General features: G+C 61.2%; 203 protein-coding genes, 1 tRNA gene and 2 pseudogenes (1 of these 206 running past the window's edge). 122 read left to right on the top strand and 84 right to left on the bottom strand.

Annotated features, from left to right (window positions below; genetic code table 11):
- Positions 1-289: IS3 family transposase (locus ASE04_RS21050; protein WP_156408855.1), on the top strand; the 289-nt coding region annotated here is incomplete at its 5' end.
- Between the two features lie 204 nt (positions 290-493).
- On the opposite strand, the gene ASE04_RS21045 is transcribed toward ASE04_RS21050, so the two are convergent.
- Entirely contained in the window at positions 494-1,141 is a 648-nt protein-coding gene (locus ASE04_RS21045) for an alpha/beta family hydrolase (RefSeq protein ID WP_056821433.1), read from the bottom strand.
- 266 nt (positions 1,142-1,407) lie between these two features.
- Between ASE04_RS21045 and ASE04_RS21040 the strand changes: the two genes are divergently transcribed.
- Together ASE04_RS21040 and ASE04_RS21035 are read left to right on the top strand one after the other, a co-directional pair.
- Complete coding sequence (locus tag ASE04_RS21040; RefSeq protein ID WP_056821432.1) at positions 1,408-2,430, top strand: UDP-glucuronic acid decarboxylase family protein; 1,023 nt, start codon at positions 1,408-1,410, stop codon at positions 2,428-2,430.
- Between the two features lie 20 nt (positions 2,431-2,450).
- Positions 2,451-3,902 (top strand): UDP-glucose dehydrogenase family protein, encoded by a 1,452-nt coding sequence (locus ASE04_RS21035; protein ID WP_082597417.1) that lies wholly within the window; start codon positions 2,451-2,453, stop codon positions 3,900-3,902.
- Positions 3,903-3,920: 18 nt separating this feature from the next.
- On the opposite strand, the gene ASE04_RS21030 is transcribed toward ASE04_RS21035, so the two are convergent.
- Positions 3,921-4,832: an SMP-30/gluconolactonase/LRE family protein gene (locus tag ASE04_RS21030; protein WP_056821430.1), complete on the bottom strand. Its 912-nt coding sequence runs from the start codon at positions 4,830-4,832 to the stop codon at positions 3,921-3,923.
- A gap of 171 nt (positions 4,833-5,003) precedes the next feature.
- Here ASE04_RS21030 and ASE04_RS21025 point away from each other — a divergent pair, with 171 nt between their 5' ends.
- From ASE04_RS21025 to ASE04_RS21005, 5 genes are all read left to right on the top strand, one after another.
- Positions 5,004-6,224, top strand: coding sequence for an adenylate/guanylate cyclase domain-containing protein (locus ASE04_RS21025; protein WP_056821429.1), 1,221 nt, complete (start codon positions 5,004-5,006; stop codon positions 6,222-6,224).
- 173 nt (positions 6,225-6,397) lie between these two features.
- Positions 6,398-6,829, top strand: a complete 432-nt coding sequence (locus ASE04_RS21020; protein WP_056821427.1) for an OsmC family protein — start codon at positions 6,398-6,400, stop codon at positions 6,827-6,829.
- A 168-nt stretch (positions 6,830-6,997) separates the two neighbouring features.
- Positions 6,998-7,606, top strand: a complete 609-nt coding sequence (locus ASE04_RS21015) for a TetR family transcriptional regulator (protein WP_056821426.1) — start codon at positions 6,998-7,000, stop codon at positions 7,604-7,606.
- A 54-nt stretch (positions 7,607-7,660) separates the two neighbouring features.
- Positions 7,661-8,797: an efflux RND transporter periplasmic adaptor subunit gene (locus ASE04_RS21010; protein ID WP_056821424.1), complete on the top strand. Its 1,137-nt coding sequence runs from the start codon at positions 7,661-7,663 to the stop codon at positions 8,795-8,797.
- Between the two features lie 26 nt (positions 8,798-8,823).
- Positions 8,824-11,973, top strand: coding sequence for an efflux RND transporter permease subunit (locus ASE04_RS21005; RefSeq protein WP_056821423.1), 3,150 nt, complete (start codon positions 8,824-8,826; stop codon positions 11,971-11,973).
- 52 nt (positions 11,974-12,025) lie between these two features.
- Here ASE04_RS21005 and ASE04_RS21000 read toward each other — a convergent pair whose 3' ends face one another.
- The 3 genes from ASE04_RS21000 to ASE04_RS20990 all read right to left on the bottom strand — a co-directional run bounded on the left by ASE04_RS21000 (position 12,026) and on the right by ASE04_RS20990 (position 15,001).
- Positions 12,026-12,937 (bottom strand): ROK family protein, encoded by a 912-nt coding sequence (locus ASE04_RS21000; RefSeq protein ID WP_056821421.1) that lies wholly within the window; start codon positions 12,935-12,937, stop codon positions 12,026-12,028.
- Positions 12,938-13,010: 73 nt separating this feature from the next.
- Positions 13,011-14,345, bottom strand: a complete 1,335-nt coding sequence (locus tag ASE04_RS20995; protein WP_056821420.1) for an ATP-binding protein — start codon at positions 14,343-14,345, stop codon at positions 13,011-13,013.
- On the bottom strand, positions 14,342-15,001 hold the full coding sequence (locus ASE04_RS20990; protein ID WP_056821418.1) for a response regulator: 660 nt from the start codon (positions 14,999-15,001) through the stop codon (positions 14,342-14,344). Before ASE04_RS20990 ends, ASE04_RS20995 begins: the two co-directional genes overlap by 4 nt.
- Before the next feature lie 220 nt (positions 15,002-15,221).
- Here ASE04_RS20990 and ASE04_RS20985 point away from each other — a divergent pair, with 220 nt between their 5' ends.
- From ASE04_RS20985 to ASE04_RS20950, 8 genes are all read left to right on the top strand, one after another.
- Positions 15,222-16,175, top strand: coding sequence for a sugar-binding transcriptional regulator (locus ASE04_RS20985; RefSeq protein ID WP_056821416.1), 954 nt, complete (start codon positions 15,222-15,224; stop codon positions 16,173-16,175).
- Between the two features lie 145 nt (positions 16,176-16,320).
- The gene (locus ASE04_RS20980) at positions 16,321-17,631 is read left to right on the top strand and encodes an ABC transporter substrate-binding protein (RefSeq protein WP_056821545.1); all 1,311 of its coding nucleotides are present in this window, start codon (positions 16,321-16,323) and stop codon (positions 17,629-17,631) included.
- Positions 17,632-17,766: 135 nt separating this feature from the next.
- A complete protein-coding gene (locus tag ASE04_RS20975) occupies positions 17,767-18,639 on the top strand; it encodes a carbohydrate ABC transporter permease (RefSeq protein WP_056821414.1) in 873 nt (290 codons plus the stop codon).
- Position 18,640: 1 nt separating this feature from the next.
- Complete coding sequence (locus tag ASE04_RS20970) at positions 18,641-19,471, top strand: carbohydrate ABC transporter permease (RefSeq protein ID WP_056821412.1); 831 nt, start codon at positions 18,641-18,643, stop codon at positions 19,469-19,471.
- Between the two features lie 18 nt (positions 19,472-19,489).
- Positions 19,490-20,470, top strand: a complete 981-nt coding sequence (locus ASE04_RS20965) for an ABC transporter ATP-binding protein (protein WP_056821409.1) — start codon at positions 19,490-19,492, stop codon at positions 20,468-20,470.
- A gap of 121 nt (positions 20,471-20,591) precedes the next feature.
- Positions 20,592-22,073, top strand: a complete 1,482-nt coding sequence (locus tag ASE04_RS20960) for a mannitol dehydrogenase family protein (protein WP_056821407.1) — start codon at positions 20,592-20,594, stop codon at positions 22,071-22,073.
- Between the two features lie 82 nt (positions 22,074-22,155).
- Complete coding sequence (locus tag ASE04_RS20955; protein WP_056821404.1) at positions 22,156-22,845, top strand: HAD family hydrolase; 690 nt, start codon at positions 22,156-22,158, stop codon at positions 22,843-22,845.
- The gene (locus ASE04_RS20950) at positions 22,845-24,428 is read left to right on the top strand and encodes an FGGY-family carbohydrate kinase (protein WP_056821402.1); all 1,584 of its coding nucleotides are present in this window, start codon (positions 22,845-22,847) and stop codon (positions 24,426-24,428) included. Before ASE04_RS20955 ends, ASE04_RS20950 begins: the two co-directional genes overlap by 1 nt.
- A 10-nt stretch (positions 24,429-24,438) precedes the next feature.
- On the opposite strand, the gene ASE04_RS20945 is transcribed toward ASE04_RS20950, so the two are convergent.
- Positions 24,439-25,293, bottom strand: coding sequence for a MurR/RpiR family transcriptional regulator (locus tag ASE04_RS20945; protein ID WP_056821399.1), 855 nt, complete (start codon positions 25,291-25,293; stop codon positions 24,439-24,441).
- Between the two features lie 224 nt (positions 25,294-25,517).
- Here ASE04_RS20945 and ASE04_RS20940 point away from each other — a divergent pair, with 224 nt between their 5' ends.
- A complete protein-coding gene (locus ASE04_RS20940; RefSeq protein WP_056821394.1) occupies positions 25,518-26,231 on the top strand; it encodes a sulfate transporter family protein in 714 nt (237 codons plus the stop codon).
- A gap of 5 nt (positions 26,232-26,236) precedes the next feature.
- On the opposite strand, the gene nth is transcribed toward ASE04_RS20940, so the two are convergent.
- Positions 26,237-27,019: an endonuclease III gene (gene nth, locus ASE04_RS20935; RefSeq protein WP_056821539.1), complete on the bottom strand. Its 783-nt coding sequence runs from the start codon at positions 27,017-27,019 to the stop codon at positions 26,237-26,239.
- 22 nt (positions 27,020-27,041) lie between these two features.
- Here nth and ASE04_RS20930 point away from each other — a divergent pair, with 22 nt between their 5' ends.
- The 4 genes from ASE04_RS20930 to ASE04_RS20915 all read left to right on the top strand — a co-directional run bounded on the left by ASE04_RS20930 (position 27,042) and on the right by ASE04_RS20915 (position 29,534).
- Complete coding sequence (locus tag ASE04_RS20930) at positions 27,042-27,539, top strand: DUF2244 domain-containing protein (protein WP_056821393.1); 498 nt, start codon at positions 27,042-27,044, stop codon at positions 27,537-27,539.
- 69 nt (positions 27,540-27,608) lie between these two features.
- Positions 27,609-28,481, top strand: a complete 873-nt coding sequence (locus ASE04_RS20925; RefSeq protein ID WP_056821391.1) for a methylated-DNA--[protein]-cysteine S-methyltransferase — start codon at positions 27,609-27,611, stop codon at positions 28,479-28,481.
- Positions 28,482-28,607: 126 nt separating this feature from the next.
- On the top strand, positions 28,608-29,087 hold the full coding sequence (locus ASE04_RS20920; protein ID WP_056821389.1) for a hypothetical protein: 480 nt from the start codon (positions 28,608-28,610) through the stop codon (positions 29,085-29,087).
- 12 nt (positions 29,088-29,099) lie between these two features.
- A complete protein-coding gene (locus tag ASE04_RS20915; RefSeq protein ID WP_056821387.1) occupies positions 29,100-29,534 on the top strand; it encodes a GFA family protein in 435 nt (144 codons plus the stop codon).
- A gap of 11 nt (positions 29,535-29,545) precedes the next feature.
- Here the strand turns inward: ASE04_RS20915 and ASE04_RS20910 are convergent, their stop codons facing one another.
- Positions 29,546-30,529 carry a sugar-binding transcriptional regulator gene (locus tag ASE04_RS20910; protein ID WP_056821385.1) on the bottom strand — a complete coding sequence of 328 codons (984 nt, stop codon included), beginning with the start codon at positions 30,527-30,529 and terminating at the stop codon, positions 29,546-29,548.
- A gap of 408 nt (positions 30,530-30,937) precedes the next feature.
- Here ASE04_RS20910 and tal point away from each other — a divergent pair, with 408 nt between their 5' ends.
- A complete protein-coding gene (tal, locus tag ASE04_RS20905; RefSeq protein WP_056821383.1) occupies positions 30,938-31,903 on the top strand; it encodes a transaldolase in 966 nt (321 codons plus the stop codon).
- Between the two features lie 57 nt (positions 31,904-31,960).
- Here the strand turns inward: tal and ASE04_RS20900 are convergent, their stop codons facing one another.
- Positions 31,961-32,797 carry an amidohydrolase family protein gene (locus tag ASE04_RS20900; RefSeq protein WP_056821381.1) on the bottom strand — a complete coding sequence of 279 codons (837 nt, stop codon included), beginning with the start codon at positions 32,795-32,797 and terminating at the stop codon, positions 31,961-31,963.
- Positions 32,798-33,000: 203 nt separating this feature from the next.
- Between ASE04_RS20900 and ASE04_RS20895 the strand changes: the two genes are divergently transcribed.
- Both ASE04_RS20895 and ASE04_RS20890 read left to right on the top strand, forming a co-directional pair.
- A complete protein-coding gene (locus ASE04_RS20895) occupies positions 33,001-33,732 on the top strand; it encodes an SDR family oxidoreductase (protein ID WP_056821380.1) in 732 nt (243 codons plus the stop codon).
- A gap of 66 nt (positions 33,733-33,798) precedes the next feature.
- Entirely contained in the window at positions 33,799-34,473 is a 675-nt protein-coding gene (locus ASE04_RS20890; RefSeq protein ID WP_056821378.1) for a DUF1345 domain-containing protein, read from the top strand.
- Between the two features lie 354 nt (positions 34,474-34,827).
- Here the strand turns inward: ASE04_RS20890 and ASE04_RS30280 are convergent, their stop codons facing one another.
- The 8 genes from ASE04_RS30280 to ASE04_RS20855 form a co-directional block, all read right to left on the bottom strand.
- The gene (locus ASE04_RS30280) at positions 34,828-35,001 is read right to left on the bottom strand and encodes a DUF1328 domain-containing protein (RefSeq protein WP_082597416.1); all 174 of its coding nucleotides are present in this window, start codon (positions 34,999-35,001) and stop codon (positions 34,828-34,830) included.
- A 111-nt stretch (positions 35,002-35,112) separates the two neighbouring features.
- Complete coding sequence (locus ASE04_RS20885; protein ID WP_056821376.1) at positions 35,113-35,607, bottom strand: ester cyclase; 495 nt, start codon at positions 35,605-35,607, stop codon at positions 35,113-35,115.
- Positions 35,608-35,690: 83 nt separating this feature from the next.
- On the bottom strand, positions 35,691-37,118 hold the full coding sequence (locus tag ASE04_RS20880; protein ID WP_056821374.1) for a gamma-aminobutyraldehyde dehydrogenase: 1,428 nt from the start codon (positions 37,116-37,118) through the stop codon (positions 35,691-35,693).
- A gap of 52 nt (positions 37,119-37,170) precedes the next feature.
- Entirely contained in the window at positions 37,171-37,986 is an 816-nt protein-coding gene (locus tag ASE04_RS20875) for an ABC transporter permease (protein WP_056821371.1), read from the bottom strand.
- Positions 37,976-38,950 carry an ABC transporter permease gene (locus ASE04_RS20870; protein ID WP_056821369.1) on the bottom strand — a complete coding sequence of 325 codons (975 nt, stop codon included), beginning with the start codon at positions 38,948-38,950 and terminating at the stop codon, positions 37,976-37,978. The genes ASE04_RS20875 and ASE04_RS20870 overlap by 11 nt, the downstream gene beginning before the upstream one ends.
- Positions 38,947-39,933 carry an ABC transporter ATP-binding protein gene (locus tag ASE04_RS20865; RefSeq protein ID WP_056821367.1) on the bottom strand — a complete coding sequence of 329 codons (987 nt, stop codon included), beginning with the start codon at positions 39,931-39,933 and terminating at the stop codon, positions 38,947-38,949. Before ASE04_RS20865 ends, ASE04_RS20870 begins: the two co-directional genes overlap by 4 nt.
- A gap of 214 nt (positions 39,934-40,147) precedes the next feature.
- Positions 40,148-41,305 carry an ABC transporter substrate-binding protein gene (locus tag ASE04_RS20860; protein ID WP_056821536.1) on the bottom strand — a complete coding sequence of 386 codons (1,158 nt, stop codon included), beginning with the start codon at positions 41,303-41,305 and terminating at the stop codon, positions 40,148-40,150.
- A gap of 131 nt (positions 41,306-41,436) precedes the next feature.
- Positions 41,437-42,345, bottom strand: coding sequence for a LysR family transcriptional regulator (locus ASE04_RS20855; protein ID WP_056821365.1), 909 nt, complete (start codon positions 42,343-42,345; stop codon positions 41,437-41,439).
- A gap of 181 nt (positions 42,346-42,526) precedes the next feature.
- Here ASE04_RS20855 and ASE04_RS20850 point away from each other — a divergent pair, with 181 nt between their 5' ends.
- Positions 42,527-43,264 (top strand): hypothetical protein, encoded by a 738-nt coding sequence (locus ASE04_RS20850; protein WP_056821363.1) that lies wholly within the window; start codon positions 42,527-42,529, stop codon positions 43,262-43,264.
- A gap of 64 nt (positions 43,265-43,328) precedes the next feature.
- On the opposite strand, the gene lysS is transcribed toward ASE04_RS20850, so the two are convergent.
- The 4 genes from lysS to ASE04_RS20830 all read right to left on the bottom strand — a co-directional run bounded on the left by lysS (position 43,329) and on the right by ASE04_RS20830 (position 49,147).
- Positions 43,329-44,825 carry a lysine--tRNA ligase gene (gene lysS / locus ASE04_RS20845; RefSeq protein ID WP_056821361.1) on the bottom strand — a complete coding sequence of 499 codons (1,497 nt, stop codon included), beginning with the start codon at positions 44,823-44,825 and terminating at the stop codon, positions 43,329-43,331.
- Positions 44,826-44,841: 16 nt separating this feature from the next.
- Positions 44,842-46,299, bottom strand: a complete 1,458-nt coding sequence (gene gltX / locus ASE04_RS20840; protein WP_056821358.1) for a glutamate--tRNA ligase — start codon at positions 46,297-46,299, stop codon at positions 44,842-44,844.
- A gap of 190 nt (positions 46,300-46,489) precedes the next feature.
- Positions 46,490-48,259, bottom strand: a complete 1,770-nt coding sequence (locus tag ASE04_RS20835) for an SLC13 family permease (RefSeq protein WP_056821357.1) — start codon at positions 48,257-48,259, stop codon at positions 46,490-46,492.
- Between the two features lie 129 nt (positions 48,260-48,388).
- A complete protein-coding gene (locus ASE04_RS20830) occupies positions 48,389-49,147 on the bottom strand; it encodes a bestrophin-like domain (RefSeq protein ID WP_056821354.1) in 759 nt (252 codons plus the stop codon).
- 133 nt (positions 49,148-49,280) lie between these two features.
- On the opposite strand from ASE04_RS20830, the gene ASE04_RS20825 reads away from it, so the two are divergent.
- Positions 49,281-49,826 (top strand): glutathione peroxidase, encoded by a 546-nt coding sequence (locus ASE04_RS20825; RefSeq protein WP_056821352.1) that lies wholly within the window; start codon positions 49,281-49,283, stop codon positions 49,824-49,826.
- 24 nt (positions 49,827-49,850) lie between these two features.
- Here ASE04_RS20825 and ASE04_RS20820 read toward each other — a convergent pair whose 3' ends face one another.
- Positions 49,851-50,678 carry a helix-turn-helix domain-containing protein gene (locus ASE04_RS20820; RefSeq protein ID WP_056821349.1) on the bottom strand — a complete coding sequence of 276 codons (828 nt, stop codon included), beginning with the start codon at positions 50,676-50,678 and terminating at the stop codon, positions 49,851-49,853.
- A gap of 92 nt (positions 50,679-50,770) precedes the next feature.
- Here ASE04_RS20820 and ASE04_RS20815 point away from each other — a divergent pair, with 92 nt between their 5' ends.
- Entirely contained in the window at positions 50,771-51,688 is a 918-nt protein-coding gene (locus ASE04_RS20815; RefSeq protein ID WP_056821529.1) for a phytanoyl-CoA dioxygenase family protein, read from the top strand.
- Positions 51,689-51,718: 30 nt separating this feature from the next.
- Here the strand turns inward: ASE04_RS20815 and ASE04_RS20810 are convergent, their stop codons facing one another.
- The 3 genes from ASE04_RS20810 to ASE04_RS20800 all read right to left on the bottom strand — a co-directional run bounded on the left by ASE04_RS20810 (position 51,719) and on the right by ASE04_RS20800 (position 54,183).
- The gene (locus ASE04_RS20810) at positions 51,719-52,468 is read right to left on the bottom strand and encodes a TerC family protein (RefSeq protein WP_056821341.1); all 750 of its coding nucleotides are present in this window, start codon (positions 52,466-52,468) and stop codon (positions 51,719-51,721) included.
- Positions 52,469-52,567: 99 nt separating this feature from the next.
- Positions 52,568-53,407 (bottom strand): GyrI-like domain-containing protein, encoded by an 840-nt coding sequence (locus tag ASE04_RS20805; RefSeq protein WP_056821334.1) that lies wholly within the window; start codon positions 53,405-53,407, stop codon positions 52,568-52,570.
- A gap of 107 nt (positions 53,408-53,514) precedes the next feature.
- A complete protein-coding gene (locus tag ASE04_RS20800; protein ID WP_056821331.1) occupies positions 53,515-54,183 on the bottom strand; it encodes a TetR/AcrR family transcriptional regulator in 669 nt (222 codons plus the stop codon).
- A 154-nt stretch (positions 54,184-54,337) separates the two neighbouring features.
- Here ASE04_RS20800 and ASE04_RS20795 point away from each other — a divergent pair, with 154 nt between their 5' ends.
- From ASE04_RS20795 to ASE04_RS20770, 6 genes are all read left to right on the top strand, one after another.
- Positions 54,338-55,534 carry an HlyD family secretion protein gene (locus tag ASE04_RS20795; RefSeq protein WP_056821326.1) on the top strand — a complete coding sequence of 399 codons (1,197 nt, stop codon included), beginning with the start codon at positions 54,338-54,340 and terminating at the stop codon, positions 55,532-55,534.
- A gap of 20 nt (positions 55,535-55,554) precedes the next feature.
- A complete protein-coding gene (locus tag ASE04_RS20790; RefSeq protein ID WP_056821319.1) occupies positions 55,555-57,147 on the top strand; it encodes a DHA2 family efflux MFS transporter permease subunit in 1,593 nt (530 codons plus the stop codon).
- Between the two features lie 148 nt (positions 57,148-57,295).
- Positions 57,296-58,321, top strand: a complete 1,026-nt coding sequence (locus ASE04_RS20785; RefSeq protein ID WP_056821317.1) for a LacI family DNA-binding transcriptional regulator — start codon at positions 57,296-57,298, stop codon at positions 58,319-58,321.
- 18 nt (positions 58,322-58,339) lie between these two features.
- Entirely contained in the window at positions 58,340-59,794 is a 1,455-nt protein-coding gene (gene xylB, locus ASE04_RS20780; RefSeq protein ID WP_056821315.1) for a xylulokinase, read from the top strand.
- Positions 59,795-59,982: 188 nt separating this feature from the next.
- A complete protein-coding gene (xylA, locus tag ASE04_RS20775) occupies positions 59,983-61,293 on the top strand; it encodes a xylose isomerase (protein ID WP_056821313.1) in 1,311 nt (436 codons plus the stop codon).
- A gap of 146 nt (positions 61,294-61,439) precedes the next feature.
- Positions 61,440-62,213, top strand: coding sequence for a phosphodiester glycosidase family protein (locus ASE04_RS20770; protein WP_056821312.1), 774 nt, complete (start codon positions 61,440-61,442; stop codon positions 62,211-62,213).
- A gap of 95 nt (positions 62,214-62,308) precedes the next feature.
- Here ASE04_RS20770 and ASE04_RS20765 read toward each other — a convergent pair whose 3' ends face one another.
- Entirely contained in the window at positions 62,309-63,340 is a 1,032-nt protein-coding gene (locus ASE04_RS20765) for a LacI family DNA-binding transcriptional regulator (protein WP_056821310.1), read from the bottom strand.
- A 169-nt stretch (positions 63,341-63,509) separates the two neighbouring features.
- On the opposite strand from ASE04_RS20765, the gene ASE04_RS20760 reads away from it, so the two are divergent.
- The 3 genes from ASE04_RS20760 to ASE04_RS20750 all read left to right on the top strand — a co-directional run bounded on the left by ASE04_RS20760 (position 63,510) and on the right by ASE04_RS20750 (position 67,154).
- Positions 63,510-65,033: a sugar ABC transporter ATP-binding protein gene (locus ASE04_RS20760; protein WP_056821308.1), complete on the top strand. Its 1,524-nt coding sequence runs from the start codon at positions 63,510-63,512 to the stop codon at positions 65,031-65,033.
- 82 nt (positions 65,034-65,115) lie between these two features.
- Entirely contained in the window at positions 65,116-66,120 is a 1,005-nt protein-coding gene (locus ASE04_RS20755) for an ABC transporter permease (protein ID WP_056821522.1), read from the top strand.
- Positions 66,121-66,206: 86 nt separating this feature from the next.
- Positions 66,207-67,154, top strand: coding sequence for a substrate-binding domain-containing protein (locus ASE04_RS20750; RefSeq protein ID WP_056821306.1), 948 nt, complete (start codon positions 66,207-66,209; stop codon positions 67,152-67,154).
- Positions 67,155-67,218: 64 nt separating this feature from the next.
- Here ASE04_RS20750 and ASE04_RS20745 read toward each other — a convergent pair whose 3' ends face one another.
- The gene (locus ASE04_RS20745; protein ID WP_056821305.1) at positions 67,219-68,997 is read right to left on the bottom strand and encodes a tetratricopeptide repeat protein; all 1,779 of its coding nucleotides are present in this window, start codon (positions 68,995-68,997) and stop codon (positions 67,219-67,221) included.
- Positions 68,998-69,285: 288 nt separating this feature from the next.
- Between ASE04_RS20745 and ASE04_RS20740 the strand changes: the two genes are divergently transcribed.
- The 3 genes from ASE04_RS20740 (at position 69,286) to ASE04_RS20730 (ending at position 72,221) form a co-directional block, all read left to right on the top strand.
- Positions 69,286-70,338: a sugar phosphate isomerase/epimerase family protein gene (locus tag ASE04_RS20740; RefSeq protein WP_056821303.1), complete on the top strand. Its 1,053-nt coding sequence runs from the start codon at positions 69,286-69,288 to the stop codon at positions 70,336-70,338.
- Between the two features lie 172 nt (positions 70,339-70,510).
- Positions 70,511-71,698 carry a Gfo/Idh/MocA family protein gene (locus ASE04_RS20735; RefSeq protein ID WP_056821301.1) on the top strand — a complete coding sequence of 396 codons (1,188 nt, stop codon included), beginning with the start codon at positions 70,511-70,513 and terminating at the stop codon, positions 71,696-71,698.
- A gap of 124 nt (positions 71,699-71,822) precedes the next feature.
- Entirely contained in the window at positions 71,823-72,221 is a 399-nt protein-coding gene (locus ASE04_RS20730) for a hypothetical protein (RefSeq protein ID WP_056821299.1), read from the top strand.
- A 56-nt stretch (positions 72,222-72,277) separates the two neighbouring features.
- On the opposite strand, the gene ASE04_RS20725 is transcribed toward ASE04_RS20730, so the two are convergent.
- The gene (locus ASE04_RS20725) at positions 72,278-72,679 is read right to left on the bottom strand and encodes a DoxX family protein (protein ID WP_056821297.1); all 402 of its coding nucleotides are present in this window, start codon (positions 72,677-72,679) and stop codon (positions 72,278-72,280) included.
- A gap of 345 nt (positions 72,680-73,024) precedes the next feature.
- On the opposite strand from ASE04_RS20725, the gene ASE04_RS20720 reads away from it, so the two are divergent.
- Entirely contained in the window at positions 73,025-74,626 is a 1,602-nt protein-coding gene (locus ASE04_RS20720) for an ABC-F family ATP-binding cassette domain-containing protein (RefSeq protein ID WP_056821295.1), read from the top strand.
- Between the two features lie 4 nt (positions 74,627-74,630).
- Here the strand turns inward: ASE04_RS20720 and ASE04_RS20715 are convergent, their stop codons facing one another.
- A complete protein-coding gene (locus tag ASE04_RS20715) occupies positions 74,631-75,359 on the bottom strand; it encodes an esterase family protein (protein WP_056821293.1) in 729 nt (242 codons plus the stop codon).
- Positions 75,356-76,321: an acetylxylan esterase gene (locus ASE04_RS20710; RefSeq protein ID WP_056821290.1), complete on the bottom strand. Its 966-nt coding sequence runs from the start codon at positions 76,319-76,321 to the stop codon at positions 75,356-75,358. The genes ASE04_RS20715 and ASE04_RS20710 overlap by 4 nt, the downstream gene beginning before the upstream one ends.
- Positions 76,322-76,490: 169 nt before the next feature.
- On the opposite strand from ASE04_RS20710, the gene ASE04_RS20705 reads away from it, so the two are divergent.
- The 3 genes from ASE04_RS20705 (at position 76,491) to ASE04_RS20695 (ending at position 80,835) form a co-directional block, all read left to right on the top strand.
- On the top strand, positions 76,491-77,864 hold the full coding sequence (locus tag ASE04_RS20705; RefSeq protein WP_056821520.1) for a GH1 family beta-glucosidase: 1,374 nt from the start codon (positions 76,491-76,493) through the stop codon (positions 77,862-77,864).
- Positions 77,865-77,908: 44 nt separating this feature from the next.
- On the top strand, positions 77,909-78,481 hold the full coding sequence (locus tag ASE04_RS20700) for an NADPH-dependent FMN reductase (RefSeq protein ID WP_056821288.1): 573 nt from the start codon (positions 77,909-77,911) through the stop codon (positions 78,479-78,481).
- 143 nt (positions 78,482-78,624) lie between these two features.
- Positions 78,625-80,835: a bifunctional diguanylate cyclase/phosphodiesterase gene (locus ASE04_RS20695; protein WP_056821287.1), complete on the top strand. Its 2,211-nt coding sequence runs from the start codon at positions 78,625-78,627 to the stop codon at positions 80,833-80,835.
- Between the two features lie 35 nt (positions 80,836-80,870).
- Here ASE04_RS20695 and trhO read toward each other — a convergent pair whose 3' ends face one another.
- The 3 genes and pseudogenes from trhO to ASE04_RS20680 form a co-directional block, all read right to left on the bottom strand.
- A complete protein-coding gene (gene trhO, locus ASE04_RS20690) occupies positions 80,871-81,812 on the bottom strand; it encodes an oxygen-dependent tRNA uridine(34) hydroxylase TrhO (RefSeq protein ID WP_056821285.1) in 942 nt (313 codons plus the stop codon).
- Positions 81,813-81,858: 46 nt separating this feature from the next.
- Positions 81,859-82,767 (bottom strand): annotated as a pseudogene (locus tag ASE04_RS20685) (CHAD domain-containing protein).
- Positions 82,745-83,233 carry a CYTH domain-containing protein gene (locus ASE04_RS20680; RefSeq protein ID WP_056821284.1) on the bottom strand — a complete coding sequence of 163 codons (489 nt, stop codon included), beginning with the start codon at positions 83,231-83,233 and terminating at the stop codon, positions 82,745-82,747. The pseudogene ASE04_RS20685 and the gene ASE04_RS20680 overlap by 23 nt, the downstream one beginning before the upstream one ends.
- A gap of 155 nt (positions 83,234-83,388) precedes the next feature.
- On the opposite strand from ASE04_RS20680, the gene ASE04_RS20675 reads away from it, so the two are divergent.
- The 3 genes from ASE04_RS20675 to ASE04_RS20665 all read left to right on the top strand — a co-directional run bounded on the left by ASE04_RS20675 (position 83,389) and on the right by ASE04_RS20665 (position 85,268).
- The gene (locus ASE04_RS20675; RefSeq protein WP_056821280.1) at positions 83,389-84,027 is read left to right on the top strand and encodes a 2-dehydro-3-deoxy-phosphogluconate aldolase; all 639 of its coding nucleotides are present in this window, start codon (positions 83,389-83,391) and stop codon (positions 84,025-84,027) included.
- Between the two features lie 109 nt (positions 84,028-84,136).
- Positions 84,137-84,847 (top strand): tellurite resistance TerB family protein, encoded by a 711-nt coding sequence (locus ASE04_RS20670; protein WP_056821274.1) that lies wholly within the window; start codon positions 84,137-84,139, stop codon positions 84,845-84,847.
- A gap of 205 nt (positions 84,848-85,052) precedes the next feature.
- Positions 85,053-85,268, top strand: a complete 216-nt coding sequence (locus ASE04_RS20665; RefSeq protein ID WP_056821269.1) for a hypothetical protein — start codon at positions 85,053-85,055, stop codon at positions 85,266-85,268.
- Between the two features lie 8 nt (positions 85,269-85,276).
- On the opposite strand, the gene ASE04_RS20660 is transcribed toward ASE04_RS20665, so the two are convergent.
- From ASE04_RS20660 to ASE04_RS20650, 3 genes are all read right to left on the bottom strand, one after another.
- On the bottom strand, positions 85,277-86,356 hold the full coding sequence (locus tag ASE04_RS20660; protein ID WP_056821263.1) for a nickel/cobalt transporter: 1,080 nt from the start codon (positions 86,354-86,356) through the stop codon (positions 85,277-85,279).
- On the bottom strand, positions 86,350-86,991 hold the full coding sequence (locus tag ASE04_RS20655) for a DUF1007 family protein (protein ID WP_056821258.1): 642 nt from the start codon (positions 86,989-86,991) through the stop codon (positions 86,350-86,352). Before ASE04_RS20655 ends, ASE04_RS20660 begins: the two co-directional genes overlap by 7 nt.
- A gap of 87 nt (positions 86,992-87,078) precedes the next feature.
- Positions 87,079-87,972, bottom strand: a complete 894-nt coding sequence (locus ASE04_RS20650) for a LysR family transcriptional regulator (protein ID WP_056821250.1) — start codon at positions 87,970-87,972, stop codon at positions 87,079-87,081.
- A 567-nt stretch (positions 87,973-88,539) separates the two neighbouring features.
- Between ASE04_RS20650 and odc2 the strand changes: the two genes are divergently transcribed.
- The 5 genes from odc2 to ASE04_RS20625 all read left to right on the top strand — a co-directional run bounded on the left by odc2 (position 88,540) and on the right by ASE04_RS20625 (position 93,830).
- Positions 88,540-89,673 carry an ornithine/lysine decarboxylase gene (odc2, locus tag ASE04_RS20645; protein ID WP_056821244.1) on the top strand — a complete coding sequence of 378 codons (1,134 nt, stop codon included), beginning with the start codon at positions 88,540-88,542 and terminating at the stop codon, positions 89,671-89,673.
- An 88-nt stretch (positions 89,674-89,761) separates the two neighbouring features.
- A complete protein-coding gene (locus ASE04_RS20640; RefSeq protein WP_056821237.1) occupies positions 89,762-90,352 on the top strand; it encodes a GNAT family N-acetyltransferase in 591 nt (196 codons plus the stop codon).
- Between the two features lie 897 nt (positions 90,353-91,249).
- Entirely contained in the window at positions 91,250-91,480 is a 231-nt protein-coding gene (locus tag ASE04_RS20635) for a DUF6719 family protein (protein WP_056821230.1), read from the top strand.
- A gap of 85 nt (positions 91,481-91,565) precedes the next feature.
- Positions 91,566-92,573: a serine hydrolase domain-containing protein gene (locus tag ASE04_RS20630; protein WP_156408849.1), complete on the top strand. Its 1,008-nt coding sequence runs from the start codon at positions 91,566-91,568 to the stop codon at positions 92,571-92,573.
- A 102-nt stretch (positions 92,574-92,675) separates the two neighbouring features.
- Complete coding sequence (locus ASE04_RS20625; protein WP_056821225.1) at positions 92,676-93,830, top strand: GGDEF domain-containing protein; 1,155 nt, start codon at positions 92,676-92,678, stop codon at positions 93,828-93,830.
- Positions 93,831-93,887: 57 nt separating this feature from the next.
- Here the strand turns inward: ASE04_RS20625 and ASE04_RS20620 are convergent, their stop codons facing one another.
- The 3 genes from ASE04_RS20620 to ASE04_RS20610 all read right to left on the bottom strand — a co-directional run bounded on the left by ASE04_RS20620 (position 93,888) and on the right by ASE04_RS20610 (position 96,930).
- Positions 93,888-94,877 carry a WD40 repeat domain-containing protein gene (locus tag ASE04_RS20620; protein WP_056821516.1) on the bottom strand — a complete coding sequence of 330 codons (990 nt, stop codon included), beginning with the start codon at positions 94,875-94,877 and terminating at the stop codon, positions 93,888-93,890.
- Positions 94,877-96,013, bottom strand: coding sequence for a CobW family GTP-binding protein (locus ASE04_RS20615; RefSeq protein WP_056821219.1), 1,137 nt, complete (start codon positions 96,011-96,013; stop codon positions 94,877-94,879). Before ASE04_RS20615 ends, ASE04_RS20620 begins: the two co-directional genes overlap by 1 nt.
- A gap of 125 nt (positions 96,014-96,138) precedes the next feature.
- Complete coding sequence (locus tag ASE04_RS20610) at positions 96,139-96,930, bottom strand: creatininase family protein (protein WP_056821213.1); 792 nt, start codon at positions 96,928-96,930, stop codon at positions 96,139-96,141.
- Positions 96,931-97,093: 163 nt separating this feature from the next.
- Here ASE04_RS20610 and ASE04_RS20605 point away from each other — a divergent pair, with 163 nt between their 5' ends.
- The 4 genes from ASE04_RS20605 (at position 97,094) to ASE04_RS20590 (ending at position 100,648) form a co-directional block, all read left to right on the top strand.
- Positions 97,094-97,606 carry a MarR family winged helix-turn-helix transcriptional regulator gene (locus tag ASE04_RS20605; protein ID WP_056821207.1) on the top strand — a complete coding sequence of 171 codons (513 nt, stop codon included), beginning with the start codon at positions 97,094-97,096 and terminating at the stop codon, positions 97,604-97,606.
- Between the two features lie 116 nt (positions 97,607-97,722).
- Positions 97,723-98,745: a LacI family DNA-binding transcriptional regulator gene (locus ASE04_RS20600; protein ID WP_056821201.1), complete on the top strand. Its 1,023-nt coding sequence runs from the start codon at positions 97,723-97,725 to the stop codon at positions 98,743-98,745.
- Positions 98,746-98,765: 20 nt separating this feature from the next.
- Positions 98,766-99,713 (top strand): 2-hydroxyacid dehydrogenase, encoded by a 948-nt coding sequence (locus ASE04_RS20595; RefSeq protein WP_056821196.1) that lies wholly within the window; start codon positions 98,766-98,768, stop codon positions 99,711-99,713.
- A 38-nt stretch (positions 99,714-99,751) separates the two neighbouring features.
- On the top strand, positions 99,752-100,648 hold the full coding sequence (locus ASE04_RS20590) for an adenylate/guanylate cyclase domain-containing protein (RefSeq protein ID WP_056821194.1): 897 nt from the start codon (positions 99,752-99,754) through the stop codon (positions 100,646-100,648).
- A 21-nt stretch (positions 100,649-100,669) separates the two neighbouring features.
- On the opposite strand, the gene ASE04_RS20585 is transcribed toward ASE04_RS20590, so the two are convergent.
- Complete coding sequence (locus ASE04_RS20585) at positions 100,670-101,449, bottom strand: gamma-glutamyl-gamma-aminobutyrate hydrolase family protein (protein ID WP_056821192.1); 780 nt, start codon at positions 101,447-101,449, stop codon at positions 100,670-100,672.
- Positions 101,450-101,743: 294 nt separating this feature from the next.
- Between ASE04_RS20585 and ASE04_RS20580 the strand changes: the two genes are divergently transcribed.
- Positions 101,744-102,850: a TRAP transporter substrate-binding protein gene (locus ASE04_RS20580; RefSeq protein WP_056821190.1), complete on the top strand. Its 1,107-nt coding sequence runs from the start codon at positions 101,744-101,746 to the stop codon at positions 102,848-102,850.
- A gap of 97 nt (positions 102,851-102,947) precedes the next feature.
- Here ASE04_RS20580 and ASE04_RS20575 read toward each other — a convergent pair whose 3' ends face one another.
- Entirely contained in the window at positions 102,948-104,477 is a 1,530-nt protein-coding gene (locus ASE04_RS20575; protein ID WP_056821188.1) for a TRAP transporter large permease, read from the bottom strand.
- Between the two features lie 21 nt (positions 104,478-104,498).
- Positions 104,499-105,038: a TRAP transporter small permease subunit gene (locus ASE04_RS20570; protein WP_056821186.1), complete on the bottom strand. Its 540-nt coding sequence runs from the start codon at positions 105,036-105,038 to the stop codon at positions 104,499-104,501.
- A gap of 338 nt (positions 105,039-105,376) precedes the next feature.
- On the opposite strand from ASE04_RS20570, the gene ASE04_RS20565 reads away from it, so the two are divergent.
- The 6 genes from ASE04_RS20565 (at position 105,377) to ASE04_RS20540 (ending at position 112,027) form a co-directional block, all read left to right on the top strand.
- Entirely contained in the window at positions 105,377-107,680 is a 2,304-nt protein-coding gene (locus ASE04_RS20565) for a putative bifunctional diguanylate cyclase/phosphodiesterase (RefSeq protein WP_056821184.1), read from the top strand.
- Positions 107,681-107,827: 147 nt separating this feature from the next.
- Positions 107,828-108,580 (top strand): N-acyl amino acid synthase FeeM domain-containing protein, encoded by a 753-nt coding sequence (locus tag ASE04_RS20560; RefSeq protein ID WP_056821181.1) that lies wholly within the window; start codon positions 107,828-107,830, stop codon positions 108,578-108,580.
- Positions 108,581-108,751: 171 nt separating this feature from the next.
- The gene (locus tag ASE04_RS20555) at positions 108,752-108,976 is read left to right on the top strand and encodes an aa3-type cytochrome c oxidase subunit IV (protein ID WP_056821179.1); all 225 of its coding nucleotides are present in this window, start codon (positions 108,752-108,754) and stop codon (positions 108,974-108,976) included.
- 102 nt (positions 108,977-109,078) lie between these two features.
- Positions 109,079-110,227, top strand: a complete 1,149-nt coding sequence (locus ASE04_RS20550; protein WP_056821177.1) for a Re/Si-specific NAD(P)(+) transhydrogenase subunit alpha — start codon at positions 109,079-109,081, stop codon at positions 110,225-110,227.
- Positions 110,227-110,625 (top strand): proton-translocating transhydrogenase family protein, encoded by a 399-nt coding sequence (locus ASE04_RS20545; protein ID WP_056821175.1) that lies wholly within the window; start codon positions 110,227-110,229, stop codon positions 110,623-110,625. Before ASE04_RS20550 ends, ASE04_RS20545 begins: the two co-directional genes overlap by 1 nt.
- A 7-nt stretch (positions 110,626-110,632) precedes the next feature.
- Positions 110,633-112,027, top strand: coding sequence for an NAD(P)(+) transhydrogenase (Re/Si-specific) subunit beta (locus ASE04_RS20540; protein WP_056821174.1), 1,395 nt, complete (start codon positions 110,633-110,635; stop codon positions 112,025-112,027).
- Positions 112,028-112,097: 70 nt separating this feature from the next.
- Here the strand turns inward: ASE04_RS20540 and ASE04_RS20535 are convergent, their stop codons facing one another.
- The 4 genes from ASE04_RS20535 to rpsU (ASE04_RS20520) form a co-directional block, all read right to left on the bottom strand.
- The gene (locus tag ASE04_RS20535) at positions 112,098-113,756 is read right to left on the bottom strand and encodes a sensor histidine kinase (protein ID WP_056821172.1); all 1,659 of its coding nucleotides are present in this window, start codon (positions 113,754-113,756) and stop codon (positions 112,098-112,100) included.
- Positions 113,757-113,977: 221 nt separating this feature from the next.
- Positions 113,978-115,039 (bottom strand): NAD(P)/FAD-dependent oxidoreductase, encoded by a 1,062-nt coding sequence (locus ASE04_RS20530; RefSeq protein ID WP_056821171.1) that lies wholly within the window; start codon positions 115,037-115,039, stop codon positions 113,978-113,980.
- A 15-nt stretch (positions 115,040-115,054) separates the two neighbouring features.
- Complete coding sequence (locus ASE04_RS20525; RefSeq protein ID WP_056821169.1) at positions 115,055-115,918, bottom strand: tetratricopeptide repeat protein; 864 nt, start codon at positions 115,916-115,918, stop codon at positions 115,055-115,057.
- A gap of 141 nt (positions 115,919-116,059) precedes the next feature.
- Positions 116,060-116,272, bottom strand: coding sequence for a 30S ribosomal protein S21 (gene rpsU, locus ASE04_RS20520; RefSeq protein WP_018072771.1), 213 nt, complete (start codon positions 116,270-116,272; stop codon positions 116,060-116,062).
- 443 nt (positions 116,273-116,715) lie between these two features.
- Between rpsU (ASE04_RS20520) and ASE04_RS20515 the strand changes: the two genes are divergently transcribed.
- From ASE04_RS20515 to ASE04_RS20500, 4 genes are all read left to right on the top strand, one after another.
- Positions 116,716-116,925 (top strand): cold-shock protein, encoded by a 210-nt coding sequence (locus ASE04_RS20515; RefSeq protein ID WP_056821166.1) that lies wholly within the window; start codon positions 116,716-116,718, stop codon positions 116,923-116,925.
- 115 nt (positions 116,926-117,040) lie between these two features.
- A complete protein-coding gene (locus ASE04_RS20510) occupies positions 117,041-117,328 on the top strand; it encodes a hypothetical protein (protein WP_056821165.1) in 288 nt (95 codons plus the stop codon).
- A gap of 48 nt (positions 117,329-117,376) precedes the next feature.
- Positions 117,377-117,616: a 30S ribosomal protein S21 gene (gene rpsU / locus ASE04_RS20505; protein ID WP_056821163.1), complete on the top strand. Its 240-nt coding sequence runs from the start codon at positions 117,377-117,379 to the stop codon at positions 117,614-117,616.
- Between the two features lie 40 nt (positions 117,617-117,656).
- Positions 117,657-117,857 (top strand): hypothetical protein, encoded by a 201-nt coding sequence (locus tag ASE04_RS20500; protein ID WP_056821161.1) that lies wholly within the window; start codon positions 117,657-117,659, stop codon positions 117,855-117,857.
- Here ASE04_RS20500 and ASE04_RS20495 read toward each other — a convergent pair.
- Positions 117,851-119,287 (bottom strand): DUF1254 domain-containing protein, encoded by a 1,437-nt coding sequence (locus ASE04_RS20495; protein ID WP_056821159.1) that lies wholly within the window; start codon positions 119,285-119,287, stop codon positions 117,851-117,853. The genes ASE04_RS20500 and ASE04_RS20495 overlap by 7 nt on opposite strands.
- 425 nt (positions 119,288-119,712) lie before the next feature.
- Between ASE04_RS20495 and ASE04_RS20490 the strand changes: the two genes are divergently transcribed.
- The 6 genes from ASE04_RS20490 (at position 119,713) to ASE04_RS20465 (ending at position 126,612) form a co-directional block, all read left to right on the top strand.
- A complete protein-coding gene (locus ASE04_RS20490) occupies positions 119,713-120,966 on the top strand; it encodes a sarcosine oxidase subunit beta family protein (protein WP_016557052.1) in 1,254 nt (417 codons plus the stop codon).
- 12 nt (positions 120,967-120,978) lie between these two features.
- The gene (locus ASE04_RS20485) at positions 120,979-121,320 is read left to right on the top strand and encodes a sarcosine oxidase subunit delta (RefSeq protein WP_016557053.1); all 342 of its coding nucleotides are present in this window, start codon (positions 120,979-120,981) and stop codon (positions 121,318-121,320) included.
- Positions 121,317-124,310, top strand: coding sequence for a sarcosine oxidase subunit alpha (locus ASE04_RS20480; protein ID WP_056821157.1), 2,994 nt, complete (start codon positions 121,317-121,319; stop codon positions 124,308-124,310). Before ASE04_RS20485 ends, ASE04_RS20480 begins: the two co-directional genes overlap by 4 nt.
- The gene (locus ASE04_RS20475) at positions 124,303-124,851 is read left to right on the top strand and encodes a sarcosine oxidase subunit gamma (protein WP_056821155.1); all 549 of its coding nucleotides are present in this window, start codon (positions 124,303-124,305) and stop codon (positions 124,849-124,851) included. The genes ASE04_RS20480 and ASE04_RS20475 overlap by 8 nt, the downstream gene beginning before the upstream one ends.
- A gap of 148 nt (positions 124,852-124,999) precedes the next feature.
- Complete coding sequence (locus tag ASE04_RS20470; RefSeq protein ID WP_056821153.1) at positions 125,000-125,395, top strand: VOC family protein; 396 nt, start codon at positions 125,000-125,002, stop codon at positions 125,393-125,395.
- Between the two features lie 80 nt (positions 125,396-125,475).
- Positions 125,476-126,612 (top strand): zinc-dependent alcohol dehydrogenase family protein, encoded by a 1,137-nt coding sequence (locus ASE04_RS20465; protein ID WP_056821151.1) that lies wholly within the window; start codon positions 125,476-125,478, stop codon positions 126,610-126,612.
- Here the strand turns inward: ASE04_RS20465 and ASE04_RS20460 are convergent.
- The 13 genes from ASE04_RS20460 to ASE04_RS20400 form a co-directional block, all read right to left on the bottom strand.
- Positions 126,609-127,094, bottom strand: coding sequence for a MaoC family dehydratase (locus ASE04_RS20460; protein WP_056821149.1), 486 nt, complete (start codon positions 127,092-127,094; stop codon positions 126,609-126,611). The two genes, ASE04_RS20465 and ASE04_RS20460, sit on opposite strands and share 4 nt — an antisense overlap.
- An 87-nt stretch (positions 127,095-127,181) precedes the next feature.
- Entirely contained in the window at positions 127,182-129,149 is a 1,968-nt protein-coding gene (glgX, locus tag ASE04_RS20455) for a glycogen debranching protein GlgX (protein WP_056821147.1), read from the bottom strand.
- A 10-nt stretch (positions 129,150-129,159) separates the two neighbouring features.
- A complete protein-coding gene (locus ASE04_RS20450; RefSeq protein ID WP_056821145.1) occupies positions 129,160-130,791 on the bottom strand; it encodes an alpha-D-glucose phosphate-specific phosphoglucomutase in 1,632 nt (543 codons plus the stop codon).
- A 6-nt stretch (positions 130,792-130,797) separates the two neighbouring features.
- Complete coding sequence (glgA, locus tag ASE04_RS20445) at positions 130,798-132,240, bottom strand: glycogen synthase GlgA (RefSeq protein WP_056821143.1); 1,443 nt, start codon at positions 132,238-132,240, stop codon at positions 130,798-130,800.
- A 3-nt stretch (positions 132,241-132,243) separates the two neighbouring features.
- Positions 132,244-133,506 carry a glucose-1-phosphate adenylyltransferase gene (glgC, locus tag ASE04_RS20440; protein WP_056821141.1) on the bottom strand — a complete coding sequence of 421 codons (1,263 nt, stop codon included), beginning with the start codon at positions 133,504-133,506 and terminating at the stop codon, positions 132,244-132,246.
- 20 nt (positions 133,507-133,526) lie between these two features.
- Positions 133,527-135,734: a 1,4-alpha-glucan branching protein GlgB gene (gene glgB, locus ASE04_RS20435; RefSeq protein ID WP_056821138.1), complete on the bottom strand. Its 2,208-nt coding sequence runs from the start codon at positions 135,732-135,734 to the stop codon at positions 133,527-133,529.
- On the bottom strand, positions 135,731-138,193 hold the full coding sequence (locus ASE04_RS20430) for a glycogen/starch/alpha-glucan phosphorylase (RefSeq protein ID WP_056821135.1): 2,463 nt from the start codon (positions 138,191-138,193) through the stop codon (positions 135,731-135,733). Before ASE04_RS20430 ends, glgB begins: the two co-directional genes overlap by 4 nt.
- 277 nt (positions 138,194-138,470) lie before the next feature.
- Positions 138,471-139,724, bottom strand: coding sequence for a TadE/TadG family type IV pilus assembly protein (locus ASE04_RS20425; RefSeq protein ID WP_056821133.1), 1,254 nt, complete (start codon positions 139,722-139,724; stop codon positions 138,471-138,473).
- Between the two features lie 190 nt (positions 139,725-139,914).
- A complete protein-coding gene (locus ASE04_RS20420) occupies positions 139,915-140,793 on the bottom strand; it encodes a transglutaminase family protein (protein WP_244490465.1) in 879 nt (292 codons plus the stop codon).
- Between the two features lie 4 nt (positions 140,794-140,797).
- Positions 140,798-143,215 carry a circularly permuted type 2 ATP-grasp protein gene (locus ASE04_RS20415; protein WP_056821131.1) on the bottom strand — a complete coding sequence of 806 codons (2,418 nt, stop codon included), beginning with the start codon at positions 143,213-143,215 and terminating at the stop codon, positions 140,798-140,800.
- Between the two features lie 13 nt (positions 143,216-143,228).
- On the bottom strand, positions 143,229-146,585 hold the full coding sequence (locus tag ASE04_RS20410) for a transglutaminase family protein (protein ID WP_056821129.1): 3,357 nt from the start codon (positions 146,583-146,585) through the stop codon (positions 143,229-143,231).
- Between the two features lie 110 nt (positions 146,586-146,695).
- Positions 146,696-148,078, bottom strand: a complete 1,383-nt coding sequence (locus ASE04_RS20405; protein WP_056821127.1) for a sensor histidine kinase — start codon at positions 148,076-148,078, stop codon at positions 146,696-146,698.
- The gene (locus tag ASE04_RS20400) at positions 148,075-148,752 is read right to left on the bottom strand and encodes a response regulator (RefSeq protein WP_056821125.1); all 678 of its coding nucleotides are present in this window, start codon (positions 148,750-148,752) and stop codon (positions 148,075-148,077) included. Before ASE04_RS20400 ends, ASE04_RS20405 begins: the two co-directional genes overlap by 4 nt.
- Positions 148,753-148,899: 147 nt before the next feature.
- Here ASE04_RS20400 and ASE04_RS20395 point away from each other — a divergent pair, with 147 nt between their 5' ends.
- Entirely contained in the window at positions 148,900-149,985 is a 1,086-nt protein-coding gene (locus ASE04_RS20395; protein ID WP_056821124.1) for a MerR family transcriptional regulator, read from the top strand.
- Positions 149,986-150,008: 23 nt separating this feature from the next.
- On the opposite strand, the gene ASE04_RS20390 is transcribed toward ASE04_RS20395, so the two are convergent.
- A complete protein-coding gene (locus ASE04_RS20390) occupies positions 150,009-151,859 on the bottom strand; it encodes an adenylate/guanylate cyclase domain-containing protein (protein ID WP_056821512.1) in 1,851 nt (616 codons plus the stop codon).
- A 244-nt stretch (positions 151,860-152,103) separates the two neighbouring features.
- Between ASE04_RS20390 and ASE04_RS20385 the strand changes: the two genes are divergently transcribed.
- Both ASE04_RS20385 and ASE04_RS20380 read left to right on the top strand, forming a co-directional pair.
- Positions 152,104-153,168: an acyltransferase family protein gene (locus tag ASE04_RS20385; protein WP_056821122.1), complete on the top strand. Its 1,065-nt coding sequence runs from the start codon at positions 152,104-152,106 to the stop codon at positions 153,166-153,168.
- Positions 153,169-153,218: 50 nt separating this feature from the next.
- A complete protein-coding gene (locus ASE04_RS20380) occupies positions 153,219-154,283 on the top strand; it encodes an ABC transporter substrate-binding protein (RefSeq protein WP_200960751.1) in 1,065 nt (354 codons plus the stop codon).
- Positions 154,284-154,314: 31 nt separating this feature from the next.
- Here ASE04_RS20380 and ASE04_RS20375 read toward each other — a convergent pair whose 3' ends face one another.
- Positions 154,315-154,503 carry a hypothetical protein gene (locus tag ASE04_RS20375; RefSeq protein WP_056821115.1) on the bottom strand — a complete coding sequence of 63 codons (189 nt, stop codon included), beginning with the start codon at positions 154,501-154,503 and terminating at the stop codon, positions 154,315-154,317.
- Positions 154,504-154,808: 305 nt separating this feature from the next.
- Here ASE04_RS20375 and ASE04_RS20370 point away from each other — a divergent pair, with 305 nt between their 5' ends.
- Genes ASE04_RS20370 through ASE04_RS20360 form a run of 3 tightly spaced genes read left to right on the top strand, consistent with a single transcriptional unit; the run spans position 154,809 to position 157,770 of the window.
- Positions 154,809-155,753 carry a Bug family tripartite tricarboxylate transporter substrate binding protein gene (locus tag ASE04_RS20370; protein ID WP_056821510.1) on the top strand — a complete coding sequence of 315 codons (945 nt, stop codon included), beginning with the start codon at positions 154,809-154,811 and terminating at the stop codon, positions 155,751-155,753.
- A complete protein-coding gene (locus ASE04_RS20365) occupies positions 155,750-156,241 on the top strand; it encodes a tripartite tricarboxylate transporter TctB family protein (RefSeq protein WP_056821113.1) in 492 nt (163 codons plus the stop codon). Before ASE04_RS20370 ends, ASE04_RS20365 begins: the two co-directional genes overlap by 4 nt.
- 11 nt (positions 156,242-156,252) lie before the next feature.
- Positions 156,253-157,770, top strand: a complete 1,518-nt coding sequence (locus tag ASE04_RS20360; protein ID WP_056821508.1) for a tripartite tricarboxylate transporter permease — start codon at positions 156,253-156,255, stop codon at positions 157,768-157,770.
- Positions 157,771-157,876: 106 nt separating this feature from the next.
- Here the strand turns inward: ASE04_RS20360 and ASE04_RS20355 are convergent, their stop codons facing one another.
- The 3 genes from ASE04_RS20355 to ASE04_RS20350 form a co-directional block, all read right to left on the bottom strand.
- Entirely contained in the window at positions 157,877-158,083 is a 207-nt protein-coding gene (locus ASE04_RS20355) for a hypothetical protein (protein WP_056821112.1), read from the bottom strand.
- Positions 158,084-158,272: 189 nt separating this feature from the next.
- Complete coding sequence (locus ASE04_RS31060) at positions 158,273-158,461, bottom strand: hypothetical protein (RefSeq protein ID WP_162260540.1); 189 nt, start codon at positions 158,459-158,461, stop codon at positions 158,273-158,275.
- A gap of 121 nt (positions 158,462-158,582) precedes the next feature.
- Complete coding sequence (locus ASE04_RS20350) at positions 158,583-159,671, bottom strand: DUF475 domain-containing protein (protein ID WP_056821109.1); 1,089 nt, start codon at positions 159,669-159,671, stop codon at positions 158,583-158,585.
- 362 nt (positions 159,672-160,033) lie between these two features.
- Between ASE04_RS20350 and ASE04_RS20345 the strand changes: the two genes are divergently transcribed.
- Positions 160,034-160,276, top strand: a complete 243-nt coding sequence (locus ASE04_RS20345) for a hypothetical protein (protein ID WP_056821107.1) — start codon at positions 160,034-160,036, stop codon at positions 160,274-160,276.
- A 41-nt stretch (positions 160,277-160,317) separates the two neighbouring features.
- Entirely contained in the window at positions 160,318-160,503 is a 186-nt protein-coding gene (locus tag ASE04_RS20340) for a hypothetical protein (RefSeq protein ID WP_056821105.1), read from the top strand.
- Positions 160,504-160,566: 63 nt separating this feature from the next.
- Here the strand turns inward: ASE04_RS20340 and ASE04_RS20335 are convergent, their stop codons facing one another.
- Positions 160,567-161,127, bottom strand: a complete 561-nt coding sequence (locus ASE04_RS20335; RefSeq protein ID WP_056821103.1) for a dual specificity protein phosphatase family protein — start codon at positions 161,125-161,127, stop codon at positions 160,567-160,569.
- Between the two features lie 206 nt (positions 161,128-161,333).
- On the opposite strand from ASE04_RS20335, the gene ASE04_RS20330 reads away from it, so the two are divergent.
- The gene (locus tag ASE04_RS20330; protein WP_056821101.1) at positions 161,334-162,029 is read left to right on the top strand and encodes a hypothetical protein; all 696 of its coding nucleotides are present in this window, start codon (positions 161,334-161,336) and stop codon (positions 162,027-162,029) included.
- Between the two features lie 3 nt (positions 162,030-162,032).
- On the opposite strand, the gene ASE04_RS20325 is transcribed toward ASE04_RS20330, so the two are convergent.
- On the bottom strand, positions 162,033-162,512 hold the full coding sequence (locus tag ASE04_RS20325; RefSeq protein WP_056821099.1) for a hypothetical protein: 480 nt from the start codon (positions 162,510-162,512) through the stop codon (positions 162,033-162,035).
- Between the two features lie 257 nt (positions 162,513-162,769).
- Here ASE04_RS20325 and ASE04_RS20320 point away from each other — a divergent pair, with 257 nt between their 5' ends.
- The 4 genes from ASE04_RS20320 (at position 162,770) to ASE04_RS20305 (ending at position 165,077) form a co-directional block, all read left to right on the top strand.
- Positions 162,770-163,105, top strand: coding sequence for a hypothetical protein (locus ASE04_RS20320; protein ID WP_156408848.1), 336 nt, complete (start codon positions 162,770-162,772; stop codon positions 163,103-163,105).
- A gap of 354 nt (positions 163,106-163,459) precedes the next feature.
- Entirely contained in the window at positions 163,460-164,350 is an 891-nt protein-coding gene (locus tag ASE04_RS20315; RefSeq protein ID WP_244490462.1) for a TMEM43 family protein, read from the top strand.
- Between the two features lie 145 nt (positions 164,351-164,495).
- Positions 164,496-164,717 (top strand): hypothetical protein, encoded by a 222-nt coding sequence (locus tag ASE04_RS20310; protein ID WP_056821095.1) that lies wholly within the window; start codon positions 164,496-164,498, stop codon positions 164,715-164,717.
- Positions 164,718-164,897: 180 nt separating this feature from the next.
- Positions 164,898-165,077: a hypothetical protein gene (locus ASE04_RS20305; protein ID WP_056821093.1), complete on the top strand. Its 180-nt coding sequence runs from the start codon at positions 164,898-164,900 to the stop codon at positions 165,075-165,077.
- 285 nt (positions 165,078-165,362) lie between these two features.
- Here ASE04_RS20305 and ASE04_RS20300 read toward each other — a convergent pair whose 3' ends face one another.
- From ASE04_RS20300 to ASE04_RS20265, 9 genes and pseudogenes are all read right to left on the bottom strand, one after another.
- Entirely contained in the window at positions 165,363-166,403 is a 1,041-nt protein-coding gene (locus ASE04_RS20300; RefSeq protein WP_056821091.1) for a tyrosine-type recombinase/integrase, read from the bottom strand.
- 14 nt (positions 166,404-166,417) lie between these two features.
- Positions 166,418-166,555: pseudogene (locus tag ASE04_RS32270) on the bottom strand (helix-turn-helix domain-containing protein); the annotation flags it as partial.
- Positions 166,552-166,785: a hypothetical protein gene (locus ASE04_RS20295; protein ID WP_056821088.1), complete on the bottom strand. Its 234-nt coding sequence runs from the start codon at positions 166,783-166,785 to the stop codon at positions 166,552-166,554. The gene ASE04_RS20295 and the pseudogene ASE04_RS32270, both read right to left, overlap by 4 nt.
- Positions 166,785-167,024 (bottom strand): hypothetical protein, encoded by a 240-nt coding sequence (locus tag ASE04_RS20290; protein ID WP_056821086.1) that lies wholly within the window; start codon positions 167,022-167,024, stop codon positions 166,785-166,787. The genes ASE04_RS20295 and ASE04_RS20290 overlap by 1 nt, the downstream gene beginning before the upstream one ends.
- Entirely contained in the window at positions 167,024-167,383 is a 360-nt protein-coding gene (locus ASE04_RS20285; protein ID WP_056821082.1) for a hypothetical protein, read from the bottom strand. Before ASE04_RS20285 ends, ASE04_RS20290 begins: the two co-directional genes overlap by 1 nt.
- 2 nt (positions 167,384-167,385) lie before the next feature.
- Positions 167,386-167,652, bottom strand: a complete 267-nt coding sequence (locus ASE04_RS20280) for a hypothetical protein (protein WP_056821077.1) — start codon at positions 167,650-167,652, stop codon at positions 167,386-167,388.
- A 51-nt stretch (positions 167,653-167,703) separates the two neighbouring features.
- Positions 167,704-168,378 carry a Rha family transcriptional regulator gene (locus tag ASE04_RS20275; RefSeq protein WP_056821072.1) on the bottom strand — a complete coding sequence of 225 codons (675 nt, stop codon included), beginning with the start codon at positions 168,376-168,378 and terminating at the stop codon, positions 167,704-167,706.
- On the bottom strand, positions 168,375-168,800 hold the full coding sequence (locus ASE04_RS20270) for a helix-turn-helix domain-containing protein (protein WP_056821070.1): 426 nt from the start codon (positions 168,798-168,800) through the stop codon (positions 168,375-168,377). The genes ASE04_RS20275 and ASE04_RS20270 overlap by 4 nt, the downstream gene beginning before the upstream one ends.
- Before the next feature lie 78 nt (positions 168,801-168,878).
- Positions 168,879-169,691, bottom strand: coding sequence for a hypothetical protein (locus tag ASE04_RS20265; protein WP_056821068.1), 813 nt, complete (start codon positions 169,689-169,691; stop codon positions 168,879-168,881).
- Positions 169,692-169,777: 86 nt separating this feature from the next.
- Here ASE04_RS20265 and ASE04_RS20260 point away from each other — a divergent pair, with 86 nt between their 5' ends.
- The 25 genes from ASE04_RS20260 to ASE04_RS20135 all read left to right on the top strand — a co-directional run bounded on the left by ASE04_RS20260 (position 169,778) and on the right by ASE04_RS20135 (position 193,275).
- Complete coding sequence (locus ASE04_RS20260; RefSeq protein WP_056821066.1) at positions 169,778-169,993, top strand: hypothetical protein; 216 nt, start codon at positions 169,778-169,780, stop codon at positions 169,991-169,993.
- A 199-nt stretch (positions 169,994-170,192) separates the two neighbouring features.
- Positions 170,193-171,050, top strand: coding sequence for a hypothetical protein (locus ASE04_RS20250; RefSeq protein WP_056821062.1), 858 nt, complete (start codon positions 170,193-170,195; stop codon positions 171,048-171,050).
- Complete coding sequence (locus tag ASE04_RS20245; RefSeq protein WP_056821061.1) at positions 171,047-171,325, top strand: DUF6074 family protein; 279 nt, start codon at positions 171,047-171,049, stop codon at positions 171,323-171,325. Before ASE04_RS20250 ends, ASE04_RS20245 begins: the two co-directional genes overlap by 4 nt.
- Positions 171,322-171,759 (top strand): hypothetical protein, encoded by a 438-nt coding sequence (locus tag ASE04_RS20240; RefSeq protein ID WP_200960749.1) that lies wholly within the window; start codon positions 171,322-171,324, stop codon positions 171,757-171,759. Before ASE04_RS20245 ends, ASE04_RS20240 begins: the two co-directional genes overlap by 4 nt.
- Before the next feature lie 95 nt (positions 171,760-171,854).
- Positions 171,855-172,067 carry a hypothetical protein gene (locus ASE04_RS20235; RefSeq protein ID WP_156408847.1) on the top strand — a complete coding sequence of 71 codons (213 nt, stop codon included), beginning with the start codon at positions 171,855-171,857 and terminating at the stop codon, positions 172,065-172,067.
- Positions 172,068-172,128: 61 nt separating this feature from the next.
- The gene (locus ASE04_RS20230; RefSeq protein ID WP_156408846.1) at positions 172,129-172,566 is read left to right on the top strand and encodes a hypothetical protein; all 438 of its coding nucleotides are present in this window, start codon (positions 172,129-172,131) and stop codon (positions 172,564-172,566) included.
- Complete coding sequence (locus ASE04_RS20225) at positions 172,563-173,003, top strand: hypothetical protein (RefSeq protein WP_056821054.1); 441 nt, start codon at positions 172,563-172,565, stop codon at positions 173,001-173,003. Before ASE04_RS20230 ends, ASE04_RS20225 begins: the two co-directional genes overlap by 4 nt.
- A gap of 47 nt (positions 173,004-173,050) precedes the next feature.
- Complete coding sequence (locus ASE04_RS20220) at positions 173,051-173,581, top strand: DUF6362 family protein (RefSeq protein WP_156408845.1); 531 nt, start codon at positions 173,051-173,053, stop codon at positions 173,579-173,581.
- Between the two features lie 224 nt (positions 173,582-173,805).
- Positions 173,806-174,609: a hypothetical protein gene (locus ASE04_RS20215; RefSeq protein ID WP_056821051.1), complete on the top strand. Its 804-nt coding sequence runs from the start codon at positions 173,806-173,808 to the stop codon at positions 174,607-174,609.
- Positions 174,610-174,756: 147 nt separating this feature from the next.
- Positions 174,757-175,059: a hypothetical protein gene (locus ASE04_RS20210; protein ID WP_056821049.1), complete on the top strand. Its 303-nt coding sequence runs from the start codon at positions 174,757-174,759 to the stop codon at positions 175,057-175,059.
- A 72-nt stretch (positions 175,060-175,131) separates the two neighbouring features.
- Complete coding sequence (locus tag ASE04_RS20205) at positions 175,132-175,722, top strand: terminase small subunit (RefSeq protein ID WP_056821048.1); 591 nt, start codon at positions 175,132-175,134, stop codon at positions 175,720-175,722.
- The gene (locus ASE04_RS20200; protein ID WP_056821046.1) at positions 175,709-177,292 is read left to right on the top strand and encodes a terminase family protein; all 1,584 of its coding nucleotides are present in this window, start codon (positions 175,709-175,711) and stop codon (positions 177,290-177,292) included. The genes ASE04_RS20205 and ASE04_RS20200 overlap by 14 nt, the downstream gene beginning before the upstream one ends.
- A complete protein-coding gene (locus ASE04_RS20195) occupies positions 177,292-177,513 on the top strand; it encodes a hypothetical protein (RefSeq protein WP_056821044.1) in 222 nt (73 codons plus the stop codon). Before ASE04_RS20200 ends, ASE04_RS20195 begins: the two co-directional genes overlap by 1 nt.
- Positions 177,513-179,183, top strand: coding sequence for a portal protein (locus ASE04_RS20190; protein ID WP_056821043.1), 1,671 nt, complete (start codon positions 177,513-177,515; stop codon positions 179,181-179,183). Before ASE04_RS20195 ends, ASE04_RS20190 begins: the two co-directional genes overlap by 1 nt.
- Entirely contained in the window at positions 179,176-179,499 is a 324-nt protein-coding gene (locus tag ASE04_RS20185; protein ID WP_056821041.1) for a hypothetical protein, read from the top strand. The genes ASE04_RS20190 and ASE04_RS20185 overlap by 8 nt, the downstream gene beginning before the upstream one ends.
- Positions 179,492-180,454, top strand: a complete 963-nt coding sequence (locus ASE04_RS20180; protein WP_244490461.1) for a hypothetical protein — start codon at positions 179,492-179,494, stop codon at positions 180,452-180,454. The genes ASE04_RS20185 and ASE04_RS20180 overlap by 8 nt, the downstream gene beginning before the upstream one ends.
- 188 nt (positions 180,455-180,642) lie before the next feature.
- Entirely contained in the window at positions 180,643-181,479 is an 837-nt protein-coding gene (locus ASE04_RS20175; protein WP_056821497.1) for a phage capsid protein, read from the top strand.
- Positions 181,480-181,493: 14 nt separating this feature from the next.
- Positions 181,494-181,802 (top strand): hypothetical protein, encoded by a 309-nt coding sequence (locus ASE04_RS20170; protein ID WP_056821039.1) that lies wholly within the window; start codon positions 181,494-181,496, stop codon positions 181,800-181,802.
- Positions 181,803-181,871: 69 nt separating this feature from the next.
- The gene (locus ASE04_RS20165; protein WP_056821037.1) at positions 181,872-182,309 is read left to right on the top strand and encodes a hypothetical protein; all 438 of its coding nucleotides are present in this window, start codon (positions 181,872-181,874) and stop codon (positions 182,307-182,309) included.
- Between the two features lie 3 nt (positions 182,310-182,312).
- On the top strand, positions 182,313-182,978 hold the full coding sequence (locus tag ASE04_RS20160; protein WP_056821035.1) for a hypothetical protein: 666 nt from the start codon (positions 182,313-182,315) through the stop codon (positions 182,976-182,978).
- Positions 182,978-185,647 carry a hypothetical protein gene (locus ASE04_RS20155; RefSeq protein ID WP_056821033.1) on the top strand — a complete coding sequence of 890 codons (2,670 nt, stop codon included), beginning with the start codon at positions 182,978-182,980 and terminating at the stop codon, positions 185,645-185,647. The genes ASE04_RS20160 and ASE04_RS20155 overlap by 1 nt, the downstream gene beginning before the upstream one ends.
- Positions 185,640-186,011: a hypothetical protein gene (locus tag ASE04_RS20150; protein WP_056821031.1), complete on the top strand. Its 372-nt coding sequence runs from the start codon at positions 185,640-185,642 to the stop codon at positions 186,009-186,011. Before ASE04_RS20155 ends, ASE04_RS20150 begins: the two co-directional genes overlap by 8 nt.
- A complete protein-coding gene (locus ASE04_RS20145) occupies positions 185,993-186,514 on the top strand; it encodes a hypothetical protein (protein ID WP_244490460.1) in 522 nt (173 codons plus the stop codon). The genes ASE04_RS20150 and ASE04_RS20145 overlap by 19 nt, the downstream gene beginning before the upstream one ends.
- A gap of 3 nt (positions 186,515-186,517) precedes the next feature.
- On the top strand, positions 186,518-189,118 hold the full coding sequence (locus ASE04_RS20140; protein ID WP_056821029.1) for a hypothetical protein: 2,601 nt from the start codon (positions 186,518-186,520) through the stop codon (positions 189,116-189,118).
- The gene (locus ASE04_RS20135; protein WP_056821027.1) at positions 189,118-193,275 is read left to right on the top strand and encodes a hypothetical protein; all 4,158 of its coding nucleotides are present in this window, start codon (positions 189,118-189,120) and stop codon (positions 193,273-193,275) included. The genes ASE04_RS20140 and ASE04_RS20135 overlap by 1 nt, the downstream gene beginning before the upstream one ends.
- Here the strand turns inward: ASE04_RS20135 and ASE04_RS20130 are convergent.
- Complete coding sequence (locus tag ASE04_RS20130; RefSeq protein ID WP_056821025.1) at positions 193,247-193,552, bottom strand: hypothetical protein; 306 nt, start codon at positions 193,550-193,552, stop codon at positions 193,247-193,249. The two genes, ASE04_RS20135 and ASE04_RS20130, sit on opposite strands and share 29 nt — an antisense overlap.
- A 90-nt stretch (positions 193,553-193,642) precedes the next feature.
- On the opposite strand from ASE04_RS20130, the gene ASE04_RS20125 reads away from it, so the two are divergent.
- The 5 genes from ASE04_RS20125 (at position 193,643) to ASE04_RS20105 (ending at position 197,616) form a co-directional block, all read left to right on the top strand.
- On the top strand, positions 193,643-194,953 hold the full coding sequence (locus ASE04_RS20125; RefSeq protein WP_056821023.1) for a hypothetical protein: 1,311 nt from the start codon (positions 193,643-193,645) through the stop codon (positions 194,951-194,953).
- On the top strand, positions 194,953-195,510 hold the full coding sequence (locus ASE04_RS20120; RefSeq protein WP_056821022.1) for a hypothetical protein: 558 nt from the start codon (positions 194,953-194,955) through the stop codon (positions 195,508-195,510). Before ASE04_RS20125 ends, ASE04_RS20120 begins: the two co-directional genes overlap by 1 nt.
- 39 nt (positions 195,511-195,549) lie before the next feature.
- Positions 195,550-196,518, top strand: coding sequence for a peptidoglycan-binding protein (locus tag ASE04_RS20115; protein WP_056821020.1), 969 nt, complete (start codon positions 195,550-195,552; stop codon positions 196,516-196,518).
- Positions 196,515-196,808 carry a hypothetical protein gene (locus ASE04_RS20110; RefSeq protein ID WP_056821018.1) on the top strand — a complete coding sequence of 98 codons (294 nt, stop codon included), beginning with the start codon at positions 196,515-196,517 and terminating at the stop codon, positions 196,806-196,808. The genes ASE04_RS20115 and ASE04_RS20110 overlap by 4 nt, the downstream gene beginning before the upstream one ends.
- 187 nt (positions 196,809-196,995) lie before the next feature.
- Complete coding sequence (locus ASE04_RS20105; RefSeq protein ID WP_056821491.1) at positions 196,996-197,616, top strand: hypothetical protein; 621 nt, start codon at positions 196,996-196,998, stop codon at positions 197,614-197,616.
- Positions 197,617-197,709: 93 nt separating this feature from the next.
- Here ASE04_RS20105 and ASE04_RS20100 read toward each other — a convergent pair.
- Positions 197,710-197,784: transfer RNA gene (locus ASE04_RS20100), tRNA-Val, on the bottom strand.
- Positions 197,785-197,867: 83 nt separating this feature from the next.
- The gene (gene cpdR1, locus ASE04_RS20095) at positions 197,868-198,230 is read right to left on the bottom strand and encodes a response regulator CpdR1 (RefSeq protein WP_003542883.1); all 363 of its coding nucleotides are present in this window, start codon (positions 198,228-198,230) and stop codon (positions 197,868-197,870) included.
- A 186-nt stretch (positions 198,231-198,416) separates the two neighbouring features.
- Between cpdR1 and ASE04_RS20090 the strand changes: the two genes are divergently transcribed.
- From ASE04_RS20090 to ASE04_RS20080, 3 genes are all read left to right on the top strand, one after another.
- Complete coding sequence (locus ASE04_RS20090; protein ID WP_056821016.1) at positions 198,417-199,298, top strand: N-formylglutamate amidohydrolase; 882 nt, start codon at positions 198,417-198,419, stop codon at positions 199,296-199,298.
- A gap of 250 nt (positions 199,299-199,548) precedes the next feature.
- Positions 199,549-200,322, top strand: coding sequence for a histidinol-phosphatase (hisN, locus tag ASE04_RS20085; protein ID WP_056821014.1), 774 nt, complete (start codon positions 199,549-199,551; stop codon positions 200,320-200,322).
- A 240-nt stretch (positions 200,323-200,562) separates the two neighbouring features.
- The gene (locus ASE04_RS20080) at positions 200,563-202,248 is read left to right on the top strand and encodes a methyl-accepting chemotaxis protein (protein WP_056821012.1); all 1,686 of its coding nucleotides are present in this window, start codon (positions 200,563-200,565) and stop codon (positions 202,246-202,248) included.
- A gap of 10 nt (positions 202,249-202,258) precedes the next feature.
- On the opposite strand, the gene ASE04_RS20075 is transcribed toward ASE04_RS20080, so the two are convergent.
- Both ASE04_RS20075 and ASE04_RS20070 read right to left on the bottom strand, forming a co-directional pair.
- Complete coding sequence (locus ASE04_RS20075) at positions 202,259-203,233, bottom strand: alpha/beta fold hydrolase (RefSeq protein WP_056821010.1); 975 nt, start codon at positions 203,231-203,233, stop codon at positions 202,259-202,261.
- 126 nt (positions 203,234-203,359) lie between these two features.
- Positions 203,360-204,820, bottom strand: coding sequence for a right-handed parallel beta-helix repeat-containing protein (locus ASE04_RS20070; RefSeq protein ID WP_056821006.1), 1,461 nt, complete (start codon positions 204,818-204,820; stop codon positions 203,360-203,362).
- A gap of 428 nt (positions 204,821-205,248) precedes the next feature.
- Between ASE04_RS20070 and ASE04_RS20065 the strand changes: the two genes are divergently transcribed.
- Positions 205,249-205,716, top strand: a complete 468-nt coding sequence (locus tag ASE04_RS20065; protein ID WP_056821004.1) for an Hsp20 family protein — start codon at positions 205,249-205,251, stop codon at positions 205,714-205,716.
- A gap of 65 nt (positions 205,717-205,781) precedes the next feature.
- On the opposite strand, the gene ASE04_RS20060 is transcribed toward ASE04_RS20065, so the two are convergent.
- Complete coding sequence (locus ASE04_RS20060; protein WP_056821003.1) at positions 205,782-206,786, bottom strand: bile acid:sodium symporter family protein; 1,005 nt, start codon at positions 206,784-206,786, stop codon at positions 205,782-205,784.
- 92 nt (positions 206,787-206,878) lie between these two features.
- Between ASE04_RS20060 and ASE04_RS20055 the strand changes: the two genes are divergently transcribed.
- Entirely contained in the window at positions 206,879-207,736 is an 858-nt protein-coding gene (locus tag ASE04_RS20055) for a LysR substrate-binding domain-containing protein (RefSeq protein ID WP_056821001.1), read from the top strand.
- 37 nt (positions 207,737-207,773) lie between these two features.
- Here the strand turns inward: ASE04_RS20055 and ASE04_RS20050 are convergent, their stop codons facing one another.
- Positions 207,774-208,271 (bottom strand): GNAT family N-acetyltransferase, encoded by a 498-nt coding sequence (locus tag ASE04_RS20050; protein ID WP_056820999.1) that lies wholly within the window; start codon positions 208,269-208,271, stop codon positions 207,774-207,776.
- A gap of 265 nt (positions 208,272-208,536) precedes the next feature.
- Between ASE04_RS20050 and ASE04_RS31940 the strand changes: the two genes are divergently transcribed.
- Positions 208,537-208,665: a hypothetical protein gene (locus ASE04_RS31940; RefSeq protein WP_274533889.1), complete on the top strand. Its 129-nt coding sequence runs from the start codon at positions 208,537-208,539 to the stop codon at positions 208,663-208,665.
- A gap of 10 nt (positions 208,666-208,675) precedes the next feature.
- Here ASE04_RS31940 and ASE04_RS20045 read toward each other — a convergent pair whose 3' ends face one another.
- On the bottom strand, positions 208,676-209,725 hold the full coding sequence (locus ASE04_RS20045) for a threonine aldolase family protein (protein ID WP_056820997.1): 1,050 nt from the start codon (positions 209,723-209,725) through the stop codon (positions 208,676-208,678).
- Positions 209,726-210,262: 537 nt separating this feature from the next.
- Between ASE04_RS20045 and gltB the strand changes: the two genes are divergently transcribed.
- Positions 210,263-213,960, top strand: partial view of a glutamate synthase large subunit gene (gene gltB / locus ASE04_RS20040; protein WP_200960748.1) — the 5' portion only. 1,027 nt of this gene lie beyond the right edge of the window; 3,698 of the gene's 4,725 nt are visible here — the first part of the coding sequence; its start codon is at positions 210,263-210,265; its stop codon lies off the right edge, out of view.

Genomic DNA, 213,960 nt, shown 5'->3' with positions numbered 1-213,960 from the left:
CTCGGATCAAGGCTCGCAGTTCACCAGCATGGACTGGGCATCGTTCCTCAAGCACCACAATCTGGTTCACTCGATGAGCCGACGCGGCAACTGCCATGACAATGCGGTAGCTGAAAGCTTCTTCAATCTTCTGAAGCGGGAGCGGATACGTCGCAAGGTCTACCGTTCACGCGATGAAGCTCGCCAGGACGTGTTCGACTACATCGAAATGTTCTACAACCCCAAACGCAAGCACGTCAGAAACGGAATGCTGTCACCCGTCGAGTTCGAGCGCTTGCAGAAAACATAACGCGAGGGTGTCTACGAAACTCGGGGCTATTCAGCGTTTGGGGTTGTAGATTCTACAACCCCAAACGCAAGCACGTCAGAAACGGAATGCTGTCACCCGTCGAGTTCGAGCGCTTGCAGAAAACATAACGCGAGGGTGTCTACGAAACTCGGGGCTATTCAATCTTGCGTTCCGCAACACGCTAAGACAGAACGAAAGCGAAGCCTAGTGGGGGCTGGGCAAGCCGCTAATCCATGCGGAAACCCGAGACGACAAGCCCTGCAGGTGAGCCGCCAGCGTGTAGCCCGAGACAGCCTTGCGCGGACGGAAATCGTGGTCGCCGTCGTTGAGCCAGAAGAGCGAAATCTGCATTGATAAAGCGTATCCCTGCACCTCTTCCAGGCTGCCGAACGGATCGCGTGTGCCCTGGCAGATGAGGGTCGGTGTCTTCAGCGCCTGCAAGTGCGCCGTGCGAAGCTGGGCGGGCTTGCCGATGGGGTGGAAGGGATAACCGAGGCACAACAGGCCGGCAATCGCTCCGGTGGCGTGGAGTTCGTCCGCCACCATGCTTGCGACACGACCGCCCATCGACTTGCCGCCGATGACAACCGGACCGGAGGCTGCGAACTCCCTAACAGCGGCAAGATATTCCGGGATGAGCGTTTCCGCTCGCGGGGCGGGGAGGCGGCGGCCGGATCGGCGGCGCTCGGCCATGTAGTCGAACTCGAAGCGCCCGACACGAAGGCCGGCATCCGCCAGCGCTTCGGTAAGCGCATTCATCGACGCCGAGTCCATGGGTGCACCTGCTCCGTGGGCGAGCAGGACGGAGAATTCGGCATCATCCGGGCCGATCGTCAGAAATTTCTCTTCCATTGGCATGTCCCAACAAGCTCATCGCCACCCCGCAAAGGCGTATCGGGAATCATTTCGCGACACCAGCCCTGATGTCGCGCAGCCTGCCTGAGGGTGGAGGGGCGCAAATGAAGGCGGGTGCTTCACCTTTCGAATGAATGGCAACCGCGCGACTTATAAACTAACAATTGGATAGATCCGGACAATAGTAAGAGGCCTGATCGCTAGTCTATCGATTATCGGCCCGAAGCAACGCGCTTGCTGGCGATGCTTTATGGAGTGAACTTATGATTGAGTCTCATGGTCATTCGAAATCATTTCGTCCTATTCTTGAATCGTCAAATATCCTTATAACAGGCGGTGCGGGTTTTCTTGGATCGCATCTTGCCGAATTGCTTGTCGCGCGCGGCAATCATGTCTACTGCCTCGACAATTTTCACACGGGCCGGGTCGCGAACCTCTCGAAGCTGCAGTTCACCAACCGGCTGAGTGTCGTGCAGCACGATGTGCGCGACGAACTGCCGGATAGCCTGCCGGTATTTTCTGAAATCTACAATCTGGCCTGCCCGGCATCCCCGGTGCACTATCAGGCCGATCCGGTCGCGACGGCCATGACGAACTGCCAGGGGGCATGGAATGTACTCCGGCGCGCAGAGCGCGACGGCGCGCGGGTATTTCACGCCTCGACCTCGGAGATCTACGGCGATCCCGAGATCCACCCACAGCCGGAGCACTATTGGGGCAACGTCAACAGCGTTGGCCCGCGTTCGTGCTACGACGAGGGAAAGCGCTTTGCCGAGACGCTTTTCACCGATTTCGGTAAGACACGGGGCGTCGCGGTTCGGATCGTCCGCATCTTCAACACCTACGGCCCGCGCATGCAGCCTGACGACGGTCGGGTGGTCTCGAACTTCATCATTCAGGCTCTGCTCGGCCAGCCTCTCACCATGTATGGCGACGGGCAGCAGACCCGGTCGTTCTGCTATGTCGACGATCTCATCCGTGGTTTCGACCTGTTGATGCGGAGCGAGCTGGCTGACAGTCCGGTGAATATCGGCAATCCGACCGAGTTCACGATGGAGGAGCTTGCGAGCCTGGTGCTCGAGATAACGGGGTCGCGGTCGCCTGTCGTGCGGTTGCCACTGCCGGTCGATGACCCGAAGCGCCGCAAGCCCGATATCAGCAAGGCGAAGGATTTGCTCGGCTGGAAGCCGGAGATCGGCCTTCGAGAGGGATTGGTGCGGACGATCGAGTATTTCGATCGCGAACTGCGCAAGCAGCCTGCGGTCACGATCAGCGCCGCCGAATGAACAATGTGTAAGGGGTTATCATGAAGGTCGTTATTGTCGGCTCGGGATATGTCGGGCTCGTATCCGGTGCTTGTTTTTCGGCTCTCGGCCATTCTGTCGTCTGCGTCGACAGCAATGAGCAGAAGATCGAAACCCTGAAGGCCGGCGGCGTGCCGATCTATGAACCCGGTCTCGGTGCTCTGATCAAGACAAACATGGAGCAAAGCCGGCTCGCCTTTTCATGCGACCTTGAAGGCGCCCTGAAGGGGGCCGATTTCGCGTTCATCGCAGTTGGGACGCCGACGCGCCAGGGCGGAAGCGAAGCCGATCTTACCAGTGTCTACTCGGTTGCAAGCGCGATCGCGCGGACCGCTGAAGACGGCATCGTCATCGTCACGAAATCAACCGTGCCTGTTGGAACCGGCGAGGCGTTGGAAGGCATCGTCCGTGCCGCGCGGCCAGATCTCGTATTCGCGGTTGTTTCCAATCCGGAGTTCCTGAAGGAGGGAAGCGCGATTGAGGACTTCATGAAGCCCGACCGCGTGGTCGTCGGTTGCGACCTGCCTTGGGCAACCGAAAAGATGAAGGCGCTCTACGAGCCATTGCGCGCCATGGGGGTTACGATCCTTCACACCGGTCGCAACGCCGCCGAGGTGATCAAATACGCCGCGAACGCGTTTCTGGCGATCAAGATTTCCTTCATCAACGAGATCGCGGATTTTTGTGAGGCCGTCGGCGCCGATGTCTCCGAGGTTGCCGATGGTATCGGGAAGGACAAGCGCATTGGTCGCGCCTTCCTCAATCCTGGTCCCGGCTACGGCGGCTCGTGCTTTCCTAAGGATACGCTCGCGCTGCTCGCGACGGCACAGAGCCATGCCGTCAATCTTCGTGTAGTGGAAAGCTCCATCTCGGCCAACGATGCGCGAAAGCGCGGGATGGGAAACCGTGTCGTTCGCGCCTTCGGCCAATCCGTCCGCGGCAAGACGATCGCGTTGCTCGGGCTGACGTTCAAGGCCAACACCGACGACATGCGCGAGGCGCCGTCGCTCGATATTATCTCTTCCCTGCAGCGACTTGGTGCGCGGGTGCGCGTTTACGATCCGAAGGGCATGGAGCAGGCGCGCCAGTATCTCAGGGATGTCGATTACACGGCTGATCCCTATCAGTGCGCGGCGGGGGCTGATGGCGTCGTCGTTGCGACGGAATGGAAGGAGTTCGAGCATCTCGACTTCGTCCGTCTTGCCACACTGACGAAACATGCCGCGATCGTCGATCTTCGGAACATCCTGGATGTTCGCAAGGTCGAGGCTGCAGGCTTTGAGCTTCATCGCATAGGAACGCCGCCTCGCAAGGAGAAGGCTGCGGTCCAGCAGCAAGGACCTCGCCGGCTTGCGGTCAAGGCGGATTACTACGACGAGAGCACCCAGCCGAACGCCGCAAATGGCGCAGTGCGCGCGGGAGCGCCGCTTCCGGTCGCCATTCCCGCGCAGTAACAGCCATAAGGCATCCGGTCAGGGATACTGGGCGCCGTTCGTAGTGGTGTAGATCGCGTAGACCGATTGCGTTGCGGTGATGAAGAGCCGGTTTTTCTTCGGCCCGCCGAAGGTCAGGTTCGACACTGTCTGTGGAACCTTGATCTTGCCGAGGAGCGTGCCGTCCGGTGCAAAGCAATGAACGCCGTCAGCGGCGCTGGTCCAGAGGTTGCCCCTGACATCGAAGCGGAAGCCATCCGGAACGCCGGCATCGAGCGAGCAGAAATAGCTACCATTTTCCAGTCGCCTGTCGTCGACGACGTCGAAGACGCGGATGTGGCGCGGCACCTCGTGGTTGGACGAACCGGAATCGGCGATGAAGAGACGCTTTTCGTCCGGTGAAAAAGCAAGGCCATTCGGCTGGATGAAGTCGGTCACAACAGCTTCGATTTCACCCGTGCCAGCGTCGATGCGGTAGACATTTCGCGTCGGCTGCTCCGGCTCCGCCTTGTGTCCCTCATAGTCGGACATTATGCCGTAGCTGGGATCGGTGAACCAGATCGATCCATCCGATCTGACGACGACATCGTTCGGTGAGTTCAGCCGTTTTCCCTTGTAACTATCAGCCAGCACCGTGATGCGGCCGTCAGGCTCGGTGCGGGTCACGCGTCGGCCGCCATGTTCGCAGGATATCAACCGGCCCTGCCGGTCGCGGGTGTTGCCGTTGACATAGTTGGAAGGCGAGCGAAACGTAGAGACGCCGCCATCGGGCACCCAGCGCATCATCCGTTCGTTCGGAATATCACTCCAGAGGAGGCAATTGAGATCGGAAAACCAGACCGGACCTTCCGTCCAGCGGCAACCGGAAAAGAGCTCCTCCAGCTTCGCACTGCCTGCAATCAGTTCGTGAAAACGTTCGTCTCGAATATCATAAAGCACATTTTCCGACACCGACCGACTCCTCCCAAAGCGTTCCGGCCATTGTGGTAGCCGCAAAATCCCGGCTATGCCAGAGTAGTCTTGGCAAATGATTGGCTTCAAAGGGAAATTGCCGGCGGAACGGGCAAGGTCTTTGCCACGTTGAAGAAAGCGGGATAGCTTGGTTTCAATGAGGAGCTTTTCATGGAACAGAGCGATATCGGGACAGTTGCCGCCTGGCTGACGGAGCAAGGGCTCAAGGGAGCGTCCGAATCCGAGCTGCTGACCGGTTTTTGCCAGATATGCAGGGAATTCGGGCTGCGGCTCGATCGCGGCATGGCATTGATGGATACGCTGCATCCGGTGCACGAAGGTCGCGCTTTTCGCTGGGACAGCGAGCAGGCGATCGAGCCTGAGTTCGAGTATGGTCCGACTGGCCGCGATGCGGATTCGCTGCAAAGCTGGCAGCGTTCGGCCTTCTACTATCTCTGGGCCGGCAGCGAGAACGAGGTGCGTCGTCGCATCGGTTTCGGCGATCCGACCGATTTCGCAATGCTCGAGAGAATGCAGTCGGAGGGGCACACCGACTTCATCGCCATGGTTCACCGCTTCGCCAAAGCAGGTACCATCGGTGAGATGGATTGCTTCTTTTCACATTTCACCACGCGGCATCCGGAGGGCTTCTCGGATCGGGATCTCATCATCCTGCGCAAGCTGGTGCCGGTTCTCGCGCTTGCCATCAAATGCATTGCGCTTGGCCGTATCGCTCGCACCATCGCGGAAGTCTATCTCGGCGAAGACGCCGCCCGGCAGGTGCTCGAAGGCAAGATTTCCCGAGGCAAATCCGAGCGCATTTCGGCCGCTCTCTGGTTCTCGGATCTCCTGAACTATACGAAAATCTCCGACAGCGTGCCGCCGGAAGACATATTGCCGATGCTCAACGCCTATAGCGACGTCGTCATTTCGGCTGTTCACGAGGCGGGGGGAAACGTGCTGAAGCTGATCGGCGACGGGGTGCTCGCCATCTTCAAGTCTGAAGCGGCGTCCGACGCCTGTTGTGCGGCGCTACGCGCAGAGCAGCTGTTGCGCGAAAAGCTGGTCCTCCTCAACGAGGAACGGGCACGGGAAGACCGGCCGACCACTGACGTCTACATCGGCCTGCATATCGGCGACGTGTTCTACGGCAATATCGGCAGTCAGGAACGGTTGGACTTCACCGTGATCGGCCCTGCGGTCAACGAGGTGAGCCGCATCGCGTCGCTCTGCCGTTCCGTCGATTTCAACGTCCTTATCTCTTCCGATTTCGCGGCCTCGATTCCCGAAGAGGATCGGGCGGCGCTTGCGTGCATCGGCCGGTATGCGCTGCGAGGCGTCCAGCGCGCACAGGATCTCTATACGATCGACAGCGGCCGCATGTTGGGCTGATGCCGCATTAGCGGCTTGCTCACGCTCTGCGCTGCGGAAAGAAATTTCACAGCCGTGTCGCCTTCTTTGACTAGAGGATTATATCGCGTCGAAGGGGCAGATGCCTCGTTCAGCGGGCGAAAGGGCCGTGGTCGTTTCGTTCCCATCAAAATCGAAAGAAACCGGAGGACGGCATGCAGATCAATCGTACAGGTTCAGCCCAGTGGTCGGGCGGCCTCAAGGACGGCAAAGGCCAGATATCGACCCAGAGCGGGGCGCTCAAGAGCTACCCTTACGGCTTCGCAAGCCGTTTTGAAGGCATCGCCGGCACCAATCCGGAAGAACTGATCGGAGCCGCACATGCCGGCTGCTTCACGATGGCGCTCTCGCTCATCCTCGAGGAAGCGGGCCTCAAGGCAACCAGCATGGAAACGACGGCGAAGGTCACGCTTGAAAGCGTCGAGGGTGGCTTTGCCATCACGGCGATCCACCTTTCGCTGACCGGCTCCATTCCAAATACCGACGAACAGACGTTCACCGAACTTGCCAACAAGGCGAAGGCCGGATGCCCGGTCTCCAAGGCTCTCTCTGCTGTTCCGATCTCACTGGATGTGAAGCTGGCCTGACAGGACCAAGTTGCAGAGTTTTAAAGGCGCCGCGCCAGTCGCGGCGCCTTTTGTTTTGGGCTGCGGCATGGCGTCCATGTTGCGTTGCATCAGATTGACAAATGACGCCTGATGTCTTACGACTGACGAAATACGAAAATCGTCAGTCGTAATTGGATGCCTTAACATATGGCAGAAACCATCGAGAGCACACTGGAAGCGACGCGTCAGGAGAATGTCTCGCGCATTCTCGACGCTGCCGAACGGCTGTTTCGCCACTACGGCTATGCCAAGACGACGGTGGCGGACATTGCTCGGGATCTCGGCATGTCGCCGGCGAACGTCTATCGGTTCTTTGCTTCCAAGGTGGAAATTCACCAGGCAATCTGCGGTCGCATGCTCGCTGCCAGCTACCAGATGGCCTACGAAGCCTGCCATCTGCCGATCAGCGCGTCCGATCGGCTGCGCCGGTTCGTCGAAGGTCAGTATCAGATGACTGTCGATACCATGCTGGACCAGGAGAAGGTTCACGAGATGGTCGTCGTTGCCATCGAGCGTGACTGGCACGTCATCGAGAAGCACGTCGACAGCATTCATGCCCTGATCGCGGACGTGATCCGCGAAGGCATCGCATCCGGCGAATTCGCGGATCAGGACGCTGATGTTGCGTCCCGTTGCTTCGGCGCCGCCACGATCTCGCTCTGCCACCCGCAGATGGTGGCGCAATGTCTTGCCAAGACCAACCGTGCCACGGTCGATGAACTCGTGGAGTTCACGATCCGGGCGTTGAAGAAATAGGCGGGCGGCCAGCACCGCCCCTCCAACCCAAAGATCATTTCAGGAGTGCGAAAGATGATTTCGCTGAAGACAGTTTCGTTGCCTTCCATTGCCACCTTCGCGCTCCTTGGCGCCGTAGCGCTCGCCGTTTCCAGCTGCAGCGACGAGAAGAAAGCCGAAACGAAAGAGGTCGTCCGGCCGGTCAAGGTCGTGGAGATTGCAAAAGCGGGTGACATCAGGTCGCTCGACTATTCCGGCTCGGTCAAGGCGCGTGTCGAGATGAACCTTGGCTTCCGCGTGGCCGGCAAGATTACCGATCGTCGCGTCAACATCGGCGATCGTGTCAAGCCGGGCGACCTGCTCGCCCGCATCGATCCGACGGACTACGAACTCGCCGTCAAGACGGCGGAAGCAAACCTCGCAGCTGCCGAAAAGGGCGTCGCGACGGCCGATCTCGCCCACAATCGCGCCCAGCAGTTGTTCGACAAGAGCGTGACGGCCAAGTCGCAGCTCGAACAGGCCGCCCTCAGCTACGACCAGGCGGTTTCCACGCGGGATGCGACCGCTTCCTCGCTCGATCAGGCCAAAAACCAGGTGGCCTACACGGAACTGAAGGCCGATCAGACCGGCATCGTGACGGCGATCAGCGCCGATACCGGCGCTGTCGTTTCCGCCGGAACGCCGGTTGCCACGGTCGCCCTCGATGGGGAGAAGGAAGTGCAGATCGCGGTTCCCGAGAACGACATTGCCGCGTTCAAGCCGGGCAAGACGGTTACGGCGAGTTTCTGGTCGGACAACAGGCTCGTTCTTGACGGCAAGGTGCGGGAGGTTTCCGGCAGCGCGGACTCGCAGTCGCGCACCTTCTCCGTTCGCGTCAGCCTGCCCAAGGACGAGCGGGTGCTTCTCGGCATGACCGCGACGGTCGAGGCAATGGCCGACGGCACCAATCCGCATGTCTCGATCCCGCTCAGCGCACTGGCTGAAAAGGACGGCAAGAAGATCGTCTGGGTCGTCGATCGCAACGGCGATACCGTCCATGCACGGGAGATCAAGGTCGCGGACTTCACGAATGACGGCGTGAATGTCGCCGAAGGCCTGCAGACGGGTGATCTCGTCGTTGCTGCGGGAACGCAGTTCATGACTGAAAACCTGAAGGTCAAGCTGCCGGAGCAGCAGTCGGCGCAGGCCGACAGCGGCGATGTCGTTCGCTAAGCGGAATCAGGAGAGGGATTAGGACCATGGACAACTCGAGCACCGAGAAGCGTCCCTTCAACCTGTCGCGTTGGGCGATCGGCCATCCGAGCATCGCTCGTTTCCTGTTCGGCCTCATTCTCATCACCGGCGTTCTCGGGCTGATGCGCATGGGTCAGAAGGAAGATCCGGATTTCACCTTCCGCGTCATGGTCGTGCAGGCCGTATGGCCGGGCGCCTCAATCCAGGAAATGGAAGACCAGGTCGTCAACAAGATCGAGCGCAAGCTGCAGGAAACCCCGCATATCGATTGGGTGAAATCCTATACCCGCGCGGGCAGCGCCATCATCACCCTGCAGGTGAAGGGCGACACCAACAGCCAGCAGGTGGCCGACGCCTTCTACCAGGTGCGCAAGAAGGTGGGCGACATCTCCAGCGAGCTGCCGGAAGGGCTGCTCGGACCCTATTTCAACGACGAGTTCGGCGATACCTACATCACGCTGCATTCGATCAGCGGCGATGGCTACAGCTATCCCGAGCTGAAGAAATTCGCCATCCAGGCGCGTGACATGCTTTTGACGACGCCCGGCGTCGAAAAGGCCGTGATCATCGGCGACCAGCCCGAGAAGATCTATATCGACGTCTCCTCGAAAGCCCTGGCCGAACGTGGCCTGACCATTCTCGATCTTCAGAACGCGATCAAGGGACAGAACAGTGTCGATGCAGCGGGCTCGGTGGACACCGGGACGCGCTCCGTTCGTATCTCCGTCGAGGGCGATGTCACGAAGGCCGCGGACATCCGCGAGCTGCGGCTGAAGGCCGGCAATCAGGTGACGCGCCTCGGCGATATCGCGACTGTCTACTCCGGCCTGGAAGATCCGTATGAGCGCAAGTTCCGCTTCAACGGGCATGATAGCGTTCAGGTCGGCGTCGTCATGGCCAAGGGCTTCAAGGTGACCGATGTCGGCAAGGATGTCGAAGCGACCTATCAGCGTTTCGAGCAGTCGTTGCCATACGGCGTCGCCGTCGATCAGATTTCCAACCAGCCTGACGTCGTTACCGATGCGATCAGCGAGTTCATGCATGCGCTCGGCGAGGCGCTGGCGATCGTGCTCGTGGTCTCGTTCCTATCGATCGGCTGGCGCTCCGGCCTGGTCATCGCGATCGCGATCCCGCTCGTGCTGGCCGCAACATTCGCCATCATGTACGAGCTCGGCATCGACCTGCAGCGCATCTCGCTCGGGGCATTGATCATCGCGCTCGGCCTGCTGGTGGACGATGCCATGATCGTCGTCGAGTTGATGGAACGAAAACTCGAAGAGGGGTTGGTCAAGGTCGAGGCGGCCAGCTTCGCTTACTCCTCGACAGCCTTTCCGATGTTGACGGGTACGCTGATTACCACCGCGGGCTTCATTCCTGTCGGCTTTGCTGAGTCGACAGCCGGCGAATATGTGCGCACGCTGTTCTATGTGGTCGGTATTGCGCTTGTCGTGTCCTGGTTCGTGGCGGTCTACTTCACGCCTTGGCTCGGCTACATGATCCTGAAGCAGCGCAAGCACGCGGGTGAGCACCATGATGTGTTCGACACGCGTTTCTATCGCCGCCTGCGGGCGACGGTCGGTTGGGCGGTGCGTCATCGCATCATCGTCATTGCCATGACGCTGGTGACTTTCGCGACCAGCCTCTGGGCTTTCCAGTTCATTCCGCAGAACTTCTTTCCGCAGTCTTCCCGTCCGGAGATCCTCGTCGATCTCTGGCTGCCTGAGGGCACGAGCATCAAGGAAGTCGAGACGCAGACCAAGGCGCTCGAAGCCAAGATCATGGGTGACGCCGACAAGAAGTTCGTCGCTTCCTACATCGGTGAAGGCGCTCCGCGCTTCTTCCTGCCGCTGGACCAGCAGCTTCGCAATCCGAACTTCGCGCAGCTTCTTGTCATGGCAAACGACGAGCCAGCGCGTGAACGCCTGATCGTCAAGCTGCGTGATATCCTTGCCCAGGACTTCCCGGATATCCGCGGCAAGGTCGATCGCCTTTTCCTCGGCCCGCCGACAGGCTGGCCGGTGCAGATGCGCATCATGGGGCCTGACCGTCAGGAAGTCCGCAAGATCGCCGACGAGGTGAAGGCGAAGTTCCAGGCGAACCCGCAGCTTGGCGCGATCCATGACGACTGGCTCGAGCCGGTGCCGGCAATGAAGCTGGTGATCGATCAGGACCGCGCGCGTGCGCTTGGCGTGACGTCGCAGCGCATACGCCAGATGCTGCAGACGGCGGTTTCCGGGGCTCCGTTGGATGACTTCCGCGATGGAGAAGAGACGGTGTCGATCGTTGCCCGAGAGCCGGATGCCAATCGCTCGCTGCTATCGGCCGTCAACTCGGTCTACGTTCCGACTGACTTCGGTGGCTTCGTTCCGGTCTCGCAGGTTGCCAAGGTGGTACCGGTTCTGGAACAGGGCATCGAGTGGCGGCGTGACCGTCTGCCGACCATTTCCGTTCGGGCGACCTTGCCTGACGACGTGCAGTCGAACGATGTCGTGATGAAGATGTATGCCGACATGCAGCCGCTGCGCGACAGCCTGCCGGCCGGCTACAAGATCGAGATCCAGGGTGGCGCGGAAGATTCCGCCGAAAGCCAGGCTTCGATTGCCGCGAAGGCGCCGATCATGCTCGTCGTCATCGTTCTCCTGCTGATGGCGCAGCTGCAGCACTTCGGCAAGGCGATGCTCGTGCTGGCGACCGGCCCGCTCGGGATCATCGGCGCGGCTGCCGCGCTGCTGATATCGGGTGCTCCGTTCGGCTTCGTCGCCATCCTCGGCGTCATCGCCTTGCTCGGGATCATCATCCGCAACTCGATCATTCTCGTCGACCAGATCGACCAGGACATCAAGGCGGGGATGCATCGGCAGGAAGCGATCGTCGGTGCCGCGGTCCGGCGCTTCCGCCCGATCATGCTGACAGCATTGACGGCGGTTCTGGCGCTGATCCCGATCTCGCGCGGCGTGTTCTGGGGCCCGTTGGCATATGCCATGATGGGCGGCATTCTGGTCGCGACAGTGCTGACGATCCTGGTGCTGCCGGCAGCCTATGCCCTGTTCTTCGGCAAGGAGCCGAAGGCAAAGGACGACACGGCTGAAGACTACGCGAACGGGAACGACGACAGCCATCTTCATGGAACTCCGCCGGCCATCGCGGCGGAATGATACGGAAAACGGCGCGGTCATACCGCGCCGTTTTCATTTGGTGAATGGGGAATTATTCGGCGTCCGCGCGCAAGCCGACGAGCGCGGCTCCGATCAGGCCGGGCTCGACCCGGCATTCGCTGCGAACGACGACACGGCGGTCGAATTTGCGCAGGATCCGTTCCCGGACAGCCTTGTCCAGCTCGAGGAGCAGCGGCTCGACATTGGAAAGGCCGCCAGCGACCGGCACGATCGTCGCGCCCGTTATATTGATCGTCAGAGCGAGGGGGGAGGCGACGAGGTCGATATAGACGTCGATCGTCCGGGTTGCCTTCTCTTCGCCACGCAGCCAGTCGTCGATGATCTCACGGCTGGAGAGATCGATGTCGTGCAGCGTCTTGTGAAGCCGTTCCATGCCGCGGGCGCCGCCGACACTGTCGACGCAGCCTTTCTGGCCGCAGCCGCAGGCATAGTGCGGGATCTCGACCGGCGGATGGCCAGCGCGCAACGCGACGATCGGTCCATGTCCCCATTCACCGGCAAAGCCGCCCGCCTCGTTGATCAGTCTGCCGTTGGCAATTACCCCGCCGCCGACGCCGGTGCCGAGGATGACGCCGAGGACGATGCGATGCCCGCGCCCGGCGCCAAGACCGGCTTCCGCCATTGCAAAGCAATCCGCATCGTTGGCGACAATTACGGGAATGCCGAGTTCGGCTTCGATATCAGCGGCGAAATTCCGTCCGTGAATGCAGGGTATATTGGCGCAGGTCAGTCTCTGTGTGTCCGGATCGACGACGCCGGCAATGGAGAAGGCCAGCCGCGTCGGCTTCTCGCCGGTTTCCTCGATGATCTTGCGCAGGACGCCGACGAAGGCCGCGAAATCGTCGGTCGGTGTCGGATAGCGGTCGAGCGGCGTGATGTCGTTTTCGGACCGGGCAATCCCGCCTTTGATGGCAGAGCCGCCAATGTCGAAGGAAATGATCATTCGCAATCTTCTTGTTCGAGAAGCTCTGCGTCTGCTCGCACCGTTCCCGGTGATTTGCAAGCCAAAACCGAGCTCAGGCCGGCAACCTGATCCGTGCTTCGAAGCCGGAAGCCTCTCCTGACGCAGGCGAGAGGAGATCCAGCGTGCCGCTCATCTGCGAGATGATCCGGTCGGCGATCGCAAGGCCGAGGCCCGATCCCGACGCGTTGGTCTGGCCACGGCGGAAACGCTTCTTGAGGGTCGCCATATCCATCTCGCGCACAACGGCGCCGCCGTTGATAACGCGGATCACGCCATCCTGCTCCAGGCTGATGCGGACCGGAAGATCGGGGTCGCCGTGCACCAGCGCATTTTCGATCAGGTTCCGCATGACGATGCCGAAAGCGTCCATGTCGGCGCTGCGGGTGAGGCTGGCGCCGTCGGCGACCGAATAATGCAGGCGGCCGCTCGAGCGGCGATCGCGTTCAAAATCCGTTACGATCATGTCCAGCACGTTGCGCAGATCCGCAGCCGTTGCGCTGCCGCCGATGCCCGCTTCCGCGCGCGCGAGCTGCAGCAGCTTTTCGGCCAAGCGTCCGAGATTGATCAGGGAGGTTTCCACTTGCCGCGCACGGGTCAATGTCGGACCCGGAGGGAGTTCTTCGGCCAGGCGCTGCGTCTGAGCGAGCGCACCGGCAATCGGCGTTCTGAGTTCGTGGGCGCTGTTGGCGGTGAATTCCCGTTCGGCTTCGAGGGCTGAGCGGAGCCTTGCGAGCAGCAAGTTGACGGACCGCGCGATGGGCCTCAATTCTTTCGGCAGATCGCGGGTTTCCAGTTCCGCGAGATTGCCGCCATCCTTGGTGCCAATATCCTGCCGCAGGGCGTCTAGCGGTTTCAGGCTGCGGCTAACGACCAGCCAGATTACTAGAATACTTGATGGTACGAGTACCGCCAGCGGGATCAGCAAGGTAACTGCGCTTTCGCGCACGGCTTCGCGACGGTTCTTGAAGCGGTCGGCCACCTGCAGGAAAAGTCGCCCGTCAGGCGTCGACTCCGTGTAGATACGCGCAGTTTCGCTGTCCTTGAACCCCGTGGCGAGCGGCGCGGGGAAAGGCTCGGCCGGTGCGTCGTTGGAGCGGAGAACCACTTTCCCATGCGCGTCTCGCACCTGGAAGGTCAGATACTCCCGATCCGCGGCTGTTTCCAGCATCGCGATGCCATGCGGTTCGAGAGCATCGCGCTGATCCATGTCGTCGACGATGAGTGCGAGCAGCCGCTGGGTGGTTTCCTGCTGGGCGCTGTCGAAGATCTCGTCGAACTCGTGCTGCATCACGCGGAAGCTGAGGCCGATCGCCAGCAGCCAAAAAACGACCATCATGGAAGTCAGCGTGAGGATCAGGCTGCGTGCAATACTGCGGTCACGTTTCATGGTCGTCCGAGGGTATAGCCGATGCCGCGGGCGGTGCGGATACGGTCCTTGCCGATCTTCTTGCGCAACCGGCTGACGTAGACTTCGACGGTGTTGCTTTCGATTTCGGAGCCGAAGGCGTAGAGCGCTTCTTCGATCCGATCCTTCGATACGATCGAACCGGGCCGGGCGGTCAGGAGATCGAGGACGGCCCATTCGCGGCTCGTCAGGATAATCGCCTCGCCGGCGACCGAGAGTTTATGCTGTGGCCGGTCTATCTCGATATCGGCGATGCGGACGATCGGATGTGGATTGGCATCATAGCGGCGGGCCACCGCCAGTATTCTTGCTTCCAGCTCTTCCAGATTGAACGGCTTCACGAGGTAATCGTCGGCGCCGGCGTTCAGCCCCTCGATGCGGTCGGATATCTGATCGCGCGCGGTCAGAATGATGACCGGCATCTTCATTCCGCGACTGCGCAGGCGCTTGAGAAAATCGACGCCGCTGCCGTCGGGAAGTTGGAGGTCGAGAAGCACGAGCCCATAGTCGACAGGCCCGATGGCGGCATCGGCATTGCCGAGGTTACCAACCCAATCGACAGCATGGTTGGCCGCGATCACGTGATCGCGCACCGCTTCCCCGATCATCTTGTCATCTTCAACCAGCAGGATACGCACGGCTTTCCCTCTCGCAGACAGTTAGCGTTGGTAACGCCGATCGGTCAAGCGTGGCTTCGGCGGCAAAAATGGCGAGGAGATGGCGGGACGTGTCGCGGTGATCGCCGAATATCTTCGGCGCATTTTCTCATCGCACTCGACAATTGCCCGAATTTTGTTTTGATCTGTTGCAACGAAATCGGGCTCCCGCTTCGTCGGGCGCGGTCTGTGGTAAAGGTTGATGGTGAAGAGATCCGAAACTTCCGGGCGGCTTGACGATGCGGCGCGCGCCGGCTGGCTGTATTATGTCGCTGGCAGAACGCAGGATGAGATCGCCTCCTCAATGGGGATTTCGCGCCAATCCGCGCAGCGCCTAGTGTCGCTTGCCGTGGCCGAGCGCTTGATCAAGGTGCGGCTCGACCACCCGATCGCCGCCTGCCTCGAACTTGCCAATGCGGTGCGCAAGAAGTTCAATCTGAAGCATGTCGAAGTCGTGCCGAGCGACCCGGGCTCTGGCTCGTCAACGGTCGGGATTGCCGAGGCGACCGCCGCTGAAATCGAGCGCTGGCTGAAGCGGACGGATCCGATCGTGCTGGCGGTCGGGACGGGGCGGACACTGAAAGCCGCGGTCGATCAATTGCCCGCGATCGAATGTCCCAACCATCGCATCGTGTCGCTGACCGGCAATATCGCTCCTGACGGTTCGGCTGCCTATTACAATGTCATCTTCAGCATGGCCGATGCGGTCAAGGCGCGGCATTTTCCAATGCCCCTTCCAGTTCTCGTGACATCGGCCGAGGAGCGGGAAACCCTTCACGGGCAGCAACTCGTTCGCGCGACGCTGGAGATGAGCGCACAGGCTGATGTTACCTTCGTCGGCATCGGCGAGCTCGGCATCGACGGACCGCTTTGCGTCGACGGCTTTCTCGAGAAGGACGAGATGATGGAGCTGATGCGCAACGGCGCTGTCGGCGAGATCTGCGGTTGGGTTTTCGATGCCGATGGCAAGCTTCTCGACAATCCGATCAACGAGCGCGTGGCGTCTGCCTCCATTCCCCCGCGTGATTCGTCGACCGTGATCGGGATCGGCAAGGGCAAGCGCAAGTTCAAGGCGATACGAGCTGCCGTGACCGGCCATCAGATCAATGCGTTGATCACCGACGAGGCCACGGCTGAGTATTTGCTCAAGTCGTGAGCAAAAATATTTATATTTGAAATCAGTTAGATGATGCATCCATTCGCTGTTGCAGCAACGAATGGTGATTGACTTTTTTTGCGTGGCGATGAGTAATTGCCCATGAGCAAAGCGAATGCTCGCACTCATCTTCTGGGAGGAAGATATGACATTGAAAACTTTTCTGCTGGGCGCCTGCTCGGCACTGGCGTTTGCCGGCATGGCTTCGGCCGAAACGCTGACGATCGCGACCGTGAACAACGGCGACATGATCCGGATGCAGAAGCTGACGGACGACTTCAAAAAGAAGAACCCCGGCATTGATCTCGAGTGGGTAACCCTCGAAGAAAACGTGCTGCGCCAGAAGGTTACGACTGATATCGCGACCAAGGGCGGTCAGTACGACGTTCTGACGATCGGCACCTACGAAGTTCCGATCTGGGCAAAGCAGGGCTGGCTTCTGCCGCTCGACAATCTCGGCAAGGACTACGATGCCGATGACCTGCTACCGGCTATCCGCAGTGGCCTGACCGCTGACGGCAAGCTCTATGCGGCGCCGTTCTACGGCGAAAGCTCGATGGTCATGTACCGCAAGGACCTCTTCGACGCTGCCGGCCTGAAGATGCCCGACGCGCCGACCTGGGACTTCATCGCGGATGCCGCGAAGAAGATCACCAACAAAGACAAGGAAATCTACGGCATCTGCCTGCGCGGCAAGGCTGGCTGGGGCGAAAACATGGCCTTCCTGACGGCCATGTCAAACTCCTTCGGTGCACGCTGGTTCGATGAACAGTGGAAGCCGCAGTTCGATCAGCCCGAGTGGAAGGACACGCTGAACTTCTACGTCAACCTGATGAAGGAAGCCGGTCCTCCCGGTGCTTCGTCCAACGGCTTCAACGAAAACCTGGCGCTCTTCCAGACCGGCAAGTGCGGCATGTGGATCGATGCAACCGTTGCTGCGTCCTTCGTCAGCAACCCGAAGGAATCCACCGTGGCCGACAAGGTCGGCTTCGCTCTGGCTCCGGACAAGGGTCTCGGCAAGCGCGGCAACTGGCTCTGGGCCTGGAACCTCGCCATCCCGGCAGGCTCGCAGAAGGTCGAAGCAGCTGAGAAGTTCGTCGCCTGGGCAACGAGCAAGGACTACACCAACCTCGTCGCCGAGAAGGACGGCTGGCTGAACGCACCTCCCGGTACGCGCTCTTCGCTTTACGCGAGTGCCGACTACCAGAAGGCAGCGCCGTTCGCGAAGATGACGCTCGACAGCATCAACTCCGCCGACCCGACCAAGCCGACCGTCAAGCCGGTTCCTTATGTCGGCGTGCAGTTCGTCGCTATTCCTGAATTCCAGGGTATCGGCACCGCTGTCGGCCAGCAGTTCTCCGCAGCTCTCGCCGGCCAGGTTTCGGTCGACCAGGCTCTGCAGAGCGCACAGCAGCTGACCACGCGCGAAATGACCAAGGCTGGTTACATCAAATAAATAACCTCCTGAGAAGGCGGGGGATTTGACCTCCCCGCCCGTCTAGGCCGCCGGTGCCCGAAATTGCGTCGGCGGCCCCTTTTTACCTAGCTGTCCAGCAGCCGTTCGCCCCTCCTGACATGATCGGTCGTCGCCATGGCAACGTTACACACCCGCTCCGCAGCACGAATGATGATTGCGCCATCCGTGATCCTGCTCTTTCTGTGGATGATCGTCCCGCTCGTGATGACGATCTATTTTTCGACGCTGAACTACAATCTGCTCAGCCCGGGGATGGAGACCTTCGTCGGCTTCCTCAATTACAAATACTTCCTGACCGATCCGGCCTTCTTCGCTGCGCTGATCAATACGCTGTTGCTGGTGCTCGGCGTGCTCTTGATTACGGTGGTGGGCGGCATAGCCTTTGCGCTGCTGCTGAACCAGGAGATCTACGGGCAAGGTATCGTCCGCATCCTTGTCATCGCGCCCTTCTTCGTCATGCCGACGGTTGCCGCTCTGGTGTGGAAGAACATGTTCATGAACCCGGTCAACGGGCTCTTCGCGCATCTCGCCAAGGCGCTCGGATTGCAACCCTATGACTGGCTTGCCAATGCGCCGCTGTTCTCGATCATCCTGATCGTCGCCTGGCAGTGGTTGCCGTTTGCGACGCTCATCATGCTGACCGCCCTGCAGTCGCTGGACGAAGAGCAGCAGGAAGCCGCCGAAATGGACGGCGCCGGCGTCGTTTCGAAATTCATCTACATCGTCCTGCCGCATATGGCCCGTGCCATCACGGTTGTCATCCTGATCCAGACGATTTTCCTGCTCTCGGTGTTTGCTGAAATCCTCGTCACCACCAATGGCGGCCCCGGCACGCAGAGCACGAACCTCACCTATCTCGTCTATGTGCAGGCGCTTCTGCAATTCGATATCGGCGGCGCTTCGGCGGGCGGTATCGTCGCGGTTATCCTCGCCAACATCGTTGCGATCTTCCTCGTGCGCCTTGTCGGCAAGAATCTGGAGGCTTGAGATGGCTAGAAAAGTCACAACACAGCGCAAGGTCGTCATGACCGCCATTGCCTGGACGCTTGGCATCCTGATCTTCTTCCCGATCCTCTGGACGTTCCTGACGAGCTTCAAGACGGAAGCCGATGCCATCGCCTCGCCGCCGCAGTTCCTGTTCTTCCATTGGACGACGGAGAGCTATTCGGAGGTGCAGAGCCGTTCGAACTACCTCAGCCACTTCATGAACTCGGTGATCATTTCGTTCGGCTCGACGCTGATCGGCCTGATCATCGCGATCCCCGCCGCCTGGGCGATGGCGTTTTCGCCGACCAAGCGGACGAAGGACGTCCTGATGTGGATGCTGTCGACGAAGATGATGCCGCCGGTCGGCGCGCTGATCCCGATCTACCTGCTTTTCCGCAACTCGGGCCTGCTCGATAGCCGCCTCGGTCTGGTGATCATTCTGACGCTGATCAACCTGCCGATCATCATCTGGATGCTCTACACCTACTTCAAGGAAATCCCCGGCGAGATCCTGGAGGCGGCCCGCATGGACGGTGCATCGCTTGCCAAGGAAATCATCTACGTGCTGACGCCGATGGCGGTGCCGGGCATTGCCTCGACGCTGCTCCTCAATATCATCCTGGCCTGGAACGAAGCCTTCTGGACGCTGAACCTCAGTGCCTCGAAAGCGGCGCCGCTGACGGCGTTCATTGCCTCCTATTCCAGCCCCGAAGGCCTGTTCTACGCCAAGCTTTCGGCAGCCTCCACCATGGCGATCGCCCCGATCCTGATCCTCGGCTGGTTCTCGCAGAAACAACTCGTCCGCGGCCTGACCTTCGGCGCGGTGAAATAAGATCTCAGGGAGAGAAACATGGGCAGCATTACCCTTCAGAAAGTTTCGAAGGTCTTCGGCGAAGCCAAGGTCATCCCGTCGATCGACCTCGAGATCAAGGATGGCGAGTTCGTCGTCTTCGTCGGCCCCTCGGGCTGCGGCAAGTCCACGCTTCTCAGGCTGATTGCCGGCTTGGAGGATGTCAGCGCCGGCAAGATCGTGATCGACGGCAAGGATGCGACCGAGACCGCGCCGTCGGAACGCCGGCTTGCCATGGTGTTCCAGTCCTACGCGCTTTATCCGCATATGAGCGTACGCAGCAACATCGCCTTCCCGCTGAAGATGGCTGGCATGGCCAAGCCCGACATCGACAAGAAGGTGGCGGACGCGGCCCGTGTGCTCAACCTCACCGACTATCTCGACCGCAAGCCGCGCGCTCTCTCCGGCGGTCAGCGCCAGCGTGTCGCGATCGGCCGCGCCATCGTGCGCCAGCCCTCGGCCTTTCTGTTCGACGAGCCGCTATCGAACCTCGATGCGGCGTTGCGCGTCAACATGCGCCTCGAGATCAGCGAACTGCACCAGCAACTGAAGACGACGATGATCTACGTCACCCACGACCAGGTCGAGGCCATGACCATGGCCGACAAGATCGTCGTCCTGAACCGCGGCAACATCGAGCAGGTCGGTTCGCCGATGGAGCTCTACTCCAGGCCGCGCAACCTGTTCGTCGCCGGCTTCATCGGCTCGCCGAAGATGAACTTCGTGCCGCAGGGCTCGCAGACGATTGGCGTACGGCCCGAACACATCCAGCTTTCGACCGAGAGCGGCGAATGGAAGGGCAAGGTCACCGTCGCTGAACATCTTGGCTCCGACACCTTCCTGCATGTCGATGTCGAAGGCATCGGGCAGATGACGGCGCGCGGCGGCGGCGACTTCCCGGCCAAGGCCGGCGACACTGTCTACCTGACCGCCGACAAGGCGCGCATTCACAAGTTCGACGAGGCCGGGCTCGCCATCTGAGCAAGGCTTCCGGGGTGGGGAAGACCGCGCGTGCCGGACGAGGTGCCCGGCGCGCCGATACCGGGGCCGACAGGCCCGCGGGGTCATGGCTGGCCCCGAAGACCTTCAAGAGGACTGAGACATGACGTGCAAACTATCGCTGGCAACGCTTTCCAACGCGGCAAAGACGGCCACCGTGCCTGCCTATGAGCGGGCGTCGCTGAAGGCGGGCATCGTGCACTTCGGCGTCGGCAATTTCCACCGCGCCCATCAGGCGATCTATCTCGACGACCTGTTCAACCTGGGCGAGGATCATGACTGGGCGATCATCGGCGCGGGCATTCTTCCCTCCGACGCGGCGATGCGCGACAAACTCGCCGACCAGGATTTCCTGACAACGGTCGTCGAGCAGGACAACAACAAGACGGCTGCGCGCGTCACCGCGCCGATGATCGACATCCTGCCGGTCGGCGATGCAAGGACGATCATTGCCAAGCTGGCCGATCCCACGATCCGCATCGTTTCGATGACGATCACCGAAGGCGGCTATTTCATCGACGCATCCGGCAAGTTCAATCCAGGCCATCCGGCGATATCCGCTGATGGACAGAACCCGTCCGAACCGAAGACGGTCTTCGGCCTGATCGTTGCCGGCCTCAAGGCGCGCAAGGACAAGGGTATCGTGCCGTTCACGGTCATGTCCTGCGATAACATTCCGCATAACGGCGTCGTCACGTCGAATGCTGTCGTCGGTACCGCACGCCTGTCCGATCCCGCCTTTGCCGACTGGATCAAAGCGAATGTCGCCTTCCCGAACGCGATGGTGGATCGCATCACACCGGCGACGGGGCAGCGCGAGATCGACCTCCTGAAGGACGCTTTCGGCATCGAGGACAACTGGCCTGTCTATTGCGAAGAGTTCAAGCAGTGGGTGCTGGAAGACAAGTTCACATCAGGACGTCCTGCGCTGGAGAAGGTCGGTGTCACCTTCGTGCCGGATGTGACACCCTACGAGCACATGAAGATCCGCATCCTGAACGGCGGCCACGCGGCGATCGCCTATCCGGCGGCGCTGATGGACATCCATTTCGTGCATGACTCGATGGAGGACCCGCTGATCCGCGCCTTCCTCGCCAAGCTGGAAAAGGAAGAGATCATCCCGATCGTGCCGCCGGTCCCGAACACCTCGCTGACCGACTACTTCGCGCTGATCGAGCATCGCCTGCTCAACCCCAAGATCGCCGACACCATCCCGCGCCTGGCGCAGGACGGCTCCAACCGCCAGCCGAAGTTCATCCTGCCGTCCACGCTCGATAACCTGAACCAGGGTCGCGACGTGGTCGGGCTAGCACTGGTCTCGGCGCTCTGGTGCCGCTACTTCGCCGGCAAGACCGACAGCGGCAAGGACATCGTCTTCAACGACGCCAGCGCCGACCGACTGCATGCCGCAGCGCTGAAGGCCAAGGACGATCCGATGGCCTTCCTCGCCTTCGACGACATCTTCGGCGAGGTGTCGAAATCCGAGGTGTTCCGCAAACGCTTTGCCCACGCACTGAAAACCCTGTGGGAAAAGGGCACGCGCGAAACCCTGCAGCTCTATCTCGACAACAAGCTTGCCGTGTGAGGATCAGGTGGTGGCACTGCTGCCGCCACCCTCTGCCGTCCGGCGGAGGGGATCTTCTGCACCAACTGCGATTGGATCTGTCATGGCTGAAGCTGAAACACGGCTGGTCATCTTCGACTGCGACGGCGTGCTCGTCGATAGCGAGCCGATCTCGGTCAGCGTTCTCGTCAAGGCGATGAACGATCTGGGAGTGCCGATTACCGAAGATGAGGTCTATGGCCGCTTCCTCGGACGAAGCCTCGCGACCGTCATCGACGCGATGAAGAACGAGTACAACGTCCATCCCGGACAGGAATTTCTCGAGCAGTTGCGCACCAATCTCTATGCACGCTTTCGCAAGGAGCTGAAGCCCATGGATGGCATTGCCGCGACGATCGACGGGCTCGGCATTCCCTGTTGTGTCGCGTCTTCGAGCCAGGTGGAGCGCATCCGCCTATCGCTGACGGTGACTGGCCTGATCGATCGGCTGCCCGACATCTTCAGCGCGACGATGGTAAAGAACGGCAAGCCGGCGCCCGACCTCTTCCTGCATGCGGCGCGCGAGATGCACGTCGATCCGGCCGATTGCGTCGTGATCGAGGATAGCCCCGCGGGCATCGAAGCGGCCAAGGCCGCAGGTATGACGGTGTTTGCCTTCACCGGCGGCTCGCACGCCAATTTCGCGGGCTATCGCGCTGAACTTGACCGGCTTTCGCCCGAAGCGGTGTTTGACGCGATGCCGGATTTGATCCACCTTGTCCGAAAACATAAACGGGACGGGATGCACCTTTAATGCCTCAGCATGTGGTCGCGGTCGATATCGGCACCGGCAGCGCGCGCGCTGGCGTCTTCGATATCCGTGGCCAGCTCCTGGGCAAGGCCGAACATCCGATCATCATGAACCGCCCGCGTGAAAATCACGCCGAGCATGATTCCGAAGATATCTGGTCGGCTGTCTGTATCTCCGTGCGCAAGGCCATGGAGCAATCCGGCGCGGCACCGGAATCAGTCGGTGCGATCGGCTTCGACGCCACCTGTTCGCTCGTCGTGCGTGACGTCGATGGCGGGCAGATCAGCGTTTCAACCGGCGGCGAGCGACGGTTCGATACCATCGTCTGGCTCGACCACCGGGCGCTGAAGGAGGCCGATTTCTGCACGGCCACGAAACATCCCGTCATGGAGCATTCCGGGCACTTCATGTCGCCCGAGATGGAAATGCCGAAGCTGATGTGGCTGAAGAAGAAGCTGCCGGGCACATGGATGAACACCGGTTATCTCTTCGACCTTGCCGACTTCATGACCTGGAAGGCGTCAGGCGCGCTGGCAAGGTCGCGCTGTACGTTGACGGCGAAGTGGAATTATCTCGCGCATCTCGACAAGGGCTGGCAGTCGGATTTTCTCGAGCAGATCGGGCTTGAAGACCTACAGGAGCGCGGACGGTTGCCTAGCGAAACGGTTCCGGTCGGCAGAAGCGTCGGGACACTGACACGGGAGGCTGCTTCCGCGCTCGGCCTGACGACCAAGTGCCATGTCTCCGCTGGCATGATTGACGCTTATGCGGGCGCGCTCGGCACGCTTGGCGGCGAGGCGCGCGATACCAGCGCGCTCGAGCGCCAGTTGGCGCTGATTGCCGGCACATCGAGCTGCATCGTGTCGTTTTCGCGCGACCGCAAGCCAAGCCACGGCATGTGGGGCCCGTATTACGAAGCGGTCTTTCCGGAAACCTGGCTGGTCGAGGCTGGGCAATCGGCGACCGGCGCTCTGCTCGATCATATCGTGCGGATGCATGCGGCAGGCGGTGAGCCGACCGCCGCCTTGCATCAGAGGATCGCATTGCGCATTGCCCAGCTTCGCTCCGAAGAGGGGGATGAATTCGGCGCTCGCATCTTCGTCCTGCCCGATTTCCACGGCAACCGCTCGCCGCTTGCCGATCCGCATGCCGTCGGCGCCATCAGTGGGCTGACGCTCGATAGCTCCTTCGACGGGCTCTGCGCGCTCTACTGGCGCACAGCCGTCGGGATCGCGCTCGGAATCCGCCATATCCTCGAGCGGATGAAGGAATATGGCTACGTGCCCGACACCCTGCATGTCGCGGGCGGCCATGTGAAGAACCCCGTGCTGATGGAACTCTACTCGGATGCGACTGGCTGCAAGGTCGTCGTGCCGAAGATGAACGAGGCCGTGCTGCTCGGAACCGCGATGGCCGCATCCGTCGCCTGCGGCTTCCATGCCGATCTGCCTGCCGCAGGCGAGGCGATGTACCCCGGAGGCGACGTGCGGTTTCCGGACGCAAGCAAACGGGCGGTCTACGACAGGGACTATCGGCGACTGATGGCGATGTACCGGCATCGCGCCGAGCTGGAGGTGATGGAATAGCCGTTGGGGATCAGCGATGGGCGCTTTCGCCCAGCATGGCGGCGAATTCGGCCATCCGCCGCTTTCGCGCCGTTGCTTCCTGCCCGGCCGCGGTAACGACGGCCTCCGAGAGGCAATCGAGAAGCGCCATCAGGGGAGGCAGGCAATCGCCTTCGTCCGGGCGACACGCCGGCAACGGCAGGATCAGGTTGGTCTGATCGGGCATCCAGTTTGCGCTTTGGGCGGTGATCACCAGAACCTTGTAGCCGTAGCGCCGGGCAGTGCGGGCCAGGAGCCGTGCCTTGCCGAAGCGCTGGCTGTCGATGACGACGAGCAGCGCGTCGTTGCCGTTCAGGCGTGCGAAGAGCTCGGCAAAGCGACTGCCGGTCCCATCGAGCGCGCAGACGCCGTCGCGCGCCTGCGTTAGGCGCTGACAGAAATGAGCCGCGAAGCCTGATAGACCCGCATGCGATGCCACGAAGACCTCGCGGGCGACGTTGATCGCGGCGATCGCGTCCTTCCATTGCGGCTGGCCTGTCAGATGGTAGATGTGGTGAAGCGCCTGGATCTGCTCGGAAACCAGCATCGCCAGCGTCTTGCCGTCGGACGCATCGGTCTGCAATTCCGTGATCGAGGCCTGCATCTGCGTTGCCGAAATGCTTGTCGTCTCGCGGATCTGCACCTTGACGCTATCCAATCCCTGATAGCCGAGCGCACGCAGAAAACGGCCGACGGTCATAGGGCTCAGATCCAGCCGATCGGCGACCGATGCGGCGGTTTCGAACGGCAGATCATTGAGGTGTTCGGCGAAATATTTCGCGATCCGCCGTTCGGCGGGGGTGCCGGATTTGGCGTAGTGCCGGAGCTTGTGAACAAAATCTTCCACGGCAGATTTCCTGATCTTTCCGGAAGTGTTTCTTGGTCACTTGAAGTAAACCGTCGGTTTGCAAAAGCGCCTAGAAGCTGCACATCTCCAGCAAATTGTGATGTTAGATAAATATATATTAATATGCCTTTTCCGACAAGATTTCGAAGAACAACCGAAATATTTTCAGCCTTGCCGTTCAAAGATCCATTTCTTACATCCTGGCCACAACCGGAGACGTCAAAATGATCTTTCAAGCCGCCCGCCTTGCTGCCGCTAATCTTTTCGCGGTGGAGACGAGGTCGGTTTTCTGGAAAGTGCTCGGGCTGACCGTTCTTGTGCTCGTCGCTTTGTGGCTGGCGCTGCGCAGCGTTTTCATCTCCCTCATCTTCCCCTGGATCGCCGCCTTCTTTCCGGCCATGCCTGATTGGGCTGGCTGGCTGAGCTTTGTTTTCCTGATCATGGCTGGGATCGGGCTTGCGCTCGGACTGGCTTTACTGCTGTCACCGGTGACGGCGTTGATCGCCGGCCTGTTTCTCGACGACGTTGCCGAGATCGTCGAGAAGCGTGACTATCCGTCGGACGCCGCGGGGACGGCGATGCCGTTGGCGGCCTCGATCTCCAGTTCGATCAAGTTCCTCGGCGTCGTGATCCTCGGCAATGTCGTCGCGCTGTTTCTGCTTTTCATACCGGGCATCAACATCGCGGCGTTCTTTCTGGTCAACGGCTACCTTTTAGGGCGGGAGTTCTTCGAGTTCGCGGCGATGAGATTTCGCTCGCCTGAGGAAGCGCGGCAGTTCCGGGCGCAACACGCCGGCACCGTCTTTCTTGCCGGCCTCGTCATCGCCGGATTTCTGGCCGTTCCTATCGTCAATCTGCTGACGCCGCTGTTTGCCGCGGGCATGATGGTGCATCTCAACAAGCTGCTGTCGCGCCAGGAACTCGGCGTTCGGATGTGAACGTCCTACTCGACGGCCTCACCGATCACCTGCGGCGGTAGCTCGACCAGCGGGGCGGGCACATCCCAGGTCTTTTCCGGCGATTTGCAGATGTCGGCAATGACGCAGCGCTCGCATTCCGGTTTGCGGGCCTTGCAGGTATAGCGGCCGTGCAGGATCAGCCAGTGGTGCGCGTGGTAGAGGTAGTGTTGCGGCACCACCTTCATCAGCCGCTCCTCGACCTCGTCGGTCGTTTTTCCTGGCGCCAGCCTGATGCGGTTGGCGATGCGGAAGATGTGGGTATCGACCGCCATGGTGGCCTGGCCGAAGGCCATGGAGAGCACAACGTTGGCGGTCTTGCGGCCGACGCCCGGGAGCATAACCAGTTCCTCGCGCGTCTGCGGCACGACGCCGCCGAACGCGTCGACCAGCATCTGCGAGAGCGCGATGACGTTCTTCGCCTTGTTCCGATAGAGCCCGATGGTCTTGATGTAATCGCGGACGCGCTCTTCCCCCAGCGCCAGCATCTTCTCGGGCGTGTCGGCGATCCTGAAGAGCGCGCGCGTCGCCTTGTTGACGCCCGCGTCCGTCGCCTGGGCGGAGAGAGCAACGGCGACGACAAGGGTGAATGGGTTGCTGTGCTCCAGTTCGCCTTTCGGCTCCGGCCGCTGGATCGAGAAGCGCCGGAATATCTCCTCCCGCTCGGCTTCCGAATAGGCCGAGCGAACCGTCACCGGCTTCTTGCGGCGGACGATCACTTTCGAGTTCTGCGACGATGTGGCGGATGATTTGAGTTTCGGAGTCGGCATGTAAAATCTATACTTGGCAGCCATGATGGAAAGCAACGCCGATAGAGCCAACGAACCACCTGTTTTTGCCGCCGAGCTTTTTCCCTACCGGTCGCTCGGTCGCAAGGGTTTCAAGGTGCTGCTGCTTCTGACCGGTGCCGTCTGCGGCCTGTACGGCATGTTCTTCGTGGCGACGGGTGCCTGGCCGATCGGCTTCTTTTTCGGGCTGGATTTCCTGCTGCTCTATGGTGCCTTCTGGCTGAACTACCGGTCCGGCCGCGCGCGGGAGGAAGTGACTGTATCGCGCACCGATATTTCGGTCCGCAAGTTCGCGCCGTCAGGCAGGATGGTCGAGCATCACTTCAATCCGTTCTGGACCCGCTTCTTTGTTCGCCGGCACCAGGAAATAGGCATCCTTTCCATGTACATATCAGGGGAAGGAAAGGGCACGGATATCGGCTCGTTTCTCAATCCCGATGACCGCGAGAGCTTTGCAAAGGCCTTCAAGCGGGCGCTTGCCACCGTCAAGCAGCGGATATGACCGGCCGGCAAGAATCGGGTGGCTTGCAATCCCGCCCTTGACTATCTCCTTGGTACAAGGAGAAAGATCATGAACATGGTAGCCAAGCTGAACACCGACATCACGCCCGAGGGCTCTGATTACGAAACCGTGCGTCAGGTGATCGAACTAATCACCGAGGACTATCGCGATCAGCCGTCTCTCGAAATCATCGCGGCGCGGCTCAGCCAGTCGCCGACGCAGCTGCAGAAGACGTTCACGCGCTGGGCGGGCCTCTCTCCCAAGGCGTTCCTGCAGGCCGTTACGCTCGACCATGCAAAGCGGCTTCTGCGCCAGGAATCGATGCCGCTACTGGAGACGTCGATCGAGGTCGGGCTATCCGGCCCCAGCCGCCTGCACGATCTTTTCGTGACCCACGAGGCGATGTCGCCCGGCGAATGGAAAGCGCGCGGCGGCGGGTTGACGATCCGCTACGGCTTCCATCCGTCGCCTTTCGGCCTCGCACTTGTAATGGCAACGGAGCGTGGCCTTGCGGGGCTCGCTTTCAGCGATATCGGTGACGAAGTGGCTTGCCTCGAGGATATGACATGCCGCTGGCCGAATGCAGCCTATGTCGAAGATACCGAAGCGACCGCGCCTTATGCGGAGCGCATATTCCAGCCGGGACGCTGGACATGCGAGCAGCCGCTACGCGTCGTGCTGATTGGCACCGATTTTCAGGTGCAGGTTTGGGAAAGCCTGCTGAAGATCCCGTTCGGCAGGGCCGTGACCTACAGCGATATCGCCAACGATATCGGACGACCCACGGCCATGCGCGCCGTCGGAGCGGCGGTCGGCGCCAACCCGATTTCGTTCGTGGTTCCCTGTCACCGGGCGCTCGGCAAGAGCGGCGCGCTGACCGGCTATCATTGGGGCCTGACCCGCAAGCGGGCGATGCTCGGCTGGGAAGCGGCGCACGCCTGATCAGTAGCAGTCATGATGCGGCGCGCCTCCGTCGCCGCATCCTGCCCTGTCTGACCACTTCTGCCATCAAAAACCCGGGAATTGCGGGTTTGATTCTCCGGCTGGGATTCGCGGGGAGGCGGAAGCATGAAGGCAGGAGAGAAGCCGTCCAGGATCGTTGGCGTCGCCACTGTCCTGTGTCTGATGGGTAGTGCGCCGGCATGGGCGGGCTGCAAGTCCGCGACCTATAGCCCGGAATGGCGCAACATTTCGCACGCGATATCGACCGCGCAGCTCTGCGAGCAGCTTCCCGTCGGTCCCAATCGAACCAGCAGCTTCAGGGTCCTGTCGGCAGACGTCTGCTCATCCGGTGACGGTGTGGCCTCCGTAAGGGCAACGGCGCTGCTCACCTGCGAGACCGGGGACGACGCTCTCTTCCAGATGGCACCGGTAGAGGGAAAGGTCGTCGCGACCATTTCTCTCGATATGGCCGCCTGCAGAATTACCGACACTCACATAGAAATCGATGGCGAGATCGGCAGCCTTTTGTCAGGATTGCCGGATACGCAGGATTTCGGGCGCAACTGGGCGCAGTCGCAATTGTCGCGCCTGTGTCAGTTGCGGTGACGGGAGTGCGGTATGACGGCAGATGAAGCACAAAGTCATGGAAACGTAACCCACGGCAGCTGCCTCTGCGGAGCCGTCCGCTGGACCTTCAGGGGGCATATTCCCGATGCGACGATCTGCAATTGCACGGCCTGCCGGCGTTATGGCGTGCTCTGGGCTTATGATTACGATGGCCATGGAATTGAAGTTGAGGACCCCACCCAGGCGCTTCGTCCCTACATTCGCGGCTCGCGATGCTTGTCTTTCAATTTCTGCAGTCACTGCGGAAATGTCGTCAGCTGGCGAAGCCTGACGACTGGAGAGGACGGCCGGACAAGGATCGCGGTCAATCTTCGCCTCGCCGAACCCGAAGATGTGGCAGGCATTCCGCTAAGATGCTTCGATGGCTTGCATAGTTTCGAGGATATGCCGACCGACGGGCGGACGGTCGGCGACGTCTGGTTCTGAACGCTGGGCTTTCAGGTAGCGTCAGCCAGCTCGAGCAGAGCCTTGGCGGCACTCTCATCGGTAATCAGCGTATTGCAGCCGATGCGCTTGATGGTCGCCCGGATTGCCACGGCCCGGTGCGCGCCGCCCGATGACAAGACGATATGCTTGGCTTTCTTCAGCGTATCGAGATCCACCGACATGACACGGCTGTTGATCGAGTGATCGATCGTGTTGCCGTCCTTGTCGAGGAAGTTGAACATGGTATCGCAGACGCATCCGGCGTCGATCAGCTGCTGCAGTTCCGCCTTCGAGATCCATCCCTCCGATAGGGAGGTCGAGTGCGGGCCGATATCGCCACAGCTGACGATCGCAAGATCCAGCGTTTCCGCCAGCCTGTAGATCGTGTCCAGGCCGCACTTCTCGATCAGGTTCCGCTTCGTCTCCGTCGAATCGACCAGCAGCGGCGCCAGGAACATGTAGCATTCGGCTCCGAGCTGGCTTGCGAGCCGCCAGGTGTAATCGATCGGGTTGGTCTGATGGACCGCGACGACGCCGCCGAGCAGGGAGACCACCTTGCAATTGTCGCGGCGTGGCGGGCGGAAGCTTGAGAGCGAGGCTGTCATGGTGCGGCCCCAGCCGACGCCGATGGTGTAGTCGTCGGGAATGGCTTCGGAGAGAAATTGTCCCAAGGCAAGGCCGACGCTTTTTGCCAGCGAGCTGGCATCCGGCTGCGCCGGGGCCGGCACAACGATCGCTTCATCGAGGCCATAGGCGCGCTCCAGCTTCACCGACAGCTCGACGCAGTCGCCGATCGAGTCGTTGATCCAGATCTGCACTTCGCTGCGCTTCATCGCCTCGTCCAGCAGGCGGATTACGGTTGTGCGGCTGATGCCGAGCTGCTCGGCGACGTCCTTTTGCGTCAGCCCCTGATTGTAGTAGAGCCAAGCCGCACGCAATCTCAACGACGATGCTTCAGAATAAGCCGTGTGCGTTCCGCGTTTAAGCTTGGCCACATCTCCTCCGGAGCGATTGGCGCCCTAGATCTACCATCAAGCCAGGACAGGTTCGTTGTTCCGCCCGATAATGACGGGTGTGACACTTATGTCAATTGAAATGCACAAATGTCCTTGACATATCTGGGTCGGAATAGCGATAGTCACCGTGAAGTAGTCGCCTTGTGCGTCCGAGGAGGCAATGTGCGGGCAAGCGGTAAGTCATCGTCGGCATTTGCGCTGCGGCTTGACGAGCCGCGCATCCGAAGCATGACGTCTTTCCGTAACGGCGATACGACCGTCCCCCACATCAGCGGCCCGCTCGGAAACGGTGGGTGCGATCCGATGAACAATACAGTTTTTTCGTAGACAGATTTGCCGGGCGATATTCGTGCCGGTTCGCAGCTCAAGTCAAAAGGACCAGTAGCCATGACATCCAAGCTTGACCAACTCCGCGAAATTACCACCGTCGTTGCCGATACCGGTGACATCGAGGCCGTTGCCCGCCTGAAGCCGGTCGATTGCACCACGAACCCGAGCATCGTGCTCAAGGCACTCGGCACGCCGATGTTCGCTGACGCGATCAAGGAAGCCGTTGCCTGGGGCAAGAAGCAGGGCGGTAACCCGGACGCCGTTTCGGCTGCCGTTGCCGATCGTCTGGCGATTTCCGTCGGTGCCGCACTGTCCAAGCTGGTGCCCGGCCGTGTATCGACTGAAGTCGATGCCGATCTGTCCTTCGACACCAAGGCTTCGATCGAAAAGGCCCACAGCATCATCGCGTCCTACAAGGAACGTGGCATCGAACGCGACCGCATCCTCATCAAGCTTGCGTCGACCTGGGAAGGCATCCGCGCTGCCGAGATCCTGCAGAAGGAAGGCATCGACTGCAACCTGACGCTTCTGTTCTCGAAGGCCCAGGCCGTTGCCTGCGCCGACGCCAAGGTGTTCCTGATCTCGCCGTTCGTGGGCCGCATCCTCGACTGGTACAAGAAGTCGACCGGCAAGGACTACACGCCTGAGGAAGATCCGGGCGTTGTCTCCGTTCGTGACATCTACAACTACTACAAGGCCAACGACATCAAGACGATCGTCATGGGTGCCTCGTTCCGCAGCGCCGGTGAAATCGAAGCCTTGGCCGGTTGCGACCGTCTGACGATCGCGCCGAACCTGCTCGACGAACTCTCCAACGACCAAGGCAAGCTCGAGCGCAAGCTCTCGCCAGAGGTGACGAAGCCGGCGTCGAAGATCAACGTCGACGAAAAGACCTTCCGCTGGATGATGAACGAAGACGCGATGGCGACCGAAAAGCTCGCCGAAGGTATCCGCGCCTTCGCAAAGGATCTCGGCACGCTTCGCGCCATGGTCCAGAAGGAATTGCAGCTCGCTGCCGCCTAAGGCTAACGAGCGCTCCAAAAGAAAAGGGCGGTGCCATCGGCGCCGCCCTTTTTCGATTCACATCGACCAGATGCGCTTGGCATTGGCCTGGTAGAGCTTGTCGCGTTCCTCGGCGTTGCAGCCGGATGTCAGCGCATGTGTGGCCGCGACCCAGGGCGTCAGCCCGCCGCCCAGCGTGCAGACCGGCCAGTCGCTGCCCCAGACGATACGATCCCAGCCGAAGCTGCCGATCGTGTGCTCGACATAGGGGCGGAGGCTCTCGACCGACCAGTTTTCCAGATCGCCGTAGGCTATGACGCCCGAGATTTTCGCCGTCACGTTCGGGCGGCGGGCAAATTCGGTGATGCCCTTGCGCCAGATGTCGCTCATGCCGCTCTTGATCGGCGGATTGGCGCAATGGTCGAGAATGAAGCGGACATCAGGGCAGTGATCGACGAGGCCGAGAACGGTCTCGAACTGGTGAGGGAGGGCGCAGAGATCGAAGGTCATGCGGGTTGCGGACAGCCGCTTGATGTTTTCGCGGAAGATCGGCTGCGCGGCGGTGTCGTCGGGCGCCACATGCAGGACGCGGCGGAAGCCCTTGACGAAGGGATCGGCAAGCGACTGCTCGAGGTGGGATGCGAAGCTCTCTTCCTCAGGACGGCAGGCGGCAATCACCCCGCGAACCAAACTTCCCGGCCGACGGCTGATCTCCCGGATGTAGTTCGTCTCGTCGTCGATGCGATCAGTTGCGACGTCCACCTCCATGTGAAGGACATTCGAGATTCCGCAGCGCAGGGCATCGCGCGCATAGTCTTCGTAGAGATTGTCGCGATTGAGATCACCCGCACCCGACAGCCAGGGATAATCGAGCGCTTGCCGATCAACGATGTGCAGGTGAGTGTCGAAAAGCATGCGGTTTCCTCCCACTGAGTGATCTTGCCGCAGGGACGCGTCTTGGTCTCTTGCGAGACCAGATTTGCCATGCCGGGCGACATGAAATCGATTAGGTTTCCTTCGACGACGAAACCGCACTCCACTTCGGTTGACGTCAATGTGAATATATTGTTTGCATATGAATGAATGCGCCGCAAGCGCTGGATTATTCGGGAGGACGTATGAGTCACGGTCTGGAAGGCAGGAAGGTCGTCATCACGGCGGCGGGTCAGGGTATCGGGCGCGCGAGCGCCGAGCGCTTCCTTTCGCTGGGCGCGCATGTCTACGCCACCGATATCAACGAGAAGACGCTTTCCACGCTCGATGGAGCGGACAAGCGCATCCTTGATGTGCTCGACGGTGATGCGGTCCGCGCCTTTGCTGCCGAGGTCGGGCCGATCGATGTTCTCTTCAACTGCGCAGGCTTCGTCCATGCCGGGACGATCCTCGACTGCGACGAGAAGGATTGGGATTTCTCCTTCAACCTCAACGCCAAGGCGATGTACACGACGTGCCGGACCTTTCTCCCCGGGATGCTGGAGAAGGGCAAGGGATCGATCGTCAATATGGCGTCGGTTGCCTCCAGCGTTAAGGGCGTTCCCAATCGCTTCGCCTATAGCGCCTCGAAGGCGGCCGTTATCGGCCTCACCAAGTCGATCGCGTCGGATTTCGTCGCCAAGGGTATTCGCGCCAACGCGATCTGCCCGGGCACGGTGGACAGCCCCTCGCTGCATGATCGCCTGCGCGCCACTGGCGACTACGAGAAGGCCTTGAAGGATTTCATCGGCCGCCAGCCGATGGGCCGGATTGCGACGCCGGAAGAAATCGCCGCGCTGGTCACCTATCTCGCCGGTGACGAGGCCGGGTTCACCACCGGCCAGATCCATGTCGTCGATGGCGGCTGGACGGGCTGAGGCCCATATTGCTCTTGCCGGTATCAAGCTGATATCAAAGGTATTCTCGCACCGGCGGAGCAATTCATGGCGTACGAACGACACGGTCGGACAAGCCGCTTGACGCAGCTGGCGTACAAGCATGTCGTCGTGCTTGTCTCTCTCTTAGCCGGCCTCCTCGTTTTCCTTCTTTTGACGACGCGGGAGGTGAATGCCCGCAATCTGCTCGCGGGCTGGAATGTCTCCGCGGTCGTCTTCATTGCCGCGACATGGCGGCGGATGCTGCGAGCAAGCGTCGAGACGATCCGGAAAAAGGCCGAGGATCTGGATTTTTCCGACTCGCTGCTGCTCTTCCTGTCGATCTCGGCTGCACTTGCCAGCATTGCCGGCATTGGCCTCGAGTTGCATTCCGTCAAGGACGCAGCGCCAAGCGTGGCACTTACAAGAGCGCTGGCGGCGATCGTCACCATCCTGATTTCCTGGGTGTTTCTCCATACGCTGTTTACCGTGCACTACGCGCATCGGTTCTATGGCGGCGAAGACAAAGGCGAAGGCCTGAAGTTTCCAGATGGGGTGGAGGAGCCGATCTACTGGGATTTCCTCTACTACTCCTTCACCATCGGTGTCGCCTCGCAGACGGCCGATGTTGCAACGACGTCGGTGGAGATGCGCAAGCTGACGCTGCTGCATTCCATCTTGTCGTTCCTGTTCAACACCACCATTCTGGCGCTTGCCATCAACGTCGGCGCGAGCCTGCTCTAACCCGATTGGCTGAACGCCGGCATCGCCCCCGATGTTCTGGCGGAGGGGGTGAAAGGCAGATCTTCTCGTTCGAGTTCGCCAGCCAGACGATGGTCGAGCCGGTAGCGACGAAGGTGTCGCTTACCCTCGAGCAGCAAAGCCGGGAGCGTGTCGCGCGACGGCGATATTTTCGGAAGGACGGTCAATTTCGTGGCCCGCGTTTCCGCGGTTGCCGGTCCGTCGCAGTCGCTCGTCTGCCTGAATACGCGAACTGCCGCCGAAGCGGCAGCACGCGGTCTTGCTTTTCAGGGTGCCGTGTCGCTGAAAAGGCTTCAAGGACTCGGTGCCCCTGTTCTCCGCTCAGCGCGCAGCCGACTAAAGCACCGCGTTGCCGGCCATCAGCGCCAGGATCAGGAAGATCAGGAAAATCACCAGCGCGATACCGAAGAGAACACGCGCAATCGTCGCGGTGGCGGCGGACACGCCGGAGAAGCCGAAGAAGCCGGCGAGCAGCGAAATAACGAAAAATATGAGAGCCCATTTAAGCATGGATTTTGTCCTCTTTGTTCATCGCCTAGATGACGCGGTGCGAGGAAATTTGTTCCATTCGTAGCTCTGCAATCGGCGACGCCGGGCGGGCGCCGCCGGAACGTTGTCGGCTTACATCAGGCCAAGCTGCTTGTAGAAGCCGAGGGCATCATAGTAATCCGACTGCTGCCTGATGGCGTTGTTCTCTATGACGAAAACCGAGGCGCCATCGAAGGAGAAGGATTTGTTGGTCGCCTTCGTGCCATCCGCCCAGGCACCGCTGTTGTTGCCGGTGAAGGTCCACTCGAAGGAAACCTTGTTGCCGCTGACGATCGGATCGCCGCGCATCACCCACTTCAGGTCCGGCGCGGCGGTCATGAAGTTGTCGATGACCGCGGCCTTGGCTTCGGCCTTTCCGACTGTCGGCTTGCCGACGGATGCGTCGTAGTAGCTTACCTTCTCGTCGAAGTAGGATGCGGCTTTCGCGGCGTCATGGGCGTTCCAGGCCGCCAGATACTGCTGGACGACCTCGAGCGGCGCCTGATCGGCGGCATAGACGGGTGCAACTGCAAGCGTCGAGGCGAGGCAGAGGCCGCCAAAGGCGGCGAGAACGGTACGGCGTTTCATGTGGACTCCCCTTGCGTATTATTATTTTGGGTGCGGCCGGGCCTCTGGCACGGCCATGCGGATCAACCGTGGTTGATCGCTGATCAGCCGTGGTTGATCATGACGTGGCGGACGGCGGTGTAGTCTTCCAGTGCGTAGACGGACATGTCCTTGCCGTAGCCCGATTGCTTCAGGCCGCCATGCGGCATCTCGTTGGTGAGCATGAAGTGGGTGTTGATCCAGGTGCAGCCATATTGCAGGCGGGCGGCGGTCTTCATGCCGCGGCTGATGTCCTTGGTCCAGACAGACGAAGCGAGGCCATAGTCGCTGTCGTTTGCCCAGGTGACGGCATCCTCGACATCCGTGAAGCGGGTCACCGATACGACGGGGCCGAAGACTTCGCGGCGGACGATTTCATCCTCCTGTGTAGCGCCTGCAATGACTGTCGGGGCGTAGAAGAAGCCCTTGTCACCTGATGTCTTGCCGCCGGTCGTGATCTCCATGTGCTTGTGCTCGCCCGCGCGGGCGACGAAGCTTTCGACGCGGTCGCGCTGGCGCTTGGAGATCAACGGGCCGATTTCGTTTTCGGTATCGTCAGCCTGGTTGAACTTGATCGAGGAGACGGCCGAGGAGAGGTCGGCGACGAACTTGTCGTAGACCTTGGCATCGGCATAGATGCGGCAGGCGGCGGTGCAATCCTGGCCGGCATTGTAGTAGCCGAAGGTGCGGATGCCTGACACAACCGCGTCAATATCGGCGTCGTCGAAGACTATGACGGGAGCCTTGCCGCCGAGTTCCAGATGCGTGCGTTTCACGGTCTTGGCGGCCGCCTGCAGCACCTTCTTGCCGGTCGCGACATCGCCTGTTATCGACAGCATCGAGATTTTCGGGTGATTGATCAGCGCATTGCCAACGCTCTCGCCGCGGCCGAGAATGACGTTGACGACGCCTTCGGGCAGGATCTCGGAAAGTAGCTTTGCCATCTTCAGGGCGGTGAGCGGCGTCTGTTCCGAAGGCTTGAAGACGACGGTGTTGCCGCCCGCGATCGCCGGCGCCAGCTTCCAGGCCATCATCATCAGCGGGTAGTTCCAAGGCGCGATCGATCCCACGATGCCTACGGCGTCGCGGCGGATCATCGAGGTATGACCGGGCAGGTATTCGCCGGCGACCGGGCCATGCAGGTTGCGCACCGCACCGGCGAAGAAGCGATAGCAATCGACGATCGCGGGGATCTCGTCGTTGAGCACGGCATTGATCGGCTTGCCGCAGTTCAATGCTTCGAGGGCTGCAAAGCCGGCGGCATCCTTCTCGATCGCATCGGCGATCTTCAGGAGGTAGCTGGAGCGTTCGCCCGGCGTCGTCTGCGACCAATGCTTGAACGCGCTTTCCGCTGCGTCTACGGCGGCGTCGATCTGGCCAAGCGAGGCTTCCGGCAGGTCAAGCACCGTCTCGCCCGTCTTCGGGTTCAAAATGTGCTCTTCCGTTTCCGTACCCGCTTCGAAGCGGGACCCAATCAGCATCGCGGTGTCCATTATGTTCTCCCTTGTCTTTGAGGGGCGGGATGGGGCTTATCCCGCTTCCTGTTTATTTGCCGGCTCCGGCGACCTGGTCGCCGTCGCGAGTGAGATAGTAGGCTGCCAGGATCGGCAGGAAGGTGACGAGCACCACGACCATCGCGACCACGTTGGTAACAGGGCGCTGGCGCGGGCGGATGAGTTCCTCGAGCATCCAGATCGGCAGCGTCGATTGCTGGCCGCCGGTGAAGGTGGTGACGATGACCTCGTCGAAGGACAGCGCGAAGGCGAGCATGCCGCCGGCAAGAAGCGCCGTGCCGATATTCGGCAGGATGACGTGGCGGAAGGTCTGGAAGCCATCGGCACCAAGATCCATCGACGCTTCTATCAGGGATCCCGACGTGCGGCGGAAGCGTGCGACGGCGTTGTTGTAGACGACGACGACGCAGAAGGTGGCGTGGCCGAGCACGATCGTCCAGACCGAGAAGGGGATGTCGAAGAGGCTGAAGGCCGAGCGCAGCGCGATGCCGGTGATGATACCGGGGAGCGCGATCGGCAGGATGACCAGCAGCGAGATCGCCTCACGGCCGAAGAACTTTGTCTGGCTGACGGCGGCGGCGCAGAGCGTGCCGAGCACCAGCGCGATCGATGTAGCGATCACCGCGACCTGCACCGACAGTCCAAGGGCAGCCCAGACATCCGGCCGGTTCCAGGCAATAGGGAACCACTGCAGGGTCAGGCCCGGTGGCGGCCACTGATAGCTCTTTTCTTCGGTCGTGAAAGCGTAGACGAAGATCAGAAGGATCGGCAAATGCAGGAAGAGCAGGCCACCGGCGGCGGCGATCTTCAGGAGCAGCGGCGAACGCTGCGAACGGTCAGAGCGCATTGAAGGCCCCCTGTTTCTTGGCGAGCCAGAGATAGATGGCCATGATGACGATCGGGACGACGGAGAAGGCGGCGGCGAGCGGGACGTTGCCGGCCGTGCCCTGCTGTGCATAGACCGCCTGGCCGACGAAGAGACGCGACGAGCCGATGATCTGGGGAATGATGTAGTCGCCCAATGTCAGCGAGAAGGTGAAGATCGAGCCGGCGACGATGCCTGGTAGAGCCAGCGGAAACAGAACCGTGCGGAAGGTCTGGCTCGGCGTTGCCCCGAGATCGGACGAGGCCTCGATCAGGTTGCCCTGGACACGTTCGAGCGCTGCCTGCGTCGGCAGGATCATATAGGGCAACCAGACATAGACGAAGACGAGGAAGGTGCCGATATAGCTGACCGACAGCGAGTTGCCGCCGATGATGGGCAGCGCCAGCACGCCGTCGAGCAGCCAGGCGAGATGCAGCTTGGCGAAGAACCAGGTGAGGATGCCTTCCTTGGCGAGGATCAGCTTCCAGGCGTAGATCTTGACCAGATAGCTGGACCACAACGGCAGCATGACGCCGAGATAGAACAGTGCCTTCCATTTGCCCTGCGCGTAGCGGGCCGCGTAATAGGCGATCGGGAAGGCAACAACAGCGGAAGCCAGCGTCACCAGCGCCGCCATGAGGATGGTGCGGATGATGATGTCGAAATTCGTCGGGCTGAAGAGTTGCGCGTAGGTCGCCAGCGTGAACTCGTAGTTCACCAGCCCTGAGAAATCGTCGATCGAGAAGAAGCTCTGCAGCAGCAGCGCGATCAGCGAGCCGATATAGATGACGCCGAGCCACAACAGCGGCGGCGTCAGCATCAGGAAGAGCAGCAGCTTTGGATGCCGCCAGAAGGCGTCGGAGAGCTGGCCGAAGAGGCCGCCGCGACCGGGCAGGATGGATGTCTCGCGCAGCGCCGCCTGCTTGCTAAGAGCAAGGGCGGTCATGCTGCGTCGTCCATGTAGTGCACGTCGACAGGCTGCCAGGCGAGACGAACGTTCGCGCCGACACCGGGGACATTGGCGCCGGCGGGCAGCATCACATGCAGGCGCGTGCCTTTGGCGGCGACCGTCAGGCGGGTTGCGGCACCCAGGAAGCTTGCGTTTTCGACGCGCGCCTCGATACCGTCGCCGGCGACATGGATCGCTTCGGGACGCAGGCTCGCCCAACGTTTCTCGCCGCCGAGCGCGGTCATCAGGTCGGGCGCGATGACATTGGAGGAGCCGACGAAATCGGCGACGAAGCGCGTCTTCGGACGGCGGTAGATGTCATGCGGCGTGCCTTCCTGCACGATGCCGCCATCGTTGAAGACGGCGACGCGGTCGGCCATCGACAGGGCCTCGCCCTGATCGTGGGTGACGAAGATGAAGGTGATGCCAAGCGCGCGCTGCAGGCTCTTCAACTCCTCCTGCATCTGCTCGCGCAGCTTCAGGTCGAGAGCGCCGAGCGGTTCGTCGAGGAGGAGAACCTTCGGCTTGTTGACGAGGGCGCGGGCGAGCGCCACGCGCTGCCGCTGGCCGCCGGAGAGTTGGCCGGGCTTGCGCGCGCCGTAGCCGGGGAGCTTCACCAACTCAAGCGCCTGCTCGGCGGCCTTCGTGCGCTCAGTCTTGCCGACACCCTTGACCATCAGCCCGTAGGCGACGTTGTCGAGAATGTTGAGGTGCGGGAAGAGGGCATAGTCCTGGAAGACGGTGTTGACGTTGCGGCGATAGGGCGGGATCCCCTCGGCCGTCTCTCCGAAGATTTCGATGTGGCCGCCGGTCGGCTGCTCGAAGCCGGCGATCAGGCGCAGACAGGTGGTCTTGCCGGAACCGGACGGACCGAGCATCGCGAAAAATTCGCCCGGTGCGATTTCGAGATCGACGCTGTCGACAGCCCGAACCTGGCCGAAATGGCGTGAGACCTGTTGGAAACGGACTGCGGCGGTCATGGGGGGCTCCGAATTCTGTCGATAGAGAGATGTGTGGTGCGGAGAAAATGCCCCGCCCCAAACCCCTTCCAACAAGGGGGAGGGGTTTAACCTGCTGCATCCTTTCCGACCATTCAAAGCCTACGGGGATGAGCGAGGCGATGCCGCTCTGGCCCCTCCCTTGTGGGGAGGGGTTGGGGAGGGGACTTGCCACAGGCGTCGAGGTTGCGAGCGCTTACCGCCCGCCGATCACGCCGATATAGTCCGACACCCAGCGGTGATAGGGCACGCACTCGCCCTGTTCGCACTTGGCTGTCGGGGTTCTCCAGAACTTGATCTTGTCGAAGTGGTCATAGCCATTCGTGGCGCAACCGGTATCCGTCATCAGCTCGTTGCCCTTGCAGGCAGCCGGAACCGAGGGAACGGCGCCGAACCAGGCGGCGGCGTCGCCCTGGACCTTGGCGGACAGGGAATGTTCCATCCACATGTAGGCGCAGTTCGGGTGCTCGCTGGCGGCGTGCAGCATGGTCGTATCAGCCCAGCCGGTAACGCCTTCCTCGGGGAAGGTGGAGGCGATCTTCTGCTTGTCCGCCTGCATCAGGTTGACCTGGAAGGGCCAGGAGCCAGAGGCGACGACGCCTTCGTTCTTGAAGTCGTCGATCTGGATCATTGCGTCGTGCCAGTAGCGGGAGACGAGCTTGCGCTGACCGCGCAGCAGATCGAGGGCCGCCTTGTACTGGTCCTCGTTGAGCTCGTAGGGGTTCTTGATCTTAAGTTCGGGCTTGTGGGCCATGAGATAGAGGGCGGCGTCGGCAATGTAGATCGGGCCGTCATAGGCCTGGACGCGGCCCTTGTTGGACTTGCCGTCCGGAAGCGTCTCTTCCTCGAATACCACCTTCCAGCTCTTCGGCGCCTCGCCCTTGAAGGCGTCGGTGTTGTACATCAGGACGTTCGGTCCCCAGAGATAGGGAACACCGTAGTGAACCTTGTCGACCGTGTACCAGGGCGCGTTCTGCAGGCGCTCGTCGACGTTCTTGAAGCTGGGGATGAGGTCGGTGTTGATCGGCTGGACGCGCTTGCCGGCCACGAGGCGCAACGAGGCGTCGCCGGAGGCGGTGACGAGGTCGAAGCCGCCTTCGTTCATCAGCGAGACCATTTCGTCGGACGTGGCGGCGGTCTTCACCGAGACCTTGCAGCCGGTCTCTTTTTCGAAGGAGGTAACCCAGTCGTAATTCTTGTCGCTTTCGCCGCGCTCGATATAGCCGGCCCAGGCCACGATGCTGACGGCGCCTTCGCCCTTGCCGAGTGTCTTTAATGGCTCGGCGGCGATAACCTGCGTCACGAAACTCAGGCTCGCGAGCGCAACAGTGCACGATTTCAGAAGATATTTCATCTGATGTCTCCCGGTTGTGCCACTTTTCGTGGCGTTATGTTCCCGGTTGAAAAGGTGCGACGAATTTTCCGGTTTCGCAAATTCATTTATCAGAAAGGCGATATCGGGATTTCCGATATCGCGCCGAGTCATCAGCGTGGCCGGCCGGAACGCAGTGCTTCGGCGATGCCCACGAAATCGCGCGCCGCCTGCGGCAGGCTCGACCCCTTGCGCCAGACCATGCCGACCTGCACGACCGGCAAAGAGCCGGACACGTCTCTGCTCTCGATGCGGTCGCCTTCCAGCGACCAGGGGCGGTAGACGAGATCGGGCAGTAGCGCCACGCCGGCGCCGGTTGCAACCAGGCTGCGCACCGCTTCGACGGAGCGGGTGCGGAAGGCGACATGCGGGCGGGCGCCGAGCGCCGACAAGAGCTTGCCGGTGTTCTCCTCGATTTCATCGACGGTCAGCATGATGAGGGGTTCACGGGCGATGTCGGCGACGGAAATGATATCGGCCGAGACCAACGGATGACCCATCGGCAGCCACAGGCGATAAGGCGAGGTTTCGAGGATTTCCGCCTGCAGGGCCATGCGGTCGCGCAGGTTGGAAATGACCATGACAGCCACGTCCAATTCGCCGCCGACGAGCAGATGCTCGAGATAGCCGCCATTATCCTCGATGGCGCTGACGTCGACGCCCGGGCAGGCGCGGCGATAGCGTGCCAGGAGATCGGAGAGCACATAGCCGGCGACCAGCGACGTGACGCCGATGTTGAGCTTGCCCGACTGCTCGTTCTGTTTGCCGGAAAAGCTGGTGCGGGCGTCCGAGACGCTTGCCAGTATCTTCGTCGCGTGGCGCAGGAACTGGTGGCCGTTATGGGTGATCGTCAGGCCGCGCGGATGGCGGTCGAACAGCTCGACGCCGAGGTCGGTTTCTAGTTCCTTGAGTGCTTCCGTAACCGAGGATTGCGAGATCGAAAGGTTCTGCGCGGCGCGCGTTACGGAGCCCTGTTCGGCGACGGCGACGAAATACTGGATCTGACGAAGCGTGAAGGCCATGCGTCGTTAGAGCATGGTGGCTGGCGAATTGGCAAGCATAGGGAAAGCTTGGACCTTTTTTGGTGCTAATCCCATACTGACGCAAAGTTGGAGGCCGCGTTTAAGCATTCGGAAACGTCATTTCTCTAGCGTCGAAACCACTCGTATTGCGTTGGAGCTTGTTAATGGCGGAGCAGTTGGCGTGAAGGCCCTACTGCGCATCTTCCGGCCCTCCCGGAAATTGGTGTTTATCATCGCTGGCGTCGCCCTCCTTGGGGGCGTCTCCGGCGGTGCCGCGCTTTATATTGGCAAAGACAAAATCCTCGGCCCATCCGCAGAGGAAACCAACGGACTTGCCTGCACCGACGTCAACCTCGTGACCATCAAGAAGCAGAACCGCATCTGGGTCCGCAAGTATATCAAGACCGAGCCGACGGACGGTATGACGCGTGTCAGGACCGCGCTTCGGGTGGCCAAGGCGATCTACGAAGCGCAGAAGCCCGATCTCGTGCAGGTCGTGGTCCTCGATACCAACGGCCCGACGCTGCGCTCTGATATTCGCGGCCGCGCGATGGGTGCCGACGTCGTTTATATTCCGCATCCCGATCCCGTCCTCGAAAGCGAGGAAGCGAAGACCTACACGGCGCGTTACTACGATGGAACGGCGGCCTCCAACGGGCTGTTCTTCGGCGAACGCATCGACCTGCCTGAAGATGAAATCACCACGCTGAACGCATCCTTCAAGGACTACTCGGACTGCATCGATCCCATTGCTGTTGCCGCCACCACGGGTGGAGAAGGTGAAGGCGGAGGCAAGGGCAAGAAGGGTGGAAAGAAGGGCGAGGCGAAGGAAGAAAAGCCCGCCGAAGGCGGCGAGCACGGCGCAGCGCCGGCCGAGGCGCCCGCTGCCGAGGAAGCCGCACCCGCAGCCGGCCACTGATCACTCCAATAAAAAAGGCGGCAAGCCCTTGGGCCGCCGCCTTTTGAATTCCCTATAGGCCGGCTCAATCCGCCTTGCTGCGGCGGGCCGGGAAGAGGATGACGTCGCGGATCGACGGCGCGTTGGTCAAAAGCATGATCAGGCGGTCGACGCCGATGCCGAGGCCACCTGCCGGCGGCATGCCCTGGTCGATCGCATCGAGGAACTCGTCGTCCAGCTGTTTTTCCTTTTCGCCGCGGGCATGTGCCTGCTCCAGCTGCTCGACCATGCGGCGGCGCTGTTCTTCCGGATCGTTGAGTTCGGAGAATGCGTTGCCGAGTTCCCAGGCGTTGCAGTAGGTCTCGAAACGCTCGACGAGGCGCGGCTCGCCCGGCACTTCCTTGGCGAAGGGGGAGATATCCTTCGGGAAGTGGGTGACGTGGCTCGGCTGGATCAGCGTGCTCTCGACCTTCTCTTCGAAGATGAAGGCGAGGCATTCGCCCCAGGTCCAGTCCTTCTCGACTTCGAAGCCGGCAGCCTTGGCGGCGGCGCGTGCTTCTTCGTCTGTCTTCATGGCGAGGAAGTCGAGGCCGGTCACTTCCTTGACGGCGTCAGGCATCGGAACGCGCTTGAACGGACCCTTGAAGGAGAGCTGCTTGTCGCCGAAGGGGAACTCCGTCGTGCCGTGGATCGCGAGCGCCAGGGTTTCGAACAGCCGTTCGACGAGGTCCATGATGTCCTCGTAGTCGGCGTAGGCCCAATAGCACTCCATCATCGTGAATTCAGGATTGTGCCGGGTCGAGACGCCTTCGTTGCGGAAGTTGCGGTTGATCTCGAACACCTTGTCGGTGAGGCCTGAGACCAGCGTCCGCTTCAGGAACAGTTCCGGCGCGATGCGTAGGTACATGTCGAGCTTCAGCGTGTTGTGATGCGTCTTGAACGGCTCGGCGGTGGCGCCGCCATAGACCGAATGCAGCATCGGCGTTTCGACTTCCATGAAGCCGTCGTTTTCCATGAAGCGACGGATGCCGGAAACGATCTTCGAACGCTGCTGGAAGCGGAGCTTGGACTCCTCGTTGCTGAGGATGTCGAGATGACGCTTGCGATAGCGGATTTCGACGTCTGCAATGCCGTTCCACTTCTCCGGCATGGGGAGCAGCGACTTGGTCAGCATGGTGATTTCGCGGGCGTTGATCGACAGCTCGCCGCGCTTGGTACGGCGCACGGTGCCGGTGACGCCGATGATGTCGCCGATGTCGATCATGCCGAGCATGTTGCGGGCTTCTTCCGGCGTCACATCCTTGTGGCTGAAGATCTGGATCTTGCCGCCGGCGTCATGGATATCCATGAACATGCCCGAATTGCGCGAGGAATAGACGCGACCGGCGACGGTCACGACATCCTGCGTTTCGACGTCGGATTCGAGATCCTTATACTTCTCCGCCAGTTCGGCGTTCGTCATCGTCCGGTGGAAATGCGCCGGATAAACGTCGCCGATCTGTTCGCGCAGCAGCTTCAGCTTCTGGGCGCGGACTTCGGTCGCGTCGGAGGAAAGGGTCGCTGTTTCGGTCTTTTCAGTCATGATGCAAACGTCCGGTTCAGTTCTTCGGGCCGACGAGGGAGGCGACTGCCTGGGAGGCCAGTTTCAGCCGCTGGCGCACGACGGAGCGGCCGAGGATCGCCATCGAGTCGAAGAGCGGCAGCGAGCGCGACGAGCCGGAGACGGCAACGAAGAGCGGCGCCACGATGACCTTCAGCTTCTTGCCCATGCGGTCGGCAATGGCGCGCAGTTCGGCTTCGATCGTCTCGACGTTCCATTCGAGGATCTTTTCGAGATCCGGCTGAACGGTGTTGAGGATCTCGAGGATCTCCTCCGGCGGCGACTTGATCTTGGCGAAGGCCGAGGGGTCGAGGCCGAGATCGGACTTCAGCAGGAAGCCCGCGAGTTCCGGCAGTTCACCAAGCTTGGAGATACGTGACTGCGACAGGCGCAACCCGGCCTTCAGACGGTCGTTCTCCATCGCCCAGGTCAGCACGCGGCTCTGGAACTCTTGTTCCGACAGCTTCTCGCGGATCCAGCGACCGTTCAGCCAGTCGAGCTTCTGGATGTCGAAGATCGCGCCGGCCTTGGAAAGGTTTTCAGGATCGAACTTCGCGGAGAGCTCTTCCATCGTCAGCAGTTCTTCGCCTTCGGCGATCTGCACGAAGAACAGGCCGAGGAAGTTCATCAGCGCTTCCGGGATATAGCCGAGAGCGGAGTAGTAGGAGATCGACGTCGGGTTCTTGCGCTTCGAGAGCTTCGACTTGTCGGCGTTGCGCATCAGTGAAAGATGCATGAACACCGGCTGTTCCCAGCCGAAGTAGCGGTACAGCAGGATGTGCTTCGGCACGGATGCCAGCCACTCTTCGCCGCGCGCGACATGGGTGATCCGCATCAGATGGTCGTCGATGACGTTTGCCATGTGATAGGTCGGCATGCCGTCGCCCTTGATCAGGACCTGCATGTCGACACTGTCCCACGGGATGGAGACATCGCCGTAAACGCCGTCGGTAAAGTCGCAGGAGCCTTCGGTCGGAATCTTCATGCGGATGACAGAGGCTTCGCCTGACGCCATCTTGGCGCTGACTTCCTCGGCCGAATACTTCAGGCAAAGACCGTCATACTTCGGCGCCTTGCTGGCCGCGCGCTGTTCTTCGCGCATCTTTTCCAGACGCTCGGGCGTGCAGAAACAGCGGAACGCATGGCCCTTGTCCAGAAGTTCCTGGCCGTATGGGGTGTAGATGTCCTTGCGGTCGGACTGACGATAGGGGCCATAGGGGCCGCCGATGTCGGGGCCTTCCTTCCATTCGAGGCCGCACCATTTCAGCGCGTCCAACACCTTCTGCTCGAATTCCGGGGTCGAGCGCGTCGCATCGGTGTCTTCGATGCGCAGGATGAACTCGCCGCCGTTCTTCTTGGCGAAAAGATAGTTGAAGAGAGCGATGTAAGCAGTGCCGACATGCGGCTCGCCTGTTGGCGAGGGAGCAATGCGGACGCGGACGCCGGAAGCTGTCATTTTATGTGCCCGTCAAATGAATGCCGGACGGCTTTTCCAGAAAGCGACGTTCGGCCGGAAGGAATTCAGATAATTGTATCAGGAAACCGGCCGGAAAAGGGCGTTGCCCCCGTTCATCCGCCGATTGCCCATTTGGCTGGCTTTAAGGCCATATTCGACCGCGTGCGTCAAGGAAAATGGCGCCTCGGCATCAGGTCACCGGCCAAACGTAAAGTAGCAGCGGCACGCTGACGAGAATGATGAGCGCCGAAAGCGGCAATCCGAGACGCGGATAGTCGCTGAAGCGATAGCCGCCGGGGCCGAACACCAGCGTATTGCACTGATGGCCGATCGGCGTCAGGAAATCGCAGCCGGCGCCGATCGCCACCGCCATCAGGAAAGCATCCGGCTTGTAGCCGAGCGTCTGCGCGAAGCTTGCAGCAATCGGAGCCATGACCAGGACGGTCGCGGCATTGTTGAGAAACGGCGTCACGGCCATTGCCGTCACCAGGATCAAAGCCAGCGCCCCATAATGCGGCATCTGCGCCGCCAGATGGCCGAGCCAGCCGGCGATCAGCTCGCTTCCGCCTGTCGTACGCATGGTGTCGGAGACGGGGATAAGCGCTGCGAGCATGATCAGGATCGGCGCGTCCAACGCCTTGTAGACGTCGACAAGCGGTACGACCCGGAAGACGACCATTGCCAGGGCCGCGCAGAAGAAGGCGACGGAGACGGGCGCAAGACCGGCTGCCGTGATGCCCATGGCGGCCAGCAGAATGATGATTGGCACATATGCCCGACGTGGCGTGCCGAGCAGGATTTCACGCTGGGCCAGCGGCAGGCAGGTGAAGTCCTGGAGAAAGCCCGGCAGGTTGCGGCGACTTCCCTGCAATACGAGAACATCGCCGGCCCGCAGCGTGACCTCGCTCAGCCGTTCGCTGAGGCGATGACCCTGGCGGCTGACGGCGAGCAGATTGATCCCGCGACGGTTGTGCAGGGATAGCTGCCGTGCCGACCAGCCGATCAATTGCGATTCCGCTGTTATGACGGCTTCGATCGAGATGACGTCGCTCCGTTCCGCGGTGCCGTCGAGCGGTTTGCCTGATAGTTTCAGCTTGCCGTTCGAGACGATCCGGTCGAGCGCGTCCGGCGTGCCCTCGAGGAGCAGCGTGTCACCGCTTTTCATCTCGACATCGGGAAAGGGAGAGAGGCGTGTGTGACCGCGCAGGATAGCGGTCGCTACCGCGTCGCCGTCGCCTGCGTGCAGCAGGTCGCTCAGCTGCTTGCCTTCGGTTGGCGAACCTTCGACGACCGTGGCTTCGGAGAAGTAGGCCTTGACGTCGAGCGCCTCCTCCAGGGAGGGCGTTTCGTTCTGCCGCTCCGGGACGAGCCAGTGGAAGAAGATCAAAAAGACCACGCCCACCAGTGCCAGGGTCGCGCCGACGGGCGTGAAGTCGAACATCGTGAACGGCGTGCCGGTGATCTCTGCACGCAGGCGAGAGACGACGATGTTCGGTGAGGTGCCGATCTGCGTCATGAGACCGCCGAGCAGGGCTGCGAAGCTCATCGGCATCAGATAGAGCGACGGCGACTTGCCGCTCTTTCGGGCGAACTGGAAGGCGACCGGGATCATGATCGCCAGGGCGCCGATGTTCTTGATGAAGGCGGACAGCACGGCGACGACGACGAGCAGCAGCGCCAGTTGCGTATGCAGCGTATTCAGGTTGGGGAAGAAACGCTTGATCGTGCTGTCGACGATGCCGGAGCGCGCGACGCCGGCGCTGACAACGAGGGCGCTTCCGACAATGATGACGATGTCGTCGCTGAAGCCGGAGAATGCCTTGTCGAAAGGGACGATGCCGACGCAGACGGCCAGCACCAGGGCGCAACAGGCAACGAGGTCATAGCGAAACCGGTCCCAGATGAAGACCGCCATCATCAGGCCGATGACGCCGAAGGCGAGGATCTGTTGGGTTGTCATGCTCTTCCGGAAATTGCGATTGGCGGCAAAAGGTCTTCTGTCACCTGAATAACTGTGCCGCGTGAGCGCCTATTCAATCCCGGTGATCGAGCAAAACTTGGTTGTCCGCGCGGCATCCCGTGGCGCCCATCAGCTTCTGAGTTCCGCGAGCGCCCTGCGCAGCGGCGTGTCGGCGATCTGGATCCAGCCGGTGAACGGAATGTCCATATCGAGGACGATGAAAATGGAGAGAGATATCAGCAAGGCCGCGATCAGGAACATCAGGATGACAATTATGTTTCGGGGTGCCCGGTAGCCGAAGCTTACAAATATCAGCGTCAGCCAGGCCACCAGCATCGTTATCAGCGGCCTTGGGATGACGCCCTCGGATTGCTCGACGATGACCCATCGTTGTTCGACGATCTTTTGATATTGCTGGCGCGCGTCGCTCCAGAGGGCGGCATGTCCGGGATCTCTCGGAAAGATCAGGGAAAGGCTGTCTCCGACGGCGTTCAACGCAAGTTCGCTCGTCCGGTCGCTCTTGACCAGGGGATCCTGTGCCGGGGCCGGGTTGGACAAGGCCTTCTCGACGTAGGTCTGAAGTCGAGCCCGGGTTTCGTTCGCCTCGATTCCGTAGGTGCGCAACGTCCGGTCAAGCAGGATGATCTGCGTGGCGAAGGAGTGAACGTCGCTATCGATCAGCGCGAAGGTGTTCTTCGACGAATTGATCATCAGGCCGAAAACCAATGAGGTCATGACCACGAAGATATTGGCGACCAGCCGAACGACGGTGTTCGTCTCTTCCTGGCGATGATGCACCGGCAGTTTCGAGTAGGTCAGCATCGTTCCGATGGAGGCGGTCAAAAGCAGCGCGAAAATCGCGGCCGCCACGAGCAGTTCTCGCCCCATTCCATTTCCCCTCGACGCTGTTTCAACGAAAACTAGCTGCTTTGCGGAATTTTGCCAGCGTGCCGAATCTCCCGTTGGACAAATGGACGGGCAGGTATAGCTTCGCCCGCGAAATTCATGCTGGAGAGTGTAAATGACCGACGTTTTGAACGTACCTGTAAAGCTCGCCGATGGCCGCGCGACGACCCTGAGCGAGTATGGCGGCAAGGTGATCCTCGTCGTCAACGTCGCTTCGAAGTGCGGGCTCACGGTGCAATATGAAGGCCTTGAGAAGCTTTACGAGGACAAGCGCGAACGCGGTTTCGTCATCGCCGCTTTTCCGGCGAACAATTTCAAGGGGCAGGAACCCGGCACCGATGCCGAGATCGTCGAGTTCTGCACGCTGACCTATGATGTCAAGTTTCCGATCTTCTCCAAGATTTCGGTCAAGGGCGACGACCAGCATCCGCTCTACCGGACGCTGACTGCTTCCGGTCTTCCCACGACCGGCGAGGGGCCGATGCGCGAGCGCCTGCGCGATCGCGGCCTCGATAGCGAAGAGAAGACCGATGTTCTGTGGAATTTCGAGAAGTTCCTGATCGGTCGCAACGGCAAGGTGGTGGCACGTTTTGCCCCTGACGTGACCGCTGACGATCAACGGTTGGTTTCGGCGATTGATCGGGAGCTCGCCGCAAGCTGAGCCGACGTTGTTGGCACTGCCACCCTATTGGCGGCGGTGCCGGCGGCGAAACTCGCTTGGCGAACACTGTTCCCGGTGCTGGAACAGCCGGGAAAAATAGAATGCATCCTCGATGCCGACCGCCGTTGAGATCGCCTCAATTGCAAGGTCCGTTGTCGTCAGTAGCTGCTTGGCGTGGTCGATGCGCAACCGAAGTTGAAACGCCTTCGGCGGCAGTCCCGTTGCTGCGGTAAAGCGGCGGCGCAATGTTGCCGGCGATACACCCAGGTCCCTGGCGAAGGCATTCAGGTCGACCGCTTCGAAGGCTCGTCTTTGCAGGCGATCAATCGCGTCCTCGATCTCAGGGTCGGACGCTGTAGCAGTCGGCGATGTGGCCTGTCGCGCCGCCTCCACCACGATCTGGTGAAGCGTTGCGGCGGCGGCAGCAAGGCCGAGAGGCGAGTCCTCGGCGAAGTCCGAATGCAGGGTCGCGAAGAGCTGCTGCATCCTGCGGGGATTGCCGATCGGCACCAACGGTGCGGTTTCCGTGATCAAGCGCATGCGCATAAGGTCGCTGACGAAGGTGCCGGTAAACAGCGCCCAGCGCTCTTCCCAGCTTTCGCCGGGTAGCGGACCATAACCATGGGGCGTGTCGGCAAGAAGCCAGAAGAGGCAGGGGCCGACAATCTCCTGCGGCCCGCCTTTCGCCGTGTTCAGTAGGCCGCGACCCTTTTCCACGAACACGGCGGCATGGGTCGGCAGTCGCCTGTCGACGATCCTTGCCGTCACGTGTTGCTTGCCAAAGCCGGTCACGACAAGCCCGGCGCGGCCCTGAGGCGGCGATCGATAGAGCGCTAGCGGCGCATCTCTCATGAGCGAAAAGTCCAGATCGTCGTTCTCTCCATGGAGGTATGCCGTGTTTTCAGTAAATGTCGTCGCAGATATTCGGCTTGGGAGTGATCGAAATGTCAAGCGTGGCGCTGGAGCCTGGATCTGTCGACCTTGTTGCAAACGGCAAGGTTCTGTCGACCTCGCCGCATCGGATGGGTCGGCTGGTTCCGACCGATCCCGGAATAGGCCTGGAAGCGATCCGTTCTCTTTATGAAGAGCACGGCTATGTCTGGCTGAAGGGGTTCCTGAAGCGCAGCGACGTCCTGGAATTTCGCGGCTGGGTGTTCTCGCACCTTGCTGCTGCGGGGCTGATCGAGGCGGGCTCGGATCCGATGCTCGGTCTTGCCGCGGCGCAATCGCCGGAGAAATCGCAGGTCGACCGGATCCTGATGTCGCTGGTCCGCTCCGTCGCGTTCGAAGGCTTCTGCACGCAGCCGCGGCTTGCGCGATTCATGGATGCGTTCCTGTCCGGCATCTCCTACCTTCACAAGCGGAAGATCATGCGCTTCACCCTGCCGGGGACGACGACAGCAACGCCGGCACATTATGATCTGGTCTATCTGCGCGGCGGTACCAGCCGTCTGGTGACGTCCTGGATTCCGATCGGCGATACGCCCGTCGATATGGGTGGGCTGGTCTATCTCGAGGGGTCGCACGCGATCGGCACCCGCATGGAGGAGGAGTTCGCGAGAAATAGCCTCGGTCTCTCGGCGGAGGAGAAGATCAGCGCCTTCAACCGCAACATGACCGAGGGCGGCTGGGTCTCGAAGGATCTGCCGGACATGGCGGAGCGCTTCGACACGCGCTGGCTGGTCGCCGATTATGAGGCCGGGGACGTCGTTCTGCACAGCCCCCACATGATCCACGCCGCGACGACGAACCAAAGTGCTGCCAACTTGATCAGGCTATCGACGGATATTCGCTATCAGAACGTCGAAGACGAGATCGACGCACGCTGGAGCAATCACTGGAGCCTCGGCGACATGCTTTAGGCGCGGCTGTCAAGCCGCGCCTCTGTCGGCTTAGCGGCCGCCCTGCTTCTTCCGCTGGCGCGCGTTGCGGGCCATCATGTTCAGTATTTCGACCAGCGCCGAGAAGGCCATCGCTGCATAGACGTAGCCCTTGGGAACATGGAAGCCCATGCCCTCGGCGATCAGGGTCGTGCCGATCATCATCAGGAAGGCGAGCGCCAGCATGACGATGGTGGGATTGCGCTCGATAAAGTTGGCGAGCGGCGTGGCGGCGACAAGCATCACGGTCACGGCGGCAATCACGGCGATGATCATGATCGGCAGGTGAGGTGTCATGCCGACGGCGGTGATGATGCTGTCCACAGAGAAAACGAGGTCGAGGATCAGGATCTGGCCGATTGCAGCGGCAAAGCCTGTCGTCACCGTCTTGCCGATGAAGTCCTCGTTGTGATCGGCCGGATCGACGTTGTGGTGAATTTCCTTCGTCGCCTTCCAGAGCAGGAAGAGACCGCCGGCGATGAGGATGAGGTCCTTCCAGGAAAAGCCATGGCCGAACAATTCGAAGACCGGCGTCGTCAGCTTGACGATCCAGGCAACGGTGCCGAGGAGGGCAAGACGCATGACGAGAGCAAGACCGATGCCGATCTTGCGCGCCTTCTCGCGATGCTCGGGTGGAAGCTTGTTGGTAAGAATGGAGATGAAGATAAGATTGTCGATCCCGAGGACCACTTCCATCACCACAAGGGTGACGAGGGCCACCCAGGCGGCCGGGTCCTGAACGAGTATCATGATATCTTCCATCGACGTTTATCCCCTTGCGTCACAGTTCGACGCTCGCAATGTACGGACGCGGCCTGCCTTGGCAAGCGCGCAAGGGGATATACGAAAGCAGGACGGGTTTTATTCCCTGACTGGAATCCAGATTTCCGTCAGGCCCATGCCGGTGTGGGGGTCGAAGCGATCATCATAACGCTCGAACATGTCGGGCAGGTTGCCGAATTCGATGCCGGCGTTCGGCATCCACTCGCCGAAAATCCGGTGCATGGTTGCCGGAATGCCGGAAACATGGCCGCGATGGGCAAAGACGGCGTAGCGCTGCCCGGGTATCTTCAGGCTTGCGAAGCCGGCCGGTAGATCGCTGCCGTCATCGACAGCCGCCGCCGCCATGTAGCGGAACTTTTCGGCTTCGCCTTCGATGTGCGTGCAGACGCCGTAGGCGACATTGCCGATCTGGCCGGGAATGTTGCCGAAATGGACGTTGAATTTTTGCCAGAGCGAAGGGATCGCGGCGTTGCCGCCGTAAGCGTAGGTCTCCTGCAAACCGGCCAAGAGCATCGGCGGCAGGGTTTCGAAACGCGGCGGTTCAAGTTCGGGAAGACGAGCGGGGTCCATGCGGAGTGGCTCCAGAAGTACGAGGTTGCGCGTGTGCCCTTGCTTGCGAACCATCTCCGGCGTGATGCCGAACTGGTCGCGAAAGGCCCGGGTGAATGCCTCGTGCGAGCCATAGCCCGCATCAAGGGCAACCTCGAGAATGCTTTCCGGCTGATCGACCAGTCGCCCAGCCGCCGCACTCAGGCGTCGGGCTCTGATATAGCTGCTGATCGAGTGGCCGGTGGCGAGGCCGAAGACGCGCGACAGGTGGTAGCGCGAAAGGCCGGCAACGCCTGAAATCTCTTCGAGCGAGATATCGTTACCGAAATGACTTTCGATGAACCAGATCGCACGTCCGATTGCACTCATTCCTACTCCCTTGGCTGCAGGCCTTTCTTACCGAAGGCCGGCAGGTCGCGCTTGATCCCGGTTGCGGGATTTTGCCGGAAGGGCAGGAGAAATCAACGAGGCAGGGTTCAGGCCTTCTTGGCGCCGTAGGCGGCGGTAAAGACGCGGATAGCGCCGTTGACGACGCGATCCATCTCCTCGCGCGGAGGAGGCGCGTCCATGTCGCCGAACAGCCGCAGCTTGAAGAAGCTGCCGCTGCAAAGCTCCAGGAACTGGCGGGCGGCCAGTTCGATGTCGTCGATCTCGAAGCGGCCCGCTTCGACCTGGTCCGTCAGGAAGTCCTTCAACACGGTTCGGATGTTTTCCGGGCCGGTGAAGAAGCGTTGACAGAGGTGCGGCATGCGGTCGCGCACGCCGATCACGATGCGCATCGCGTTGATCACCTTGTCCTCGGTGATATGGTGGACAAAAGTCAGGCCGAAATCGTGCAGAGCCACGTCGGGATCGCTGGTTTCAGTCAAGGCGCTGCGCACGCTGGCGATGAAGGCAGCGCGCTCGCTTTCCATCATGGCCGTGAACAGTTCTTCCTTATTGGCGAAGTAGACGTAGAGCGTTCCCTTTGAAACGCCGGCCTCGCGCGTTACATCGTTCATGCTTGCGGCATCGAAGCCGAGTTTCATGAATACGCGGCGGGCGCCGTCGAGAATTTGCTTGCGCTTGGCAGGATCTTCACCGGCAGCCCATCGGCCGCCAGTCGCGGGGGAATCGTCTGCGCGCGTGTCGGAAAGCTCTGTCATAGCTCCTTAACCATGTTCGCAATTGCGAATGTTTCGTTAATAAAATCGAACCACGTGGTTCGATACATCTTGATATGAATGCAAAAAGGCTCTATGTCAACTGAACCGAACCGTTCAGTTCGATTAAATTCACTCGATTTACCGGTAGTCGCCCATGTCGTCCAGTCCAAAAGCCACTGTTGCCCGTATCGTCACCGATAACGATGATGTCGAAGGCAAGGCTCAGGAAGCAGTTGCTCCAACCGCAGAAGCGCCGCGCTCGCCGCAGGCGCCTGCGGATGTGAAAACTGCTCCCGCGGAAAAGAAGAAGAAGCGTAGCCTCGTGTTGCCGATCATCGGGCTTGCGGCGCTCGCTGGTGCCGCATGGTACGGGTACGACTGGTGGACCACCGGCCGTTTCCTCGTCTCGACCGATGACGCCTATGTTGAAGGCGACATCGCGACGATCTCGCCGAAGGTTACCGGCTACGTTGCCAAGGTGAACGTTGTCGCCAACCAGAAGGTCAAGGCAGGCGACGTGCTCGCCATCCTCGACGACGGCGATTACAAGCTCGCTCTCGATCAGGCCGGCGCGTCTTTCGATACCGAAAAGCTATCGCTGCAGCGCATCGATGCACAGATTGCCGGTGGGGAAGCGAGCCTCGACCAGGCAAACGCGCAGAAGGCTGCCTTGGAGGCAACGGTCCGCGGTGCTCAGATCACCCAGACCCGCGCCGCCGAACTGCAGTCGAAGTCGGTCGGCACCACGGCTAACCTCGATGCCGCGAACATCGCGCTCGATCAGGCCAAGGCAAACCTCGTCGGCGGCAACGCCGCGATCGCATCGGCGCACGCCAACATCACGCTTCTGCAGGCTCAGCGCCGTGAAGCCGAAGGCACGATCCGGCAGCTCGAACTGGCGCGCGACAAGGCCGCCCGCGATCTTTCCTTCACCATTCTCAAGGCACCTTACGATGGTGTCGTCGGCAATCGCTCGGTTCAGGAAGGCGATCTGGTATCGCCCGGCCAGCGCCTGATGGCGCTCGTCCCGGTCCGCCAGCTCTATATCGACGCGAACTTCAAGGAAACGCAGATCCAGCATCTGGTTCCGGGCTCCAAGGTCAACGTGCACGTCGATGCCTATGACGATCATCCGATCGTCGGCACGGTCGATTCGATCTCGCCGGCTTCCGGCTCGGTCTTCTCGCTGCTGCCCCCGGAAAACGCGACAGGCAACTTCACGAAGATCATCCAGCGCGTCCCCGTTCGCATTTCGCTGCCGCAGGATGCTCTCGATAGCGGCCGCCTGCGTGCTGGTCTCAGCGTTGTTGTCGATGTCGACACGCGCACGGCGCCAGATGCCGGCAAGTAATATCCTGACGAGGTAGGCCCATGGCCGGCAGCGCAACAGTTGGAACAATCCCGGCCGCCTCGGCGGCCGCGGACCACATGGATCCGCGCAAGCTCATCGCGTTCTTCGCGATGGTGCTTGGCATGTTCATGTCGATCCTCGACATCCAGATCGTATCGGCGTCGCTTGCCGAGATCCAGGCCGGCCTCAGTGCCGGCTCGGACGAAATCGGCTGGGTGCAGACATCCTACCTGATCGCGGAAGTCATCATGATCCCGCTATCAGGTACGCTCGCGCGCATCGTGTCGACGCGCTATCTGTTTGCGATCTCCGCGGCGGGCTTCACGCTTTCGAGTGTCCTCTGCGCGACGGCCACGAACATCGACCAGATGATCGTCTATCGCGCCATTCAGGGCTTCATCGGCGGCGGCATGATCCCCTCGGTGTTCGCTGCCGCCTTCACGATCTTCCCGCCCTCCAAGCGCAGCATCGTTTCGCCGATCATCGGCCTGATCGCGACGCTGGCACCAACCATCGGTCCGACGGTCGGCGGCTATCTCAGCCATGCCTTCTCCTGGCATTGGCTGTTCCTCGTCAACATCATCCCGGGGATCATCGTCACGATCGTCACCTGGAACTTCATCGATTTCGACAAGCCGGAATTCTCGCTGATCAAGAAGTTCGACTGGTGGGGCCTGATCTCGATGGGCGTCTTCCTCGGCGCGCTTGAATACGTGCTGGAAGAGGGCAATTCGAATGACTGGTTCAACGACAGCTACATCTTCATCGGCGCCATCGCCTCTGCGATTGCCGCGGTCGTGTTCTTCTACCGGGCCTTCACCGTTGAATTCCCGGTCGTCGACCTCAGGGCCTTCACCAACCGGAACTTCGCCTTCGGCTCGGTGTTCTCGTTCGTCATGGGTATCGGCCTTTATGGGCTGACCTACATCTATCCGGTCTATCTCGGACGTATCCGCGGCTATGACTCGTTGATGATCGGCGAGACGATGTTCGTCTCCGGTCTGGCGATGTTCTTCACGGCGCCGATTGCCGGCAAGCTGTCGGCGAAGATGGACCTGCGGCTGATGATGGTGATCGGCTTCGCGAGCTTCGCGGCCGGCACCTATATCATGACGAACCTGACGCAGGATTGGGACTTCTACGAGCTCTTCATTCCGCAGGTATTCCGCGGTTTCGGGCTGATGATGTGCATGGTGCCGATCAACAACATCGCGCTCGGCACGATGCCGCCTGCGCGCATGCGTGGCGCGTCCGGTCTCTTCAACCTCACGCGTAACCTTGGCGGCGCCGTCGGTCTTGCCATCATCAATACGGTACTGACGAACCGGCAGGACGTGCACTACGAACGGCTGCGCGAGAACGTGCACTGGGGCAATCCGGCCGCGATCGACCAGATGAACAACATGACGGCAAACTACAACACCTACGGAATGGACGGTGCTGCCGTTGCCATCAAGCAGATGGTGGGAATTGCAACGAAGCAGGCCGTCGTCCTTTCGTTCAGCGATATCTTCCTGATGCTGACGGTGCTCTTCACGGCGATGATCATCGGGGTCGCAATGCTCGACAAGCCTGCGCCGCAAGGCGGAGGCGGTGGCGGCGGAGGCCACTGATCCCATCCTGATATCCAAGCTCAAAGGCCGGCCGGGCATCCCGCGCCGGCCTTTGCTTTTGCGTGAATTTTTGACGTGAACGGAAGCGTCTGCAGATTTTGATTTACGTACATCAAATTTGGAGCTAAAGGTCTCGTCAGGAGGAGAGATGAGGCCAACAGTCCACGATATCGCTGCTGCGGCAGGTGTCAGTCTGGCGACCGTCGACCGGGTTTTGAACCAGCGGCCGGGCGTGCGCCACGTCACGCGCGAGAAGGTCGAGAAGGCCATCCGCGAGATCGGCTATGTCAGGGACGTTGCCGCCGCCAATCTCGCGAAGGGCCGGACCTACTCATTCGTCTTCATCCTGCCAGCCAGCGACAACTCCTTCATGCACGGGCTGAACGGGGAGGTGCGTGTTGCCATTGCACGCTCGTCGGTGGAGCGAACGAATATCCGAACGATTGAAGTGCCGGCGTTCGATCCGCGCGCGTTGGTCCAGATCCTGGACGAGCTTGGCGACGAACGACCGTCGGGGATCGCGCTTGTCGCGACCGATGCACCTGAGGTGCGCGATGCCGTCGACCGTCTGGTGCAGGATGGCATTCCTGTCGTGACGCTCGTTTCGGATCTCACCGGCTCGCAGCGCCATCACTATGCCGGCGTCGACAACATCGCGGCCGGTCGTACGGCTGCTCGGCTGCTCGGGCGTTTCCTCGGTGGCGCCAGGGGCGAGATCGCCGTGCTTGCCGGCTCGATGCTGGTACGTGACCATCGTGAGCGTTTGGAGGGTTTTGCGGCGGTCATGGCGGCGGAGTTTCCATCGCTATCCATTTTGCCTGTCATCGAAGGCCGCGACGACCCCGAGGTGGCGCATATGCTGGTGGCGGACGCGCTGTCTAGGAAAAGCGGCATCATCGGGGTCTACAGCCTCGGTGCTGGCAATCGCGGCCTGATCAGGGCGTTGAAGGAAAAAGCGGTCGATCGGTCGCTGACGGTCATTGCCCATGAGCTGACGGCGCATACACGCGCTGCGTTGCTCGACGGAACCATTGACGCAATTCTGAACCAGGATGCGGGCCACGAGGTTCGCAGCGCCATCCGCGTCCTCAAGGCGAAAGCGGACGGGCTTGCCGTCATCGAGGCGCAAGAGCGCATCCGCCTCGACATATTCCTAAAAGACAATCTGCCGTAACGGCAAAGGGAGAAACACATGTATCTGGGTCTCGATCTCGGAACCTCCGGCGTCAAAGCCATGCTGATCGACGGCGATCAGAAGATCATCGGCTCGGCCAATGGTTCGCTCGACGTCTCGCGCCCGCATTCCGGCTGGTCGGAGCAGGAGCCCTCGCACTGGATCCGCGCGACCGAAGAGGCCGTTGCCGGACTGAAGGCAAAGCACCCGAAGGAGCTCGCCGCCGTGAAGGGCATCGGTCTCTCGGGCCAGATGCACGGCGCGACGCTGCTCGATGCCGACGATAAGGTGCTGCGTCCCTGCATTCTCTGGAACGACACGCGTTCCCACGTCGAAGCGGCGGCGCTCGATTCCGATCCGCGCTTCCGCAAGCTGACCGGCAACATCGTTTTCCCCGGTTTCACAGCGCCGAAGCTTGCCTGGGTTGCCAAGCATGAGCCCGAGATCTTCGCCAAGGTCGCCAAGGTGCTGCTGCCGAAGGATTACCTGCGCCTCTGGCTGACCGGCGAGCATATCTCCGAGATGTCGGATTCGGCCGGCACCTCCTGGCTGGATACGGGAAAGCGCGCCTGGTCCTCCGAGCTGCTCGCGGCAACCGGTCTTGACGAGAAGCAGATGCCTCGCCTGATCGAAGGCACGGAGCAGGGCGGCAAGCTGCGCGGCGAGCTGGCCGGGCAGTGGGGCATGTCTGGTAGCGTGGTCATTGCCGGTGGCGCCGGTGACAACGCGGCTTCGGCTTGCGGCATGGGCACCGTCAGCGATGGCGCGGCCTTCGTGTCGCTCGGCACCTCGGGCGTTCTCTTTGCGGCCAACGCCGCCTATCTGCCGAAGCCGGAAAGCGCCGTCCACGCCTTCTGCCACGCGCTGCCCAACACCTGGCATCAGATGGGCGTCATCCTCTCGGCGACAGACGCGCTGAACTGGCACTCCAGCGTTACCGGCAAGTCGGCGGCGGATCTGACCACCGAGCTGGGTGAAACGCTGAAGGCGCCCTCGGGCGTCACCTTCCTGCCCTACCTTTCCGGCGAGCGCACGCCGCACAACGACGCCGTTATTCGCGGCGCGTTCATCGGCCTCGAGCATGAGAGCAGCCGGGTCGTGCTGACCCAGGCGGTTCTGGAAGGCGTGTCGTTCGCCATTCGCGACAATCTGGAAGCGCTGCGCTCCGCGGGCACAGATATTTCCCGCGTCACGGCAATCGGCGGCGGCTCCCGCTCGCGTTATTGGCTGGCCTCGATCGCGACCGCTCTCGGCGTGCCCGTGGATCTGCCCGCCGATGGTGATTTCGGTGCGGCATTCGGCGCAGCGCGCCTCGGCCTGATTGCCGCCACCGGGGCTGATCCGGTTGCCGTTTGCACGCCGCCGAAGACGGCTGGCACGATCGAACCCGTCACGGCGCTCTCCGGCGCCTACGAGGATGCCTACAAGCGCTACCGCGCTCTCTACCCGGCGATCAAATCGCTGCAGCACTAAGGCTTAAATACCGGGAGGTGTCGGAAGACCCCTCCCCAACCCCTCCCCACAAGGGGGAGGGCTTCTTGCCCCGGGCTGACCTTTCGAGACGAGAGGCGGACCACCAGCCTTCTCCTCCCTCGTGGGGAGATGCCGGCAGGTCGAGGGGGACTTTGACAGTTGCATTCGTTCCATAGGAGGAAACACACATGAGCACCGGATTCTTCGGCGACATCCAGAAGATCAAGTATGAGGGCCCTGAGAGCACCAATCCGCTCGCCTTCCGCCACTACAACAAGGACGAAGTCGTTCTCGGCAAGCGCCTGGAAGATCACCTGCGCTTTGCAGTTGCCTACTGGCACACGTTTGCCTGGGAGGGCGGCGACCCCTTCGGCGGACGGACCTTCCTGCGCCCCTGGTTCGAAGACTCGATGAAGGCCGCCAAGCTGAAGGCCGACGTCGCGTTCGAGCTCTTCGAGATTCTCGACGCACCGTTCTACTGCTTCCACGACGCCGACGTGCGCCCGGAAGGCAAGAACTTCGCCGAAAACACCAAGAACCTGAACGAGATCGTCGACTACTTCGCCGAGAAGCAGGCCGCGACCGGAACCAAGCTGCTTTGGGGCACGGCGAACCTCTTCTCAAACCGCCGGTTCATGTCGGGTGCCGCCACCAACCCGGATCCGGATGTCTTCGCCTACTCGGCCGCGACCGTTAAGACCTGCATGGACGCCACGATGAAGCTCGGCGGTGAGAACTACGTTCTCTGGGGCGGTCGCGAAGGCTATGAAACTCTGCTCAACACCGACCTCAAGAAGGAACTCGACCATCTCGGCCGCTTCCTCAACCTCGTCGTCGAGTACAAGCACAAGATCGGCTACAAGGGCACGATCCTCATCGAGCCGAAGCCGCAAGAGCCGACCAAGCACCAGTACGACTACGACGTCGCGACGGTCTACGGCTTCCTCAAGAACCACGGCCTGGAAAACGAAGTGAAGGTCAACATCGAGCAGGGCCACGCGATCCTCGCCGGCCACTCCTTCGAACACGAACTGGCGCTCGCCAATGCGCTCGGCATCTTCGGCTCGATCGACATGAACCGCAACGACTACCAGTCCGGCTGGGATACCGACCAGTTCCCGAACAACGTTCCTGAAATGGCGCTTGCCTACTACCAGGTTCTTCAGGGTGGCGGCTTCACGACTGGCGGCACCAACTTCGACGCCAAGCTGCGCCGTCAGTCGCTCGACGCGGAAGATCTGCTGATCGGCCATATCGGCGGTATGGATGCCTGCGCCCGCGGTCTGAAGGCTGCTGCCAAGATGATCGAGGACAAGGCTCTGTCCGGCCCGCTCGATGCCCGTTACGCCGGTTGGGATTCGGCCGAAGGCCAGAAGCTTGCCCGCGGCGAATACTCGCTCGAGCAGATCGCCGAGTGGGTCGAAGCCAACGACATCAACCCGCAGCCGAAGTCCGGCAAGCAGGAACTGCTTGAAAACATCGTCAACCGTTACGTCTAATCGGCGGTTGATTGTGGAGGAGAGGGCCGGGGAGCGAAGGTTTCCCGGCCTTTTTGTTGATTGAGGCGATGCCGTTTCCATGTTTTGGATGAGGCGCGATCACCTGCTATTGGCAGGGCGCTCGGCGATCTCATGGGAAGGCTGCGATGGATTTCAGACAGGGTATGCTTGCCGCAGCCATGATGTTGGCCGTCGCGACGCTTGCGGAGGCAGTCGCAGCGGAGCCTTGCGTGCAGGACACGTTCGAAGGCGAGGCCTACGTCGTCTGCACGGTCGAGAAAGGAAAAGGCGATCTCCGCTTGTTCTGGAAGAACGCGGATGGAGAACCCTATCGCGACTTCTCCGGGTTTGCCGAGGCTCTCAAGAAGCGCGGGCAGAGCTTGGTGTTCGCGGTCAATGCCGGCATGTATCTGCCCGATTTTTCGCCGATCGGGCTCTATGTCGAAGACGGCAAGGAATTGCGTCCAGCCAGCACCGCACGAAGCGATGGGGCCACCGACGGCCCGGTGCCGAACTTCTACAAGAAGCCGAATGGCGTGTTCTTCATCGATGGGACGTCAGCAGGAATACTTCCGACGCAGGAATTTCTGAAGCGCCGCCTTGATGTCCGGCTCGCCACGCAGTCTGGCCCGATGCTCGTGATCGACAACACGCTCAATCCGATCTTCATCGTTGGTTCGACCGATAAGACCCGTCGCGGCGGCGTCGGTATCTGCGGCGATGGCTTGGTGCGCTTCGCGATCAGCGAAGACCGGGTGAATTTCCACGATTTCGCGCGCCTGTTTCGCGACCATCTGACGTGCCCGAATGCATTGTTTCTCGATGGAGGCCGGGGTGTCGGGCTTTACAGTCCCGCGCTTGGACGTGACGACAAATCCTGGCATGGTGGCTTCGGTCCGATGTTCGGGCTTGTCGAGTAGCGCCGGCCGACGTTTGCATCAAATTGCAGGTCGCCGCCGCAGCCTATGTGCCGGAGGCGATCCGTTCGCGCGGCGCTCAATAGGACAGGCGGCAGCTAGCGTTTGCTCCATCGCCGCGATGGCGCGCCGACGGAATTGCGAACCACGAGATCCGGCCGCAGCAGGATTTCGGTCTCGGCGGGCTGGCCGTCGGACAGAAACTCCAGCAGAAGCGCCATGGCCTGCTTGCCGATCGCCGCGCGCGGCTGGCGGATGGTTGTCAGCGGCGGCGACATGAAGACAGCCTGCGGCACGTCGTCGAAGCCGGTCACCGAGAAGTCGGTCGGGATGTCGTAGCCACGGGCGCCAAGGCCGATCATGACGCCGATCGCCGTCTGGTCGTTCACGCACATGAAGGCGGTCGGCAGCGTGTCGCGCATGAAAAGCTGCTCGACGGCGTGCCGGCCGCTTTCCAGCGTTCCGTCGCCTTCGAGCACGATCCGCATATCGGGCGGGACGCCGGCTGCATCGAGCCCTTCGTCATAGCCCTGCCGCCGCCGGCTATATGCAAGGCGCGTTCTGCTATCACCGATGAAGGCGATCTTGCGGTGGCCCTCGGCCAGCAGCAGGTCAACCGCCTTTCGGGCGCCCTCGACATCGTCGACGCCGACATAGGGAATGCCGCCATTGAAAACCGGTTCGAAGACGCCGACGCTGGGCGGCAGGCGGGCGGTCATCGTCTGGTGGCCGAAGGGGAGGATGCCGGTAAAAAGGATCAGCCCGGCGGCCTGATTGGAGTTCAGGAACTTCAGATATTCGAGGCCGCGCTGGGCGTCGTTCTGCGTATGGCCGATCAGGATGCCGTAGCCATGGGCGCGGGCTTCGTTCTCGAGGCCGACGAGAATGTTGGAGAAGTTCGGGTCGCCGATATCAGGGGCAACCACCAGAATCATGTTCGACCGGCCAAGCCGCAGGCTGCGGGCCATGGCGTTCGTCGTATAGCCGGTGATGGCGATTGCCTGGTTGACTTTCAGACGCGTGGAGTTGGCGACCTTCTCCGGCGTGTGGATCGCCCGCGATACCGTCGCGATCGAAACCTCGGCGATCCGAGCGACGTCTTCTATGGTTGCGGGCGTGGAATTCGACACTGCGTCCTGCCTTGGGATGCCTTCGCCGCGACACTACACAGAGTCGCTCGGAGGTCAAACGTCCAAGCCGACAGATCTGTGTGAAACAACGATGTAAACCTTTACATTGGTCGTGTAAAGGTTTACATATGCCTCCAAGCGGATGGGAGCCGCATGGAGGAAGTCTTCAATGAGTGTGGATTCTGTCGACGCCGCGCCAGTGGTGTTGTCCGCTCGACGCATCTGCAAGTCGTTCAGCGGCGTGCAGGTTCTGTTCAGCGTGAATTTCGATCTGCGCGCCGGCGAAATCCATGCCCTTATGGGCGAAAACGGTGCGGGCAAATCCACTCTCGTCAAAGTGATGGCCGGTTTCGAGCAGCCCAGTTCGGGCGAAATCCTGCTTGATGGCAAGCCGGTGGTGTTGCCGGCGAACGGTGCCGCGGAAGCGCTCGGCATTGTCCTCATCCACCAGGAATTCAATCTCGCCGAACATCTGACGGTCACCGAAAGCCTTTATCTTGGGCGCGAAGTCACGCGATTTGGCGTGCTCGACCGCAGATACATGCGCTCGGAGACCCGCAAGGCGCTCGATCTCCTCGGCTCGCATGTCGATGAGAATGCCCTGATCGGGACATTGTCGATCGCCGACAAGCAGATGGTCGAGATCGCCAAGGCAATCAGCCGCGATGCGCGCGTCGTCATCATGGACGAGCCGACCGCGGTGCTGTCGCGGGAAGAAACCAACTTCCTGTTCCGGCAGGTCCGCAAGCTGCGCGACAAGGGCACAAGCTTCATCTTCGTGTCCCACAAGCTCGACGAAGTGATGGAAATTACCGATCGGGTGACGGTGCTGCGCGATGGCCAGTGGGTCAAGACGGCGCCGACCTCCATGCTCGACGGCGAGTCGATCGCTCAGCTGATGGTTGGGCGTGAACTGTCGAGCCTCTATCCCACAAAGGTTGAGCCGAATGTCGACGAGGAAGTTGTTCTTCGGGTCGAGGGCGTTTCGACGGGGTATGTTCAAGACGCAAGCTTCGAGGTTCGCAAGGGCGAGATCATCGGCTTCTCGGGGCTGATCGGTTCCGGTCGTACGGAACTGATGGAGGCGATAGCCGGACTACGCGGCCGCACCGCTGGAGACGTTCACATTCGCGGTGACCTCATTCCGGCTGGCGATGTGCATGCAGCCAATCGCGCCGGGCTTGCCTACATGACGAAGGATCGGAAGTCGAAAGGGCTGCTGCTGCGGTCCGGGATGATGGCGAACCTGACGCTGCAATCGCTCGGCCAACACTCGCGGCACGGCTATCTCAGCCCGAGCAGCGAGGCGAGGGCGCTTGCCACCGCGCGGCGGCGCTTCGACATTCGCGTTCGTGACACCAATATCGTCGCAGGGCGCATGTCGGGCGGCAACCAGCAGAAGCTGCTGCTGGCCAAGGTCATGGAGACCGAGCCAGAGATCATCATCATCGACGAGCCGACGCGCGGCATCGATGTCGGTACCAAGCAGCAGATCTATCATTTCATCTCGGCGCTGGCGCGCGATGGTCGCTCGATCATCGTTGTTTCCTCCGAAATGCCCGAAGTGATTGGGCTCTGCACACGCGTCGCAGTGATGCGCGAGGGGCGGATCGTCGGTGTGCTCGAGGGCGAGGAGATCTCCGAGCAGGAGATCATGCGCTACGCCGCGGGATTGAAGAAAAAAGCCGCCTGACGCCGGGCGGAGGAGGCGGCTGCACTTGATGCGCCGCGCATGTATGATGCCCATCGGATTGGGACGGGAGGTTGGTTTGGACATGAGTGTGAACGAGGAGACCAGGGAAATCCGGCGTCGCCCCTGGCGGGATATCGATCTCAGGGCCGTTGCGCCGTTCGCGGCCCTCTTTCTGCTGCTGATCGTTGGGGCTCTGGTCAATCCCAACTTCATCGGCATCACCAATCTCGCCAATGTCGCCACGCGCTGCGCGTTTATCGCGATCATCGCGGTGGGCGCGACATTCGTCATATCGGCAGGTGATCTCGATCTGTCTGTCGGCTCCATGGTCGCCTTCGTGGCGAGCTTGATGATCCTGCTGATGAATTCCGGCGTGATCGCCGACCCGACGTTGATGCTGGTCGCCGCGGTCGTATTCACGTTGATCGCCGGTGCGCTCTGCGGGCTTGCGAACGGCTTGATTACCACCGTTGGAAAGATCGAGCCGTTCATTGCCACGCTCGGCACCATGGGCATCTATCGCGGTCTGACGACCTGGCTCAGCCAGGGCGGCGCCATCACGCTGCGTTCCGCCGACATTCAGACGCTTTACCGCCCCGCCTATTTCGGCAGCATTCTTGGCGTGCCTGTGCCGATCGTCGTCATTCTTGCCGTGACTGCCGTGGCTGCCTTCATTCTATACCGTACGCGCTATGGCCGGCACGTCGTTGCGGTCGGCTCGAACAGCGACGTCGCTCGCTATTCCGGCATCGCGGTCAATCGCGTGCGCACCATCGCCTTTGTCATCCAGGGGCTTTGCGTCGCCATTGCCGTGCTGCTTTACGTGCCGCGTCTCGGTTCGACTTCGGCAACAACGGGCATCCTCTGGGAGCTGCAGGCGATCACCGCCGTCGTCGTCGGCGGTACGGCGCTCAAGGGCGGCGCCGGCCGCGTGTGGGGCACGATCTGCGGCGCCTTCATTCTTGAACTCGTCGGCAACATTATGCTGCTGTCGAACTTCATCAGCGAATATCTCATCGGTGCGATCCAGGGTGCGATCATCATCATCGCCATGCTGGTGCAGCGCTCACTGGTCCGCAAATCATAACGGACCGGTTCCAGGAATTGGCCGGGTCACAGGGCGTCCGGTTCACGGGTAGGAAAAAGTCCCTGACGTTTATGGGAGGAAATAGCATGCGCAAACTCGTGTTGGGTCTTGCGGTTGCGGCCGTCGCACTGTCGGGGACCGCATACGCACAAGACAAGAAATTCACCATCGGCGTGTCCATTCCGGCCGCCGACCACGGCTGGACTTCCGGTGTGGTGTTCCATGCCGAACGTATCGCCAAGAAGCTGATGGAAGAGCATCCGGGCCTGAACGTCATCGTCAAGACCTCGCCGGATCCCGCCAGCCAGGCCAACGCCGTGCAGGACCTTGATACGCAGGGCATCGACGCGCTCGTGATCCTGCCGTCGGATCCGGATCCGCTCGTCAACGCCATCAAGGAAGTCAAGGGCAAGGGCAAGTACGTCGCGCTCGTCGACCGTGCGCCTTCGACCAACGACGACTCGGTTCGCGACCTCTACGTCGCCGGCAACAACCCGGCGCTCGGCGAAGTCGCCGGCAAGTACATCGCTTCGCAGACGCCGGACGCTGAAGTCGTCATCATCCGCGGCCTGCCGATCCCGATCGACCAGCAGCGCCAGGACGGCTTCGACAAGGGCATTGCCGGCTCCAAGGTCAAGGTTCTTGACCGTCAATACGGCAACTGGAACCGCGACGACGCCTTCAAGGTCATGCAGGACTATCTGACGAAGTATCCGAAGATCGACGTCGTATGGTGCCAGGATGACGACATGGCTGTCGGCGTGCTGCAGGCAATCGAGCAGGCCAAGCGCACCGACATCAAGTATGTCGTCGCCGGCGCCGGCTCCAAGGACATGATCAAGAAGGTCATGGACGGCGACAAGATGATCCCGGTCGATGTTCTCTATCCGCCGGCAATGGTCGGTACCGCGATGGAACTGACGGCAGCTGGCCTCTACGACCAGGTTCCGGTTCGCGGCACCTTCGTCCTCGACGCGACGCTCGTCACGAAGGACAATGCCAAGGACTTCTACTTCCCGGATTCTCCGTTCTGATCTGAGAAAACCCATGCGGCGCCCGTTCGGAAGGACGGGCGCCTTTTCTTGCCGATGGTCCAGGTTACTCGGGCAGGCCGGCGGCATCGAGATCGGCAACGAAGCGGTCGATGAAGGCTTTGCCCATGACCGGATTGTCGCCGAAATAGAATTCGCGCCGGGCGTCGGCGCATGTCATTCCCGGGCGGAAGCGATGGAGCCGCGATACAGCTTCTCTCGCCTCCTCCGGTCGCCCCTGGCGCCCAAGGATCGCAACCAAAGCCATGGCTGGCCAGAAGGTCACATTCGGAGAGCGGAGTGCCGCGCGTGCCGCCTTGGCAGCGTCCTCCATGTCGTCCATCTGATAGCCGGCGATCGCGAGCATGTTATGAAACGTCCACAGATGCGGGTCGCGGGGACTGAGCCGGAATGCTTCCCGGATTTCGGGAATGCCCTGGTCCGGACGCTCGGCATAACAGAGCGCCTGACCAAGCGCGAAATGCGCCTGGGCGAAGCTTGGGTCGAGCTGCGTCGCGTTGCGAAGGTGAGAAATGCCGGCGGTGGTCGCTCCGTCGAGCGCCAGCGCCCTGCCGAGTGCAAGATGGGCGGCCGGCTCCTTCTGGTCCAGAATGATGGCGCGTTCGGCAAGTCCGATCGCTTCGCAGATCCGGTCGGCGCGTTCGTCGAGCGAGCCGTACCAGCCAAGCTGGATATGAACATAGGCGAGCCGCGCCTGCGCCTGTGCGAAGCCCGGATCGGCGGCGATCGCCTGTTCGAACAAAGCCTTGGCGATGGTCAGGTCGTGAAGCGTGAAGCGGTAGAGATGCCAGAGACCTTTCAGGTAGATTTCCCAGGCATTCATGTCGAGGACGGCGCGTCCGCGCAAAGCCGCGAATTCGATGGCCCCAAGCTCGGGCTCGACGGTGCCGGTGATCTCCGAGGCAAGCTCGTCCTGCACTTCGAAAATATCCGCCAAGGTGCGATCGTACCGCTCCGCCCAGAGAAGCGTACCGTCCGTACCGTTCAGCAACTGCGCGGTTATCCTCACACGGTCGGCCGCCCGGCGGACGCTGCCTTCGAGTACGTATTTGACGCCGAGATCCTCGGCGACGCGCTGGATGTCTACCTGACGTCCCTTGTAGCTGAAGGAGGAGTTTCGCGCCGCGACAAGCAGCCAGCGGCAGCGAGCAAGCGTGCCGATCAGCTCGTCGGTAAAGCCGTCGGAGAAATGCTCCTGGCCCTCCACGCTCGACATGTTGGTAAAGGGCAGCACGGCAATCGATGGGCGGTTGCGCACCGGCAGCGCGGTTTCCTCGCGCGGCGCGGCGGGAGACGCAAGCTCTGTATTCTCTTCCGCAACCCATCGCCAAACGCGTATCGGGCGCTCGATGTTTTCAAGCCTGCGGTTGCCGAAGTCTACTGCCCTGAAATCGAGCTTCGATCGAATCTGATCACTCACCTGCTGGGATATGCAGATGCCGCCCGGCGGCGCGAGCGCCTGCAGGCTGCCGGCGATGCTCACGCCATCTCCGAAGATGTCGTCGTCCTGGACCAGCACGTCGTCTACGTGGATGCCGATGCGCCATCTCATGCGCCGGTCGGGCTCCGTCGACTCGTTGCGTTGAAGCAGGGCGTTTTGAATATCCACCGCACAGGCAACGGCGTCGACGACGCTGGCAAATTCCGCCAGCACGCCATCGCCGACGAACTTTACGACACGGCCATGATGGCTGGCGATGGAGGGGACGATGATCTGGTTATTGTGCGCCTTCAGGCACGCAAACGTACCCGCTTCGTCAAGTCCCATCAGCCGGGAAAAGCCGACGACATCCGCGTCCAAGATTGCTGCCAGACGCCGCGTCATGCGCCAACCTCCTGGTCCGGAAAGAGTAACACGGCACGGCTTGATGTCCATCGCATAGCGTCGAAAGCGGGCGGGTCCCGGCTTTGTGACGGCGGCCGGCAGTCCGCGACACCAGAAATGCGGTACGTACATCTTGCAGCCCGGGGCCGACCGTGGTTAAGTCTGCCGCCTTCGATTTTCGCCCCCGGGGCAAATTTGCAGTTTCGCCGGAATCGGCTTGCAGACTTCAAATCGCGTGCTAGAACTCTACCAGAAACGTTTACGGTCATCTTTTAGGGAGGAATTGACATGAAAACGATCAAGGGTCCGGGCCTGTTCCTTGGACAATTCGCGGGCGATGCCGCGCCTTTCAACTCGTGGGATTCGATCACCAAATGGGCAGCCGACATCGGCTACAAGGGCGTGCAGGTTCCGACCTGGGCGAGCCAGCTGATCGACCTCAAGAAGGCCGCCTCCTCGAAGGATTATTGCGACGAGTTTGCCGGCGTCGCGCGCCAGAACGGCGTCGAAGTCACCGAACTCTCCACCCATCTTCAGGGGCAGCTCGTCGCCGTCCATCCTGCCTATGACGAAGCCTTCGACGGATTTGCGGCACCTGAGGTGCGCGGCAATCCGAAGGCGCGCCAGGAATGGGCGGTCGAGCAGGTCAAGATGGCGCTGACGGCGTCCAAACACCTCGGCATCAAGGCACATGCGACCTTCTCGGGCGCGCTCGCCTGGCCGTTCATCTATCCGTGGCCGCAGCGCCCAGCGGGTCTCGTGGAGACCGCCTTCGACGAACTTGCCAAGCGCTGGACGCCGATCCTCAATCACGCCGACGAAAACGGCGTCGACGTTTGCTACGAGATCCATCCCGGCGAAGATCTGCATGACGGCGTGACTTTCGAGATGTTCCTCGAGCGCGTGAAGAACCACCCGCGCGCCAACATGCTCTACGATCCGTCGCACTACATCCTGCAGTGCCTGGATTACCTCGACAACATCGACATCTACAAAGACCGGATCAAGATGTTCCACGTCAAGGATGCCGAGTTCAACCCGACCGGTCGCCAGGGCGTCTACGGCGGTTACCAGGGCTGGGTCGAGCGTGCCGGCCGCTTCCGTTCGCTCGGCGACGGCCAGGTCGATTTCGGTGCGGTCTTCTCGAAGATGACGGCAAACAACTTCGACGGTTGGGCCGTGGTCGAATGGGAATGCGCGCTGAAGCATCCCGAGGATGGCGCACGCGAAGGTGCCGAGTTCGTCAAGGCGCACATCATCCGCGTCACCGAAAAGGCGTTCGACGACTTCGCCGGCAGCGGTACGGACCAGGCGGCCAACCGCCGCATGCTGGGGCTTTGATCAGCTAGAACCCCTCCCCAACTCCTCCCCACAAGGGGGAGGGCTTCTCGCGGCAGCCACTGAGCCCTACCCTTGGGCAAGACGATGCCGCAGGTGTTCTCCCCCCTTGTGGGGGAGATGCCCGGCAGGGCAGAGGGGGACTTTTCCGCAAAGAACAAATTTGGAGGAACCAATGGCAATTGAAGCATCTACAGAACAAGCTCGCGAACCGCGCATCCGTCTCGGCATGGTCGGCGGCGGCGCCGGCGCGTTCATCGGCGCAGTGCACCGCATCGCCGCCCGCATCGACGACCAGTACGACCTGATCGCGGGTGCGCTGTCGTCGACGCCGGAAAAGGCGATGGCTTCGGGTCTCGATCTCGGCCTCGATCCGTCGCGCACCTATTCCAGCTATCGCGAAATGGCGATCCGCGAAGCGAAGCTGAAGAACGGCATCGAAGCGGTTTCGATCGTTACACCGAACCACGTTCACTACGACGCCGCCAAGGAATTCCTGCGTCGCGGCATCCACGTCATCTGCGACAAGCCGCTGACCTCGAACCTTGCCGACGCGAAGAAGCTGAAGAAGGTCGCCGACGAGAGCGGCGCGCTCTTCATCCTGACGCACAACTACACCGGCTACCCGATGGTTCGTCAGGCACGCGAGATGATCGCCAATGGCGAACTCGGCGATATCCGTCTGGTACAGGCCGAGTATCCGCAGGACTGGCTGACCGAGGCCGTCGAGCAGACCGGCGCCAAGCAGGCCGTATGGCGCACCGACCCGGCGCAGTCGGGTGCTGGTGGCTCGACCGGCGATATCGGCACGCATGCCTACAACCTCGCTTCCTTCGTGTCGGGCCTCGAGCTCGACAGCCTTGCCGCCGATCTCGACAGCTTCGTCGAAGGTCGTCGCCTCGACGATAACGCCCACGTCATGCTGCGCTTCAAGGCCAAGGGTTCCGAAAAGCCGGCCAAGGGCATGCTCTGGTGCAGCCAGGTGGCTCCCGGCCACGAGAACGGCCTGAAGGTCCGCGTCTACGGCACCAAGGGTGGTCTGGAATGGGTTCAGGCCGATCCGAACTACCTGTGGTTCACGCCGTTCGGCGAACCGAAGCGCCTGATCACCCGCAATGGCGCCGGCTCCGGCCCGGCCGCTGCCCGCGTTTCGCGCATTCCGTCCGGTCATCCGGAAGGCTATCTCGAAGCCTTCGCGACGATCTACACGGAAGCCGCGCACGCGATCAACGCACACAAGAAGGGCAAGGCGGTCGACAAGGCCGTGGTCTACCCGACTGTCGATGACGGCGTGAAGGGCGTTGCCTTCGTTGATGCCTGCGTCGCTTCCTCGAAGAAGAACGGCGCCTGGGTCAAGGTCTGATCCTCGTGCATCTCTCCGATTGATGCAACTAATGAGCGCATTTCCTACAATGTTAGGGAGTGCGCTCATTGTCGCTTAACAGTGCTGTGGCAGAAACGAACGCAACCAAATGGGGAGACGTTCGATGAAAGTTTTTGCCAAAGTTCTGACCTGCGGTTTCGCGCTTGCTGCGTTTCCTACCCTGTCGCAAGACGTGCCCAATCGCATGCCGAATTTTTACGCCGGCCAGCGTATGCCAGGCATGGTCAACGTGCAGACCACGGTTTCGCTGTCGGTGCCCGTCGATGCCGGGAAGGACAACAGCGAGCAGATCACGGCCGCCCAGAAGGGGTTTTACCTGATGGCGGGCGGTCAGTGCGATCTTCTTCTGCAGACGCTTGCCGAGAGTTGCCAGATCACCAATCTTACGAGCACCGCCGATCTCAATCGCTATCCTCGAGGCGATGGCTCGCGCAACGACATCATCGTGCGCGGCACCGTCACGATGGCGGTGAAGCTCAAGGACGCCAAACAGAACCCCTGAGCGTCCTCGGCTGCATGGTCGAAGCGGCAGCGCGCCGCTTCGAAATCGCGCATCGATCAGGCCGCTGCCTGCTTGCGCTTGATCAGCGCATCGATGCTGAAGGGACCACCACCGGCGGCAACCAGATATAAAAAGACGAAGCAGAACAGGATTGCGGCAACGCCGCCGTTCTGCGCCGGGTAGAAGCCTTTCGAGGCATGTCCGATGAAATAGGCAAAGGCCATCAGACCCGAGAGGATGAAGGCTGCGGCGCGCGTCTGGAAGCCGACCAGCACCAGGAAGCCGAGCGTCAGTTCAAGCAGGCCCGCGATCCAGGACATGGAGCCCACATCGGGCACGCGTTCGGCGGCCGGAAAATGCAGGATTTTCTGCGTGCCAAAGCTGAAGAGCACGAGCGAGGAGACGACGCGCAGCAGGCTTAGGAGATATGGCTGCGCCAGGTGGATCGAGGAGAGCATCGGGTTCCTTTCGTGGTGATATCCTCCTTGCTCTCTAGCGTGGCTTCCAGGGATCGCAAATTCACGACTTCTGACATCGGCGTTATCAGTATTTTCAATGTGATAGCGGTCAATTGGCGCCGGACTCATGGTTACGGCTCAGAGCGCCCGGACGTGGATATGCGGACGGATGAACTGTCGCTGGAGATGTCCGGAGATATCACTTCTACCGTCCGCTGCCTTGATTTCGGCGCGGTGCCCGCCTAGATTGCGGCCATCGCCAATACCAACAGGATGTGTGTGTAGCAATGGATTTCACCCCGATCGCAACGCCAGTTCGCCTTGCCATTCGGGAGTCCTTTATCCATGCCTGCATCCATTACCCTGTCCAATCTTTCGTGGTCCACGCCTGACGGGCGCGCCCTTCTTGCCCATCTCGATCTGAGCTTCGGCGCCGAGCGGACCGGCCTCGTCGGCCGCAACGGTGTCGGCAAGACGACGCTGCTGAAGCTCGTCGCCGGCGAATTGCAGCCGCAATCCGGCAGCATTGCCTTTGGCGGGCGGCTCGGCATCCTGCGCCAGTCGGTTCAGGTGGAAGAGGGGGCAACGGTCGCCGATCTCTTCGGTGCCAGTGAAGCGCTGGCTATCCTTCACCGCGCCGAAGCCGGCGATGCCACCGCCGACGAGCTTGCCAATGCCGATTGGACGATCGAGGCGCGGATGGCCGCGGCGATCGAACGCGTCGGTTTGGACGCGGAACCGGAAACGCTGCTCACCTCGCTTTCGGGTGGGCAGCGGACGCGCGTGGGTCTTGCGGCGCTCGTCTTCTCCGATCCCGATTTCCTCATCCTCGACGAGCCGACCAACAATCTCGACCGCGATGGGCGGGAGGCTGTCATCGCCTTGCTGGCCGGCTGGCGCGGCGGTGCTATCGTCGTCAGCCATGATCGCGAACTGCTCGAAACCATGGATGCGATCGTCGAGATCACCACGCTTGGCGCCCGGCGATATGGTGGAAACTGGAGCGCTTTTCAGGAGCGCAAGATGCTTGAACTCGCCGCCGCCGAACACGATCTCGCGGACGCGGAGCGGCGCGTTGCCGATGTGGTCCGTAGCGCCCAGGTTGCGACGGAGCGGCAGGCCCGCAGCGACCGCAACGGTCGCAAGAAGGCGGCAAGGGGCGATATGCCCCGCATCGTCGCCGGCGGGCTCAAGCGGGCGGCGGAAAACACCAGCGGCAACAAGGTTCGCCTTGGTGAAAAACGCCGTGAGCAAGCGATGGAGGAGGCGTCCGCGGCGCGAAAGCGGATCGAGATCCTGCAGCCCTTCTCGGCCCAGCTGGCGTCAACCGGACTGCCGCCGGGCAGGGATGTTCTCAGGCTGGAGCGCGTCACGGTCGGTTATCGGCCGGAGGCGCCGATCATCCGAAACCTCTCTTTTGCCATGACCGGCCCCGATCGCGTCGCGATTGCAGGGCCGAACGGCTCGGGCAAGACGACCCTGCTGGCGCTGATCACCGGCGCGCTGCAGCCGTCGTCCGGAACCGTCTCCGTCATGACCGGCTTTTCGCTGTTCGATCAGAGTGTCAGTCTCCTCGATCGATCGCTGTCGATCCGCGAGAATTTCCGCAATCTCAATCCGGGCGCCAACGAAAATGCCTGCCGCGCCGCGCTGGCGCGTTTCATGTTCCGGGCGGATGCGGCGCTGCAGCAGGTCTCGACGCTTTCGGGCGGGCAGTTGCTGCGCGCTGGGCTTGCCTGTGTCCTCGGCGGAGCGAAACCGCCGCCGCTGCTGATCCTGGACGAGCCGACCAACCATCTGGATATCGACTCGATCGCCGCGGTGGAGGTGGGTTTGCGGGCCTATGACGGTGCGCTGCTTGTCATCAGTCACGACGAGGTGTTCCTGGAGAATATCGGCATATCGCGACGGCTTCAGCTTCCGCTGGGTGAAGAGGTTCTGCTCTAGGCGATCAGATGTAGAGGCCCGCCATCTTGCGCCAGGCGCCGGCCCGGTGCGCGCGACCGTTCCAGACATGCAGCTGGTGGCCGACCTGCTTCTCCGCGAGCAGGCGGCTGAGGTGATAGTTGTTGTCGAGGAAAGGATCGGCGTCACCGATGGTCAGGACAATCTCGACCCCGCGCAGCTTTTCCAGCTGCCAACCACCGTGAAGTCCCGGCAAGAAGTGCGTCGGCGTGTGGAAATAGACGGTGTCGTCGTAATAGCCGTCGAACAGATCGCCGAAGGATTCGACCCTGATCGTCAGGTCGTAGCGGCCGGAAAAGGCGACGAGTTTGCGGAACAGATGCGGATGCCGGAAGACGAGGCTCGCGGCCTGGAAGGCGCCGAGGCTGCAGCCATGCACGATGGTGCACTCATGGCCGTTCTTCGACGTCATCAGCGGCAGCACTTCGTTCAGGATATAATCCTCGAAGTCGGTGTGGCGACGGATGCGATCTGCCGGATGCCGGTTGAAGCCGTAAAATGTCTCGGCGGCCAGTCCCTCGATGCAGAAGAGCTGCAGCTGGCCAGCTTGCAGCTTCTCGGAGAGGCTTTCCACAACGCCGAGCTTTTCGTATTCCCAGAAACGTCCCTCGCGGGTCGGAAACATCAGCACCTTGGCGCCGGCATGGCCGAACACCAGCAGTTCCATCTCGCGATGCAGGCGTGGACTATGCCAGCGCAGATATTCCCGGTTCATAACACCTTGAAAAAATCTCGGACTTTCTCGCGCAGAATCGCGTTCTGCTCGGTGCTTCCGGGATAATCGAAGTGTCCTGCGTCCAATATGAAGGTTTCATTATAGTTTGATGTCGGGAGGGCGTTGGCCACCGCGAACTGGCAGGGCGGTGCGACTGCGGGGTCGAAGAGAGCGACGGCTGCCAGCATCGGCACCTTGATCCGGCTTGCGGCGCTGGCCGCGTCGAACATGCGCAGGGTCTCGAGCACGCTTCCATGTGTCTTCTGGTACGTCTGCACGGAATCGGCGCTACCGACCGTCGGCAGCGTCAGCCATTGCGCGCGATCGCCGAAGGTCGGGACGACGAGGTGGCCGCGATCGATGCGCGGATCGAACGGGATCGCCAGCGCCCCGATACCGCCGCCGAAGCTGACGCCGCTGTAGCCGATGTGGCCTGCTAGCCAAGGATAAAGTGCCAGAAGCGTCGAGACGGCAAGCCAGAGGTCGTCGACGCAGCCGCCGATGATGTAGGTCTCAGGCTTGTCGATACCGTGGAGGACGTGACCGGACGCATCTGCCGGGATCGGCGGGCGGGCACTGAGCGACAGGCCGCGCGCGCAGGGAAAGAGAATGGCCGTGTCCTCGACCGGCATCTCGAAATCCGGCGCATCGCGGCCGCCGTAGCCGTGGCCGACCACCAACCCGCGACGCACTGGGCTTCCCCGTGGCAGGAGCAGCCAGCCGCTGATCTCGAATCCATCTGTCGAGGTGTAGGTGATATCGAGGACCTGCCAGTCGGCGTGCGTCAGCTTGCTTTTCCGCAGCTTCGGCTGCGGATCGATGGCGATCGCCCTTTCGTGTCGGGCGTGCCAGAACGCATCGAATCCCGGCGGCGCCTCCGGCGGGACGATGGCCTGGAGGTCGGCAAGCGTCATGCCGTAGGTGGGATCGAAGGCGAAAGGATGTGTCGTCGGAATGCTCATCGGTGGGTTGTTCCGCGAAAAGGCGCGCAATGCAAGGCAGGCGTGCCTACCGTACCGGGAGTCCTGCGAAAGGCCTCACTGAAACGTTACAGCGTTGTCACTTCCACCCTGTACAACATCGGTCCGCTTGGCTAAACCGCCCCTCGAAACCATGACGAACGGGATTTCCATGATCGATCCGAAGACACTTGCTGCCCGCTTTCCGGGCGATTTCACGTTTGGCGTTGCGACGGCGGCGTTTCAGATTGAAGGCGCTTCCAAGGCAGACGGCCGCAAGCCCTCCATCTGGGATGCCTTCTGCAACATGCCGGGCCGCGTCTTCAACCGCGACGATGGCGATGTCGCCTGCGATCACTACAACAGGCTCGATCAGGATCTCGATCTCATCAAGTCGATGGGCGTCGAAGCCTACCGCTTCTCGATCGCCTGGCCGCGCATCATCCCTGACGGCACCGGCCCGGTGAACGAGGCGGGTCTCGATTTCTACGATCGCCTCGTCGATGGCTGCAAGGCACGCGGCATCAAGACCTTCGCGACGCTCTACCATTGGGATTTGCCGCTGCTTCTCGCCGGCGACGGCGGCTGGACGGCGCGCTCGACGGCCTATGCGTTCCAGCGTTATGCCAAGACCGTGATGGCCCGCCTAGGCGATCGTCTCGACAGCGTTGCGACCTTCAACGAGCCGTGGTGCATCGTCTGGCTCAGCCACCTCTACGGTATCCATGCGCCGGGCGAGCGCAACATGCAGGCGGCCCTACACGCCATGCACCACATGAACCTTGCTCACGGCCTCGGCGTGGAGGCGATCCGTTCGGAAGCGCCCAATGTGCCTGTCGGCCTCGTGCTCAATGCCATGTCCGTGATGCCGGGTTCCGACAGCGCCGCCGACCAGGCGGCTGGCGAACGTGCCCATCAGTTCCACAATGGCGCCTTCTTCGATCCGGTCTTCAAGGGCGAGTATCCGCAGGAATTCGTGAAAGCGCTCGGCGACCGTATGCCCGTCGTGGAAGAGGGCGACCTGAAGATCATCAACCAGAAGCTCGATTGGTGGGGCCTCAACTATTACACGCCGCTACGTGTTGCCGACGTTCCGGCGAAGAACGGCGATTTCCCCTGGACGGTCGAGGCGCCACGCGTCAGCGACGTGAAGACGGATATCGGCTGGGAGGTCTATGCGCCCGGCCTGAAGAACGTCGTCGAGGATCTCTATCGTCGCTACGAGTTGCCGGAGTGCTACATCACCGAGAACGGCGCCTGCTACAACACGGACGTCGTCAACGGTGAGGTCGATGACCAGCCGCGCCTCGATTACTACAGCGAGCACCTCGATACCGTCGCTGCCCTGATCAAGGACGGTTATCCGATGCGCGGCTACTTCGCCTGGAGCCTGATGGATAATTTCGAGTGGGCCGAGGGCTACCGCATGCGGTTCGGCCTCGTGCATGTCGACTACGAGACGCAGGTCCGTACGGTGAAGAAGAGCGGCAAGTGGTACAGCGAGCTTGCCGCGCAGTTCCCGAAGGGCAACCACAAGAGCAGCTAACCGGCGCATGGCGCGAATCGGCGCCGTGGCTTAAACCCAAACGTATGGAAAAGCCGCTCTTCCTCTATGCGCTCTGCGGCAGCCAGCGAAAGGCCTCGACCAATCGCCGGCTGCTCGAAGCTCTTCGTGACAACGCACCTGACGGTGTCGCGATCGAGATCTCGAAGCTGATCGGCGAGCTGCCGATCTTCAACCCTGATCGCGAGGGCGAAAAAACGCCGGCGATCGTAGAAGCGCTCGCAGCCAAGATCCGGTCGGCCGACGGCATCATCGTCGCCTGTCCGGAATACGCCCATGGCCTGCCGGGCGGATTGAAGAATGCGCTCGATTGGCTCGTCTCCCGTGACGAAGTGCCGTTCAAGCCCGTGATGATCGCGCATGCCTCGCATCGCGGTGATTTCGCGTTAGAGCAGTTGACGGAAGTGCTGAGGACGATGTCGCTGCGCGTTGTCGACGAGGCGTTTTTACGGATTTCTTTGCTCGGCAAAGCTGATGACGCTCAGGCTGCGACACTTGCCGATTTTTCGGAAAACGAACGTCTGAGTACCGCAATTGCAGAATTCCGCGATGCGATTTCCGGCGGCCGCGTCGATTTCCAAGCGGAACAACGTTCCTAATGTATTGAATTAAAATGAATTTCCTGCTTCGCAGGCGCGTCTCGCTCTCGCCCAGCGGGAACGTTTCAGGTTAATCGTTACAGCGCAACCTTAACCGTTTTTTGAAGCATTGGCGGGCAGTATTTCCTCACTGGGGAGAAAGAATGCCATCAACTTCTGGCGCGCGTAGGAAAATAACCGGCATCGGCCGTCACACAACCGTGACGGGCGTGTTGTTTTCGTTCGCGATCGTCGTTGCCGTTGTCACGATGATCGTGCTGAACGCGCTGGGGCATGTGGCGCAGAAATCCAACATTCTCGATGACGAGCGTTCGCAGGAGACCATGTCCGGCGCGTTGCAGACGTTTCAGGAACAGCTTGGAGCGACGCTCAACGACTACGCGGCCTGGGACGATGCGGCCGAAAATGTCTACGCGGTCGATGGTATGGCCTGGACGATCTCCAACTACGGCGAGATGTCGGTCAACAGTTCGCTCTTCAACATGGCGATCGTCATCGATAACGACAAGCGGCCGATCATGGTCTATCGCGACGGCAAGCCCATGGACGGTTCGCTCGACGATTTCTTTTCGCCGGCACTCTGGACGCTTTTCGAAAAGGTGAAGGCTGCCAGCCCGCAGGATAGCCCGGAGGCCACCGGCTTCGTCGACACCAAGGCCGGTACCGCCGTCGTCGGCGTGGCGCTGGTGCGCGAGAAGTCCGGTTCGCTCTCGGTGCCGCCGGGCAAGCATCGCTACCTCATCTTCGTTCGCGACCTCGATACCCGCAGGATCGACGAGCTTGGGAACACCTACGTCATCGGCGGCTTGAAGAAGGTCGCGCCGGAGACGGAGGCGCGCTATTCCGTCGTCATCTCCGACGCCCGCAATGTTCAGCTCGGAAAGCTCGTATGGGCTTCCCGTGCGCCTGGAGATATCGGCTACAGCGAGGTTCGCCCGAAGGTCGTGCAGGCACTCTGCCTCGTCGGACTGTTCTTCGTCGTACTGCTGGTCATCGGATGGATGGCCGGCCGCCGGTTGAAGGCCGAGGAAGTCAGCGCGCGTGAGGAAGCGCTACGCGACAGGCTGAGCGGTCTTCTCAACAGGGACGGGCTTCGCGTTGCCGTGGACGATCTGGTGGCGCAGGCGCTGGAAACAAAGCAGAGCGTCCTCGTACTTTATCTCGATCTCGATGGCTTCAAAGAGGTCAACGACGCCTATGGACACGGGACCGGCGACCAGCTGATCCGTGCCGTCGCCGCGGGATTGCAGGTGCTTATCCCCAAGGGCGCGGTTCTCGCCCGTATCGGCGGCGATGAGTTCGCCATCGCCTTTTCATCCAAGATTGGAGATGCCGCCGCACTGCAGCTCTCCGAGCATATTCTCGATTTCCTTGCCGAGCCTCTGGAAATCGGCCGGCGCGTCGTCGTCATCGGCGCCAGCATCGGTATCTCCGCTTCGCCGGAAGGCACGGTCGGGCGTGAGGAACTGGTTCGCCGGGCCGATCTAGCCATGTACAAGGCGAAGGAGGCCGGGCGTGCGCGCATGACGCTCTACGATCCGGCCATGGATGCCGATCGCGAGGAACGCAATGCTCTGGAACTCGACTTGCGCATGGCGATCGAGGGCGGAGATCTGACACTTGCCTACCAGCCGCTGATCGACGCGGCGAGCCATGAGATGGTGGGCGTCGAGGCGCTGGTTCGCTGGAACCGTCCGGGCCACGGGCCAGTGTCGCCGGAGGTGTTCATTCCGGTGGCTGAAACCAGCGGCCTGATCGAAGCGCTTGGGTTGTTCGTCCTGAGAAAGGCCTGCGAAACGGTCAAGCAATGGCCGGAGCTGCGCATCGCGGTCAATGTTTCGCCGGGTCAGTTCCGCAATCCGGCCTTCGCCGACTACGTCCGTTATGTCCTGCGGCAGGCGGATATAGAGCCGAAGCGCGTCACTCTCGAGGTGACCGAAGGCTACATGATCCAGAACCCGCAACGCACCCGGCAGGCGATCGAGCGGCTGAAGACGCTCGGGATCAAGATTGCGCTCGATGATTTCGGCTCGGGCTTCTCCTCGATCGGCTATCTCAGGCAGTTCGGTTTCGACCGCATCAAGATCGACCGCTCGCTGGTCATGGACATCCAGGAAAGCGACAGCCAGCGCGAAATGCTGCAGGCAACCGTCGCTCTTGCGCGCTCGCTCGATATTCCGGTTACCGCCGAAGGCATCGAGACGGAAGAGCAGGCGATCGCTGTCCGGTTGTTCGGCTGCGACACGTTGCAGGGCTATTTCTTCGGCAGACCGATGCCGTCGGAAAAGATAACCGAGCTGGTGCTCGAGGCACGCGGTCGGAAGATGAACAGCCGCCGGACAAACGCCGCCTGATCCCTCAGCCGTGTCGCCGCCGTCCGTGCTATCCGTCAGGTTCCGATGTGCTTCTGGCCGCGCTTTTTGGCAAGCGCGATCTGGTGCTGCCGCTGGCGATAACGCAGGCGGTCATCTTCGCTACGCGTGGCGTAGCAGTTGCTGCAGGACACGCCTTCCTCGTAGTGAGGCGAGGTAATCTCTTCCGCGGTGATCGGATTGCGGCAGGCGTGGCAGAGCTTGTGCTCGCCTTCCTTGAGGCCGTGTTCGACCGAGACGCGTTCGTCGAAGACGAAGCAGGCGCCGTCCCACAGGCTTTCTTCCTGCGGGATCTCTTCGAGATATTTCAGGATGCCGCCCTTGAGGTGGTAAACTTCCTCGAAGCCCTGCTCCTTCATGAAGGCGGTTGCCTTCTCGCAGCGGATACCGCCGGTGCAGTACATAGCGATCTTCGGTTTGTTGTGCAGGCCGGTATTGTTCCGCACCCAGTCCGGAAACTCGCGGAAGGTCTTGGTGTTCGGGTCGACGGCGCCGCGGAAGATTCCGATGGCTGTCTCGTAGTCGTTGCGCGTGTCGATGACGATCGTATCGGGATCGGAAATCAGCGCATTCCAGTCCTGGGGCGCGACATAGGTGCCGACCACCTGGTTGGGGTCGATGTTCTCGACGCCCATGGTGACGATCTCTTTCTTGAGCTTCACCTTCATGCGCAGGAAAGGCATCTTCGATGCGCGGCTTTCCTTGTGCTCGAGCGCGGCAAATTCCGGCTGGGCGCGCAGAAACGCGAGCACGGTCCTGATGCCGGCATCCGGGCCGCCGATCGTGCCGTTGATCCCCTCATGCGCCAGAAGCAGCGTGCCCTTCACGCCGTTTTCCTCGCAAAGCGTCTGCAACGGCTCGCGCAGGCTTTCGAAGCGCGGGACGGAAACGAAATGGTAGAGAGCCGCAACGAGGAAGGGGCTCGTCGCAGACGTCGGTTGTGTCAGCGTGTCTGTCATGCGGCTGCAAATACAGCTTTCGGGCCGTCTGCGCAATTGGGACGTTTCAGCGCGATTGCGCCTGCCAGAGCAGCTCGATCCGGCTGGCCTCGTCATCCGGATCGTCGGCGAAAACATCTTTCGCGCGGTCCAATGCCGCTGCCCGGGCTTCCTGCTGCCGGAAAATGATGGCGTCGAGCAGATGCGCGAGATCGTCGGCATCGGGAAAGTGCTTGGGTTCGGCTTCCACGAGTTCGCACAGCACATCGAGGTCATGGATTTCGCCGAGCAGGTCGATCAGGCTGCTGATGACCTCATACTTCGCCTCCATCGCTGCCGGCCAGAGCGGCTTGAGCAGCATGTGATAGGCGCGGTAGTCCTGAGCGCGCTTGCGCAAATCGTGAAAGGCTTCCGCGGACCGATCAGCCTGGCAATGCGCCATCGCCTCCCTGGCCTTCGTCGCGGTCTTGCGCCAACCCTTTGCCAGAAGCCGGCCGTGCCGTCGCGGGCCGCCGTTGAAATGGACGTCCTCGACCGCATGGGCTGCCTGTCGCAGCTGTTCGAGGGCGCCGGCCAGCCTTGGCGCCATACCGGCTTCAGCCTTGGCCATTGCGTCGCGCCGGGTGGTGAGCGCCGAAATTACCCGGCTCACTGCGTCGGCTTCCTCGGTGTCGCGCGCGCGATCCTGAAGATGCCTGGCGGTTTCGATCAGAGCCGTCGCGTCCCGGATCGCCGAAAGCGATTTTCCAACGTCGCGCAGGCGCCGGTTTTCCTGCTCACGGAACTCCGGGATTTCATCAGCAACCAGGCGATAGAGCGATCGCAGGCGTTTCAGATTCTTGCGGAAAGCGTGAATGGCCTCGTGCAAGCCGTCCGGTTTTTTCTCGAGCGAGTGGATTGCATGACAAAGCTATCCGTCTACGGACCGCCTGAACTCAGCGGTGAAGCCCCGGTCAGGCCGTATTCGAAAGGGCATGCCGGTCGTGCTCGAATTCGGTGGCAAGTGCCTGGTTGGAGTAGCGGAAATCGCCCGTAACCTCCCGCCCGAGCCATGAAGGCAGGGTCGGCTTGTCGGTTTCGGAACGCATTTCCACTTCCGCGATGACCAGTCCGCGATGCTCGCCGGCAAAGACGTCGACTTCCCAGACAAAGCCTTCATGCGGCACGCGGTAGCGGGTCTTTTCGATCACGATGCCGATCGCATCGCCAAGCAGCTGTTCGGCGTCGACAACGGGAATAGCGTATTCGAATTCGTCGCGCGTCATGGCGCTGCGGCCGATCTTGATCGTCAGCCTGGCCTTTTCATTGTCGAGCACGCGCACACGCACCGAGCGGTCGTCCATCGAGGCGATATAGCCTTGTTTCAAAATGGATTTTGCCTTGGCTCCGGAGCGCCAGCCGTCGTTGCGTACAAGAAACTTCCGCTCGATCTCTTTCGCCATTACCAGTAACCTTTCGTGACGATTTTATTACGCTAGCCTAATTTTCCCGCAATGGGTACCCATTCTCTTCCAAAGATGGGTTTTGTCTCGACAAAGCGTACCCTTGGAGCTATGTCGGGTCCCGAATTCAATCGATTCAAAAGGATCACGCGGCCATGGGCGAAAAGACAGAAAAGCTCCTTTCCATCCTGAAACTTCAGCCTGTCGTTCCGGTTCTGATCGTTGACGACGTCAAGTCGGCCGTATCACTTTCGCGTGCTCTTGTCGCAGGCGGCCTGAAGGCGATCGAGATCACCATGCGCACGCCGGCGGCCCTCGATGCCGTCCGTGCTGTTGCCGATGAAGTCGAAGGCGCGGAAGTCGGTGCCGGCACCATCCTCAACGCCGCGCACTGGGATGCTGCCGTTGCCGCCGGCTCCAAGTTCGTCGTCAGCCCGGGTGCGACGCAGGAACTGCTTGATGCCGCACGCAATTCGCCGGTTCCGTTGCTGCCGGGTGCCGCGACCGCGAGCGAGGTCATGGCGCTGCGCGAGGAAGGCTACAAGGTTCTGAAGTTCTTCCCGGCCGAGCAGGCCGGGGGTGCTGCCTATCTCAAGGCGCTCTCCTCGCCGCTGGCAGGCACCGTCTTCTGCCCGACGGGCGGTATCTCGCTGAAGAACGCGATGGACTACCTGTCGCTGCCGAACGTCATCTGCGTTGGCGGCTCTTGGGTTGCGCCGAAGGAACTGGTTGCCGCAGGCGATTGGGCAGACATCACCAAGCTTGCCGCGGAAGCGGCCGCCCTGAAGGGCTGATTTTAGCACCAAACGCAGACGTGATGCAGGCGGAGGTTCCGCCTGCATTTGTATTTCGGGCATCAATACCTATCTCCCTTCTGGCCTCGAGACAGGGAGATGATGAGGAATGTTCGACGCGAAGAAGCTTCTTGAGCAGTTTTTGGGCTCGCAAATGCCGGGTGTCGGCGGCTCCGTCAGGGACCGGGCAGGCGATGCGGTCCAGATGGCCAAGGACAATCCATGGAAGGCAGGTGCGCTCGCAACCGCGCTGCTCGGCACCAAGACCGGCCGCAGCATTGCCGGCAATGCGCTTGCTATCGGCGGGCTCGCGGCGATTGCCGGCCTCGGCTATCAGGCCTACAAGAATTATCAGTCTGGACAGGCGCCGGCGACGCCGTCCGATGCACCTCCGCCTAGAACGGCCGTGCTGCCGCCACCCGCCGACTCCGGCTTCAGCCCGGCTTCTCCCGCGCAGAGCAATGAATTCGTGCTCGTCCTCATCCGCGCCATGATCGCCGCGGCGAAGGCCGACGGCCATATCGACCAGGGCGAACGTGCGCTGATCCTCGACAAGGTCAAGGCCGCCGATGTTAGCGGCGAAGCAGCGGCCTTCATCGAGCGGGAGCTGTCGCAGCCGACGGATCTCGATGCACTGGTCGCCGCCGCGGTGACGGAAGAGCAGCGGGTGGAGCTTTATACCGCCTCGCGACTGACGATCGAGCCCGATTCACGGGCCGAGCGCGGTTACCTCGATCTGCTGGCGGGCCGGCTCGGCCTGCCTGATGCGCTGGTCGACCATATCGAGGCAACGGTATCTTCCGCGAAGGTTAGCCTCTAGGCATCAAGCGGCCAGTTGCCTTTCGGAGGCGGCTGGCCTAAGCCATGTCTCCTTGCCAGGGGGGAGCGCTGCGCAACGCTGCGTGGTTTGAAAACGGCCTGTCCCGGCCGCAACGTTCGCGATCGTCCTCGTGCACCGGAATTTCGTTGAGGGCGTCAGGCTTTCGCCAAGGCATGGCCGCCGCGAGACCAGCATGGAGCATAGCATGTCAGATCCGAAAGCCGAAAGCCGTTCGCAGGCAATTGCGGCCGCCGTCATCCTCTTGGTTGCCGGCCTTGTGCTCTATTTCATGCCGACCATCGTGCTCGGGCTCAGCAGCTATTCGCCCTATCTGGCAGCGGCCGTTGGCGCCTGCCTGATCCTTGCCTTTTTCGTCGTCTTCTGGCTGAGAGCACGCTATCAGCGTCGCCACGGCAAGTAGCGCTGGCGCTAGCCCTGTAGCGAGGCGCCAAGCAGCAGTGCGCCCATGGCGATGACAAGCAGCGCCCCCAGGATTTCGATCGCATTGCCGATCCAGACCGATGCTGCGGAGCCGTGACCGGCGAGGCGCATTGCCGTGCTCTTGGCGGTGACGGCAAGCGTTGCCAGCAGCGCGACCGTGATTGCGGTGCCGAGCGACATGGCGATCACCGAGAGAACGCCGCCAAGATAAAGGCTGTTCAGAAGCGAGAAGGTCATCACCAGCAGGGCGCCGGAGCAAGGGCGCAGGCCGACGGCGATGATGGCGGACCATGCTTCGCGGATGTTGAATTTCTCGGCGCCGAGCAGCGACGGATCGGGCATGTGCGACTGGCCGCAGGTCTCGCAGGCCATGCCCGCAATGAACCTGTGTCCGGCTTTCAGCGCATCCGCCTCGCCGAAGGCATAGCTCGAGCCCTGCTTGCGCTCCTCATTGTCCTTCCAGTCCAGCATCATGCTGACCGGTCCGGAGGCGGTTGCCACCACCTCGCGGCGTGGCATGCCGGGGACGATCGCACGCAGCTTGCGAAGCAGCAGCCAACACCCGAACAGGATGACCATGATGAAGCTTACGATCTCCATCGCCTGTGTTGCAGCCGTCAGGGTTATGCCGGTGCCGCGCAACACCAGCCATGCGCCGCCGACCAGCGCGATCGCCACCACGCCCTGAAGAAAGGCGGAGACGAAGGAGATGGAGACGCCGCGCTTCAGCTCGATCTCGTTGGCGATCATGTAGGAGGAGATGACGGCCTTGCCGTGCCCGGGGCCGGCGGCATGGAAGACACCATAGGCGAAAGAGAGGCCGATCAGCGTCCAGAGATGCCAGGAATCCTCGCGCATGGCGCGCAACGCACCTGTCAGCGCACGATAGAAAGCCTGTTGCTGGGTATTGATATAGAGGAGGAGGGGAGCAAGCGGGCCGCCCATTGGCTGAAAGCTCGGCTCGGATGTGCCGATGCCGAGCGGCGACTGGGCGTGCGCGACGGCGATGCCCGCGACCAGCACGAGTACCGCGCCGAGGGCAACCCGGCGAAGCCGGTGCCTCAGCATGTCACGTCCAGTCGCGTGGCGAAGAGCTTCGACATGTTCGTTCCCGTCGGGTCGTTGAAGAAGGCGTCGGTCAAGGACTGTTTGTTCTCGGCGATCACCTGGTCGGCATCCGGTCGCACGACCTGGTGCTTGCAGCTCTTGAAGCCGTCTCCGACCAGCACGAGTTCCTTGTCGCTCGGAAAGTCGATCGAGGTGTAGAGCGTCGGGTCATAGACGCCGAAGGTCAGGCGACCCTTCAGCGGCATCTTTTCCGCCGGCTTGACGGCAAAAAACATCAGGAGCTGGCCCTGCTTGTAATCCACATGGATCAGGTCGGGCTTCTCGACCTTGATGTTCTTTCCGTCGATCGTGAGGTTCATGTAGTAGTCGTAGTCGACGAGTGAATCCCGCACGGTCTTACCGACCTCGGCCAACTCGTTCGGATCGAGCTTCAGGTCGGTGTTCTTGTCGAAATCCATGACGACGGATGAGGAGAAGACCTCGTCGAAGCGCCAGACGTTGCGCAGCTCGGCAACATTGCCCTCATCGTCGGCGACGACCTCGAGCCGTGCCTCGACGAACACATGCGGGTGGGCAAAGGCGGCGGCCGGCAGCAGCGACAGGAGCGACGCCATCAGGAATGTCGATTTCTTCATGCGTGCTCTTACTGCGGGATCTCTAATTCCTCTGATTCCTTGCCAGTAAATGGGACGGAATTGGGACCGGTCCCTGATGGCGAGGGCTCAGGAATGCTTCTTGAACCAATTGTGAAGATAGTCGACGAAGATGCGCACCTTGGCCGGCAGGTAGCGGCGGTGCGGGTAGACGGCATAGATGCCGCGATCCGTCGGAATGTAGTCGTTGAACAGCGTCAGCAGTTCGCCGTTCTCGATCGGCTTGCGGGCAATGAAATCGGGAATCAGCGCGACGCCAATACCTGATAACGCCGCGCGCAGCGTTGCATGCGGGCTGTTGACTTCCATCGGGCCTGTCACGGCGACCGCGAAAGAGGTGCTGTCCGGATTATAGAAGCGGATGCTGCCCTGGCTGCGGGAATTGGTGTCGACGATGAACGGGACGTTCGACAAGTCCGACGGGTGCGCGAGGTCCGGATGGCGCTCCAGGAATTCAGGCGTCGCACAAAGATGGACGCGGAAATCCGAGATCTTGCGAGCGATCATGCCCGAGTCCTCTAGCTTGGTGACGCGGATGGCGACGTCGAAGCCTTCCTCGATCAGGTCGACGAACCGGTCGTCCGCGGCGATCTCCAGCGCCAGATCCGGATTTTCCTTGGCGAAATCGATCAGCGACTGGCCGACGTCGGCATCAACGAAGGTGCGCGGTACCGAAATCTTCAGGCGCCCCTTCAGCTGCGCGTTGTTCTCGCGCACCAGATCGGCAAGGTTGTCGATCTCCTTGAGGATGTCGGAAGCGGTGCGATAATAAGTGTGGCCGGCCTCGGTCATGGAGAATTGGCGGGTCGTCCGGTTCAGGAGCAGGGCGCCAAGTTCATCCTCCAACTCGCGCACATATTTCGACAATAGCGCCTTGGAACGGCCGGTGCGCCGCGCCGCAGCCGAAAAGCCTTCTGCTTCAACGACATCGATGAAGGCGCGGATGCGGGTGAGTGTGTCCATAGGCGGGCTCCCAAAAAGCGCTGAACCGCTTTTCAAATCAGTCAGTTGCGCACTGTTTCATCACGTTGAACAAATTGCGATCTATTGTTCAAATATTTTCTGCCGGTCTATGCGAAAAAACCGCTTGATTATGACCGCGAATGTTCTTATCTCGGGATCAGCCCAAAGTCGCACGTGCCCATGGGTGTCCGCCGAACCCTCGAATTGGTGAGGAAATCGGTAAGGTACCTGGAATTAACCCCTCCAGTCGCTATTCCGGCCAACCGGAAAATGCGAGGACGCCTGAAGCAACGACGGTGCGGGCCTTTTTGTTCTCTCCCTGCTTTCCATCAGCGGGGGTTACTGAAGAGGCACACCTTCATTGCCGGAAGTGCGGTAGGGAACCCCCTCCAATCCATGGCAGACAAAGCCGGATCCATGTCGCTTTCGCGGCGTTGATTCATCATTCGCGCTATCAAGCGCTTGCTAAGGTTCCGGGGTCTCCACCGGCTGGTTCCTATGCGAGCGATTGATTGCCCTTTGTCCTCCGGTTTTTCCGGAGCTCTGGAATTGGAAAAGGGAATCGATATGACCACCCAGCGCATCCGCGACTTTCTCGCAACCCGACGTCCCGACGGTCCCTGCCTCGTGGTCGACCTCGACGTCGTGCGTGACAACTTCTCCGCTTTCCGTCACGCCATGCCGGATAGCGCCATCTACTATGCCGTCAAGGCAAACCCGGCTCCAGAAGTCCTGAAGCTGCTCGCCGACATGGGCTCCAACTTCGATTGCGCGTCCGTCGCTGAAATCGAAATGGCGCTCAACGCCGGTGCGACCGCTGCCCGCATCTCCTTCGGCAACACGATCAAGAAGGAACGCGACGTTGCCCGCGCGCATGCGCTCGGCGTCAGCCTCTTTGCGGTCGACAGCCACGAGGAAGTCGAGAAGATCGGCCGCGCCGCTCCTGGCGCCCGCGTATTCTGCCGCGTCCTCACCGATGGCGAAGGCGCCGAATGGCCGCTGTCGCGCAAGTTCGGCTGCGTGCCGCAGATGGCCGTCGACGTTCTCGTCTACGCTCACCAGCTCGGCCTCGAGTCCTACGGCGTCTCGTTCCACGTCGGTTCGCAGATGACCAAGGTCGATGCCTGGGATTCGGCTCTTGCCGATGCCAAGCGCGTGTTCGTTCAGTTGGCCAAGCAGGGCATTCACTTGCAGATGGTCAACATGGGCGGCGGCTTCCCGACCAAGTACCTGCGCGACGTTCCGTCGGCGGAAGCTTACGGTCGTGCGATCTACCAGAGCCTTCGTGACCACTTCGGCAACAACCTGCCGAAGACGATCATCGAGCCGGGCCGCGGCATGGTCGGCAACGCCGGCGTCATCAAGACGGAAGTCGTGCTGATCTCGAAGAAGTCGGACAACGACGCCGCTCGCTGGGTGTTCCTCGACATCGGCAAGTTCGGCGGTCTGGCCGAAACGATGGACGAAGCCATTCGTTACCCGATCCGCACCGAGCGCGACGGCGACGAAATGGAACCCTGCGTCATCGCCGGCCCGACCTGCGACTCGGCCGACGTGCTATACGAGAAGAATCTCTACCCGCTGCCGCTCACCCTTTCGATCGGCGACGAGATCCTGATCGAAGGCACCGGTGCCTACACGACCACCTATTCGGCGGTCGCGTTCAACGGCTTCGAGCCGCTGAAGGCCTACATCATCTGATTAAGCTCGCCCCGTAGCCAGCCGGGGCGGCACCCTCACAATGATCTGACGATACCGTTTGAAACGGTTTTGAGTTCGGGAGGCCACGATGGCCGCTGTTCTTGATTCTGTCCGCGCATTCTTTGCGCATTCCATTTTCACCATCGACGCCGAAAATGCCGGCGATGTCGTGGCACGCGAGAACCTGCTCGATCGCGCCATGGGCCCGAACCGCCGCAAGAAGTCGTCGGAAAAGATCCGCCGCGGCCGCGTGCCGGCCGAAGGCCTGGCGCTGGTCGCGCGTGATCGCGATGGTCACGTCATCGGCACCGTTCGCCTGTGGAACGTCGAGGCCGGCGTCAACGCTGACGCGACCGCGATCAACGCGCTGCTGCTCGGACCGCTGGCGGTCGATTGCAGCTTCGAAGGCAAGGGCGTTGGTTCAGCGCTGATGCGCGCCGCCATCCTGGAAGCAAAGAACCGTGGGCACGGCGCGATCCTGCTCGTCGGCGATGCGCCTTACTACGAGCGTTTCGGCTTCTTTGCCGAGAAGGCTCAACATCTTGTCATGCCGGGTCCCTTCGAACGCTCGCGCTTCCTGGCGCTGGAGCTCACCGAAGGTTGGCTTGACGGCGCAGCCGGCATGATCGTCCCCTCGGGGCGGATGCTGGCAAGCGCACCGGTCCGCAGGGCGGCGTGATCGGTAAAGCCTCTCCCCGATGGGGAGGGGCTTTTTTGTTTTGTGGTTTCAAGGAAATCAGAATTCAGGGGCGCCGGAAGAGCCGGCGGACGATTGTCCCGTTAACGTTACCTGCCTACCCCTCAAGGGTACCCGTTCATTTTACGACGCTTGCGTCCGTCAGTTGGGTTCCGGCAGTCTGAACGACATTTTCAGGTATAGCGGCGATGAAAAACATCGTGAAAGCATAGACCGCGAATATAGTCGCTGCGGCAGTGGCCTTTAGAATCATTCATGCACTCCTATTCTCAGGAGTTCAATGTGGCCCCAAAAGACGCCTTTCCAAAGAGTTTTCTGAACGCCAGATGAACAAAAAACTGTGAGGGTTAAGATTAATGATATTTTAGCAACACGTGAGTTTCGCTCCGGAGAAGATGAAATTCGTGTTTTGTTCTTGTGAATGTGCAATTATTTCAATCATATAGATGAAAATTTGGGCACGCGTTTTGCCCGTGGGGAACAGCGGTTCTATGATCTCCCAGTCATCGGGCAGGGAGCCGGGTTCATGAACCGGTACGCCTTCCGTTCATATTTCGGCGCCCGATGATGGTTGCCGTAGGTCGGATTTGACGCCGTCAGGGCTGATGATCCGCCGGGGAAATCGAGGTCGGGAGACGCTCCTGCCGCCCTCGTGACGCCCGAAAGCCTGATGCAACCGGGCAGGCGATGCAGCCTGACACACCAACCACTACTATCCCGATCGCCTGCCTTCTCCCACCTGGCAGACCGTCGCGAAGCATTGCTTCGCGCGGCGCCTTGGTCTGCCATCGCCACGCCCCTTACGTCTTTCTGCCTCGTTGCGCCGATGGCTTCTCGATAAGATAGTAAATTAGCTATCCAAAATCGAGGGGTGTGCAAATGACGCGTTCAGCTTCCATCCTGATCTCTGTTTCACTGCTCGCCGCCACCGCCAGTTTCACGCCGGCAAGCGCTGCGATCCAGACCGTCACATCGAAGCCGACGGTGGAGTCGCTGGCGCCCGGCCAATCCGTGCTCTTCGACGACAAGAAGTGCCCGGCCGGGATGATCGCCAAATTCACCAAGGCGCAGAAGCGGCCCACGGTGAAACGCAACTGCGTTCATCAGTAACGCCAGCGATCATAAGCCATCACGTCCCCGTGACTTCGATCGCGCGGGAGATGATTTTGCGTGTGGCCTGCACTAGCTCAGCGCAATGATCACCCGCCTTGCTTTCTTCGTCGCCCTCTTGTTGTTGCCGCTTGCCGCCGATGCGCAGGATGGTGCGAGGACCGCGACATTGCTCAAAAGCCTTTCATCACGGGCGGAGCTGAAACCGCTGAAAACGGTGATCGTTGCGAGCGGCGGCCGCACCATCGGCGAGCAAGGCTATCGCGGCCATTCGGCGACAGAGTCCGTCAATATAAAGTCCGCGTCGAAGTCGATCATCTCGGCTCTCGTCGGTATCGCCATCGAGAAGAAACTGCTCGAAGGCACCGGACAGAAGATCGCTCCGATCCTGAAGGCCGATCTGCCCGCCGATCCCGATCCGCGGCTGAGCGAGATCACCATCGGCCATCTGCTTTCGATGCAGGCAGGGCTTGGTCGCCTGTCGGGGCCCAACTATGGCCGCTGGGTTGCCTCGCGCAACTGGGTGCGTTTTGCGCTTGCCCAACCGTTCGACGACGAGCCGGGCGCAGAGATGCTCTATTCGACCGCTTCCACACATCTGCTCTCGGCGATCCTGACCAAGGTCAGCGGGAAGTCGACGCTGGCGCTTGCCCGGGAGTGGCTGGCTCCGGTGGATGGCTTTCGGATCGGTGCCTGGGAGCGCGACCCGCAGGGCATCTATCTCGGCGGCAACCAGATGGCGATGACGGCTCGCTCGCTGCTGGCGTTCGGTGAACTCTATCGCAACGGCGGCAAGGCGGCGGATGGGACACAGGTCGTTCCGTCGGACTGGATCGTCCAGTCCTGGCAGCATCGCACCAATTCACGCTTTTCCGGCGACGACTATGGTTACGGCTGGTTCTCGCGGGAGATCGGCGGCGAGACGGTTCACTTCGCGTGGGGCTACGGCGGCCAGATGCTCTACATCGTGCCGACGCTCGGCATGACCGTCGTCATGACATCGGACGAGAGCGGCCCATCGGCGCGCACCGGCTATCGCGATGCGCTGCACGCGCTGCTTGCCGAGATCATCGCCGTCGGCCGCCCGAGCTGACCGGTCGATTTCGGCACATCGTTAAAAAACGAGCGAGCTCTAAAATCAAAATTCAACAACGTCGCTATAAAGTGCGCCAGCCATCGGTTGGAGAGCGCCGGAATGATACTGGACCTGAGGACGATCTACGTCGTTTCAGCCATGACATGCCTGGTTTTGGGCTGCGTGTATCTCGCAGCCTATTCGACTGGCCGCTTCGGGCGCTGGCCGGCCTGGTGGGGCATTGCCAATCTCCTTATCGGTATCGGTACGCTTTGCGTTTCGCTTCGCAATTTCGTCCCGGCATCCGTATCGCTGGATGCCGGCAACGTGTTGACGATCGCCGGCTATCTCCTGACGTTCTTCGCAATCCGTGTCTTTGCCGAACGGCCGGTCGACAAACGCTACTGCGTATTCGCCATTGCCTGCATCAGCCTGCCGGTGCTGCTGTTCACGGTGGATCCCGCCAGAATATCGAGCCGGCTTCTTTACGTTTCGGCCGTCTGCTGCCTCTGTGATCTCGCGATCCTGCGGGAAGGCGTCGTGATCTACCGGCGCGAGAAGCTGTTCTCAGCGGGCTTGCTTGCCTGGCTCTACGCTCCGACCGCGGCGATGTTCCTGGTTCGCTGCCTGCTTGCCGGCACTGGCCAGATTGGCGGGCCGGGCGCTTTCGGGGATAGCCCCGTGCATGGCTGGATGGGGGCGACGGCGGTGGTGTTCCTCGCACTGCGCAGCGTGGTGGTCGTGCTGATGTCGGCCGAGCGCAACAGGGCCAAGCTCATCGATCTCGCGCATCGCGACCCGCTGACCGGCGTGCTCAATCGCAGCGGGCTTGCCCAACATCTGCCATTGAAGCCGCCGCAGTCGCTCGCGTTGCTGGCGATCGATATCGACGGCTTCAAGCAGCTGAACGATCAGCACGGCCATGCGGTCGGGGACGACATCTTGCGGCTCTTTGCCTGGGTGGCGCAGACCGCCCTTCGGCCCGGCGATCTCCTGTCCCGCCATGGTGGCGACGAGTTCGTGGTCGTGCTGAAGGGTATGACCGGCGCCGAGGCTGTCCAGATCGCCGAAGGCATGCGGCAGGCGTTTTCGGCGGCGGTCGCGCAGATGCCGGGGCTGACGGTGTTTCCGACGCTCAGCATCGGCGTCGCCACCTCATGCAAGGCGGAAACCGACTTCGAACAGCTTTTGCGAAAGGCCGACGAGGCGCTCTATGCCTCCAAGCGCCACGGCCGCGATCGCGTCGAGGCCTCGGCAGGCGAGCAGGCTGCCTGAAGGTTGACGGTCTAGAAAGGCGCCGCTGATCTGGCGGCGCCTTGTTTCGGTGGCGGTCTAAGCCGCGATATCGACGACGCCGCAATCGCCGGCTTCGGAAGCGAAGGCCAGCAGCTTGCCGTTCTTGCTCCAACTCATCGAGGTGATGGCGCCCTTGCCGGGGCGGCGCAGCAGCGCTTCCTTGCTGTCGTTGAGGCGCACGGCCAGGATCATGCCATCGATAAAGCCGATTGCGAGGATGTCCTCCACCGGATGGAACTTGACCGACGTTGCCATGATGTTGGCGCGGGTGCCGAGTTCCAGCGGTGCCTTGCCCATCGGGCCGTCCTTGCCCTGGAAGGGCCAGACGATGGCTGCCGGTGCACCCGACGAGGCAAGCCACTTGCCCTTCGCCGACCAGGAGAGCGACTTCACCTTGGCGGGGTAGCCGGTCATGCGCATGTGGCGTGCGTCCGCGCCGGCCTTGCTGTCGAGCTTCCAGCCGTGCAGCGCATTTTCCTGCATCATGGTGACGAGGAAGTTGCCGTCGGGCGAAAAGGTGACGCCGGTATGAGCCCCTTTCCATTCGAGGTCGGCGGGCTTGGCAGCTGTGCCGACCCAATGCAGGGACACGCCGTTATAGCGCGCTGCGGCGATGCGCATGCCCTTGGGCGCGAAGGCTAGACCTTCGACGGTGCGCTCTTCGGTAAATTCCTTGGTCGTGCCATCGGCGAGGCGGACGAAAGCGCTCTTGCCGTAGGAGTAGGCGACGGCGCCCTGCGGACCGGCGGCAAGCTGGGAAATCCACTTGCGCGGCGCATTGGCAAGCTCGGTTACGCTGGCGTCGGCTCCGATGCGCAGCACCTTGCCGTCCTCGCCGCCGGAAATCAGGCTGTCGCTATAGGGGTCGCGGATGCAGCTCAACATGCCCTGATGGGCTTCGGTCACCTTCTCGCCGCCGTCGAGGCGGTGAAAGGTGCCGGCGGCATTGGCGAAAAAGGGGGTGTCACCTAAAAATTCGACGGCCAGGATATGGCCGTCGAGATCAAACGGGGCAACTGTCGGCATCAGGCTGCCGCCTCGCACGCCTTGAAGGAAGCTTCGAGCTTTTCGCGGTCGAGTTCGCGGCCGATGAAGACGAGGCGGGTTTCGTGCTTCTCGCCATCCTTCCACGGACGCTGATGATCGCCTTCGACGATCATGTGAACGCCCTGAATGACATAGCGCTCGGGATCGTCCTTGAAGGCAATGATGCCCTTGAGGCGGAGGATGTTCGGGCCCTGCGTCTGGGTGATCTTCTGGACCCAGGGGAAGAAGCGCTCGGCGTTCATCTCGCCGCCGCGCAGCGAGACCGACTGCACCGTTACGTCGTGGATCGGCGATACGGCGCCATGGTGATGATGGTGGTCGTGACCGTGACCGTGATCGTGGTGATGATCATGATCATGCCCGTGGTCATGATCGTGGTCGTGATCATGCGCATGGTGATGATGGTGGTCGTGATCGCAATCCGGGCCGCAGACGTGATCGTCGTGGTCGTGATCGAGGAAATGCGGATCGTTCTCCAGCGCACGCTCCAGATTGAAGGCACCCTGATCGAGAACGCGCGCCAGATCGACGCCCGAACGGCTGGTGTTGTAGACGCGGGCCGAAGGGTTGATGGCGCGCACGACGTCTTCGATCTGCGCCAGTTCTTCCGGCGTCACGAGGTCGGTCTTGTTGATCAGGACGACGTCGGCGAAGGCGATCTGGTCTTCGGCTTCGCGGCTGTCTTTCAGACGCAGCGGCAGGTGCTTGGCGTCGACCAGTGCGACAACGGCGTCGAGTTCGGTCTTGGCGCGAACGTCGTCATCCATGAAGAAGGTCTGTGCGACCGGTACCGGATCGGCAAGGCCGGTGGTTTCAACGATGATACCGTCGAAACGGCCGGGGCGGCGCATCAGGCCCTCAACGACGCGGATCAGGTCGCCGCGCACGGTGCAGCAGACACAGCCATTGTTCATTTCGTAGATTTCTTCGTCGGATTCGACGATGAGGTCGTTGTCGATGCCGATCTCGCCGAACTCGTTGACGATGACCGCATACTTCTTGCCGTGGTTCTCCGAGAGGATGCGGTTGAGCAAGGTCGTCTTGCCGGCGCCGAGGTAGCCGGTGAGAACGGTAACGGGGATTGGCTTCTGCTGGGTGGGGATCGCGTCGGTCATGAGAACCTCGAGAGATGGCACGCCCGGGGGCGGGGCTGAAAATTCGTCGGTTTCATATAAGGAGTTGCGCGCGGCAGTTCAAAGGGATTCGTATGTTATAAGATCACATCGCAACGGCGACGGTTTCAATCCAGCTCGGTCGCGTCAAATGCATCGACATCCTCGAGCAGTTCCACCAGCCCTTTTACGGAGTTGGCAATCAGCGTTTCGCCTTTTTGCGCAGTCGCCAGCGATGCATTGCCCGCGACGCCAGATGCGCTGAGATCCGACATTTTCCATCCGAAGGCATGCTGGCCGTAGGCGCGCAGATGCTTGAAGCGGGCGGTAAATTCAGACTGGCGGGAGGGGAAGTCCGCTGCCCTGGTCATGTCGACCATGTCAGGATGCAGCGCCAGCATCACTGAGGTCTCGATGTCGCCGCCGTGGATGTCGATCGCCTTTGCCTCGGGCGGGATGATATCGGCAGGAACGCCGAAGCGCGTCCAGCTGGTGGCGACGGCGAGCATGTTGAAGCGGACCCTGGCCTCGGTCGCGACGATCGTCATCAGCGGCGCGTTGCCGCCGTGGGCGTTCAGCATCACGAACTTGCGCACACCCATCTGCGAAAGCCGCTCGGCAATGCCGAGCCAACGGTCGAGCGCCTCGCCATATGTCAGCGTTCGCGTTCCCGTCACATCCATATGCTCAATCGAGTAGCCGACGTCTTCCACCGGCAGGAACGTCACCGGCGCAGTCGAGGGAAGGGCGGCCTTGAGCCGGGCAACGATGCCGGCTGCGATCAGTGTATCGGTCTCGAATGGCAGGTGAGGGCCATGCTGTTCATGGGCGCCGAGCGGCAGAACGGCGATCCAGCGCTGGCGATCGGAAGGGGTGAGGCCGGGGTCGTTGTCATCGAAGTTGCGGGAAGGCGCGGTCATCCGGCTAATGCCTCTTGTTTATGACGAGATGATGCGCAATGTCATAACGCAGCGTTGCCAATGCTTACCGCATAACCTCTTAAATCGAAATGGATTTAGGGATGTCGGTTCAAACATGTTCCCGCGGTCTTGCCCGCGGCGCGGTCAGGTTAAAGGGATAGCGATGGGGAAAAAGCATAAAGACGGCAAGAAGCAGAAGTCGAAGAAGAAGGACCAGACGGAATATACGCTGGTAGACCTTTCGCCGGCTTTGACACAGGCCGCCCGCTCCATGCGCACCGTGTTGTCGCGGAATCTTCTGGAGAGCGGTCTTTACGCCGGCCAGGACGGCGTTATCCTCTCGCTCGCCGAAGCGGATGGGATGACCGCGGGCGGATTGGCGCAGAAGCTCGGCGTCAAGGCGCCGACGATGACGCGCACGATCGGTCGAATGGAAGCTCAGGGCTTTCTCGAGCGCAAGGCCGACGAGGAGGATGCTCGTCTCACCAAGGTCTATCTGACCGAGCTTGGTCGCGGCAGCGTCAAGGCGATCGAAATGGCCGCCTCGTCGTGCGACAAGGTCGCCACGCAGGCTTTCTCCGAGAAGGAAATTCGCAACCTCGTTCGTCTTCTGAAGGCGATCGACGGGAACCTGCAGGCAGAGGCGCCTGAGTTCGAAGAGGTGGAAGAAATCTAACGGGATTATGAAATTACGAATTGCCTCCCTAAGTTTAATCTTTTAATTAAACATTTTAAGGACGCCGCGACGGTTTAGAAGGCGTTGAAAAACCGCGGGTTGCCTGGGGAGGACACGTGGCTCAAAAAATCAAGCTTTCGACCATCGCCGAGACCCTCGGCATTTCCACCGCCACAGTATCGCTTGCCTTGCGCGACAGTCCGCTTGTTGCAAGCGCGACGCGTGAGAAGATCAAGGAACAGGCTCGGGCTCTCGGCTATATCTACAATCGCCGTGCCGCCAGCCTGCGGACCTCGCGATCGGGTATCATCGGTGTCGTCGTGCACGACATCATGAACCCGTTCTACGGCGAAATTCTCAAGGCGATCGAAAGCGAACTCGATCGCAGCCGCCAGACCTTCATCCTGTCCAACCACTACGACTCTGTCGAAAAGCAGCGCACCTTCATCGAGACGCTGCTGCAGCTCGGCGGAGACGGGGTGATCATGTCGCCGGCGATCGGTACGCCGCCGGAGGATATGCAGCTGGCGGAAGATAACGGGATGCCGGCTATCCTTGTCGCCCGCTCGATGGAAGGTTCGGCCCTGCCGACCTATCGCGGCGATGACAGCTACGGCATTTCGCTCGCCACCAACCATCTGATCGGCCTTGGCCATCGGTCGATCGCGATGATCGGCGGTACCGATCAGACTTCGACGGGTCGCGATCGCTATCAGGGTTATGTCAATGCGCTGCGCAAGGCCGGCATCGACGTCGATCCGGGTCTGCGCATTCCCGGACCACGCTCGATGCAGGGCGGCTTCGAGGCGGCGGTGCACTTCCTGTCGCTGCCGCAGAAGCCGACGGCTGCCGTCTGCTGGAACGACCTCGTGGCGATCGGCCTGATGAACGGCATCGCGCGTGCCGGTCTCGTTCCTGGCAATGACATCTCCGTCACCGGTTACGACGATCTTGAGGAAGCGTCGATCTCGACGCCCGCGCTGACAACCGTATGGAACGGTCAGGCCGAGGTCGGACGCCTTGCCGCCCGCGCCCTCCTCGATCGTCTGGCGGGCAGCCATGAGCCTGACGGCATTCATCTCATCAAGCCTGAAATGCGCATCCGCCAGTCGACCAGCCCCTACCGACCGCGCCCGTAAGCAAGCCAAGAGGAAATGCCATGTCCCGTATCGCCGTTCTCGTTCCGGGGAAGATACACGAACGCGTGCTCGCGCGCCTGAAGGAGAGTTTCGACGTTATCGAAGCCGACCCGGCGACGCTTGGTGCAGAAGCCGCGGCGCGCATTCGCGGCGTTGCCGTCTCCGGCACGTTGAACGCGGCCGCCATCGACAGCTTGCCGAATGTCGAACTCGTGTCGAGCTTCGGCGTCGGCTACGACGGCGTCGATGCAAAGCATGCGGCGACCAAGGGCGTCATCGTCACGAATACGCCGGATGTGCTGAACGATGAAGTTGCCGATACGGCGATCGGACTGCTGCTCAACACGATCCGTGAATTTCCGCGGGCGGAGAACTGGCTGCGCGCCGGAAACTGGAAGCCGGGACAAAACTATCCGCTGTCGCGCTTTTCATTGAAGGGGCGGCATGTCGGGATCTACGGTCTCGGTCGCATCGGCCAGGAAATCGCCAAGCGTCTCGAGCCGTTCAAGGTCAAGATCAGCTATCACACCCGCACGCGCCACCCCGACGTTCCCTACAGCTATTATCCCTCGCTGAAGGATCTCGCCGAAGCCGTGGATACGCTGATCTCCATCGTTCCGAAGACGCCACAGACCCACAAGACCATCAATGCGGAAATCCTCTCCGCGCTTGGTCCCGAAGGCGTTTTCATCAATGTCGGTCGTGGCTGGACGGTCGATGAGGAGGCGCTCGCGCAGGCGCTGAAATCAGGAACAATCGGCGCGGCCTGTCTCGATGTCTTCTACGACGAGCCGAATGTCCCCGCGTCGCTGCTCGATCTGCCGAACGCGGTGCTTCTGCCTCACCTCGCCTCGGGCTCGGTACCGACGCGCAACGCCATGGCGGATCTGGTCGTCGACAACCTCGTCGAGTGGTTCGCCAAGGGCAAGCCGTTGACACCGGTGCCGGAGACGCCGCTGAAGGCATAGACCGCGAAAGCCGTCGCCAGTCGATCGAGGGAGGTATCATGAGCGAGACTAGCCGCAAGCTGACAACCATCTTCTCAGCCGACGTGCAGGACTACACGCGGCTGATGGGAGCGGACGAAGAAGGCACGCTCGCAATGCTGAAGCGATCGCGGGATGCCATGTCGCGCCTGATAGGCACGCATGGCGGCCGGGTCATCAACACCTGGGGCGACGGGCTGATCGCGGAATTTCCAAGCGTCGTCGAAGCCGTGCGTGCCGCGGTCGATGTCCAGAGCGAGTTGGCGGGGCTGAACGCCGGGAAGCCGGAGGGTGGCCGCATGCTTTTCCGGATCGGCATCAATCTCGGCGACGTGATTGTCGATGGCGACGACATCTATGGCGACGGCGTGAACATTGCCGCCAGGCTGCAGACATCGGCAACACCCGGTGGAATCGTCATCTCCAGCACGGTCTATGATCAGGTCCGCAACAAGGTCGCCGTCGGCTTCGATTTTCTCGGCGCCTTGGCAGTGAAGAATGTCAACGAGGCAGTGCCGAGCTATGCGGTGAGGATCGGCGAAGCGCCGCCAGCGCAGGCCGAGCCCGTCGCACTGCCGCGACAGAGCGCATCTGCGCAATCTCAGCCTTCGTTGAAGGGTCTCGGGAAACGGGCTGGATTCTTCGCCATCATCGCGGCTGCGCTCGTCGTCATCAATCTTCTGACCTGGAGCGGTGTGTTCTGGGCGGTGTGGCCGCTGCTTGCCCTGGCTTTTGCCGTCGCCATGAACTGGGTCCGCACCCAGGAGCGGATCTACCGTGGCATGACCGCCCTCGGCGTCCTCGCGATTGGGATCGTCGCCATCAACCTGTTGACCTGGCACGGGGTATTCTGGGCGGCATGGCCGCTCTTCGGCTTTGCCGTTGCCGCCGGCCTTCAATGGCTCAGACGGAAATGAAGCCGAGCGCGTGATTGCCGCTCAGGCGATCTGCTTCGTGCGGGTATCCGCAAGCTTGCCGGCGGCATAGTCTCTGACGGCATCGCCGAAGGCCTGGAAGATCTGGTTCGACGGCTTGTCCGTCTCCGCCCAGTATTCCGGATGCCATTGCACGCCGACCGCGAAGGCCGGCGCATCGATCACCGAAACGGCCTCGATCGTTCCGTCCTCGGCCACGGCTTCCACCTGCAGGCGCGGCGCGGTCTGCGCGATCGCCTGACGATGCAGCGAATTCACCAGGACTTCGCCGGATCCGACGATCCCGGCGATGCAGGAGCCTTCCTTGACGAAGACGGTCTGGCGAACCGCGTACATGGCGTCGCGATCGACATTCGGGGGCTTGCGATGATCCGAGATGCCCGGCTGCTCCTGGATCTCGCTCGCAAGGGTTCCGCCAAGCGCGACGTTCAGCTCCTGAATGCCACGGCAGATCGCCAGCAGCGGAATGGCGCGTTCGATCGACCGGCGGATCAGCGGCAGGCTGGTGGCGTCGCGGGCGGGATCGAATGGCCCGTCGGCTTCCGTTGCCTGCCTGCCGTAAAGCGAGGGGTGGACGTTGCTGGCCGACCCCGAAACGAGAACACCGTCGACCCGATCTAGGATGGTATCGGTGTCGTAGCCCTCCTCGAAGGCCGGAATGATGAAGGACATCACACCGGCGGCATTCAGCGCCGCGCGAACGTACTGGTGCTGTACGGCATGCCATGTCGCGCCGTCGAAGACGCGGATATCGGCGGGAACGGCGACGATCGGCTTCGTCATTTTGACTCCGGCTGAAGCTGTTGTTGCATATTGTGAGAAACCAGAAAGCGTCCCAAGTCAACGTTTCGATGAGCTGTCGGGCGGAATTGCGGCGGCCGGCGTGCCATTCCGGAGCGGCACACTCTCTAACCCGCTGATTTCGATGGAAATGCGCGCGCCGCCATATTGGTGTCGTGATCCCAAAGACTAATGGCCGGGCGCTTGAAACAGGTGCGCCAGCGTGCTTAGCTCCTCGCCATTCTGCGGGTAGGGATGAGGGCTTTGCCGCGCAGCCATCTATCGGGGAGGTTTTTGATGGATCGTCGTTCATTCATGAAGAAGGCAGGAACTGGCGCCGCCGGTGCGGTTGCTGCGACAGCGCTGGCTGCACCCGCCATCGCTCAGGAGAATCCGAAAATATCGTGGCGCATGACGTCGTCTTTCCCGAAGAGCCTCGACACCATCTATGGCGGGGCGGACGATATCTCCAAGCATCTCGCAGCCGCGACCGACGGCAACTTCACGATCCAGCCGTTCGCGGCAGGCGAAATCATTCCCGGCCTGCAGGCCGCCGATGCGGTCAGCGCCGGTACCGTCGAAGCCGCCCACACCTGCTCCTACTACTTCGTCGGCAAGGATCCGACCTACGCGATCGGCACCGCCATTCCCTTCGGTCTGAACGGACGCCTGACCAATGCCTGGTTCTACGAAGGCAACGGCAACTCGCTGATGAACGAGTTCTACGCGACGCAGGGGATGTACGGCCTTCCGGCCGGCAATACCGGCGCGCAGATGGGCGGATGGTTCCGCAAGGAGATCAATACGCTCGACGACCTGAAGGGCGTGAAGATGCGCATCGCCGGCCTCGCCGGCCAGGTCATCAGCAAGGTCGGCGTCATCCCGCAGCAGATCGCCGGCGGCGACATTTATCCGGCCCTCGAAAAGGGCACGATCGACGCTTCCGAATTCGTCGGCCCCTATGACGACCTGAAGCTCGGCCTGCACAAGGTCGCGAAGTACTACTATTATCCCGGCTGGTGGGAAGGTGGCCCGACGGTTCATGCCTTCTTCAATCTGGAGAAGTGGAACAGCCTGCCGAAGCATTATCAGGCGGCTTTGACGGATGCCTGCGCCTTCGCGAACACCAACATGCTCGCCAAGTACGACATGAAGAACCCGCCGGCTTTGAAGCAATTGGTTGCGGAAGGGGCTTCGCTCCGGCCGTTCAGCCAGGAAATCATGGAAGCCTGCTTCCAGGCGGCGCTCGGAATCTACGGCGAGATCTCCGCCTCCAATCCGTACTTCAAGAAGATCTATGAAGATCAGACGGCATTCAAGCGCGACGCCTATCTGTGGATGCAGCTGTCGGAATACACCTTCGACACGTTCATGATGATCCAGCAGCGGGCGGGCAAGCTCTAAGCGAGCCGCCGGCCGGCTACGAGCATCTTTGATCCGATTGCAGTTCAAAACGCTGCCGCGAGGAAGGTCCCTCGCGGCGGCTTTTGTTTGTGCACCGCTACTTCACCACCGGCGGTTGGCTGAGGTCGGTCGGCGGCGGCGCGGGTTTTGTGGGCTGACCGGGCAGGCCGTTCAGTGGCGGCAGCGTCAGGCCCGGGAGCTGCGGGGCGCCGCCGGGCATTACTGGCGGCGGCAGCGAAAGGCCATTGCCGCCGAAGCCCGGCACTTCGATCTTGATCGAGTTCGGATCGACCTTGGGCCCCTTGTCCAGCCAATAGGTCACCGATTGCGGCCAGAAGATCACGATCGCCACGAGGATCAGCTGCATGCCGACCCAGGGAAGGGCGCCCATGTAGATATCCGAGGTCTTGACGCTGCGGTCGGCGATGGAGCGCAGGTAGAACAGCGCGAAGCCGAAGGGCGGGTGCATGAAGCTCGTCTGCATGTTGACGCAGATGAGCACGCCGAACCAGATCAGGTCGATCCCCAAGGCCGAGGCGACAGGCGCCAGCATCGGGATGACGATGAAGGCGATCTCGAAGAAATCGAGAAAGAAGGCCAGCACGAAAATGAAGATGTTGACGAAGATCAGGAAGCCGACCGGGCCGCCGGGGATGCCTGACAGCATGTGCTCGATCCAGCGTGAGCCGTCCATGCCCTGGAAGACGAGGCTGAACACGGTCGAGCCGATCAGGATCATCACTACCATCGAGGTGATATGCATGGTCGAGCGCATGGCGTCCTGCATCAGGGGCCAGGTGAGGCGGCGATGCATGGCGGCCAGCGCCATGGCGCCGACGACGCCAAGCGCGCCGGCTTCAGTCGGGGTCGCCAGTCCCATGAAGATGGTGCCGAGGACCAGGAAGATCAGCACGATCGAGGGCACCATCCCCGACAGGACCTTGAAGAGCAGGGCCCAGTTGAAGTCGCCGCGCACTTCCTTCGGCAACGGCGGCATGGAGGCGGGCTTCAGGATCGAGAGGATCAGGATGTAGCCCATGAAGATCGCGACCTGCAGGATCGACGGGCCGATGGCGCCGAGATACATGTCTCCGACAGACTTGCCGAGCTGATCGGCGAGCACCACCAGGACGAGGGACGGCGGGATCACCTGGGTTATGGTGCCGGAGGCGGCGATAACGCCGGTGGCGAGCCGCGGGCTGTAGCCATAGCGCAGCATGATCGGCAGCGAGATCACACCCATGGTGATGACCGAGGCCGCGACCGTTCCGGTGATCGCGCCGAGCACGGCGCCGACGAGGATCACAGCGTAGGCAAGGCCGCCGGGAACGCGGCCGAACAGCTTGCCGGTTCCCTCCAGCAGGTCTTCCGCCAGACCGCAGCGCTCCAGGATTGCCCCCATGAAGGTGAAGAAGGGGATGGCAAGCAGCAGGTCGTTGGAGACGATCCCGAAGAAGCGCAGCGGCAGGGCCTGCAGGAAGGCTTCGGTGAAATGCCCGGTGGCGATGCCGATGATGCCGAAGAACAGGCCGACGGCTGCCAGTGAAAAGGCAACCGGAAAACCGTAGAGCATGAACAGGACCATGCCCACGAACATGGCCGGCGGAATGATGCCGAAATCAAACAATCGCGTTCCTCCCGATCCGGCTTACTGCAGCGGCTTTTCGTACGTGGTGTCGATCCGGATATAGCCGGTCACGGCCGCGATCCGCTTGATCAGCTCGGACAGGCCTTGCAGGGCCAGCAGCCCGAAGCCGAGGAGAAGCACAAGCTTGACCGGCCAGCGGATCAGGCCGCCGGCATTCGCCGAGACTTCATGCTGCAGGTAGGAGGACAGGAAGAACGGCCAGCAGAGCCAGGTCAGGAAGATGCAGGCCGGAATGAGGAAGACGACGAGACCGATTATGTCGATCCAGATCCTCGTCCTTTCGGAGACTGCGCCGTAGATCAGGTCGACCCGGACATGCTCGTTCATGCGCAGGGTCTGCGCTGCGCCAAGCACGACGATGAAGGCGAAGAGATACCATTGGATCTCTAGCCAGCCGTTGGAGCTGTAGTTGAAAGAGTATCGGATCAGGGCGTTGGCGGCGCTGATCAGACAGCAGGCCAGCACCATGTATTCGGACAGTTTGCCCATGAATTGGCTGATCGCATCGATCAGCCGGCTGACGGTCAGCAAAGCCGGCATGCCTTTCCCCCATTTTGCCGCGCCTTTCCGGCGCGTTCTCCCTTCCGTTTTGTGTAGACCAGCGTTTTCCAAATTGGAAGAATGGAGCTCCGGCGTAGGACTATAGTCTATGCCGAAGATGCCTCGCGTCATGCGCGAGCTGGGGCGATTTTCTTCGTCGCATGGCACCCCGGACGCGGCCCGGATCGCAATGGAACATCCCCATTAGGCTGCATAAACCGTTCTGAAACCACGATATTCCCGCTATGGTTTTAGAAAAATCCGCCAAATGTAGGGCAGCCACGAAATCAATTTTTAAAGGGTTGGGAGTATGGTTCTGCGGCACAGGGAAAGTATGGATGAAACCACATAACCCGAACAGGGTCCCTACGGATGTGTATCTGTCGTTTGTGAGTTCCCTCTCAGGGAACCGCATGACGTTGCTCGTCGGTGTCATCGTCCATGCTGCGACGTGCCTTGCAATCGCCGCCAAAACCCAATCTCTCCTTTATGTCGCTCTGGCCCTCGGCTTCGTCTTCGTCTTCCTAGGCCGTATCGCGACCTTCCGTGCCTTCGACAAGGTAGACAAGGACGCGCTGTCTCACGACGACATCCAGCGTTGGGAGCGCATTCTCGTCACCGGCGCCGCCGGCACCACGACTTTGCTTGGTTTTGCAAGCGGTTACGCCATATTTTTCCTCGGCGACGGTTTTGCCGAGCTCGCCTGCATCGCCGTCACCATGGCGACGATGGTGTCCGTGGTCGGGCGCAATTACGGATCGCGCATGGCGATCGATATCCAGACGTTCTCCTGCTGCCTGCCGATGATCATCTGCAGCCTGATGGTGCTGGATTTCTATCGCGGCATCCTGTCGATCTTCCTCATTCCGTTCTGGCTGACGACCCGCGCGATGGCGAACGGCGTGCGCGAATTCCTCTATGAGAACGTCATCGCGCGTCGCGAGATCACGTCGATCGCTGATCGTTTCGACACGGCGCTTAACAACATGCCGCATGGCCTCGTCATGGTCGACGCGCAGAACCGCATTCAGGTCATCAACCGGAAGGCGTGTGAGCTGCTGAGAATCGGCGATCCAGACCGGCTGAAGGATCGCGATCTCGGCGCCGTCCTGCGTTATGGGGCCCGCTACAGCTTCATGGACGCGTCACAGCCGGAGCTCATCCTTCGACAGATGACGCATGTCGCGGAAGGCAAGCTTTCGCGCACGCTTATTCACTTTCCAGAGGATCTGTCGCTCGAGTTTTCCGCAAGTCCGCGTGCCGACGGCGGCGCCGTGCTGATCTTCGAGGATGTCTCGAGCCGCGTGAAGGCAGAGCAGAAGATCCTGCACATGGTGCGTTTCGATTCCCTCACGGGCCTGCCGAACCGCGAGTATTTCAGCCACCTCGTCCAGGATTACCTCGCCAAGCACACCAAGAAGCGCGGCCCGATCGGCTTCATGGTTCTCGACATCGACGAGTTCAAGCATGTCAACGACATGCGTGGCCACATCACCGGCGACCGCCTGCTGTGCGCGATAGCCAATCGCGTCGCCAAGCAGGGAGGCAAGGCGACCGTCGGCCGCCTGATGGGCGACCAGTTCATCCTGTTCTTCCCGCATGCGAAGGACATGACGGCGCTCGACGCCGAAATCCGCCGCGTTCATTCGGCGATCCAGGGGACCTACGAAGCCGACGATGCGACCTTCCTCGTGTCCTTGAGCGGCGGCTTCGTCCTGCTCGAAAGCGACGCCTTCGCGATGGAGGAGTGGAGCATCAAGGCCGACCTCGCCCTGTTCGAAAGCAAGTCGAAGCAGCGCGGCGGCATCTCCGGCTTCGAGCGCGAGATGGATGGACGCTACATCGAGCAGCAGAAGCTCAAGTCGGATCTGCGGGACGCTATTACCTCCAAGGGCCTCAGCGTTGCCTACCAGCCGATGTTCAAGGCCGATGGTTCGCGGATTGAATGCGCGGAAGCGCTTGCACGATGGGTGCATCCGGAAAAGGGAGCAATCCCGCCCGACGTCTTCATTCGCCTCGCCGAAGAGATGGGTGTCATTTCCGATATCACCCGCTTCATACTGATGAAAGCCTGCACGGATTGCATGACTTGGCCCGAGCATATCGCTGTCTCGGTCAATCTGTCGGCGCGCGACCTGCGTGACACCGATATCCTCGCGGTCGTGGCCGAAGCGCTGCAGGCATCCAAGCTGGAGGCGTCGCGTCTTCACCTCGAGATCACCGAAAGCTGCCTGATCGACGAGCCGGCGGCGGTTCGCGCCATCCTCGCGGAATTGCGCGCCCGTGGCATCACCATCGCCATCGACGACTTCGGCACCGGCTTCTCCAGCCTCAGCTACCTCGACACCCTACCGCTCGACATCGTCAAGATCGACCGTTCCTTCCTGCGCAACATCGTCGAAGACGGACGTCGCCTCAAGCTGCTGCGCGGCACCGTCAATCTTGCCCGCGAACTCGGCCTGAAGATCGTCACCGAAGGTGTCGAGACGACCGAGCAGCTTGCTCTTCTCAACAAGTACCGGGCGACGGACCTTATTCAGGGTTACGTCTTCTCGCCTCCGGTTCCCTCCCAGAACATTGCGCTTCTGCAGCAGGCCATCGGCCGCCGCACGGTCCAGCGTCGTCGCAACAAAGTCGCCTGAACCTCTCGCCGTGTAAGGCGGGAGCAGACTTTAGATTGCAGGCCGCATTAACCTTAATATCTTAAATTCGATGCAAATTGTCAGATTGCCTTGCGTTAAGTGCCTTTGTCGGATGATTAATATTCCGTTAACACCGGATGGGCACAAATGTCAGAGACACTTTTCGCGCGCAGTGATTTCAGCAGCAAGCTTTTGGAAGTTTTGGATCACGTCGAGTATCGCCGCATGGAAAGCAGCGAGGACATGGTCGAGGTGGAGCGCCTGCGCTACAAGGCTTACAAGGCCCACGATGTCCTGGCGCTCGCTCCGAAAGGACTGCTAGATGCCACCGATTTCGACAGCCACGCGCATGTCTTCGGCCTGTACTATTATGGGGAACTGGTCAGTACCATACGGCTCCATTATGTGACACCCGAGCATCGCGTCAGCCAGTCGGCGGGTGCTTTTCCCTGGGCGATGGACGCGCTGCTCGATGCCGGGCTGACCTTGATCGATCCGGCGCGTTTCGCCGCCGACCCGGATCTGAGTGCCGATCTGCCCTGGATCCCCTATCTGACGCTGCGGCCGAGCATTGTCGCCGCAGCCTATTTCCGCGCCGATCGCGTGCTGCAGTTCTGCCGCCCTCCGCATGCCGCTTTCTACAAGCGGGTCTTCTATGCCGATACGATCGTGCCCGGCCAGCTGGCGAAGAACTACGGTATCGACATGACGCTGATGGCGACGAACGTGATCGAAGTGGGGCGCAAGCTTCTGACGCGCTATCCGTTCTTCATCTCGAGCGCCAGCGAGCAACGCATGATGTTCTCGCGCAATCCCGAAGACACGCTGCCGCCGCTGACGATCATCCCGACGGCGCGCTTCGTTCCCGAGGGCGAGTTCGGCACCGACCTGCCGCTCTGATCCGATGCACTGAATTGCATGAGAATGCCGTCCCGCTGCGGCATTCTCATGCATTGCGCTTTCCCAAGGCTTTGTGTAATCCCTCTCAAGGGAATTTTCCTCGTGGGATCGAGGAATCATGACTGTTATGGCCGAGGCCATGCGCTTGATATTATGAGGGAGACGATATTCATGGCCGAGCATAACACCGGACCTGCCGAAGTTGGCGCGCCGATGGACTACAAGGAACATGAGCACACCTACAACATGTTCCTCGCGGCTGCGAAGTACGGCACGTTGTTCCTGGTCGCTCTCCTGGTTGGCATGGCGGCGGGCTTCTTCACCGGCGCCGGCTTCCTCGGCGGTATCGTCGTGATGTTGGCGGTTTTCATCGCGGGCCTCGTCCTGCTGCGCTAAGCGCGGCTTCGGGGGAGCGGCTTTTCCAAAAAGCTTTGACTGAGTGCTCGGGCTGGGCAGGGGAGGACCTGCGACAGACTGGCTGACCCGGAGGAGGGGCGGTTGGGCAACCTTGTTTTTGTGGCGAAAGAAACCACGGGGGACGAGACGCGCGTTGCCGCGTCAGTCGAAACCGTAAAGAAAATGATCGGTCTTGGCCTCGACGTTGTCGTTGAGGCTGGTGCCGGTGCGAAGTCGAAAATTCCGGATGCGGAATTCGAGGCGGTCGGCGCACGGATCGGTTCGGTCGGTGCTGCTGCGACCGCCGATGTGGTGCTGAAGGTTCGGCGCCCGACCGACGAAGAGATCAGCGGCTACAAGAGCGGCGCGATCGTGATCGCGATCATGGACCCTTACGGCAATGACGAGGCGATCGCCGCCATGGCCAAGGCCGGGCTTTCCAGCTTCGCAATGGAGCTGATGCCGCGCATCACCCGCGCGCAGTCGATGGACGTTCTGTCCTCACAGGCTAACCTTGCAGGCTACCAGGCGGTCATCGAAGCGGCGGCGGTCTATGATCGTGCCATGCCGATGATGATGACGGCAGCCGGCACTGTTCCGGCGGCGAAGGTGTTCGTCATGGGCGCCGGTGTCGCCGGCCTGCAGGCGATTGCCACGGCGCGTCGCCTCGGTGCGGCCGTATCGGCGACCGACGTTCGTCCGGCGGCCAAGGAACAGGTTGCCTCGCTTGGCGCGAAGTTCATCGCCGTCGAGGACGAGGAGTTCAAGGCGGCCGAGACCGCCGGCGGCTACGCCAAGGAAATGTCCAGGGAATACCAGGCGAAGCAGGCGGCACTCGTTGCCGATCATATCGCCAAGCAGGATATCGTCATCACCACGGCCCTGATCCCGGGGCGCCCGGCACCAAGGTTGGTTTCGCGCGAGATGCTGAAGTCGATGAAGCCGGGTGCGGTTGCCGTCGATCTCGCCGTCGAACGCGGCGGCAATATCGAAGGCGTCAAGCCGGGCAAGGTCGCCGACGTCGATGGCGTACGCGTCATCGGTTACGCAAACATGTCCGGTCGGATCGCGGCCAGCGCCTCGGCACTCTACGCCAAGAACCTCGTCACCTTCCTCGATACCATGGTCAACAAGGAGACGAAGGCGATTGCCCTCAATCTCGAGGACGAGCTGATCAAGGCGACGATGCTGACGCATGCGGGTGAAGTCGTGCACCCGGCATTCGGCGGCGCGAAGAAGGGGGATAACTGATGGCCGGTGAAACAATGGACAAGGCGCTGGAGCAATTGAACCAGGCCGTGAGCGCCGTGACGGCGGCTGCGGCCCACGCACCGGAGGCCGCAAGTGCCGCCACCGGCGGCGCGATCGATCCCTTCGTGTTCCAGTTCGCGATCTTCGTGCTGGCGATCTTCGTCGGTTACTACGTCGTCTGGTCGGTAACGCCGGCGTTGCACACGCCGCTGATGGCGGTCACAAACGCGATCTCCTCGGTCATCGTCGTCGGCGCGCTTCTGGCGGTCGGCATTTCGACGAGCGGGCTTGCAACCGGCTTCGGCTTTGTCGCGCTCGTTCTCGTCTCGGTGAACATCTTTGGCGGCTTCCTTGTCACCCAGCGCATGCTGGCGATGTACAAGAAGAAGGACAAGTGAGGACCGCATGAACAGTATCGCAGCCTTCCTTTATCTTGTGTCCGGCGTTCTTTTCATCCTGGCATTGCGCGGCCTTTCCCATCCGGCCACCAGCCGTAAGGGCAATCTCTACGGCATGGCCGGCATGGGTATCGCCATCCTCACCACGCTGACGCTGGCGACCCCGTCCTTCGGCGGCCTCCTGCTGATCATCCTCGGCCTCGCCATCGGCGGCGGCGCAGGCGCCTACATCGCCCGCGTCATTCCGATGACCTCGATGCCGCAGCTGGTTGCCGGGTTCCACTCGCTGGTCGGCCTTGCCGCCGTGCTGGTCGCGGCTTCGGCACTCTACACGCCCTCGTCCTTCGGCATCGGCAACATCGGCGAGATCCACACCGAGGCGCGGATCGAAATGGCGCTTGGCGTTGCGATCGGCGCCTTGACCTTCACCGGCTCGATTATCGCCTTCCTGAAGCTTGACGGGCGCATGTCCGGCAAGCCGATCATGCTGCCGTTCCGGCACGTGATCAATATCGTGCTGTTGGCGCTGATCGTGCTGTTCATCGTCGGCCTCGCCGCAACGGAAAGCCATTTCGATTTCTGGGCGGTCGTCGTCCTGTCGCTGGCGCTCGGTGTCCTGCTGATCGTGCCGATCGGCGGCGCCGACATGCCTGTCGTCGTGTCGATGCTGAACTCCTATTCGGGATGGGCCGCCGCCGGCATCGGCTTCACGCTCGGCAATCTGGCGCTGATCATAACAGGCGCTCTGGTCGGCTCGTCAGGGGCAATCCTCTCCTACATCATGTGCAAGGGCATGAACCGCTCGTTCATCTCGGTCATCCTCGGCGGCTTCGGCGGCGAGACGGTGAGTGGCAGCACGGACAATTCCGACAAGACCGTCAAGCTCGGTTCGGCGGAGGATGCCGCCTATCTGATGGCGAACGCCTCGAAGGTCATCATCGTGCCGGGCTACGGCATGGCAGTGGCGCAGGCGCAGCACGCCCTTCGCGAAATGACCGACAATCTGAAGAAGAACGGCGTCGAGGTGAAGTACGCGATCCACCCGGTCGCGGGCCGCATGCCCGGTCATATGAACGTACTGCTGGCCGAGGCGAATGTACCTTACGACGAGGTCTTCGAGCTCGAGGACATCAATTCGGAGTTTGCCCAGGCCGACGTTGCCTATGTCATCGGTGCCAACGACGTCACCAATCCGGCGGCGCGCGACGACAAGACCTCGCCGATCTACGGGATGCCGATCCTCGATGTCGACAAGGCCAAGACCTGCCTGTTCGTCAAGCGCTCGCTCGGCTCCGGCTATGCCGGCATCGACAATACGCTGTTTTACAAGGACGGCACGATGATGCTGCTCGGCGATGCCAAGAAGGTCACCGAGGAAATCAACAAGGCGATCGGCCACTGATTATCATCAGGTCCGATAATCCAATCGAGAGGGCGCGTTTCGCGCCCTTTTCTTTTGTGTAAACGGCGGCTTACTTTCGCTCCAGCACGCGGCGGGGGCCCGTGAGTTCCCAGCGCAGGCCGCTCGGCAGGAAGTCGATTGTCACCGTACCGCTGAAAGCGGCGGCAGCGTGGTTCTTGATCACGGTCGTTCCGAAGCCCGTATGGGTCGGCGTCCGCACCGGAGGCCCATCCAGTTCTTCCCAGATGAAGCGCAGCATCTCCTCGGTATGCCATTCTTCCTGGATGGTCTGCCAATAGAAGCGGATGCGGCCCTGCGGCACCGAAAGCGCACCGTACTTGACCGAGTTGGTCGCCAACTCATGAATCGCCAGGCCGAGGTTCTGGACGGCTTCCGGCTTCAGGATGAAGTCGTTGCCGATGATCTCGATCTGCGGCAGGGCCTGCGGGAAGGCGTCGAGGTGGATGTCGACGACGCGCCGGAGTGAAGCGCCCGCCCATTGCTCGCTGGTCAGGAGCTGGATGGAACGGGAGAGGCCGTTGAGACGGTCCGAGACCGCCGCCTGGAACTCCTGCACCGTACCGCTTTGCCTGGCCAACTGGCGCATCATGGCTTGGGTGAGCGCCAGCAGGTTCTTTGTGCGGTGAACCAGTTCGTTCATGACAAAATGCAGCCGGTCTTCAGTCTGGCTGCGATCGAAGGAGGCGTTGGAAAGCGCAACGGCGACCTGGTTGGCTTCGATGACGCTGGTTTCGATCGGAGCGACGATCTGGCCTTCACCCATGCGGATCGCCATATCGGCGATCGCGCGGATGGTGGTCCGGACCTGTCGGGCAACCACGTAGGCGGCGAGGACCGCGACGACAAGCAGGGCGAGGCCGCCGATGATGAGGAAGCGCCAGGTCGTCAGGATAGAAGATTGCGCGGTTGCCATCGGTCCCCAGACGATCGCCTTCCAGGACCAGCCGGGTATCTGCGCGTAGCCGAGCAGCGTTCGTGGCAGCACCGCCGAGTCTTCATAGACGCCACTGGAATCGACGAGCGACGGCAAGATACGAGGATCGAATGCTTCCCCGAAGCCGATGTTGCTCGCGCCGACAGAGGCGACGACATGCCCGCCCTGATCGATGATGGCCGCGGACCAGCCCGAGGGAAGGCCTTCGGTCGAGACGATCTTGGCAAGATCGCGCGCGTTCTGTGTGATGATCAGCGCCGCGACACGGCCGATCTTGATCGGCATCGTGACGCTATAGACCCAATCGCCGCTCGTGCGGCCGCGAAAGACATCCGAGGCTTCTATGCGGCCCGATTTCAAGGCGGATTCCAGCGACGGCATGTTGCCGACCTGGTGGAGCTGACCGCCGAAATCGACGCGGGTGTTCAGGAGCTGTTGTCCGTTCGCCTCGGTCGCAATGACGTAAAGCGTATCGGCACGCAGGGCCGTCTCCGTGCGCTCGTGAAAGGCCGCGAAGTCGTTATGCTCGAGTTCAGGGGACGTCGATAACAACCTAAGGGTTGTAGCCATATCCTGCAGCTGCCGGTCGACGGATCGGGCAAGCGCCGTTGCGTCCTGTGCCGTTTCACGCTTGAGGATCGAGCGCTGGTTGTCTTCGAGCCGGCCGAGAAGCAGGGCAACAAGCGCAAAGATGGGAAGCGACGTGGCGAGCGCCATCGCGATCAGGTAGGTGCCGATCGATGCCTTGGGGAAGAAACGGAAGCGTCGGTTCATGAGCACTTTCTTCGTTCCGGAAACGAAAAAATGCTGGCGCCAAAGGCAATGACGGATCTGAAAGCAAAAAACTGGATCACCACGATTGCCCTCAATACAGAATTCTGTTGTCCAATAGCCTGCTATCGAAGCAGCCGCATGTTAGGGACAGCATCCAATCCTTGCAACACACTAAAACATGTCACGCGCATTTCGCGCGTTCAAATTCATGTCGCATGTAATCAAAAACGCGACAACCGGAAGGCTGCAAGTTCCGGCTCGGATTGCTCCGATAAAATCTCGTTAGAGGCGAGTAATCCGACGAGGGGCGCAAGTGTGACGCCGGAGTGCATGATGGCGACATAGAGCCCGTCGCAGCCGGCGTTGCCGATCACGGGGAAGCCATCGGCGGGCGTCGGGCGATAGCCGACGGTGAATGTCTCGAGCGCGAGGTCTGCGCTGTCGGTCAGGCTGGCCTTGACCTTGGCGAAGAGTGCAGCGGCGGTCTCCTGACGATCTGCTCCGGGTGCGCTGCCGCCGAAATCGCTGCCCGCGACGATTCTGCCATCCGCCGTCTGGCGCATATGAAGCTCGGCTGCGATGACAAGGCCGTTCAGACGTTTCTCGAAGGGGCGCGAGTGAACGAGAAGCCCGGGCGGGGTGGTGAGGGGGATGGTGATGCCGATGCCATCGGCCAATGGAACGGCGCCGGCTCCCGCCGCCAGAACCACATCATCGGCCTCGAACATGCCGGCGGAGCTGACGACGCCGGCGATGCGCTCGCCACGCCTGATGAAGCCGCTGACATCGCCTGTCACGAAACGTGCGCCGCGTGCCTCGGCATCGGCGAGCATCATTCTGGCTGCGGGGACCGGTTCCACGGCGCCTTCCTCGGCGACGGCCAGCGCAAGATCCGGCACAGCGGCGAGATAGGGTTCGCGGCGTGATATTTCGAAGCGCCCGACGCGCTCGATGCCATAACCCCAACGGCCATGCTCGCTGGCAAAGGCTTCCAATCGTTCAGGCGGAAGATCCCAGCAGACGCTGCCACACCAGGAGAGGGGCAGGCCTGGGATGTCGCCGGACAGCCGCTTCCATTCCCTCATGGCACGACGGCGAAAGCGAAAGTAGAATTCAGGATTGCCCCAGCTGGCGTTGATCCAGGCAAAGGAATTCGGCGTGGCGACGCCGCCGATGTCTTCCGCGATCACGGTGACGTCGGTGTCCCGCCGGCTCAGGTGCCAGGCGATCGAAGCGCCGATAATGCCGGAGCCGATGATGACAACTCGTTTCCTTGCTGCCATCGGCTGCTCCCATTCTTAGCCGGAGGTCGAGGCGCCTACGCGAGCAAGACCGTCCTTTGCCGGCTGATACTTCTGATCGAGACCGATCGCATGACGGTACGAGCGGGCGGCCTTGTCCTTTTCGCCGCGGCGCTCGTAAACCAGCGCCTGGTTTGCCCAGGATTCCGCCAGGTTGCCGTTGAGCTCGATCGCGTGGTTGAAATCGGCGAACGCGTTGTCGTCGTCATTCAGTGCGATGTAGGAAATGCCGCGGCCGTTATAAGGTTCCGGCGCGTTCGGCGACAGCGAGATCGCCTTCGAGAAGTCGTCGATCGCCTTGTCCTGCTGGTTGCGCTTCTGGAAGAGCAGACCGCGATTGTGATAGGCGCGACCGTCGGTAGTGCCGTTCTGGATCGCCTTGTTGAAATCGTTGAACGCGGCATCGTCCTGGCCGGCGGTCCGATAAACGTTGCCGCGACCGATCAGGGCGACGTCGTAGTTCGGGTTGATCTGCAGCGCGGCGTTGTAGTCCTGGATCGCCTGCTGTTGCTGGCCCATGTTGCGATAGACCAGGGCGCGGTTCGCGTAGGCCTGGTAGAAGCGCGGATTGAGCTGCAGGGCAGTGTTGAAGTCGTTCAGCGCCTGGCGGAAATCGCCGCCCCGGCCATAGGCCGAGCCGCGGACGTTGTAGCCTTCGGGATCCTTCGGATTGGCGTTGATGACCGAGGTCAGCGACGCGATGTTTTCCTGAGAGCCCTGCGCCTTGTCGATGCGTATCACGGCATCGGAGGTGTTGCTTGTCGTGCAGCCAGCAAGGCCTAGCGCGGTGACGATGGCGAAAACCGGCAGAACAGCGATTTTCGGCGAACGCAGAGAGCGGGTCTTGGTGATGTCAGCCATACGGGCTCGTTTTCCCCCAATGCAGCCGGTTCTTGCTCAAGAACGGGCAAACTTCAGTAGCAAATTAAAAAAGGCGGTGGCGAACTGATCGCCCCCGCCAACATGCATCTGAAAACGTCGAAATAACGACGGGAACGCTTATTAGCGTGCTACGACACCTTCGCGCTGTGCCCGCTTGCGAGCCAGCTTGCGAACACGACGAACGGCTTCGGCTTTTTCGCGAGCACGCTTCTGCGACGGCTTTTCGTAGTAGTCGCGCATCTTCATTTCGCGGAAAATACCTTCGCGCTGCATCTTCTTCTTGAGAGCGCGGAGAGCCTGATCGACATTGTTATCGCGGACAAGTACCTGCACGAGAATCACGTTCCTTTGGTTGGTTGATGCCGGCGTCGGCAAGGCGCCAGAGCAAAAAATATTTAGTTCGCGCAGCACCAGCCTTGCGATTGAGGATGCGGATACCAGAATGATGGGGGGAAGTCCATATGTTCTGGCGGTTCTCGCTGCAAAAAACCGTGGGCGCGGCCGGCAAAAGGTGTTTTCTTGAAAGCGGCCGTGTGGCAGTATAGCTATGCTGTGTGGCGATGAAAGGTCCTCGGAAAGGGGCGTTTGAGGTGCTGGAACCCAATTGGTTCGGCCTTCTGCCTTGTTTATTCCGCAGTTCGCGATATATAAGCGCATCATCGACTGTTGGTTGTGACTTTGTCAAAGAGCGTGAGCTCTGTCAGATTTCCTCTCAAAATCGATCTTAGCCTTGTGAATAGACGCATGGCAGTAACGACTAATGAAAGGAGATCGTTATGAATTCTGGTACAGTTAAGTGGTTCAATAGCACCAAGGGCTTTGGTTTCATTCAGCCTGACGACGGCAGCACGGACGTTTTCGTTCACATTTCTGCTGTTGAGCGCGCTGGCATGGGCAGCCTGTCCGATGGTCAGAAAATCACCTACGATGTGGTTCGCGACAAGAGATCCGGCAAGAATTCTGCCGACAACCTCCGCGCGGCGTAATTCTCATTCGGCTCCGCTGACCACGGATGTACTGGCAGCCGAGAGCCTGATGGCGAAGGTCGGGGTCAAACCCGGCCTTTATGTTTTTACGACCAAGACAAGTTGGTGAAAAGTAATGGCGCAAGCGCCGAAGTACACCGTCGGCGACCGCATCGTACTGAAAGACGGTTTCGTCCGCACGGAGATGGAGAGCAGAACCTGCAGAATAGCGGCCGTTCTTCCATCGGAGGGCCGTCGCTCTCAATACCGGGTCCGCTTCGAGGGCGAGAATTTCGACCGCCGCATCTTTGATAGCGACATCGATGCGGCCCAATCGATATCCTCGGCTCAGCCGGTTGCCGCTGCAGCGGACACAAGCGGCGGATCGTGGTTGAAAACGTCAAGCATCCGGGTGCGGAAGTAATCTCCACCCACCAACCGGCAAAGGTGTTGCCGCAGGAAAGGAAAGAATTTGCAGGTTCTCGTTCGAGACAACAATGTCGACCAGGCGCTTCGCGTTCTGAAAAAGAAGATGCAGCGCGAAGGCCTCTTCCGCGAATTCAAGGCGCGCACCGCCTATGAAAAGCCGTCGGAAAAGCGTGCACGCGAAAAGGGCGAAGCCATTCGTCGCCAGCGCAAGCTGGCCCGCAAGAAGCTTCAGCGTGAAGGTCTCCTTCCCGCTCCCAAGAAGGCAGTTCGCCCCGCGCGGTGAACTGTCACTACCCCGCTTGCTTCAGATAGAGAGAGTACAGATGGCTTCCGAGAATGAACCCTCCAACCCAACTAAGCTCTCGGCCCGAGACAAGGCCGCTATTACCGACGCGACCGCGAAAGCCATCATGGACGCCGAGGTCGCAGCTCGCGAAAAGAAGACGGAAAAGTTGAAGGCCCTGCGTTTGCAGCAGGAAGCCGAGGCAGCGTCGGCCGCTGCCTCCGGCAAGCGTGGTCACTGAGCTGTGACCTGCTGGAGTGGCTGTATCATCTCCACGGCCGGCGGGTTCCATTTTCCAGTTAATGCCTGGCTCTCCGGGCCGTAGAGGCGCATGGTCAGGTTGAAGGCCCCGGCGGGCGCGGGCAGCCAATTGGCTTCCTTGTCCTCACCCGGGCTCTTGTTCTGGAAATAGAGATCAAGCGATCCGTCCGCATTGTAGACGAAGGGCATCCAGCTGCTGACCGCAAAGCGGTTGAGACTGTTGCCGACCTGGAATCCCTCCGGATCGTAGAGCGTGACGGACCAGAATGCCTTGACCGGCGGCAGGTTCGCCTTGTCGAAGTGGAGCTTGTAGCTGTTCGCCCCGTTCAGTGGATTTCCCTTTTCGTCACCGAGGTTGAGCGGATAGATCGCGTCCTCCGGCAGGTTGGCGCCTAGCCCCATCTGCGCGACGATCGCCCGCTTCAGATAGTAATTGCCGTAGACGCCCATCGTGTCGGTGTTCATCGACCAGTTGTTGGCCACGCGCGCGAGCGTCGGAACTTTCCAGTCCATCAGTTTCTGGGCTTCGGCCGGGACGGTCTTCAGGGCGTCGGCAAGGTCAGGCGTCACCTTGCTTTTGTCGAAGCTCTTTCCGGCTTCGAATCCGATCAGCTTCATCCGGCTGATGATCGGTTGGTCGGTGGCGTGCGGTGGATTGACCTTCAGGAGTTCCGCCGCGTAGACAAAGAAATCCTCGACCGCCATCCCGTCCACCGTCTTTTTGGGCGGGGTTTTCATGTCGATAGCAGGATTGATCGTGACCTTGGCTGGCTCGGCCTTCTTGCCCCATTGCGACAGCGGCGTGATCGTGTAGCCGGCCTGAATCTGGTGAACGGCGTCATAGTCGGACGGTCCGTCCGTTTTTGTGCGGCCGATGATCCAGACATGCGGCGTCGGCGCATCGATGCGCAGGGCTCCGGCGGGGAGGTTGTTGCCCGTCCAGCCCGGGGGAACGACGGCGAAGTCGGCTTTTTCCGTTCCCGTCGTCCGCCAGCCAGGCGAAGCGAAGACGTCGCTCCACATATCCAGCATCGGCAACAGATAGAAACGTCCGTTTGTATCGGGCGCCGAGACGATCATCGGCTCCTTCGTCATGTCGAGCCAGGCGACGGAATAGAGCGTATCGAAATTGGGTCGGACGACGTCCCTGAAATCGGCTGTTGGAAATTCCGGCACGTTGACGAACATGTTGGCCGGTCCTCGCCCCGTTGTCTTGCCGGCTTCGACGTTGGTTGCCTGCGCACGCGTAAGGTCCATGGTGACCAGCGGATAGAGATAGAGATAGGCGTCGACGCCGATCGCCGTCGCCTCGTCTTTCGTCAAAGCCTCTTCGGCGGCGGCGACAGGGCTGGCAAGGGCTGCCCCGGATAAAAACAGGCTAAGCGTAAGGGTAATGAAATGCGATCGCATGATTAATCCTCCCTGAGATCAGACAGCGAGCATCATGCCGCGTCGGCCTGTTTTTCTCTCGACGTCAGGTCGCACACGGGCAGTTGCCACGCATGTCGAAATTTGGATTGTGAATGCCCATAGCTGTCGGCGCAAAACCCTCAAGCCGTAAAGGTGTCCCTGCAACAGAGAGATTATGCGCTCAAAAATTGTAAGTGAAAATACTCTAAAATAATAGGGATGGTCGGGCTGTGAGCCATCCCGGGCCACGGGACCTTGCTGCGCGTGCTCGCGTGGCCTCAAAGAGAATGACCAACCTTCTTCATTCATGCCGAGTGTCAAAACAAAAGCGCCTCCGCGTCGCAAAAGAAACGTTGTGCCGCTTTTCGATTTGCGATTTGTATTGCCGACGAGAAGGGATCTTTCCCCTAAGGAGATGAAGGCGGATGCGTAGATACTCGGTTTTTGCCGTGGCACGAGAGGCTCTCAGGGGCCACAAGGGCTGGGACAAGCAATGGACCTCGCCTGAACCGCGCGCCGAATACGACGTCATCATCATCGGGGGCGGCGGACATGGCCTAGGCGCCGCCTATTATCTCGCCAAGGAGCACGGCATCACCAATGTCGCGGTGCTCGAAAAGGGCTGGCTCGGCGGCGGCAATACCGGCCGTAACACGACCATCATCCGCTCGAACTATCTCTATGAAGAGAGCATGCACATCTACGAGCATTCGATGAAGCTCTGGGAGAACCTCTCGCAGGATCTCAACTACAATGTCATGTACTCTCCGCGCGGCGTGATGATGCTGTCGCACAATGTGCACGACCAGCAGTCCTTCAAGCGCCATATCCATGCCAACCGTCTCTACGGTATCGACAATGAATGGCTGACGCCGGAACAGGCCAAGGCTTATTGTCCGCCGCTCGATATCTCCGCCAGCGCCCGCTATCCGATCAATGGTGCCGCACTCCAGCGTCGCGGCGGAACGGCGCGCCACGATGCGGTTGCCTGGGGCTATGCGCGTGCTGCGTCCGATCGCGGCGTCCACATCATCCAGAACTGCGAAGTGACCGGCATCCGCCGCGGTCCTGACGGTCGCGTCACCGGTGTCGAGACATCGCGCGGCTTCATCGGCGCCAAGAAGGTGGGCGTTTCGGCCGCCGGCCACACGACCACAGTCATGAAGATGGCCGATGTGCGCGTGCCGCTGCAATCGAGCCCGCTGCAGGCGCTGGTCTCCGAACCGCTGAAGCCGATCTTCCCCTGCGTGGTCATGTCCAACACGGTGCATGCCTATATCTCGCAGTCCGACAAGGGCGAGCTTGTCATCGGCGCCGGCACCGACCAGTACAATTCCTACAGCCAGACCGGCGGCCTGCAGATCATCACCCATACGCTCGATGCCATCTGCGAGCTCTTCCCGATGTTCCGCCGCGTCAAGATGATGCGCCAGTGGGGCGGGATCGTCGACAACACGCCGGATCGCTCGGCCATCCAGTCGAAGACGCCGGTTCCGGGGCTCTACGTCAACTGCGGCTGGGGCACCGGCGGCTTCAAGGCGACGCCGGGCTCGGCCAATCTCTTCGCGCACCTCATTGCCCGCGACGAGGCGCACAAGTTCAATGCCGGCCTGACGCTGGACCGCTTCCGCACCGGCCGTCTGATCGACGAAGCCGCCGCCGCAGCCGTCGCGCACTGACACGAGGACATCATGCTTCTTATCTATTGCCCATACTGTCAGGAAGAGCGCTCCGAGCTCGAATTTCGCGGCGCCGGCGATGCGCATATCGCCCGCCCCACCAATATCGCCGAGATATCCGACGAACAGTTCGAGGAGTTCTTCTTCCTGCGCGACAACCCGAAAGGGCTGATCTTCGAACGCTGGCGCCACCAGCACGGATGCGGCCGCTTCTTCAACGCGGCGCGCGACACGATCAGCGACAAGTTCATCATGACGTACAAGGCCGGCGAGCCGAAGCCCGATATCGGTGCTGCGGCTGCGCCCCATGCTCCCGTCGAGACCTATGAGCAGCTCGAAGGAGAAGCGAAATGAGTGCTGCGAACCGTATATCAGGCAAGGGCCGCCTGACGCCCGCCAAGACCGCGCGCTTCACCTTCGACGGCAAGACCTATACCGCGCTCGAGGGCGACACCGTCGCCTCGGCGCTGATTGCCAACAACATCCATCTGGTCGGCCGTTCGTTCAAGTATCACCGCCCGCGCGGCATTCTGTCCGCGGGCGCCGAAGAGCCGAACGCGCTGATCGACGTGTCGCGCGACGCCGCCCGCAAGCAGCCGAACGTGCGCGCCACCGTGCAGGAAGTGTTCGACGGCATGATCGTCGAATCGCAAAACCGCTTCCCGTCGCTCGCCTTCGACATCGGCGGCATCAACAACTTCATGTCCCCCTTCTTCGCGGCCGGCTTCTACTACAAGACCTTCATGTGGCCGAAAGCCGCCTGGAAGAGCCTCTACGAGCCGATCATCCGTCGTGCTGCCGGCCTCGGCGTTGCGCCGAAGGAAGCCGATCCGGATCACTATGCCGGCCGTTACGCACATTGTGACGTGCTTGTCGTCGGCGCCGGCGTGGCTGGTCTTTCGGCGGCACTGGCTGCGGCGCAGACCGGCGCCAAGGTCATCCTCTGCGACGAGCAGGCTGATGTCGGCGGCGCGCTGCGCTACGATAGCGGTGTGACGATCGACGGCCTCTCCGGCTACGAGTGGGCGCAGAAGACGGTTGCGGCTCTCAAGGCAATGGACAATGTGCAGGTCCTGACCCGCACCACCGCGTTCGGCTACTACAACCACAATTTCGTCGGCCTCGCCGAGCGCGTGACCGATCATGTCGCCAACCCGAGCCGCCATCTGCCGCGCGAGCGTCTGTGGCAGCTGCGCGCCAAGCGCGTCATCCTCGCCAACGGCGCCATCGAGCGCCACATGGTGTTCCCGAACAACGACCGTCCCGGCATCATGCTCGCGTCTGCCGCGCGCATGTATCTAAACCAGTACGGCGTTGCCGTCGGCCAGAAGGTCGGCGTCTATACCGCGCATGACTCGGCCTATGAGGCGGCCTTCGACCTGAAGCGCGCTGGCGTCGAGATCGCGGCGATCGTGGATTGCAGGCAGACGCCCGGTGCTGATGTTCTGGCCGAGGCGCGTTCGCTCGGCATCGATGTTCTCGCCGGCCAGTCGGTCGTCAACACATCCGGCAAGCTGCGCATCTCGTCGATGACGGTTGCCCGCAACGGCGGCGGCTCGCCGCGCAAGATCGCGGTCGATGCACTGCTGGTCTCGGCCGGCTGGACGCCGTCCGTGCACCTGTTCTCGCAGTCGCGCGGCAAGGTGAAGTTCGAGGCCGAAACGCAGCGCTTCCTGCCCGGCACCTATGCCCAGGATTGCCTTTCCGTCGGCGCCTGCAACGGCACCGACGACCTGCAGCGCACGATCGAGGAATCGCTGGCCGCAGGCGAGCTGATGGCGCAGGCAGCCGGCAAGGCTCCGGCGGGCAAGATCAGCATCTCGTCCGAGCAGGCGCATCAGTGGACCGGCGGCATGATCGGTGCGGCCGAAGGGGCGGGTCCGGAGACCAGCGCCAAGGCGTTCATCGATTTCCAGCACGACGTCTGCGCCAAGGATATCCGCCTTGCCGTGCGCGAGGGGATGCACTCGATCGAGCACATCAAGCGCTTCACCACCAACGGCATGGCCTCCGACCAGGGCAAGCTCTCCAACATGCACGGTCTGGCGATTGCCGCCGAGATGCTGGGCAAGGAAATTCCGCAGGTCGGTCTCACCACCTTCCGCGCGCCGTATACGCCGGTGACCTACGGAACGCTGATCGCGCATTCGCGTGGCGAGCTGTTCGACCCGACGCGCAAGACGCCGCTGCACCAGTGGGAAGAAGCCCAGGGTGCCGTGTTCGAGGATGTCGGCAACTGGAAGCGCGCGTGGTTCTACCCGCGCGCCGGCGAAACCATGCACCAGGCGGTCGCGCGCGAATGCAAGACGGCGCGCGATGTGGCCGGCGTGTTCGATGCCTCGACGCTCGGCAAGATCGAGGTCGTCGGGCCCGATGCCGCCGAGTTCATGAACCTGATGTACACGAACGCCTGGGACACGCTGAAGCCCGGCAAATGCCGCTACGGCATCATGACCCGCGACGACGGCTTCGTTTATGACGACGGCGTCGTCGGGCGTCTGGCCGACGATCGCTTCCATGTGACGACGACGACGGGCGGCGCGCCGCGCGTGTTGAACCACATGGAAGACTATCTGCAGACCGAATTCCCGCATCTGAAGGTGTGGCTGACGTCTGTGACCGAGCAGTGGGCGGTTATCGCCGTGCAGGGTCCGAAGGCGCGCGAGATCATCGCGCCGCTGGTCGATGGCGTCGATATCTCCAACGAGGCCTTCCAGCATATGAGCGTTGCCGAGTGCACGGTCATGGGCGTTCCGGCGCGTCTCTTCCGCGTGTCGTTCACCGGCGAGACCGGCTTCGAAATCAACGTGCCGGCCGATTACGGCCAGTCGGTTCTCGAAGCCGTCTGGGCCAATGCCGAACCGCTCGGCGCCTGCGTCTACGGCACCGAGACAATGCACGTTCTTCGCGCGGAGAAGGGCTATATCATCGTCGGCCAGGACACCGATGGAACCGTGACGCCTGACGATGCCGGCCTCAACTGGGCGGTATCGAAGAAGAAGACCGACTTTGTCGGCATTCGCGGCCTGAAGCGGCCGGATCTCGTCAAGGAAGGCCGCAAGCAGCTGGTCGGCCTCGTCACCAAGGATCCGACTCTGGTGCTCGAAGAGGGCGCGCAGATCGTCGCCAACCCGAACGAGCCGAAGCCGATGACAATGCTGGGCCACGTCACCTCGTCCTACTGGTCGGAAAACCTTGGGAAGTCGATCGCATTCGCGCTCGTCGCCGGTGGCCGCAAGCGCATGGGCGAGACGCTCTATGTGCCGATGCCAGACAAGACCATCGCGGTCGAAGTGACGGACATGGTGTTCTTTGACAAGGAAGGAGGCCGCATCAATGGCTGATACGGCAGTTCGCACATCCGTTCTCTCGGGCAAGCAGGGCGGTTCGGCCGCTGTCAGATTGACGGCGGCACCGAATGCCACGCGCGTCGCGCTTCGCGCACCGGCGGAATCGCTCAAGGCGCTTTCCTCCGCGCTTGGTGTGACCGTGCCCAACGCACCGAAGACCTCTGGCCGCAAGGGCGGTCGCTCGTCGCTCTGGCTCGGGCCGGACGAATGGCTCGTCATTGATGAGAGCGGCGCAGACCTCATGAGCGCGCTCGCGAAGGCGGAAGCGCTGCATTCGGCAACCGACGTCTCGCACCGCAATGTCGCGATCATCGTCTCGGGCCCGGGTGCCGAAAACGCGATCTCGGCGGGCTGCGCGCAAGACCTCTCGCTTGAGGCCTTCCCCGTCGGCGCCTGCTCGCGCACGCTGTTCGGCAAGGCGGAGATCGTTCTGTTCCGCACCGAAGACGATACGTTCCGCGTCGAATGCTGGCGTTCGTTTGCCGATTTCGTATTCGGCCTGCTGGCCGAGGGTGCCGAAGACGCGGCGCACTAAAACGCTGGTGACCTGCAATTTACGATCGGGGACGGTACTGTCAGTGCCGTCCCCGATCGTCTTTGCGTTGCAGGATCGCCATGACTGATGCATCATCCACCCGCGGCGTTCGCTCCTGATTGGAGCTCCAAAGGGCGGGGTGTCTTTCATGATGCTGCATCACGTTTCCATTGTCGTCACGGATCTCGGCCGGTCGATTGCGTTCTATCGCGATGTCTTCGGTCTCGAGCAGATCGCCAGGCCGGCGTTCAGCTCGGTCGGCGCATGGTTTGCCTGCGGGGCGCTGCAGGTCCACATGATCGTCAACCCGGCTGGATCCTTCCGGCGGGAGGCGACCATCGACACGACCGACGGACATTTCGCCTTCCGCACCGACGATTTCGAGGTGTGTATCCGCGGGCTGATCGCCAAAGGCTTTCGCGAGGATGCGCCGGAAGGCGATCCGTGGCGGCTGCGTCTGAGGCGCGAGGGGCCGGCGGGCTTTCCGCAAGCCTACCTTCTCGATCCAGATCGCAACATCGTCGAGATCAACGGGGCGTCGTGAGGACGCGGTATAACCAAAGTCCTGTTGCGATTGCATTCCGCGAGCGGCTAGTCTGCGGCAGACGCTTGCAGGAGGAGTTCATGAAGATACGTGCCGCTGTACTGCGCCAATCGCCTGTCGCGCCGCCATATGCGGTCAGCCGGCCGCTCTCGATCGAGGAGATCGAGCTCGCGCCGCCCGGGCGGGACGAAATTCTCGTTCGTATCGGCGCGGCCGGGCTCTGCCATTCCGATCTCTCCGTCATCAATGGCGACAGGCCTCGGCCGGTGCCGATGGCGCTGGGTCATGAGGCGGCGGGCACGGTGGAAGCAGTCGGCGGCGGTGTGACCGATCTGGTGCCCGGCGATCATGTCGTGATGAGCTTCATGCCGAGTTGCGGCCATTGCCTGCCCTGCGCGGAAGGACGACCGGCGCTCTGCATTCCGGGCGCCGATGCCAACGGCAAGGGGACGCTGCTGTCGGGCGCGCGGCGGCTCAGCTGCGCGGAGGTTCCGATCCATCATCATCTCGGCGTTTCGGGCTTTGCAACCCACGCCGTCGTCTCCCGTCACTCGGCCATCCGCATCGATGCCGATATCCCCTTCACCCATGCCGCGCTGTTCGGTTGCGCGGTGCTGACGGGTGTCGGCGCGGTGGTGAATACCTGCCGCGTGCAGCCGGGGCAGACGGTCGCCGTTGTCGGTCTTGGCGGTGTCGGACTGGCTGCGGTGCTCGGCGCCGTGGTATCGGGTGCCGAGCGCATCATCGCGGTCGACCTTGCTCCCGAGAAGCTCGGGATTGCCCTCTCGCTCGGCGCGACCGATGCCTTTGTCGCGAGCGATGCCGATGTGGTGGAGCAGATCCGCGAGGCGACCAGGGGTGGCGTCGACCACGCGCTTGAAATGGCGGGTGCCGTCAAAGCCTTCGATCTCGCCTACCGTATCACGCGGCGCGGCGGCACGACCGCGACTGCGGGGTTGGCCAATCCGTCCAGCCAGTTTGCAATTCCCGCCGTCAGCCTCGTTGCCGAGGAGCGGCGCGTGCTCGGGAGCTATCTCGGCAGCTGCGTGCCGAGCAGGGACATCCCGCGTTTCGTCGGGCTTTTCAGGCGGGGAAAGCTGCCGGTGGATCGCCTGTTGTCGTCAACCGGTCCGCTCGAGGGTATCAACGACGCCTTCGATCGGCTGCATGCCGGCGAGGTCATCAGGCATGTCATCGATTTCGATGGCTCTTTTTAGGTGTCTGCGGGCCGGTCCTTGGGATCGAACTGGATAATGGTGATCCAGCGCGCCGTGAGGGCCGCCTTCCTCTCGTTTTCGATCTCGATCGAGACGTCGTAGCTCGTCATCAGCATGCCGGCGCCGCGGAAGCGGGCCTCGGCGAGAACGAAATGGGCGCGGATGCGCGCGCCCGATTTGACCGGCGACAGGAAGCGGACGTTTTCGAAGCCGTAGTTGATGCCCATTGTCTGCTCGCGCACCTTGGGCAGGCTGTTGTAGTTCATGGCCGAAAGCAGCGACAGCGTCAGGAAACCATGGGCAATGGTGCCGCCAAACGGGCTCGCGGCGGCGCGCTCGGGGTCGACATGAATGAATTGATGATCATTGGTTGCATGCGCAAAAGCATCGATCATGGTCTGATCGACGAGAATCCAGTCCGAGAGGCCGGTTTCAGTGCCCACAAGCGCGCGCACGTCGGCAAGCGAAATTTCCTTGACCATTGATTCCTCATGAAAAAGCGGCAACTCAAGCCTTACAATGGGATTGTGACGATTGCGACAAGGAATTGCCGAGCCGAAGCCGCGGAATCAACTTTGAAGGTAGAAAACGACGGAGCGCTTTGGCACGGCTGCAGACGTCATAGATTTCTCCGGCGTATCCGGGGCGAGAGGGCACCATGCGGCAGGTCCCGGCAGGGCAAAAACCGCCTCGCCGCCTGAACGGTTGAACAGAACCGCCAGCCGTGTGTCGTTGCCGCTTTCCGAGTCGCGCGTCGAAAGCAGCATCCCGAGGGTCGATGCGTTCGGCGTCTCCCACTCCTGCACGCTCATCGGTTGGCCGGAGGGCGATATCCATTCGACATCGCCGTTGCCGGAGAAGAAATCCATCTGCGAGAAGACGGAGAAGCGCTTGCGCAGGGCGGAGACGAAGGCTGTGTGCGCGATCAGTTCATCGTCCAGGGCGGACCAGTCGACCCAGGTGATTTCGTTGTCCTGGCAATAGGCATTGTTGTTGCCACGCTGGCTGCGGCCGGCTTCGTCGCCTGCTGTCAGCATGATGCTGCCCCGGGTGGCGAAGAGCGTCGATAGCAGTGCCTTCAGATCGTCGCGGCGGCGGCCGATGATATCGGGGTAGCAGGTGTCGCCCTCGACGCCGTTGTTCCAGGAGTGGTTCTCGTTGTGGCCGTCGCGGTTCTGCTCGCCGTTCGCGTCGTTGTGCTTGCCGCTGTAAGAAACGAGATCCCTGAGCGTGAAGCCGTCATGGGCGGCGAGGAAATTGACGCTGCGTGTCGCATGTCCGCCGCCGCGGGAGAAGATATCCGACGAGCCGGCAAGCGCGGTCGCGAGCGGTCCGGTCTTCCAGTCGTCGCCACGCCAGTAGCACCTGAGGTCGTCGCGCACGCGATCGTTCCACTCGAGGAAGGGGGAGGGGAAATTGCCGAGCTGATAGCCACCGGGTCCGATATCCCAGGGTTCGGCGATCATCACCCGATCGGCCAGCACATCGTCGGCCAGCATCGCGGTCAGCGTTTCGCCGTGACCCTCGAAGCCGCCAGCCGTGCGGCCAAGGACGGGGGCAAGGTCGAACCGGAAGCCGTCGATCCCGGCGCCGAGCACGAAGTGGCGCAGGCTGTCGATGATGAGCTGCCGGATATACGGGTGGTCGCAGGCGACGGTGTTACCGGTTCCGGTATCGTTGACGAGTTCTCCCGGCCGACCAGGTAGGTGGCGATAGAAGGAAAGATTGTCGAGGCCGCGCAGCGATAGCGTCGCGCCGAAACGGTCGCTTTCGCCGGTATGATTGAAGACGAGATCGAGGATGACCGCGATGCCTTCGGCGTGGAGCTTTGCCACCGTGTCGCGCAGTTCCGCCATGCCGCCCGGAACAAGCCGTGGATCGAGCGCCATGAAGGCGACCGGGTTGTAGCCCCAGCCGTTTCTGAGGCCGAGCGGCGGCAGATGCCGTTCATCGATCCAGGCGGTGATCGGCATCAACTCGACGGCATCGACGCCGATGCGCTTCAGGTGGGCGATCACCGCGGGATGCGCCAAAGCGGCGACCGTTCCGCGCTGGGCCTCGGGCACCTCCGGGTGCAGGATGGTGAAGGGGCGGACCGCGACTTCGTAGACAAAGCCGCCGGGCTTGAAGAGGGGTTTTTCGGGTTTGACGCCGATATCCCTGGTGACGATCGCTTTCGGAACCAGGTGCTGCGTCTCGGCACCAAAGGTGCCAAGAATGGGATCATAGATGAACGGGCGGTCCAGCTCTTTCGCGTATGGGTCGACCAACAACTTCGACGGATCGAACCACAGGCCACTGTCAGGCGCGTAGACGCCATCGGCGCGGTAGCCGTAGCGCGCGCCTTCCTTCAGCCCGTCGACGAAAAGACGATGGACGTGGTTATCGCCGCGTTCCATAGGCAGACGGGCCAGTTCCTTGTCGTCCTTGCCGAACAGGCAAAGTTCGATCTGTCCGGCATTGTGCGACCAGACGGCGAAGTCAACGCCTGTCTCGAAGATCGTTGCTCCGCCTTGCCCGGATCTGTTCGCCGCCATGCCGCTCCGGTCAGGTAATCACGGAGGGGGCATCGCGGCCGGTGCGGCTGCGAATATCCGCGATGGTTTCAGCGGCTGCGATAATGTCGGCCAGGGCTTCCTGCGTCTCGATGTTGTGACGGGTGGAATCCGGCTCAAAGCGCTCGACGTAGACGCGCAGGGTCGCGCCGGAGGTTCCCGTTCCCGAGAGACGGAAAACGACGCGCGAGCCGCCTTCGAAGAGGATGCGGATGCCCTGATGCTCGCTGACCGATTTGTCGACCGGATCGTGATAGGCGAAGTCGTCAGCCTGTTCGACCTTCAGCGGACCGAAGCTCTGGCCCGGCAGCGAGGCGAGCTGATTGCGCAGGTTTTCGACCAGGCCGTTGGCGGCGTCGGTATCGACGCCCTCGTAGTCATGGCGCGAATAGTAGTTGCGGCCGTAGGTTTGCCAGTGCTGGGTCACGATGTCCTGAACGCTCTCGCCGCGAACGGCGAGGATGTTCAGCCAAAGGAGCACGGCCCAAAGACCATCCTTCTCGCGCACATGGCTGGAGCCGGTGCCAGCGCTTTCCTCGCCGCAGATCGTCGCCATGCCGGCGTCGAGCAGGTTGCCGAAGAACTTCCAGCCCGTAGGTGTCTCGTACATGCCGATGCCGCGCCGCTCGGCGACGCGGTCGGCGGCGCCCGAGGTCGGCATGGAACGGGCAATGCCGGCGAGGCCGCCGGAGTAGCCGGGGGCGAGGTTGGCGTTGGCGGCCAGGATCGCCAGGCTGTCGGACGGTGTCACGAAGATGCCGCGGCCGATGATCAGGTTGCGGTCGCCGTCGCCGTCGGATGCAGCGCCGAAATCGGGCGCGTCGTCGCCCATCATCTCGTCGTAGAGTTCCTTGCAGTGAACAGGGTTCGGATCCGGATGATGGCCCCCGAAGTCGGGCAGCGGCATGAAATTGCGAACGGAACCGGACGGGGCGCCGAGACGGTTCTCGAAGATTTCCTTGGCGTAAGGGCCGGTGACGGCGCTCATCGCATCGAAGGCGATGCGGAAGCCGAGGCTGATGAGGTTGCGGATCGCCGGGAAGTCGAACAGCTCTTCCATGAGCGCCGTGTAGTCTTCGACCGAATCGAGAACCGAGAGGATCATGCCGCCAGGCAGTTCATCCTTGCCGATGCGGTCGAGGTTCACATCGGCGAAGTCGGCGATCTTGTAGGTGTCGATCACCTTCGTGCGCGCATATATCGCGTCGGTGATCTTTTCCGGCGCCGGGCCGCCATTGCTGATGTTGTACTTGATGCCGAAGTCTTCGGTCGGGCCGCCGGGGTTATGGCTGGCCGAGAGGATGATGCCGCCGAAGGCCTTGTATTTGCGGATGATGTGCGAGGCCGCCGGGGTCGACAGGATGCCGCCCTTGCCGACGATCACCTTGCCGAAGCCATTGGCGGCGGCCATCTTGATCGCCTTCTGGATGACTTCGCGGTTGTAGTAGCGTCCGTCGCCGCCGATGACGAGGCACTTGCCCTGGAACCCTTCCAGCGAATCGAAGATCGACTGGATGAAATTCTCGGCATAATTCGGCTGCTGGAAGACCGGGACTTTCTTGCGAAGACCCGAGGTACCCGGCTTCTGATCCTGATACGGCGTGGTAGATACGGACTTGTTCATTTTCTGTCACTTGCCTTTCGGGGCGAGGCTTGAATAGAGGGCAGCATAGCGCTCGGCGCTCTTCTCCCACGAAACATCCGATTTCATGCCCTGCTTTTGCAATTGGGTCCAGACTTTTTGATCGGCGTAGAGATGTAGAGCGCGGCGGATCGCCTGCAACAGACCAGAGGCGGTCACCGGCGAGAATTGTATTCCGGTTGCCACTTTGGCCGCAAGAGCAGCATGATTTGCGTCGATGACGGTGTCGTTCAGTCCGCCGGTGCGGGCAACGATCGGTACGCATCCGTAGCGCAGACCATAGAGCTGGGTCAGGCCGCAGGGCTCGAAACGCGACGGAATGATGATCGCATCGCAGCCTGCCTGCATCAAATGCGACATCGGTTCGTTGTAGCCGATCGAGACCCCGATTCGACCGGGATGGCGGGTGGCGGCGGCCAGAAGTGCACCTTCCAATGCCGCATCGCCCGAGCCCAGAATGGCCAGCTTGCCGCCCATTTCGACGATCTCGTCGGCGGTGGCCGCAACGACGTCCATGCCCTTCTGCCAGGTCAGCCGGCTGACGATGCAGAAGATCGGTGCGTTGTCCTGATGCAGGCCGAAGAACTCGGCGACGGCGGTGCGGTTTTCGAGGCGGCTCTTCAGCGTCGCGGCGGTATAGTGCGTATGGACGACCGGGTCGGTCGCCGGATTCCAGATATCGGAGTCGATGCCGTTGACGATGCCGTGCAACGAATCGACCCGGCTGGCAATGACGCCCTGCAGGCCCATGCCGAATTCCGGTGTCAGGATCTCAGCTGCATAGGACGGGCTGACGGTGGTGATCGCGTGCGCCGTCTGCAGGCCTCCCTTGAGGAAGCCGATATTGCCGTAATACTCGATGCTTTCGGTCGCAAAGGCATGCGGCGGCAGTCGCAGGCCGGAGAATATGTCGGCGCCGAACTGGCCTTGGAAGGCGATGTTGTGGATCGTCAGCACGCTCGGCAATTCCGGCGTCGGGTAGTAGCGCATGAAGACCGAGGTCATGGCGGCCTGCCAATCATGCGTGTGCACGAGGTCGGGACGCCAGCCGGGCATCAGGCCGGCTGCGATCTCCGCGCCGGCAAGCGACAGCGCGGCAAAGCGGCGCCAGTTGTCCGGATAATCCTTGCCTGTCGGGTCGAGGTACGGTCCGCCCGGCCGATCGTAATAGGCCGGCGCGTCGAGCACGAGAATATCAAGACCCTCATGTTCGACTTCCAGGATCGTCGCGGTCTCGCCGAGCAGGTCATCGAACTGAAGCCTGACGACGGGATTGCGGATCGCCTTCATGACGGCGGGATAGCCGGGCATGAGCGTCTTTGTCTCGACGCCGAATTGCTTCAGGGCGATCGGCAGGGCGCCCGCCACATCGGCGAGGCCCCCTGTCTTGATGAGCGGGAAGACTTCGGACGAAACCGAAAGAACTTTCATTGGTCACAGACCCAGCTTGTCGATCATTGGCTGCGTGATGAGGCAAATCCCGCCTTCGCTGCGGCGGAAGCGCTTGGCGTCGAGGACGGGATCCTCACCGACGATAAGCCCTTCGGGGATGATGACGCCGTGGTCGATGACGACGTCCTTCAATTGGGCATGCCGCCCGATCTTGACGCTCGGCAGAACGACTGCCCCCTCCAGCTTGGAGTAGGAGTTGGCGCGAACGCCGGTAAAGAGGAGGCTGTTGTTCAGCGTCGCACCGGAGATGATGCAATCGCCGGCGACGACGGACGAGGTTGCCGAGCCACGGCGATTTTCATCGTCATGGACGAATTTCGCCGGTGGCGAAATCTCGGCATAGGTCCAGATCGGCCAGGACTTGTCGTAGATGTCGAGTTCCGGAACGATCGCGGTCAGGTCGATATTCGCCTGCCAGTAGGCGTCGATCGTTCCGACGTCGCGCCAGTAGGGCTCATGCTCGAAGTCGGAGCGGACGCAGGAATTGGCGAAGCGGTGAGCGACGGCTTTTCCGTTCTTGACGATGTAAGGGATGATGTCCTTGCCGAAGTCCTTGCTCGAATTCGGATCGGCGGCGTCGCGGCGCAGCGCATCGATCAGGAACTTGGTGTGGAAGACGTAGATGCCCATCGAGGCGAAAGAGCTGTCCGGCTTGCCGGGAATGGCTGGCGGATCAGCCGGCTTCTCGACGAAATCGATGATCCGGTCCTTGTCGTCGACATGGACGACGCCGAAGCCTGTCGCTTCCATGCGCGGCACTTCGAGGCAACCGATGGTGACGTCGGCGCCTGAATCGACATGCTGCTGCAGCATGTATTCGTAGTCCATCTTGTAGATATGGTCGCCGGCGAGGATGACCATGTATTCGACGCCGTAATCCTGGATGATGTCGATGTTCTGATAGACGGCGTCGGCGGTGCCTTCATACCATTGCGTCTCCGAGACGCGCTGGGAGGCCGGCAGAATGTCGAAGCTTTCGTTTCGCTCGGGGCGGAAGAAGTTCCAGCCGCGCTGCATGTGGCGGATCAGCGAGTGCGCCTTGTACTGGGTGGCGACGCCGATGCGGCGGATACCCGAGTTGAGGGCGTTCGACAGGGCGAAATCGATGATGCGTGACTTGCCGCCGAAATAGACCGCCGGCTTGGCGCGGCGATCGGTGAGTTCCTTCAGGCGGCTTCCCCGGCCGCCGGCGAGAACATAGGCCATTGCATCGCGGGCAAGTGGCTGAACACGTTTTTCTACCATTTTTATCCTCCCACCAGTCTTCAAGTCTCAGGTTCAAGCATAATCGTCGCCAGAGGCGGCAAGGTGATCGATGCGGTGATGGTGCCACCGGCGTTGACGGCCTGTACGCGACCGCCATTGCCCTTGCCGCTGCCGCCGTAGATATCGGCGTCGGTATTCAGGATCTCGCGCCAGCGACCCTCGGTCGGCAGTCGCACGGAGTAGTTCTCGCGATAAACCGGCGTCAGGTTGGTGATAACGGCAACCGGCTTCTCGTCGGGCGCCTTGCGCAGCCAGGCGAAGACGGAGTTTTCGTGGTCGTCGGCGATCAGCCACTCGAAGCCATCGCCTTCGCAATCGCGGGCATGGAGCGCCGGCTTGCTGCGGTAGGTGAAATTGAGATCGCGCACCAAGCGCCGCATCCCCTCGTGCATGCGGTACTGCAACAGGTTCCAATCGAGCGACTTTTCCTCGCTCCATTCGGCCCATTGCGCGAATTCCTGGCCCATGAACAGCAGCTTCTTGCCCGGATAGCCCCACATGAACGCGTAGTAGGCGCGCAGGTTGGCGAACTTCTGCCAGTCGTCGCCGGGCATCTTGGCGATCAGGGAGCCCTTGCCGTGCACCACTTCGTCGTGGCTGAGCGGCAGGACGAAGTTTTCCGAATAGGCGTAGAGCAGGCCGAAGGTCAGCTCGTTGTGGTGATGCTTGCGATGCACCGGCTCGCGGCTCATGTAGCTCAGCGTGTCGTGCATGAAGCCCATGTTCCACTTGAATCCGAAGCCCAGGCCGCCTTCATGGACGGGCTGCGACACCTTGGGCCATGACGTCGATTCCTCGGCGATGGTCATGACGCCGGGGTGCTCGGCGTAGATGCGGGTGTTCATGTTCTGCAGGAAGCGGACGGCCTCGAGGTTTTCGTTGCCGCCATATTCGTTGGGGATCCACTCGCCGTGCTTGCGGGAATAGTCGAGGTAGAGCATCGAAGCGACGGCATCGACGCGCAGGCCGTCGAGATGGAACTTCTCGGACCAGTAGAGCGCGTTGTTGACGAGATAGGAGACAACCTCGGTGCGGCCGAAGTTGTAGATCGCGGTGTTCCAGTCGGGGTGGAAGCCCTTGCGCGGGTCCTCGTGCTCGTAAAGTGCGGTGCCGTCGAACCAGCCCAGCCCGTGCTCGTCGGTCGGGAAATGCGCCGGCACCCAGTCGAGGATGACGCCAATGCCGACCTTGTGGGCGCCGTTGACGAAGCGGGCGAAGCCCTCCGGCTCGCCGAAGCGGGCGGTCGGGGCATAGAGCCCTGTCGTCTGGTAGCCCCAGGACGGATCGTAGGGATGCTCGGTGATCGGCAGGAACTCGATATGGGTGAAGCCCATGTCGACGCAGTAGGGGATCAGGCGGGCGGCGAGTTCGTCCCAGGAGAGGAAGGTGCCGTCGTCGCGGCGCTGCCAGGAGCCGGCATGCACCTCGTAGATGGAGATCGGCTGGCGGCGCTTGTCGGTTTCGCTCCAGTGCTTCAGATGCGCGGCGTCTTCCCACTCCTGCAGCAGCTCGGGTGCTGCGACGGAGGCGGTTTTCGGGCGCAGTTCGCTGCGGCGGGCAAACGGATCGGCTTTCAGCGGCAGCACCACGCCATCCTGTCCGCGGATCTCGAACTTGTAGGCGACGCCTGTGGGCACATCGGGGGCGAAGATTTCCCAGATGCCGGCGCCCGCTCTGAAGCGCATGACATGGCGGCGGCCATCCCAGCCGTTGAAATCGCCGACGACGGAGACGCGCTGCGCATTCGGCGCCCAGACTGCGAAATGGATCCCCTGCGCGCCCTCGTGCTTGATCCAGTGTGCGCCCATCTTGTCGAACAGGCGGAGATCCGAGCCCTCGCGGGCGTAATAGTCGTCCATCGGCCCGAGAACGGGGCCGAAGCTGTAGGGGTCGGTGACGGCCCATTCGGCGTCGCCGCGGCGGGCGCGATAGCGCACCGGCACCTGCTTGTTGACCGAGACCGTGCCGGCGAAGAAGCCATCCGGATGCTGGAGCACCAGATCGCCGATCGCGGTGCCGTCGAGCGACATCGCCGTCACCTCTTCGGCGCCGGGGATGAAGCATCGGGCAACGTAGACGCTGCCCGATTTGTGAACGCCCAGAACGGCAAACGGATTGGCGTGCGCGCCGGCGAGGATCGCCGCTATTTCACCTGCCGAAATTTCCCAGGGAAGCTTGACTTCAGGGGTCGCCTTCGGCGTTTTCATCCAGCTCTCCAGATTTCCTTGGCATACTGCCGGATCGTGCGGTCCGACGAGAACCAGCCCATGCGGGCGGTGTTGCGGATGGTCTTTTCGCTCCAGGCGGCCTTGTCGTTCCAGAGGTCGTCGACCTCGCGCTGGGCCTGGGCGTAGGCATCGAAATCGGCTGCGACCATGAACCAGTCGTGCGAATAGATGCCGTCGATCAGCTCGGAATAGCGGTTGCGGTCATCCGGCGAGAAGACACCGGAACCGATGGCCGAGAGCGCCTGCGCCAGCTCATGAGAACCTTCGATAATGGCGCGGGGATTGTGGCCTTCGGTGCGAAGGTTGGCGACTTCGTCGGCGCGCAAGCCGAAGATCTTGATATTGTCCTCGCCGACATTGTCGCGCATCTCGACGTTGGCGCCATCGAGCGTGCCGATGGTGAGCGCGCCGTTCAGGCCGAACTTCATGTTGCCGGTGCCGGATGCTTCCATGCCGGCGGTCGAAATCTGCTCGGAGAGGTCGGCGGCCGGAACCATGACCTCGGCCAGCGTGACGTTGTAGTTCGGCACGAAAACGACCTTGAGCAGTCCGCGAACGGCCGGGTCGTTGTTGATGGTGCGGGCGACGTCGTTGATCAGCTTGATGATCAGCTTGGCGTTGTGATAGCTCGGCGCCGCCTTGCCCGCGAAGAGTTTCACGCGCGGCACCCAGTCCAGCTCGGGACGCGAGCGGATCTGGTCGTAGAGCGCGACCGCCTCGATGACGTTGAGCAGCTGGCGCTTGTATTCGTGGATGCGCTTGATCTGGATGTCGAACATCGCCGACGGATCGAGCTTCACGCCCATGCGTGACGCGACCAGATTGGCAAGCGCCACCTTGTTGGTGCGCTTGACGGCCGCGAACTTCTCCTGGAAAGCGCTGTCGGTGGCGAACTTGTCGAGTGCACGCAGCTTTTCGGCGTCGTCGAGGAAATCGTCGCCGATCGCCTCGCGGATCAGGCCGGTGAGACCCGGATTGCACTGCTGCAGCCAGCGGCGCGGGGTGATCCCGTTGGTCTTGTTGTTGATGCGGTCGGGATAGAGCTTGTGGAGGTCGGCGAAGACGGTGACCTTCATAAGGTCGGTATGCAGGGCAGAGACGCCGTTGATCGAATGCGAGCCGACGAAGGCGAGGTTGCCCATGCGCACCCGGCGGCTGCCGCCTTCCTCGATCAGCGAGATCGAGCGGATCTCGGTGTCGGAGAAGTTCTTGGTCTTGCGGGCTTCGAGCAGAACCTTGGCGTTGATCGCGTAGATGATCTGCATGTGGCGCGGCAGGAGACGCTCGAACAGCGGCACCGGCCAGCTTTCCAGCGCTTCGGGCAGGAGCGTGTGGTTGGTGTAGGCAATCGTGCCCCGGGTGATGTCCCAGGCCTGGTCGAACTCCAGCCCGTGCACGTCGCAGAGCAGGCGCATCAGCTCGGCGATGGAGACGGCCGGATGGGTGTCGTTCAGCTGGATCGCCACCTTGTCGGGCAACGAGGTGAAATCGTCATACTGCTGAAGGTGACGACGCAGGATGTCCTGCAGCGATGCGGAGGAGAAGAAGAACTCCTGGCGCAGGCGCAGTTCCTGGCCGGCGGGCGTGGCGTCGGCAGGATAGAGAACGCGGGTCAGGCTTTCGGCCTTGTTGCTCTCGCGCAGCGCGCCGATATGGTCGCCGGCGTTGAAGGCGTCGAGCAGGATCGGGTCGATCGGCTGGGCCGACCAGAGGCGCAGCGTGTTGACGCGCTTGCCGCGCCAGCCGACGACGGGCGTGTCGAAGGCGGCGGCGATGACGCGTTCTGCCGGCTTCCAGACGTAGCGCGGCTCGCCATCGGGGCTGTTGGCGACATCGACCGAGCCGCCGAAGCCGATTTCATAGGCGCTCTCGCGACGTTCGAATTCCCAGGGGTTGCCGTGGGCGAGCCAGCTTTCCGGCAGTTCGACCTGCCAGCCATCGGCCATCTGCTGGCGGAACAGGCCGTGGACATAGCGGATGCCGTAGCCGTAAGCCGGGACGTCGACGGTTGCCATACTCTCCATGAAGCAGGCGGCGAGACGGCCGAGGCCACCATTGCCGAGTGCGGCATCCGGTTCGAGGCCGGCGATGACGGCGACGTCGACGCCGAGCGAAGCCAGCGCGTCGCGCACCTCTTCCATCAGGCCGAGGTTGGACACGGCATCGCGCATCAGGCGGCCGATGAGGAATTCCAGCGATAGATAGTACACGCGCTTGGCGCCGGTCGCGTAGACATTGCGGGTCGAGTCCATCCACTTGTCGATGATGCGGTCGCGAACGACGAGGATGGTGGCGGTCAGCCAGTCATGCGGCTTGGCGACCTTGGCGTCCTTGCCGATGCGGTAGGTCAGGCGTTCGATGATTTCTTCAGCGAGGATTTCGGGCTTTGAACTGCGGGGGGCGGGGGAGGGGATAGTCGGCTTCGCAGCGGTATTCATCGTCAATCCTCGCCAATTCTGATTGGGTTTCAGTATGTTAAGCTTACTTCAATCGATTAGTCTAACGCACTAACGATGCAGTGTACGCACCCTTACTACGCAGTTGCAACAAAGGAATTGGGCAAACGAAAAAATTGGCGAGGCCCCCGATCCCATCGCTGAAAGGACTTGATTTCAATCGGTTTTCCGATTTGTATTCATGGGATTTGCAGCAAAACAAAAGCCGCCTCGGTTTGTTCCGAAGCGGCTTGTTTTTTGTTCGATTTTCCGGCGAGACTTAGTTGGTCAGGCGGGTCGTCTGGTTGGCGGCTTTCGCACCGATTTTTTTGAAGGCGGCCACAAGGTCGGCCATGCTTTCGGCCTGGAAATAGTGTGAGCTGTCGGTCGCGCAATATTTCAGCAGGGCTTGGCCGGTCGTGGGGGCCATGAAGGCGACGGTGTAGATCTCGATGCTCTTAGCCTTGGCGGCATCGCAGGTCTTCTTGGTGTCCGTGTCGTAGGAACGGCCGCCCCACCTGTCGTCGTTGTTGTCGCCATCGGTCATGAAGACGATGTATTTCTTCGGCAGCTGCGTCGTCTTTGCCATGTGCGTTGCGTCTTCGATGTCGTTGCCGGCCGCGTTCTTGGCCGTTAGCGAGGTGAAGGCGATATTGACGGCGCCGCTCGAGTTGGTGCCTCCGTCGGCGTCAAGCGCGTCGACGTAGCTTTTTGCTGCGGTTGTGCCCCAGGCAAGCTTGCTTTCCGGATCGGTGTCGATATCGTAAGATACAGCGCCGGTGCGGGCGTAGATGTGGGTCGGATCGGCCGTATCAAGCTGCGTCATCAGATTGCCGACGGCGAGTTTCAAAGCCTCAATCTTCGTGTAGTAGTTTGTTTCCGTTCCCGTGGCCTGTCGTGTTCCCGTGCAGGTTTTTGGTTTCTTTTTGGTGCCGCAATCATAGGTATATGTTTCGGTGTATGTATAGGTTTTGGTCGGCTGCTCGGCATTGACCGTTGTGGTCGCGTAGTCCATGGAGCCGGACTTATCCAGTGCCAGGAACATCGAGACGGAGCCCTGCGTCTCGGAATAGCCGCTTGCCGTCTGGCTGGCCGCACCGATGGTGGTCGTCTTGAAGCCGATGACCTGGGCAAGTCCGCTCAGTTGCATGCTGTAGGACGATGAAACGCTGACGCTGTAGCTCGTTGCCGTGCCGGTGGTCGTTTTCGTGGCGTTGACTGTCGTGGAACCCTTGAGGCCTGTCGTGTCGCTGAGCACGTTCGCCATCTGGCCGGCGATGAAATCCTTGGCGAAGTCGGCAGCCGTGCTGGTGGTTACCTTGCCGTCGGCGAGCGCGGATGCCGTCGCCAGCGCGGCGGAGTCAGACGCTTCCTGCAGCTGGTGCTTCGCCATGGCAGTATTCGTTATATCGATCGCAAGTGCGCCCGCGCCAAGCATGACGGGCAACAAAATTGCGCTGACCATGGCGAAATTGCCGTCGCGCTCGTTCAAAAGCCTGGACACGCTGCTGCGCAGCGAATGCAAGGTGCTCATCATGTTCACCTGAGTTAGATACCCCAACAGGCCAACAGTAATGCGCCGTATTTCTTGAGTTCGAATTTACCGGTTAGCTAAAATTCTAGCGAATTGTTGCTTTCTCGTGCGGTTTATACTCGTTATTCCCGCAATGGGCGCGTTATTTGCGCGATGCGCCTTAAGGATTGTGTCCGGCTGGCCCCTCGCTCTATTGCAGCGGAATGACGTCAACCGCCTGCACCGAACGCTGCCCGCCGTAGCTCTTGAGGACGCCGATGACAGGTGCGACGTCGGCATAATCACGACCGTAGGCCACGACGATATGGTCGGTGCCGGCGGGAATGTTGTTGGTCGGGTCGAGTTCCACCCAGCCGATCGTCTTGCCGCACCAGACCCGAACCCAGGCGTGCATGGCATCGGCGCCTTCCAGCCGCTCCTTGCCCGGTGGCGGGATGGTGCGGAGAAACCCGGAAACATATCCCGCTGGAATTCCGAGGCTGCGCAACGCGAGGATCATCACATGGGTGAAATCCTGGCATACGCCGCGCTTCAATCGGAACGCGTCGGTCGGCGTACTGTCGACCGTCGTTGCTTCCGGATCGTAGGTGAAATCCTTGTAGATTCGCGCGCATATCGCGTTGGCGATCTCAAGCACCGTGAGCGACGGCGAAAGGGCTCCCCTGGCGTAGTCGGAGATCGTCTTGGTCTCCGCGAGCCTGGGGCTGTCGCCGAGGAAATGATGCGGTGCATCGGGCTTCAAGGACCAGATGGCACCGACCTCCTCCGGAAGCTTCGCGAGCAACGGAGAGAAATCGGCGGCGATCGAATGGCTCTCGACCTGGACGCGGGCCTGCATGCGGATATCAAGCTTTTCGTGTGGTGCACGCAGCATGAACGAGGTTGCGGGATGCTCGAAGAAATCGGTGAAATGCGCCTGTTCGTCCGGCGTCGGCGAGACCTTGATGGAGCCGGCCACCAGCCGCTGACGGTTCGGCAGCGACAACGGCATCAGCCGCATGATGTGGCGGGCGCCGGAGGCCGGCGTGTCGTAAATGTAACCCATGTGCAGCGAGAGATCGTAAAGCACCGGGTCACCCGAGATATGTTTGAGCAAGAAGGTCGGAGAGGTGTTCGAGCTCGCGTTCGAGGCGGCGATAGACATCGACGCCCATCGTTTCCGGCGTCATCACGGCAAGGCCGGAATGCAGCCGCATCGCTTCGCGGTAGAAGGGCGACATCTGGCCGTTGACGAGCGCGTTCGGCAGCTGCTCCACCTCGCGGTGGATCTCGTTCATCTGGAACAGGATCGAGCGCGGGTTGAGCGGGTCCAGCGCCAACAGGTCGGTCACCGTCAGGCGGGCCGTATTGACGTTGTAGCGGCGGCGATGGGTCATGACGCTGTCGCCGATCTCGAGCAGCATGTCGAGCGCGCCGTCGGGGGCGTCGGGGCCAGACATATGGCCGAGCAGGCGGGTCATGTGCAAAGCGCGCTCTATATGGCGGCCGAGCGAGAGGAAGCGCCAGCCGGTAAAGCGGTACATGTTTTCATGCACGAGACCGGCGAAGCCCGCCAGCTTGCGCAAGAGGATCGTCATCGCATGGCTGGCATCGTCGCCCGGCGAGACGGTGCTGTGGAAGCGCCGTGCCGTCTTGGCCAGATCGGTCAACGCCAGCCAGCCGTCCGGCGAAAAGCGGTCGCGGATGTTGCTTGCCGAATAGACGGCGCTGTCGATGTTGCGCAGCAGGTTCTCGGGAACGGCATCCTCCGTGTCGATGTCGACGACCGCCAGATAGGCGCTCACGTCGGCCAGCAGCGGTTGGCTCGGATCGGCGACTTCGGCGAAGCGGGCGTGCCAGGCACGCAGGATGCGCAGCGCCCCTTCGGCGCGCTCGATATAGCGGCCAAGCCAGAAGAGGTTGTCTGCCGCGCGGCTCGGCAGGCTGCCGGGCATGTTGCGGGTGAAGCTGCCCTCGGCCGGCAGCAGCGTATGGCGCTCCACCGGCTTGTCGCTGACGATCCAGACGTCGGCGGCCGCACCGCCCGATTGCATGGCGATCGCTGATACATCGTCGCTGCCGCCGATGCGGGCAAAGCCGCCTGGCATGATCTGCCAGCCATTGGCGGTGCGGGCGGCGAAAACGCGCAGCGACATCGGCCGCGGCGTCAGCTTGCCGCCGATCCAGGCCGGCGTCGTCGAGAGCGTCACGACCTCCTGGCCGACGAGCTTTGCGCCGTCGGAGTTCAGCCAGTCGCCGATCGAATCCTTTGCGGCGGCGCGCAGGCTGGAGCCAAGCACGGATTCGCCGCTGTCGTCGAAGAATGGAGCGCGCGAATATGCCGGGCCGATGACCATCTTCTCGATGTTCTCGGCCACATGCGCGCGCTCGTCCTTCTGGCCGCACCACCAGGTCGCGATCGAGGGGAGCTTCAGTTCCTCGCCGAATAGCTGGCGACAGATCGTCGGCATGAAGGCGAGAAGCGCGCGCGTTTCGATGATGCCGCTGCCGAGCGCGTTGACGATCGTCACGCTTTCGGCGCGCAATGCCTCAACGAGGCCGGGCGTGCCGATATGCGAATTCTGGTTCAGTTCGAGCGGGTCTGCATAGGCCGAGTCGAGGCGACGCCAGAGCACGGTGATCGGCTTCAGGCCGGAGACGGTGCGCACCATCACCTTGCCGTTGACGACGGTGAGATCTTCGCCTTCCAGCAGCATGAAGCCGAGGTAGCGGGCGATATAGGCGTGCTCGTAGTAGGTTTCGTTGGCGGGGCCCGGGGTCAGGACGGCGATGCGATCGTCGCCGCTGTGTTTCATGCCCTGCAGGGAATCGCGGAAGGCGCCGAAGAATGAGGCCAGCCGATGAACCGACGTCTCAGCATAGATGTCGGAGAAGGCGCGGGTCGTCGCAACGCGGTTTTCGAGCGCAAAGCCTGCGCCCGACGGCGCCTGGGTGCGGTCGGCGAGCACCCACCAGTTGCCATCCGGCCCGCGACCGATCTCGAAAGCGCAGAAATGCAGATAGTGGCCGCTCGCCGGAGAGACGCCGACGAGGGGACGCTGGTACTCCGGATTGGCGGCGATCAGCGCCGGTGGCAGCACGCCTTGCGCAACGAGCCGGTTTTCACCGTAGATATCGGCAACGATCGCCTCTAGCAGGTCGGCGCGCTGTTCGAGACCAGCCGACACCGCTTCCCATTCGCGCGCATCGATCAGCACAGGCACATGCGACAGCGGCCAGGAACGCTCGGCGCTGCCGGTGCTGCCATAGGCACGGTAGAAGACGCCGGCATCGCGGAGATAGCGATCGGCGCGGGTGAATCGCTCCGTCAGATCCTTGTCAGGCATGCTGCTCAGATGCCCGAAGAAACGCTGCCAGACCGGCCGGATGGCGCCGTTGGTATCGACCATTTCGTCGGCGACGCCGGGCAGTGGGGCATAGCCAAGCACCGCATCGTTGCCGGTGCGGATCGCTGGCGCTGCTCTCAGTTCTGCCGTCGGTTTTTTGCCCATTTCACCCTAACGTCTAGATTCCCGCCGGTCGTCTCAGATCCAGCGTCAGCGGGAACTCGGGCGATCCGGTTTCGACCTGCGGGATATAGCCGCCAGCCGTGTGGCCCCATGGTTCGAATCGCGCCAGACGCCTTGCTTCCGCTTCGTTACCATTGACCGGGAAGGTGTCATAGCTACGCCCGCCCGGATGGGCAACATGATAGATGCAGCCGCCGATCGAGCGCTTCGACCATGTATCATAAATATCGAAGGTCAGCGGAGTGTTGACCGGCAGAAGCGGGTGCAATCCCGACGCCGGCTGCCAGGCCTTGAAGCGGACGCCGGCGACGGAGACACCTGATGTGCCCGTCGGCGTCAGCGGCACGCTGCGGCCGTTGCAGGTGACGATGTAGCGGGCGGCGTTGCCGGTCTCGAGCCGGACCTGCAGGCGCTCGACGGAGCTATCGACATAGCGCACGGTGCCACCGACAGCACCTTCCTCGCCCATGACGTTCCAGGGTTCCAGCGCCTGGCGCAGCTCCAGCTTCGAGCCTTCGTATTCGACCTCGCCGCAAAAGGGGAAGCGGAATTCGAGCTGCGCCTTGAACCATTCGGGGCTGAGGTCGAAGCCGTTCTGCTTCAGGTCCGCCAGCACGTCCTGGAAATCCTGCCAGACGAAGTGCGGTAGCATGAAGCGGTCGTGCAGCGTGGTGCCCCAGCGAACGAAGAGGCCATCGGCCGGGTTTTGCCAGAAGCGGGCGATGAGGGCGCGGACCAGAAGCTGCTGGGCGAGCGACATGCGCGCATTCGGCGGCATTTCGAAGCCACGGAACTCGACGAGGCCGAGGCGGCCGGTCGGGCCGTCGGGCGAGAACAGCTTGTCGATGCAGATCTCGGCGCGGTGGGTGTTGCCTGTCACGTCGATCAGCGTGTTGCGGAACAGGCGGTCGGTAATCCAGGGCAAAGGGGTTGGGCCATGACCGGGTGCCGGGATCTGCGCCAGCGCCGTTTCCAGCTCGTAGAGGCTGTCATGGCGGGCCTCGTCGATGCGCGGCGCCTGGCTGGTCGGGCCGATGAACATGCCCGAGAACATGTAGGAGAGCGACGGATGGCGCTGCCAGTGCAACACCAGGCTCTTCAACAGGTCGGGACGGCGCAGGAACGGGCTGTCGCCGGGGTTCGCACCGCCGACCACGACATGGTTGCCGCCGCCGGTGCCGGTGTGGCGGCCATCGATCATGAACTTGTCGGCGCCGAGGCGCGTCTGGCGGGCTTCCTCGTAAACCGTGGTGGTGATGTCGACGCAGTCCTGCCAGTTGGAGGCGGGGTGGATGTTGACCTCGATGACGCCGGGATCGGGCGCAACGCGGATGACGTTGATGCGTTCGTCCTGCGGCGGCGAATAGCCCTCGATATGGATGGGCAGGCCGAGTTCGGCGGCGGCGTTTTCGGCAGCCGCGATCAATTCGAGATAATCCTCGATCCGCTCGACCGGCGGCATGAAGACGCAAAGGCGGCCGTCACGTGGCTCGACCGAGATGGCGGTGCGCACGGCGCCGCCGATCTCGCCGAGCGTCTGCTCGACGCGGCTCTGGCCGCTGTCGTCGCTGTGGCGCGAGGCTTCCGGCATGGCGCGACCAGCTGGCGTGGCACGGTCCGGGGTCGGGGTGCGGCCAGCCGGCACGAAGACTTCGGCGAGCGGTGTGCGCGGGATCGAGGGGTCGGCGGTGTGGATGTAGGGATAGCGGGCCGGCGGCACGTAGGGCAGGGTGCCGAGTGGCAGGCGGTAGCCGACGGGGCTGTCGCCGGGCACGAGGAAGATCTTGCCGCGTCGGGTTTTCCAGCGCTCGCTCATCCAGCGCTGGTCGGACGCCTTCGCGTTCCAGGCCTGGACGGGGAGGATATAGCCCGTGGGCGTCGTCAGGCCGCGTTCGAAGACGCGGGCGATGCGGCTGCGCTCTTCGGGGTCCTTCAGTTTCGAATTCGAGGGATCGACATTGTCAGGCAGGCTGCCTTCCTTGATGATCCATTCGGCCGGGTCCTCATAGGCCGGCAGCACCATATCAGGCTCGATCGCCAGTTCCCTGGCGATGGCGTTGAGCAAATCGGAGGCGTCCTCGGCCTTGGCGCCGGTCTCCTTGCCTTCGCCGGCGATCAAGTCAGGGTTCTGCCAGATCGGCTTGCCGTCCTTGCGCCAGTAGAGCGAGAAGGTCCAGCGCGGCAGGCTTTCGCCCGGATACCACTTGCCCTGGCCATAATGCAGGAAGCCGCCGGGGGCGAAGCGTTCGCGCAGCTTGCGGATCAGCACGTCGGCCTTTTCGCGCTTGGTCGGGCCGACGGCTTCGGTGTTCCATTCCTCGGATTCGAAGTCGTCGATCGAGACGAAGGTCGGCTCGCCACCCATGGTGAGGCGGACATCCCCGGCTTGCAGGATGCTGTCGACCTTGGCGCCGAGCGCGTTGAGCTCGTCCCAGCTGTCATCGGAAAATGGTTTGGTGATGCGCGGATGCTCGGCCACCCGCGTCACCTTCATGTCGAAGGTGAATTCGGTGTTGGCGTGGCCGTAGAGCCCGCCGGAGATCGGGGCGGCGTTGCTGTAGTGCGGCGTGGCGGCAAGGGGGATGTGGCTTTCGCCGGTCAAGAGGCCCGAGGTCGGATCAAGGCCGATCCAGCCGGCGCCGGGGATATAGACCTCGCACCAGGCGTGCAGATCGGTGAAATCGACCTCGGTGCCCGAGGGGCCGTCGAGCGCCTTCAGATCCGGCGTCAGCTGGATGAGATAGCCGGAGACGAAGCGGGCCGCGAAGCCGAGATTGCGGAGGATCTCGACCAAGAGCCAGCTACTATCGCGGCAGGAGCCGAGCGCCAGTTTCAGCGTCTCTTCGGGCGTCTGCACGCCGGGCTCCATGCGGATGACGTATTCGACGTCGTTCTTCAGCCGGGCATTGAGGCCGACGATGAAGTCGGTGGTGCGCATCGGGGTGCGGTCGATGCCCGAGAGATAGGCGGCGAGTGCCGACTCCACCGGCTGGGGCTGCATGTAGATATCAAGGTCGTCCCTGATTTCTTCGGGATAAGAGAACGGCCACATTTCGGCGCTCTCCTCGATGAAGAAATCGAAGGGGTTATAGACCGTCATGTCGGCGACGAGATCGACCTCGATCTTGAACTCCGTCACCGGGTCGGGGAAGACGTAGCGGGCCAGATAATTCCCGTAGGGATCCTGCTGCAGGTTCACGAAATGGTTCGCCGGCGAGACCTTCAGCGAATGGCTGATCACCCGCGTCTTGGAATGCGACGCAGGCTTGAGGCGGATGATCTGAGGCCCGAGGCGGACCGGCTTGTCGTATTTGTAATGCGTCAGGTGATAGATGCTGGCTTTGATCGACATGGACTGCCTTATCCGCGGCCGTATCGTTGTACGGCATTTGCTGTTCCGAAGGGCAGTGTGTGCAATGCAGCGAAAGAATGCAAGGCGGTAAGGCGAGGCCGGCTAAGGCTTTACGTCGCCTTGGCAAACGTCACCGAGGCCTTGAGGCCTCTACCGTTGCAGCCGGGCTCGAGCGCCAGCGCCGCATTAAAGAGGCCGGCGATCTCCTCGACGATCGGCAGGCCAAGGCCGGCGCCGGGTGCGCCGGAATTGCTGCCGCGCGAAAAGCGCTGCCGGACGGCGGCGAGCTTCTCCGCCGGAATGCCGGGACCGTTGTCCTCGACTTCGAGGCGCACGGCATCGTCGGTCTCGGATATCCGGACGGTCACCTCCGCGCCCTTGCCTGCATAGGCGATGGCATTTCCTGCAAGGTTGCGCAGCAGTTCGCCGATCAGCAATGGCTCGGCGCGGACGAGGGCAGGGCGGTCGCCTTCGAAGCCGAGGTCGATGCCCGCCTCGGCGGCCGTCGGGATCAATTCGCCGGTTATCTCCTGGGCAATGGCCGTCAGGTCGATCGAAGAGGCGGTTAGCGCTTCCTTTGCCGTTGCCGCATCGATCTTTGCCATTAGCAGCAGTTGGGCAAGAATGCGCTCGGCGTGGGCGACGGCCTGATCGCCCTTCAGGGCAGAGCCCTGCGCTTCCGCCAAGGTGCCGGATCGGGCCGAGAGCGCAAGCTGGGTGCGGATGATCGCCAGCGGCGTGCGCAGCTGATGGCTGGCATTGCCGGTGAAGTTGCGAAGTGCGTCGAGCGCCGATTCAAGGCGAACCATAAAGCCGTTGACGGTATCGACGAGCGGTTGGACCTCGCTCGGAACCGACTGTTCGATCGGGTGCAGGTCATCAGGGCTGCGCTCGCCGATCGCATCGCGCAGCTTGTAGAGCGGGCGGAGCGCGACGGTGACCGAAATCCAGACAATGACGGCGGCGCCGGCGATCATGAAGGATAGACGGAGGGCCGAGCGGAAGAGGATGGCGCGGGCCAACTGGCGGCGGGCAATGGTGGTCTCGGCGACGGTGACGGCGAAGGGGACCGAGCGGATGCCTGTGGAGGCCGAGCGTTTGAGCGTCGCCACCCGGATCGGCTCGCCGCGGAAGGTGTCGTCGGCAAAGGCGGCGGTGTCGCCGACGGTTTCGGCAAGCACAGGGAGCGCCTGGTAGCCGGTGATGAATTTTCCGGGCGGCCCGTCGACGCGGTAGAAGACGCGGTCCTGCGCCGCCGAGGTGAGCATCTCCAGCGCCACATAGGGGATATCGACCTCGAGCGTGCCGTCTTCGGCAACAACAACGCGTTCGGCGATGGCGAGCGCCGATCCTGCCAGCACGCGGTCCGAGACGATGTTGGAGGTCTGCACGGCCTCGCGGTAGGTGTCGACAAGCGCGACCATGCCGATGATGGCGGTCGAGATCAGCAGCCAGAACAGCAGCCTTCGTCTGAGCGAATAGGCCGTCGTCATGAGGCCTCTGGCAGCTTGTCGAGATAGTAGCCGATGCCGCGCGCCGTCTTGACCGTCAGGCCGTATGGCGACAGGCGTTTTCTCAGGCGGCTGACATATTGCTCGATGGCGTTGGCCGAAATGTCGTCGTCGAAGGCGGTCAACGACTGGATGATCGCTTCCTTGGCGACGACCTTGCCGGCGCGCATGAAGAGGATTTCGAGCAGGCCGAGTTCGCGGGCGGGGATATCGAGCGGCGTCGCCCCCGAGAAAAAGGCGCGCGAGTTGAGATCGAGCGACAGGCCACCGAAACTGACCGTGGCCGAATGCAGCCCAGCCTGGCGACGCAGGAGGACGCGTACACGGGCCTCGAATTCGGAGATATCGAAGGGTTTGATGAGGTAGTCGTCGGCGCCGAGATCGAGGCCCTTGACACGCTCCTCCGGTGTGCCGCGCGCCGTCAGGATCAGGACCGCCGACTGGTTCTGCCTGGCTCGCATGGCGCGCAGCACCTCGAGGCCGTCCATTTCAGGCAGGTTCAGGTCGAGCACGACGAGATCGAAATTCTCGGCTGCCGTCACGGCATTGGCGGAAGCGCCGTCATGCACGACGTCGACGGCATGGCCGGTGCCGCGCAGGATCGCCGAAAGCCCGTCGGCCAGCGCGATATTGTCCTCCACCAATAGAATGCGCACGGATGTTCCCTTGATTTTTGCTGGAGACTATAGGGCGGCGCTGACGATGTCACGGGTAGAGGGGGATGGTCAGACGTCGCAAAATTGTTGCTGGCAGCACTTGAGCCAGCCCCAAGGTCATAGCCTATAACAGTCGCCGGAGGTGCTATGAGCGAGCAAGGCAATGATAATCGCTGGCTGACCGCTGCTGAGTGCGCGGAACAGATGGGCCTCACGGTGCGGGCGCTACGGCTCTACGAGACGCGGCGGCTTATCAGCCCACGACGAACGGGCAAGAATTGGCGTTTATACGGCATGTCGGAGATCGCGCGGCTGCACGAGATCCTTGCCCTGAAACGTCTCGGACTTAGCCTTGCCCAAATTACCGATCTGCTCGCGGGGCATGCGGTGGATCTGGATCGGACGTTGGCTATGCAAGAGGCAGCAACGACGGCCTTGCGTGCGCGTGCCGACGAGGGGCTGGCGTTGATCCAGGCTTCGCGCCGGCGCATCGCGCTGGGCGAGCCGGTTGCAATCCACGACATCATCCGAATAGCAAGGGAGACAAACATGAGCGACAATGGCAGCGACGCCGTCGCATGGCGGCGCTACGAACAAGCGCGCCCGCGCGTCGAGGTGCCGACCGATCCCGCGCTTCACCAGCGCTACGTGGGCTTCTATCGCTTTGCAACCGGCGCGGTGATGACGATTTCTGTTCGACCTGGCGGGCTGTCGGCACAACTGACGGGACAGGATGCGTTGGAGATATTCGCGGAGAAGGATGATCTGTTTTTCTATCGCGTGGTGCCCGCGCAACTGAGTTTTACGGGTGACGATGGAGGATTGGCGCACAGCCTGATCCTGCATCAGAACGGCTACGAGCAGACGGCGTTCCGGATCGATGAAGCCCGGGCGCGAGCCATTGCTACCGAGCTTGAAGACAGGATCAAGGACAAGCGCCCGGTGCCGGATAGCGAGGCTCGGCTGCGCGGCCTTATTCGCGAGTCTATTCAAGGCGAGTACGATTTCAACCAGATGACTGAGGGGCTCGCAACTGCGACGCGTGAGCAGGCGTCGAAAATCAAAGCAGACCTCGAAAAGGCGGGTGCCTTGAAGGGGCATATTTTTAAAGGCGTCACCTCGGAAGGTTGGGACGTATACGACGTTACGTTCGAGAACGAGAATCTGGAGTGGCGTTTTGTTCTAGCCGATGACGGGCGCATGAGCGGTGCGTGGATCCGGCCGTTGCCTTGAGCGTTCGCGGCAACCCGTGCGCTTCACTGCTGCGCGATCGCTTCCATCAGCCGGATGAAGCGGGGGTCGGAGCGGATGTTGTCGAGGTCTGAATCGTTGTCGAACCAGCCGATCTGGTAGGAGGAGCTGTTGGGCAGCAATTGTTCCAGGAGTTCGATGGCGCGGTCGATCTCTCCCAGCACTGCGTGGACACAGACGGCATTGTAGCGGGTGATGACGTCGTGGGGGTCCATGGCGAGCGCGCGGTTGATCCAGGAGACGGCACGCCTGTGGTCACCGATCTGCGCGTAGGCAAGGGCTGCGCGATGGATGGGGGCGGAGTTGCCGGGGTTGTGTTCGGCGGCGCGCTCGGCGCGGGCCGCTCCTTCCTCCGCCCATTTTCGACCCTCCCCGGCGCGCCCGAGCGAGCGGCAGGCGGCGGCGAGCAGGACCGGCGAGACGTAATCGTCGGCGTAGAGCGCTGCCGAACGTTCGAAATAAACGATCGCATCGTTGAACTCGCCGCGCTTGAACAGGCGGTGGGCGAAGTGGAAATTGGCCTCGAAGAGATTGGGATCGAGGGCCAGCGCGCGGGCAAAGCAGATGTCTGCCTCTTCGTCGCGGTCGCCGTGATGAAGCGCGATGGCGCGGGCGGCGTGGGCTTCGGCTAGCTCGGGATCAAGCGCGATCGCCTTGGCGGTCATTTCCAGAATTTCGCCGATCGGCAGTTCGGCGGCGTACCAGATGTAAAGCGCGGAATCGCAATCGGCGATGCCGGCATAGGCGCGGGCATAGTTCGGATCGAGCTCGATCGCCTTGTAGAACATCCGCCGGGCCATGACGAGATAGGACATGGTCATGGAGCGGGCGAACTTGCGGCCGCGCAGATAGTAGGTGTAGGCCTCGACATTGGTGGTCGGATCGCTTTCCAGCGCGCGCACTTCCTCCGGTCGCATCTTGATCTTCAACTGGCCGACGATCGCATGGGCGATCTCATCCTGTATTGCGAAGATATCGGTCAGGTCGCGGTCGTAACGATCGGCCCAGAGGTGGTCTTCGTTGCTGGCGTCGATCATCTGCGCGCTGATGCGCACGCGCGTGCCCGACTTGCGAACGCTGCCCTGCAGGACATAGCGCACAGAGAGCTCGCGGGCGATCTGGCCGATCTTCACGCTGCGGCCCTTGTAGGCGAAGGTGGTGTTGCGCGGGGTTACCAGCAGGCCTGATATCTTCGAGAGATCGGTGATGATGTCTTCGGTCAGTCCGTCGGAGAAATACTCCTGGTCGGGATCGTCGCTCATGTTGGTGAAGGGTAGCACGACGATCGAGCGATCATCGTTGACGGGCGTTTCCGGCGCACCATTGCTGGCGTCGCCGGGCCGGTCGAACCGGACGGCGTAGACGTGGACCTGCTGCTGGATGTTCTTCAGCGTCTGCTGGCCGCGATCGTCGAAGCCGAGATCGAGGCGACCGCCGACATGGTCGCGCACCGACGACGAGACCGCAATGCCGCCGGGCTCGGCCACGGCCTCGAGCCTTGCCGCGACGTTGACACCGTCGCCGAAGATATCGCCGTTCTCGACGATGACGTCGCCGAGGTTGACGCCGATGCGAAAGCGGATGCGGCGGTCTTCCGGCACGCGTTCATTATTGAGCGTGATGCCGCGCTGGATGTCGACGGCGCAGGCGACCGCGTTGACGACACTGCCGAACTCCGCCAGCAGCCCATCGCCGAGCAACTTCACCAGCCGGCCGCGATGGCGGGCGATGGCCGGTTCGATCAACTCGACGCGATGACGGTTGACGGCCTTCAGCGTGCCGGCCTCGTCGATGCCCATCAGCCTGCTGTAGCCAACCACATCGGCGGCGAGAATGGCGGTCAAACGTCGTTCCAAGGCGTCCTCCGGTCGAACCGTCAAACTGTAACGTGTTTTGTCGTCACCGACGAGGGTGTCCGCCGCCAGATGTCCGTTCGGATATTTCACAGGCTCATCTGCTGAAATGCCGCCGCTCTAATAACGAGGTATGCGTCTCCCGACGTAGGGCCCTTCATCCGATTTCCCGTGTGGCAATCGGCGGCCGGTCCCATAAGACTTCCGGTTTCGGGTGCAAGCGTACTTCATGGTTTCGAGGCGTTGAATGGCAAGTCAGTCGGGTTCCGAGCAGAAATACTATCCTTTGTTTGATTATCTCAGGATTTTTCTAGCAATCGTCGTCATGCTTTGGCACGACGGAGTTCTGAGCTGGAACCAGAGCGGGAACTTCGCGGTTCAGGTTTTCTTCGCTCTCAGCGGCTGGCTGATCGGCGGTATGTTGATCGATATGTCGACCCGCGAGCTGCCGCGCTTCTATTTCAACAGAGCGATGCGCATCTGGATACCTTACTTCATCACGCTTGTCCTTCTGGTCAGCGTGAGCCTGCTGAAGGACCATCTGACCTTCAAATGGCTGGAGATCGTCTTCTACAAGGCGAGCTTCGTCTACAATCTGTTCGGAACGCAGCAGCTGGCGGAATTTATCAACGCAATGCCGCTGCAGGGCACCGGCAATCATTTCTGGAGCGTCGACGCCGAAGAACAGTTCTATCTCGTCGCTCCCTTCCTGCTGGTGATGATCCGTCCGTTCGGGCGTTCCCCGCTGCTGTGGGCTGTCCTTGCTGCGACCGCCTGGTGGTGCGATCTCTACGCCAGCATCGTGTTCGGCGTGTTCGCGGCGGTTTCGGCGCGGCGGTTCGGCCATATTCATTCCTTCGCGCCGGCTCGGGTAATGTCGTTCGGCGGTGTGTTGGTCTTCTCGTCCGCCCTGTTCGAAGGGTTGAGCTACGAGGCATGGGCTCCCCTGCTGGCGATCTGCATCGTCATGCTGCTTGCCGTTCCCGGAAAGCCTCTCTTCATGGGCCGGTTTCTCGGCGGCATGTCCTATCCGCTCTACCTCAACCACTGGATCGGCGTGTTCGCGGCCAATGCGGTCCTCGGGCCTTTCGGCCTGAAAGCATCGATCCTGCGGCATGTGCTGTCCGTCGCGCTCAACCTCGGCACCGCGGCGGCACTCTATCAATGGGTGGATCGACGTATTCTGGCGGTACGCGGCGACATCTTTACACCGGAGCGCGGCAGGCTGGCGATGTGCCTCGGCTATGGCATTGTCGGCATTGGGGTCGTTACCGGGCTGGTGCTGACCAATATCGTGGCGCCGCACGCCTGAGACGGGCAGGCTTTCTTGCGCCTATGCCGCGCCTGATGCATTGTCGATGCATGAGGAGAGCATTCATTCTGTTGCTGATGCTGTGGCCGGGCTTTGCCGCCGCGGACGAGGTTTTCTATCCGGCCGTCTCGGGGAATGAGGGCGCGCCTGCGCTGGTCGTTTATTCCTCGCTGGACGAGCCGTTGGCTCAGCCGATGATCCTGGGTTTTCAGCAGGCCAATCCCGATGTCGCGGTCAAATACGAGGACATGCTGACCGGGGAGATCTACGACCGGATCGTCCGAGAGACGGATGCCGGCCAGCGCACGGCGGATTTCGCCTTTTCGTCGGCGATGGACCTACAGGTCAAGCTCTCCAACGATGGCTATGCCCAAGTCAGCAATCTGCCGATGAGCGGGCTGTGGCCGAAATGGGCCAACTGGCGCAACACCGCCTATGCGCTGACCTTCGAGCCTGCTGTCTTCGTCTATCACAAGCCGAGCTTCGTCGACGAACCGCCGCCGAGCACGCGGGCGGAATTCGTCGATTATCTCAGGCGCAAGGGCGATGCCGTGCACGGGCGGATCGGCACGTATGACATCGAGCGCTCCGGCGTCGGCTTCCTGTTCATGGCCCGCGACCAAGAGCAGTTCGGTGATATCTGGTCCGTGATCGGCGCCATGGGTGCGGCCGGCGTAAAGCTTTATTCGACGAGCTCGGCCATTCTTGAGCGCGTATCGGACGGCCGTTTCGTGCTCGGCTACAATATTCTCGGTTCCTATGCCGCCGACTGGGCCAAACGCCATCCCGAGGTCGGGATCGTGCTGCCGAAAGATTATACGGTGGTGATGTCGCGCATCGGTCTGGTGCCGCAAGCGGCGTCCAACCCGGAACTTGGACGCAGATATCTCTCCTTCTTCATGTCGAAGGAAGGGCAGACGATCATGGCGCGCGAGTTGCAGATCCCGGCTGTCAGCCCCGAAGTTGCCGGCGAGAATACCGCCAACACGATGCAGGAGCTTCTAGGCGCGCAGTTGAGGCCGGTGCCTGTCAGCCCCGGGCTGATGGTCTATCTCGACCAGGTGAAGCGCGCGCGGCTGATCGCCCACTGGAACGAAGTGCTGCGAACGCAATAATAGCTAGCCGTATTAGCGGAAGAGGCACGGCTTAGCGGAAGAGGCACGGCCGCTGGGCGTTTGCCAGCAGTTCCTGCTTGGTCGCAAACAACCCGAAAAGCGCGGTGAGACGCTTCTCTTCGTCCGCATCGAGGCGATGGCGGCGCGCGAACTCGCTTACGCTCCAGACCTGGCGCAAGCTGTCGTTTTCGATCCTGGTGGCATCGATGTGAGAACTCATGGCCCAATCCTCCCAGCGGAACAACGCGCGAGAGATCGCCCGGTTCCACCCGATCGGAACTTTTCCGCGCGAGGTGTAATTGCGGCGAAAAAGTGTCCTTGTGAGCGATGTCCGTGCCGATGTCAGCTAAATGACAGCTTGTTGTGGTCGGTTCTCCTGAACTTCAGCTCCGTGGAGGCGGATAGGTGAAGTTTCGGGAGGAGCCTGCCAGCCATGTCGGACCTTGGAGTCCGTCTGCGGTGTCCTTCCCGATTCCATCGAGAACAATGCGCGGTTTCTCAGTCGCGCCCACGGAGGACACACTCGTGAAGCATACTCTTCTTGCAACCATTTTCGCGGCTGCCGTCGCGCTGCCGGCTTATGCCGCCGATTACACGATCATGGCGCCTGCCGCACCCGGCGGCGGCTGGGACCAGACGGCTCGCTCGCTGCAGACCGTCATGCAGAAGGAAGGCATCGCGGGCAACGTTCAGGTTCAGAACGTTCCCGGCGCCGGCGGCACCATCGGTCTCGCGCAGTTCACCGGCCAGAACAACGGCAACCCGAATGCCCTGATCGTCGGCGGCTATGTCATGGTCGGCGCGATCCTGACCAACAAGTCGCCGGTTACGCTGAAAGACGTCACGCCGATTGCCCGCCTCACCGGCGAGTATGAAGCGATCGTCGTGCCGGCTGCCTCCGACATCAAGACGATCGCCGATCTGGTTGCCAAGCTGAAGCAGGATCCGGGCTCGGTTTCCTGGGCTGGCGGTTCGGCTGGCGGTACCGACCACATCGCGGTCGGCCTTATCGCCAAGGCGGCGGGCGTCGATCCGACGAAGATCAATTATGTCGCCTTCTCTGGCGGCGGTGAGGCTCTGGCCGCTATTCTCGGCGGACAGGTGACGGCGGGCATTTCCGGCTACGGTGAGTTTGAATCGCAGGTGAAGGCCGGTCAGCTGCGGCTTCTCGCCGTTTCGAGCGACAAGCGAATCGACGGCATCGACGCGCCGACGCTGAAGGAATCCGGCCTCGATGTCGCCGTCGAAAACTGGCGCATGGTTGCGGCAGCGCCTGGTCTTTCGGCTGAACAGACTGCTGCCATCACCGCCGATTTCGACAAGCTTTCGAAGTCCGAGGGCTGGCAGGAAATCCTGAAGACCAAGGGCTGGGCGAACACCTATCTCGCCGGCGACGCCTTCAAGGCGCAGCTCGAGAAGGACGTCTCGGCCACCGAAGGCATCCTCAAAGAGATCGGACTTGTTCAATGAGCAAGGGTAACGAACCCTTGGCAACGAAGCGCCGCCCCGATTGGGCGGCGCTGGTCATTGCCGTCTGTCTCTTCGCCGTCGCCGCCGTCATGCTCTGGGATGCCTCGCATATGCGCGCCATCGCTCAATATGACCGCATCGGTCCGGCAACCGCGCCCAAGGTGGTCGCCTTCGGGCTGATCGGCCTCGGTATCTGGACGATCTTCGAAGCCTGGCGCGGGGAGTTTCCCGAGCGCGATCATCAGGAAGTGGCCCCGGTGGTCTGGATCGTCGCCGGCCTTGCCGCGCAGATGCTGCTTCTCAAGACGGCGGGCTTTTCGATCGCGACCGGCTGTCTGTTTGCCTTCACGGCCGCTGGCTTCGGACGCCGCAAGCTCTGGATTACCATCCCCGCGGGTATTGTCCTTAGCTTCGTGGTCTGGGTGATTTTCGCGAAGCTCCTGCAGTTGACCCTGCCTGCGGGGCCGTTCGAACACATCTTCTTCTAGGATTGGATGCGATGAGCACCTTCGAATTCCTCTTCCAGGGCATCCTGGTCGCCATGCAGCCGATGAACCTGCTCTATGCGTTTGTCGGCGTAACGCTTGGCACTGCCGTCGGCGTTCTGCCGGGGATCGGCCCGGCGCTGACAGTCGCCCTTCTTCTGCCGGTTACCTACAAGCTCGATCCGGCCGGCTCACTGATCATGTTCGCGGGTATCTACTACGGCGGCATGTATGGCGGCTCGACCACCTCCATCCTTCTCAATACGCCTGGCGAAAGCGCCTCGATCGTTACCGCGCTGGAGGGCAACAAGATGGCCCGAGCGGGGCGCGGCGGGCCGGCGCTAGCGACTGCCGCGATCGGCTCGTTTGTGGCCGGTTTGATTGCCACGCTCGGCCTTGCGTTCATCGCTCCCTACATCGTCAAGCTGGCGCTGGTGTTCGGACCGCGCGAATATTTCGCGCTGATGGTGCTCGCCTTCGTGACCGTCTCCTCGGCCTTCGGGGATTCGGCGCTGCGCGGCCTGACGTCGCTCTTCATCGGTTTTGCGCTCGCCATGGTCGGCATCGACCAGCAGACCGGACAGGCACGTCTTTCCTTCGGCGTTCCCGATCTGCTCGATGGCGTCGAGGTGACGACGCTTGCGGTTGCAATGTTCGCGATCGGCGAGACGCTCTACATCGCCGCGCAGGGCAACAGCATCGCGGAGAAGGTCGAGGCCGTCAAAGGTTCGCTGTGGATGACGGCGGAAGACTGGGGCCGTTCATGGAAGGCATGGCTACGCGGTACGCTGATCGGCTTCCCGATCGGCGCGATGCCGGCCGGCGGCGCGGAGATCGGGACGTTCCTTTCCTATGCCACGGAAAAGCGGCTGGCGAAGAACCCCGAGGAATTCGGCCATGGGGCGATCGAAGGCGTTGCCGGTCCGGAGGCTGCGAACAATGCATCGGCGGCCGGTACGCTGGTGCCGCTTCTGACGCTCGGCCTGCCCACGACGGCGACGGCGGCGATCATGCTCGCCGGCTTCCAGCAATACGGCCTGCAGCCCGGTCCGTTGCTGTTTGCGAACAACCCGCAGATCGTCTGGGGCCTGATTGCCAGCCTGCTGATCGCCAACGCGATGCTCCTGGTGCTCAACCTGCCACTGATCGGCCTCTGGGTGCGTCTGCTAACGATCCCGAAGCCGTGGCTCTATGCCGGTATCCTGCTGTTCGCGACGCTCGGCACCATCGGCGCCAACCCGTCGGTCTTCGAACTCGGGATGCTGCTCGCCTTCGGTGTGCTCGGCTACATCATGCGGCTGTTCGGCTATCCGATCGCACCTGCGGTGGTCGGTCTGATCCTCGGTCCGCTTGCCGAGCAGCAGCTGCGCCGCGCACTTGCGATCAGCCAGGGTGACGTCTCGACACTGGTCATGTCGCCGATCGCGGCCGGTCTTCTGATCGTCGCGGCGGCCGCCTTCATCATCCCGCTGATCCTGCGCCTGCGTGGACGCGGACAGGTGCTGTCGCAGTTGGCAGCCAACGAGGACTAGAAGAAAAAGACTCCAAACCCTCTATCTACGGCCGGCGATGGAAGCATTGCCGGCCTTTTTTATGCCGGACAAAGCGCGATCGCGGTTGCTGAAAGGGCAACGATCCTCAAATGATGACGGCGATCTCGGACAGGCAGGCCATGTAGGCCGCATTTTTGCGGGCGAGCTGTGAGATCAGCTTCAGCACCATGTTGCGGTCGATGCCGCCGAGTGGCCGGGATTTTCCGCTGTGATAAACAATGGTCAGGCTTCGCTTCGCCTCGTAATACCGAAGCTCCGCAACCTTTCTTGATCGGACTACCAGCCTTTCCATGTCAGCCTCCGGGATGCTGCCTACGACCGCCTTTCTCTAATCTATCACCGCCTGCCGGGATTTCCCCTTCATCCAATCGGACGAAGTGCGTCGTTGGTTTTCTCATGCCGGTCGCGTGTTCTTGCATGGCAGGGCTGAATTTCCACCGGTTGTCGCAACCGGTGCGAAAGCTCATATGTAAGCGGTCAGTTATAAAGCAAAGTGAGAAAGAAAATGTCCTTCCGTAAGTCCATTCGTGATGGTTTCCTTGGTCGCGCCTTTGCGATGATCGGTGCTGCGAATGCCGTCAGTGCCACCATCGAAAGCGGCCGCCGCCCTAGGAATCGCGATCTGCGCGAACTCGGCATCGACCCGAGCATGTTCGGCAGAATCAACCATTAATGCTTCGGCGTGACTTGGCGGTCAGCGATCGCCGGATACGAAACAGCCCGCAACCGGATGGTCGCGGGCTTTATTTTTGTCGAGGGGAAGCCGCACCGGTTGATGCGGCCTGCCGATATCAGGCGTGCAGTTCCTTGTGCGCCTCGGCGCGCTCTTCCGCCCGTTCCTTCTTGTTGTGGCGGATCGACGACCAGAGCGAGATGCCGATCAAGGTCGCGCCGCCAAGGCCGGTGATGACCTCGGGGATGTGGAACATCGTCTGCACGTACATGATCACGGAGAGGATCAGGATCGCGTAGAAGGCGCCGTGCTCGAGGTAGCGATACTCCGCAAGCGTTCCCTTCTCGACGAGCATGATCGTCATCGAGCGCACATACATGGCGCCGATGCCGAGGCCGATGGCAATGACGAAAAGGTTCTGCGTCAGCGCGAACGCACCGATAACACCGTCGAAGGAGAAGCTGGCGTCCAGCACTTCGAGATAGATGAAAGCGCCGACACCGCCCTTGGCGGCAGCGCTCATCGTCTGCTGCGAGGCATCGAGCAGACCGCCGACCACCTCGACCGCGAGGAAGGTCAGAAGGCCGTAGATCGCGCAATGCACGAAGGTCGTGGCCTCTTCCTCACCGAGGAACGACGAGAACACCAGGATAAGTGCCAGCACGAAGGCGATCTCGATACCCTTGATCGTTGCCGAACGGGCCATGAGCTTCTCGAGCCCCGAGATCCAGTGAACCTCCTTCTCGTGATTGAAGAAGTAGTTCAGGCCAACCATCATCAGGAAGGTGCCGCCGAAGGCGGCGATCGGGAGATGCGCGTCGTTCATGATGCGGGCGTATTCGGCGGGCTCGCGGGCGGCAAGCACGAGGGCTTCCCATGGGCCGATCTGCGCCGCGATCGCAACGATCGCCAGCGGGAAGACGATACGCATGCCGAAGACGGCAATGACGATGCCCCAAGTCAGAAAGCGATGCTGCCACTCCGGCGTCATCTCCTTCAGCTTGTTGGCGTTGACGATGGCGTTGTCGAAGGAGAGCGAGATTTCGAGCACGGCGAGCACGGTACAAATGAAGAAGACGGTCGCCATGCCGCCAAGGGTGCCCGTGGTCTGCCAGCCGAGCGCCGCGCCGAGCGCGAGGCCGACGGCGGTGACGATGAAGGACCAGGTGAAGTAGCTGAGGGTCGATTTTTGCGCGCTGTTGGTCATGGCTGAACCTCGCAGTCACGAACCGTTTCGAAGAGTGAGACTGCGCAGGAAAAATGCGGCATACCACAACGGGCATGCGCATAAGGCATGGTGAGCTTTTTCATCGATGAAAAATCCGCCGGCTAAAGCTGCAGGCGGTACCGACATCACGAGAGCGCCGTAAAAACTCTCGCCAGAGGGGCCCGGCACCAGGTTGACCCATCGGCCGATGTCCGAGGCCGCGGGATAGTGCGAAGGTAGTGAACTCCACGCGCCAGTCAAGATGGCAACAGAGCCCTGTGCTCTTTTCTTGGAACCATCCGTCGCCGCCGTCGTTAGTCTCCCATTCAGCGTCAATATGCGAAATGCAAAGGAGGCCGACGATGCACCCCTCGACCCACACTCCTGACAAGCGAACTGAGAAGTCCGACCGTATGAAGCGGTCGCGCCCGAACAGCATGAAAAAAGCGCAGGTTCTGCCGCCGCATCATGTCGATCTGACGCTTCCGAACGGGGTTTTCGACGACGTGCACGTTCCAGCGCACGTAACCGGTGGCGACCTCTCGAAGGGCGGCCCGACGAAGGCCGGAAATGACGATCCGACGATTGCGAAGCCGCGCCGCTGATCTTTTCGGCAGTCGTATCCGCTCCAACTCATGGGAAGATGATGAAAGTAGTTCCAGTATCGAACGACATCTATGTAAAGCACGAAAACGAGTGGGAGGCGCTCCGCGCCGCGCATGACAGTCACGCCGATCGGGACAGGATCGCGATCGGCCGTTCCATACGCTCGCCGCGTGACGTTCCGATCAATTCGCGACCGGATGACGCCTGCAGTCTGACAGGTATTTGAAAGCCGACACGGATGGTGGCGAAGCGACGCCATCATCCTCGCGGCCCACCGCTTCATTGACGATCAGAAGCCGATGGTTTCCTCGAAATCGTCCCAGGACCGGTACATTTCATAGCGACCAATCCCCGGAATTGCGAAGTGCCCGAAATAGGGGCTGAGCTGAAACTCCGCGAAAGTCTCGCTGAGCTTGGCTACCGCGCCGATGTAGATCGCGGATGCCAGGCCGGTGCGGTTGGCGCCGTGCTCGCAGTGGATAAGGAGCGGCTTGGGCGCATCCGCCATCAGCTTGGCGAGACGCTGCGCCTCGGAGACCGGAAGGTCCTTCGACGACGACATCGGGAAATCGATCATCGTGATTCCGTTGCCTGATGCCGCCTGTGCTTCGTTGCGATACCAGTCGGTGCGCGTCTCGTCGCGCAGGTTCACGATGGTCTTGATGCCGTAGTTTTCCGCATAGACCTTGATATCGGCGCCGCTCGGCTGCGCCGAACGATAGAGTTCGCCGGGAATGACCTCGTGGAAATTTCCCGTCAGCTGTTCGATGCCTGCATGGGCAAGCACGAGGAGTGCGGTTGCGCACACCATTCTGACCGGCCATTTCAGGAACGCAAATTGCAACTTCATACTCGAGATCTTCTACAAGGATTGCGCTTTTCCGGTTTAGCTGGGGACCGGCACGACAAATGCCCAGTACCTCACGGAAAAATGACGAGGACTTCCTAGAGGGTGATTGTTGCTAGGATGTGGCAGGCGAGGGGAATCGGTGTCTTCGCCAACCTTTCGGAAAGGATTGCGCGGCGATAATTCGGCCTTCAACGGAATCGGACTCCATGGCCAAGACAGCAACTCGCCGCCGCAAGACATCACCGCGATCGAAAGCACAGGGGGGCAGCGCGATCCCGTGGGCGATCATCGGGGTTCTCGCCGTCGGCGGCATCGCGGTCTACGACAACTGGAAGAGCGTGAAGCCGATGCTGGCATCGGCACGCACATCCGCGCCGGCTCTTACGCATCCGACGTCCCTTACGCGAGTCGAACCGCAGCGTGACGCCGGACCGAAGCAGACCGCATCGATTGCATCGACATCGCGGGTCGTGCCCCCGGCCGCCGTGCCTGTTCCGGCCAAGGCGCCTGCCGCTACGGAAAAAGTCGTTCCCGTCTCGCTTTCGCCTGCCGAGACGCAGTCCGCGAAGGCCGCGTTCGGCTATTGCGGGCAAGGCGAACACATCAATTGCGTCGCCGATGGCGGAACCTTCTGGTACAAGGGCGAAAAGATCGTCATCGCCGACATCGTCAGCCCGGGGATCGATGCGGCGCGCTGTGACGGCGAGCGCCGCGCCGGCTTTGCCGCCAAGCTGCGGCTGCTCAATCTGCTCAATGCCGGTTCGTTTGCGATGAATGCCGCCGGTCAGCCGGGCAAGGCGGGATCGCCGCGCGTCGTGTCGCGCGACGGCCGTTCCATCGGTTCGCAATTGATCGGCGAAGGCCTTGCCCGGAAGCCGGGCAGCGGCGCCTGGTGCGCCTGAGCCTTATTTCTGTTTCGGCGCCTTGCCGTTGGTGCGGAAGCTGCCCGTGAAGGCGGTGTCGGTGCTCTTGGCGGTGCATTCGATGACGACCGGCTTGCCGCTGTAGGGGTTGCCCATCGTGCAGGAACCGGTGACCTTCACCTGGCCCGTCATGTTCTGACCGGCACCGGTGACCACAAGGCCGAGCGGCATACTGACATTGCCGTTGGAGGCGGGCTTGATCTTGGTGCCGTCGCCCTGGAAGCCGAGCATCTTGCCGCCGGCGGTGAGGATCAGGGTAACCGTGCCGTTGATCAGGGTAACGCTGGCGAGCTCCGGTTCGCATCCCTTGCTGGCATCAACCTTGCCGACCACCAGCTTGGCGCATTTGCCCGACAGCGTCAGAGCGCCTGGAGCGCCCGGGAAGTTCTGCTCAGCGGCGTATGCTGTTGATGCGGAGGCTGTCGCCAGCAGGCAGGCAGCCGCCATTCGTGCGTAGTTCATTCCATTACCCCTTTTTGCGCGTGGCCGATGCCACGAACATCTTCATCGTATGCATTGCATGTGTCTTTGTTCGAATTTGGTCGCGCGGCAAGTGGTTTCAATAGGTGTCGGCATGCCCGGGCGTCGCCGAGCTCTTTCGGGCGGATCGGCCAAATCCGCGATTCCACCAGAAATGGGCTGTCTCCCCCGCTTTTCAATCGGCCGCTTCGATGACTAAGAATTCTCGCGCCCCCAGAGCGGGTAAGAGGATGAAAAATATGAAAAAATTGAATATCGCGGTAGTCGCATCGGCGGTTTGTGTTCTGTTTGCCGGTAATGCCTGTGCGGAAGACCTCGTCTTTACGCTGAAGAACGGCACGAAATCCGTTCTGACGAACTTTTATACATCGCCGGTCGGCGTCAACGAATGGGAAGACGACGTCTTCGGCAAGCAGGTGCTTAACCCGGGCGAGAGCATGGACATCACGATCGGCGACGGTCGCGAGACCTGCAAGTACGACATGAAGTTCGAGTTCGAGGAAGGCTCCAATCTCGACACCACGACGGACACGCAGAACCTCTGCGAGATGAGCTCCTACACCATTCACGAATAAGCAGGGCTCCGGCTCTACGATACGGGAGTCCCGCGCGCTCAGCGCGGGACTTTTCCTTTGGCGCCTTTCCGAGAGCGGATCAGAACATGAGCTATACCGAAACGACCTACTCGTCCTGGTTCGAGCGGATCAAGAAGGCGCTGGTGGGTATCATCATCGGGTTGCTCCTGCTCGTCGGTTCGATCTGGCTGCTGATCTGGAACGAGGGACACGCCATCAACACCTACCGCGCGCTTGAGGAAGGCGCGTCGCAGGTCGTGTCGATCGACGCCCTGACGCATGATCCGGAATTCGACGGCAAGCTTGTGCACATCAGCGCTCCGGTATCCGTGGAGGGGGCGTGCGCAGGACGATATGTTCGGCGTTTCGGCGGAGAACGCCGTTGCGATCTCCCGCAGCGTCGAAATGTATCAATGGGTCGAAAAGCGCGACAGCAAAACGGAAAAGAAGGTCGGAGGCGGCGAGGAGACCACGACCACCTACACCTATGGCAAGGAATGGCGCTCGGAGCCGGTGCGCTCCAGCGAGTTCAAGCATCCCGAAGGCCATGACAATCCGGACAGCATGCCGGCAAGCGAGACATTCATGGTCGCCGGTACTCATGTCGGGGCCTTCGAGGTCCCCGCGCAGATGGTCGCCGATGTCGGGCAGCGCGCCGGTCTCGCCATCACCGATAACGATGTCTCGGCGGTTGCCGCTGCACTCGGTGGCGATCGGCCGGTCAAGCGGTCCGGCGAGGGCGCCTACGTGGGGGAGCGGCCTTCCGACCCCTCCATCGGAGACCTCAAGCTGTCCTTCGATCGCGTCGATGCCAAGGAGGCGAGTTTCGTCGGAAAGCAGCAGGGCAGCAGCCTGACGGCCTATACCAGCGGCAATGGCCGCGAGATATTCCTCAATGCCGGTGGGCGTGTCGATGCGGCGTCGATGTTCAAGTCAGCGGAATCGGACAACAACGTCATCGCCTGGCTGTTGCGGGTCGCGGGCCTTGTCCTGATGTTCATCGGCTTCGTCTGCATCTTCACGATCTTTGGTATTATCGGCGACGTCATCCCCTTCATCGGATCCATCGTTAGCTTCGGCACGTCGCTGCTCGCATTCATCCTGACGCTCGTTCTCGGTTCGCTCGCCATCGCATTCGGCTGGCTGGCCTACAGACCGCTGCTGGCGGCAGGCATCATTGTGGTGGCTCTCGTAGTGGCGGTCGTCGTCATTCGGCGCCGCTCGGCCGTGGCAAAGCCGGTATAGGCGCCGAGGCGCGCAACGCCCTCATTGTCGTGTCCGGACACCGGACAGAAGGCGTGCGCCCAAATGACGCTTCGCCAACGCGCCGGCGCGCCATAGCTAACTCCTTGTCGGGCACAATCGCCCGAGAAGCCAACGGAGGAATGCGATGATCAAGACAGCGGCTCTAAGCCTTGCGATCCTGGCAGCCGGAACGCTGCCGACTTTGGCTGCGACTCACTACTACGTTGCACACGAAGCAAACAGTATGAAATGCAGCGTGGTTTCGAAGCGTCCCGACGGCAAGATGATGATTGCGGTCGGCGGCGCGCACAAGACCAAGGCTCTAGCGGACACGGCCATGACGTCAGCGCCGGCCTGCAAGATGTAACCGTCCCATCCGCGGCCCGAACCCGCGCCCGCCACCTGGCGGGCGCTACCGATTTGGGAAGGACACTTCCCCGCTGGCACACACCCCCAAAATCGGAAAAATTGCCTATTTTGAATTGCGGGTGAACCAATTGTGCGCCTGGGACGTAATCCTTTTGTCGTCACCGACGAAGGCAGTCCTATGAAGCGTGTTTTTCAATTGGCCGGCTTGATCGCCATGATGATCGGACTTTCGCTTGTCGCATTCGCCAGCGGTCGAATCGGGGATGCGTCGATCGTCCGTTTCCATGAGGATTGGGTCTATGTCGGCATGGCTATCACCGTCGTGGGGCTCGCCCTCACGTTTGCCCGCGCACGTTAAAGACCGGGTTCCAGAACCTCTCCCGCAAGCACTTTTTTCTCTAAGGCCAAAATGAAAAAGGCTCAGCGATTTGTCGCTAAGCCTTTGAATTCGAATGGTGGGCGTGACAGGGATTGAACCTGTGACCCCTACGATGTCAACTTTCCACTCCCCTGCGGAAAGCCCGGAACTGTGGGCGGTCTCCGGTATGTAAACGGTCGTTTTCGGCACCTAGTTGCTTTTGTGTTCCGCTTTGCAGGTTCGGTGAACCTGTAGAGCACTATGTAAAATCGCCCCTGTAATTGCTCAAGAATTTGCAGCTACAGGGCCGCCGGTTCGTAACCTGGGCGCTCCACCAGAGGGCGTCAGGTTCAAGGTTTCGGCAAGGTCTTTCAGATGCTCCGGAGAGTATCGGGCGTAGACCTTCTCAGTGATTCGGCTGTTAGAATGGCCGAGGAACTGAGCAATGCGGGTCATGCTGTGCCCGTCCTCGGCAAGCCAGACAGCGGCCGAATGCCGAAGCATATGCGGTGAGACATCATCCAGGTGCGCCGCCTTCGCAGCAGCCTTCAGCCCCTTCTTGATCGACTTCACGTTCACGCCTGCCCATTCGATGACGTAGGCCGACAGGGCCGCGTCCTTCGCCTCGAGCAGAGCTGCGCGCAATGTCGCGTTCATCGGAACCGTGGCTCGGCCCTTGCGGCGCATCCCGTCAAAGGGATTGTGCAGGTTGATCAGCCCTCGACCGAAATCCACCCGATCCCATGTTAGTTCCAGCGCTGCCGCGTTGCGGGCACCCGTCCCGATCATCAGCAGCACGGCAAGCCTGATGTGCGGCACCTTGGCGCCTTCCATCAGCCGCGCCACTTCATCGCGCTTCAGATATCCTTCCTTCGGGTCTGGCTTTGCCGGCCGCTCGACGTGCGGCGCGCGCTTGATCAGGCCATTCTTCTCCGCCCACACCAGCACCGTGCGCAAATGTCCAAGCTCGGTATGAATGGTGCCGTCCTGGATGCCGGCCTTCCGGCGGTCTTTGGTGTGTCCGCGGCAGTCATGAACCGAAACGGATTCGCCATCGATCTTGCCGAAGCGCGGGCCCAAGGCTTTCCATGTGTGTTCCATGGTGCCGACGACGGCGCGGCCGGCGCGATCGATGACGTAGGACGCCCAGAGGTCCGCTACGGACGTCCCCGTTGGTCGCGTAAGCTCTGCGTACCGAGACGCGGCGAGGCGGGATGCCTCTTTCTTGTCTGTGGTTCCAAGGCGATAACGTCGGCGGATACCGCCTGGATCGTCCCATGTGACACAGAACTCCCCTTGGAGTCTGGTAAGTCGCCACTCTGACATTCGTATTTCTCCACGTCTTCAGGTTTGATCCGGAGGAGCTTCCCGCCGAGACGGAAAGCCGGTAGCTCCCCACAAGCGATAAGCTTGCGGATATGACGTTCGGAGCATTCCCAATGCTCGGCGAGGCTGGCCGGCGTGAAAGGCTTGTTCATCGCCGTTTCTCCCCGTTATCCACAGAGTTATGCACAGCCTCGGCGATCAAGTCGTCGAAGGAACCGTGAGCCTTCGTGATCTCCTCGATCGCAGAATCCGCAAGGAGAAGGAAAGCGCAGTAGTCTTTCCCTGCCCCTTTGAAGGCTGTTTCAGCAGCCATCTTGATCGCATGAAGGTAACTGTTGGCCGCGCCGAGCGCGTCATCGATTGCAACCTCGTGCTCGCGCATCATTCTGCTCCTCTGGGGTCGTTCAGCGTCTTGAAGTTCTCGCTAATGTTCTTCTCGGCAGCTTCGGCCATATCTCGTGCGATCCAGAGGAAGGCTGCCAAGCGATCGAGTGGCTTATTGCGCTTCCCGTCTTTCTCGAAATCCAGCTCTAGAACCTTGGCAACGGCTTCATCGAGGATGTGAGTAAGATGGGTGATGTCGCTCTGAAGATCGTCTAGCGTGAAAGCGGTCTTGGCCATCAGATAGCCTCCTTCGCCAGAGGAGATGCTGCGAGCTGATCCAGCGTTTCCTTGTGAAACTCTTCGCACCAGGCGTCGAACTGGATGACGATGGAAAGGCGGCTCTGTTCGTCAGGGCCGGCCGGATCGGCTCGATCGCGAAGGGCGTCAACAATCACGCACCGCTCCCCGCCAAGAAACTCTTGCAGCTCTTCAAGATACTTCGTGGTTGGAGTGCCGCCCTTTTCCAGATGCCGCACGTACTGGTGCGCCATGTTGGTTGTCTCTTCGACGTTGTCGATGACGCGATAGAGGCGGCAGAGATCTTTGGTGGAGAAGCGGCTAGGGTTTAGCCTTGGTGCTTGCATACCGTGTCCCATGGTCATTCTCCCTCAACTGTCGAGCGGCACAGGTAGGCGTCGAGATCCTTGTCCAGCTTCGTGGCGAGGTCCTGGGCAATGGAAGTCATGTTCTGCGTGTTGAAGAGAAGCCCCTTCATTGCGGGGGTCATTCCTTCCGCCGACATATCGCTTACCATTTCAGTGGAAATGCTGATCACGGTGAGGAGCCGGCTGTAATCAGCAAGGATATCGCTTGCACTGGGAATTGCGGGCACAGCTTCGCCGGCCGACTGAATCGGGGTTTTCATTTCGGTGCTCCTGATTAGGTTTTTAGGTTGGGTGTGGGCGCCCTTACCGAATTACTCGGGCGGGTTCGCCGCCGGTATTTCGAGTGCGTATGCTTCACGCCAAACGTCGGCGTGGTAGGCTTTCACGGTGCCGTAGTTGGCATCAAAGATTTCGATTGATGGGATATCCATCTCGGTCGCGGTCTGCTTCAAGAAGCGCCAGTTGAACTCTTGGCCGTGATGAAGCATCGACATGCGCTTGATGCTGGCATATTGCCTGGAGCGATCGAGCTCCATTTCCAGCTTACGTGCCTTCTTTGTCTCTTGGCTGGCCTTGTTCATGGCGGTGGCCTCGCGCCGCGATCCGATTTGAGCCTTCGTCATCTCGGCAAGAACCCGCGCTTCCCGTTCGTCAGCCCAAGCGCGGGCCGCCGCTACTGGATCAGCGAAATTTGGCAGAGCAGGTGACGAATTCTTGTGCTCCTGCCAGTAATCTACGAGCCGAGCAGTGAACTCTGGCGACAGTTGAGCGGCTACGATGTAGCTTTCTCTCTCTCCGACCATGTACACGCTGATCATCTTCGGGCCCGAGCGAGGGTTAGAGACTTCAGCCGTTGGCGGAAGTGTGACAACGCCACGCTCTGCCAGTCGCTCGATGGAACGCCGAACGTCCGCGTGGTTCGAGTTTACAACATCAGCAATTTCGATGCTGCTCATCGTTTCCGGCATGGAGGTGAGCATATTCATCGGGCGCGCTCCATAGCCTTGACAGCGTCGAGCGCGTTGTCGGCCACAGACTTGGCTGCCAGAGCCACTGCCGAGACAGAATAACCATCCGCGCCGCCAATACCGTCGCCTACCTTGTCGAGGGCGTGGAGAAGGTCGATCACCTCGTCAAGGCTTTCGCGCAGCTGGGTGAGATTGGATGAACGGGGTGCCGGTGCCGACAACCCATCTGCCGGGCCGTGCGGCAAGTCGGTTCCCAAGATGTCGTGTATGGCCGCAACAGCTCGCGAGGCACGCACCACGCCCCGTTCAATACGGTCGACTGTCTGCTGCGATGTACCGGCCAGAGATGCCAGAGCCGCCTGCGTCATATTGCGGCTTTCGCGCGCTTGACGAATGGCTGCTCCGGTCTCGGTATCGATGCGAAGGATGTTCGCGGTCATGTTCGCTCCATCGGTTAATATGGAGCATTAATGCATCATTAAAATATGCAGGTCAACTACTATTCGTGCATTTATGCATCACATGTGTCTTCGCCTGTCCCGGGCGCGGCCGAGCATCTCGACCCGAAGCTTGTAATCAACTGGATCACGTACAGTCCAAGATACCTTTCCCAAAACGCGAAGCTCGGCCGTGTCCTCGTGGAATTCTAAAATCTCCGGAAACTGTTCGACGTTATCGAATCGAAGATAAGGCGGTTGTCCCTCTGGCACGACTAGCCGCCTTATGGAGATCTCCATGAGCGCCCCATCATCGCGCCAACGCTCGATCGCCAAGAGGTCTCCATGATCTGGTTTCTGGCCTAAAGCGCGCACTCGCAGGCATAGTGCGTATTCGCCCTTCCGCACACTCGGAGCACTGGAGTCGTCGTCGGCTAAGAGCGCAAAGGCATCCGTCGAGTTGACTTGTGGAAAGGTTAGCCAGAGAGGCGCGTGGCTCTCAAGTTTAAGGAGATGCGGGACTTTCCACACGCCGGAAGCCGTGTGACCGATGACAATCGTCATATGCCCGTCGGACGGCGTAGGATCGAACTTGCCTGGATTGCCCCAGCTTTCATCGAGTATGTCGTCGCGCTCGTAAGGCGCCATAGACATCTCGGCGAAGTCTTTAGCTTCGAAGAACGGGTTCATGTTGATCCCGGAAAACTTCATTATTTTTCCGAGGGTAGACATAGAGAGCGTGAACTTGTGCGTCGGATCATTGAGCGCGCGGGTCAATGTCGTGGACGAAAGGCCCGCCTGCTTAGCCAAGCCAGACGGTGAGAGCTTTAGCTCGTCCAGAACATAGCGAACGTATGTCTTCGCAGCGGCATCGTAAAATTTGTTGTCCGTCATAGGTTCCTCAATAGCATACATGTGCAGAAAAGCATCATGCATAAAAGCTTGAGTTATGTGCATTAATGCATTATAAACGAGGGGCTATGACAATTCACACCGACATCGAAAACATCGAAAGACGACTGCGGCTTGCCCGCATTCCTCTTCAGCGCCTCTTCCAAGAGGCAGGGATCAACGGATCGACTTGGACCCGTTGGCGCGCACAGAAGACCAGCCCGCGTTTGAATACGTGGAACGACGTTACGCGGGCTGCTGATGAATTGATCCTCAAGAAGGCTGGGGAGGGTGCCAGAGCATGACGCCCCGCACCTCCGACCAACCCGAAGAGATCCAGCGCGCTGCCCAATGGCTCGCAGATCGCAATCATCGTGGGGGTGCCCCCACCATGTTATCGCCCATCCTCCCCACCCTGAAAGCCCGCTTTGGTCTGACGGACGCTGACGCGGCCGAAGCAATCCTCCTCGCTGGCAATTACTCGGTCTGCCGGAGGGCGTTCGGATGAAGAAGCCTTCCAACTGGAAAGACATTTTCCGAGAAGGGATGTACGCCAGCCCAGAGCTGCGTACACGGAAGATCCATCGCGATCTGCTGGCCTATCTCGTGTTCAGAGCAAATCCGAACATCCGCTTATGCTGGCAAACTCAGTTAGAGATGGCCCGCATTCAAGGTTGCTCGGTTCGCAACACGAAGGATCTGCTGAATTACCTGGCCGAGATCGGCGCCATTTACGTGGTGCGGATCAAGGATCTTCCGAAGCACGATCAGGGCGTGATCCACAAGCTCACCCCTCGGAAGTTCATAGCGCATGCCAATGCCTACTTCATATGCGAGCAATGGGCCGAGGATCAGTTGTGCATTATTGAGGATGCCGCACCAGTGGAGGGTGCGATGGGAATTTCCGCTGAAGCCAAAGCAGAAGGCCGGTCAAAGGGAAATTCAAGTCGAAAGCGTTACGCGCCGATCGAGCTTGTCCCTGATATCCCGCCGTCCGATCCAAGCCACGACGACTGGCAGATCCTGAACTCTGGTGCAGGGTTATGGGGAAGTCCCACTGCACCATCAAATATGGGTTCATGGGGAAGTCCCACTACAGACATGAACTTAAAGGATTACCCAGACGAAACGTCAGCGATCCCTAACGCGCACGACGATCGCTTTGGAATTCCCCTCTCAAAAGCAGAACAAGCCGAAACCTCGCAGTCTTCGCTGTCGGTTCGGCAATCGCAGACGCCTCGCTCTGGTTACGGCGGTGGCGAAGCCATCGCAACCGATCCAAGGCCGGAGGCTTTGGCCCGCCCGGAGGGCACTGAGTATGACGCCGCGGGCGCGCGCGCGATCGACAGGAGGGTTTCATGAGCGAATGCCAGATGATCCCGTTCCCGCTGAAGGCCCGCGTCGGCAAGGTCCGTCGTTGCGCTGAAGTGCTTCAAACGACCGCTCACAAGGCAACCCGCGAATCCTATTGGTTCCGGACGGTTGCGCAGCTGCGGGCCAAGCTTGAGGAGATCGGCCTTCCTGACGAGCAGGTTCGCGAGCAGGTGAGAGGCTTCCGCACGGCTGTCGAGAACGAATGCCATCGCCGTAACGTGGTCGAGATCAAAGCGCGGAATGCGCCGGATGGTGCAGCATGACAGAATTCATCGACATCAAGCCAGGTCAGTGGGTGCTCGCCTTCCATCAGCCTTATGGACCGTATGATCGAACAATGGCCGAACTGCTGGAGAGTTATGCGCTCAAGCATTGGATGGACAGCCACTCGAAAGAGGAAGCCTTCTTCATCCTGCAGGCTCGCAAGGTCTCGCCGAAAACCTTCCTGGCCTATGGTTCCAACCGGTTCGTCGGATACGGCGAACGCATTCCGCGGGGGCATGTGATCGCCGCATGCTCGACGGAAGCGAAGGCTATTGCGCTGCGCGACAAGTTCTTCTCGATCGGCGTCGAGACTGGAGAGCTCGTCGAAAAGGAAATGTATCGCCGCATCGAGAAGTTTGCCGAGCGGAAGCGTGCGGCTGCTGAACAAAAAATCCGCCGGTTACTGCCGCTTCACTTCAGGAGCGAGCCATGAGCCTTAACCGGAAAACAAAGGCCTATCAGCGCCGCGTAAAGCAACTCGCCGACCGGATGCATTGCCCTCCATATGACAGGGCCCGCCGAGCCTACATGACGATCGACGAAATATGGGATCGATATGAGGCCGGTTCGCCTCGCTACCTGTTTGAGGACGCGCTGAACTATCTCGCTGATGATTTGCGGGACGCAGAGCAATGCTTTCTCGAAACCGCTCGTGATTACGCGACAGAAGCGGCGCGTTTCGAAAAGCTCTTGGAAGATAGCAAACGCTCAAAGTTCAAGATCGTTGGAGGTGAAGCATGATCATCATCCGAATCCTGATCGCGCGCATCAATCTACGCCGCCGCCTGAAGGAGCTGCGCCGATGAGCCAGATACTCCACGTCACCCGCACCGATGACGGGCAATACCAAGTGAGCGATGCTGGCGGCCATCTTGTTGACGGTCCCTTCGATACCAACGCCGCAGCTTGGAAAGCCCTTGAGCGCCTGGACAACAACGCGGGGCAGGTGCCTCGCCCGAAAAAGAACAAGCCTGTTCTCTGGGGCAAGCCGGAGAAGGGAAAATCGAAGAAGAAGCTCAAGCGCGAGAAGCAGATCGCTGCCCAGCAGGACAAGCAGATGAAACGCGAGGCTCACAAGGCCGTCGGCTGGGTTCGACAAATCGCGGCCGTCAAGTTCGATCCGGCTGGCGAGCGGGCCTACCGCGACCACAAGCTCGGGACGTTCGGCGCTGCGTCGGAGGTCAAACGGATCGATCCGGCCGCATATCTCGCCGAGAAGGCTGCGCGGGGTGAGCGTTGAGCCGATCGACCGTCAACATCTACAAGATTGCCAGAGAGTGCGGTGTGCGCCTCCAGGACGCTCGCCAGCACTCGCCCGCCAGCCGTAGGCCCTTTGACTGCTTCTGCAAGCCGACAGTGCGTGAAATCGGAGAGCGGTTCGGGGAGGGGCACCTACGCCTGGTGTTCAACCTTATCTGCGGATCCAAACAGAACGGCCGAGAACTCTATGCCGACGTCATGAAGGCAGTGTCTCGGCTCATCGCCAAGCACCCCGAACTCATCCGCCGACCGTCTCTGGTCGACGACTTCAATGCATTTGATCTCGGGGCCATGCGCCGCGGGGCGAAGAACATGCGATGCGATGTCCCGACAAGCGATGTGTTGCTCGTGCTGCTGTCGATCAGATTCGGCCTCGTGACTGACAATGAACTGAACCTAGCAGGAGAAGCGGCATGAAATTCAGCGATTGGACGGCAAAGGACGTCGAGGAACGGATATTGGAGATGGCTGAAACGTTGAGGCGTATGCCGGCAGCGCGGGGCCCGAAGGCTTTCGGGAGTGCCATGCCCGAGACCGTCAGGAGCGTTTCAGAGGCGTTCGGCTATCAGCCAGCCAGATATCGGCAAACCGCGTCGGCGGGCGCCCTGGGGCGCATGGAGGGGGTATTCGGGTGGATCAACGCCCTGTCGGATGAGAACGAGCGCAAGCTGATTTACGCTTGGTCCTGGGTGAAGGTCCGAAAAGGCGTCACCATCGCCCGATTTGCGGAAGAAAATCTCCTCAATGAGCGAACTCTTCGCCGCGCTATAACCGCTATCTGCCAAAGCATCGCGGACATCCTCAACCAAAAAGGCCAGTTTCGGCTTGGTGGGGCGGATTTACAGGTGTCCGAAACACAGGCAGATATCACGTCAACAACGGTATCGTCCGAAAAGTGCGTCACACACTGGCGCGATTCGGACGCTAAGCCGCACATCGACCCTGCTCTCGCACCCCTGAGAGTAATCGAAACCCGGCAAGCCCGGGCGCGGTGAAGTTCAAGGCCAACAGCGGCGCGAACGTGAAGCGCGACGACGGGAAAAGCTACAGGCCGCATAGAAGCACGCATATTTCGAGCGCCGTTTTGTAAACCACCACAGCCCGCCCGGTTCGCCGAGGCGGGCTTTCTCGTTCCCGATCCCGACAGATCAAGACGTTGCGCAACGGGCGGGCGGGATGTCGGTCCCGCTCGTCCATCCTTCCGACAAAGGACATCGATATGAGCTATCTCAGCTGGGGTGATAACGATCACCGCTTCGGACCCTTCCTGTTTGCCCGCGACCGATCCTACAAGCGCCTTGAGATGGTGCTCGACAGCGGCAAGGGCGGCGGCAATCGTCTTCGGTTCGGTTTCTACGGGGTGACCTTCATCATCGCGCTGCCGCGCATCATCAAGCCCTATGTCGGCTGGGTCGATCTAAGCGGGAGAGACTGGGCGAAACCGGGACCCGATGGGCGCCAAGGCTACGAGGAAGTCGATGAGCGCAGCTACGGCTTCACTGTCTTCGAGGGCCACATGTCCGTCAAGCTCGGCCGGCAGACGATGGACAGCAGCACGACACAATCGTGGGGGTGCTTCCTGCCATGGACGAATTGGCGATATGTCCGCAAGTCTTGGTACGGGCTGGATGGCGAGCATCTCCGCACCGACTGGGAAAGCAAGGATCGAGAAGTCCGCTTCGCAGCCTTCCGGGTCCAGCGTGAATTCGAAGAGACGATGCCCAAAGCCGTATTCGCCTTCAAGGACTACGACGGAGAGGAATTGACCGCGACGACACATATCGTCGAGGCAGAGCATCGCTTTGGTACCGGCTACTTCAAGTGGCTGTCTCTCTTTCGCCCGCGCAGGATCCGTCGATCTCTTGACATTCAGTTCAGCGGCGAGACCGGTAAGCGCAAGGGCTCGTGGAAGGGCGGCACCATCGGCCACGCGATCAACATGGAGCGCGGCGAGCTACACGAGGCTGCCTTCCGTCGCTACTGCGCGCAGAACAACATGACATTCGTAGGCACAGCGCCATGATCCGCCGCATCATCATCCTCTCCCTCATCACCATAGGCGCGGTAATCGCTGCGCACTTCCTGTCTGGGTGCCAAGGGTACCAACCACCGGGGCAGGATCTGTGGCTCGCGCTGCCGAGGAAGTAACAACCCAACCAAGGAGACTGAAATGGAAACGGTGAACCTCTCCACGTTCAACGGCTTCAAGGTCGAAGTCGTGCCTGCCGGCACAAAGCTGCGCGGCATCCTGGGCAAGCAGCCGGAAGTAACGATCGACGACCGCACCATCGGTGTAGGTGGCAACCGCCTCTACATGACCGAGACCATCTGGGATCGCCTTAAGGGCGCCACTGCTGATGATCCGGCTGATGTGAAGGTAGAAGACAGCACCGTCGACGCCGAGCCGTCCGACGGCGTTGAGAAGACAGCACCGAAGAAAACCCCGGAACGCAAGAAGGCGGCCGAGAAGTAGGTCTCCTCAATTTGTGGACACCTCCATAGCCCTGCCGCGGGCCAAGCGGTTTTACCTTTTCAAGGTGACCCCGTGACAGCTTCCAGCCTCAATGCGCAGCAGCTTCGGTTCGTGCAGGAATACCTGCTTGACCTGAACGCCACACAGGCGGCCGTCAGGGCAGGCTACAGCGCGAAGACGGCCCACTCGCAGGGTCAGCGCCTGTTGAAGCATGTTGAAGTTCAGGCGGCCATTGCTGACGCTCAATACAAACGGGCCAAGAAGACGGAAACTGACGCAGCCTTCGTCCTCAAGCGTCTAGCTGAAGAGGTATCAGCCGACGTGGCCGATCTCTACGACGACGAAGGCCGGATGCTTCCGATCAAGCAATGGCCGCTGATCTGGCGGCAAGGCCTGATCGCAGGGATCGACATCGCTGAAGAGACCGGGGACGACGGGAAGACGAAGGTCACCGTCCGCAAGGTCCGCATGTCCGACCGCATCAAGCGGCTTGAACTGCTCGGCAAGCATATCTCGGTCAACGCCTTCCGTGACCAGGTTGGCCATGGAGATCCGGACGGCAACCCGCTTCCGGCTCCTGTGGTCGACGAACTGTCGAAGAACGACATAGCGCGCCGTGTGGCGTTCCTTCTTGCTCAGGGGCTCAACAGTGCAGCTAAGTGAGGTTCTGGCCGCCCTTGACGCTCTCCAGCCCGAAGCGCGGCAGGAGATTATCGATCAGGCCATGAAGTCCAGCGACGGCCGGTACATGATCCCGAACCCAGGCCCACAGACCGACGCATGGTTCTCGGAAGCCGATGAGACCTTCTACGGCGGTGCTGCAGGCGGGGGGAAGACAGCGCTCCTTTGCGGAATGGCCCTTGAAGAGTACCAGCCGGCGCTGATCCTTCGCCGCCAGGCCACTCAGATCAAGGGCATCGAAGACGAGATCGCACGCATGCTCGGCAGTCGTGCCGGGTACAACAGTCAGTCGCACGTCTGGCGCCTTCCTAAGGGCGGCAAGATCGAACTGGGCGGCGTGCCGAACGAAGCGGACAAGGAGAAGTATCAGGGCCGGCCGCATAGGCTGAAGGGCTTCGACGAGATTACACAGTTCTCCGAGAGCATGTATCGCTACATTATCGGCTGGCTTCGCGATGCTGACGGCGCTCGCTGCCGGGTGCTGGCAACAGGCAACCCACCAACCTCCGCTGAAGGGATGTGGGTCATCAGGTACTGGGCACCATGGCTTGATAAGTCACACCCCAACCCGGCCAAGTCTGGCGAGCTTCGTTGGTTCACGACGGTCGACGGCGAGGACATGGAGGTTGACGGCCCGGGACCGCACGAGATCAACGGCGAGCAGGTCACCGCTCGATCGAGAACGTTCATTCAGTCGAAGCTCGAAGACAATCCAGACCTGATGGCAACGGGCTATAGCTCCACGCTTGAGGCTCTTCCGAAAGAGCTTCGCGACCGTATGCGCCACGGCCTGTTCAACGTGCAGACTGAAGACGCGCCGGGGCAGGTGATCCCGTCGAAGTGGATCCAGCTTGCGATGGCTCGCTGGACGGATCGCCCGCCGGAAGACGTGCCAATGACCGCAGTCGCTTGCGATGTGGCGCAAGGCGGCAAGGACAAGACACAGATCCAGAGCCGCCACAGCTGGTGGTATTCGCGATTTGACAGTCACCCAGGCAAAGACACGCCGGATGGCCCTACAGTTGCAGGCCTGATCATCAAGCAGATGCGGGACCGCTGCCGGGTGGTTGTCGATGCTGGCGGCGGCTACGGCGGGGACACCCTGACGCAGCTCGCACACGCCGATGTCGATTGCTACGGGTTCAAGGGTGGGTCCGGTTCGGCCTCGACGACACGCGAGGGCATGTACGGGTTCAAAAACCTGCGCAGCCAGGTCGTGTGGCAGTTCCGTGAACAGCTGGACCCTGAATACGGATCGCAGATCGCGCTTCCGCCTGATCCAGAGCTTGAGGCTGATCTATCCGCCTTCCGCTACGAGGTCAGGGCAAGTGGCGGCGGCGAGGAAATCGTCGTCCTGCCAAAGGAAGAGATGAAGGAAATGCTCGGCCGCTCGCCTGACAAGGGCGACACGACGGTCATGCTTTCCGCTTCGACACTGGGTGGCCTCAAGCGCCCGAAGGCAGCGCAGGAGCGTCGGGACGAGAAAGCCCGTCGCCTGCAGTCTGTCACGTCCAACAGCGCCATGAAGGCCAGACTAAGAGGAAAACGCTAATGGGTGGACTGCTAGGCGGTGGGAAGCAACAGAAGGTGGAGTATCCTGACCCGGAGCCACCGGCCACGATGCCAGATCCCGATGATCCGTTGGCAAAGCGCACGCGCCGCAAGACGGCCGGCGCCATCGCCACAACCAGCAGCTCGACTGCCGACAAGCTGGCAACCGTTCCCGGCACGATTGGCCGCGAATTCTCCCGTTCAACCCTTGGGGCAAACTGATGAGTGATCAAGCGGGCCGCGACCTGATGGCGATGGACTCGCGCATGTTCTCGTCCAAGGGAACGCTCGACAGCCTCCACCAGGAGATTGCCGAGTATTTCTACTGCGAGCGGGCGAACTTCACGCAGGATATCAGCCTCGGGCAGGAATTCGCCTCGCACCTGACCGACTTCTATCCGACGCTGGTGCGCCGCGAACTGGGTGACCAGATCGGCGCCATGGTCAGGCCTTCGGATCGCCAGTGGTTCAAGGAAGCGGCCTCGAACGAGAGCATCTCTCGCGATCGGGAGGCTGCTGGCTTCCTGGAATTCATGACAGACGTCAATCGAGCGATCCTTTATTCGAAAGACAGCGGCTATCGACGCGCCGCGAGCGAGGTCGAGCACGACTTTTCCGCCTTCGGCATGGGCTGGATGCAGGTCAGCTACAACAAGAAGCGCGATAACCTGCTGTTCCGATGCCACCACCCGAAGAAGATGGCAGGGTGTGAAGGCCCCGACGGCCAGGTCAACCACGTCCACCGCAAGGAAGACATGACCGCGCACGTGATGGCCTACCATTTCGGCGAGGCCAAGCTGCCGCAGCCGGTGAAGAACGCGCTCAAGGAGAAGGACGAGAAGACCACCTGGAAGGTCCGACATGTCTTCATCCCGCTCGACAAATACGACCCGTACAAGAAGTTTCCGAAGGGAGCGAAGTGGGCCGACCTCTACGTGATGGAGGATGGCACGATCCTTCAGGAGACGCCGGCATTCACCTTCGATTACGTCGTGCCAAGGTGGAAGACAGTCAGCGGCAACTTCTATGCCTTCAGCCCTGCCACCATCATTGCCCTGCCTCAGGCTCGCATGATCCAGCGCATGATGCTGACCATCATCGAGGCGGGCGAGAAGCAGGTCGATCCGCCGATGATTGCCACGCAGGATGCCGTGCTGTCGCCGATCGATCTCTCGTCCAACGGCGTGACCTACATCGATAGCGAGTATGACGAGCGACTTGGTGCTGCGCTGCGGGCTGTCGATCTCGGCAAGAATACCGGCCTCGGCGTTGACCTGATCAATGATGCCCGCGCTCGCCTCGCTGACGCCTTCTACATCAACAAGCTTCAGCCGCTTGCTTCTGCGCAGCGCCAGAAGACAGCCTATGAAACCTCGCAGTTGGTGTCTGAGTACATCCGCAACGCGCTGCCTTTGTTCGACCCGATCGAGGACGAATGGACAGGCCAGACGCTGGACTTGGTCACCGAGAAGGTCATGCGCGCTGGCGGCTACGGTCAGGTCGATCGCAGCGGCATTCCGGTTGATATGCCTGACATCCTGCTCGGCCAGAACATAACCCACGAGTTCAACAACAGCCTGAAGGAAGCCAGAGACCAGCAGGTGATCAACGGCTTCCAGCAGAGCGGCGCCCTTCTTCAGGCGGGCATGGTTTTCGATCCGACCCTCCGGACGGACGTCGATATCCGGAAATCCTTCCGTGACGCGTTCGGTGTGGTGCCTGGCAATCGGGCCGACTGGCTTGTCGATGAGAAGCAGGCGGAAGCGGCTCGCCAGCAGATGCAGCAGCAGATGGCACAGCAGCAGCAGCTTCAGGACGCCGGCAACGTCGCCGATGTCGCCGGTCGAGCAGGGCAGGCTGCGCAGGAAGTGCAGGGGGCGATGAATGGCTAAGCGAGCTTATCGCCCTTGGTACCCGGTCAAGGTCAACGCGGACAACTCTCAGCCTGCCCATGACCTCGAAATCCGCAAGGCCGACTGCGTTGCCCTTCAGGCCTTCGCTGCAGGTATTGCGACTGAAGACCAGCAGAAGCGCGCGTTCGCTGCGATCCAGCACATATGCGGCGCCAATGACCTGGAATACCTGCCAGCCGAGCATGGCGGGGAGCGCGACAGTGCGTTCAAAAGCGGGAAGCGGCACATAGCCCTGCAGCTCCGCAAGCTTGTTTCTTTCCCTTTAGATTTGTTGACAGGTGAAAAAGATGGCTGATGAAAACAATGCCGGTGGTGAAGTAGATCCGAACGCAGGCGGTGCCGGTGGTGGTGCCGGCGGAGAAGGTGGTGCAGGCGCAGGTGCTGGTAAAGCAGGCGGCGAAGGCGGAAACGGCTCAGACGGTGGTGGTGCCGGCGGCGCTGGCGCTGGTGGTGCTGATGGTGCCGAGCTTCAGGCCTTCCGTGAAAAGCTGGCCGGTGGTGACCCAGCCATCGCCAAGCAGCTCGAGCGTTACAAGTCGATCGATGCCATTTCTCGCGGCTTCCGCGAGGCCTACCAGACCGCGAAGACGGCAGGCAAGGCCACGGCGCTGACGGACAAGTCCACGCCCGAAGAGGTGAAAGCCTTCCGTGCGGCTAACGGCATCCCTGACGATGCTGCGGCCTATCCCGGCGACTTCCGCGAGGGCTTCAAGCCCAGCGATGAGGACAAGGCCATCCTCGGGGATTTCAAGTCGGCCATGCATGCCAAGAACGTTCCTCCAGGCGCTGCCGCCGCTGCACTGGATTGGTATCAGGACTTCGCCACCGCCCAGCAACAGCAGCTTGACGGCAACTTAGCGAAGGTCGCCAAGGAAACGCAGGCTTCCCTTCGCAACGAATGGGGCGGCGAGTACGACGGCAATATCGCAGCAGCCGAACAGCTGATGACGACGCACCTCGGCGCTGAAGGCTTTCAGCGGATGATGGGCCTCCGTATGACGGACGGCTCCCGGCTGCAGGACGATGCCGAGTTCGTAAAGATGATGGCGCAGATCGGTGCCGACTACTACGGCGGCACGGCCATCCTGACAGGCGATGTGGAAACCACCGCTCGCACCGTTCAGGAGAAGATCGACGAGCTTCTGGAGCTTCGGCAGAAGGATCCAGCGAAATACAAGAGCGACGACGTTCAGCAGAAGATTACCTCGCTGTACGCCCAGCGCGACAAGATCAACGCCCGCAAGGGCTGATTACCTCCCGCGGCATCCCGGCAACGGCCCCGCAAGACTACTCGAAACTGAAAAGATGATGTGACGCCCCGTTCAAAGCGACGGCGCGGCCCCTTGGCATGTCCAAGGCACCCCGCACCTGCAGCGATCGGCACCCTGATCTCGTCTGAAATCAACCTCCCAAGCATCAACACGAAAGGTTTTTGTCGATGCCTTACGCAATCACAAAAGACCAGTACCGTGATGAGTGGGTCGTCGCATTTCAGCGCGGCGAAACCTACCTCAAGGACTCGGTCACCCGCGAAATCATGATCTCCGGCCTCAATGCAAAGTTCGCTTTGCAGGGCGCCGCCGGCCGCATGACTGAACGCGGTACCAACGGCCTCATTCCTTCCCGCAATCGCACGGACACGCAGCCGACGATCACGCTGAAGGAAAAGCACTCGAAGGAAACCCAGACCGGTTTCAACGTCTTCACCGCTCCCGCGAACCTCCGCGAAGCGATGCAGAATGCAGGTGCTCTCACGGCCTCCCGCGAAGTCGACTACACCATCACCGACGCACTCGCGACGGCGACGAACGTCTATGCGGGTGGTACCGCGCAGACGCTGACCTATGGCAAGGTCGTCGATGAGCTTTCCGCGCTCTGGCAGAACAACGTCATGCCTGGCGCTGAAATCACCTGCCTGTGGACGCCGAAGGCATGGGCTCGCCTGCTCACCTTCAACCAGTTCCTGTCTGCCGACTATGTCGACGCCAAGCCGCTCGCCGGCCTCGCGCTCGATCGTCCGAAGATGTGGCTGGGCGCGAAGCACATCATGCACACTGGACTGCCGGGAATGGGAACTGCCACGGCGTCCAACTTCATCTTCGCCAAGCCTGCGGTTGGTTACGCCATCGCATCTGGCGATATCCAGGTCGAGTCTGGCTACAACGGCGAGGACGACTACAGCTGGGATCGTGCGACCCTCTACGACGGCGCCACGATCCTGCAGCAGGCCGGTGTCCTCAAGGTGGTCACCGACGACACCGCTGCATTCACGTAAGGAGGCCTTGAACCATGGCTTATGAAACCGCAGGCTTCAAACTCCTGACCGATGGTCTTTCCGGCCCCAGCACCATGAAGACATGGCTGCTGGATTCGGTGGACGCCATCGCCACCGTCAACACTACTAACTACGTGTCGGACGGTTACAAGAAGGGCGCCCGCCAGGGCGATCTCGTCTGGGTTCGCACCAAGACGACGACGATTGGCGGCCCGACCACGGCGGTTAACCTGTGCTTCGTCATCGATGAGGCCACCGGCTCTGACGGCCTGGGCATCGACTTGACCGACGGTCTCGTCGTGACGCCGACCGATACCGACTAAACACCGGTATCCTTCGGGAGGTGGGCAACTGCCTCCCGTTTCCCTTTCCATTTTTCGTAGGTGAAAACCATGTCCACAGCAGCAAGGCTGGCGGGGCATCGCTTCATGCAGGCCGACTACGCGATCGGCCGTTACGCAGCGACAGTGCCCGCAGAAACCACGCTCGACGATGTCACGCATCCCGAGTTCTTCGCAAACCACCTGAATTCGTTTCGGGTCGGCATGTTGATCAGCATCCTTTCCGACGATCAGAATCTTGATTGCGATCTGCGCGTCCTGTCGGTCACCAAGACCACTGCAAAGGTTCGGGTTCTGCGCGTGTTCGACGAGAACAAGGCTCCGAAGGTCAAGGATGCAGAAGTGTCCGACGCCATCGTCAGCCATGGTGGGCCGCACCACAAATGGCGGTTCATTCATAACGGCGAAATCATCCAGTTCGGCTTCGATACGAAGGACGCCGCCGAGAAGGCCGCGGCCAAGCATATCGAGCTTCTGAAAGGCGAATAACCGATGGCGGACAAGCTGCAGGTATGGCGGCAGGCTCTAGTTCACCTAGAGAAGCCCACAATCACCACACTCTCCGATGACGTCGAGGCTGTTTACACCTTTGGCAACGCTTGGGCTGGTGTGGTCGAGGAGGCCTTCAACGCGGGTGACTGGAACTTCGCCAAGATGTCTGCAGCCTTGTCCGTCAATGGCGCCGTGACGCCTTCGGTCGGGTGGCAGTTCGCGCTGGATTACCCGGGCGACTGGATCCGGTCGCTGACGGTCAGCAATTCCCCGACGTTCTCGCCGTTCCTCGACTATCTCGACGAAGGCGGTCAGATCTATTCGAACACCAACATCATCTTCCTGCGCTACATCAGCAAAGCGAAGATGGCCGACGACCAGATCAGCAAATGGCCGACGATGTTTTGGAAATACGTCGCCGCAAAGCTGGCTTACGACACCTGCGGCCGCCTGACATCGGGCGACACGCTGGAGCAGAAGATCGAAAAGCGCATGGACAAGGCGCTGCGCCAGGCGAAGAGCGTCGACGCTAGGAACGAGAACAACAAGGTTCTCCCCCCAGGTTCGTGGATCAGGGCACGTATGGGCGGCACTGGCGGTCTTGGCGATCGGCGCGGCGGCACGCTTGTCGGCGGACAGATTACCTTCCAAGAGGGTGATGTCTGATGCCTCGGGTAAAAGCTCCGGTCTATTCCCTGAACGGCGGCGAGGTAGGCGACGAAGCGCTTTCGCGTCTGGATCTCGAACGCTTGCAGTTTGCCGGCTCGCTGTATCTGAACCAGCTTCCGCGTGTCGTTGGCTCTATGACGCTGCGCCCTGGCCTTGAACACATCACCAACATCGATGTCGGTGATGTAGCGCTGCTCGAATATTCCTTCTCCGGCGGCTCGGCACTCATTCCTGTCCTGTCGGACGGCGTTATGCGCGTCGTCAAGGACAAGGCATTCGTCAGCCGCGTGGCGGTTTCGACCGCTATCACCAGCGGCGATTTCAGTGCTTTCACCGGATGGACTGATGCCAGCGGGCTTGGCGCGTCGGCAACCGTCAACGCGGGCAACCTCGTTCTGTCTGGCACCACGCAGTCACGCGCGGTCGCTCGCCAGACGCTGACCGTCTCTGCTGGCGACCAGCCAAAAGAACATGCCGTCCGCGTGGACGTGGTCCGCGGCCCGGTCAACATCCGCCTTGGTACGACTGTTGGTGGCTCGGACATCCTCGAAGCGCTGGCGCTGGACGATGGTGTCCACTCGATCGCCTTTACGCCAGGCGCTGGCACGGTCTATCTCGAGCTATCGAATGACAATGCCCGCATTGCCCTGATCAACGCCTGCACGATCGAGGCGGCCGGTGACATGGTTGTCCCGACGCCGTGGACGCAAGCCGACCTCGCCGAAGAGCTTATTAGGTACCGCCAGCACAAGGACGTGCTCTACACGGCGTCCGGCGGCGTCTACCAGCAACGCATGATCCAGCGGCGCAGCGCCACGAGCTGGGGGGTACAACGCTACAAGGTTGACGATGGCCCATTCGTGTCATCAGATGGCGTCACCGCCCTGTCGCCGAGCGCGCTGACGGGCAATATCACGCTGGCCGCAAGCCGGAACTTCTTCACGCCGAAGATGATTGGCCGCTTGTTTCGCATCTTCCAGAGCGGACAGACGGTCAACGAATCTTTCACCAGCGCACCAGCCAATGGCGCCTATATCCGCGTTGCCGGCGTCGGCGCGGCGCGTTCCTTCAGTTGGTCGATCACAGGCACATGGGTCGGCGCCGTCCGCCTGCAGGTCTCTGTTGATGACGGGTCCGGCAATCCTTCCTCGTGGAGCGATATCGGCACCTACACCACGAACACGTCGAGCAGCTATCAGGACAGCGACAACAACGTCGTGAAGTACTTCCGCTTTGCCGTCGCGTCCGGCGGCTACACCAGCGGCACGATCGTCACCGCCCTTGTTTACGGCGGCGGCAGCCAGTCGGGCATTGTTCGTGTCACGGATTACACAAGCCCCACCGCCGTCAGCGCGGAAGTGCTCAAACGCCTGTATTCCACTACGTCAACGTTCGAATGGGATACGTCAGTCTGGTCTGACTACGACGGCTGGCCAACGGCGGTTCAGGTGTTCGGCGGCCGGCTCTACTGGGGGCAGGGTGATTTCATCTACGGTTCGGTGCCGGATGCCTACAAGAGCTTCGACGACACGGTCGAAGGTGATTCCGCGCCGATCGCCAGATCAGTTGGCGCCGATACCGATCGAGGCATCCTGTGGCTGCTCGGCCTTCAGCGCTTGCTCGCCGGGACCGATGCCTCCGAAATCTCCGTCAAGGCGTCCAGCTTCGACGAGCCGCTGACCGCAGGCGCCTGGTTCCCGGTGGAAAGCTCCACTCGCGGATGTTCGGATCTCCGCGCGGTGAAGTGCGACAAGGACGGTATCTTCGTGCAGACGTCCGGTACCGCCATCTTTGCACTTTCAGCAGAGCAGGGGACGCTCGACTACGGATCGACCGACCTGACGGCCATGCATGAGGAAATCTGCGACGGATATGCGGTGGTTGATATCGCCGTCCAGCGCCGGCCAGACACGGTCCTATGGCTGATACTCGCAAACGGGGAAGCTCGGGCGCTGACCTACGAGCCATCGGAAAAGGTGGTGGCGTGGTCGCGGGTAGTAACCGACGGCTTGTTCAAGCGCGTCAGCTCAAACCGCGGCGCAGGTCAGGACGGTGTCTATTTCGCTGTAGTGCGCAACGGCACGCAGCGCCTCGAGCGCCTAGCCGACATGAAGGACTGCAAGGGCGGTCCAATCAACTGCCTCGCCGACGCGTTCACGCGCTTCTCTGGCGCGCCGGCTACCGTCTTCAGCGTGCCGCACCTCAATGGCCGACAGGTAACGGTCTGGGCAGACGGCAAGGCCGTGAATGATCAGGACAACCTTTACACCGTGACCGGCAATCAGGTGACGCTTGCCGTGGCCGCCAGCAACGTTGTCATCGGTCTGCCCTACGTCGGGCGCTGGCAGTCGACAAAGCTGGCATACGGGGCTGCTGGTGGCACGGCGCTATTCCAGAAGAAGCGGGTTTCGCAGCTCGGGCTCTACCTTACGAACACGATGCTCGACGGCCTTCGTGTCGGGAATACCTTCGACACCCTTCGAAAACTGACCACCACGAAGAGCGACAAGCCGATCGCGCCGAACACGCTCTACAAGACGTATGACGCCGACATGATGAGCGTTTCGAGCGACTGGGACACCGACAGCCGTATCTGCCTTGAGCATCGCTCTCCGTACCCCTTCACGGCGGCGTCGCTAGTCATGGACGTCAAGACGAATGGCTGAGATCCGGCAGGCCACAGACGACGATATCGCCCGGTTCTACGGTGCGATCGAGTTCAAATCCCAATGGGTGGCGAGGGCGCTACGGAATGGAAGGCTGATTGCTGGATTTGGCGGTGCGCTGGAGACGGCAGACGGCGTTTGGTTCGCCTTCCTTGACGTGCCGCCGCAGTATCTCAAGCCGTCGATCTACCGCCATATCGTGGCAGGCATCCATGAAGCGAAGAGCAAAGGCGCCAAGGTCATCAAGGCGCGATGCGACACACGCATCCCTCGCGCGGAAGCGCTCCTGAAGCATCTGGGATTTCTGCCCACCGACGAAGTCGTCGATAACGAGGTAATTTGGGAATGTCAGGTTTCGAACTGATTGCTGGCCTTGCAGGCCTTGCCGGGACGGCGATGCAGGTTGCCGGCACCATGGAGCAAGGCCGCGAGGACAAGGCTCGATATCAATACGAGCAAAAGGTCAACGAGCAGCAGGCAGACGAAGCCGTTGCCGCCAGCCAGCGTGACGCGGCGCAGCGCTACAAGGAAGGGCAGTTTCTCCTTTCGCAGCAGCGCGCGACCGTGGCGGGTTCTGGCGGGTCTATTTCCGATGCATCCGTCATCGATCTGATGGGCGATACCGCCGACGCAACGGCATATGCTGGCCAGTCCGAAATCTATAAGGGCGAACAGCAGGCGCGAGGCTACAACGATGCTGCCGCCGTGGCTGGATACAACGCCAATTCGGCGATGAAGGCGGCCCGTATAGCAGCTGCCGGTCAGCTGTTTGGCGGTGTCTCGTCGATGTTCAGCCGCTTCGGGCAGCAATCAGCGAAGACGGCGCCCGCCTCGACAATCAAGCAACCGTACGTGGGGCCTCGCTAATACATGGTCAATATCCCGACTTCTCGCGACGTAGGCTATGCCGGCACGCGCTCCGGCCGCATTGCGCCCAATGGTCCGACGCCTATGGTCGGTGCAGCCATTGCCAACGCCGGCCAGCAGGTCGTTCAGGCTGCCTACAACATCAACGACCTGCGCACGCAGGAACAGGCTGACGTCCTCAATGACAAGTCGAACACTGTATCGACGAACCTGAACAAGTTCCTCAATGAGGAGGAGCAGTCTTTCCTCAAAGCCCGGGAGGGATCGAGCGAAAGCGGTATCGGTTTCACCCGCCAGTTCATGGAGGGATACCAGCAACGCGCCAACGACTTCGCGAAGGCCAATTTCGAAGGGCTCAATGAAGACGCGCAGACGGGTTACCTGAATAACATCCTGGCGCGTGGAAATTCGCTATTCGAGAAGGCCTCGGCCTACGAAAACACGGTCAAGGGCGAATACTACGACCGCTCGACGAAGCAGTCGCTTGACGGCATCCGCACCAGCATCCAGTCGAACGGCGCACCCTACGAGGACTTGAAGAAGCAGGGCCTCGCGGCGATCGATGCGACCAACATGCCGGAGCCGTGGAAGGCCGAGCGCCGCGCGCAGTGGGATTCCGACGCTGCCGAAAGCAAATGGAAATGGGAGTTCTCCCAGAACCCAAAGGCGGCCCTTGCTTCCATCAGCCCGAACGGAGGCGGCTCGGTCGTCGATCGCATCATCGGCATTGAAAGCGGCGGGAACGACAATGCCCAGAACCCGACGTCCTCGGCAGGCGGTGCGGGTCAGTTCATCGACAGCACATGGCTCTCGATGGTCAAGAAGTACCGCCCGGATGTTGCCGAGGGGAAGAGCGCACAAGATATTCTCGCCATGAAGTCTGACGGTTCACTCTCTCGAGACATGACGGCTCGCTACGCGCAGGAAAACAGCGCGTTCCTTCAGAACCAGGGCGTTGCGACCACGGACGGCAATGTCTATCTCGCCCACTTCCTTGGCCCTCGCGGGGCTGCGCAGGTTATCAAGGCCGATCCAAACGCCCCGATCGCTTCGGTTGTGGGGCCGGATGTCGTCGGCGCGAATCCGTTCCTGAACGGCAAAACGGCAGGCGACGTTCGCGCATGGGCGGAAAAGAAGATGGGTGGCGCCGGCACAACTCCACCTTCTGACTACAGCAAGATTTCCTACGAACGCCGGGACCAGCTGTATAAGCAGGGCGAGCAGGACTATGCGCAGGAGCAGACGCGCCAGCGCACCGCGATCAAGGACGATTTCAACCTTCAGATCGCCCGCAATCCGCAGCCGCAGCTCGAAAGCCAGATCCTCCGAAACAGCACGCTCGACAACGGCGACAAGGCTTCGCTGATCAATGCCCTTCACACTGCCGTCAAAGAGAATGCAGGCGTTCCCGAGCTCATCTCCGCGATCGGTGCCGGCAAGGGCTCCATCAACGCTTTCGACGGCGAACAGACGAAGGTGGCGGAGAAGGCCTACGACCGCATGATCACCGGCGCGTCGGGCGAGGACAAGCAGGCGATCACCTCCGGCTTTATCGCCCAGACCGGCTACATCCCTAAGGCCGTGCAGGCTGAACTTCGCCGCGGGTCGATCTCGACCGACGCTGCTGCCGTCGCACAGTCGATGCAGGCGGCCGACGTCCTGCAGAAGAATGCGCCCGTGTCGTTCTCGGCAATGGATGGCGGCGCGGCCGTTCAGAAGAAGCTTGATCTGTACCGGTCATATACACGCGACATGGGATACTCGGCAGATGAAGCGGCAAAGCGGCTCGTCGACGCCGACAATCCCGAGAAAGCTGCCCAGCGCGAAGCCCTGCTGAAGTCGAAGACGGTCGCGGACGCGGTGAAGCTGGTCGACTCCTCGACCATCGCTGCATCATTCGATGACAGTATCGCCGGATGGAGGACGAACCCGTCGCTTGGTCCTACGCCTGCAGCAGAGGCGGCTATGGTGGCCGACTATCGATCGCTCTACCAGGAAGCAATAGTTGACGCAGGTGGCGATTTGACTGTCGCGAAGAAGGCGGCTGATCAGCGGTTTCAGCGTACTTACGGTGTCACCAGCTTCACGCCGATGGGCTCGAACGTTGTGGTGAAGTACCCGCCCGAGAAGGTTTATCCCGCCGCTCCCGATGGAACGCACACCTACATTCAGACCCAGTTGAATGAGGTCATGAAGGCGGAAGGCGTGAGCGCTGATCAGTTCTTCCTGCAGCCTGACGACATCACCGGGCAGGACGTTCGCGCCGGGAAGCCACCCAGATACGCAGTTTTCTACAAGAAGGATGGAAAGCTCGAGCGATTCAATCTCCCGTTCTATGCCGATCCTGAAGCTTCGCAGAAATTCTTTCAGGAGCAGAAAGAAGGCCGCGTGCGCGCCTCACAGCAGCGCATGACAGACAACCGCGATCGAACGATCGAGGAAGGCAAGGCGGTGACGGATGCGATGAATAGCACGGTCGGTCCCGCGTGGATGAAGGCCAGAGCCGCGCAGACGGCGCAGGAGAAGCTTCGCATGCAAGAAATGATGCCAGGACCATTGAACCCGTCAACTGCGGGCGTAGGCGGCGGCGGAGGTGGTTTCTGATGCCGTTGGACAGAAGCAATCCTTTCACCGACGTCGGCACTGTCGGCATTTCCGACTACGACACGCCAGATCCGTCCTTTCTCACGACGCTGGAAGCGAACTTGCGTCAAAATGGCCTCATCGGTTCTGCAATCACGAGGGCCGGCATCAATATCAACGCCGGCAACAGGCAGCAGATCGACCAGACCTATAACGTCTACGACGATCCTGACATGAAGCCATACCTCGACGAAGATCCGTCGCGGGGGGAGAACATTTTCAGCAAGCCCGCCGCCGATGCTTTGCGTGCGCAGGTAGACCAAGAGAAGAAGGATCGCGAAACGCTCGATGCGAGTGGGTGGACCAACTATCTCAGCTCTACCGCCATCACACAACTGACAGATCCTACGATCCTTGTTCCTGGTGGCGAATTTGTGAAGGCTGGTAAGGGTGGCTTTTCCGTGCTGAAGACTGCTGCATCCGTTGGTGTTGCAGCTGGCGTCGGAACAGTGGCGCAGGAAGCGGGATTGCAGGCCACTCAGGAAACCCGCACTGCCGCTGAAAGCGCTATGGCGGTAGGCGGTTCCGTACTCCTCGGCGGGCTCATCGGCTCAGTCGGCGCCAAGTTCTTCAATCACCGTGAATTCTCTGCGATTGGCAAGGCGATCGAGAACGATTTCACAAACGATCTGCCCGATATCGTCGATGTCACCGACACGGCGATCAAGCGCGCGCAGGCGGCCGGCGCTGCCGCTGTCGATGAAGTAGACATGTCCGACCTTGGCGTCGGTGGCGGCAAGGCGGCCGAACTGGTGACGCGCGCTACCGCAGCCGCTCGCATCAATCCCGGCGTTCAGACTATGCTTTCGCCTTCGGTGAAGGTGCGCGAGTTCTATAACAAGCTCGTCGACAACCCGATCTACACGACCATGAACATGGAGGGCCGATCGCTCGGCGCTGACGTGGAGAATTCCGTCAAGCTCTACGAGCGCGGCGCCGTCGGCGACTGGCTTGGTTCATCGCGGAAGCTTTATCGCGAAGCGCGCAAGAACGGCTTTCAGGGCTCGCTGACCGACTTCAACCGGGCTGTCGCGCTGGCCGGCCGCCGTGGTGACGTGGATATCAATGGCAATGCCTTCGTCACCCAGGCGGCGCAGGAGGCCCGCACCAAGATCTTCGATCCTCTATTCGAGCGAGCGAAGGCCCTTGAGTTGCTGCCTGAAGACGTCAAGACGACGACCGCCGCCTCCTACGTGACGCGCTTGTGGAACCGACAGAAGCTGATCGGTGAAGAGGGCCGCTTCCGCGAGATCGCGCGTCGGTACTTCTCCGAGCAGTTGGATAAGGCTCTGATCCGGCAGGAAGAGCGCCAGGTCGGTAACAAGATCGTGGATTCGCTCTACGTCGACGATCGGATGGACCGTGCTTTTGAACGCCTGAACAATGTGCAGAAGCGCCTCGACGAACGCGCCGCGCTGCGCAGCCGGAAGAATGCGGACATCGATCGCAACATCGCCGGCCGCGAAGAGATGGTCAGTCAACGCCCGCCGCAACAGGTGGTCGAGATCCTGAAGACGGCGAAGGATGACGACACCCTTCTACCTGCGATCAAGGAAGCGAAGAAGGCCGAGCGGCTTTTGAACAAGAAGCCAACCTATGCGGAGCGATACCCGGTACTTGACGTCTTCAAGCAGTGGGGCGGTGTGCGCGTCGGCGGCAAGCTCGACAAGGAACTGCGCGCCATGGGCGTCAATCCGAAGTCGCACCCGGGGCTTTTCAACAGCAAGAGGGGTCTCGGCTCCGGTGATACGATCGTCTGGGGTGAACACCAGGTACTCAAGGACAATTTTCACGAAGGCGCCAACGGCTACGCAGATCCGGGTGATTTGCTCGATGCCGTTCGTCGCGAGATCGCCGGCGACCCTATCCGCACCAACGAGGCGGCAGCCAGGGCGTCCGATGCCGAAGCACTGACCGAGAATATTGGTGACTGGCTGAAGTCTGTCGGTCTGCCCGAAAATGCATCCGTCAAAGAAATCCGCGATCTGCTTCAGAAGACGACCGGCCGGGAGAAGTCGATCGGGGAAGTCGAAGGCCGCATCAACCGCCTGCAGCAGGAGATTGCCGACTTTGACAAAGCAAGCCAGGCCATTCACGACGAGCGGATCATTTCGGATGCAGAGGCTCGCAAGGTGGCGAAGGAGCTTGCCGACCTCGAAGAGCAGATCAATGCAAGCGCTGATCTCGCGCGCGAATCGCCGGCGATCGGCCGCATGGTTGACTATGCCAAGGCGCGCCGCGAATACGGCTCCGCGCGCTATGAAAAGGTTCGCGTGACAAACCGCCTCGAGGCTTTGAAGCTCGTACAGTCCGAAGGCAGACAGACGCCTGCCATGAAGGCTGAAATCGAGAAGCTGACGGCCCAGGCAAAGGAGATCGATCAGCGCATCGCAAAGGCGACAAAGAAGTCTGACACGCTGAAGCCAACTCTTCCGAAGCAGAAGGAAGAAATCCCTGATTTCATCAGCCCCGAGGACCGGGCGGATTACATCGAGGAGATCGTCAGCTCGGTCTTCAACAACTTGACGGGCAAGGGTGCCGGCGATGTTCCTGAATGGCTGGTACCGGTGAAGCGTGGACCGCTGAAGGAACGCACCTTCAACATTCCGGACGAACGTGTCGAAGACTTTCTCGAAAACGATATGGAAGTCGTGCTGCGCCGCTATGCCCGCACCATGGGCGCGGAGGTGGAGCTTGCCCAGAAGTTCGGTCGCCCCGACATGAAGGAGCAGTTCGAGGCGATCACCCGTGACTACGAGGAGCTTCGTTCGACGGCGAAGACCCCGGCCGAGCGCGAGAAGTTGAGCAAGGCGGAAGCTCGTGACGTGAAGAACCTCACGGCCTTCCGCGACATGATCCGTGGCACGTACAAAGCCGCTGATGAGGGCAGCGACTGGAGCAAGATCACGCGCGCTGCGCTGACTTGGAACTATCTCCGCTTGATGGGCGGCGTCACCCTAACCAGCTTGACGGACGCCGCCAGCATCCTCGGCAAGTTCGGTGCGCGCCAGATCATGACGGACGGACTGCCAGCCCTCGTGTCCGGTACCCGGGCCGCGAAGATTGCTCGTCAGGACGCCCGCGACCTCGGCGTCGTCACCGAGCGGGTGTTGCAGTCACGCCTGGCTAACCTCGCTGACCTACAAGACCCATACGCCCACGGCTCCAAGTTCGAGCGCTTCCTGTCGAACACCTCGAACGCGTTCACCAAGGCTACGGGGCTGGGCTACTGGAACGACACGTTGCGCACGGTCGTCGCGGTAATGTCGCAGAACCGCATGCTTCGCAACGCCACGAATTGGGCCGCCGCCGACAAGGCGGAGAAGGCCTACATGGCAATGCTCGGCATCGACGAGGACATGGCGCAACGCATCGCCGGCCAGTTCCAGCGCCATGGCGTCGAGGAAGACGGCATTTTCGGCGCCAACGCGTCGGCGTGGGACGATGATGTCGCCCGTCGCGCATGGGCCGCAGCCTTGAACAAGGACGCCGACCGTACGGTGATCATGAAGGGCGTGGCTGATAACCCGCTCTGGATGAAGTCGAACGTCGGTAAGCTGCTCTTTCAGTTCAAGTCATTCTCGCTCGCCAGCCATCAGCGTGTGTTGATCGCAGGCCTTCAGGAGCGGCCGCACCGCCTCGCCGAGCAGCTGGTCTATGCGACCGGCCTGGGCATGATGATCTCCTACCTGAAGTACGTCGAGCGCGGCGATGTCGACGAGGCGAATAAGCTTCTTGAAAATCCGGGCCTCTGGATCGCGAACGGCGTCGATCGCTCCGGCATCCTCGCCATTCCGTTCGAGTTTTCGAACACGGCGGAGAAGGTCGGCCTTCCCGGCATCATGACAGCGGCGTCGGCAGTGGCGGGTGACAAGGGCAGGGGAACGGCATCCCGCTTCGCCAGCCGTGGCACGTTTGGCGCGTTCGCCGGCCCTACCATCGGTGCCTTCGAGGATCTGACGCAGATTGCGCAACAGCTTGCGGCAGGTGATTTGAAAAAGTCGGGCGCAAACGCGATCATCCGTCAGCTGCCAGGCGCAACGCTACCGGGCGTCAGGTCCGCGGTGCATATCGGCCTTAAACCAGCGCTTATCGATGCTGTTGACGGCGGCCGCTGAAAAGCTTGATGCAGCCAAACGCTATTCCAGCAATGATGGCGTTGGCGATCAGACCAAACGCGAACTTAACTGCTATTTCGGCGGCTGACGCCGGTATGACATGCATCGTTTCGACGAGGAACGTGATCAAGCCGGCGATCAACGCGAGCGAGATTACAGTCACCAGAACCCGGCTGCCTGGCGCATAGGTCTTGCAGATGAAGGCCACGCAGAGAAGCACAGCAGCGATCCGGATCGGATCGATGGTCAGTGCGACGAGTAAAGCAAGCAGGCCCATGTGCCCCTCCCGGTGAAGGGCTCCAATACAACCGAAATCCGCAACGAAGACAAGGCTGCCCGATCGGCAACCTTTGCTTGAGGTAAACGCATGGCAACAGAATTCGACAATTCCCAGCATTGGGGCTTCTTCCTGACGGGAACGACCCTGACCAGCGAGACGGGGAAATTCGTCCGCGTGTCGGAGCTTGTTCTTGCGGCGCTGCGCGCGGCCGGTGTCTTCGAGAACATGGTAGACGGGCTTGTTCCGCCGGCGACGGATAAGCTTTGGCTCGACAAGAACTATGATCCGGCGCAGCTGAAGCAGTGGGACGCGACGGGCTCGTCGTGGGTTCCCATGACCTACAATCGGCTGTTTGGGCAGGCGGCGCTTGGTGTGCTGGCTGTAACCGGCGGTACGGGCAATGCAGTCGTGGTCGCGCAGCCGAACAGCGGCTTCCAGGCGAACCGCCTCTATACGATGTCACCTACCGCCAACAATTCGGCGGGCGCCGTCACGATCCAGGTTTCTGGAGTGGGCACTTATCCGGTCAAGTACGGGGATGGATCGAACCTTCTGCCGGGAGAGTTCACGAGCGGCCGGCAGGCAACGCTCCTCTTCAACGGCTCGGTTTTCACCGTCTTGTTCTCTGTCGGTGACCTCAATGCCGCTGTCACGGCAGCCGCCGCCTCCGCAAGCGCGGCGAGCACATCTGCCACCAATGCTGCTACATCGGCGTCCAACGCAGCCAGTGCGGCGGCCGGTGCTCTAGCCCCAGCTATCCACGCCGCCACCGCAAAGACTGCCTTTGTCGATGCCGACGAGCTAGGATTTTGGGACAGTGTCTCGGGCTTGCTCCGCAAAATCACGCTTGCAAACTTTTGGGCTCAGTCCAAATGGAAGACCGTCAAGATCGGTGAACACTACTATGCCAACACAGCATTGGCAGGCGTGGACGTTCCTCCCGTCAGCGACCCGGACGTGACCTTTGTCGAGCTCACTGCGGGACTTACCGGCTCTGGCAACTTCAACAACGGAAAATTGACGTCGGAATCAGTCTCCGGCTCTGCCCCGCTTGTGAGCGCTTCGGCGGTTATCTCAGTGTCCGGATCGCCAATGAACGGGCAAACCATCCGTCTCCTCAACACCGAGGGTCGTATCGTTCGCCCGAGCACGTCGCCAAACACGCTCCAGGATGACACCTATCAGGGACACTGGCACAACTACGACAGTAACTCTGGCGGTCGCGGTACAGCCACCGTGGTAGGCCAAACCGATGTCATCGATAGCGCTTCGGCGGGAGCGGTTAAAACGGACCGCGTCAAGGGCTCCATCTCGGACGGCGTCAACGGCACGCCTAGAACAGCTAACGAAACGCGCATGAAGAACATCGGCGCTAAAGCTTACATGAGGGTGAAATAATGCCTTGGGCTAATAACGGACAGGTTGCCACCGACGAACTTCCCGGCGGTATTGAGATTTCGGAAGAGCAATACGCTCTGGCGATCGAGGGCGTTATCGAGGGAAAAATCATCTCGATCGACGGCGGCTTCACAATATCGGAGCCTCCATCTCCGGAGCTCCCTGAAACGCCCGAGCCGCCGACCCTCGACGAAATCAAGTCCTGGCTGAAGGCGGGCATTGATAGCGCCGCCGAGAACGAGCGCCTGAAGTATATCACTCCCGGCTTTGGCCAGGCCATGACGTACATGCAGAAAGCGGCTGAGGCGGCGCGGTACCTTGCCACGGTAGAACCCGAACCTGCGGACTATCCGATGCTGTCCGCTGAAGTCGGCATCACCGCTGAGACACTTGCCGGGGTCGCTACTGTCGTCAACGACGCTTACACGCAATGGCAGATGATCGGCGCGGCAATCGAATCCATCCGCCTAAGCGCCAAGGCCTCGATCGGTGATGCCTCGTCCGAGGCTACCGCAAGGGCCATCTTCGAAGCTGTCGCTTGGCCGGTCATCGGCTGACGTCGCAGTCCTAACCCCATCCAAAATCTGGAGCTTTCAATGAACGTGCAGGTAACTGCCGAGCAATTGCGCGCGGCTGCAAAAGGGGCTGTGAATGCCCAGAATATGAACTCGGTGCTGATCACTATCAGCCGCTATGGCGCCGAACTTGGAATGGATCGGCCGCACCGTGCCGTTCAGTTCTATGCCCAAGTGATGCATGAAAGCGGTGATTTCCGATATGACCGTGAAATCTGGGGGCCGACGCCAGCACAGAAGCGCTACGATACGCGCGCTGATCTCGGCAACACTCCCGAGCTGGACGGTGATGGCAAGATCTACGCCGGCCGCACGGCAATGCAGATCACCGGTAAGGCGAACTATCGGGCCTTTACCGATTGGTGCAGATCGCACGCGATGAACTGCCCTGACTTCGTTCGCCATCCCGAAGCGATCAACACTGATCCGTGGGAAGGCCTCGGGCCTCTCTGGTATTGGGACACCCACGACTTGAACCGCTGGGCCGACCAGGGCGACATCGAGACGATCACGAAGCGCATCAATGGCGGCATCAACGGCCTTGCCGATCGCATCGATCACTATGTCCGGCTTTCGCTCGTGGTTCTCGGCTACAAGGCCGATGGCGTCCGTCAGTTCCAGGCGAATGCCGGGCTTGATGTCGATGGCGATGCCGGGCCGAAGACGCGCTCGGCGCTGCACAAGGCGCTGCTGGCGCTGTCCGGAGCCTCGACAAAGATGGCGGCGTTCTCCGCTGCTCCTGTCGTCGAGGAAAAGGCGGTCGTGCCCGCTGCCGTAGAGCAGACCGTCAAGAAGAAATTCAACCTGCTCGGCTGGATCGGAAGCGCGGTCAGCGGCGGCGGCTTGAGCCTAGCTGCCTTCGCCGGATTCGACTGGAAAGCGCTCCTTGTCATCGTCGGCGCCGTGACTGTCATAGGCCTTGGTGCGCTCTTCCTTCGTCAATGGATCATTGCGGCGATCAAGGACATTCGCCAGGCGGTGGAAGAATGACCAGCATCGGGGACGTCATCAAGATAGGCGCCGGCGCCGTCGTCGGCGGCCTCCTTGTCTTCACCGTCTATTCGAGCCTCAACGCCCTTTGGTGGCTTCCTGCGGCCGAACGACACGGCAGGGAAATCGAAGCCGCGGAGGCCACGGCGGCAACCAACAAAGCAATCGGAGAGCTAAGCAATGCAGCGGATCAAGCTCGCGTTCGTCGTCGCCTGTGCATTGAGCGCGGCGGCATGTACAACTTCGCAAAAGGTGAGTGTATCGAAGCAAAGCCTGTCGACCACGACTAGGGCCATCGTCGGTACATCCCTGATCGGCGCCAAAGGCGCGACCCCCAAGGATCAAGACGCGATCGACGACACGGCGGCAGGCCTCTGCGCTGCCGGCGTCTGGACATCAACAGAGTGCAGCGCGCACGGCGCGGCTCGATAGCATTGCATGCGCAGCGGAAGGGCATCGGGGTAGATGGTGGATGAAATGAACAACGGCGAAGCGAACCGCCATTACCAAGACGCCATGACGGCGCAGCTCGGCGAGCGCGTGACGAACCTCGGCCGCCGACAGTCCGATCTCGAATCGGAAATGCGGTCAGGCTTTAAGACAATGGAATCGGCTGTTTCATCGCTGTCGACCGAGATGCGGACTTCCGTTGCCGCTCTTGCCACAAACATCGCCGAGCGCAACAAGCCTCAATGGCAGGCACTAGGCGTTGCGTTGACTTTCTGCACCATACTCGGCGGCTTGGCCTACTGGCCGATCAATGCCGCAACGACGGATCTAAAAGCCGCGGTGCTAGTCATCTCCGAGAAGATGGTCACGCAAAAAGAAATGGAGTGGCGTACCGCTCGGGGGGCTGAAGATCGGGCGCGGATGGAGGGCTCTGTCAAAGAGGTCCGAGACGCCCAGGTGCCGCGTGAAGAACTCGATCGAGTGTTCGCCGCCTACGATCAACGCTTCCTCGACCAGCAGCGACAGCTGACGGATATGAAGGAAGCACAGGGCGGGGTCTACGGCGCCCGCGACGTCATCATGGACCTGAAGACAAGTCAGCAGCGGCTGGAACGCGAGTTGTCGGACATCAAGGCTAAGGGCGGCTAGAGCGGGCAAGGTGCAGGTTTGATGAACCTACGGAGCGCTATGCAAAAAGGGCTTCCGATTTCTCGAAAGCCCTTGCTTATCAGCTAATTAGGATGGTGGGCGTGACAGGGATTGAACCTGTGACCCCTACGATGTCAACGTAGTGCTCTCCCGCTGAGCTACACGCCCATCCGATGTCGGCGCATAGACCACAAACCTATTTGGCCGTCAATAGGCCTTTTTCAGATTTGTGACGTGCGCCGCTCGACGCCTTACGCGGCAAGCATTTTGTTTACTTCGTCGACGAGATCGCGAAGGTGGAAAGGCTTGGAAAGTACCTTCGCATCCTTCGGTGCCTTCGAATCAGGGTTCAAGGCGACGGCCGCGAATCCGGTGATGAACATGACCTTGAGGTCGGGGTCGAGTTCGGTGGCGCGGCGCGCCAACTCGATTCCGTCCATCTCGGGCATGACGATATCGGTCAGCAGAAGCGAGAACGGCTCTTCGCGGAGCCTGTCGTAGGCGCTCGCACCATTGTCGTAAGAGAGGACCTTGTAGCCAGCCTTTTCAAGCGCTTTTACAAGGAAGCGACGCATGTCATTGTCGTCTTCTGCAAGAAGTATCTTCTGAGTCATTATCCAGACCGCTGATCAGTGAAATTTTGCATGGGGCTCCAGTCATCTACACTAGGATTTGCCCAGTAAACAACCGGTGAACGGCTCGTGGGAGCCTTCATCCCCATGAGATAGTATGGACTTGAAGGCCGGCAACTGGCAACATGGGCGAAGCAATCATTCCGGGCATGGTTAAGAGGGAAAAAGGTGCGCGAAATCCCCGAATATGCGCTTTTCGAGGTCCGGGAGCCTCAATCGCACACCATTCCCTTCGTCTATAACTCACCGCACAGCGGGCGCATCTATCCGCCGGAGTTCATCGCCCAGTCCCGTCTCCAGGGCATGGCGATCCGCCGTTCCGAAGATCATTATGTGGATGAACTGTTCGGCGAGGCGAACGCACTTGGCGCGCCGATGCTGCTTGCGAATTTCCCGCGCGCCTATCTCGACGTCAACCGCGAGCCCTACGAGCTCGATCCGCGCATGTTCGACGGGTTGCTGCCGTCCTATGCCAACATCAATTCGCTGCGGGTTGCCGGCGGCCTCGGGACCATTCCGCGCATCGTTGCGGAGAACATGGAAATCTATGCGCGCCGCCTGCCTGTGCAGGAAGGGCTCGATCGCATCGAGGCCGTCTACAAGCCTTATCATGCTGCACTGCGGCGATTGATTGCCCGCACGCACGTCCAGTTCGGTTTCGGCGTGCTGATCGATTGCCATTCCATGCCCGGCAACATCCGGGTTGCCGGCGCGTCCGTGCGTCCTGATGTCATCATCGGCGATCGCTACGGAACCAGCGCATCGGCAGAGCTTTCGCGCACCGCCGTCGGTATCTTCGAGGAACTCGGCTTCACGGCGATCCGCAACAAGCCCTATGCCGGTGGGTTCATCACCGAGCACTACGGACGTCCGTCGCGGGGGCTGCATGCGCTGCAAATCGAGGTTAATCGGTCGATTTACGTCGATGAGGTGACCCTAGAGAAGCGGCCGGACTTTCGGCTCGTCGCCGCCGCGATCACCTCGTTCATGCGGCAGATGGCGGATTATGTCGCCAAGTTCGCCAGCGACAGCGCGCTTGCCGCCGAATAGCGACTGCCTTCACATCCTCAAAAAAAGACCGCCTTGCGGCGGTCCAAGTCTAGGGAGGAAACACCCAAGGAGGGTATTTACAGTCAGAAGACTGTAATTGAAGGCTACTGCTGCACTGCACAAATGTCAAGCAGCATTTTATCTTGATGAAATAATAGGCAGCCGGCTAAAAACTGCCGCTCTCGTTTGCAACGGGCCGTATTTCCGCTAAGAAAAGCGCCATTGCGCTGCCCATCACACGGATTTCACCATGCTTCCTGATCGTTCGTTCTTCAATCGCCTGGCGGAAGCGGCCAAGGCCGAGACATTGCCGCGTTTTCGTTCCGGCCTCGATGTCGTGAACAAGCTCTTCGGCGGCTTCGATCCTGTGACGGAAGGCGATCGGGCGGCCGAGGTCGCCATCCGTGCTCTGATCGAAGAGCATTATCCCGATCACGGCATTCTTGGCGAAGAGCACGGCAGCGTCGGTCTCGATCGCGAATTCGTCTGGGTCATCGATCCGATCGACGGCACCCGCGCCTTCATATCCGGCGTTCCCGTGTGGGGCACGCTGATCGGCCTGCAGCAGAACGGCAGGACGATCATGGGCATGATCGAACAGCCCTTCACCGGCGAGCGCTATTTCGCCGATGACAGCGGTTCCTTCTACAAGGGACCGGAGGGCGAGCGCCGGCTGCAGGTGCGCGATTGCGGCGCGCTTTCGAATGCCATCCTGTTTACCACTTCGCCGCATCTGTTTGCCGGCGACGAGATGGATCGCTATCGCGAGATCGAGGGGCAGGTGAGGCTGTTCCGCTACGGAACCGACTGCTACGCCTATGCGCTTTTGGCGGCCGGCCACGTCGATCTCGTCATCGAGAACAGCCTGAAGCCTTACGACGTCGGCGGCATCATTCCCGTCATCGAGAAGGCCGGCGGGATTATCACGACCTGGGATGGCGGCCGTCCCGAGATGGGCGGCTCGATCATCGCGGCCGGCAGCCGCGCCGTCTACGAGCAGGCCGTCGCGATCCTCAACCGGTAAGTCTGTATCACTCGTGTTCGGGACTATTTAAGCCGTGCTGCCAGCAGCGCGGCTTTGTTGTGTTTATTTCGTTCCGGTTGCGCTTTGCGGTGGCGGTGGGTTTCTACCCCGGGCTGAATGCCGGTACCGCTTCGCGCGTTAGCAAAGATTCAATATTTCGCTGTAATTGCTTCGCCCATTTCATGGGATCGCGGAACAGGCGTGCCGCCAAGCCGCAGCTTACGTCAAAGGAATTTTTCAGTGTCGCTCTTTCCTATTACCGCCGGTGCCGATGCGAAGGCCATTCTTGATGCGGTCAATCGCTCGCAGGCGATCATCGAATTCGACCTGACCGGCAAGATACTGAATGCCAACGCCAATTTCTGCCAGGCGATGGGTTACGCTCTCGAAGAAATCGTCGGGCAGCACCACAGGATTTTCGTCGAGCCGGCGGAAGCCGGAAGCGCTGACTACCGCGAATTCTGGCAGCAGCTGGGGCAGGGGCACTTCGACCGGCGGCAATACAAGCGGATCGGCAAGGGCGGCCGCGAGGTCTGGATCGAGGCTTCCTACAATCCGGTTCTCCGGGGCGGCGTACCGTACAAGGTGGTGAAGCTTGCCACCGATATCACGGCGATCAAGCTGAAGAGCGCCGAGGACGCCGGCAAGCTCGATGCAATCTCGCGCGTGCAGGCGACCATCGAATTTTCGCCGGATGGACGGATACTGACCGCCAACGAGAACTTCCTGGCAACGCTCGGCTATACGCTGGAGGAGATCCGGGGCCAGCATCACGCGATGTTCTGCGACCCGCGCTATGTCGCGTCGAACGAATACAAGCAGTTCTGGCCAAGCCTCGCTGCCGGGAAGTTTGCGTCCGATGAGTTCATGCGGGTCGGCAAGGGCGGGAGAACGGTGTTCATCCAGGCCTCCTACAACCCGATCTTCGACATGAACGGCAAGGTCTGCAAGGTCGTGAAGTTCGCGACCGACGTGACCGAGCGGGTGAGGGCCGTCAACGAGCTCGGCAGCGGCCTGCAGGCGATGGCTGAAGGAGACCTCGAGCGGACGATCGATCAGCCGTTCACATCAGCTCTCGACAAGCTGCGGACGGATTACAACGCATCGATCGGACGCCTTCGCGCCGCGCTGCACGCGATCGCGCAGAATGCGACGCTGATTGCCGCGGGATCCGAGGATATCCGCATCGCCTCCGACGACCTGGCGCAGCGGACCGAGACCCAGGCTGCCTGCGTCGAGGAGACGTCGTCGGCGGTGACGGAGATTTCCTCGACGGTTTCCGATTCCGCCCGCCGCGCCGCCGATGCGGGTGTGCTCGTCGAGCAGACGTCGCGGAACGCGCAAGACTCCGCCGAGGTCGTGCGTTCGACCGTCGCGGCGATGTCGAACATCGAGAACTCCTCGTCCCGTATTTCGGGCATCGTCGGTGTCATCGACGAGATCGCCTTCCAAACCAACCTGCTCGCCCTGAACGCCGGTGTCGAGGCCGCGCGCGCCGGCGAATCCGGCAAGGGCTTTGCGGTCGTGGCGCAGGAGGTTCGCTCGCTGGCACAGCGTTCGGCGCAGGCGGCCAAGGAGATAAAGGGGCTGATTGCCGACTCCGAACAGTTCGTCCGCGACGGCGTTCTGCTCGTCGGCCGGACCGGGGCTGCTCTGGAGGCCATCGCGGAACAGGTCGTCAGGGTGCACGACAATGTCTCCGGCATCATCGATGCGGCCAAGGAGCAGTCGTCGAATCTTGCCCAGATCAACGACGTCGTGCTGTCGATGGATCAGGACACGCAGCGAAACGCCGGCATGGTCGAGGAGACGGCTGCCGCGAGCCGGCGGCTGGCGTCAGAGGCGCAGTCGCTGTTCGAGCTTGTCGGTCAATTCAAGGTCGGTGCTGCGGACGAAGTGAGCGTTCGCTGGGCGAACGTCGCCTGAGATCGCAGGCTCAGGTGCCGAAGCCTTCCACGTCTTCCGCCTCTTCGGCGTCGCTGCCGGGAATGAAGGCGTGGAATGCAGCCAGGGCAGCGTGTCGGTAGACATCGCGTTCGTGCAGTACCTCATGGCGCGCGCCGTTGATCGGCACGAGCTGGCCGGCACGGAAGTAACGCGACAGCCGTTCCTGGGCGATATAGGGAACGATCGCGTCGCGTGTCGGGGCGATGACAACCGTCGGGATGGTGATCGAGAACAGGTGGTTCGGCGAGGTCACCCGGTCGATCGTGTGGAAGGCTTCGACCAGCCAGCGGGCGGTCGGCGGGCCCAGCACGAGCTCGGGATGGGCTGCGGCGATGGCGGCGTTTCGTTCAAAACGGACCTCGTCCGAGGTCAGCGGATTGTCCCGAAACGGCGATTCCTTGATTTTCCGGGTAAGCGGGAAGGAGCCGAAGCCGAGCGAGCAGGCGAGCGTCGCCAGGCGCCGGATCGTGCCCGGCGAGGCTGCCTGTCCTGACAGGCCGATGAAGGGCGCGGTCAGCACCATCCGTTCGATGCGCGTCGACAGGTAGGGCGCGGCTGAAAGTGCCACCAGCGCACCGGTCGAATGGGCGAGAATGTAGAAGGGCAGGCGGGTATCGGGCAGGACGATCTTCTCGAGGAAGGTATCCAGATCATGCTCGTAATCGACAAAGCGCCTGACGTGCCCGAGATGCGTTTTCTTCAGCAGGCGGTGCGAGGCGCCCTGGCCGCGCAAGTCGAAGGTCGCGACCCAGAGACCCTTGGCCGTAAGGTCGCGGATCGTCTCGAAATACTTCTCGATATATTCGTTGCGCCCATGCAGGAGCACCACCGTGCCCTTGGCGACTGGGGTGCTCGCGCGGAAGACCGCATAGCGCAGCTTGTATCCGTCGTGGGTCTCGAAGAAGCCCTCGGTGCGGTTCTCCGGAGCCGGATTATCGGGTGTCGAAAAGAGGACCTGGTCCATTGCTGCTTGATCGCGTCCGTCACGGGATTCGGATATCGAGTAAAGCGGATAGGGGATCGGCGTGTCAAATCAAACAAAAAAGCGCGCGCGGTCCAAGGCTGCGTTGGAGCGCATCATCGATGCTGGTTATCGATCCATAACTTCGACGATCCTTGCGCCGGAGAATTTCTTCTCTTCGATCCCCGCATACTCCACGCGGACGACCTTCCCGGCGAGCGATTTCACCGCGATCGCCTTTCCATCGCGGCCGGTGGCTGTCGCCAGGATCAGGTGGTGCCCGCGCAGGTCGACATCGCTGGCGTCGAAGATCTTGATCCGGTTGCGGGCATCGCCTTCGATGCGGCCGACGATGCAGCCGGCGACGGACGACCGACAGGCGAGTGCCGGACCATCCTTGATCAGGCCGCTCGATGGCTTGTCGGCCTTCTTCTCCGGTTTCTCGCGGCTTGCCGTCTCCTTCGGCTGGGCAGCGACCTTGGTGCGGCCGTCCGCCGTCGCTCTCGGGCCATCGCAGGGGCCGGTCGGATCGAGCGCCTTGCCTATGTCGTTGACGGCCACGCTCTTGTTGTTCTGGGAAATGTTGCCGCAGATCTTGCCTTGCGGCGCCCTTTGAGCCCGGACAAGGCCGACGCCGACGTTGCGGAACGTGTTGCCGTAGACGTCGTTCATCAGGCCGTCTTTCGGGCCGTCGCCGCCGAGGCGCACGCCAGTGCCGCGAACGTTGAATACCGTATTGTTTCGGAAGACGTTTGCGTTGCCACGGGAATCGAAGCCGCCGGATTCCGGATCCTTCTGGCCAGTGCAGCTGTTGCGTTCGACGATGTTGCCGCTCGAGCCTTCCTTGATATCGACACACTCGTTGCCGGCCGTGTTGATGACGTTGTCGTGGATATGGTTGTTGTCCGAGTGATCAACCGCACGATCGGGGGCGCCGCGCTGTCCGAGCTGTTCGGGGGCGGTGCCGATGTAGATGCCCTCGCCATTCTTGCCGCCATCCTTGAACTTGAAGTCGGCGTGGCCGCAGGAGGTAACCCTGGAATTGGCGATCTCGTTGTTGCGGGCCTGATACCGAAGGCGGACGCATTCGCCACCGGCGTTCCTGATGTCCATGTTCAGGATCTTCAGCCCATTAGGACCGCGTCCCGGCTGGTTGCCGATCACGTAGATCAGCTTGTCGCGGTAGCTGTCCTTGGTGTTGGCGGCTTCGAAATGGCCATCGACGGTAAAGCCGCGCAACTCGATGAAGTCGTGATTGATTTCGATGACGCGAGGCTGCCCGCCGCCGCTGACAATGCTGCTGCGGCTGCCCTTGATGACGATCGCGCGACCCTGCTGACCGTCGCGCACCGATCGCAGATCCTGAAGATAGGTGCCGGGAGCAAGCATGATCGTGTCGCCCGGCTGGGCCTTGTCCAGCGCCTGCTGGATGGTCATGCCTTCGCCGCCCTTGGCAACAGGCGATACGGTGATCGTTTCCGCGCGCGCGGCCGTTATGCCGGCGCCGAGAAGGGCGATAGCAACGAGCGAGGGGGCGAGCAGATCCTTTCCGCGTCGTTCGACGCGGGCCTTCCAGATATCCGTCGGCATCGGTATCTCCATGGCTGATCGTGAAGTCGCCATTGAAGCATGAACTAATATGCCGTTCAATCTCCCCGAATGCCTTAGCGCCAGTCGGCTTGAAAAAGAAAAAAACCGGCATGCGGGACTGGCGTTCCGCGATGCCGGTCGGAGATCGGGCTGAAGACGAAGGGACGATACACTTCAGCCAGCGGGACAGTGTTACCCGATGGCACTATTCCTATTCTCCTCGTTCTGAACGGCTTCGGAACCATGTGTTCATATGCGGTTCACGCGGGGTGGGGTTGGCCCGACAGAGGCAAGGTCTTGAACTGCGGAAAAGCCATCCCCATCTCATTCCTGCAGGCGCCAAACGGGTCTGCCGAACCGTCCCGAGGCCGCCGATCAAGGGGTTTCAGGGCAATTATCGCAACACGTCGCTTCCTCAGGAGGACATCATGCGTCACGTAGACTTCTCTCCCCTTTACCGTTCCACCGTCGGTTTCGACCGCCTCTTCACCATGCTCGACAGTCTCGGTCAGCCCGACCAGGGCCAGACCTATCCGCCCTACAACATCGAGCGCACCGGCGAGAACACCTATCGCATCACCATGGCCGTTGCCGGTTTCGACGAGACCGAGATTTCGATCGAGGCACAGGCTCACGCTCTCACCGTCAAGGGTGAAAAGAGCGAGGAAAAGGCTGACGGTAGCGAGTTCCTCTATCGCGGAATCGCCAAGCGCGCCTTCGAGCGCCGCTTCCAGCTTGCCGACCATGTCGAGGTTACCGCCGCTTCGCTGAAAAACGGTCTGCTCCACATCGATCTGCTTCGCAGCATTCCGGAAGCCATGAAACCGCGCAAGATCGCAATTGCGGCAGAGCCGGTCAGCGCGCCGAAGGCCATCGAGGCCCAGATCACCAACTAAACGGTCCTCCCAAGGCCAATCATGCAGGCGGCGCTCGTTGAGCGCCGCTTTTTTCATGGTCGCCGTCAGGCCGGGCTCGTCGCTTCCTCGGCTTCCTCTTCGGTGATGCGGTGCGCGTGCTTCGTTGCATATTTCTGGGCGATCACTGCGCAGACCATCAGCTGGATCTGGTGAAACAGCATCAGCGGCAGCACGATCGCGCCGACCGACTGGCCGGCAAAGATGACGCTGGCCATCGGCGCGCCGCTCGCCAGGCTCTTCTTCGAGCCGCAGAAGGTGATGGTGATCTCGTCGGCCTTGTTGAAGCCCAGCAGCCGGCTGCCGAACATCGTGAAGCATAGGACGAGGCCAAGCAGAGCCATGTCGGCGATGATGACGGCTGCGATGTCGCCGATCGAGAAGGTGTGCCAAAGCCCCTCGACGACCGCCTTACTGAAGGCGAGGTAGACGACCATCAGGATGGAGCCGCGGTCGACGGGCATCAGGAGCGTCTTCTTCGAGCGGATCCAGTTGCCGATCCAAGGCTGTAGTGCCTGACCAACGATGAAGGGCAGCAGCAGCTGAACAAGGATCTGGCCGAGCACGTCCCAGGAAAAGCCGCCATGACCGCCGACCGAGAAGAGCAATCCGACCAGCAGCGGCGTCAGGAACATGCCGAAGATGTTCGATGCCGATGCCGAGCAGATGGCGGCCGGCACATTCCCCCCCGCTATCGACGTAAAGGCGATCGACGATTGTACCGTCGAGGGCAGAACGCAGAGATAGAGGATGCCAAGATAGAGCGGCTTCGGCAGAATCCAGTCCGGCACGAAACCGAGACCAAGGCCGAGGATGGGGAAGAGGCCGAAGGTCGTCAGCAGAATGGCGAGATGCAACCGCCAGTGCAGCAGGCCGGCGATCACGACATCGCGCGACAGGCGTGCGCCATGCAGGAAGAAGAGGAGGGCGACGGCCAGGTTCGTCGCTATGCCGAAATAACCAGCGAATGTGCCTTGAGCAGGCAGGATCGAGGCTATGATGACAGTGCAGACCAGCAGAATCGTGAATGTATCGGGCAAAAAGCGGCGCATGGCATAACTCGTCGGATCAGTAGATCATTGGTATTTCTTCCATTATGATACGCGATGCAAGGAATAACAGTTATCATACTTCCGGATAGGCTATGCTTGACCTGACACAGTTGCGCAGTTTCGTCGCCGTCGAGCAGATGGGCAGCTTCACGCTTGCCGCCGAGCGGCTGGGGCTTGGCCAATCGACGGTCAGCCAGCACATTCAGCGGCTGGAAAGCGCCGTGGGGCGCAGACTGCTGGCCCGTGATACCCACAAGGTCGTGCTGACGACGGACGGCGAAGCGCTGCTCAGCCACGCTCGGGCGATGCTGGCGATCGAAGCCCAGGTGCAGTCACAATTCAAAGGGCAGAACCTGCGCGGCAACCTGCGGCTCGGCGTTTCCGAGGATTTCGTGACCAGCCAGCTTCCGGCGGTGCTCGAGGATTTCGTCCGTTCGCACCCCTCCGTCGATCTCGAGTTGACCGTGGCGCTGTCTGGGACGCTTTACGAGATGCAGGACAATGGTGAGATCGACCTGGTGCTGGCGAAGCGCCGGCTCGGCGATGCGCGGGGTCGGCTGGTCTATCGCGAGCCGCTCGTCTGGCTGGCGCGCGATCCTGATCACGTGCTGAGCGGCAGACCTCTGCCGCTGATCGCCTTTCCGCCGCCGAGCGTCACCCGCAGCATCGCGCTCGAGGCGCTCGGTCGGAGCCAGATCGCCTGGCGGATCGTCTGTACCTGCGGCAGCCTCAGCGGGCTGACGGCGGCGGCGCGGGCGGGCATGGGCGTGCTGGTGCAACCGCGCAGCATGGCGCCATCCGGGCTGAAGGAGGTCGGGCGCGACAGGCTACCCATCCTCGAGGACGTTGAATTCGTGCTCGTGCCACGCAAGGGCGCCGATCAGGCGCTGGTGTCGGCGCTGTCGGAAGACATCCTCGGCAAGGTACGCCGTCTCGGTTCCAGCGCATGAGGTGTTGGGGCCGGCAATGCGTGTCGCCGCCTCGGTATCAAGCGGCGTTGAAACCTTCGTGGTAATTGACCTTTCCAGCAGGCGGCGGGCCGTCGAGCCTTAGCCGCATGAAATATTCCGCGGGCGCGCTCTCGAAGATCAAGGCATCGTCGTTCTCGAAGCCGAAACGCTTGTAGTAGCCGGGATCACCGAGGACGACACAGCCCATGGCTCCCATGTCTCTCAACTGCGACAGGCCGTGTCGAATGAGCTTTCCGCCGATGCCCTCGTTCTGGCGGTCGGGCCGGACGGAGATCGGGCCAAGGCCATGCCAGCCGAACTCATGGCCATCGATCGTGACCGGCGAGAAGGCGACGTGTCCGATGACGACGCCATCCTCAACGGCGACGAGCGAGATTGTCAGGACACCCGCCCTGCGCAGCGCATCGACGATTTCCGCCTCGGTCCGGCTGCTGTATGCCATTGGCGCGAAGGCCGCCTTGGTGATTTCGCGGATGGTGGCGATATCGTTCGGCTGTTCGGCGCGGATTTCCATCGGCGTTTCCCTCGTCGTCATCAGGTATCAAAGCCAAGTCGTGGCGCTGCCTCGGCTTGGTAACCAGCAAATCGGCTATGCGTATTGACCTAGCGCAACAACGCTTCGTCCTCGCGAAATATTCGTTCGCAGTCTCATTTAAAAGTTAATGGCCCGCTTACCATCTTAAGGCGTCCTCAACCGTATCACTTAGGCATCTGGTTAGGTTCGGGGCCTAGTGTCGGGTCATCCCATGGTCGATCTTCGGGGCAAGGAGAACGGACCGATGACGTATGGTGTACTCTTCGTATCCGGGCTGGTTGCCTGTGTGATGTTGATTGTCGTGGCAGGACACGACGGGACAACGACGGATAGCGGCAAGCCGCAATCCGCCGTGACGGGCCATCAAAACTGAGCCCGATATCTTACCCGGCGAGGCAGCCAAGGAAACCGTCGACATCTGCCTCGCTGGTCGCAAAGCTGGTGACGAGCCGGACCAGCGTTTCGTCCGGTCCGACGAGTTCCGGTGTCGCCGGCGGCACCGGCCAGGCGTAGAACTTGGCGCCCTTTTCCTCTGCCGTTTTCGCGGCGCTCTTCGGAATGACGGCGAAGACTTCGTTGGCTGACGTCGGCCATGCAAGGCGAGACGCGTTGCTTGCGGTAACGCCGGCACGCAGGCGATCGGACATGCCGTTCGCATGGCGGGCGAGATCGAGCCAGAGATCGTTCTCGAGATAGGCGTCGAACTGGGCCGCGATGAAGCGCGACTTTGAGAAGAGCTGGGCGGCGCGCTTGCGGATGAACGGCATCTCCGTCGCCTTATCAGGGTTGAAGAAGACGATTGCTTCCGCGCACCAGCAACCATTCTTCGTGGCGCCGAAGGACAGCATGTCGATGCCGCGCTTCCAGGTCATCTCGGCCGGGCTGACGCCGAGGGCGACAAGGGCGTTGGCAAAGCGTGCGCCGTCCATATGAAGGGGCAGCTTGTCCTTCCGGGCGATCTCGGCGATTTCGTCGATTTCCGACAGACTGTAGACCGTTCCGGCTTCCGTCGCCTGGGTGATGGTCACGGCCGTTGCGCGTCCGTGCTGCACGGCCGTCTGCGGGAAGGCCGCAATCTTTTCCTTGAGCTTTTCCGGATCGATCTTTCCTTCGGGGCCGGGAACGCCGACGAGGCGGGCGCCGCTGAAGAAGTCGGGTGCGCCGCATTCGTCGGCGATCACATGCGCCTCCGAATGGCAGAAGGTGATGCCGCCCGGTCGCTGGACACTTGCGAGCGACAGCGAGTTCGCCGCCGTGCCGGTGCCGACGAAAAGGACGGTTACCTCGCGCTCGAAGATTTCGGCAAAGCGCCGTTCGACGCGTCGATCGAGATCGCTTGCGCCATAGGCCGCGGCAAAGCCGTCGGATTCCTTGAGCAGACGTTCGGCAATGGAGCGATGGGCGCCTGCCCAGTTGTCGGATGCAAAATACATGAAAAGAGACCGGATGGGATGTGATGAGGATGGGGTTCGGGCGGCGACCTTACGCCATCACCTCAGTCGGTCAAAGGGGTGGCGTGGAATCCATCACAAAAATTGACTTCGGCAATCAATAAACAAAATAGTGCGGAAACGCGTAATCTTATGTCTTGATTAGCGCTATTTGGGTAATATTGTATCGCAAATCGCTGATTTTTTGAATCTGCACTCTTGCGCAGGTCGGATGTTTCTGGCATAGATCAAGTGAATTAGGACAGGGTTGCTGTCCTACTTTGGCCGCGATGGCCGAAGAGCGCCAAAAAACCTTACACTCGTGGGGTTTCACGCTATAGTTCTTCAAAAGCGGGCAATGCCCGCGTGCGGAGGCGGATGGCAGGCGCGGTAGCGCAACGGCTGCTTTCCCTGGAAAGCCTGCCGCCGGCGACCGGATCTTCGAATTAGTGCAACAGCGCTGTCACGCGTCGAACCTAGGATCAGGGACGGCGCACGACAAGAAGCCGCCCGCAGCCCCGCGGGTTCTGACAGGAGGGAATGATGACGAAGACGCCATCCACGGGTTTTGACCAGTTCGCAGCAGCAACGACGCTCGCGACGGCCAATGCGCGTAAATTCGCCTCCGGTCTGCCGGCCAAACAGGGGCTTTACGATCCGCGCAACGAGCACGATGCCTGCGGCGTCGGCTTTGTCGCGCACATGAAGGGTCAGAAGTCCCACCAGATCGTCAAGGACGGTCTCTTCATTCTCGAGAACCTGACGCATCGCGGCGCCGTCGGCGCTGACCCGTTGATGGGCGATGGCGCCGGTATTCTCGTCCAGATTCCTGACCGCTTCTTCCGCGAGGAAATGGCCAAGCAGGGCATTACCCTTCCAAAGGCCGGTGAGTATGGGGTCGGCCATATCTTCATGCCGCGCGACGAGAAGCAGATCGAGCATTTCAAGAAGGTGATGCACGACGTCATCGCCGAGGAAGGTCAGGTTCTGATCGGCTTCCGCGATGTGCCGGTCGACAACTCTTCGCTGTCCAAGGCGCCCGATATCGCCGCGACCGAACCGCACCACTGTCAGATCTTCATTGGCGCCGGCGAGGATGCCGCGACCACCGATGAATTCGAACGCCGCCTGTTCACGCTGCGCAAGGTGATCTCCAACCGCATCTATGACGAGTTCGACGGCGAGGAGAGCCACTTCTACCCGGTGTCGCTGTCGGCGACGACGATCGTCTACAAGGGCATGTTCCTGGCTTATCAGGTCGGCGCTTACTACACCGACCTGTCGGATCCGCGTTTCGAAAGCGCGGTCGCCCTCGTGCATCAGCGCTTCTCGACCAACACTTTCCCGTCCTGGAAACTGGCGCATCCTTATCGCATGGTCGCCCACAACGGCGAAATCAACACGCTGCGTTCCAACGTCAACTGGATGGCGGCGCGTCAGGCATCGGTTTCCTCGCCGCTCTTCGGCGATGACATCTCCAAGCTCTGGCCAATCTCCTATGAAGGCCAGTCGGACACGGCCTGCTTCGACAACGCGCTCGAGTTCCTCGTGCGCGGCGGTTACTCCATGGCGCATGCCGTGATGATGCTGATCCCGGAAGCCTGGGCCGGCAACCAGTCGATGTCGAAAGAGCGCAAGGCCTTCTACGAATATCACGCCGCCCTGATGGAGCCGTGGGACGGCCCGGCCGCTGTCGCCTTCACCGACGGCAAGCAGATCGGCGCGACGCTCGACCGCAACGGCCTGCGTCCGGCGCGCTATCTGGTCACCAAGGATGACCGCGTGATCCTCGCATCCGAGGCCGGCACGCTGCCGGTGCCGGAAGAGGATATCGTCAAGAAGTGGCGCCTGCAGCCGGGCAAGATGCTCTTGATCGACATGGAAAAGGGCAAGATCATCTCCGATGAGGAGTTGAAGACCGAGCTTGCGACCAAGCATCCCTATGGACAGTGGCTCGATCGCACGCAGCTCATTCTCGAAGACCTGAAGCCGGTCGAGCCGCGCGCGTTGCGCCGCGATGTGTCGCTGCTCAATCGCCAGCAGGCTTTCGGCTACACGACCGAAGACACCAAGATCCTGATGTCGCCGATGGCGACGACGGGCCAGGAAGCCGTCGGTTCGATGGGCACCGATACGCCGATCTCGGCGATGTCGGAAAAGTCGAAGCTGCTCTATACCTATTTCAAGCAGAACTTCGCGCAGGTCACCAACCCGCCGATCGACCCGATCCGCGAAGAGCTCGTCATGAGCCTCGTTTCGTTCATCGGGCCGCGTCCGAACCTTCTCGACCACACCGGCATGGCGAACGCCAAGCGCCTGGAAGTGCGTCAGCCGATCCTGACCAATGGCGATCTCGAGAAGATCCGCTCGATCGGTCACACGGAAGACCGCTTCGACACCAAGACGCTCGACTTCACCTATGACGTCGAGCGTGGCGCCGAAGGCATGCCCGAGATGCTCGATCGTCTCTGCGAGCGCGCGGAAGCAGCGGTCAAGGGCGGCTACAACATCATCGTACTGTCAGACCGCCAGATCGGGCCCGATCGCATTGCGATCCCGGCGCTGCTTGCGACCGCTGCCGTGCACCATCACCTGATCCGCAAGGGCCTGCGCACCTCGGTCGGCCTCGTCGTCGAGACCGGCGAGCCGCGCGAAGTGCACCACTTCTGCCTGCTCGCAGGCTATGGCGCCGAAGCGATCAACCCTTACCTGGCCTTCGACACGCTGCTCGACATGCATGCCAAGGGCGAGTTCCCGAAGGAAGTGGACGCGTCGGAAGTCGTCTACCGCTACATCAAGGCGGTCGGTAAGGGCATCCTCAAGGTCATGTCGAAGATGGGCATCTCGACCTATCAATCATATTGCGGCGGCCAGATCTTCGATGCGATCGGCCTGCAGCAGGAGCTGGTCGACAAGTACTTCTTCGGTACCGCGACGATGATCGAAGGCGTCGATCTCGGAGCCATTGCCGAAGAGACCGTTGCCCGTCATACCTCTGCCTTCGGCAAGGATCCGCTGCTCGCCACCACGCTCGATATCGGCGGCGAATATGCCTACCGCATGCGCGGCGAGAGCCATGCCTGGACGCCGGATGCGGTTGCGACGCTGCAGCATGCCGTGCGCGGCAATTCCGAGGATCGCTACCGCGAATTCGCCGAGATGGTGAATGATTCAGCGCTGCGCATGAACACCATTCGTGGCCTGTTCAAGATCAAGAGCGCCGAACAGCTCGGCCGGACGCCCGTCTCGCTCGACGAGGTGGAGCCTGCGGTCGATATCGTGAAGCGCTTCTCGACGGGCGCCATGTCCTTCGGCTCGATCAGCCGTGAGGCGCATACGACCCTGGCGATCGCGATGAACAAGATCGGCGGAAAGTCCAACACCGGCGAGGGCGGCGAAGAGAGCGACCGCTACATGCCGCTGCCTGATGGTTCGTCGAACCCGGAACGCTCGGCGATCAAGCAGATCGCGTCGGGACGCTTCGGTGTCACGACGGAATATCTCGTCAATGCCGACATGCTGCAGATCAAGGTCGCGCAGGGCGCCAAGCCCGGCGAAGGCGGCCAGCTGCCCGGCCACAAGGTCGATGCGACGGTCGCCAAGACCCGTCACTCGACGCCGGGTGTCGGCCTGATCTCGCCGCCGCCGCACCACGACATCTACTCGATCGAAGATCTGGCGCAGCTGATCTACGACCTGAAGAACGTCAACCCGACGTCTGATGTATCGGTCAAGCTCGTCTCGGAAGTCGGCGTCGGCACGGTTGCCGCAGGTGTCGCCAAGGCGCGCGCCGACCACATCACGGTCTCCGGCTTCGACGGCGGCACCGGCGCATCGCCGCTGACCTCTCTGAAGCATGCCGGTAGCCCATGGGAAATCGGCCTTGCCGAAACCCAGCAGACGCTGGTGCTGAACGGCCTTCGCTCGCGCATCGCGCTGCAGGTCGACGGTGGCCTGAAGACCGGCCGCGACGTGATCATCGGTGCGCTTCTCGGCGCCGACGAATTCGGCTTCGCGACGGCGCCGGTCATTGCCGCCGGCTGCATCATGATGCGTAAGTGCCACCTGAACACCTGTCCTGTTGGCGTTGCCACCCAGGATCCGGTCCTGCGCAAGCGCTTCAAGGGTACGCCCGAGCACGTCATCAACTACTTCTTCTTCGTCGCCAACGAAGTGCGCGAGATCCTCGCGTCGCTTGGCTTCACCAAGTTCGATGAGATCATCGGCGCTTCGGAGCT

This window comes from Rhizobium sp. Root708 (assembly GCF_001429725.1).
Lineage (GTDB): Bacteria > Pseudomonadota > Alphaproteobacteria > Rhizobiales > Rhizobiaceae > Rhizobium.
The sequence above is the reverse complement of the archived record's forward strand: the minus strand, read 5'-3'. Positions and strand labels throughout refer to the sequence as shown.

Bases quoted from the DNA above. Each gene is read 5' to 3' on its own strand.
- ASE04_RS21045 (WP_056821433.1), bottom strand. From the start codon at position 1,141: ATGGAAGAGAAATTTCTGACGATCGGCCCGGATGATGCCGAATTCTCC.
- ASE04_RS21040 (WP_056821432.1), top strand. From the start codon at position 1,408: ATGATTGAGTCTCATGGTCATTCGAAATCATTTCGTCCTATTCTTGAA.
- ASE04_RS21035 (WP_082597417.1), top strand. From the start codon at position 2,451: ATGAAGGTCGTTATTGTCGGCTCGGGATATGTCGGGCTCGTATCCGGT.
- ASE04_RS21025 (WP_056821429.1), top strand. From the start codon at position 5,004: ATGGAACAGAGCGATATCGGGACAGTTGCCGCCTGGCTGACGGAGCAA.
- ASE04_RS21020 (WP_056821427.1), top strand. From the start codon at position 6,398: ATGCAGATCAATCGTACAGGTTCAGCCCAGTGGTCGGGCGGCCTCAAG.
- ASE04_RS21015 (WP_056821426.1), top strand. From the start codon at position 6,998: ATGGCAGAAACCATCGAGAGCACACTGGAAGCGACGCGTCAGGAGAAT.
- ASE04_RS21010 (WP_056821424.1), top strand. From the start codon at position 7,661: ATGATTTCGCTGAAGACAGTTTCGTTGCCTTCCATTGCCACCTTCGCG.
- ASE04_RS21005 (WP_056821423.1), top strand. From the start codon at position 8,824: ATGGACAACTCGAGCACCGAGAAGCGTCCCTTCAACCTGTCGCGTTGG.
- ASE04_RS21000 (WP_056821421.1), bottom strand. From the start codon at position 12,937: ATGATCATTTCCTTCGACATTGGCGGCTCTGCCATCAAAGGCGGGATT.
- ASE04_RS20995 (WP_056821420.1), bottom strand. From the start codon at position 14,345: ATGAAACGTGACCGCAGTATTGCACGCAGCCTGATCCTCACGCTGACT.
- ASE04_RS20985 (WP_056821416.1), top strand. From the start codon at position 15,222: ATGGTGAAGAGATCCGAAACTTCCGGGCGGCTTGACGATGCGGCGCGC.
- ASE04_RS20980 (WP_056821545.1), top strand. From the start codon at position 16,321: ATGACATTGAAAACTTTTCTGCTGGGCGCCTGCTCGGCACTGGCGTTT.
- ASE04_RS20975 (WP_056821414.1), top strand. From the start codon at position 17,767: ATGGCAACGTTACACACCCGCTCCGCAGCACGAATGATGATTGCGCCA.
- ASE04_RS20970 (WP_056821412.1), top strand. From the start codon at position 18,641: ATGGCTAGAAAAGTCACAACACAGCGCAAGGTCGTCATGACCGCCATT.
- ASE04_RS20965 (WP_056821409.1), top strand. From the start codon at position 19,490: ATGGGCAGCATTACCCTTCAGAAAGTTTCGAAGGTCTTCGGCGAAGCC.
- ASE04_RS20960 (WP_056821407.1), top strand. From the start codon at position 20,592: ATGACGTGCAAACTATCGCTGGCAACGCTTTCCAACGCGGCAAAGACG.
- ASE04_RS20955 (WP_056821404.1), top strand. From the start codon at position 22,156: ATGGCTGAAGCTGAAACACGGCTGGTCATCTTCGACTGCGACGGCGTG.
- ASE04_RS20950 (WP_056821402.1), top strand. From the start codon at position 22,845: ATGCCTCAGCATGTGGTCGCGGTCGATATCGGCACCGGCAGCGCGCGC.
- ASE04_RS20940 (WP_056821394.1), top strand. From the start codon at position 25,518: ATGATCTTTCAAGCCGCCCGCCTTGCTGCCGCTAATCTTTTCGCGGTG.
- nth (WP_056821539.1), bottom strand. From the start codon at position 27,019: ATGCCGACTCCGAAACTCAAATCATCCGCCACATCGTCGCAGAACTCG.
- ASE04_RS20930 (WP_056821393.1), top strand. From the start codon at position 27,042: ATGATGGAAAGCAACGCCGATAGAGCCAACGAACCACCTGTTTTTGCC.
- ASE04_RS20925 (WP_056821391.1), top strand. From the start codon at position 27,609: ATGAACATGGTAGCCAAGCTGAACACCGACATCACGCCCGAGGGCTCT.
- ASE04_RS20920 (WP_056821389.1), top strand. From the start codon at position 28,608: ATGAAGGCAGGAGAGAAGCCGTCCAGGATCGTTGGCGTCGCCACTGTC.
- ASE04_RS20915 (WP_056821387.1), top strand. From the start codon at position 29,100: ATGACGGCAGATGAAGCACAAAGTCATGGAAACGTAACCCACGGCAGC.
- tal (WP_056821383.1), top strand. From the start codon at position 30,938: ATGACATCCAAGCTTGACCAACTCCGCGAAATTACCACCGTCGTTGCC.
- ASE04_RS20900 (WP_056821381.1), bottom strand. From the start codon at position 32,797: ATGCTTTTCGACACTCACCTGCACATCGTTGATCGGCAAGCGCTCGAT.
- ASE04_RS20895 (WP_056821380.1), top strand. From the start codon at position 33,001: ATGAGTCACGGTCTGGAAGGCAGGAAGGTCGTCATCACGGCGGCGGGT.
- ASE04_RS20890 (WP_056821378.1), top strand. From the start codon at position 33,799: ATGGCGTACGAACGACACGGTCGGACAAGCCGCTTGACGCAGCTGGCG.
- ASE04_RS30280 (WP_082597416.1), bottom strand. From the start codon at position 35,001: ATGCTTAAATGGGCTCTCATATTTTTCGTTATTTCGCTGCTCGCCGGC.
- ASE04_RS20885 (WP_056821376.1), bottom strand. From the start codon at position 35,607: ATGAAACGCCGTACCGTTCTCGCCGCCTTTGGCGGCCTCTGCCTCGCC.
- ASE04_RS20880 (WP_056821374.1), bottom strand. From the start codon at position 37,118: ATGGACACCGCGATGCTGATTGGGTCCCGCTTCGAAGCGGGTACGGAA.
- ASE04_RS20875 (WP_056821371.1), bottom strand. From the start codon at position 37,986: ATGCGCTCTGACCGTTCGCAGCGTTCGCCGCTGCTCCTGAAGATCGCC.
- ASE04_RS20870 (WP_056821369.1), bottom strand. From the start codon at position 38,950: ATGACCGCCCTTGCTCTTAGCAAGCAGGCGGCGCTGCGCGAGACATCC.
- ASE04_RS20865 (WP_056821367.1), bottom strand. From the start codon at position 39,933: ATGACCGCCGCAGTCCGTTTCCAACAGGTCTCACGCCATTTCGGCCAG.
- ASE04_RS20860 (WP_056821536.1), bottom strand. From the start codon at position 41,305: ATGAAATATCTTCTGAAATCGTGCACTGTTGCGCTCGCGAGCCTGAGT.
- ASE04_RS20855 (WP_056821365.1), bottom strand. From the start codon at position 42,345: ATGGCCTTCACGCTTCGTCAGATCCAGTATTTCGTCGCCGTCGCCGAA.
- lysS (WP_056821361.1), bottom strand. From the start codon at position 44,825: ATGACTGAAAAGACCGAAACAGCGACCCTTTCCTCCGACGCGACCGAA.
- gltX (WP_056821358.1), bottom strand. From the start codon at position 46,299: ATGACAGCTTCCGGCGTCCGCGTCCGCATTGCTCCCTCGCCAACAGGC.
- ASE04_RS20835 (WP_056821357.1), bottom strand. From the start codon at position 48,259: ATGACAACCCAACAGATCCTCGCCTTCGGCGTCATCGGCCTGATGATG.
- ASE04_RS20830 (WP_056821354.1), bottom strand. From the start codon at position 49,147: ATGGGGCGAGAACTGCTCGTGGCGGCCGCGATTTTCGCGCTGCTTTTG.
- ASE04_RS20825 (WP_056821352.1), top strand. From the start codon at position 49,281: ATGACCGACGTTTTGAACGTACCTGTAAAGCTCGCCGATGGCCGCGCG.
- ASE04_RS20820 (WP_056821349.1), bottom strand. From the start codon at position 50,678: ATGAGAGATGCGCCGCTAGCGCTCTATCGATCGCCGCCTCAGGGCCGC.
- ASE04_RS20815 (WP_056821529.1), top strand. From the start codon at position 50,771: ATGTCAAGCGTGGCGCTGGAGCCTGGATCTGTCGACCTTGTTGCAAAC.
- ASE04_RS20810 (WP_056821341.1), bottom strand. From the start codon at position 52,468: ATGGAAGATATCATGATACTCGTTCAGGACCCGGCCGCCTGGGTGGCC.
- ASE04_RS20805 (WP_056821334.1), bottom strand. From the start codon at position 53,407: ATGAGTGCAATCGGACGTGCGATCTGGTTCATCGAAAGTCATTTCGGT.
- ASE04_RS20800 (WP_056821331.1), bottom strand. From the start codon at position 54,183: ATGACAGAGCTTTCCGACACGCGCGCAGACGATTCCCCCGCGACTGGC.
- ASE04_RS20795 (WP_056821326.1), top strand. From the start codon at position 54,338: ATGTCGTCCAGTCCAAAAGCCACTGTTGCCCGTATCGTCACCGATAAC.
- ASE04_RS20790 (WP_056821319.1), top strand. From the start codon at position 55,555: ATGGCCGGCAGCGCAACAGTTGGAACAATCCCGGCCGCCTCGGCGGCC.
- ASE04_RS20785 (WP_056821317.1), top strand. From the start codon at position 57,296: ATGAGGCCAACAGTCCACGATATCGCTGCTGCGGCAGGTGTCAGTCTG.
- xylB (WP_056821315.1), top strand. From the start codon at position 58,340: ATGTATCTGGGTCTCGATCTCGGAACCTCCGGCGTCAAAGCCATGCTG.
- xylA (WP_056821313.1), top strand. From the start codon at position 59,983: ATGAGCACCGGATTCTTCGGCGACATCCAGAAGATCAAGTATGAGGGC.
- ASE04_RS20770 (WP_056821312.1), top strand. From the start codon at position 61,440: ATGGATTTCAGACAGGGTATGCTTGCCGCAGCCATGATGTTGGCCGTC.
- ASE04_RS20760 (WP_056821308.1), top strand. From the start codon at position 63,510: ATGAGTGTGGATTCTGTCGACGCCGCGCCAGTGGTGTTGTCCGCTCGA.
- ASE04_RS20755 (WP_056821522.1), top strand. From the start codon at position 65,116: ATGAGTGTGAACGAGGAGACCAGGGAAATCCGGCGTCGCCCCTGGCGG.
- ASE04_RS20750 (WP_056821306.1), top strand. From the start codon at position 66,207: ATGCGCAAACTCGTGTTGGGTCTTGCGGTTGCGGCCGTCGCACTGTCG.
- ASE04_RS20745 (WP_056821305.1), bottom strand. From the start codon at position 68,997: ATGACGCGGCGTCTGGCAGCAATCTTGGACGCGGATGTCGTCGGCTTT.
- ASE04_RS20740 (WP_056821303.1), top strand. From the start codon at position 69,286: ATGAAAACGATCAAGGGTCCGGGCCTGTTCCTTGGACAATTCGCGGGC.
- ASE04_RS20735 (WP_056821301.1), top strand. From the start codon at position 70,511: ATGGCAATTGAAGCATCTACAGAACAAGCTCGCGAACCGCGCATCCGT.
- ASE04_RS20730 (WP_056821299.1), top strand. From the start codon at position 71,823: ATGAAAGTTTTTGCCAAAGTTCTGACCTGCGGTTTCGCGCTTGCTGCG.
- ASE04_RS20725 (WP_056821297.1), bottom strand. From the start codon at position 72,679: ATGCTCTCCTCGATCCACCTGGCGCAGCCATATCTCCTAAGCCTGCTG.
- ASE04_RS20720 (WP_056821295.1), top strand. From the start codon at position 73,025: ATGCCTGCATCCATTACCCTGTCCAATCTTTCGTGGTCCACGCCTGAC.
- ASE04_RS20715 (WP_056821293.1), bottom strand. From the start codon at position 75,359: ATGAACCGGGAATATCTGCGCTGGCATAGTCCACGCCTGCATCGCGAG.
- ASE04_RS20710 (WP_056821290.1), bottom strand. From the start codon at position 76,321: ATGAGCATTCCGACGACACATCCTTTCGCCTTCGATCCCACCTACGGC.
- ASE04_RS20705 (WP_056821520.1), top strand. From the start codon at position 76,491: ATGATCGATCCGAAGACACTTGCTGCCCGCTTTCCGGGCGATTTCACG.
- ASE04_RS20700 (WP_056821288.1), top strand. From the start codon at position 77,909: ATGGAAAAGCCGCTCTTCCTCTATGCGCTCTGCGGCAGCCAGCGAAAG.
- ASE04_RS20695 (WP_056821287.1), top strand. From the start codon at position 78,625: ATGCCATCAACTTCTGGCGCGCGTAGGAAAATAACCGGCATCGGCCGT.
- trhO (WP_056821285.1), bottom strand. From the start codon at position 81,812: ATGACAGACACGCTGACACAACCGACGTCTGCGACGAGCCCCTTCCTC.
- ASE04_RS20680 (WP_056821284.1), bottom strand. From the start codon at position 83,233: ATGGCGAAAGAGATCGAGCGGAAGTTTCTTGTACGCAACGACGGCTGG.
- ASE04_RS20675 (WP_056821280.1), top strand. From the start codon at position 83,389: ATGGGCGAAAAGACAGAAAAGCTCCTTTCCATCCTGAAACTTCAGCCT.
- ASE04_RS20670 (WP_056821274.1), top strand. From the start codon at position 84,137: ATGTTCGACGCGAAGAAGCTTCTTGAGCAGTTTTTGGGCTCGCAAATG.
- ASE04_RS20665 (WP_056821269.1), top strand. From the start codon at position 85,053: ATGTCAGATCCGAAAGCCGAAAGCCGTTCGCAGGCAATTGCGGCCGCC.
- ASE04_RS20660 (WP_056821263.1), bottom strand. From the start codon at position 86,356: ATGCTGAGGCACCGGCTTCGCCGGGTTGCCCTCGGCGCGGTACTCGTG.
- ASE04_RS20655 (WP_056821258.1), bottom strand. From the start codon at position 86,991: ATGAAGAAATCGACATTCCTGATGGCGTCGCTCCTGTCGCTGCTGCCG.
- ASE04_RS20650 (WP_056821250.1), bottom strand. From the start codon at position 87,972: ATGGACACACTCACCCGCATCCGCGCCTTCATCGATGTCGTTGAAGCA.
- odc2 (WP_056821244.1), top strand. From the start codon at position 88,540: ATGACCACCCAGCGCATCCGCGACTTTCTCGCAACCCGACGTCCCGAC.
- ASE04_RS20640 (WP_056821237.1), top strand. From the start codon at position 89,762: ATGGCCGCTGTTCTTGATTCTGTCCGCGCATTCTTTGCGCATTCCATT.
- ASE04_RS20635 (WP_056821230.1), top strand. From the start codon at position 91,250: ATGACGCGTTCAGCTTCCATCCTGATCTCTGTTTCACTGCTCGCCGCC.
- ASE04_RS20630 (WP_156408849.1), top strand. From the start codon at position 91,566: ATGATCACCCGCCTTGCTTTCTTCGTCGCCCTCTTGTTGTTGCCGCTT.
- ASE04_RS20625 (WP_056821225.1), top strand. From the start codon at position 92,676: ATGATACTGGACCTGAGGACGATCTACGTCGTTTCAGCCATGACATGC.
- ASE04_RS20620 (WP_056821516.1), bottom strand. From the start codon at position 94,877: ATGCCGACAGTTGCCCCGTTTGATCTCGACGGCCATATCCTGGCCGTC.
- ASE04_RS20615 (WP_056821219.1), bottom strand. From the start codon at position 96,013: ATGACCGACGCGATCCCCACCCAGCAGAAGCCAATCCCCGTTACCGTT.
- ASE04_RS20610 (WP_056821213.1), bottom strand. From the start codon at position 96,930: ATGACCGCGCCTTCCCGCAACTTCGATGACAACGACCCCGGCCTCACC.
- ASE04_RS20605 (WP_056821207.1), top strand. From the start codon at position 97,094: ATGGGGAAAAAGCATAAAGACGGCAAGAAGCAGAAGTCGAAGAAGAAG.
- ASE04_RS20595 (WP_056821196.1), top strand. From the start codon at position 98,766: ATGTCCCGTATCGCCGTTCTCGTTCCGGGGAAGATACACGAACGCGTG.
- ASE04_RS20590 (WP_056821194.1), top strand. From the start codon at position 99,752: ATGAGCGAGACTAGCCGCAAGCTGACAACCATCTTCTCAGCCGACGTG.
- ASE04_RS20585 (WP_056821192.1), bottom strand. From the start codon at position 101,449: ATGACGAAGCCGATCGTCGCCGTTCCCGCCGATATCCGCGTCTTCGAC.
- ASE04_RS20580 (WP_056821190.1), top strand. From the start codon at position 101,744: ATGGATCGTCGTTCATTCATGAAGAAGGCAGGAACTGGCGCCGCCGGT.
- ASE04_RS20570 (WP_056821186.1), bottom strand. From the start codon at position 105,038: ATGCCGGCTTTGCTGACCGTCAGCCGGCTGATCGATGCGATCAGCCAA.
- ASE04_RS20565 (WP_056821184.1), top strand. From the start codon at position 105,377: ATGAAACCACATAACCCGAACAGGGTCCCTACGGATGTGTATCTGTCG.
- ASE04_RS20560 (WP_056821181.1), top strand. From the start codon at position 107,828: ATGTCAGAGACACTTTTCGCGCGCAGTGATTTCAGCAGCAAGCTTTTG.
- ASE04_RS20555 (WP_056821179.1), top strand. From the start codon at position 108,752: ATGGCCGAGCATAACACCGGACCTGCCGAAGTTGGCGCGCCGATGGAC.
- ASE04_RS20545 (WP_056821175.1), top strand. From the start codon at position 110,227: ATGGCCGGTGAAACAATGGACAAGGCGCTGGAGCAATTGAACCAGGCC.
- ASE04_RS20540 (WP_056821174.1), top strand. From the start codon at position 110,633: ATGAACAGTATCGCAGCCTTCCTTTATCTTGTGTCCGGCGTTCTTTTC.
- ASE04_RS20535 (WP_056821172.1), bottom strand. From the start codon at position 113,756: ATGAACCGACGCTTCCGTTTCTTCCCCAAGGCATCGATCGGCACCTAC.
- ASE04_RS20530 (WP_056821171.1), bottom strand. From the start codon at position 115,039: ATGGCAGCAAGGAAACGAGTTGTCATCATCGGCTCCGGCATTATCGGC.
- ASE04_RS20525 (WP_056821169.1), bottom strand. From the start codon at position 115,918: ATGGCTGACATCACCAAGACCCGCTCTCTGCGTTCGCCGAAAATCGCT.
- ASE04_RS20515 (WP_056821166.1), top strand. From the start codon at position 116,716: ATGAATTCTGGTACAGTTAAGTGGTTCAATAGCACCAAGGGCTTTGGT.
- ASE04_RS20510 (WP_056821165.1), top strand. From the start codon at position 117,041: ATGGCGCAAGCGCCGAAGTACACCGTCGGCGACCGCATCGTACTGAAA.
- ASE04_RS20500 (WP_056821161.1), top strand. From the start codon at position 117,657: ATGGCTTCCGAGAATGAACCCTCCAACCCAACTAAGCTCTCGGCCCGA.
- ASE04_RS20495 (WP_056821159.1), bottom strand. From the start codon at position 119,287: ATGCGATCGCATTTCATTACCCTTACGCTTAGCCTGTTTTTATCCGGG.
- ASE04_RS20490 (WP_016557052.1), top strand. From the start codon at position 119,713: ATGCGTAGATACTCGGTTTTTGCCGTGGCACGAGAGGCTCTCAGGGGC.
- ASE04_RS20485 (WP_016557053.1), top strand. From the start codon at position 120,979: ATGCTTCTTATCTATTGCCCATACTGTCAGGAAGAGCGCTCCGAGCTC.
- ASE04_RS20480 (WP_056821157.1), top strand. From the start codon at position 121,317: ATGAGTGCTGCGAACCGTATATCAGGCAAGGGCCGCCTGACGCCCGCC.
- ASE04_RS20475 (WP_056821155.1), top strand. From the start codon at position 124,303: ATGGCTGATACGGCAGTTCGCACATCCGTTCTCTCGGGCAAGCAGGGC.
- ASE04_RS20470 (WP_056821153.1), top strand. From the start codon at position 125,000: ATGATGCTGCATCACGTTTCCATTGTCGTCACGGATCTCGGCCGGTCG.
- ASE04_RS20465 (WP_056821151.1), top strand. From the start codon at position 125,476: ATGAAGATACGTGCCGCTGTACTGCGCCAATCGCCTGTCGCGCCGCCA.
- ASE04_RS20460 (WP_056821149.1), bottom strand. From the start codon at position 127,094: ATGGTCAAGGAAATTTCGCTTGCCGACGTGCGCGCGCTTGTGGGCACT.
- glgX (WP_056821147.1), bottom strand. From the start codon at position 129,149: ATGGCGGCGAACAGATCCGGGCAAGGCGGAGCAACGATCTTCGAGACA.
- ASE04_RS20450 (WP_056821145.1), bottom strand. From the start codon at position 130,791: ATGAACAAGTCCGTATCTACCACGCCGTATCAGGATCAGAAGCCGGGT.
- glgA (WP_056821143.1), bottom strand. From the start codon at position 132,240: ATGAAAGTTCTTTCGGTTTCGTCCGAAGTCTTCCCGCTCATCAAGACA.
- glgC (WP_056821141.1), bottom strand. From the start codon at position 133,506: ATGGTAGAAAAACGTGTTCAGCCACTTGCCCGCGATGCAATGGCCTAT.
- glgB (WP_056821138.1), bottom strand. From the start codon at position 135,734: ATGAAAACGCCGAAGGCGACCCCTGAAGTCAAGCTTCCCTGGGAAATT.
- ASE04_RS20430 (WP_056821135.1), bottom strand. From the start codon at position 138,193: ATGAATACCGCTGCGAAGCCGACTATCCCCTCCCCCGCCCCCCGCAGT.
- ASE04_RS20425 (WP_056821133.1), bottom strand. From the start codon at position 139,724: ATGAGCACCTTGCATTCGCTGCGCAGCAGCGTGTCCAGGCTTTTGAAC.
- ASE04_RS20415 (WP_056821131.1), bottom strand. From the start codon at position 143,215: ATGGGCAAAAAACCGACGGCAGAACTGAGAGCAGCGCCAGCGATCCGC.
- ASE04_RS20410 (WP_056821129.1), bottom strand. From the start codon at position 146,585: ATGTCGATCAAAGCCAGCATCTATCACCTGACGCATTACAAATACGAC.
- ASE04_RS20405 (WP_056821127.1), bottom strand. From the start codon at position 148,078: ATGACGACGGCCTATTCGCTCAGACGAAGGCTGCTGTTCTGGCTGCTG.
- ASE04_RS20395 (WP_056821124.1), top strand. From the start codon at position 148,900: ATGAGCGAGCAAGGCAATGATAATCGCTGGCTGACCGCTGCTGAGTGC.
- ASE04_RS20385 (WP_056821122.1), top strand. From the start codon at position 152,104: ATGGCAAGTCAGTCGGGTTCCGAGCAGAAATACTATCCTTTGTTTGAT.
- ASE04_RS20380 (WP_200960751.1), top strand. From the start codon at position 153,219: ATGAGGAGAGCATTCATTCTGTTGCTGATGCTGTGGCCGGGCTTTGCC.
- ASE04_RS20375 (WP_056821115.1), bottom strand. From the start codon at position 154,503: ATGAGTTCTCACATCGATGCCACCAGGATCGAAAACGACAGCTTGCGC.
- ASE04_RS20365 (WP_056821113.1), top strand. From the start codon at position 155,750: ATGAGCAAGGGTAACGAACCCTTGGCAACGAAGCGCCGCCCCGATTGG.
- ASE04_RS20360 (WP_056821508.1), top strand. From the start codon at position 156,253: ATGAGCACCTTCGAATTCCTCTTCCAGGGCATCCTGGTCGCCATGCAG.
- ASE04_RS20355 (WP_056821112.1), bottom strand. From the start codon at position 158,083: ATGGAAAGGCTGGTAGTCCGATCAAGAAAGGTTGCGGAGCTTCGGTAT.
- ASE04_RS31060 (WP_162260540.1), bottom strand. From the start codon at position 158,461: ATGGTTGATTCTGCCGAACATGCTCGGGTCGATGCCGAGTTCGCGCAG.
- ASE04_RS20350 (WP_056821109.1), bottom strand. From the start codon at position 159,671: ATGACCAACAGCGCGCAAAAATCGACCCTCAGCTACTTCACCTGGTCC.
- ASE04_RS20345 (WP_056821107.1), top strand. From the start codon at position 160,034: ATGCACCCCTCGACCCACACTCCTGACAAGCGAACTGAGAAGTCCGAC.
- ASE04_RS20340 (WP_056821105.1), top strand. From the start codon at position 160,318: ATGAAAGTAGTTCCAGTATCGAACGACATCTATGTAAAGCACGAAAAC.
- ASE04_RS20335 (WP_056821103.1), bottom strand. From the start codon at position 161,127: ATGAAGTTGCAATTTGCGTTCCTGAAATGGCCGGTCAGAATGGTGTGC.
- ASE04_RS20330 (WP_056821101.1), top strand. From the start codon at position 161,334: ATGGCCAAGACAGCAACTCGCCGCCGCAAGACATCACCGCGATCGAAA.
- ASE04_RS20325 (WP_056821099.1), bottom strand. From the start codon at position 162,512: ATGAACTACGCACGAATGGCGGCTGCCTGCCTGCTGGCGACAGCCTCC.
- ASE04_RS20320 (WP_156408848.1), top strand. From the start codon at position 162,770: ATGAAAAAATTGAATATCGCGGTAGTCGCATCGGCGGTTTGTGTTCTG.
- ASE04_RS20315 (WP_244490462.1), top strand. From the start codon at position 163,460: ATGTTCGGCGTTTCGGCGGAGAACGCCGTTGCGATCTCCCGCAGCGTC.
- ASE04_RS20310 (WP_056821095.1), top strand. From the start codon at position 164,496: ATGATCAAGACAGCGGCTCTAAGCCTTGCGATCCTGGCAGCCGGAACG.
- ASE04_RS20305 (WP_056821093.1), top strand. From the start codon at position 164,898: ATGAAGCGTGTTTTTCAATTGGCCGGCTTGATCGCCATGATGATCGGA.
- ASE04_RS20300 (WP_056821091.1), bottom strand. From the start codon at position 166,403: ATGTCAGAGTGGCGACTTACCAGACTCCAAGGGGAGTTCTGTGTCACA.
- ASE04_RS20295 (WP_056821088.1), bottom strand. From the start codon at position 166,785: ATGCGCGAGCACGAGGTTGCAATCGATGACGCGCTCGGCGCGGCCAAC.
- ASE04_RS20290 (WP_056821086.1), bottom strand. From the start codon at position 167,024: ATGGCCAAGACCGCTTTCACGCTAGACGATCTTCAGAGCGACATCACC.
- ASE04_RS20285 (WP_056821082.1), bottom strand. From the start codon at position 167,383: ATGGGACACGGTATGCAAGCACCAAGGCTAAACCCTAGCCGCTTCTCC.
- ASE04_RS20280 (WP_056821077.1), bottom strand. From the start codon at position 167,652: ATGAAAACCCCGATTCAGTCGGCCGGCGAAGCTGTGCCCGCAATTCCC.
- ASE04_RS20275 (WP_056821072.1), bottom strand. From the start codon at position 168,378: ATGAATATGCTCACCTCCATGCCGGAAACGATGAGCAGCATCGAAATT.
- ASE04_RS20270 (WP_056821070.1), bottom strand. From the start codon at position 168,800: ATGACCGCGAACATCCTTCGCATCGATACCGAGACCGGAGCAGCCATT.
- ASE04_RS20265 (WP_056821068.1), bottom strand. From the start codon at position 169,691: ATGACGGACAACAAATTTTACGATGCCGCTGCGAAGACATACGTTCGC.
- ASE04_RS20260 (WP_056821066.1), top strand. From the start codon at position 169,778: ATGACAATTCACACCGACATCGAAAACATCGAAAGACGACTGCGGCTT.
- ASE04_RS20250 (WP_056821062.1), top strand. From the start codon at position 170,193: ATGAAGAAGCCTTCCAACTGGAAAGACATTTTCCGAGAAGGGATGTAC.
- ASE04_RS20245 (WP_056821061.1), top strand. From the start codon at position 171,047: ATGAGCGAATGCCAGATGATCCCGTTCCCGCTGAAGGCCCGCGTCGGC.
- ASE04_RS20240 (WP_200960749.1), top strand. From the start codon at position 171,322: ATGACAGAATTCATCGACATCAAGCCAGGTCAGTGGGTGCTCGCCTTC.
- ASE04_RS20235 (WP_156408847.1), top strand. From the start codon at position 171,855: ATGACGATCGACGAAATATGGGATCGATATGAGGCCGGTTCGCCTCGC.
- ASE04_RS20230 (WP_156408846.1), top strand. From the start codon at position 172,129: ATGAGCCAGATACTCCACGTCACCCGCACCGATGACGGGCAATACCAA.
- ASE04_RS20220 (WP_156408845.1), top strand. From the start codon at position 173,051: ATGGCTGAAACGTTGAGGCGTATGCCGGCAGCGCGGGGCCCGAAGGCT.
- ASE04_RS20215 (WP_056821051.1), top strand. From the start codon at position 173,806: ATGAGCTATCTCAGCTGGGGTGATAACGATCACCGCTTCGGACCCTTC.
- ASE04_RS20210 (WP_056821049.1), top strand. From the start codon at position 174,757: ATGGAAACGGTGAACCTCTCCACGTTCAACGGCTTCAAGGTCGAAGTC.
- ASE04_RS20195 (WP_056821044.1), top strand. From the start codon at position 177,292: ATGGGTGGACTGCTAGGCGGTGGGAAGCAACAGAAGGTGGAGTATCCT.
- ASE04_RS20190 (WP_056821043.1), top strand. From the start codon at position 177,513: ATGAGTGATCAAGCGGGCCGCGACCTGATGGCGATGGACTCGCGCATG.
- ASE04_RS20185 (WP_056821041.1), top strand. From the start codon at position 179,176: ATGGCTAAGCGAGCTTATCGCCCTTGGTACCCGGTCAAGGTCAACGCG.
- ASE04_RS20180 (WP_244490461.1), top strand. From the start codon at position 179,492: ATGGCTGATGAAAACAATGCCGGTGGTGAAGTAGATCCGAACGCAGGC.
- ASE04_RS20175 (WP_056821497.1), top strand. From the start codon at position 180,643: ATGCCTTACGCAATCACAAAAGACCAGTACCGTGATGAGTGGGTCGTC.
- ASE04_RS20170 (WP_056821039.1), top strand. From the start codon at position 181,494: ATGGCTTATGAAACCGCAGGCTTCAAACTCCTGACCGATGGTCTTTCC.
- ASE04_RS20165 (WP_056821037.1), top strand. From the start codon at position 181,872: ATGTCCACAGCAGCAAGGCTGGCGGGGCATCGCTTCATGCAGGCCGAC.
- ASE04_RS20160 (WP_056821035.1), top strand. From the start codon at position 182,313: ATGGCGGACAAGCTGCAGGTATGGCGGCAGGCTCTAGTTCACCTAGAG.
- ASE04_RS20155 (WP_056821033.1), top strand. From the start codon at position 182,978: ATGCCTCGGGTAAAAGCTCCGGTCTATTCCCTGAACGGCGGCGAGGTA.
- ASE04_RS20150 (WP_056821031.1), top strand. From the start codon at position 185,640: ATGGCTGAGATCCGGCAGGCCACAGACGACGATATCGCCCGGTTCTAC.
- ASE04_RS20145 (WP_244490460.1), top strand. From the start codon at position 185,993: ATGTCAGGTTTCGAACTGATTGCTGGCCTTGCAGGCCTTGCCGGGACG.
- ASE04_RS20140 (WP_056821029.1), top strand. From the start codon at position 186,518: ATGGTCAATATCCCGACTTCTCGCGACGTAGGCTATGCCGGCACGCGC.
- ASE04_RS20135 (WP_056821027.1), top strand. From the start codon at position 189,118: ATGCCGTTGGACAGAAGCAATCCTTTCACCGACGTCGGCACTGTCGGC.
- ASE04_RS20130 (WP_056821025.1), bottom strand. From the start codon at position 193,552: ATGGGCCTGCTTGCTTTACTCGTCGCACTGACCATCGATCCGATCCGG.
- ASE04_RS20125 (WP_056821023.1), top strand. From the start codon at position 193,643: ATGGCAACAGAATTCGACAATTCCCAGCATTGGGGCTTCTTCCTGACG.
- ASE04_RS20120 (WP_056821022.1), top strand. From the start codon at position 194,953: ATGCCTTGGGCTAATAACGGACAGGTTGCCACCGACGAACTTCCCGGC.
- ASE04_RS20115 (WP_056821020.1), top strand. From the start codon at position 195,550: ATGAACGTGCAGGTAACTGCCGAGCAATTGCGCGCGGCTGCAAAAGGG.
- ASE04_RS20110 (WP_056821018.1), top strand. From the start codon at position 196,515: ATGACCAGCATCGGGGACGTCATCAAGATAGGCGCCGGCGCCGTCGTC.
- ASE04_RS20105 (WP_056821491.1), top strand. From the start codon at position 196,996: ATGAACAACGGCGAAGCGAACCGCCATTACCAAGACGCCATGACGGCG.
- cpdR1 (WP_003542883.1), bottom strand. From the start codon at position 198,230: ATGACTCAGAAGATACTTCTTGCAGAAGACGACAATGACATGCGTCGC.
- hisN (WP_056821014.1), top strand. From the start codon at position 199,549: ATGCTTCCTGATCGTTCGTTCTTCAATCGCCTGGCGGAAGCGGCCAAG.
- ASE04_RS20075 (WP_056821010.1), bottom strand. From the start codon at position 203,233: ATGGACCAGGTCCTCTTTTCGACACCCGATAATCCGGCTCCGGAGAAC.
- ASE04_RS20070 (WP_056821006.1), bottom strand. From the start codon at position 204,820: ATGCCGACGGATATCTGGAAGGCCCGCGTCGAACGACGCGGAAAGGAT.
- ASE04_RS20065 (WP_056821004.1), top strand. From the start codon at position 205,249: ATGCGTCACGTAGACTTCTCTCCCCTTTACCGTTCCACCGTCGGTTTC.
- ASE04_RS20060 (WP_056821003.1), bottom strand. From the start codon at position 206,786: ATGCGCCGCTTTTTGCCCGATACATTCACGATTCTGCTGGTCTGCACT.
- ASE04_RS20055 (WP_056821001.1), top strand. From the start codon at position 206,879: ATGCTTGACCTGACACAGTTGCGCAGTTTCGTCGCCGTCGAGCAGATG.
- ASE04_RS20050 (WP_056820999.1), bottom strand. From the start codon at position 208,271: ATGGAAATCCGCGCCGAACAGCCGAACGATATCGCCACCATCCGCGAA.
- ASE04_RS31940 (WP_274533889.1), top strand. From the start codon at position 208,537: ATGACGTATGGTGTACTCTTCGTATCCGGGCTGGTTGCCTGTGTGATG.
- ASE04_RS20045 (WP_056820997.1), bottom strand. From the start codon at position 209,725: ATGTATTTTGCATCCGACAACTGGGCAGGCGCCCATCGCTCCATTGCC.